This is a genomic window from Pseudomonas entomophila (assembly GCF_018417595.1).
Classification (GTDB): domain Bacteria; phylum Pseudomonadota; class Gammaproteobacteria; order Pseudomonadales; family Pseudomonadaceae; genus Aquipseudomonas; species Aquipseudomonas entomophila_C.
On record NZ_CP070982.1, the window covers coordinates 3441964 to 3672649 of the forward strand.

Here is a 230686-nt window from a genome sequence, read left to right on the forward strand (position 1 = left end):
CCTGTCGCGCAAGCACCTGTTCAACGCCCTGGAAGCCAGCCTCACGCGCCTGGGCAGTGACTACCTGGACATCTACTACCTGCACCGCGAGGACCACTCGGTGCCGCTGGAAGAGACCGTGCGCGCCATCGGCGACCTGCTGGCCCAGGGCAAGATCCGCTACTGGGGCGTGAGCAACTTCCGCGGCTGGCGCATCGCCGAGATCTGCAACGTCGCCGAGCGCCTGGGTGTGGCCAAGCCGGTGGTCAGCCAGCCGCTGTACAACATCGTCAACCGTCAGGCCGAGCCCGAGCAGCTGACTGCCGCCGCCTACCACGGCCTGGGCGTGGTGCCATTCAGCCCCCTGGCCCGTGGCGTGCTCAGCGGCAAGTACGCACCAGGCTCGACACCGGATGCCGGCAGCCGCGCCGGGCGCCAGGACAAGCGGATCATGGAGGTGGAATGGCGCCAGGAGTCGCTGGCCATCGCCCAGAAGATCCACGCCTACACCGAGGCCAAGGGCGTCGGCATCGTCGAGTTCGCCATTGCCTGGGTGCTGAACAATCGTCTGGTAAGCTCGGCCATCGTCGGGCCGCGCACCGAGGCGCAGTGGGATACCTACGCCGGAGCGCTGGAGGTGAAGGTCACGGTCGAGGACGAAGCCTTCATCGATTCGCTGGTGACGCCGGGGCATGCCTCAACGCCGGGGTTCAACGACGTGGCGCATTTCGTGACCGGGCGTCCGTCACGAGACTGATAAAAAACGTGGAAAAGGGGAGGCACCTCCCCTGCTCCCCGCTGTAACTCATCTGCTTTAGACTCCTCGCAAGCATGTTCGACCGATCTGAGCTCACGTACTGAACAGCACACCAAACCCGTTAATCACAAGGCAGTGACCCATGACAAAGAACGGTTATGAAATCACTAACGAAGCACTCACCGCGGCATTGAAAGCTAAAAAGCACAACGTAATAACTCTCACCGGGAAATGGGGCTCAGGGAAGACGGAGCTCTGGAAAACCGTCAGTACCAAAATCGCACAAAACGAACAGGCAAAACCTCTATACATCTCAATATTTGGCGCCAAGACATTAAGCGAGTTGAAGCTTAGAGTACTGCAGGATGCAGCCTCCATAAACGACAACACCTACAAGGACTTCATAAAGCTAGGCGGCTCAATTTTAAAAGGAGTCGCAGGAAAATTTATTCCAGGCCTTGCTTCCGAGGAGCTAATATTACTCAGCCTGCCAAAACTATTAAAAAACAGACTAGTCGTAATAGACGACATCGAGAGAAAACATAAGTCGTTAGAGCTGGATGAAGTGCTCGGCTTTATTAACGAGTATGCAGAACAACACAAAACCCGCTTCCTTCTGTTGCTCAGCTCAGAAAACCTCAAAGATTCCGAGACCTGGAAAGCACTTCATGAAAAGGTCATTGACCTGGAAATCTCTTTAAACCCCAGTGCGAAAGAGGCATTCGACATCGCAGCACGCGACTTCGAAGAGCCTCACATCGAAGACGCGAAAGCAATCATTGAAAAACTGAACATCACAAACATAAGAGTCATAAAAAAGACTCTAACCGCCTTGGAAACACTACTTCACCCGCATTTCCCGCTCGCCCCCGCCACCATCCAGAAAACTTACCCAAGCACCTTGCTGTTAACTGCAATTCATTACAGAGGCATCAGCTCCGGTATTTCACACGACTACATACTGAAGCACAACAGGTTGAAAAAGCTCATCTCAGGCGGTTCGTCCACACCACCGGAAGCAGAATGGGATGCCTTACTAGAAAAAGTAGGCATCAGTTCAACCGATGCATACCAAACAACTGTAATCGACTACCTAAACACAGGAATCACCAACCGGGCAGCTATCGAAGATTACATAAAATCACAATTAAACGACGAAGAAGCCCGGCACACACACAAAGAGATGCAGCACTTTTTTGAGCTGTATTACTGGACCCCATGTCTTGACCAGCAAGAACTGGTTCACCTTTCCGAGTTCTTCATTGAAAACGTCTCTCACCTGAACGCCTCAGAGGTTAGCGCGATTGCAAAAGTCCTCACGGAAATAGACGAGGCCGCCCTTGAGTCTCGTCTGGTCCAGGCCTGGATTAACCAGAACGAGCCACGCATCAAGGTGTCTATCTCCGACCGACTGGACAACACACTAGTCGACCATGGCTCGACAGACACGCTTCATCCCGCAATACGCAGACTGTATGATCATACGAGAGCAGCCCAGCATCTGCCCTTGTCTCTGGAAGACGCCATTCAAAATACCTTTGTAAACAATGGCTGGGGTGGAAGGGAAATACAGTGCCTTGGGCATGCATCGCCGGAAGATTTCATTGCAACAATCAAGTCCTTATCTGGTCGCCGACTGGAGTATTTCTTTGAGGGTGTATTCTCACTACTCAACACTGGTGGACTGAGCAAGGAATTCGAGGCGGGACTTGAAAGTTTCAGAGAAGCTTGTCGTCGTATCATGCAAGCCGAAGGCAATTCTCGCCTAGCACTTATCATTGGGCGAATACTCAGTTCACGGAATATAAACATCTCGCCAAACACTCACCCCAACTTCTCGTGACGAGGTATCGTTGCGCCTACCGTCAGACGGGAGCTCACTCACCCGCGTCAATCTAAGCACCTCACTCAGCGTTGTGCTCCATATTCAGCTCTGCGGAGCACAACGTGCCAAGTCGATATCTTCCAAGCGCTTCCAATTGGGGAGCCACGCGCCGGGGTATCGGTCCCCCCTTTCCCCAATCACCTCGGTATCGTGCGCACCATCGAATCACCTTTCCGATGGAGCCCCGATGAAACTCTTCGAACCTCTCAAGCTCGGCCCTCTGACGCTGCCCAACCGGGTTTTCATGGCACCGCTTACCCGCCTGCGCAGCCTGGAACCCGGCGATGTACCGACCCCTCTGATGGCCGAGTACTACCGTCAGCGCGCCAGCGCCGGGCTGATCATCAGCGAAGCCACGCAGATCTCCTTCCAGGCCAAGGGCTATTCCGGTTCCCCGGGCATCCACACCCCCGAACAGATCGCCGCCTGGCGCCGGGTCAACGAAGGCATCCACGCCGACGGCGGCCACAGCGCGGTGCAGGTCTGGCACACCGGCCGCGTGTCACACACCTCGCTGCAACCAAACGGCGACGCGCCAGTGGCGCCTTCCGCGCTGCCGGCCAACGCCCGGACCTCGCTGCGTGACGAACAGCGCAAGGTGATTCGCGTCGAGACCTCCACGCCACGCGCCCTGAGCGAAACCGAGATCGCCGCGATCGTCGCCGACTTCGGCCAGGCCGCCGCCAACGCCCGCGAAGCCGGCTTCGACTTCATCGAACTGCACGCCGCCCATGGCTACCTGCTGCACCAGTTCCTCACCCCCAGCGCCAACATTCGCGACGACCGCTACGGCGGCAGTGTCGAAAACCGTGCGCGCATCGTGCTCGAAGCGGTGGACGCTGCCATCGCCCAGTGGAGCGCCGACCGGGTGGGCATCCGCATCTTCCCGCTGGGTGGTTTCAATGGCGTCGACAACGGCGAGGACCAGGAAGCGGCCGGGCTGTACCTGATTGGCGAACTGGCCAAGCGCAACCTGGCCTACCTGCACCTGTCCGAACCGGACTGGGCCGGTGGCCAACCGCTGCGCGACGAGTTCCGCGAGGCGATTCGCGCGGTCTATCCGGGGGTGATCGTGGCGGCAGGTGCCTACACGGTCGAAAAAGCCGAAGACTTGCTCAGCCGCAGGCTGATCGACGCGGTGGCGTTCGGCCGTGCGTTCATTGCCAATCCGGACCTGGTGGAACGCCTCCGGCTGCAGGCACCACTGAACGAACACCGGGCGCAGTTCGACTATGCCAACGGGGCCGAGGGGTATACAGACTATCCCGTCCTGAAACAGGCTTGATTGCAGCAAGGGCGCCGCAAGCGCCCTTCTTCCCCTCAAGCCATGCGCGATCCTTGTGGGAGCGGCCCTTTCGCGAAACAAGGCCGCTCCCCAAGGGCAAGCGTGACTGCGAATACTCTGCAAGACAGTTACTCCCACCAGTAAGAGCCAGCCTTGCTGGCGAACACCATGGTGAATTCATCAGGTTGCTGGCATTGTGCAGCTTTCCCCGCGCAAAGGACGCGCACCATGGCCCTGCACCTCTGGTTGACCTTCTCCTTCGCCTACCTGCTGACCTCGCTCATCCCCGGCCCCAACGTCCTGCTGACCGTGCGCAACGCCTTGCGCTACGGCCCCTCCGGCATGGGCATGACCTTGTTCGGCAACCTTACCGCGCAACTGCTGACCATCACCGCCGTGGCCATGGGCGTCGGTGCCCTGCTGATCTCGCTGCCCACGGCATTCCTGGTACTGAAGCTGGCCGGCGCTGGCTACCTGATCTACCTAGGCCTGCGCCAACTGCTGGCGCCCAGCGGCACCTCGGCTGCGGCCGCCCCGGCAGTAGTGACAGCGCCCCAGACACAATGGCGCATCGCCGTCGAGGCCTTCCTGGTTTCGGTGAGCAACCCCAAGACTTTGGTGTTCTTCTGCGCCTTCCTGCCGCAGTTCCTCGAGCCCGGGCGGCCGATCTTCGGCCAGTTCGCGGCGATGTACCTGAGCGGCTCGCTGATCGTCTGCCTGGTGCATTCGTTCTATTGTTTCACCGCCTACCGCTTCGGCGTGCGCCTGAAAGCCTCGTCCCTGGCCGCCTGGTTCAAGCGGGCCAGCGGCGCGCTGTTCATCGGCCTGGGCGTGCGCCTGCTCAATGCCAGGGCGGGGTAGGCCGCACTAGGCCTCCCAGGGCACACCACCTTCCCAACGCGCCACCAGCAGGTCGATGAACCCACGCACCCGCGGCGACAGGTGCCTGCGGCTTGGATAGACGATACGGATCGGGTCGGCGGGCGGTCGGAAATCGTGCAGCACTTCCACCAGCGCCCCGCTGCGCAGGTCACCCCCGGTGATGTAGGTCGGCAGGTGAATCAACCCGAACCCCGCCCGCGCACCTTCGAGCATCGCCTCGGAACTGTCGATATTCAGCCGCCCCGGCTCTTCGCACAGGTGCAGGCCTTGCTCGGTGCGAAAGCGCCAGGGGCTGGCCTTCTCCCCCGCCAGAAACGCGATCTTGTCATGCCCGTACAAGTCCGCCGGCACCTGCGGGGTGCCATGTTGGCGCAGATACTCGGGCGAGGCGCAGGTGGCGAACTGCTGCCAGGCCACGGTGCGGGTCAGCAGCTGCGAGTCCTCCTTGGGCGCGCCGATGCGCACGGCCACGTCGACGCCCTCCTCGACCAGGTCGACGAAACGGTCGGTGAAGCGGATATCCGCGCGCAGCTGCGGCCACTGCTTCAGGTAGGCATCGAGAATCGGCAGCACGTGGCGCTGGCCGAACGACAACGGCGCGGTCAGGCGCAGGGTGCCGGAGGGCTTGTTGCGGCGCTGGGCCATGGTGGTCTCGACCTCGTCCAGGTCGTCGAGGATCTGCCGCCAGCGCTCGAACGCCACCAGCCCCTCGTCGGTCAGGCTCAGCTTGCGCGTGGTGCGGTTGAGCAGGCGCACCGCCATGCGCGCCTCCAGGCGGGCGATGCTCTTGCCCACGGCCGAGCGGGTCAGCCCCAGGCTCGCCGCCGCGGCGGTGAAGCTGCCGGCCTTCGCGGCGCTGACGAAGGCGGCGATATCGCCGAAGCGGTTGGGTTCCATGCTGGGCTCCTGGACAAGACAAGGCCTGCTAGATGGGTGCGTTTGGGCCTATTGCAAGGGTCAGCGCGCCTGGGACAGGTATTTGTCCATCCAGCTGGCCAGCGGCAACGGCGGTTGCGGCGCGAGGATGCGTCGCCAGATCAGCTTGAGGTCCTCGGCATTGAACATCGAACTGACCCCAGCGCCAGTCCACGGCCGTGGCTGGATCGCGGCCCACTGCCCGGCCCCGTCGCGGCGAGCCATCTCGAAGCGAAAGCTGTAGTTGCCCGGGGTGCCCATGCGCAGGTCGCTGACCACCAGCGAATCGCCCACCACGTCGTAGCGCAGCCAGTTGCCGGTGAACCAGCGCAGGCGCTCGTACAGCGGCACGCCTTCGAGCACCTGCGCCGCCGCCAGGTTCAGCGGCTGGCGCTGCATCTCTGGCGGCGCACGGTCGAACCAGCTGCTCACGCCCTCGTAGTAATCGCCCTCCGGCGTCTTCGCCAGCACCCGCCAGATCAGGCTGTTGAAGGCCAGCGGCACTGCGCGCACCTCGCTCACGGCAATACCCTGCTGGTCCAGCGCCTGCTGGAAGCGGTGCTCGGCGGCGACACGCCCGGCCAGGCCGAAGCCCAGGTAGGCGGTGCTGAAGGCCAACGCCAGGGCCAGCATCGGCATTGCCCTGCCGGCCAGGCCACGAACCAGCGCGTAGCCGACCGCCAGCAGCAACGGCACGGTATAGACCGGGTCGATGATGAACACCGCCGCCCAACTCGCCGGTATCGGCTGCAAGGGCCAGAACAGCTGGGTGCCATAGACGGTGAAGGCATCGAGGATCGGGTGGGTGACCAGCACCAGCCAGAACGCCAGGAAGGCCCTCGGCCAGGTGTAGCCCTTCTCGGGCCAGCGCCGCTGCCCCAGCCAGGTGACCAACAGGGCCAGCAGCAGCGCAAGGCCGGTGAGCACGAACAGCGAATGGGAGAACCCGCGGTGATAGGTCATCCGTGACACCGGGTCGGCGTAGCGGATGACCACGTCGAGGTCCGGCAGGGTGGCCAGGGCGGCGCCGTAGAACAGCGAGCGACGGCCCTGGATGCGGCCCAGCACGGTGCCCTGCAGGGCGGCGCCGAGGACGGCTTGGGTGAGTGAGTCCAAAAGGGAGGCTCCACAAGAATGATTCGCGGAACCTACCTGCATACCGCCAGCCAGTGCAAATCTGAATGCCTGCACCGGCCCTGTTCGCCGGCTTGCCGGCAAACAGGGCCGAGCGGATCAGAACAACTGCCAGGTGTACACCAGGATCAGGCGGTTCTCGTCGATATCACTGCGGTAGTTCGACCGCGCCATGGCGTTCCTCACCCGGATCCCCAGCCCCTTGAGCACCCCGCCCTGCACCGCGTAGCCCAGGTCGATGTCGCGCTCGCGGTCCTTGCCCTCGAAGCCCTGCCCCGTGTCGACGTTGTTGCCGGTGATGTAGCGCACCGTCGCCGTCAGCCCGGGAATGCCCAGGGCGGCGAAGTTGTAGTCGTAGCGCAACTGGTAGGAGCGCTCGTCGGTGTAGGCGAACTCGTAGGTTGGCACTTCGTTGCCCAGCGGCGTGATGTTGGCGAACACCCGGGGGAACGGGCTGTCGCCGTACATGGCCTGGTAGCCGGCACCGAAGCTGTGGCCGCCAAGCCGCGCGGTGAGCATCGAGAAGAACGCCTGGTTGTCGATGTTGCCCAGCAACGCGTCGCCGTCTTCACGGGCGCTGAAGTAACCGAGGTTGGCGCCCAGTACCCAGTCGCCCAGCGGCTTGCTGTGCTTGAGCCCGACGAAGCCCTGCTGGTAGATATCCTCCAACTGGCCATACCACAGGCTCAGGCTGCTCTGGCTGGCGTTGAAGGCGTAGTCGCCGCCCACATAGTTGAAGGCATCGCTGGCGACCTGGCGCTGGGGCACATGGCCGAGCATGGCGTTGAGCTTGCCGTCGCCCGCTTCGTTGCGCAGGTGGCTGGAACTCAGGTGACCGGTTTGCAGGGTCAGGCCATCGAGTTCAGCGGAACTCAGGCTCACGCCCTGGTAGGTGGGCGGCAGCAGGCGGATATCGCTGAAGGTCAGCACCGGCAGGTTGGGTTGCAGTTCGCCGACACGCAACTCGGTTTTCGACAGCCTTGCCTTGAACGTCGGCGCCAGGCGGCTGTACTCGCCGGCGGCGCGGCCATCGCCATGCACCGGCAGCAGCCCGGTGTTGACCCGGTCCGGGCTGCTGTCGAGCCTGATCCCCAGCAGGCCCAACGCATCCACGCCAAAGCCGACGGTGCCGGGGGTGTAGCCGGACTTGAAATCGAGGATGAAACCCTGGGCCCACTCCTCGGCTTTTGATTGCCGATTGGCGCCGACGATATCCGAGAAGTCCCGGCTGAAGTAATAGTTGCGGGCGCTCAGGCTGGCCTTGGCATCCTCGAAAAAGCCGCCGTCGGCGGCCAGCAAAGGTTGGCTGAGCAGGCTCAGGCCGATGGCGACACAAGGGGTGTGGTTCATTCCGAAGCTCTCTGATCTTGTTGTTATGTGATGAAGCGCTGAACCGTGGGGGTGATGCCGAAGTAGGCCTCCCTACTCGGCGGTTGCGGCTTGTGGTCGAGGGCGACGCAGGCTGCCCAGGGCATGGGCCAGGAGCCCGAACAGCAAGCCCCAGAACGCCGCCGACAAGCCGAGGAAGGCCACGCCCGAGGCCGTGACCAGGAAGGTGAACAACCCGGCGTCGCGCTCGCCGGGGTCGGCCAGGCTGCGTGTCAGGGCCTCGCTGATCGCGCCATACAGGGCCAGGCCGGCGAGCGTGGCCACCAGCGCGGCGGGGAACGCCGCGAACAGCGAGATGAGGGTGGCGCCGGCGATGCCCAGCACCAGGTACAGCGCGCTGCCCGCCACTGCGGCCACATAGCGGCGGCGCGGATCTTCATGGGCCTCGCGCCCCGTGCACAGGCTGGCGGTGACAGCCGCCAGGTTCAGCCCATGGCAGCCGAACGGCGCAAGCAAGGCGCCCACCACCGCGCTGGCACTGATCAAAGGGCTGGCCGGCGTGCCGTAGCCGGCGTTGCGCAGCACCGCCATGCCCGGCATGAACTGGCCGGTGAGCGCCACCAATACCAGGGGCAAGGCCAGGTTGAGCGTCGCCAGCAGGCTGAACTGCGGCACCATCCATTGCGGCGAGGCCAGCGCCAGCACCAGTTCGCCGCCACGAAACTCGCCACTGGCCAGGGTCACCAGCGCACCGACCGCCAGCACCGCCGCCACGGCATAACGCGGTTGCGCGCGACGCATCAGCACATAGGTGACGAACATCGCCAGCACCAGCACAGGTTGCACCGGCAACGCGCGAAACACCTCGGTGCCGAAGCTGAACAGGATCCCGGCCTGCAAGCCGGCGGCGATGGAGCCCGGTAGCCGGGCGACCAGGCGGTCGAACGCACCGCTCAGGCCGATCAGCAGCACGATCAGGTTGGCCACCAGGTAGGCGCCCACCGCCTGCGCCAGGCCCAACTGCGGCAAGGCGGTGACCAGCAGCGCGGAGCCCGGGATCGACCAGGCGATCACCACGGGGGCCCGGTAGCGCAGACTGAGCAGCAGGCCGAGCGCGCCACTGCCCAGGGACACCGCCCAGACCCACGAGGACAGCTGGGCGTGGGACAGGCCGCCAGCTTCGGCGGCATGGAAGATGATCACCAGAGGGCCGGCGTAGGAGATCAGCGTGGCGATGCAGCCGGCGACCACGGCGGACAGGGAGCAGTCCTTGATCAGGGTATTCATGGCATCTCACCGGAAACGGTTGGCCAGCCTCGATGACCGGCTCTTGTTCTTGTGTCGCCTTCTTCGCGGGCAAGCCCGCGCCCACAAGACCTGCAAATTCCCTGTGGGAGCGGGCTTGCCCGCGAAGAAGCCACCTCGGTGGTTCAGGCCTCTTGCAAGGCCCGCGGCCGGCCGCTGCGCTGCTCGGCCTCGCTGCCCTGCGCCTTCTGCAACTGGAAGTCGAACTTCAGCTCGGCGACACGCCCCTGCTCGCCGTCACGGAACACCACCTCCCCCACCAGCCCGTCACGGGTGGCATAGGCGAAGTCATCCCACAGGTAGCGGTCGCCGGACAGGTTGATCTGCGTGGTCAGATGCCGATGCCCCGGCGCCGAAATGAAGAAGTGGATATGCGCCGGGCGCTGGCCGTGGCGGCCGAGCAAGTCCAGGCATTCCTGGGTCGGCCCCTGCGGATCGCAGCCATACCCCGACGGCACGATGGAGCGCGCGCGGTAACGACCATCGGCGTCGGTGACGATGCGCCGGCGCAGGTTGTACTCGGACTGGCTCTGGTCGAAGAACGAGTAGGTGCCACGGGTATTGGCATGCCACAGGTCGACGGTGGCGCCTGCCAGCGGCTGGCCGCTGGGGTCGAGCACCCGCCCTTCGAGGAGCATCAGCGTGGCCACGCCGTCCTCGCTGCCATCGTCCATGCGCGCCTCGCCCTGGGCGATCGGCGCCCCGGCCACGTACAGCGGGCCTTCGATGGTGCGCGGGGTGCCGCCGGTGAGGCCGGCCTGTTCGTCCTTGGCGTCCTGCAGCAGGTCGAGGAAATGCTCGATGCCCAGCCCCGCCACCAGCAACCCGGCCTCGCCGCGCCCGCCCAGGCGGTTGAGGTAGTCGACGGCGTGCCAGAACTCGTCCTCGCTGACCTCCAGGTCCTCGATCAGCCGCGCGGTGTCCTGCAGCACGCGCTGGACGATGCGCTTGAGGCGCGGATTGCCGTTGTCGTTGCCGAAGCCTGCGGCCTCTTCGAAGAACTGCTGCACGTCAGGGGTATGGGAAATCTTCACGGTCATGATCAGGTACCTCGTGTTGTTCTTGTCGTGTGGGGTTCAGCGGTCGTCGGTGTGGATCGACGAAGGGTGACGGCACAGGCCGTCGACCTCGATGGCCATGTAGGGGAACAGCGGCAACTGCATCAGGGTGTCGTGCAGGGCCTCGACGCTGGGCACGTCGAACACGCTGTAGTTGGCGTAGTGCCCGGCGATGCGCCACAGGTGGCGCCAGGTGCCTTCCTGTTGCAGGCGCTGGGCCAATGCTTTCTCGTCGGCCTTCAGCTGCGCGGCCTTGGCCGGGTCCATGTCCAGCGGCAGGTTCACGGTCATCTTCACGTGGAACAGCATGTGTCTCTCCTTGCGTATGTCGTTGATCTGGCGGGGGGCCCTGTAGGAGCGGCTTCAGCCGCGAACACCGGCTTGGCCGGTGCCATCCGCCGCGTCGTCCGCATCGCGGCTGAAGCCGCTCCTACAAGGGTTCAACAACTGCGGGCGAAGCGCTTCAGTTGCGCCTCGTCCAGGGTCAGGCCCAGGCCGGGCGTGGTCGGTACATGCAGCTGGAAATCGCGATACAGCGGTGGCTCGCAGACAATCTCCTCGGTCAGCAGCAACGGCCCGAACAGCTCGGTGCCCCAGGTCAGCTGGCGCAGGGTGAGGAAGGCATGCGCCGAAGCCAGCGTGCCGACCGAACCTTCGAGCATGGTCCCGCCGTACAGGGCGATGCCTGCGGCCTCGGCGATCTGCGCGGTGCGCAGCACGGCGCGGGGGCCGCCGTTCTTGGCGATCTTCAGGGCGAAGATGCTTGCCGCACCAATGGCGGCCAGGCTGAAAGCGTCCTCGACGCTTTCGATGGACTCATCCGCCATGATCGGCGCCGGGCTGCGCTGGTTCAGGCGAACCTGGCCGGCGCGGTTGATGCGCGAGATCGGTTGCTCGACCAGGTCGATGCCGTTGTCGCCGAGCACCTGGCAGGCGCGAATGGCCTGGGACTCGTCCCAGTACTGGTTGACGTCCACCCGCACGCTGGCGCGCTCAGCGAGTTCGCGCTTGATCGCCAGCACATGCCTGAGGTCCTGCTCCAACGGGTTGGCGCCGATCTTCAACTTGAACACGCGGTGGCGACGCACTTCGAGCATGTGCTCGGCCTCGGCGATATCCCGCGCGGTGTCGCCACTGGCCAAGGTCCAGGCAACCTCCAGGCTGTCGCGCACCCGCCCGCCCAGCAACTCGCTGACCGGCAGCCCCAGGCGCTTGCCCTGGGCATCGAGCAACGCGCTCTCGATGCCGGACTTGGCGAAAGTGTTGCCCTTGGCCAGCTTGTCCAGCGTGAGCATGGCGGCGTTGATATTGCCTGCCGGCAAACCGACCAGCGCCGGCGCCAGGTAGGCGTCGATGTTGGCCTTGATCCCTTCCGGGCTTTCGTAGCCGTAGGCCAGGCCACCGATGGTGGTGGCCTCGCCGATACCCTCGATGCCGTCGCTGCAGCGCAGGCGGATGATCACCAGGGTCTGCTGCTGCATCGTGTGCATGGCCAGCTTGTGCGGGCGGATGGTCGGCAGGTCGACGATGATCGCCTCCAGCCGGTCGATGGTCGGGCTTGTCATGCCAGGCTCCAGTTCAGTCAATGTTCGGTTCAGGCGGCCGCGGCCAGGGCGTTGCGTCGACCACTGGCCAGGTGCACGGCCATGGCCAGCGCGGCGACCGCGCCGGGGATGGCGAAGGCGATGAAGTTCAGTTGCAACGGCAGGTTGATACCCATCAGCGCACCACCGAGCAGCGGGCCGACGATGGCGCCGTTGCGGCCGATGCCGGAAGCCCAGCCGAGGCCGGTGGAGCGCACCGACAGGCCGTACAACTGAGCGGCGCCGGCATACAGCAGGATCTGCGTGCCGATGGTGGTGGCCCCGGCGACGAAGATCAGCAGGTACAGCACCGGCATCGGGCTGTTCACCCCCAGCAGGCTGATCGACAGCGCGGCGGCGAGGAAGAACGCCACCTTGACCTTGACCAGGTTGTAGCGGTCGCCCAGCCAGCCGCCGAAGATCGCCCCGGCCATGCCGCCGAAATTCAGCACCAGCAGGAACGACAGGCTCGAGCCCAGGCTGTAGCCGGCGTTGGCCATCAGCTTGGGCAGCCACGAGCTCAGCGCGTAGACCATCAGCAGGCAGCAGAAGAACGCCAGCCACAGGGCCAGGGTGCGCACCGCCAGGCCATCGCGGAACAGCGCCAGCACCGTGGTGCCCTGGGCTTTCCTGTCCTGCGCCTGAAGCTGGTCGGCGGCTTGCACGTCACAGTTCGGATCGAGGCGTTTGAGCAGCGTGCGCGCCTCTTGCTGGCGACCCTGGCGCACCAGGAAACCGATGGACTCAGGCAGGTAATAGAGAATCACCGGCAGCAACAGCAATGGCACGGCAGCGGCAAAGAACATCGATTCCCAACCGAAACGCGGCAGCAGGAAAATGCCGACGCCCGCCGAGAGCATGCCGCCCAGCGAATAGCCGCTGAACATGATCGCCACCAGGGTGCTGCGCAGACGCTTGGGTGCGTACTCGTTCATCAGCGCCACGGCGTTGGGCATCAACCCGCCGCAGCCCAACCCGGCGAAGAAGCGGTAGATGCCGAACTCGCTGGGGCTGCTGGCAAAGCCATTGAGGATGGTCGCCCCGGAGAACAGCGCGAAGCAGATGGCGATGCCCTTCTTGCGCCCGATACGGTCGGCCAGGCTGCCGAACGCCAGGGCGCCGAACATCATCCCGAACAGCGCGTAGCTGCCCAGGGCGCCGGCCTGCAACGGCGTCAGCCCCCACTCCTTCATGATCACCGGCAGCACCACGCCGTAGATGAACAGGTCGTAGCCGTCGAAGATCAGCAGCAGGCCGCACCAGGCCATGACCATCCAGTGGAAGGGGGTGAAACGGGCATTGTCGATGATCGGGTGGACGTCGAGTGTTCGCATGGCATCTGTCTCATTTGTTTTTGTTGTGTGATGAGCAAACCTTGCCGGGGCAGCCTTCAGCCGAGGTCGCCGCCGCCCACCGGCAGGGTCACGCCGGTGATGTACGAGGCCTCGTCGCAGGCCAGGAAGAGGATCGCGCCGACCTGTTCGTCGAGGCTGCCGTAGCGTTTCATCAGGCTGCTGGCCACGGTCTGGTCGACGATCTGCTGGTACCAGGCCCGCTCCTGTTCGCTCTGTTGGGCTTCGTTGCGGGGAATGCGCCGGGGTGGCGCCTCGGTGCCGCCGGGGGCGGTGGCGTTGACCCGGATACCGCGCCCGGCGGTCTCGAACGCCAGGCACGCGGTGAGCGCGTTGACGCCGCCCTTGGCCGCGCCGTAGGGCACCCGGTTGACGCCACGGGTGGCGACGGATGACACGTTGACGATGGCGCCGCTGCCGCGTTCGAGCATGTACGGCAGCGCGGCATGGCAGCACCACAGGGTGGGGAACAGCGAACGGCGCACTTCGGCTTCGATCTGCTCGACCTCATAGTGTTCGAAGGGCTTGGCCCAGATGGTGCCGCCGACGTTGTTGATGAGGATGTCGAGGCGGCCGAAGGTGTCCACCGCGTCGGCCATGACCCGGGCGCAGTCGCCGTGGCGCTCAAGGTCGGCGGTGAGGGTGAGCACGCCTTCGCCCGCCAGTTCATGGACCAGCTCGGAGCGGTCCACCGCCACCACCTGCGCGCCTTCGGCCTTGAGCCGCCAGCACACGGCGCGGCCGATGCCCTGGGCGGCGCCGGTGACCAGGGCGACCTTGCCTTGGAATCTTGGATGCATATGTCGTTCTCCATCGCCACATAGTTGGAGCTGCTGGCCTCTTCGCGGATGAATCCGCTCCTACAGGGACCGCGCCGGCCTCAGCATCAGCGCAGTACCTGTAGGAGCCGGCTTTGCCGGCGAATGGGCCAGTGCAGTCAGCCCAGGACAGTGGCGTTGTTGCATGAGAAAAAGAGGCCACCCTCACCCGCACGATGCGGGCAGCCCCGTGAAAACCTCAGGCCGCCGCGGCGAACTTCTCGAAGTAGAAGTTGGCCGGGCTGATGCCCTGCTCGCGCAGGTACAGGCTGACGGCCTCGACCATCGGCGGCGGCCCGCACAGGTACACGTCCACGTCACCGTCGTTGAGGTGGCCCGGCGCGATGTGCTGGGTCACGTAGCCCTTCTGCGGGTACTGGCTGTCGGGGTTGGCCACGCAGGCGCTGAAGGTGAAGTTGGGGATCCGCGCGGCCAGGGCCTGCAGGCGGTCCAGCTCGACCAGGTCGAAGTCGTTGGTAACGCCGTAGATCAGGTGCAACGGGTGCGCGCTGCCCTGCTCGGCGATCTTCTCCAGCATCGCGGTGAACGGCGCCAGGCCGGTGCCGCCGGCCAGCAGCAACAGCGGGCGCTGGATCGGGCGCAGGTAGAAACTGCCCAGTGGGCCGGCCAGGGTCATGCTGTCGCCGGCCTTGGCCAGCCCCGTGAGGAAGCTGCTCATCAGCCCACCCGGCACATTGCGGATCAGGAAGCTGACCTCGCCATCCTTCTGCAGCGAGCTGAACGAATAGGCGCGGCTCTGCTCGCTGCCCGGCACCTTGAGGTTGACGTACTGGCCCGGCAGGAACGCCAGGCGGCTCAGCGCCTCGCCCTTGATCGACAGGGCAATGGTGCTGGCCGACAGCTGGCGCACGTCGCTGATGGCCGCCTCGAAACTGGCCTGTTCGGTCTTGCACACCTGCGACGACGCCGGGATGCGCACCACGCAGTCCGACTCGGCGCGCATCTGGCAGGTCAGCACGTAGCCCTCGGCGATCTCGTCCTCGCTCAGGGCATCCTCGATGAAGTTGTCGCCCAGGTCGTAGCGGCCTGATTCAGCCTTGCACTTGCAGGTGCCACAGGCGCCATCGCGGCAATCCAACGGGATGTTGATGCCTTGGCGGTAGGCGGCGTCGGCCACGGTCTCATGGCCGTCGGCATCGATGAAGCGGGTGATCCCGTCTTCGAAATTCAGTGCGATCTGGAAGCTCATGTTGCACCTCGCGGGCGAGCCTGCCCACGGCGCGCCACAGGGCACGCCGACAGGCTCGGCCTTGGATCAGATGTGGTAGATGTCGATGACCTGGCGCACGTAGTCGTTCTTCAGCACCACCTTCTTCGCTTTGATCAGCGGCTGCTCGCCGCGCAGGTCGAGGGTGTAGAAGCTGGTGCCGAAGTAGCTGTCGGTGGTCTTGTAGCGAAAGCTCAGGGTGTGCCAGTTGAAGCGCACCTTGCAGGCGCCCTCGCCCACCTCGACGATCTCGATGTTGCTGAGGTTGTGCGAGGTGCGGGTATCCGGCACGGTGGCGCTGGAGCGCTCGGTCTTGATGCGGAACACCCGGTCTTCGAGGCCGCCACGGTTGCCGTACCAGATCAGCGAGATCTCGCTCTGCGGGTCTTCGGTCAAGGTGTCGTCGTCATCCCAGGAGGGCATCCAGAAGGTCGCGTCACTGGCATACAGTTCCAGCCACTGGTCCCACTGGGCATCGTCCAGGTAGCGCGCCTCGCGGTAGAGGAAGTCGCGCACGGTGTCATGCAGGCTCATTGCACGGCCTCCACGGGGATCAGTCGCTGTTCCTGTTCCAGGGCCTTGAGCATGGTGTCCTGCCAGTACTTGTGCTGCAGCACGAACAGCCCTTCGTCTTCAGTGCGCATACCCGACAACAGCGGCTTGAGCTCGATCTCGCGGGCCGCCTCGTCGGCGCCCTCGATCCAGTGCTGGGCGCCGCGGGACATGTCGTTCCAGCCGGTGCCGCCACCATAACCGGTCTGGCACGAGCGGAACTCCTCCAGGTCGTCCGGGGTGGCCATGCCGCTGACGTTGAAGAAGTCCTCGTACTGGCGGATACGGCTGGCGCGGGCCTCGTGGCTCTCGCCCTTGGGCGCGATGCAGTAGATGGTGATCTCGGTCTTGTTCACCGAGATCGGCCGGGCGATGCGGATCTGCGAGCTGAACTGGTCCATCAGGTACACGTTCGGGTACAGGCACAGGTTGCGCGAGTTCTCGATCATCCAGTCGGCGCGGGCCTGGCCGAAGTCGGCGGCCAGTTGCTCGCGGTGCTCGTAGGCCGGGCGGTCCTCGGGGTTGGCCCAGCGGGTCCACAGCAGCAGATGGCCGTGGTCGAAAGAGTAGAAGCCACCGCCCTGCTTGGCCCAGCCGCCGGCGCTCATGGTCTTGATCTCGTCGCCCGCCTCGCGCTGCTTGCGCTGGTTCTGGGTGGCGGCGTAGTTCCAGTGCACGGAGCTGACGTGGTAGCCGTCGGCGCCGTTCTCGGCGGTGAGTTTCCAGTTGCCTTCGTAGATGTAGGAACTGGCACCGCGCAGCACTTCCAGGCCTTCGGGGGACTGGTCGACGATCATGTCGATGATCTTCGCCGACTCGCCCAGGTGCTCGACCAGGGGCTTGACGTCGGGGTTGAGGCTGCCGAACAGGAAGCCCCGGTACGACTCGAAACGGGCGACCTTGGTCAGGTCGTGGGAGCCATCGCAGTTGAAGCTGTCGGGATAGCCGGCGTTGCTCGGGTCCTTGACCTTGAGCAGCTTGCCGCTGTTGTTGAAGGTCCAGCCGTGGAACGGGCAGGTGTAGCTGGATCGGTTGCCGCGCTTGTGCCGGCAGAGCATCGCGCCGCGGTGGCTGCAGGCGTTGAGGAAGGCATTGAGCACCCCGTCCTTGTTGCGCGCGATGAAGATCGGCTGGCGCCCCATGGTCAGGGTGAGGAAGTCGTTGTTCTCGGGGATCTGGCTTTCATGGGCCAGGTAGATCCAGTTGCCCTCGAAGATGTGCTTCATCTCCAGGTCGAACAGACGCGGGTCGGTGAACATCTCCCGCTTGCAGCGATAGACGCCCTTCTCCCGGTCATCCTCGAGCAAGGCGTTGAGATAATCGAATCCCAGGGACATGGCCAGGGCCTCCATTGTTATTGTTCAGGCCGGGTCAGGTTAGGTCCGTGGGTGAAGCGCCGATATCCGGTTCCTGCAGAGTGCTATCCATTTTGTGCACGCATGGACCACGGCAATCTGTGTCGCCTCGCCCCTGTGGGAGCGGGTTTACCCGCGAACCAGGCGACACGATGCTTGAGGCAATCACCGCGATAGCAATTACCCATTGAACGCCAGGGCCAAGGTGCAGTAAGCTCGGGCACATTCACTGGAGAGCAACATGTCGAAACAAACCCGCAACCAGACAAACCACACCGGTCGCACCGCGCGCCCCGTGCTGGCCGTTGCCGGTCGTAACGCCGTTGCCAGCTTTTATTTTGGGTATTGGTTTAGCCACTAGGCGCCGCTGATACTCAACCGGCGCCCACCTTCGAGGGGCCGCCGAACATGAGAATACTCAAACCCCCGGTCGGCTCCCCGACCGGGGGTTTTGCTTTTCCAGGCCAACGAAAAACACCGATTCAGACTGAGGAACGATTCATGAACTACATCACCTACTGCTACGCCAACACCTACACCTGGCGATTTAGCCAATCCCGTTCGGGCCAGCCTGCCGCCTCCGTTCGGTCGATTTCCGGTGGCATTGCCGCACAACAACCCCATTTGACGATCAGTCGAACACCTCGATAGGGCCGACCACGCGGGCCAGAACCCGCCGTCCGCCCAGGGAAATACACGCCATGCAAGCCACCAACCTCGCCCTGCCCCTGACTCAACCGCAAGCGGCCAACACCACCGTCAGCCAACGCTTGCCCAGCCCGCACCTGCTCAAGCAGCAGATGCCGCTGTCCACCGAACTCGCCCAGCAAGTCCAGGCTCACCGCCAAGCGATCCGCGCCATCCTCGAAGGCCGCGACGAGCGCCTGCTGGTGGTCGTCGGCCCGTGCTCGATCCACGACCCACGCTCGGCCCTGGAATACGCCGACCGCCTGGCCGCCCTCAGCCGCGAAGTCGACGACAAACTGCTGCTGGTGATGCGCGCCTACGTCGAGAAGCCCCGCACCACCGTGGGCTGGAAAGGCCTGGCCTACGACCCGCACCTGGACGGCAGCGACGACATGCACGCCGGCATCGCCCTGTCCCGCGGCCTGATGCTGAGCATGCTCGAACGCGGCCTGCCGATCGCCACCGAGCTGCTGCAACCGATGGCCGCCGGCTACTTCGACGACCTGCTGGGCTGGGCCGCCATCGGCGCGCGCACCACCGAGTCTCAGATCCACCGCGAGATGGTCAGTGGCCTGGAACTGCCCGTGGGCTTCAAGAACGGCACCGACGGCGGCATCGGCATCGCCTGCGACGCCATGCGCAGCGCCGCGCACCCGCACCGGCATTTCGGTATGGACGCGCAGGGCCATCCGGCGATCATCGAGACCCTCGGCAACCCGGACACCCATTTGGTGCTGCGCGGCGGCCACAAGGGCCCGAACTACGACGCCACCAGCATCGCCCAGGCACGCCAGGGGCTGGCCAAGGCCGGGTTGCAGGCGCGGATCATGGTCGATTGCAGCCATGCCAACAGTGGCAAGGACCCAGCACGCCAGCCGGCAGTGTTCGAGCAAGTGTTGCAACAACGTTTGGCCGGTGACCGTTCGATCGTCGGGATGATGATCGAGGGGCACCTGTTCGAGGGCTGCCAGGCGTTGGGCAAGGGCGCGCTGCAATACGGGGTGTCGATTACCGATGGGTGCCTGGGTTGGGAGACCACCGCCGCGTTGTTGCGAGGGGCAGCGCAACGGCGTTGACGCCTGCGCCTCGATGTGAGCGGCGCGCATGGCTCGAAGCCGTGCGCGCCGCTCACGGGTGTTGACATCAGGGTGCGTCAGGGAGCGGCGTTCAAAGGTGCAACGACCATCACCGGGGCGGTGCGATTGAACAGCGCATGACCTTTTTCATTTTCAAGGTTCATGTTCGTCCAATACTGAGTCCAGTTGAAGTTAAACGGCAACTGGTTCGGGTAAGCAAAGGACTGCTGCCACCAATGCCAACTGATAAAACCGCGCACCTCCTGCCACCCTACCCACGGCAGGTTAGTGTCGAACGGGTCGATATAGACGCGCCGAAGATCGTGCCAGTGGTCTACCGTCATAACGGTGCGGGCATTGTTGCCATGATTGTTGTAAAGCCAATTCCTGTATTGGTAGATGTTGAACACGCCAGGCAATTGCTCCACCTGCCATATGTTGCTGACCACCACCTTGTAGGTAACTTTCGCTCCTGCGGCATCCTCCACGGTGATGTTCGCGGAGCCATTGCCTTCGCCCACCACCAGGCCATCCGCCGTTACCTTCGCTGCACTGGGATTGTCCGACGTGTAGCGATAGTTGCCCTGTCCTCCCCGCGCCCGGCGGGTGCCGGTATTGCCCAGCGAGTGCTCGCCGGTTGTGCGCCTGCCGGGTCGTTTCACCGACAGCCCGCTCAGTATCATGTCGCTGGTATCAATGCCCAGGATTGGCATCACGGTGAACTCAAGCGAACCGGAACTCCCCCGGTCCTGACCATCGATTCGCACGCGATAGCGCACACCAACCTTGCGCCACTCGTGTCCTTCGAACTGTGCTTGCGGCAACTTGATTTCGATGTTTCCCGGACCGGTAAATTGCCCTGGGAACGGCTCAGAGTCCTTGTCTCCATTGTTCATCCAAAGTTCCACGTGCGCGTTCTCCAGCCCTGCCACGAACGGCACGGTGAAGCTCACCTCGGTGCTCTGCGGGTTCAGGTAAAGCAGGTCGCCCAACACATCGGCAGAAGTGGGTCTGAGCAAGTCCAAGGCGCTGGCTGTGCTGATATCCAAGAACAGCCGCCTCGAGGTGCCGAATGCAGTGTTATCGCGGAACACGTTGTAGAAGAACCGGACGCGGTCGCCAATATGGTCTTTGAGCACCTGCGCCGCGCTAGCGAACGGCACGTGGTAGTTGATTTCCGTGTCCCTGATGGTCACCTCGTCAATCCTGGCATACGTTAGCTCACTCCCGTCGGCCCGCATGATGACGTAACCGATCCTGACCACATCGTTGGTATCGAAGTCGAGATCGTTGGCACGCAGCCTAAGGATGAGCCCACTCGGATGCACAGCGCCCACGCCAATTGCGGTGCGAATGCGACTAGCGTCGTTGACCACACCGTTATACACCCACAATTCCGGGAACACCGCAGCGTACTCCGGATGGACCTCGGTCGTATCAGACCACCCGGCCTTGTTCTCGACCACATCCTGTACGGTCCATTGCACCGTCCATTTTTTACGCCCGCGCAGGCTAGCCAACTGCAGGCCCGTCAAGGTAAAGCGCAGGTCTTCGTTGCCGCTACTGGTCACGGTGAAGGTGAAGTGCAAATTTTCGATTGCGAGGGTTATCTTGTCGTTTTTGCGTCTGTTGTCGTAAGTGGCAATGGTGAAGCTGACCTCATCCTCGTTGTTCAGCCGCCTCGGCAGCGCCACCGTGAGCGCAGGTAGTTTCTTGTCGCCACCCGGAATCGAGGTCTTGTAGAGCACCTTGATCGCCGGGGAAGTCTCCGGGTTACCGCTAGGCTGCCTGATGAACCTCGTGTACCAGACTAGCTCCACCCCCTCCGGCGCAGTTACCGGTGGCATTTCATTTTCGAGCACCCATTTAAGGATGTCCTCAGTTGGGTCTAGTTCAGTGATTGGGTGTATTGACTTGCCTGTCTCTGGGTTCGCACCCTCGGGGTGGCAAAAGTGATGAGCCTCGCCCAGCTGAAAGTTCCCAGGGCGCTGCAGGAGGATCGGCAAGCCTCCTTCGTTGTTAAAAACCATGCTCCGATTGATACCGATGATGGCGTTTTCATCCTTCGGAAGCTCGATCAGTGGCAGGGGCTGCGCGGGCCATACCCCCGCATCATTGAGGCTGATGCTGTTAGGCCATACCATGCGCCTGAACTTGTCACGTTCGTTGAGCTCATCGCTGATCACCATCAAACCCAAGCCATCCTGCGGCCCTTCCGTGCCTTGCCTCGGCACTGGGTCCGCTGCTGGCGCGGCGGTTCCTGTTTCTTCGACCAAGTCCTTGAACCTGCTCATCTCGATCATCTCCAATATGCCGGGGGGGGGGTGACTCCTCGGCCCATTGCACTGCACGCCCCTTGACGGCACAACTGGTAGAAATAACAGGTCGAGGGCTCCAGCACGCTGCCAAGACATCGCTTTTGGGCTACCCTGTGCCTTTTTACTCAAGGAGTTACCCCATGGCCCGCGCCACTGCCCGTCACATCCTCGTCAGCAGCGAAGATAAGTGCAACGAACTCAAGGCCCAAATCGAAGCCGGTGCCGACTTCGCCGAAGTCGCCAAGGCCAATTCCACCTGCCCGTCCAGCCGCCAGGGCGGCGACCTGGGTTCGTTCGGCCCGGGCCAGATGGTCCGTGAGTTCGACACCGTAGTGTTCAGCGCGCCGTTGAACGTCGTCCAGGGTCCGGTGAAGACCCAGTTCGGCTACCACCTGCTGGAAGTGACCAGCCGTCAGGACTAAGTCATCGCAGACGATGACCGGCCTTGTAGGAGCGGATTCATCCGCGATAGCGCCAGGGCAGGCAATGTTGTTGCCTGGGAGAGCGCCATCGCGGATGAATCCGCTCCTACAGGGGCTCTGTGGCCTGATTTGGTCGTGCATGGCCAACGCCGACCCGACCCACGCCCTCACCGTCTACGGCGAAGCGCCCCGCTACCCCGAACGCTTCCAGCACTTCGCCTACGTCAATCCCTCCGCCCCCAAGGGCGGCAGCCTGCGCCGCTCGGCCCTCGAGATCGGCCAGTTCGACCATATCCTGCCCTACATCGACAAAGGCATCGGCGTCAGCCAGGTCGATGGCTGGCTGTACGCGCCCCTGGCGCTGCGCTCGCTCGACGAGCCCTACACCGTCTACGGCCTGATCGCCCGGCGCATGGAGCGTGGCCCGGAGGATGCCTGGCTGCGCTTCGACATCGACCCGCGCGCCACCTTCGCCGATGGCAAGCCGGTGCGCGCCGAGGACGTGCGCTTCACCTTCGAGTTGCTGATGAGCAAGGGCAGCCTCAAGTACCGCACCCAGTTCGCCGACGTGGCCGGGGTAACGGTCGAAGGCCCGTTGCGCGTGCGTTTCGACTTCAAGCAGCCCCACGGCCGCACCCTGCCGCTGGACCTCGCCAGCCTGCCGGTATTGCCCGAACACGACTGGCAGCAGCGCGACTTCACCAACGGCGCGGGCTTCGACAAGCCTGTGGGCAGCGGCCCGTACCGTATCGAGCACATCGACAACGGCCGCAGCATTACCTTCGCCCGCGACCCGAACTGGTGGGCCAGGGACCTGCCGGCCACCCGTGGCCTGTACAACTTCGAGCACCTGCGCATCGAGTACTTCGGCGACACCGAGGTGGCGCGGCAGGTGCTCAAGGGCGGCGGCTACGATTACAACCGCGAGTTCTCCGCCACCGCCTACACCTTGGGCTACAACGGCGCGGCGCTGGACGACGGGCGCCTGCAGCGCGCCCAGCTCGGCCCGGCCAAGCCCCAGGTCGCCCAGGGCTTCGTGTTCAACCTGGACAAGCCACAGTTCAAGGACCGCCGCGTGCGCCAGGCCCTGGCCCTGCTCTGGGACTTCGAATGGAGCAACCGGCAGATGATGCGCAATGTGTACATCCGCCAACAGAGCCTGTTCTCCAACACCCCGCTGGCGGCGCGCGCGCGGCCCGACGCGGACGAGCTCAAGCTGCTCGAGCCGTTGCGCGGCCAAGTGCCGGACGAAGTATTCGACAAGGTGTTCACGGCACCGGTTACCGACGGTTCGGGCATCATCCGCCCGCAACAGCTGCAAGCCCTTGCCCTGCTCCAGGCCGCAGGCTGGCACCCGGAGGGCGACCGCCTGGTGAACGCCCAGGGTGAACCGCTGAGTTTCACCTTCCTCAACGGCCAGTCGGGCATGGAGCGCCTGCTGCTGCCGTGGAAACGCAACCTGGCGCAGATCGGCATCGAGCTGAACATCCGCAACGTCGACTCGGCGCAGTACGTCAACCGCCTGATGGCCCGCGACTACGACATGATCGTCACCGGCTACCCCGTGACCCTGTCGCCGGGTAGCGAGCTGTACAACTACTTCGGTTCGGCGGCGGCCAACGACCCGGGCTCGAACAACCAGATGGTGCTCAAGGACCCGGCCGTGGACCACCTGATCGACGGGCTGGTGCGCGCCAGCACCCAGGCCGACATGCTGCGCCACGCCCATGCCCTGGACCGGGTGCTGCAATGGAACTACTACTGGATCCCCAACTACTACCCACCCGGCAGCTCCACCGTGTGGTGGAACCGCTTCGGCCTGCCCAAGGTGCCGGCCACCTATGACGAAGGCCTCGACACCTGGTGGGAGGTCAGCCCCACGGCGCTGACCAACCAACAGATGGACGCGCTGCGGAACACTTCACCATGACCGCCTATATCCTGCGCCGCCTGCTGCTGATCATCCCCACGCTGCTGGCGATCCTGCTGGTCAATTTCGCCATCGTCCAGGCCGCCCCCGGCGGCCCGGTGGAGCAGGCGGTGGCGCGCCTGCAAGGGCTCGGCGGCGGTGCGCCGGGCGCCCGGGTCGAGGCCGTGCACAGCGAGTCCCGCGCCACCCGCGGCCTGGACCCGAAACTGATCGAAGAGATCAAGCGCCAGTACGGCTTCGACAAGTCAGCCCCCGAACGCTTGTGGCTGATGCTCGGCCAATATGCACGGCTGGACTTCGGCCAGAGTTTCTTTCGCGGCGCCAAAGTCACCGACCTGATCGTCGAGAAACTGCCGGTGACCTTGTCGCTGGGCTTCTGGGCGACGTTGATCACCTACCTGGTGTCGATCCCGCTGGGCATCCGCAAGGCGGTGCGCCATGGCAGCCGCTTCGACGCCTGGAGCAGCGCGCTGATCGTGATCGGCTACGCCCTGCCCTCGTTCCTGTTCGCCCTGCTGCTGATCGTGCTGTTCGCCGGCGGCACCTCGCTGGACTGGTTCCCGGTGCGCGGGCTGGTATCGGACGACTTCGACCAGCTCAGCCTGCTGGGCAAGCTCGCCGACTATTTCTGGCACCTGGTGCTGCCGGTGGGCGCCCTGGTGATCGGCGGCTTCGCCACGCTGACCCTGCTGACCAAGAACGCCTTCCTCGACGAGATCTCCCGCCAGTACGTGGTCACCGCCCGGGCCAAGGGCCTGAGCGAACGCCGGGTGCTGTACGGCCATGTGCTGCGCAACGCCATGCTGCTGGTGGTGGCCGGCCTGCCCCAGGCGCTGATCACGGTGTTCTTCGCCGGCTCCCTGCTGATCGAAGTGATCTTCTCCCTCGACGGGCTAGGGCGCATGAGCTACGAGGCGGCGGTGTCGCGGGACTACCCGGTGGTGTTCGGCACGCTGTTCATCTTCACCCTGGCCGGGTTGCTGATCCGCCTGGTCGGCGACCTTTGCTACACCGCGCTCGACCCGCGCATCGACTTCGACGCGAGGGCGCACTGATGCTCTCCCCCGTGTCCCTGCGCCGCCTGCGGCGCTTTCGCGCTAATCGCCGGGGCTGGATCTCGCTGTGGCTGTTCGCTGGCCTTCTGCTGCTGAGTCTGGGCGCCGAACTGGTGGCCAACGACAAGCCGCTGCTGCTTGCGTACCAGGGCGAGCTGTACACCCCCGCGCTCAAGCGCTACACCGAGCAGCAGTTCGGCGGCCAGCTGCCATTCCAGCCCGACTACCGCAGCCAGTACGTGCGCCAGCTGATCGAGGGCCAGGGCGGCTGGATGCTGTTCGCGCCGATCCCGTTCAGCGCCGACACCCCCAACTATGACCTTCAGGTACCCACCCCGAGCCCACCCAGCGCGAGCAACTGGCTGGGCACCGACGACCAGGGCCGCGATGTGCTGGCCCGGGTGCTGTACGGCACCCGCGTATCGCTGCTGTTCGCCTTCGCCCTGACCGTGCTCAGCGTGCTGATCGGCGTGACCGCCGGCGCCCTGCAGGGTTACCACGGCGGCTGGGTCGACCTGCTCGGGCAACGTTTGCTGGAGGTGTGGTCGGGGTTGCCGGTGCTGTACCTGCTGATCATCCTGTCCGGCTTCGTCGAGCCGGATTTCTGGTGGCTGCTGGGGATCATGGCGCTGTTCTCGTGGCTCGCCCTGGTCGATGTGGTGCGCGCCGAGTTCCTCCGCGGGCGCAACCTTGAATACGTGAAGGCCGCGCGAGCGCTGGGCTTGCCGGACACCCAGGTGATGCTGCGGCATATCCTGCCCAACGCCATGAACGCGACGTTGACCTACATCCCCTTCATGCTCACCGGGGCGATCACCACCCTCACCGCGCTGGACTTCCTCGGTTTCGGCATGCCGGCCGGCAGCGCCTCGCTGGGCGAGCTGGTGACCCAGGGCAAGCAGCACCTGGAAGCGCCGTGGCTGGGCTTTACCGCGTTCTTTGCCCTGGCGTTGATCCTGTCGTTGCTGGTATTTATCGGCGATGCGTTGCGCGAGGCGTTCGATCCACGAAGGTAGCCGCGTCAGCGTCCACCCTGCAGGAGCCGGCCTTGCCGGCGAACCGGGCGACGCGATGGATGGCACCGGCTGCGCCGGTGTTCGCGGCTGAAGCCGCTCCTACACGTACTTTTCTATTGAGCTTCGCTACCATGCACGACAACCTCAAGGACTACCCGCAGGTCCGCCAACTGGCGATCCGCTCACTGTTCGAGATCATCGAGCAGTCCAGCGAGGGCACGGTGATCGTCGATCGCCAGGCACACATCGTCTGGATGAACGAGCGCTACGCCCGGCGCTTCGGCCTGCCCGACGCCGCCAGCGCCATCGGCCAGCCCTGCGAGGCGGTGATCCCCGGCAGCCTGATGCGTGAAGTGGTATGCAATGGCAAGCCCATCCTGCTGGACATGCTCGATACCCCCAACGAACCCCTGGTGGTGATGCGCCTGCCCATCCACGACGATCAGGACAAGTTGATCGGTGCCATCGGCTTCGCCCTGTTCGACGAATTGCGCAGCCTGTCACCGTTGCTCAAGCGCTATTCGAGCATGCAGCAGGAGCTGGCCTCGACCCGCTCGCAACTGCGCGCCCGCCAGGCCCGCTACAGCTTCGCCCAGTTCGTCGGCACCAGCGCCGCGTGCCTCGAGGCCAAGCGCCGCGCGCGCCGAGGCGCGAGCAGCGACTCGCCGGTGCTGCTGCTCGGCGAGACCGGCACCGGCAAGGAGCTGCTGGCCCATGCCATCCACGCCGCCTCGCCCCGGGCGCACAAGGCCTTCGTCAGCATCAACAGCGCGGCGATCCCCGAGACCCTGCTCGAAGCCGAGTTCTTCGGCACCGCCCCCGGCGCCTTCACCGGCGCCGAGCGCAAGGGCCGCAGCGGCAAGCTGCAGCTGGCCGAAGGCGGCACACTGTTCCTCGACGAGATCGGCGACATGCCCCTGGCATTGCAGAGCAAGCTGCTGCGGGTGCTGCAGGAGAAGGAATACGAACCGGTGGGCTCCAACCAGATGCTGCGCAGCGATGTGCGCATCATCGCCGCCACCTCCATCGACCTGCAGGCGGCCATGGCCCGCGGGGCGTTCAGGGCCGACCTGTATTACCGGTTGAATGTGCTGCCGATCGAGGTGCCGCCGCTGCGTGAACGGCTGGAGGACCTGCCGGCGCTGTGCGAGGCGATCCTCGCCGAGCTGGGCAGCCAGTACGAACTGGACGCCGAGGCCCAGGCGCTGCTGGGGCGGCATGCCTGGCCGGGGAATATCCGCGAACTGCGCAATGTGCTGGAACGGGCGACGTTGCTGGCGGACCAGCCGCGCCTGGGGGGGCAGGAGCTGAAGAATGCCCTGGGGCCGTTGACCCCGGTGGCGGTCGAGGCCAACCAGCTGGACTATCGTGAGGCGTGTGCACGGTTCGAGCGTGGGTTGATCGTGGATGCCTTGGCGCGGCATGCGGGAAATGTGCCGGAGGCCGCGCAAACGTTGGGGTTGGGGCGGTCGACGTTGTACAAGAAGATGGTGGCGCTGGGGATTCAGTCTCAGTAATGAGATTTTTGTTTCTATTTTGAGATGGTTGCCCAGAAAGCTGTAGCGCCGTTGAAACCGAGTGCCGGCCATACGCCGCATCGCGGATAAATCCGCTCCTACAGGCGCGGCACGTTGCAACAAACGTAGGAGCGGATTTATCCGCGATGCGCCGCACGGGCGGCGCTCGACCTTGAACGCGCAGCAAGGCGGTTGCCCGGCCAAAGAGTCTCAAGTTCGAGACAAAATGCGCTTAGATTTTTATATTAACTAATAAAATCAATAACTTAAAAACTGGCACGATTCCAGCTATCTCCCCGGCAACCATAAAAACAATACCCTGGAGACCCTCGATGACCGTGCTCATCGCCCTGGCTGCCCTCGCCCTGCTGATGCTCGCCGCCTACCGTGGCTACAGCGTCATCCTGTTCGCCCCCATCGCCGCCCTCGGCGCCGTCCTGCTCACCGACCCGGCGGCCGTAGCCCCCGCGTTCACCGGGGTGTTCATGGAGAAGATGGTCGGTTTCATCAAGCTGTACTTCCCGGTGTTCCTGCTCGGCGCCGTGTTCGGCAAGCTGATCGAACTGTCCGGCTTCTCGCGCTCGATCGTCGCCGCCGCCATCCGCCTGCTCGGCACCCGCCAGGCCATGCTGGTGATCGTGCTGGTCTGCGCCCTGCTCACCTACGGTGGCGTGTCGCTGTTCGTGGTGGTGTTCGCGGTGTACCCGTTCGCCGCCGAGATGTTCCGCCAGAGCGACATCCCCAAGCGGCTGATCCCGGCGACCATCGCCCTGGGCGCGTTCTCTTTCACCATGGACGCCCTGCCCGGCACCCCGCAGATCCAGAACATCATCCCCAGCACCTTCTTCAACACCACCGCCTGGGCCGCGCCCTGGCTGGGGCTGATCGGCACACTGTTCGTGTTCTGCACCGGCATGCTCTACCTGCAGCGCCAGCGCAACAAGGCCCAGCGCCGCGGTGAAGGTTATGGCAGCGACCTGCGCAACGAGCCGGAAACCGCCGACGATATCGCCCTGCCCAACCCGTGGCTGGCCTTGGCGCCGCTGATCCTGGTGGGGGTGATGAACCTGTTGTTCACCCACTGGATCCCGCAGTGGTACGGCGCCAGCCATACCCTGCAACTGCCAGGCATGGCTACGTCGGTGCACAGCGACGTGGCCAAGCTCACGGCGATCTGGGCGGTGCAGGCGGCGCTGCTGGTGGGCATCCTGATGGTGCTCGTGTGCGCCTTCGGCAGCATTCGCCAGCGCCTGGCCGAAGGCACCAAGAGCGCGGTGGGCGGTGCACTGCTGGCCGCGATGAATACCGCCTCGGAATACGGTTTCGGCGCCGTGATTGCTTCGCTGCCAGGCTTCCTGGTACTGGCTGACGCCCTGCGCGGCATCCCCAACCCACTGGTCAATGAAGCCATCACCGTGACCCTGCTGGCCGGCATCACCGGCTCGGCCTCCGGCGGCATGAGCATCGCCCTTGCCGCCATGAGCGACAGCTTCATCGCCGCCGCCAACGCCGCGCACATTCCCCTCGAGGTGTTGCACCGGGTCGCGGCCATGGCCAGCGGCGGCATGGACACCCTGCCGCACAATGGCGCGGTGATCACCCTCCTGGCAGTGACGGGACTCACTCACCGCGAGGCGTACAAGGATATTTTCGGTATTACCCTGATCAAGACCCTGGCTGTGTTCGTGGTCATCGCCACGTTCTACGCCACCGGCATCGTTTAAGGAGAACGGCATGACGCTCAAAGGCAAGACCGCACTGGTCACCGGTTCCACCAGCGGCATCGGGCTGGGCATCGCCCAGGTACTGGCCGAGGCCGGCGCGAACATCCTGCTCAATGGTTTTGGTGACCCGGCACCGGCCATCACCGAGATCGCCCGCCACGGCGTGAAAGTCGCCCATCACCCCGCCGACCTGTCCGACGTGGCGCAGATCGAGCAGCTGTTCGCCCTGGCCGAGCGCGAGTTCGGCGCGCTGGACATCCTGGTCAACAATGCCGGCATCCAGCACGTGGCGCCGGTCGAGCAGTTCCCGGTCGAGGCCTGGGACAAGATCATCGCCCTCAACCTGTCGGCGGTGTTCCATGGCAGCCGCCTGGCGCTGCCGGGCATGCGCGCACGGGGTTGGGGACGTATCGTCAACATCGCCTCGGTGCATGGGTTGGTGGGGTCGACCGGCAAGGCCGCCTATGTGGCCGCCAAGCATGGCGTGGTCGGCCTGACCAAAGTCATCGGGCTGGAGACAGCCACCAGCAACGTCACCTGCAACGCCATCTGCCCAGGCTGGGTGCTGACGCCGCTGGTGCAGAAGCAGATCGACGATCGTGCCGCCAGCGGCGGCGACCCGCTGCAGGCGCAACACGATCTGCTGGCCGAGAAGCAGCCCTCCCTGGCCTTCGTGACACCCCGCCACCTCGGTGAACTGGTATTGTTCCTGTGCAGCGAGGCCGGCAGCCAGGTCCGCGGCGCCGCCTGGAACGTCGACGGTGGCTGGCTCGCCCAGTGAGGGTGGGCCATGCGGCTCGATCCCCTATGCAGTGGAGGTTCCCATGAACGATGTACTCTGGCGCCCCAGTACGTCCCGGATCGAAGCCAGCCGGATGGACGTCTTCCGCCACCAGGTCAACCTGCGCTTCAACCTCCAGCTGGACGACTACGCGGCCCTGCACCGCTGGAGCATCGAACACCCGGCACCGTTCTGGCAGACCCTCTGCGAGTACTTTCACGTCCGTTGGCAGAGACCGCACTCCCACGTGCTGGAAGCAGGCCCACGGATGGCCGACGCCCGCTGGTTCAGCGACGCCACGCTCAACTTCGCCGAACACTTGTTGCAGCGGCGCGATGATCGCCCCGCGGTGATCGCGGTGCGCGAAGATGGCAGCCGTCGCCAGCTCACTCATAACGAACTCGCCAGCCAGGTGGCCGGCTTGCAGCGGGCGTTCCAGCAAGCCGGCATCCAGCCCGGCGACCGTATTGCCGCCGTGATGCCCAACACCTGGGAAACCCTGGTGGCCATGCTCGCCGCCACCAGCCTGGGCGCGGTCTGGTCAAGCTGCTCGCCCGAGTTCGGCACCCACGGCATCATCGACCGCTTCGGGCAGATCGCACCCAAAGTGCTGATCGTCTGCGCCGGTTGCGAGTACGCGGGAAAAGCCCTCGACCTGGTGGAGAAGATCAACCAGGTCACCGGGCAATTACCGAGCCTGGAAACAGTGCTCGTCGTGCCCTATACACGCTCCAACACCCTGGCAAGCGAGTTTACCCACGATAACGCCAGGCTCTGGGACGACTTCTACCAACCCGGTGGTGCCCCGGCCTTCACCGCGTTGCCCTTCGACCACCCGCTGTACATCCTCTACTCCAGCGGCACCACGGGCGTACCCAAGTGCATTGTCCACCGTGCCGGCGGCGTGCTGTTGCAGCACCTCAAGGAACACGGCCTGCACAACGACCTCAAAGAGGATGACGTGCTGTTCTACTACACCACCTGCGGCTGGATGATGTGGAACTGGCTGGTGAGCGGGTTGGCGGTCGGGGCAACAGTGGTGCTGTATGACGGTTCCCCCTTGCACCCTGGCCCCGAGCGCCTGCTCGACCTGATCGACGCCGAAGGCATCCAGGCCTTCGGCACCAGCGCCAAGTACCTGGCGGCGCTGGAACAGGCCGGGGTGGAGCCGGCGAAGTCCCATCGCCTCGACAGCCTGCGCCTGCTGCTCAGCACCGGCTCGCCGCTGTCGCCGCACAGCTACGACTACGTGTATACCCGGGTGAAACCCAATGTGTGCCTGGCGTCCATGTCCGGCGGCACGGACATCGTCGCCTGCTTCGTGGCGGGCAACCCACTGCTGCCGGTGCGCCGCGGCGAAATTGCCGGCAAGGCGCTGGGCATGGCGGTCGAAGTGTGGAACGAACACGGCAAGCCGGTGATCGGCGAGAAAGGCGAGCTGGTCTGTACCCGGCCGTTCCCGTCGATGCCACTGGGTTTCTGGGGGGATGCCGATGGCAGCCGCTACCACGACGCCTATTTCAGCCAATTCGAAAACGTCTGGTGCCAGGGCGACTACGCCGAGGAGTATCCCGGCGGCGGCCTGGTGATCCATGGCCGTTCGGATGCCGTGCTCAATCCGGGCGGGGTGCGTATCGGCACCGCGGAGATCTACCGCCAGGTGGAAAAGGTCGAGGAGGTAGTGGAAAGCGTGGCCATCGGCCAGGACTGGGGCGACGACGTGCGCGTGGTGTTGTTCGTGCGCCTGCGCGACGGCCTGCAACTGGACGATGCCCTGCGCCAGCACATCCGCCAGGTGATCCGCCAGTACGCCACGCCGCGCCATGTACCCGCCGTGATCGCCCAGGTCACCGATATCCCGCGTACCCTCAGCGGCAAGCTGGTGGAACTGGCGATCCGCAACGTGGTGCACGGTCTGCCGGTGAAGAACACCGACGCCCTGGCCAACCCCGAGGCGCTGGAGCAGTTCCGTGACCGTGCGGAGCTCAAGCTGTAGGAGCGGCTTCAGCCGCGATGCAGGCAACGCGGTGCATGGCACCCGCTTCGCGGGTGATCGCGGCTGAAGCCGCTCCTACAGAGGCCATCGTCAGGCATAATGGCAGCTTCCATCTGCCGTCCGAAGTACAGGTACCTCCCCATGAAAGCCCAAGCCCGCCACATCCTGGTCAAGACCGCTGACGAAGCCGAGAAGCTCAAGCAGCGCATCGCCAACGGCGAGGCCTTCGACGTGCTGGCGAAGAAGTTCTCCACCTGCCCCTCCGGCAAGCGTGGCGGCGACCTGGGCGAAGTGCGCCCGGGCCAGCTGGTCGGCGCCATCGACCAGGTGATCTTCAAGAAACCCCTGCGCGTGGTGCACGGGCCGATCAAAAGCAAGTTCGGCTATCACCTGGTGCAGACCTTCTACCGCGACTGATCGCAGCGGGTCACCTGGTATTTCTGCCAGTTGTCCCGTACCAGGCGTTTATCTACAACTCAGGCAGGATCGCAGCCGCATACCCATGCGACTGTGCGTAGTGGTCCGTCCGCAATGACCACGGAGACCTGCCGATGCGTTGTCCACGCCTGCTTGTACCTGCCGCCCTGCCCCTGCTTGCGCTCCCCCTGTTTGCTCATTCCCAGACCCTGACGGTTGCACCGGGCGATAACCTGGGTGCAGTGGTACAGACCGACGCAGTCGACAATTTCACCATGACAGGCGGGACCGTCCAGGCACTCAGCCAGAAGGAAGGCTACGACACTTTCAAAATGACCGCCGGGCGCATTATCGGCGCCTTCGAGGATGGAGACTCAGCGATCTACGAAGGCGGCAGGATTGGCCGGGTAGACCTCAAGCTCGCGAACAATGTCTTTGTCATGTCCCAGGACACGGCAGTTGAAACCCGTATCGATGGCAATCTGGTGAGTGGCCTTGGCGACGACAGGATTGACATTCGTGGCGGCACCATTGGCGGCAACATCAGTACCAGCGGTGGCGTGGACGACATCACCATCAGCGGCGGTCGCCTCGCAGGCAATGTGCTCGCCAGTGCGGGCAACGACATTTTCAGGTGGTCTGGTGGCAGCATCGGCGGCAGGGTCGACATGGGATTGGGCAATGATAAAGCGACCATCAGCGGCCTCAACGCCGATACCCTGATCATTCCCCTCGACGGGGGGGCTGGCAATGACAGCCTGGTGTTCCAAGGCAGCCAGGTCACTGCAGGCGCCCACTACCTGAACTGGGAAGCGATCGGGCTCACCGACCGCAGCCATCTCAGCCTCGATGACACGCTGACCCTGGGTGACGCCACCAGCACTACCGGGTTGCTGACCATCGATACCGGCAGTTCGCTGTCCTCACGCCAAGGCACGGTGACGGCCTTCAGCGCAGGCCAGAAAGCAACAGTACGCAACGCCGGGTTGATCGACCTGAGCACTGGCAGCGATGCCCAGGGGCGACTCACCCTCAACGGCGACTACCTGGGCGACAACGGCACGCTGCGGCTCAACAGCGTACTGGCAGGTGACGAGGCGGCCTCCGACCGCCTGGTGGTGGGCCTGGGTAGCATTACCGGCAGCACAAGGCTGCAGGTCAACAACCTCGACGGCGCAGGCGCAGCCACGGCGGGCAACGGTATCCAGGTGGTGGAGGCACGCGAGGGCGCCACCAGCAGCGATACGGCATTCGTCCAGACCCAGACGCTTTCGGCCGGCGCCTACGACTATCGTCTGTTCAAGGGTGGCGTGACCGCTGGCAGCGAGAACAGCTGGTACCTGCGCTCCACCCTGGGGGCGCCACCGGCTCCCAGTGCGGGTGAACCACCCGTTCCAGTCCCGGTCGCCGCGCCAGCCCCCGGCCAGGCTGCGCTGCCCTCGCCGCCCCCAGGCCAGAACCTTCCCTTGTATCGCCCCGAGGTGCCGGTCTATGCCACGGCAGCCAGGGGCGCGGCGATCATCGCTCGACAGGCACTGGGTACCTTCCACCAACGCCAGGGTGACCAACGCCTGCTCGCCGGCAATGGCACGCTATCCGCAAGCTGGGGCCAAGCCTACGCTGGCAACCTGCGCCAACAGTGGAGCGGCACGGTCAGCCCGAGCCTGGATGGCAACCTGTATGGATTCAAGGTGGGCCAGGACTTGTATGCCCAGGCCAGCGACAGCGGCTATCGCCAGCACATGGGGCTGTACCTCGGCCACAGCCGACTGGATGCCGACGTCAAGGGCTTCGCCCTGGCGGTGAAGGATCGCCGTGTCGGCGACCTGAAGCTTGATGGCGACAGTGTCGGTGCCTACTGGACCCTGGTCGGGCCACAGCGCTGGTACCTTGATAGTGTGCTGCAGTACACCCGCCTCGACGGCCGCGCCCGCTCCGAGCGGGGCGACAAGCTCGATATCGAAGGCCATGCCTGGACCGCCTCGGTCGAAACGGGCTCCCCCTTCGCCTTGTCGCACCATTGGACGCTGGAGCCTCAAGCCCAGTTGATTGCCCAGAAGACCGCGCTGGGCAGTGCCAGCGACAGCGTTTCGCGCGTCAGCCACGATGCCCAGGTCGAATTGACCGGTCGCCTGGGCGTACGCCTGGAGGGTGCTTTCGAGTATCAGGGTGTGCGCCTGCTGCAGCCTTACGCCCAGCTCGACCTGTGGCATGGAGACGGTGGCCGCGACACACTGACCTTCAACCATGCAGACAAGATCAAGACCGACTATCGCTACACTTCATTGCAGCTTGAAGTCGGCCTGGTCGCCCGGATCAACGATGCGCTGAGCCTGCACGGCGGCGTGCTGTACAGCGGCAACCTCGACAGCCGCCAGCAGGAAGCCAGCAGTGCCAACCTGGGGGTTCGCTGGCAGTTCTAGGGTCCGGTCTCGGAAATACGTTCTCTTTTGGCGAGTGGCTTGGGTGTTCGGCCAAGGCGCCGCGACGAGTCATAGCAGGGCTATGGCGAGGAGCGGCAACGCCGGCCGGGCGCCCAGGACGCCGCCAAAAGTGAACAGCTTATTTCCGAGACAGGACACTAGCGACGGGCAGCCAACAGCCCCAGTCCTGCGGCGCCCAGTAGCGAAGCGCTGACCCGGTTGAACACCCGGCGCGGCCCCGGGCGCTCGAACCAACGCTGCAGGTAGGCGCCCAACCCGGCATAAATGGCAATCGCCGCCCACTCCAGCAGCAGGAACAGCACCCCCAGTTGCAGGAACTGCTCGCTGACCGGCGTGGCACCGCCTACGGTGACGAACTGCGGCAGGAAAGCGGTGAAGATCAGGATCGCCTTGGGGTTGCCGGCCGCCACCCAGAACTCCTGGCGTGCCAGTTTCCACGTGCCGCGCGGCTGCTCGCCCGCCATCTGCGCCTCGCCCACCGGCGCTCGCCACAGCTGCCAGGCGATGTAGAACAGGTAACCCGCACCCAGCACCTTGATCGCCAGGAACAGATACTCGCTGGTATGCAGCACCACCGCCAGGCCCATGGCGGCCAGGGCGATCATGCCGCTGAACGCCAGCAGGCGCCCGCCACCGGCCACGCAGGCGGTGCGCAGGCCATAGCGGCTGGCATTGTGCAGCGACAGCAAATTGTTCGGCCCCGGGGCCATGTTCAGGGCAAAGCAGGCAGGGATGAACAGCAACAGGCTCGACAAGTCCATTCTTCTTCTCCTTCAAGGACCCCCGCAGCGTCGCGCCCGGCCAGTGCTTGCGTCAAGCACAGTCGCCCGGCAAATGGCCGCAACAGTCGCCAACCAGTAAACTGCGGGCGTCTCCCGATAACCCTGGCCCCAGCCATGCCCTCTTCGAGCAGCGAAATCTGGCACGACCCGGCCCTGCCCCACGTCGAAAGCCGACGCGCCTGCCACAGCCGCGCCTGCTACAAGGCCCACAGCCATCCCACCTTTTCCATTGGCGCGGTGGATGCCGGTTTCAGCCGCTTTACCGGCGCGGGAGAAGGTGAAGCGCGCCTTACGCCCGGCACCCTGGTGCTGGTCCCGGCGCAGCGGGTACATGCCTGCAACCCAGCACCTGGCCAGGCCTGGAGCTACCAGATGCTGCACCTGGACGCCGGCTGGCTGCGCGACTTGCGCCTGGAGTCCGGGCTCGCCGCTGGCGAGCCTGGGGCACCGGCGCGGATCAGTCGTTCACGGGGGCTGTATCGGCAGTTCTGCGCGCTCAATGCACTGTTGTTCTCACCCGCCCCACCCATCGAGAAGGACGCGGCGTTGGTGACGTTCATCGGCGACCACGACTTCTCCGGGCATCCTGCGCTACGGCCAGCCCCGCCGCTACCGCCCTCGATCCTGCAGGAGCTGGTCACACGTGTCGATGACAACGACCTGGCGACATTGAGCCTTGACCACCTGGCACAACAGGCGCGGTTGGGGCGTTATCAACTGATCCGCGCATTCAACGCCGCCACCGGCATGACGCCCCACGCCTACCTGCTCAATGCACGGGTGAACAAGGCGCGCCAGCTGTTGCGCCAGGGGCATGGGTTGGCGGAGGTCGCCTACCGACTGGGCTTCGCCGACCAGAGTCATTTCCAAAGGGTGTTCAAGGCCCACGCGGGTGTGACGCCCGGCATCTACCGACGCGCCCAGTTGTAGGAGCCAGCCTTGCTGGCGAACGCAAGGCGCAGCCTTGCCTGCCAACCCCCAGCAATACCTTTCGCCAGCAAGGCTGGCGCCGGCAGGGGTCAGGCTTGTGCAATATTCTTCAATACCCTGCGCCTCGACCGCCGACAGACTGCGGTTTTCTCCCAACAAGAAAACCGCCCCCATGGAACAGTTCCTGCTCATCGCCACCACCCACTTCCTCGCCCTGCTCTCCCCCGGCCCGGACTTTTTCCTGGTCGCCCGCACTTCGGTCAACGCCGGTTGGCGTGTAGCCAGCGGCGCCTGCCTGGGCATCGCTCTGGCCAATGGCCTGTTCATCTGCATCGCCTTCGCCGGGGTGTCCATCCTGCGCGACGGCAGCGCGCTGTTCATGGCCCTGCAACTGGCAGGCTGCGGTTATCTGATCTACATCGGGCAGCTGTTCCTGAGGCATGCTGGGCAGAGCAGCCTGGCCGACACGCAAGGAACCGGCGCGGGATCACCCGGTGATTGGCTCGCCAACCTGGGCATGGGTTTCGCCTCGGGCATCCTCAACCCGAAGAACGCACTGTTCTATGCCAGCCTGGCAAGCCTGGTCGCCAACGAGGGGGGTTGGGTGAAGGTCGGCTACGGTCTCTGGATGTTCAGTCTCGTCCTGGCCTGGGACCTGCTGGTCGCCCTGGCCATTGGTAACCCGCGGGTACTGCAGCGATTTGCCCGGTTGCTGCCATGGCTGGAACGGGCGTCAGGGGTGATGCTGATCCTCCTGGCAGGTGGCGTGCTCATTCACTTGGCATGGGGTTGACCTGCGTCAGCGATGCGAGGTCGAGCAAGCTGAAGTGGCCACTGCCCCAGCCCCCCGTATCGAGGTGCCAGACGTTGCCGAGCACTTTCATCCTGAGCAGCGGCGTATGCCCGACCACCAGGGCGCGCAGCCCCTCGACCCACTGCTCGTCGCCCTCCCTCAGCCGCCGCCGCGACCACTGGCAGATTTCCCGGACATCAGGGTCGTCGTCGTTCTGCAGGCTCTCCTTGAGCGCCGCCCAATCACTGAACGGGCTGTCCGCATGCAGCAGGCCGACCGGCCCGTATAAGGTTTCGACCTCCAGCGCGATGGGCATCGTCAGGAAAGCTTCCACGAAAGGCTTCTGCTCATGTTCCGGCAGGTCGATAAACCAGCCGCCCCCCGCCGCACGGTACATGTCCAGGTCGACCCGCCCGCCGCACAGGTGATTGATCGCCAGTGTCTCGTGGTTGCCCTGCACCGCATGGAACCAGGGCTCGGCCAGCCACTCCAGGGCTTTCTCGCTGTCCGGCCCACGGTCGACCAGGTCGCCCACGCTGAACAGGCGGTCGACCTGCGGATCGAAACCCACGCCCTCCAGGCAGGCTTGCAAGCGCTGGAAATGCCCGTGGATATCGCCCACGGCCAGGTCGCGCCCGCGGGTGTTGGCGGCTATCCGCCGATAACGGCTCATTGCATCGTCCTCTGCGGCGTCCCCGGCACAGGCGTAAAATGGGCAGGCAGATCATCCACACCCGGAGGTGCAGCATGCGTACCACCCTGGCCTGTGCCGTACTGATGGTGCTGGCATTTGACAGCATGGCACAGGGTACCCCGGCCGCACAGGTCGAGGTGCAATTCGAACACCCGGAGAACTTCCGCGATGCCAGCCTCGACCGCGCAGGCTATGAGCGCGGTGCCGAAACACAGGTGATGCAGGTGCTCACCACGCATCTGCAGAAACTCGGCCAGCGCTACCTGCAGCCCGGCCAACAGCTGGTCATCGATATCCGCGACATCGACCTGGCGGGGCGTTTCGAGCCCTGGCACAGCCAGGCCTACGAGGTGCGCTTCATGCGCGATATCACCTGGCCCAGCATCGACCTGGTCTACACCCTCACCCAACCCGGCCACCCCGCCGTTCAGGCGCAGGAACACCTGAGCGACAAGCTCTACCTCAGCCGCCCCGGCCGCCAGGCCAGCGGTGATCGCCTGTTCGCCGAGAAGGCCATGCTCAGCGACTGGTTCCGCCAGCGCTTCGCCCAGTTGCCGCCGTCCTGATCCGCGCCCATGAAATCGACACCCTCCTGCTGGTGAAGGCGAACGGCTCGGTTGTATGCTCCGTGCTCGAACCTGTGCCAAGGATGGAGGCGACATGAAGTACCTGCTGGTTACCCTGGGCAGCTATGCCTCCAGCTACTACCTGGTAGGTTTGTTGATCCGCGGCCGCCTGGCGGAACTAGCCGAAGGCCTGCGCCACCGCCCCGAGGGCCCGCCAGCGGGTCAGTACCTGCGTGAAGTCAGGGAACATGCCCGCCGCGCCCATCGCCATTACAGCCTGTTCGCGGGGACACTGCTTGCCGTCGTGCTGGGGTTGCTCTGCGCCTGGTTCGGATAAGCCGTCAGAAATCCAGTGCCAGGCTCTGTCGCCCTTCCAGCGCCAGCAGAAACTGCTTGGCCGGCAGCCCGCCCGCGAAGCCGGTGAGGCTGCCGGACGCGCCGATCACCCGGTGGCATGGCGCGATGATCGAGATCGGGTTGCGCCCGTTGGCCGCGCCAACCGCCCGTACCGCGTCGGGGTTGCCGATCTGCCGGGCGATGTCGCTGTAGCTGCGGGTCTCACCGAAGGGGATGGTCAGCAGCGCCGCCCAGACCTGACGCTGAAATTCGGTGCCGGCAAAATCCAGGTCCAGCTCGAAGTGCTGCCGCGTGCCAGCGAAGTACTCGCCCAGTTGACGAGCGGTTTCGCGCAGCACGGGGTGATGATCATCGCGGTGCAACTCGCCCAGCCGCACGCGGTTGCTGCGCTCATGCTCCCAGAGCACGGCGGCCAGGCGCTCGCCACGAGCCACCAGGGTCAGGGTGCCGACGGGGGAAGACTGCAGCGTGAAAGCGTTCGACATGGCGGGCTCCTGCCGTGAAAGCGAAGGCTCACTCTACCCATCCCTTCCCGGCGGCGCATCCGCTTTCTTGCCCACTTGTCATGCCTGGACCAAACCTCGGCCCAGGCACGATGAAGTGGGCTAGGCCCGCGAACACATGAGCGCAGCGTCGAGCAAGCGGCCCTTGTCGTACCAGGCATCACGCTGGTAGGCGAGGAACTTGTATTGCCCATCCACCTGCTGCATCTCGACCATGCCAGAGGCTTTGCGGGGGTCGGTACTGTCGACGAAAAGTTCAACCGTGCCATTGCTTTGCAGCAGGTAGGTCTTCGCACCACCTTGCAACTCACCTTGCACGCAGCCCAGGTATTGCGGCGGGTTCTTTGCCGTCATGCCGGACGTGTAGTCATGCCCCGCGCGAACATCCGTGTTGTTCGCGCAACCGCCTAGCAACAGGCTGGCCAGCACCAGCACCGTGAAAGCCGCCTTCGACCGCTTGATTGAGCATTTCATGCAACACCTTCCGATCCCCCACCGAGAAACGTTGGAAAGCTGCGGACTGACCCTTTTTAGTTAGGAAATCGCACTACGCACCCAGATGCTACGCTAGCTAACTATTTTAGCCGCGCCTGGTCGCCACGCTATGCAGGTTCGCTATAGCTATCGAGTGGTTTGATAGGGTCGAAGAGGTGGCAGCGCCTGGCGATCCGGCGTGTCTGGCGCTTCGTCCATACAGACCGGACCGCTGGTCTGCCATGCCTTGCGGATCAGCGAAACAGGCGTCTACTGAGGGCAGTCCCAGTGGCACGACCAAGAAGACACCCCCGAGGTGCACGCCCATGAAACACCTCCACAAGTTGGTACAGCAACGTCGTCGGCAATTGCACGTCCATATGTCGCCCAGCGGGTTGCAATCGCCTCCGGACGAAGGCTGGGCCATGTCGGCACGCAGTGCCCCGGCGCCGGAAGGTCGCAAGGTCATGGACAGCAAACGTGCACGTGAAGCGCTCGACCTTGGACTGAACAACGTGGCCAACCTGCACGCCGCTCCAGCAAGCACTCGGCAGGTAAAAGGTACGGCTGCGGTACAGACCTGAGCGTGGTGCCGTCAGGTTCTTTGTTGTCAATAAGTACCCCAGGCTTGCTATCGTAGCGCCCCTGAACCTGGCAGCACGGAAGCAGCACGCATGGCGACATGGAAAACCCTGGTCATTGCCCTCCTGGCAACGATCAGCGCACAGGGTTTTGCGGATGAAAAAAAGGGTACATACGAAGGGGTCATGTTGCTGATCACCATCCTCCCTTTCACACCCTTTACAGCCACCACCGGGCTTTCCGAAATGGCGAAGGACAACTTCAAGCCCGCCAAGGCCGATGCACTCACCTTCATTGGCTCAGGGGGCGAGATCCGCGGGGCGCAGTTCGAGCAGGCCGTTCGTTACTATCACGCAGCCTACGACCCTGCGCCCATGACGGATGATCAGCTGGCCCTCGCGATAGTGACGGCATTCTGAGACATTTCGGGGTCAGTACCGACGGTATTCCTGGCCACGATGATCGCCATCGTGGTAATGCCGGTGATGCCCACCATCGTGCCAGTAAGGCCAGCAGCCACTGAGCAGCAACACACCACACACCACGACGGCCCAAGCGGTAGTTCGTTTCATCTGAATATCTCCTGCCTGGCGATGCCAGGCCCTGCTTAGGTTTGACCCCGCGCAGACAGTAGGTTCAAGCATGGCCAACGCTTTCATCCAGCGCCCTTGTTTGATTCAACGACTTGCAACGCAGCTGGTTGTCCAGCCTGCAATATTTGGCAACACCCTCACGGTCGGCAGATTTCCAAGTCCCTGAAACTCAACGTAACCAATACTGTCTGTTTGCCATCGGTAACGACTGAGGTCGCCCGGCTCGACGTGCGGGCCGGGTAGGGTCCATGTCACGGGCCCCTTCCATAACGGCCTCGATTTCCCGGTCTACCCACGCGTGCGCCCTCTACGCAGAGGACGCAGCCACCACTTATCAAGGCTGAAAGAGCGAACCATGAAACACAACATTCTCCTTGTTGCCGTCTGTGCAGCCCTGCTTCAAGCGTGCACCCCGGCTTCCACTTCCCATGAAGGGTCGCCTTCCATGCCCACCACCTCCTCGTCTGTAGCAGCCCAGCCCGCACTTTCGGCCTACTACTGGAACCTGGTATCGGCCAACGATGCTTCCGGCAATCCCATCGCTGGCCTGGACAAAGGCATCGAACGCAAGCTGCGCCTGAACTTCGTCGAGCAGAGGCTCAACATCAGCGGTGGCTGCAACAGCCAGTTCGGCGGCTACAGCTACCAGGACGGAGTACTGAAGGTGCAGCCACTCGCCTCGACCCTGATGGCCTGCGACAAGCGCCTGATGGACCTGGATGCCCAGGTCGGCCGCCTGTTCAAGGGCGACCTGCGCACGGCCATCACCACGACCGGCCCGGAGCCGGTGCTGCAGCTGACTGCTCAGGACGGTTCGGTACTGAAGTTCCAGGGTGAAGCCACCCCAGAAACCCGCTACGGGAGCAAGGGCGAGATCAAGTTCCTGGAAGTCGCGGCCAAGTCCGTCAAGTGCAGCCACCCGCTGATCCCGAACTACCAGTGCCTGCAAGTGCGCGAGCGCCGCTATGACGACGCCGGCCTGCAATTGCCAAACCAAGATGCCTGGCATCCGCTGTACCAGTCCATCGAGGGCTATGAGCACCATGACGGCGTGCGCACCGTACTGCGGGTCAAGCAGTACGCGTGGAAGAACCCGCCCGCCGACGCACCGTCGCACGTCTATGTGCTTGACCTGGTAGTCGAGCAGGACGCCTCGGGCAAGGGCAAGTAAGCGCACCGTTGGTTGCAGGCCGATAGCAATCTGCCTGCAACCTGATAATCATACCGAGCAGTCATCCGATCTGCGCACGTGGTCGATGCCTGTGATGAAAGAGCATGGGATCAGCCGTCAGTCCCCATACAACTGTCTTCATACCTATGCGACAATGCGCGCAATGTTCGGCCTCAACCCCCGCATTTTTCGCCCAACAGCTCGGGCACTGCGTGCAAATGCGCTCATCGGCGCATGCACGCTGGATTGACTCGTCCAACGACTGGCAGGAGCACGAAACACTCCAGATTGGTCCGTAGCTGCTAAGACGCCACGTAAGTTATTGATAGGTAAGCGCATTGATCTCCACTGCTAATATCACCATGCAGTTCGGCTCCAAGCCGCTGTTCGAGAACGTCTCGGTCAAATTCAACAACGGCAACCGCTACGGCCTGATCGGCGCCAACGGTTGCGGCAAGTCGACCTTCATGAAGATCCTCGGCGGCGACCTTGAGCCGTCCGGCGGCCAGGTGATGCTCGAGCCGAACACCCGCCTGGGCAAGCTGCGCCAGGATCAGTTCGCCTATGAAGAATTCACCGTGATCGACACCGTGATCATGGGCCACGAGCAACTGTGGAAGGTCAAGGCCGAGCGCGACCGCATCTACTCGCTGGCGGAAATGACCGAAGAAGACGGCATGGCTGTCGCCGAGCTGGAAACCGAGTTCGCCGAGATGGACGGCTACACCGCCGAATCCCGCGCCGGCGAACTGCTGCTGGGCCTGGGCATCCCCCTGGAACAACACTTCGGCCCGATGAGCGAAGTGGCCCCAGGCTGGAAACTGCGCGTGCTGCTGGCCCAGGCGCTGTTCTCCGACCCGGACGTGCTGCTGCTCGACGAACCAACCAACCACCTGGACATCAACACCATCCGCTGGCTGGAAACGATCCTCACGGCGCGTAACAGCACCATGATCATCATTTCCCACGACCGTCACTTCCTCAACAGCGTCTGCACCCACATGGCCGACCTGGACTACGGCGAGCTGCGCGTGTTCCCGGGCAACTACGACGAGTACATGACCGCGGCCACCCAGGCCCGCGAGCAGCTGCTGTCGGACAACGCCAAGAAGAAAGCCCAGATCGCCGAGCTGCAGACCTTCGTCAGCCGCTTCTCGGCCAACGCCTCCAAAGCCAAGCAAGCCACCTCGCGCGCCAAGCAGATCGACAAGATCCAGCTGGCCGAGGTCAAACCCTCGAGCCGGGTCAGCCCGTTCATCCGCTTCGAGCAGACCAAGAAACTGCACCGCCAGGCCGTCACCGTCGAGAAGATGGCCAAGGCCTTCGACGACAAGGTGCTGTTCAAGGACTTCAGCTTCGCCATCGAAGCCGGTGAGCGCGTGGCGATCATCGGCCCCAACGGCATCGGCAAGACTACCCTGCTGCGTACCCTGGTCGGTGAAATGACCCCGGACAAGGGCGAAGTGAAGTGGACCGACAGCGCCGAAGTGGGCTACTACGCCCAGGACCACGCCCACGACTTCGAGGACGACGTCACCCTGTTCGACTGGATGGGCCAGTGGACCAGCGGTGAGCAGGTGATCCGCGGTACTCTCGGGCGCATGCTGTTCTCCAACGACGAGATCCTCAAGTCGGTGAAGGTGATTTCCGGTGGTGAACAGGGCCGCATGCTGTTCGGCAAGCTGATCCTGCAGAAACCCAACGTGCTGGTGATGGACGAACCGACCAACCACCTGGACATGGAGTCGATCGAAGCGCTGAACCTGGCGCTGGAGAACTACCCGGGCACCCTGCTGTTCGTCAGCCATGACCGGGAGTTCGTATCGTCGCTGGCTACCCGCATCATCGAGCTGACGCCTGACGGGGTGGTGGACTTCAGCGGGACTTACGACGATTACCTGCGTAGTCAGGGTGTGCTGGTCTGACCTGACGCCATGGTTGTCGCGTAGCGTGATCCGACCGTTCGCCGGCAAGCCGGCGAACGGCCCCACTCAAAGTAACAGGTTGCCCCGCTCCTCCTCGGTCAACTGGGCTTTCGCCCGTTCATCCAGCGCACCGGCCCCCAGCACCTGCACCGGGCTCTGGCGGCTGTACTGCGGGTTGAGGCTCGCCCCGTCCTGCCCCGGCACCAACCGCTCCCCACCAAAGCCCAACACCTGCACGGTAATCACCGACGGCTGCCGCGCCCTGGCGGCCGATTGTTGTTGACGGCCAACCTCCTCCGCCGCCTGGGTGGCCGATGAAGCCGCCGCGCTGGCCGAGGCGATCGCCCCGGTGTTCACCGAAGCCACCACCGGCATGCCTTTGGTATCGCCCTGGACCTGGATGTTGGCGGCGTTGACCACCTGCAACGCGGCGATGTTGACGTTGCCCGACACGCGAATCCCCGCCTCGCCGGCATCGATGGTGCCCAACGGCGCGATCAGGTCGATGTCGCCCGGCGGCACCTCGGCGATCGGGTTGAGCGTGGCGATACCGGCACCGGTGCTGGGTACGCTCGGCGCCAGGCCGACGTTGCCCCACAGGTCGTAGGTACGCTTGGGCGGGGTGTAGACCACGGTGGTCTTCGAGCCGCGGCCGGCGTTGATGTCACCGGTGGCCGACCAGCCGAGGATCGAGCCGCCGAAGGTGGTCATGATGCGGCTCTGGCCAAGCAGGATGCTGCCCTGGGCATAAAGTTGAATATCGCCGCTGCCCTGGGTGATCACCCCGGCACTGGCAGGCGGTGCCTCGCCCTCGACGCCGAACACCTGCTGGCCGCCCGGGGTCAGCACCTGGATATCGCCACCGAAGTCGGTGTGGATGCCGGCACCTGCGTAGAACGTGGCGTTGCCGCCGTAGAGGATCGGATTGCCGGCCACATCCCGTTCGGGGAACAGTGCGGCAATGGCCTGGCGCCCGCGCAGGTAGCTGCCGGTGCGCGGGCCGTCGAGGTCGTTGTACTCACGCCCGCCTTCACGCAGTTCGGCGAAATACACCTGGCGGGCGAAGATGCGCTGCTGCTCGCTCGGCAGCGTGGCAAACAATGCCCGGGCCGCTTCGCCATCACCCTCGAAGGCGAAGCGCTCGCGCAACCAGGCCTGCAACGCCTGCTCGTAGACCTTCACCACCTTGTCCGGTTGCCCACTCAACGGCTGCGAGGGGTTGGCCTGGCGCGCCGGGTCCAGGTAGCGCCGCAGCAAGCCGGCATAGTCCGGCCCCTGCCTGCCTGCGCCGACAATCAGCGCGATGGAGGCGCCATCGCTGCCTGTGTCGCCGCCGCCGACCCGGCCGATGCTGTTGATCGCCGCTTCCTGGTACAACGAACCCACGCCCTGCCCCGACTGGAACAGGTTGCGCCCGGCCACCACTTCCAGCAGCCCGGGGCCTGCGACGTTGAAGGTGCTCAGGCGAATATCGCGCCCCGCGCTGACCAACGACACATCATTGCGGTCAGCGTGGATGATCAAGTTGCCGGTGGATTGCACCAAGCCCTGGTTGCTGAACCGCGCATGGGCCAGCGTGCTCGGTGCATCGCGCCGCCCGCCCAGGGGCACGCCGGCATTGACGATGTCGCGCCCGGCCATGATCCGCGTGGGCCCTGCGCCCTGGTACAGCTTCAGGCCGCTGCCGGTGAAAGTGATCAGCTCGCCGGTGTTCAGGCCGACGATGTCGCCCTGCAACGCATAGAAGCGCGAAGGTGCACGCGGATCCGCCCCCGCGAGCGAGTAGGTGTTCAAGCCATAGCTGTACAACGGGAAGCTGCCCCGTTCGCCGGCCAGGTCACCATGCAGGTTGCCGGCCTTGACCTGGCCACTGGTCAACCGGCCCAGGAACGCCGGACGCTCCGGTGTGGCGACCGGTGTGCTGTCGGTGCCGGCCTGGCTGATCACGTAGCCACCGGCGTAGATCGAGTTGCCGGCCAGCAGTTGCAGTTCGCTGTTGGCCGACGGCGCGGTCATCAATGAGTAGGGTGAGCTCTGGGCAATGCCGATGTCAGCGGCGGAGCTGCCGTAGTACAGGCTGCCATTGGCCGCGACCGCGCGCAGGGCGGTCGGATAGAACAGGCGCCCACCGTCGAGCGACAGGTTGACGCTGGCACTTCTGCTTTCGTACGGCGCCACCACCGGCACCAGGTTGCCGCCCGCGCTGAGCAGGTCGACCGAGGTGTCCGCTCGCCACAGCGAGAACCAACTGAAGCCATCGGCCTTGTAGGCCCGGCCATCGTCGCCCGTGAACGGCGACGTGTTGTACTGCGCCACCCGGCCGGCATCGCCGACTCCTTGCACCACCACATCGCCACGCGCCTGCAGGCGCACCGCACTGTCGCCCGGCGCCAACAGCAACCCGCCAAGCGCGCTGGCGCGAGTGGCGGTGTAAGGGTCGTAGGCGCGGGACTCGTGGGTATCGTGGAAGCTGTTGTAGCTGCCGTACTGCTGCTGGATCACCCCGACACTCGCCGCCTCGACGCCCAGGGCGCCGCGCAGGTTGACCAGGGCACCGGCCAGGTCCGCATTGGCCTTGGCGGCCTCGACTGCGGCCAGCCCCGGGTTGAGGCCGCCGCCCACGCGCAGGTCCAGGTCGCCGCCACCGGTCTGCACCACCTGACCATCGGCAGCGACCCGTCCGCTGCTGGCCACCACCAGGTTCAGGCCCTGGCTGCGCTCGATGGTGGACAGCTGCGCGCCGCTGGCCTGCAGCAAACCCGCATCCCCCGCCACCGAGACGGCCAGGTTGCCGCCGCCCAAGGTACCGATGCCGGTGAACCCGACCAGCCACGGGTCGACGGGGTCTGCGCCAGGCTTCTGCGCATAGGTGCCGAAGTTGATGCCCCAGGCGGCCGGCGTTCCCGCCGCGCGCTGGCCCTGACGCCACAGCCAGCTACCGACGGCGGCCGTGGCCTGCTGAGGACGAACGCCGCCCGCCTCCTGTTTGCCGACCATCAGGTTGCCGGTCAGGTTGCCACCTGCCTCGATGCGCACGTTACCGCCCTGCTCGGGGTACCAGGCACGGAAATGCTGCGCGGTCACCGCCTCATAAGTGGCGCCGGGCGCGCCCAGCAGCGAGCCGTCGGCTTGCTGGCCGCGGGCGATCAGGTACGGATCGCGACCATCGACGAGCATCGGCGGGGCCTGGGTGCCGGCGGTATAGACGCCGAACAGCGAATCCATGCGCCAGTCGCCGGCACTGATCAGGTCCAGGTCGCCGGTGCCGGTACGCAGCACGCTGAACAACTGGGTGGTCGGCGTGACCACGATGCGTTCGGGCTCGGGCTTCGGCTGGCCGGGGTCGTCGATTTCACGGCACCAGTCGGGCACCAGCTGGCAGAACACCAGCTGGTCCTCGGTCACCGGATCGCCAGCCGGGAAGCCTGCGCCGTTGTCCGGCGCCCAGACGATGAGCTTCTTCGGCGGCGCGGCCACGCACCAGTCGGGAACCAATTCGCAGAACACCAGTTGGTCTTCGGTTACCGGGTCGCCGGCCGGGAAGCCCGCGCCATTGTCCGGTGCCCAGACCATGCCGGTGCCCGGCGCAGGGCCGCCGCCACCGGTCTTGACCTGGCCGGCGATGTAATGCTGGTCGGCCAGGCGCAGTAGGCCGGCATCCGGCTCCGGACGGGTCAGGCGATTGTCGGCGGCGTCCAGGTCGGCACCGGCCACCAGGCGCATCGACCACGATTGCGAGCCCTGCGGCAACATCTGCGCCAGCGCCCAGTTGCGGCCCTGCTGGCCATTGACCCTGGGGCGCAACTCGACCAGGTCGACGCCTTCGGCCAGTTTCACCTCGGTGCCGGCCGGCAGCCGGGAACCGGCGGCCAGCGGCAAGGCCCCCCGCTGGCCGAGGCCGCCCTCGGGCAAGGTGATGCCCTTGTTCCAGGTGCCGCCCTGCACCGTCACCGCCACCGGCAGGCGGCTGCCGGCTTCCAGGCGGCTGCCCTGGGCCAGGGTGACCGCCTCCTTGAGCAAGGTACCGGCGGTGTACTGCAGGTTGCCCGCCTTGTCGTACACCGCCGCGTCGAGCACGGTGCCGGCAGGCAGGTCCAGCGCCGCCGCCAGGTACAGCGCGCTGGGCAGGCGGGTGTTGGCCGACAAGGTGGTGTCGGCGAACGGCAGGTCGAAATTGAGCACGCTGCCGCCCGGGTAGCGCGTGCCTTCAGCCAGTTCGACACCGCCGCGCGGGATCACCAGGTCGCTGTCGAAGGGCTGCTTGCCCGGCAGCAGCAACCAGCCACGGCCATCCATGCGCGCCTCGTCGCTGGCGAACTCCGGCGGCGCGAAACCGTCGTTGATGCTGCCGTAGATCTCCAGGTTGCCGCCGGCACGCAGCACCAGGTTGCCGACCTCGCCCGAGCCATAGGCCAGGGTTTTCTGGAAGGCCGGGTTGAGGCTGGCGTAGCGATGGCCGGACAGGTCCAGGTCGCCCTGGACGATCAGGTCGGTAGCGCTGTCGACGGTGGCGATCTCCACCCCCGGGCGCAGGTGCAAGGCCTGGGCATAGGTGCTGTTGTTCAGCCCGGCCAGGCGGTTGTCGAGCAGGTCGCGGTTACCCAGCAGGGCATTGATGAACAACTCGCTGCGCTGGTGCTTGGCATCGAGGTAGGCCTGGTCGATGGACTGGAACGGCCTGCCACTGGCCGCGACACCGCCCGTGGGCGCGTCGGTGTAGCGCTGGCTGCCCACCACCGCGATGCTGCGCGCCCCGAGAATGTTCAACGGCCCACGGGCTTCGATGGCGATGTCACCGGCGATATCGCTTGCCAGCCTTGGGGCGGTCAGTTGCAAAGTACCGAGTGCGCGTCCGTCATGCTGGCCGGGGCCGCTGCCGGTGCTGGCCGTGGTGCCATGGCGCAGGTCGAAGGTCGCCCCGCTGGCCAGGGTCAGTTGCCCGTTGCCACTGTTCAGCTCGATCAATGCCCGGTTCGGCGCCTCGATGATCGCGCCACGGCTGTCGACCCGCAGCACGCTGCCATGGGCGTCCAGCTGGCCGTTGCCGGTCACGGTCAGGCCCTGTTTGGCGGCCAGGCGGATGCTGCCGACCTGCTCGCCGCTGGCATCGACCCGGCCGGCGACGGTCAGTTGGCCATTGTCGAGGGAAACGCTGATTTCATGGGCCTTGAGCTCGTTGCCGATCACCAGGTCGCCCTGCCGGATCTGGAACGCTCGGCCGCCGAACACCTGGTCACGGTTCAGGCGCTGATTGAGGCCGGCGAAGTCGTCCAGTTGCCGGGCGCGGATGTCCACCACGCCCTGGGCATAGGGCACCAGGGTGCCGCCGGCGTTGTAGCTGCCACTGGCGGCACCCAGGTTCTGCCCGAGCAGCACGACGCGCCCGCCCCGCTCACCCAGGGCGATCGCGCTCAAGCGCCCGGCGCGGTTGTTGCCGGCGCTCAGGTCGACCTGTGCGCCGGCAGCCTGGCGAATATCACCGTCGCGGCTGCGCAGCGCCAGGTCGCCGCCCCAGCTGTAGCGGGTCACATCGTTGAATGTCAGGGCACGGCCCGCCAGGTCGATCCGCGCGTGGTCGCCCAGGCTCAGATCGTCGTTGGCCTCGAGGCTCAGTTTGCCGCTGGGCAGGCTGAACGTACCGTCGATGGACAGGCGCTGGCCGCTCAAGGCCAGCTCCGCACCCAGGCTGTCACGAACACTGGCCAGGGCCGTGCCACCGCCCAGCACGGTCAGCTGGCCACCGGCGACGATGCGATTGACCGAGCCGGCGGCGCCGGTCCACAGCGGGGTGCTGACCAGCAGGTCGCCGCCACTGTACTGGAAGCCGCCGTCCACGAACGCGCCGCGCTGGTGATGAACGCGCAGGCTGCCCTTGTGGTTGGCGCTGATCTGGCGGCTGGCCTGCAGGGTGACGCGGGTGAAGCCCAGCACCTGGCGCGCCATGTCGTCGCTGCCCTGGGGTTGGCTGTTGGGGCCATAGCCGAATGCCAGGCTGCCGACCTGGATATCCAACACCCCGTCGCCGCTGCCGGCGCCCCCGGCGATGGGCGTGCCCGGCAAGTGGCGTGCGCCGTTCCAGATCAGGCTGTCGGTGCGCAGGGTGGCCCGGTCGCTGGCGCTGCCATGGCCGTAGATCGCCGGGGTGCCGAGGAGCAGGTCGTGCAGGCGATTGCGGCCGGTCTGGCGGTCATAGGTGTCCAGGGCGGTGGTGCCGAAGAAGTTCAGTGAATCGGCGGCCGACAAGCTCAGGGTTTCAAGGGCTGGCACGCCGGCCTGGGTGTCGCCGCGCAGCAGGCGGTCGAGCACGCCCTGGTTCAGGGTCAGCCCGTCTCCCAGGGTACCCGACGCCTCGGCGGCCGCCAGGGCCTCGGCGGAACCGACGTTGATGCGGCCCACCGCCAGCCCCAGGTGCCGGGTCCCGAAACGCACCTGTTCATCCAAGCTGAAGCGCTTGTCGGTGGCGGCGAACAGCGAACCTTCCGAATACAGCCGGGCGGTGCCCTGGCAGGCCCCGCTGGGGCAATCGCCGATCAGGATGCTGCCCGGCGCGAAGAGCTGTCCGGCCACCGCCGGCAGGACATCGAGCCGCCCGTTGGATACCGCCAGCAGGCCATGCTGGCTGGGATCGATGAGGAAACCGTCATTGGCATCGTAGGGCACCCGACCCTGGCCCAGGGTGTCGATGGCCGCGCCCTGCTCGACGATGATGCCGCCGCCGCTGCGGCTGGTCGAGAGGAACACCTCGCCCGCCCGCAGTTCAGCACCGGAGCGCACGCGGATGGCCGTGGTGTTTTCGCTGAGGCCAAGCATGTTGCCGCCCTGGCCATAGTTCACCTCCGGGCGAGCGCCGATGCTCAGGCGCGGTGCCTTCAGTGCGTTGAGCTCGCTGGCGAGCATCCGCGTCAAGTCAGCCGAGCCGGCCCGGCCGCTGCTCCCGGGGCCAAGGATTTCAAGGTGCTCCGCCCCCATCACCGTCGCGCTGCCCGGGCGCCCGCCCTCGCTGGCGGAGAAGTTGGCCTGCCCGGCAAACCGCAGGGTGCTGGCCGCATCGTCGTTGGCCCGCAGGCGCAAGGTCAGCCATTTGCCATCCGCTTCGAGCGCGGCGCGCGGCACGCCCTTGGCTGCGGCATCGGTGGCGACGAAACGGGCATAGGAGGTCTCGTTGTACTGGGCATAACGGCGCAAGGTGTCGGCGGCGGTAAGGATGACCTGGCTGGCGAGCGGCTGCCGGATGGTGGTGTTGGCCACCGACAGGCTGCCCGACGTACTCCAGGAGCCGTTGCGCATCGCCAGGCTGGTGGCCTGTGGCCCCGCCTGGGCCAAGCCGTTGAGTTCGACGCGGTAGGCGCCAGGCAGCAAGGCGTAGCTGGCCGGCAGCAAGGTGTAGGTGCCGGCGGCGAGCCCCGGCACGCCGTGGTCGAGGGTGATCCGCTGGCCGATGGCCGGGTCCATCGCGCCGGAGGCACCGGCCAGGGGCGCATAGTCCGGCGCCAGCCCCGGCACGATGGCGTAGACCGGGTTGCTCGCCAGCGACGGCAGCAACAGGCGGCCATTGTTGTCCAGCTGTACCAGCGGGTGGTAGCGCACATCGGTGGAGCCGCCGCGCCCCGAGACAAAGCCCGCACCGGTGAGCTCACCGCCACCGGACAGGTCGATCAGCGCCCCGGCCTGAACATCCACCTGCCGCGCCCCGAGCATGATGCCGTGGGACGTGTCGCCCGCCGCGCCGAGCAGGTTCACCGCCTTGCCGCCATACAGGTAGCTGAGCCCGTCGAGGGTGCCACCATATGGCATCTGCAGGCCTGTGGCGCTGACCGAGGTGAGGCTGCCCGGCAGCAACTTCAGCAGTTGCACATCCCCCGCCGAGGTCCGGGCTTCGGTGCCCAGGGCGACTTCACCGAGCGGTGCGCGGACCACCCCGCCCTGCTCCACGGTGCCCCCCTCCAGGTGCGCGCGACCAAACACCGACTGTGGCACCGCAGGCGTGGCAGTGCCGACCCGACCGATGCGCAGGGTCGCGTCCAGGCCGGCCGCGACAGCGCCGAACGCTTGCGTGACCGGGTAGATCTGCGCGGCGAGCAGTTCAAGGTCGGCGTTGCTGGTGAAGCGCCCGCGATCGACGGCCGGGTTGGAACTGCCCAGCAAGCGAATATCGCCTTCGCTGCGCAGGCGCCCCAGGGCGAAACCACGCCGGTCGAACTGCAGGCTCTGGCCGCCGGCCAGGTTCAGGCGCCCATGGGCGCCCAGGGTGACCTCGTCACGCAGGTCGAGCAGGTTGGCCTCGACCTGCAACAGCGCCTCGCTGGCGCGTTGCGACTGCCCGCCCTTGGCCGTGGGGCGCGTGGCCAGGTCGCTGCTCTGGTGCGTGCTGCCGGCCAGGCGCACGTATGGCGCGTGCAAACGTATCCGGGTGTCGCTGGCCGCGCCTTCGGCGAGCACCAGGGAGCCGGCGTACAGGCGCAGGTCCTGGGCCAGCCCCAGATCGACATCGCCGGCGAATGCCAACACACCGTCGCTGAGCAGCGCCAGGCTACCAAAACCGCCGGCCTGGACGCGCTCGATGCTCAAGCGCCCCTGGCCATAACGCAACGGCCCTTGCGCGGCCAGGCCGGTGTGCTGTTCGAGCACCAGTTCACGGGGCGCGACCAATCCGTCCACCAGCGCCCGGTTGAGGTACAGCCCGGTATCCAGCGCCACCGCCAGGCTGCCCGCCGCCGCGCCCTGGCCACCGGAGGCAGCGCTGAACTCGCCATCCAGGCGCAGGCCATTGTTCGACGCCAGGCTGATGCTGCCACCTGCACTGGCGACCTGCAGCGGCCCCTGGCCGCGTATATCGAGGGTCGCCTGGGCACCGTCGGCACGCAGCCGCGAGCCCTGCTCGAGCACCACGAACAGGTCGGCCGCCTCACTGACGCCCTTCGTTTGGTCGAGGCTGCCACCGATGACGATGCTGCCGCCGGCATCCACCCGGCCGTAGCGCCGCCCTTGGCTGTCCAAGGCGGTGTAGGCGCGACCGCCGACGTCGATCAACGCCTCGCCGCCCAAGTGGACCGAACGCTGATGGGGCGCCTCGGTGATACCGGAAGCTGCCAACGGCGGGCGCTCCTGCAACAGGCTCACCGCGCCGCCCGGCGCTTGCAGGCTGCCGTCCAGCGTCAGTTGCGCAGTACTGCGCAAGGCGATCGATTGCAGCGGGTCGACACTGATCACGGCGCCCCGGCCCACCACCAGTGCCGCCGCTTCGCGCTTGGCCTGGCCCAGCATCATATCGCCCGCCGCCAGGTTCAGGCTGGCACCGCCGCGCTGGCCAAGGCGGCCCTTGAGTGCGTCCTCCTGCAACAGCGGTGGCAACCACAGCTTGGGCTGGTCGAGCACCGCGTCACCGGCATCCAGCTGTTCCACCGGCCGGGTCACCTGCACCTGGCTGCCCTCTGCCACCGTCAGGCTGCCACTGGCCCGCACGTTGTACTGGGCAAAGCCCAGCGTGAAGAAGTCCTCGGGAAGATAGACACCGGCAGTCGCACCGCGCGGTCCACCGATTTGCACATTGCCACCGCGGATGTCGAGGGTGCCGGCCCCCGTGCTGCCATACCCTCGCAGCTCGCCACCGAGCTGCAACCGGCTGTTGCCATCGCTGCTCCCGGTACTGTCGAAAGAGGCCGTCTGCAAGGTGAGGTTGCCGCCGTTGCCGCCGAGCAGCCGGTTGCCATCGCCGCGCACCACGCCACCCGAGGCGTCGAGCAGGCTGCCCTGGCCCAGCAACAGGTCGCCGGTGCTGCGCAGCACCAGGTTGCCGCCATTGCGCCAGGCGCGCTCACTGGCCTCGCCGTGGTCGCTGCGCACGCCACTGGCATCCAGGCGTACGCCCGCCGCGACAACCACCTGCGCCCGCAGCCCCGCTGGCGTTGCCAGCGCCTGGTCGTTCAGCGCGCCGGCATTGAGCTGGCCAAGCACGTTGCCCAGGCGCAGCGTGCCGCCCCGGGCGACCAGATCGGCGTCGACCTGCACCTGGGTGCCGTGCAGCGCCAACTGCCCGCCATCGGCCAGGCGCAGGGCATCGGCGACTTCGACCCGTTCGCTGGCGGCCACGCTCAGGCCACCCAGGGCGAAACCATTGAGCAAGCCGGTGTCCAGCACCAGGCGACCACGCCGGGCTTCGACCAGCGGCGCCTGCAAGGTCACGCCCACGCTGTCGCCCCGGGCGCCGTCGCGTAGCAATACCTGGCGCAGTACCGGATACAGGCCATGGACCAGCTCCTTGGTCGACGCCTGGTACAACGGCACCTGCTGGCCAACGACCAGCTGCGCGCCACGCGCCTGGGCGGTATGCGCCTGCTGGTAGCCATCCAGCCCGGCCACGGGAGCCTGCTGCTGGCGCTGGTCACGCCAGGTGTCGCCGATCAGCTGGCCATCGAGCAGCGCGGCCTGGGTGGCGACCACCAGGCTGCCGGCATCGCGGCCCACGGTGTAGCCCTGCTCGAAACGCTGGCCCGGGGCGATCAGCGGGTTGTGGTACAGGCGGGTCTGGTTCCAGCGCGCGCTGTTCTGCTCGAAGCCCTGGTAGACACCGGTGTACAACAGGTCGCCCGGTGCACGGGACAGCTCGTACAGGTGGCCATCCTCGCCGCGCAGCCAGCTCTGGCGGATGACGCCGTCCTGCACCGCCAGGGTGCCGCCGGACAGGTTGAACCGGGCCCCCGTGCGGGTCACCAGGTCCTGGCCGGTGAAGGTCACCGTGCCGCCCTGGGCCATCCATTCGCCGACGCTGTGGTTGCGCGTACCCAGGTAACCGCCGACCTCCAGCAGGCCCCCCGCCGTGTACCAGCGCTCGCTGGCATAGCCATTGACCCCGGCGGCGACATGCACCAGTTCGCGCACGTCGACCCAGACATCGCTGTTGATCAGGCCGCCCTTGTCGCGGTTGCCGGCCGCGTCGCGCTGTTCGTTGCCCTGCACATTGATCTTGATGAGGTTGCTTTCCATCGCCACCTTGACGCCCAGGGCGCCAGCCACGTCGATGCCCGCGCCATCCTCCACCAGGCTGCGGCGGCCCGCGCTGACCGCTACCTGCCCGCCCGTGGCGAGCGTCAGCGATCCTTCCTGGAAGTGCACGGTGCCGCCGCTCACCGCCTCCACCCGCGACTGCTCGGGACGGTCGACGACCGTGCTGAGGTTGTCGAAACGGCCCGTGGCCAGGTTGCCTGTGCTGCCATTGACCAATGCCCGCGAGGCTTCGCGCTGGCTGTCCAGGGCGCTGCTGTCGTCGAGCAGCACGGCGGTCACGCTGCCCTGGCCGAAGGTCACGCTGCCTGTGCTGTCGCTGGCCGCGTTGAGCAGATGGATGCTGCCACGGCGGTCCACCGCGGTACTGGCCAGGGCCACGCCCTCCTGGCGCACCTGGTGGCCGGTCAGGGTGATGTCGCCGCCTGCGGCCTGGATCAGGCCACTGTTGACGACCGTGCCTGCGCCGCTGTCACCGCGCAGGCTGCTGGCCACTTCGTTGCCACGGGTGGTCGAGAACTGATTGGCCTCGGTACCCCGCCCCCGACGGATGTAGAAGTCGTCGCCCGCCGCCAGGGTAGTCTGCCCCTTGGGGCTGGCGACCTGGCCGTCGTTACGTACCTCGCTGCCCAGCAGCAGCACATAGCCGCCACCCGCGGTGGAGGTCGCAGGTTCCCGGGTGTGGATCTGCGCGCCGCGCTCGACCACTACCTTGCCACCGGCATTGACGAAGGTGGCCTGGCTGCCGCTGTTGTCGACATACAGCCCACGCTGGCTGAACTGCTCGTCACTGACCTGGGCCGCTGCGGCCACCAGGTTGCGCACGTTGACCTGGCTGGCGCCGTTGAACACCACGCCGTTACGGTTGACCAGCATCACCGTGCCGGCGGCTTCGATCTGGCCGTGGATCTGGCTGGGGCGGGCGTTGGGGTCGTTGACCCGGTTAAGCACGGCCCACTGCGCCTGCTGGTCGAAGGTCACGGTGGTGTCGCGGCCGACGTTGAACGTCTCCCAGTTGAGGATGGCCTTGTCCGCAGTCTGCTCGATGCGCACCTGGGTCTTGCCGCCGTTCTGGGCCTGCTGTGGGGCCTTGGCGTTGAGCCAGCCTTGGGTCAACGGGTTGTCGTCGACCTTCAGGCCGCCCTCGCCCAGGCCATTGGGCACCACCTGCGGCTGGACCTGGGCCAGGGTTCGTCCGTTGGCCTGTGCCGCTTGCTGCGCGGCGATGGCGGCGACCGTGTTGTTGAGGTTGCTGACCGAGTGCTGGAACTGCTGGTTGATGCGCTGCTGCTGGGCCAGGGGTGGTGGCGAGCCCGGCTGCGGCAGGCCAGCGCCCCCCCCTGTGGCCGCGGCCGGCGCGGTCGAGGCGCCCTTGGCGGCGAACCAGGCCGAGCTGAACGCCTGGCCCGCCTGGGCGCTGCCCGCCAGCAGGAACAAAGCAATGGCCTGGGCCAGGGGCTTGAGCAGCAGGGGTTCGCCGCAAGACTTGCCACGCGGTTGCACGGCTGGGGCTGGAGAGGCTGGCTGGGGCATGCCGCGCGACATCGCTTCGGTTCCTTGTGCTGGGGATGGCGGCGGTGATGCCGCTTTGCCATAAGGCGCTTGGAGCGGTAGGGGACCGAAGGTTTGTCATGCAAAGTTCATGTGCTTGCGCTAGGGGATGTCGAGGTGATCGACAGGAGGGTTTTAGCGCTCGATCTCCAGGGCGCCGCAAGCCCCCCGCCGAAAACCTGGCAAGACCAACACAAAAACCGGCAGTGCCCTAAAGGCCACTGCCGGCTCCCCGCCAAGACGGAGGGGGGATTCAGCGCCCCGTATTACAGGCGGCCAATCCCGTTGCAGACCGCGCTGTTGTTGATATCCAGGCCATCACCATAGGTGTTGTCCAGGAACACCTTCTTGATCTCGGCGGCATAGCTGGCCGGCAGGTTGACGAAGGTGTGGGCGGTGATCAGGGTCGACTTGCTGCCGCTGTACAGGTCGTTCAGGAAGCCACGCACGGCGGAGGCGTCGGCGGCGTCCTTGTAGCACTGGCCAACCAGCAGGTTGGTGTAACCCACGATCGGGTAGCCGGAGGTCGGTACCGGGCGGTCACCCGCGGCGGAGCCGAAGGTCGGCACCCACTTGCCAGGCTGGACACGGTCGGCAAACGTGGCCGGGGCCACGGCGGTGCCGAGTGCGGTCTGGGCGTTGGCGGCGGTCGGCAGCGGCGCGGTGCCGGCGGCTACCGGGTTCTTGCTGACGCGGGCGACCACGGCGTTGTTGCCCGGGTTGACGTAGTCAGGGCTGATGTAGCCGATGCTGCCATCGGTGGCGTTGACCTGGGTCATGACGTCGCCGCTGCCGGCAACGCCTTTCCAGGTGGCAGGCACGGCAGTGAGCTTGGCGCTGGAGAAGGTGCTGCTGACCTTGAACTGGGTCGGGCAGGAATCGTTCAGGAAGCGAGTCAGCAACTCGGTGGTGCCGCTGCTGCCGGAGCGATAGACGATGGTGATCGGGGTGTTGTCGGCGGTGTTGAGCAACTGGCCCCAGGTGGTGGCCGAGCCCGAGAACGCAGCGCACAGCTGGGCACCACTCAGTTGCAGGGTGGTGTTGCCGGCTTTCTTGTAGGGAATGGTCACCGAGGTACCCACCGACGGAATCTGGATCAGCTTGCCCCAGGCACCGCCACGCGCCGCGTCGGCGTTGTAATCGCTGATCTCGGTGGCGCTGAGTACCGAGTCGCTGCCGGCGTATTCGACGTTGGCGCCGGCCTGGTTGACCGCGCCGCCGTTGTTGAACAGGAAGGCGGTCTTGCCGCCGCCGCTACCAACGCCGACATAGGTGAAACCGGCGGGCAGGATGCCGGCCAGGGCGCCTTTGCCGTTGTACAGCGGCTCAGGCAAGGTGGCACCGCCACCGACAACGGCGGCCATGGATTGGGCCGAAGCCAGGGTAGCAGCCACCAGGGAGGCGGCGATCACAGTACGCTTAAACATGAAGCAATCTCCTATCGTCGTGTTCATACGTTGAGTGGGTCGCGCATTGCATGGCCACAGGCCGCACACCCCGATCCAGAGGGGTTGAAGACCTGTCCACGGCGCCAACATTCGCAGTTTGTGGTGACAGGGAAAGGAAAAAACATCGGGAGTTCAGCGAGGTTTTTCTCGGGACTGCGAGGCTGATCAGCAGCTGTTTTGCGGGGTGTTTCAAGCAAGCGCAGGCACACCGGGAGCGCCGCCTCCAGAGGATCGCGCCAAGGGACTCGGGAGGTCGGCAGGCGCACCGTGCGAGGCGAAAATCGATTACCATCGCCACCTTGTGCGAACCGGTGGTCCGGCACCGAACGAAGCGGCGAAAGGAACCTTGAAGATGCAGCGAATGATCCAGTTCGTGGCGGTGGTCGTGGCATGCACGCTCATCGGCGTGGCATGCGAGCACTACGGCGTGAACCAGTACCTGAAGTGGTTGTTGATGAGCCTGCCGGCGATTGTCTGGGTACGCCTGCGCAATCCGGCGAAGGGCTGACCCATGCCGCGCCTGTTGAAGCTGCTGTTCCCCGTGTTGTTGCTCGCCGCCCTTGCCGCGTGCGACCAGAAACCTTCCCGCGAGGAAAAGATCCTCGCCAACCTGCCGCTTCAGGAAGCCTACGACCACAACATCGAGCGCATGGCCCAACTGCTGGCGATGACCCACGCCCAGCTGCCTGAAAACACGATCAAGGAAGTGCTGCGCAAGCACCTGACCGTCGCGGACCAACGCCAGGACCTGTTCAAGCTCTACAGCGAAGCGCATTTCAGCGACGCCGAGTTCGACCGCATCGTCGAAGTGACCCGCGACCCGGCCAAGGCCAAGGCGCTGGCCGAGACCGATGAAGGCAAGCGCCTGAGCGACAAGCTGACCGGTTTCATGCGTGAAAGCGCCAACGACCCCAAGGTGCAGGCAGTCGCCGAAGAGCGCATGCAACAGGTGGAGGACGAACTGAAATCCCTGGAGCAGGCACCTTGACCCCACCCAGGCCTTGAGGCGGCACATCCGCCTCTTCCTGCATCGCGTAGCCGCTGATTCCCATGGCCGAATACCACCATTAGGCGTAAGGTTGATCACCTTTTCGCCCGCCAGTGAGACCAGGATTGCCACACGCCAAGCACGGACTGCGCCTGGACCTGCGCACGCTCATCTTCGTTCTCTGCGCCCTCACCGCCCTGGTGATGCTGCTGACCAGCTATTTCGCCAGCTACCGGGTGCAGCGCCAGTTGCTGATCGACCACTCGCTGGAAGCCAACCGCGTGTATGCCGCCAAGCTGGCCGCGATCACCGAGACGTTCCTGGGCAACGCCCTGCAACAGTTGGCCTTCAGCGCTGGTGTGCAGGGTCGCCAACTGGGAGACAGCGCCGCCCTGCAAGCGGAGACCGAACGCGTGCTGCACCAGAGTAACGCCTTCAACTCCACGTTCCTGATCGATGCCCAGGGCACCCTGCGGGCGATCTCGCCGGCGCCGCTGCGCCACCTCGTCGGCACCCTGTCCACCTCGCCCGGCGCCCAGGAGGCGCTGCGCGAACGCCGCACGCTGGTGTCGACGGCCTTTCTGTCAGCCGCCAACAACCTGGTGGTGGTGCTGTCGCAGCCGATCTACGATGCCAACGGCCAGTACCAGGGCTATGTCGGCGGCAGCCTGTACCTGCGCGAGCACAACATCCTCACCAGCCTGCTGGGCGAGCACTACTACCAGGATGGCTCCTACCTCTACGTGGTCGACCGCAACCGTCGCCTGCTGTATCACCCCGAGACACGGCGCGTGGGCACCCAGGTGACCGGCAACACGCTGATCGACCAGCTCGGTGAGCTGCATGAGGGCACGCGCCGGGTGGTCAACAGCCAGGGCGTGGAAATGCTCGCCGGCTTCGCCACGGTGCCCAGCACCGGCTGGGGCGTGGTGGCGCAGCAGCCGCTGACGGCGACGGTCGCCCCGCTGCGCCACCTGGTGCTCAGCGTGGTCGGCATTTCCGCGCCGCTGGCGTTGCTCGGTTGCCTGCTGCTGTGGTGGCTGGCGCTGGTCATCGTGCGCCCGCTGTGGCAACTGGCCGGTGCGGCCCGGGGCCTGGACCGCGTCGGCACCGCCGAGCGCATTCACCGGGTGCGTGCCTGGTACTTCGAGGCCGCCGAGCTCAAGCGCGCCCTGCTGTTCGGCCTCAACCTGCTGCAGGAGCGCATCGGCCGGCTCAACCGCGATGCCCAGACCGATCCGCTGACCGAGCTGGTCAACCGCCGCGGGCTGGAGTTCGCCTTGTCGCTGCTGCAGGCCGAAGGGCGCGACTTTGCCGCCATCGTGCTCGATGTGGATCATTTCAAGCGGGTCAACGATGGCCATGGCCATGAAGTCGGCGACGCGGTGCTGCGCCACCTGGCCGAGCTGATGCGCGGGGCTTGTCGCGAAGGGGATGTGTTGTGCAGGACCGGGGGCGAGGAGTTCCTGATGCTGCTGCCGGGCGCCAGCCTGGAGGCGGCCGTGGCCGTGGCCGAGCGCCTGCGGCTGGCGGTGCAGAATACCGCCATTGCACCGGTGGGCGGCGTCACCGTCTCGCTGGGCGTGGCGCGCTGGCAGGCTGCGCCCGACAGCGAGCCTGGCGCCACCCTCAAAGCAGCGGACCGGGCGCTGTACCAGGCCAAGCGCACGGGTCGCAATCGGGTTTGCAGCCTTCAGAACGAACGCTGAGCCCCGCAGGAGCGGATTCATCCGCGATGCGCCGCGCGGGCGGCGCACGATCTCATAGGCGCCGAAACTCTCCCGGCGAACACCTTGGAAGGGCCAGGCTTCGTCAATTCAAAACTCGACGAAATCGCTTTTCGCGCCCAGGCTGCTGGGGTGGCCAGCAAAGCCCTGGACAACGACAAGAAGCCACCGAGCGAGCCCATGAACATCCTCTACGACGAACGCATCGACGGGCCAATGCCCTGCGTGGACAAGGCCGCGCTACTGGCGGCCCTGCGCACCGCCCTGCCCGACCTGGACATCCTCCACCGCATCGAAGACCTCAAACCCTACGAATGCGACGGCCTCTCGGCCTACCGCACGCTGCCGCTGCTGGTGGCGCTGCCCGAACGCCTCGACCAGGTGCAGGCACTGCTGCGCCTGTGCCACCAGCGCGGCGTGCCAGTGGTCGCGCGCGGTGCCGGCACCGGCCTGTCCGGTGGCGCCCTGCCCCTGAGCCAGGGCGTCCTGCTGGTGATGGCGCGCTTCAACCGCATTCTCGAAATCAATCCCCAGGGCCGCTTCGCCCGCCTCCAGCCGGGCGTGCGCAACCTGGCGATCTCCCAGGCGGCGGCGCCGTTCGGGCTGTACTACGCCCCCGACCCGTCCTCGCAGATCGCCTGCTCGATCGGCGGCAACGTCGCCGAAAACGCCGGTGGCGTGCATTGCCTGAAATACGGCCTGACCGTGCACAACCTGCTCAAGGTCGAGATCCTCACGGTCGAAGGCGAGCGCCTGGTGCTCGGCGGCGACACCCTGGACAGCCCGGGCTTCGACCTGCTGGCACTGTTCACCGGTTCAGAAGGCCTGCTTGGGATCGTCACCGAAGTGACCGTCAAGCTGCTGCCCAGGCCACAGGTGGCGCGGGTGCTGCTGGCCAGTTTCGACGATGTCGGCCAGGCCGGCCGGGCGGTGGCCGAGATCATCGCCGCCGGGATCATCCCTGGTGGCCTGGAGATGATGGACAACCTGGCGATCCGCGCCGCCGAGGACTTCATCCACGCCGGCTACCCAGTGGACGCCGCGGCGATCCTGCTGTGCGAGCTGGACGGCGTCGAGGCCGACGTGCAGGACGACTGTGCCCGGGTCGACGCCGTATTGCGCGCGGCCGGCGCCCGCGAGGTGCGCCTGGCCTGCGACGAAGCCGAACGCGTGCGCTTCTGGGCCGGGCGCAAGAACGCTTTCCCGGCGGTGGGCCGGATTTCACCGGACTATTACTGCATGGACGGCACCATCCCCCGCCGCGAACTGCCCAAGGTGCTGCAAGGCATCGCCGCGCTCTCCCGCGAATATGGGTTGCGGGTGGCCAATGTGTTCCACGCCGGCGACGGCAACATGCACCCGCTGATCCTGTTCGACGCCAACCTGCCCGGCGAGCTGCAGCGGGCCGAAGCCCTCGGTGGGCGGATCCTCGAACTGTGCGTGGCGGTGGGCGGCAGCATCACCGGCGAGCACGGCGTGGGCCGCGAGAAGATCAACCAGATGTGCGCGCAGTTCAACGCCGATGAAATCACCCTGTTCCAAGGGGTCAAGGCAGCCTTCGACCCTCGTGGCCTGCTCAACCCCGGCAAGAACATCCCCACCCTGCACCGCTGCGCCGAGTTCGGCGCCCTGCACGTGCACCATGGGCAACTGCCCTTCCCCGACCTGGAGCGGTTCTGATGAGCATGGACCGCGATATCAGCCAGGACCTGCTGGCGCAGATCAACCAGGCACTGAGCCAGGGCACCGCGCTGCGCATCCAGGGGGGCAACAGCAAAGCCAGGCTCGGCCGCCCAATCGACGGCGAAGTGATCGATACCCGCGGCCACCGTGGCATCGTCAGCTACGACCCGACCGAGCTGGTGCTGACCGCCCGTGCCGGCACGCCGCTGCGGGACATCGAGGCCACCTTGCAGGCGGCCGGGCAGATGCTGCCCTGCGAACCCCCGCACCTGGGGCCCCACGCCACCCTCGGCGGCATGCTCGCGGCGGGCCTGTCGGGGCCTCGGCGCCCCTGGGCCGGCGCGGTACGCGACCACGTATTGGGCACGCGCCTGATCACTGGCCACGGCAAGCTGCTGCGTTTTGGCGGCGAGGTGATGAAGAACGTCGCAGGCTTCGATGTCTCGCGCCTGATGGCCGGCAGTTTCGGCTGCCTCGGGCTGATCACCGAAGTGTCTTTGAAGGTACTGCCCCGCCCTCGCCAATGCCTCAGCCTGCGCTTGGAGCTGCCGCGGCACCAGGCCCTGGCCGAACTGGCCGAATGGGGCCAGCAACCCTTGCCGATCAGCGCCGCCTGCCATGATGGCGAGGCGCTCTACCTGCGCCTCGAAGGCGGTGAAGGGTCTGTGCGCTCGGCCCGCGAACGCCTGGGCGCAGAGGAGGTGGACAATGCTTTCTGGCACGACCTGCGCGAACAGCGCCTGGCGTTTTTCCAGGATCCGGCGCCACTCTGGCGGCTGTCACTGCCCAACGCCACGCCCGAAATCGAGTTGCCCGGGCAGCAGTTGCTCGACTGGGGAGGCGCCCAGCGTTGGCTGACGTCGGATGCGCCGGCAGCGGTCATTCGCGCTCAGCTCGCGCGGTTCGGTGGCCACGCCACCGCCTACACCCCCGGTGACGACAGTGCCGCCCCGCTGCCCGCGGCGTTGATGCGCTACCACCAGGCGTTGAAACGGCAACTCGACCCCCGGGGCATCTTCAACCCCGGGCGCCTGTACCCGGACCTGTGAGGCCACGCCATGCAAACCCACCTGAGCGACGCCGCCCGGCAACTGCCCCGTGGCGAAGAAGCCGAAAGCATCCTGCGCAGCTGCGTGCACTGCGGCTTCTGCACGGCCACCTGCCCCACCTATCAGTTGCTCGGCGATGAGCTGGACGGCCCGCGCGGGCGCATCTACCTGATCAAGCAGGTGCTCGAAGGCGAGCCGGTCAGCGCCAGCACCCAGCTGCACCTGGATCGCTGCCTGAGCTGCCGCAATTGTGAGACGACCTGCCCGTCCGGGGTGAAGTACCACGACCTGCTCGACATCGGCCGTGCCGTGGTCGACCAGCAGGTGCCACGCCCCATCGGCCAGCGCTTGTTGCGTGGCGCGCTGCGCGCAGTGGTGCCTCGCCCTGCCGCGTTCAAGGCGCTGCTGCTTGCCGGCCAGGCCTTGCGCCCGCTACTGCCGGCCGAGCTCAAGGCCAAGCTGCCTGCCGTGGTCGATGCGCCAAGGCAACGCCCACGCGTGCGCCACAGCCGTCGCGTGCTGCTGCTCGAAGGCTGCGTCCAACAGGCCCTGTCGCCCAACACCAACGCTGCCGCCGCGCGCCTGCTCGACCGCTTGGGCATCAGCGTCGAGCCCGCCCGCGAGGCCGGTTGCTGCGGTGCGGTGGACTATCACCTGGACGCCCAGGCGCAGGGGCTGCAACGCGCCCGGAACACTATCGACGCCTGGTGGCCCGCCATCGAGGCCGGCGCCGAAGCCATCGTGCAGACCGCCAGCGGCTGCGGCGCCTTTGTGCGCGACTACGGGCACCTGCTGGAGAGGGACCCGCATTATGCCGCCAAGGCGGCGCGGGTCAGCGCACTGTCTCGCGACCTGGTACAGGTGCTGCAGGCCGAGCCACTGGAGCGCCTGGGCCTGTGCGCCGAACAGCGCCTGGCCTTCCACTGCCCGTGCACCCTGCAGCACGCCCTCAAGCTGGGTGGCGCGGTGGAAAGCCTGTTGACCCGCCTCGGTTTCCACCTCACGCCAGTGCCCGATGGCCACCTGTGCTGCGGTTCGGCGGGCACCTATTCGCTGACCCAGCCGGCGCTGTCACGCCAACTGCGCGACAACCGCCTCAATGCCCTGGAAAGCGGCAACCCCGAGGTCATCGCCACCGCCAATATCGGCTGCCAGCTGCACCTGGACGGTGCTGGGCGCACGCCCGTGCGGCACTGGATCGAAATCGTCGAGGCCGCCCTCGACCAGGAGGTGCTGCAAGGAGGCCTGTAGGAGCGGCTTCAGCCGCGATGCAGGCGACGCGGTCCTGGTACCTGCGTCGCGGGTGATCGCGGCTAAAGCCGCTCCTACAGAGGTCGCGCCAAATCAGCCGACCATGAGGATGGCTTGACCTATCCACTCAATCTCCCTGGTCGATCACCAGCGGCTCGCCGATGGCATAGAAATGCCCACCCGCCACGTAATGCAGGCTGCGCCACTCGGGGTCGGCATGCTCATAGGCCCAGTGCCCGTCGCGAAACACACGGTCGTCGGCCCAGGCCGCAACCACTTCGCCAATGAACAGGTCGTAGGCCTGCTGGTTATGCGGCTCGTCGATCACCCGGCACATCAGCCAGGCCGAGCAGCCGTTCACCAGCGGCGCCGGGTAGCCGTCGATCCGTGCCAGCCCGACACCCAGGCGCGCCAGCTTGTCGGGCTGGTCGAGCAGGCTGTGGTTGCCCACCTGGTGCGTGAGCCGGGCCTGGGCGGCATTGGGCACCTGCAACACGAACCAGCCACTGCCCTCCACCAACTGGCGGGTGCGGGTGGCCTTGTCGAGGACCACGGTCACCTTGGGCGGGTCGAAATCCAGGGCACAGGCCCAGGCGGCGGCCATGACGTTGTCGACACCGCCGTGGCTGGCCGAGACCAGCACGGTCGGCCCATGGTTGAGCAAGCGGTAGGCCTTTTTCAGGTCGACGGGCTGGAAGTGGCTGTTCATGGGGCAGACCTCGGCAATGTGCAACAGCGAAAGTGCGATTGTGCAGCACACCCGCACCTGGCCACCAGCGTCGTGCCGAGCTGACGCGGATCAAGGCGTCGAGCACATGCCTGCTTGTAATTTAGGAAACTTCCTACTGCGATCACAGACGCTTCGTAATTGTCGCCCCCCATGGGCGACACCATCATCCGCCCTGGAGACGTTACGGCCAACAGGTGGCCAACCCTTTCCAGACAAGGCCAGACCATGCCCAGACACGACCAGCCCACCCGCGAACTGCGCCACACCCTGCGCCAGCTCATGGCCCACGAAGTCAGCAACCCCGACGACAACCCGCACCTGTCCGGTGTGCGCTTCTTCTGCGCCACCGATGAACACACCCGGCAACTGATCGAGCGCGTCGAACTGCTGGCCAGCGAGGCCTTCTTCGACCCCCATGGCCGCGCCATCCCGGCACGCATGCGCGACGCCGCGATCGATGGCGTGCGCATCAGGCAGAAGCGCAAGGCGCCCGCCGACGAAACGGTGATCCGTATCGCCCTGCCCCAGAAGGGCTACATCACCGTCAGCGCCACCAGGCTCTGATCACCCGGCCCTCTTGCGGCTTGCGCCGTGAACCCCGAAGCTTGGACATCCCCGCGCTTCGGACCCACCCCGATGGAACTGCATATCCGCCTCGAAGGCCGCAAAGGCCTTGCCGACCAGCTGTACCAGCAACTGCGTGCCGGCATCGACAGCGGCCACCTGGCCGCCGGCACGCAGCTGCCGCCCACGCGCCTGCTGGCCGAGCAACTGGGCGTCTCGCGCAAGACCGTGGCCGAAGCCTATTCACGGCTGACCTACGACAACCTGCTCAGCGGCGTGGTTGGCCGCGGCACCTTCATCACCCCGCGCCAGCCCCTGCGCCCGAGCGACGCCGAGGCCGTCCCCCTGGCGGCCGCGGGCTCGCTCGAGCGCTGGCGCCAGCGCGCCACGGTGCTGGGCCGCCGGGCACTGGAGGCGCCGTCGCGCTACGACTTCGTCGGCGGCGCATCGAGCAAGTCGCAGTTCCCCTATGACCAATGGCGCACCTGCATGCAGTACGCCCTGCGCCGCAGCCAGCGCCACAGCGAACGCCACTTCGCCCCCCAAGGGCTGCCCGAACTGCGCGAGGCCATCGCCCACCACATCGCCTTCGCCCGCGGCGTGCATTGCCGCGCCGCCGACGTGATGGTGTGCAATGGCGCCCAGCAGGCCCTGGACCTGATCGCCCGGGTGCTGGTGGAGCCTGGCTGCAAGGTGGCGATGGAAGACCCGGGCTACCCGCCGGCGCGCCAACTGTTCCTGGCCCTGGGCGCCTGCCTGCAGTCGGTGCCGGTGGATGATGAAGGCCTGTGCGTCGAGCAGATCGAGGACGGCACGCAACTGATCTACGTCACCCCGTCGCACCAGTTCCCGCTGGGCATGCCCATGGGCGAACAGCGACGCCAGGCCTTGCTGGCCCGGGCCGCCGAACTGGGCGCGCTGATCATCGAGGACGACTACGACTGCGAGTTCCGCTACCAGGGCCCGGCCGCCGAAGCGTTGCAACGCCTGGACCGGCACGGCCTGGTAGCCTATGTCGGCACCTTCTCCAAGACCCTGCTGCCTGAGCTGCGCCTGGGCTATGCCGTGCTGCCGCCCGCCGTGCTGCAGGCCGCCTGCGTGGCCAAGCACCTCACCGACTGGCACAGCCCGAGCCTGCAGCAGTGGGCCCTGGCCCGGTTCATCGGCGAGGGCCACCTGAACAAGCACATCCGCCGCTGCCACGAGATCTACAGCGCCCGCCGCGAACGCATCCTCGCCCGCCTGGGCGACGACCTGGCGCCGTGGTTCAGCGCGGTGCCGGCCAGCGCCGGCTTCCATTTGAGCGCCCTGGCCAGCCCAGGCGTGGACGTCGAACTGCTGGTCAACCTGGCGCGCAAGGTGGAAGTGGGGATCTACTCGCTGGCCCCGTTCTTCAGCGAAGCCCCGGTGCGCCCGGGGCTGCTGCTGGGCTTTGGCGCCATCGAGCTGCTGGATATCGACCCGGCGCTGGACCGGGTGCGCGACACCTTGCAGCGCCTCAGTTGACCGCTGTCACCGCGCCCGCCCCTTCAGCGCGAGCGATGGCCCTGGCGTAACCACGCGGGGCGAAGCACGCGGTCACCAGCAGCATGGCCAGCACGGTGCAGGTGAGCAGGGTCCAGGATGCCTGGAAGTCGCCACTGACCTCCCGCAGCCAGCCGGTGATGTAAGGCACGATGCCGGTGATGATGAAGCCCACGCCTTGCACGAACGCCGCCAGGCTGCCGGCCTCGGCCGGGGTGCGCAGGTGCTCCAGGGTCAGCGTGAGGCTAAGGCTGAAGCACGCCCCCAGGCCCAGGCCGATCATCGCCACCCACAGGCCCATGGCGCTGGCCGGCGCCAGCAGCAGCCCCAGGAAACCACCCAGCTGGATCGCCAGCGCCAGCCACAGCCCGGGCCGGCGATCGACCTGGCGGCGCAACAGCAAAGGCAAACCGAGCGCGCCGACGACCTGGAAAATGGTCATCAATCCCACCAGTTCACCGCCGCCCTGGGCCGTGCCGCCATGCTCCAGGTGATAGGCCGGCAACCAGGCCACCATGCTGGTGTAGCCGCCATTGATCAGGCCGAAGTACAACGCCAGCAACCAGGCGCGGCGGTTGCCGAACCAATACCCACCATCAGCACCGGCCTGCGAGGGAACCTCCTGGCGCGGTCGCAGGGCGATCCAGGCCAGCAATGCCAGCACGGCAGGCAACGCCCAGATGCCCAGACCGACCTGCCAGTGCCCGAAATACGCACTGACCCCAGGGCCAAGCACTGCCGCCAGGCCGCCGCCGCTCATCAGTGCGGCCGAATACAGCCCCATGGTCGTCGCCAGGCGGGTGGGGAACCAACGGTTCACCAGGCCCGGCATCATGCCCTGCACCACCGCCACCCCTAGCCCGGCGACCACCGCGCTGGCGATCAGCGCCCAGGCGCTGTCCAGCTGCAGGCGCCACAGGCAGGCGACAGCGATGGCCGCAAGGCCCGCGAGCATGCCACCATGCTCGCTCAGCCAACGCCGCAGCCAGGGTTGCAGCAAGGGCACCAAGCCCATGCACAGCACCGGCAGCGCAGTCAGCAGGGCCGCTTGCTGGTAATCCAGGCCGGTACCCTGGCGCATGGGCTCGAGCAACGGGCCGATGCTGGTGAGGATCGGCCGCAGGTTCAGCGCCAGCAGCATCACCAGCACCAGGTTCAGTACCGCCCTCATGCCTGGCCTGCCTGTTTCCACTCAAGGTACAGGTCGGCTTCGCCTGCCGGCTTGAGTGGCCGCAGCGGCAGGCTCTGTTGCTGTGGCGGGCGCGCCATCTGCGCGTAGATCGCGGCGGTGGACAGCCCATAGGGCTCGCCTTCCTCGTTGTCGTAGGCGAACCAGGCGCGCTCGATGCCGCACAGGTGCATCGCCGCCAGGCACATCGGGCACGGGTGGCCGCTGGCGTAGATTTCAGCGCCGTCCAGGCGCGCCCGCCCCAGCACCTGGGACGCCTGGCGGATGGCCTGCATCTCGGCGTGGCGGGTCGGGTCCTGGGTGCTGTGGATCTCGTTGACGGCGCGGGCGATCACCTGGCCTTGATGCACCAGCACAGCGCCGAAGGGGCGGCCGCCGGCCTGGATATTGGCACGGGCCAGGTCGAGGGCCTCGCGCATGTAGGTTTCTGCGGACATGAATCGGTTCTCCGGTAAAGACCCGGGCATTATCCCGGCTGCGGCGCGCGGGCTGAAATGAAGAGATTGGATGCAGGTCAGTGGCCACCTGAATGTGCGCATTGGCCTCCTGGCAAAGCGCGGGATTGGCTATTCGGCGGTGCCAGCGGTGGCGCTAAGGTAGCGCCATCCCCACTCACTTGGAGAGACACCATGCACGACCGTATCGAATGGGCCAAGCACGCCCCAGAAGCCTACAAAGCCATGGTCGGCCTCGAACAGGCGCTGATCAATTCGGGCCTGGAGCACTCGCTGCTCGAACTGGTGCGCTTGCGCGCCTCGCAGATCAACGGCTGCGCCTACTGCGTCAACCTGCACGCCAACGATGCGCGCAAGGCCGGCGAGACCGAAGCCCGCCTGCAAACCCTGAGCGTGTGGCGGGAGACCCGCTACTTCACTCCACGCGAGCGTGCCGCGCTGGCCTGGCTGGAAAGCCTGACCCGCCTGCCCGAACGTGGCGCGCCGCAGCCTGAGTACGAGGCATTGCTGGAGCATTTCGAGCACAAGGAAGTGGTCAACCTGACCCTGGCCATCGCCACGATCAATGCCTGGAACCGCTTTGGCGTGGGCTTTGCGATGGTTCCAGCCTGAGCCACAGCCTCTGTAGGGGCGGCTTCAGCCGCGATCACCCGCAAAGCGGGTGCCAGGCATCGCGTTGCCTGCATCGCGGCTAAAGCCGCCCCTACAGGAACGGGTCAGGCCGGTTTGAGCTTCGCCCGGTAGCTGCCCGGGCTTTGCCCAGTCCATTTCTTGAACGCCCGGTGGAACGCGCTGGGTTCCTGGAACCCGGTCTGCTCGGCGATCTCGGCGATGCTCAAACTGCCTTCGCGCAGCAGCTCGAAGGCCATGGCCCGGCGCACCTCGTCCTTGATCTGCTGGTACGAGCGCCCTTCCCTTTCCAACTGCCGACGAAAGCTGCTGGCGCTGAGCCGTTGCCGCTCGGCCATGGCGTCGAGTGTCGGCCACTGCCCGTAATGCCGGGCACGCAAGTGGCGATAGACCTCGGCGACCAGGCCGTTCTGGTTGCGAAAACGGATCACCAACCCTTGGGGCGCGCTGCGCAGGAAGGTCTTCAGGGCCGCCAGGTCCTGCATCACCGGCAGCCGCAGCCAGGCGCTGTCGAACTCCACCTCGGTGCGACCACTGCCCAGGCGCAGGTCCGGCCCCCACAGCAAGGCATCGTCGTCCTGGGCCGGCCGGGCCAGGGCGAGTTCGGTGCGGTCGATGGCGATACGCCGCCCGGCCAGCCAGCACAACAGGCCCACCACCAGTACCAGGAAGGTCTCCTCGGCGTAGCTGCGCGTCAGTGGGTCGTCGATGCTCGCGTGCACGCTGATCACCGCACGCGCCCCTCGCACCGTGAGCGTGCCCTGCAGGTCGCGCAGGAACAGGGCGAAATTGCCCAGGCACTGGCGCAGGGCTTTCTCCAGGTTCGGTTCCTGGATCAACCCGCGACAGATCAGGGCGAAGCTGCCCAGGGGCATGCCGTGGCTGTCGAGGCGGAAGAACTCGTCGTGCAACTCATCGATCAGCGCCAGCCACAACTGGGCGAAGGCCTTGGCCGGCACCCGCGCCTGGGGCTGCGCCAGCACCGCCGGGTCGATGCCCACCGCCCGCAGGTGGGCGTCGCGCGCCTGCGGGCGGTCGCGCAGGGCGTGGACCATGGCATTGAGGAAGTACACCGCGACCGAATCGCTATCGCGCATGGCAGGCATCCGCTGTCTATGCTGAGTGGCAAAAAATGCCAGGTTGACTGAACAGATCCGGCATAGGCCGCCCAACGGCCTTTGCCTAGACTCGATCCACCCCGGGGTTCTGGGCCGCCATTCTCGCAGAGCCGCCCCCACCCCGCCACGCCTTCGCAAACGGAGCCAGCATGAGCAGCACAGAAATCTACGTCGTCAGCGCGGTACGTTCGGCCATCGGCAGCTTTGGCGGTTCGCTCAAGGAGCTGCCCCTGGCCGACCTCGCCACCCAGGTGAGCCGCGCCGCCATCGAGCGCTCGGGCGTGACCGCCGAGCAGATCGGCCATGTGGTGATGGGCACCGTGATCCCCACCGAGCCCCGCGACGCCTACCTGGGCCGGGTCGCCTCGATGAACGCCGGGGTACCCAAGGAAGTCCCGGCCTTCAACGTCAACCGCCTGTGCGGTTCGGGCCTGCAGGCCATCGTCTCGGCCGCCCAGGGCCTGCTGCTGGGCGACAGCGACATCGCCCTGGCCGCCGGCGCCGAGAACATGAGCCGCAGCCCGTACCTGCTGCCCCAGGCCCGCTGGGGCGCGCGCATGGGTGACCTGCAAGGCGTCGACTACCTGGTTGGCGTGCTGCAGGATCCGTTCGAGCACTTCCACATGGGCATCACCGCCGAAAACGTCGCTGCCGCCGAAGGCATCACCCGCGAGATGCAGGACGAAGTCGCGCTGACCAGCCAGCGCCGCGCCGCCCGTGCCATCGCCGAAGGCCGTTTCGCCGGGCAGATCGTGCCGATCGAGATCAAGACCCGCAAAGGCCCCGTGCAATTCGCCGTCGACGAGAACGTGCGCGGCGAGGTGACCGCCGAGCAACTGGCCGGAATGAAGCCGGTGTTCAAGAAGGACGGCAGCGTCACCGCCGGCAACGCCAGCAGCATCAACGACGGCGCCGCCGGCCTGGTACTGGCCACAGGCGACGCCGTGCGCCGCCTGGGCCTCAAGCCCTTGGCGCGCCTGGTGGCCTACGCCCATGCGGGCGTGGAGCCTGAGCTGATGGGCCTGGGCCCGATCCCGGCCACGCAAAAAGTGCTACAGAAGGCCGGCCTGAAAGTGTCGGACCTCGACGTGATCGAGTCGAACGAAGCCTTCGCCTCCCAGGCCTGCGCCGTGTCCCGCGCCCTGGGCTTCGACCCGGAGAAGGTCAACCCCAACGGCTCGGGCATTTCCCTGGGCCACCCGGTGGGTGCCACCGGCGCGATCATCGCCACCAAGGCGATCCATGAACTGCAGCGTGTCCAGGGCCGTTACGCACTGGCCACCATGTGCATCGGTGGCGGCCAAGGTATCGCCATCGTCTTCGAACGCGTGTGACAGGAGCCAGCAACGTGAGCATTGAACAGATCGCCGTGATCGGCGCCGGGACCATGGGCAACGGCATCGCCCAGGTGTGCGCGCTGGCGGGCTACCAGGTGTTGCTGGTGGACGTTTCCGACGCCGCGCTGGAGCGTGGCGTGGCCACGCTTGGGAAGAACCTCGAGCGCCAGGTCAGCAAGGGCACCGTCGAGGCCGACAAGGCCGCGGCAGCCAAGGCGCGTATCCGCACCAGCACCGACTACACCCAGCTCGCCGGCGCGCAACTGGTGATCGAGGCGGCCACCGAGAACCTGCCGCTCAAGCAGCGGATTCTCCAGCAGGTGGCGGCCAATGTCAGTGCCGAGTGCCTGATCGCTACCAACACCTCGTCGCTGTCGGTCACTCAGCTGGCGGCGAGCATCGAGCACCCGGAGCGGTTCATCGGCGTGCACTTCTTCAACCCGGTGCCGATGATGGCGCTGGTGGAGATCATCCGTGGCCTGCAGACCAGCGACGCCACCTATGCCCAGGCGCTGCTGGTCACCGAAAAGCTCGGCAAGAGCCCGATCACCGCGGGCAACCGCCCGGGTTTCGTGGTCAACCGTATCCTGGTGCCGATGATCAACGAGGCGATCTTCGTGCGCCAGGAGGGTCTGGCCAGCGCCGAGGACATCGATACCGGCATGCGCCTGGGCTGCAACCAGCCGATCGGCCCGCTGGCGCTGGCCGACCTGGTCGGCCTGGACACCCTGCTGGCGATCATGGAGGCCTTCCACGAGGGCTTCAACGACAGCAAGTACCGCCCCGCCCCGCTGCTCAAGGAGATGGTTGCGGCCGGCTACCTGGGGCGCAAGAGCGGCCGCGGCTTCTTCACCTACTGAGGCGCCCACGCTATGCCCCCGGTCAATGCGGCGATGCGCTGCGCCAACTTTGAGGAGCGTCGTGACAAGGCGATGGCGCTGTTCGCCGAGAAAGGCTTCGGCCAGGTCAGCATGCGTGAGCTGGCGGCGCACGTCGGCTTGACCGTGGGGTCGCTGTATCACCACTTCCCGAGCAAGCAGGACCTGCTGTACGACCTGATCGAGGAGTTGTACGAGGAGCTGCAGGCGACCCTCGACCAGGGGCGGCGGGCGTTGGCTCGGGGCAAACCGGTGTTGGGCTGCCTGATCAGCGCGCACTGGCAGTTGCATGGGGAACGACCGTTGCAGTTTCGCCTGGCGGAGCGGGATTTCTGCTGTTTGAGCGAGGTGCAGCAGGCGCGGCTGGTCGGGCTGCGGGAGCGCTATGAAGCCGGGCTGCTGCGGTTGATTGCGCCACAGGCGCGGTTGGCCGGGGATACGCTCGTGGCGACCGGGCATGTGTTGGCGACGTTGTTGAACCAGTTGCCTGGGATGTTGCGGGGGAAAGGGCTGGGCGAAGCTGAAGGGGTTGGGTTGATGGAGAGTCTGGTGGTGGGGGCTGTGGAGCGGACGTTGGGGTAGGCTGGCACAAGTCGAAAATTTTTCAGCGCTCTGACGATCGAGCGCCGCCCGCGCGGCGCATCGCGGATGAATCCGCTCCTACATTCGTTGCAACGTGGCCATGGGGACTGTCAGATTTTTTGTGTGCGGGCCGGTAACGGCCTGCCGTCAGGCAGGCCCTGATTCTCACCAGGTCGGCCTGATGAACCGATCTCCGTACAGAATCGCAAATTGATTCATCGCGCTTTTCCAATCATGGGCCGGTTTTCCCCAATTGGCTGTTATGTTGCGCAATCCCAGCCAAATCAGTTTGGTCGCTGCGTCATCATTCGGGAAATGCCCGCGAGTCTTGATGACCTTGCGTAGCTGGGCGTTGATGCTCTCGATGGCGTTGGTGGTGTAAATCACCTTTCTGATGGCCGGTGGGAAGACGAAAAATGGAATCACTCGATCCCAGGCGCGTCTCCAGGCAGCCACCACCGTTGGATATTTCTCGCCCCACGGCCCGTTCTCAAACTCATCGAGTGCTTGCTCAGCCGCTTCAGCATTAATGGCTTGGTAAATCGGCTTCAGCTCCTTGGCCAGAGCCCGCCGCTTGTCCCAGGCCGCGAAGTCGAGGCTGTTGCGGATCAGGTGCACGATGCACGTTTGCAACGTCGTCTCTGGAAACACGGCACTGAGAGCCTCTGGCATACCTTTGAGGCCATCGGTCACGGCAATCAGCACATCTTCGACACCGCGCGTCTTGAGATCGTTAAAGACCTTCATCCAAAACTTCGCGCCCTCGGTGTTCTCGATCCAGATGCCCAGGATATCCCGCGTCCCGTCGGGGAGGACGCCCAGGGCCAGGTAAATGGCCTTGTTGCGCACCAGGCCCTCTTCGCGGATCTTCACCCGCAGTGCATCGAAGAAAATGACCGGGTACATCGGCTCCAGTGGCCGCTGTTGCCACGCGCCAATCTCGTCCATGACCTCGTCTGTCACAGAGCTGATGAAGTCGGGTGAGACCTCTGTTCCATACTGCTCGGACAAAAAGGCTCGGATCTCTCTGACCGTCATTCCACGGGCGTACATGGCGATGATCTTGTCATCGAAACCGGTGTACCGCCGCTCGTGCTTGGGGATCAGAATGGGCGAAAAACTGCCGTCTCGATCGCGAGGAATTTCCAGCCGCAGTGGGCCATCCCCCGTTAAAACCGTCTTGCCACTCTTGCCGTTACGCTGGTTGGTTTCATCCTCTGGGCGCTGCGCGCCCGGCGGATAGCCCAGGTGGTGGCCAAGCTCGGCATGCAGAGCGCGTTCGATCAGGGCCTTCTTGAACGCCGCAGAGGCATCCTCGATAGCTTCTGCGGTCATCAGGCCCTCACCGAACTGCTCCAGCAGCTCTTTGGGGATTTTGGGCAGGTCACGCAAGGGTTTCTTTTTGGTTGGCATACATGCACCTCTTACTCATGTTATGCCCGAACACAAAATTTCTGACACCCTCTGGCCATGACCGATAGGCCATGCCCCGCCCGGCTCACGCCATGCGCCAAGGCTGGCAACCATGGCCCCACAGGTGCGGTACGTTGCAACAGATGTAGGAGCGGATTCATCCGCGATGCGCCGCGCGGGCGGCGCTCGATCCCATAGGCGCTGCAACGCTAACGTCGAACACCTTGAAAGGCCTGGCCGTAAGGGCGCAAAGGTGAATCAGCGTCTACATAGCAAACGGATATGCCCACAACTCAAAAAACCAACCAACACCACAATTCACGAAACCACACCCTACCGCAACAACCCCTGAATCTCCTCCCGCAACGTATCCAGATCAAACGGCTTGGCCAGAATCGGCGCCCGCCGCGCAATCGGGCTCCCTGATTCAAGAATCTCCGCCGGATACCCACTGATGAAAATCACCTTCAAATCAGGCCTCAACTTCACCGCCGGCTCGGCAATCTCGACCCCCGATATCCCCCCAGGCAAACGAAAATCGGTCACCATCAGGTCCAGGTGCGGCTTGCTCGCCAGGATCGCAAACGCCTGCTCGCCATCCTCGGCCACCAGCACGTGATACCCCTCGCCCGCCAGGTAATCCCGCAGGATCATGCGAATCGCCGGCTCATCCTCGACCACCAGCACCACATCTTGCGCATCTTCACTCATGACAACGCCTTCGAATTCAGCACGATAGACTTCAGACCCCAACCCTACGCAGAGGTTGCCTGCGTCTGGTCGCTGTGGCACTGCACCGCCGGCAGCGGCAGATAGACACTGAACGTTGCCCCGTGCCCCTCCTCGCTATCGACCTGGATCCGCCCGCCATGGGCCAGCACGATCTGCTCGGAGATATACAGCCCCAGCCCCAACCCGCCAGTGGCCTGCTGCGCCGCCACCCGCTCGAACTGCTGGAAGATCCGCTGCTGGTGCTGCGCACTGATACCGATGCCCGCATCCTGCACCTGCACACAGGCCATCGCACCCTCTTCGTACACCCGCACCCGCACCGGCTTGCGCTCGCCATAGCGCAGGGCATTGGACAGCAGGTTGGCCAGCACCTGCTCGATACGGAACTCGTCCCACTCCCCCTGCAAAGCCTGGCAACGTTCCAGCTCGATATGCGTCTCCAGGGCCCCGGCCTGTGCGGCGAAATTCTCGACCAACCCCTGCACCAGTTGCCCAAGATCGAAAGCCTTGGGCCGGATCGACAGCTTGCCGGTGCGGATCCGCGACACGTCGAGCATGTCCTCCACCAAGCGGATCAGGCTGTTGATCTGCCGCTCGTCGCGCTCGACCATCGCCGCGAGCTTCTCCTCGCTGAACGCCCCCAGGTTGCCCCGGGCCAGGTGCATGCGCCGCAGCTGGGTCTCGAGGATCAGGCCATTGAGCGGTGTGCGCACCTCGTGGGAGACGATCGACATGAAGTCATCGCGCATGCGCACCGCCCGCTCCAGCTCGCCACGCGCCACCTGCAACTGCGCCAGCAACTGCGCCTGTTCCTCACGGCTGCGCTCCAGCGCCTGGAGCTGGCGGTCGAGGGCCTTGCGCTGGCGGAACAGGTCGACGAACACCGAGACCTTGCTCTTCACCGCCAGGGTGTCCAAAGGCTTGTGCAGGAAGTCCACCGCCCCGCTCTCGTACCCCTTGAAGGCGTAGTTCATCTCGCGCCCGGCGGCGCTGACGAAAACGATAGGGATGCTGCGGGTCTTTTCCATGCCGCGCATCAGCTCGGCCAGTTCGAAACCGTTCATGCCCGGCATCTGCACGTCGAGTATCGCCAGGGCGAACTCATGCTCTAGCAGCAGCGACAATGCCTGCTCGGCAGACTGGGCCTGGTGCACCTCGCGGTCCGCGCCCTGGATCAGGGCGTCGAGGGCCAGCAGGTTCTCCGGCAGGTCGTCGACGATCAGCAGTTTCGCGGTGATATGGCTTAGCATGCGCTGGGTTCCAGGGTCGCGAGCAACTGCCCGATACCATTCAGGGAAAGTATATGGTCGGGCTGCTGCAGGGCCAGGGCGGCCTCCGGCATCAGCGCGACCTGTGCGTCGCGGGGGTCCTGGACCACGGTCCGGCCACCGCTTTGTCTGATACGTAAAAGCCCCTGGGCACCATCTTCGTTGGCCCCGGTGAGCAGCACGCCGAGCAGGTCCGGGCCGTAGGCGTCCGCCGCCGACTCGAACAAGTAGTCGATCGCCGGTCGCGAGAAATGCACCGGCTCCTCCTGGCTCAGCGACAGGGTGAAATCACGCTCCACCGACAGGTGATAGCCCGGCCCGGCCACATAGACCAAGCCGGCCTCGATGCAGGCCTTGTCGGCGGCTTCGCGCACAGGCCGGCGCAGGCGCCGCTGCAGCACCTCCGCCAACTGACTGTGGCGGTCGTCCGGCAGGTGCAGCACGCACAACACCGGGATGGCGAAGCTGTCCGGCAACGCGCCGAGCACGCTGAACAATGCAGTGACGCCGCCCGCCGAGGCGCCAATGACCACCGCGCGCACACCTGTCATGACTTGCGATAGATCCGTTCGGGCCGCACCAGCGGCTCGAAGCGTTCGCCATAGGCGGAGAAGTCCACCGACTCCTTGCTGCCCAGCACCAGGAAACCACGATGGCACAGCGAGTCGTGGAACAGCCCGAGGGCACGGTCCTGCAGGCCCTTGTTGAAATAGATCAGCACATTGCGGCACGACACCAATTGGGTCTCGGAGAACACGCTGTCGGTGGCCAGGCTGTGGTCGGCGAAGGTCACGTTGTCGCGCAGGCTGCTGTCCATGATGGCGTTGCCATAGGCGGCGGTGTAGTACTCGGAAAAGTCCCGGCGCCCGCCCGCCTTGCGGTAGTTCTGTGCGTACTCGTGCATGCTCTGCATCGAGTAGATGCCCTGCTTGGCACGCTCCAGCGAATGCGGGTTGATGTCGGTGGCGTAGATGATCGTGCGTTCCAGCAGCCCTTCCTCGCGCAGCAGGATGGCCATCGAGTACACCTCCTCGCCCGTGCTGCACCCGGCGATCCAGAGTTTCAGCGACGGCCAGGTGCGCAACAGCGGCACCACTTCTTGGCGCAGGGCGAGAAAATGCCCCGGGTCGCGGAACATCTCGCTGACCGGGATCGTCAGGTACTGCAGCAGCTCCATGAACATGCCGGGGTCGTGCAGCACCCGTTCCTGCAGCGCCGACACCGTGCGGCAGTCGAACTGGCGCACGGCATGGAGGATCCGACGCTTGATCGAAGCGCCGGAATAATCGCGAAAATCGTAGCTGTACTTGAGGTAGATCGCCTCGATCAGCAGCCGGATCTCGATATCGGTGTTGCGTTCACTGGTCAAGATTTCAGATTCGCTCCAATTGCGGCAGCCAGACCCGGATCAGCGAGAACAGGCGGTCCAGGTCGATCGGTTTGGCCAGGTAATCATTGGCGCCGGCCTGCAGGCAACGCTGCTGGTCGTCCTTCATCGCCTTGGCGGTCACGGCGATGATCGGCAGCTTGCGCCAGCGCGGCTGCTGGCGGATCAGCCGGGTGGCTTCGTAGCCGTCCATCTCCGGCATCATCACGTCCATCAGCACCAGGTCGATGTCGTCGTTGGCCTCCAGGCACTCCAGCGCCTCGCGGCCGTTGCGACCGATCTCGACAATGGCGCCCTTGTGCTCCAGGGCGCTGGTGAGGGCGAAGATGTTGCGCACGTCGTCGTCCACCAGCAGGATCTTGCGCCCTTCGAACACCTTGTCGCGGCTGCGCGCGGTCTTGAGCATGCGCTGGCGTTCGTTGGACAGCTGCGACTCGACCTTGTGCAGGAACAGCGTGACCTCGTCGAGCAGGCGCTCCGGCGAGCGCGCGCCCTTGATGATGATCGAGCGCGAGTACTTGAGCAGGTCGGCCTCCTCCTCGCGGGTGAGGTTGCGCCCGGTGTAGACGATCACCGGCGGGAAGCTGCGGATATCCTCGGCGCTCATGCGCTTGAGCAGCTCGTTGCCCAGCATGTCGGGCAGCTTGAGGTCGATGATCATGCAGTCGTAGATGTTCTCGCGCAGCAGCGCCAGGGCGTCCTGGGCCATGGCCACGGCGGTGATCTCGACATCGTCGTCGCCGATCAGGCGGGCGATGCTGTCGCGCTGCAGGTCATCGTCCTCCACCAGCAGGATGTGCTTGAGCTTCTGCGTCAGCTTCGCCTCCAGGCGGGCGAATACCGCCTTGAGCTCCTCGCGGCTGGTGGGTTTGACCGCGTAGCCCACCGCGCCCATGTGCATGGCCGCCTCGACACGGTCTTCCACCGAAATGATGTGCACCGGGATATGCCGGGTGCTGGCCTGCTCCTTGAGACGCTGCAGCACCGTGAGCCCGGAATGGTCGGGCAGGCGCATGTCCAGCAGGATCGCGTCGGGCATGTACTGGGCGGCCAGTTCGAAGCCCTCGTCGGCGGCCTGGGCCACCAGGCAGCTGTAGCCCAGCTCGTGGGCCAGGTCGTAGAGGATGCGGGCGAAGTTCGGCTCGTCCTCGATCACCAGGATGCAGCGATTGCCGAACGGCGCGCGCGCGCGGTCGTCGGCGAAGGCCGGGGCCGGGCGCTCGCTCCTGGCCGGAGCCGGAGCCGGAGCCTGGGGCGCTGGCGGCAACGCATCGACCGTCGAGCGCAGGCTGTGGACCTCGTTGCTGTGCTCCACGCTCGGTTCGAAATGCACCGGCAGGATCAGGCTGAACACGCTGCCCTGCCCCGGGCTGCTGTCGACGCTGATCTGGCCACCGAGCAAGTGCGCCAGGTCGCGGGAGATCGACAAGCCAAGGCCGGTGCCGCCGTACTTGCGGTTGCTGGTGCCATCGACCTGGTGGAAGGCACCGAAGATCGCCTGCTGCTGGTCGGCGGCAATTCCGATACCGGTGTCGCGCACGGCGAAGACGATACCCAACCCCGCCTGGTGGCTGATACCCAGGCTCACCTTGCCGCGCTCGGTGAACTTGATGGCGTTGGACAGCAGGTTCTTCAGTACCTGCTCCAGGCGCTGGCGGTCGGTGTGCACCGCCGGTGGCAGTGGCGCCTCGAGGCGCACCTCGAAGTCCAGGCCTTTGTCCTGGGCCAGGGGCTGGAACATGGCCTGCAGGCCTTCGGCCAGGCGCTCCAGCGAGGTGTTCTCGGGGCGCACCTCGAGCTTGCCGGCCTCGACCTTGGCGATGTCGAGGATATCGTTGATCAAGTTGAGCAGGTCGTTGCCGGCCGAATAGATCGACTCGGCGAACTTGACCTGGTCCTCGCTGAGGTTGCCCTCGGCGTTCTCGGACAGCAGCTTGGCCAGGATCAGCGAGCTGTTGAGTGGCGTGCGCAGTTCGTGGGACATGTTGGCGAGGAATTCGGACTTGTACTTGCTCGAACGTTGCAGGTCGTCGGCGCGGGCCTGCAGCTCGACCTGGGCCTGGTTCAGCTCGCCGTTCTTGCGGTCCAGGGCCTCGGTGCGCTCGGCCAGTTGCTCGTTGGTCTGCTCCAGTTCCGCCTGTTGCGTCTCCAGGTGCGCCTGGGACTCCTTGAGCACGCGGGACTGCTCTTCCAGCTCCTCGTTGGCGGTCTTGAGTTCTTCCTGCTGGACCTGCAGCTCTTCATTGAGCTGTTGAGTCTCGGCCAGCACTTCCTGCAAGCGCTGGCGGTAGCGGGCACTTTCGATGGAGATGCCAAGGTTGCCGCCGATGCGCTCCAGCAATTCCAGGTCGCGCTCCTGCAACGGGCGCAGGAAGCCCAGCTCCAGCACACCATTGATCTGCCCGTCGTCCCTGGCCGGCATCAGCACGCCACTGCGCGGCAGGCCGCTGCCCAGGCCGGAGCTGAGCCGGTAGTAATCCTCGGGCAAGTCATCCAGGCGCAACGGGTGCCCCTGGCGCAGGGCCTGGGCCAGCAAGCCGGCGTGCTCGCCCAGCACCTGTTCGCGGGCCTGCTGCTCGGCGTCCAGGCCATAACTGGCCACCCGCACCAGCTTGCCGTGCTCGTCACGCACATACACGGCGCCGACCACGCTGCCGAGGTAGCTGGCGAAGAAGCGCAGGATATTGTCACCGAGCATCGGCAGGGTGAGCTGGCCAAGCACCTGCTCGGCCAGTTGGGTCTGGCCGGCACGCAGCCAGGCCTGGTGCTCCAGGCGCTCGGCCGCGCGCTGCTGGCCCTGCAGGTTGTCGACATAACTGGAGGACAACGCCAGCAGGTCGCGCCGCCCCAGGTAGGCGAGCAAGGCGCTGAGCGCGACGATGAACAGCACGAACGCCGAGATGGCGGTCATCGTGACGCTGCTGACCTTCTCGTTGCGGGCCATGCGCAACTGCTGCTCGGTGCCGATGAAGGCCTCGAATTCCTTGCGGATCTCATCGGTCAGGCGCTTGCCCCGGCCGCGCCCGATCAACCCCTGGTAGTCGCCCTGGCTGCGGCGCAGGCTGATCATCTCGCCACCGAAAGCGTTCCACTCACGCTGCAGGGCGACGATGCGCTCGATGCGGTCGACCTGCTGGGGGTTGTCCGCCACCATCGCCTTCAGGCCCTCGAGGCTGCCGAAGATACGCGGCTTGGCCACCTCGTAGGGGTCGAGGAAGCGCTCCTCGCCCGACAACAGGTAGCCGCGCATGCCGGTTTCCATGTCGATCGACAGCTTGATCGTCTCGTTGGCATTGCCGATCACCCGATCGGTGTGCTCGACCCATTGCATGGCCGAGAGCAGGTAGGTGATCACCGCGACAAAAGCCACGGCACCCAGAAGCCCCACGCCCAGGGGCAGGCCGACATTGCGGCTCAACAACTTGCGAAAGCTGCGTTGGTCCATCGAGGCTGCTTGAATCATCTGAGTGTGCCCGAGCGAGAAAGTCCATTGAACAGTGTGGCGGCGACGTCATGTATGGCTTGCCCTGCGCTACACCGACCGGGTTGATACAGCGAGTCTAACCAGCTTTGGCGGATCTGGCAGGGCATTTAGCCAGTATTTGAAGGCACTGCGCGCCAATCGTTCCATCTATTTACGCAGGTCGGTAAGCTTGGGAACTTCTGCCGTTGCCGTGGGCACAGAGTAGAGACATTCCATCGAAACAGGATCCGCGCCATGCACCTTCTGGTAGTCGAAGACGACGACATCGTACGCATGCTGATAGTCGAAGTGCTCGACGAGCTGGGCTACAAGGCCATCGAGGCGGATTGCGCCGCCGCGGCCTTGAAGATCCTCGAAGACCCCGGCCAGCCCCTGGCGCTGCTGATGACCGATGTCGGCCTGCCGGACATGCGCGGCGAACAACTGGCCAGGAAGGCACGTGAGGCCCGGCCATTGTTGCCGGTGCTGTTCGCCAGCGGCTACGCCGAGAGCGTCGAGGTGCCTGCGGGCATGCACCTGATCGGCAAGCCGTTCAGCATCGACCAGTTGCGGGACAAGGTGGTGGAGATACTGGGCGCTGCTTGAGCAATCTGCGCCGGCGAATAGGCCTGTGCCGACAAAACACCTCTCACAGCTCCCGCCGCAACAGGTAGGTATCCATGATCCAGCCGTTGCGCCGCCGCGCCGCCTCGCGCAGTTCGAGGATGCGCGCCTTGACCGCCTGCAACGGCCCCGCCACCAGCACCTCGTCCGGGGTGCCCAGGTAGGCGCCCCAGTAGATCACCAGCTGCGGATCCTCCAGCGCGGCGAACGCGCACGCCCCGTCGAGCATCACCACCACATTGTCGACCCGCGCCAGCTCGCCCAGGCGGCGGCCTGGCAGCACGGTCAACGGCTCGCCGATACGGTTGAAGGGGATCTGGTGCCGGGCCGCCAGGGCCTGCACGCTGCTGATGCCGGGGATGACTTTCAGGGTAAGCGCCAGGCCACGCTGACGGACCAGGTCGAGGATGCGCAAGGTGCTGTCGTAAAGCCCAGGCTCGCCCCAGAGCAGGAAGGCGCCAATGTCATCGGCGCCCAGCTCGTCTTCGATCAGGCGAGCATACAGCGCCGCGCGCTCGGCGTGCCAATCCTGCACGGCGCCGACATAGTCGGCGGCCTGCCCGTCACGCCGGGGATCCTCGACCTGCACCAGGCGGTAGCCCCCTTCGGGCCGGTAGCGCTCGAGGATGGCCTTGCGCAGTTGCAGCAAGGCGTCCTTGTCGGCGCCCTTGTCGAGCACGAAGAACACCGTGGCGCGCCGCAGCGCCTCCACGGCTTCGAAGGTGACCTGGCGTGGGTCGCCCGGCCCGATGCCGATCAGTAGAAGCTGTTTCATCGCCTGCCTCGCCTGGATGCCGACGACCATTGTCGGCCGGCCGCCGGTATTTGGCAAAGCAGGCGTCGACTTCAGAAGACCGAGAAGTTGTAGCTGACGATCACCCGGGTCTCGTCCATGTCGCGCGCCCACTTCTCGTAGTTGCTGCGGTAGGTGGAGTTGCGCAGGCGCACGCTGACATCCTTGAACGTGCCACTCTGCACCTGGTACTTGAGCTCGCTGTCGCGTTCCCATTCCTTGCCTTCGGCCAGGCTGCCCGGGACCTTGATATTGTCGCCGTTGATGTAGCGGGTGAAGAAGGTCAGGCCAGGCACACCGAGGGCCTTGAAGTCATAGTCGTAGCGCAGTTGCCAGGAGCGTTCCTGGGCGGCGGCGAAGTCGTTGACCTGGGCGTAGTTGACCAGGTACGGGTTGGTGCCGTCGAGGTACGGCATGGCGCTGTCGCCGAACATGCGCTGCCAGCCGGCGCTGATCTTGTGCCCACCCAGGCTGTAACCCAGCATGCCGCTGAACGCACGGTGGTCGATATGCCCGGCACGGGCATTGCCGATGTCGTCGCTCTTGATCACCCGCAGGTCGGCCGACAAGGTGCCGACGTCCAGCGGCTGGCTGGCGACCAGGCCGAGGAAGTGCTGGCGATAGATGTTCTCCAGCTTCGACACCTGGTACTGGGCGCTGACACGTTCGTTGAAGCGGTAGTCGACACCGGCGAGGTCGAAGTGGTCGGCCTCGATGTCACAGGCGTAGCGCTTGTTCTTGCAGTGGACGCGGATATCCTGGCGGTCGGTGGAATCTCGCGCGGTGTACTGGTTCAGGCGCGCCAGGGTGAACTTCAGGTCGCGCACTTCCTCGGACGTCAGCCAGGCACCATGGAACATGGTCGGCAGCAGGCGGCCGTCGTTGTACTTGAGCAGCGGCACATCGGGCATCATCGAACCGTACTTGAACACGGTCTGCGAATACTTCACCTTGCCGGCGATACCCATCTTGGCGTACTGGTCGACGGAGTGACGTGGGTTGTGTCCGGAGGACGGCAACAAGCCGCTGTTACTGTCGGCCGGGCTCGAATCCAACTTGTAACCGAGCATCCCCAGCGCATCCACGCCGAACCCTACCGGGCCCTGGGTATAACCGGACTGGACATTGAGGATGAACCCCTGCGCCCACTCCTCACGCTTTGACGCGCCCTGGCTGGAACTGCTGTGGCCGTCACGGAAATCCCGGTTGAAATAGACATTGCGTGCTTCGACCTTGGCACTGCTGTCTTCAATGAAACCGGCGGCCTGGGCGTTGACGCCGGCACACAGGAAGAACAGGCCGGCAACTCGGCGCCCAAGGGCGAGGGGAAAGGGGGCAAACATGCGAGGGAACATCCAAAAGAGGGGCAGAAAACAATCCGAGCAGTCACCTGCATCGGCACTACGGGACAGACGAACAGACTTCGACCATCATCTTGGATTTTGCGCCAACGCCTCTAGGTCAGGCCATTGGACCATGGTCTAGAACGGCCTGGCGAGGTCCGTCCGGGCATTTTCGAATAACGTGCAGGAAACCCGCAAAGTTCCCGGCTAATTGATTGAAAGTTTGCTGTTTACCACCCCGACCGGCACTACTACACTCACTATCAGCGAACAGCAGTCCCCCCCACGTGGCCAACGTTCAATACAATCTTCATGTTCGTCACGTCATGCCACGGCAGACTTAACAGGAGTGATGACAGTGTCCAGACTTGCAGAGTTTCGTGCTGCCGAAAAAGCGCTTCAGGAACAGATGGCACAATTGGAAGCGCTGAAAAAGGATGCCGGCCTCAAACGCGAAATCGAATTCGAGCAGAAACTAGTCGGCCTGATGAAGAGCTATGACAAGAGCCTGCGCGACATCATCGCGATCCTTGACCCCAAAGGCGCGAGCAAGCCCCCCTCCGCACCGGTCAAGCAGCAACGCCGCCCACGGGTGGTAAAAGTCTACGAGAACCCGCACACCGGCGAGCTGATCGAGACCAAGGGCGGCAATCATCGCGGGTTGAAGGCCTGGAAGGAACAGTACGGCGCACAGACGGTGGAAAGCTGGGTGCGCTGATGAAACGTCAACGCACGCTTCACACTTTTTTCACTTATGCCAGCGCAGTATCGAACCAGCTAAAGGACTAGCGACCCCATCACGCGCCCGCACATGCGGGCCTCTAATTCCAGCGCCCTGCCACCGTGCAGGGCGCTTTCGTTTGCGCTGCCGGCGCACTGCCGTATCATGGCCCATCTGTTTTAGGCCCGATCCTGGAGTACCCATGAGCCTGCACGACCTGCAACAACTGCCCGGCGTCACCGCCCAGCCGGACACCGCCACCGCCCAGTTCGTCTTCAACCACACCATGCTGCGGGTCAAGGATATCCAGAAGTCCCTGGACTTCTACACCCGCGTGCTGGGCTTCAGCCTGGTGGACAAGCGCGACTTCCCGGAAGCGGCCTTCAGCCTGTACTTCCTGGCCCTGGTCGACAAGAAGGATATCCCCGAGGATGACGCCGCGCGCCACCAGTGGATGAAGTCGATCCCTGGCGTGCTCGAACTGACCCACAACCACGGCACCGAAGACGACCCTGAGTTCGCCTACCACAATGGCAACACCGACCCGCGCGGTTTCGGCCACATCTGCATTTCGGTGCCGGACGTGCGCGTCGCCTGCGAGCGCTTCGAGGCGCTGGGCGTACCGTTCCAGAAACGCCTGAGCGACGGTCGCATGAAGCACCTGGCCTTCGTCAAGGACCCGGACGACTACTGGGTCGAGGTGATCCAGCCGACCGACCTGCAAGGCTGACTTTCAGCCGTCGCGCTCGTCGGGTGGGGAGCGCCCGCCCCCTTGCTGTGGTATACGAAGGAGACGCTTCTTCCATGCCACAGCGAGGTCAGGACGATGCAAACCCTCCACTGTGAATACCGCAAGCACATCATCACCGCCAGCGTGATGCCCCACCCCGACTCTCCCCTGCCCTATGCCGCCGGGTGCCTGATCACCGACCCGCAGGGCCACACCAGCCGCCGCCTGTCGATGCCGATGAAGTTCTTCTCCGACCTGGACAATGCCCAGCACGTATCCCTGGCCCATGGCCGGGCGCTGGTCGATCAGCAACTGGACGGGGGGCATGACACCGTCTGACAGCGAAGATCCCCCCACCCCCTGTAGGAGCGGCTTTAGCCGCGAAGCAAACACCGCGATGCATGGCACCCGCTTCGCGGGTGATCGCGGGTAAACCCGCTCCTACACCGACCGCGCTCACCTCACGCCATGCGCGCACCCTGTAGGAGCCGGCCTTGCCGGCGAATGGGCCAGCGCAGCCACACAAGGGGGGGGGCCATCACGCCTGCCTGGCAAACGCCACTGCCGCCGCGACCTGCTCGTCACTTGGCCGCACCCCGGTGTACAGCACGAACTGTTCCAGCGCTTGCAAGGCGATGACTTCCAGCCCAGTGATCACGGGTTTGCCCAGCGCCTCGGCCTGCCGGATCAACGGTGTGCGCGCCGGCATGGCCACCACATCGAATACCCGCTCGGCCGCCGCGATCGCGGTTTCGCTGAACGCCAGCTGGTCGGCCTCCACCCCGCCCGCCATACCGATCGGGGTGACATTGACCAGCATCGACGGGCATTGCTCACCCAGTTCCGGCAACCAGCGGTAACCACAGGCCTGCGCCAACTGCCGCCCGGCCGGCTCATTGCGCGCCACGATGGTCCCGTTGCGAAAACCCGCGTCGCGCAGCGCGCTGGCCACCGCCTTGGCCATGCCACCACTGCCGCGCAGGGCAAAGGCGGTGGCCGGGTCGACCTGGTGCCGCGCCAGCAATTGACGCACCGCCAGGTAGTCGGTGTTGTAGGCCTTCAGGTGCCCCTGGGTGTTGACCAAGGTGTTCACCGACGCAATGGCCGCCGCGGACGGGTCGATCTCGTCCACCAGGGCCATGCAGGCCTCCTTGTACGGCATCGACACCCCACACCCGCGGATCCCCAGGGCACGGATGCCCGCCACGGCGGCGGGCAGGTCCTGGGTGGTCATGGCCTTGTAGTAGTAGTCCAGCCCCAACTGCTGGTAGAGGTGGTTGTGAAAGCGTACACCGAACGTGCCCGGGCGCCCGGCCAGGGAAATGCACAGGACGGTATCCCTGCTGGGTGGTGTGCTCATGGCCTGTTTCTCCGCGTGTCGACTGAAACGATTGCGCCAGCCTACCAGACACGACCACCGGTCGCCCCTTACACAACCTTTACCATCCCCCTGCGAGCACTTGACGGTTGCCGGAGTCATAGTAATCAAGCCCCGAGCGAGGGGTTGTCTTGCGAGGATTGGCCATGAACCGTTTCATCCCCGGAATCGCCCTGCTGGTCGGCGCGCTGGCCATCAGCGGGCAGGCATCCGCCCATGGTGGCGGCTGGTATGGCCCGGGCCCGGTGCTCGGCGCGGGAGTGGCGGGCGTGGTGGTCGGCGCGGCGATTTCCGGCGGCCATGACCGTACCGTGTACGTGCAGCAGCAACCGGTCTACGCACCTGCGCCAGTCTATGTACAGGCGCCACCGCCGCCACCGCCGGTCTATTACCAGCCCTATGTGGTGGAACGCTATGTACCCGCCCCGCCACCCCCGGTCTATCGCCGCTATTACGGCCCGCCACCGGTGTACTACGGGCCACCGCGCTGGTGAGCGGCATAGTTGATAAAAGCAATGACCACTATCGAGGACATTGATTTCAAACCCCGAAGGCGGCTGCGTAAGGTAGGGCCATGTTTACAGGAGATGCCCCCATGGCCCCTATCCAGATCATGTCCGTCGTCGGCAGTGCCGTCCCGAACAACCTGCGTCAGCAGGGCCTGCTGGCCTGCTGGTACCTGATGCGTAACGGCGAAGCCATCAGCGGCCCGCTGACCACGCGCTCCTCGGCGCAGGCCCTGGCCGACCGGCTGCACGATTCAAGCTTCATCGCCTGACCCGAATTTGTTGTTGTGCGTTGCTCCCTACGCCTCTTGTTGCCCGCCCTTTTCGGCGGGCTTTTTTTTTGCTCCCTCATGGGGTGGCAGTTACCCGACCTCAAGCGTGCTGCTCGGCAGGAATTGGTACAGGATTAAATTTCGTTCACGTTGCGCCCTTTGGATATAAGGCATTCGACAGCCGTTCGGCCATACTCCAAAATGCAGCGGTTTTCTGGGGGAAACCCTTGCACAGCCAATGACATACCAACATTTAGTGAGCCTCAACGTGAAAACTTCCCTGTCCATCCTCAGCCTGCTGCTGTTGCTCACAGGAACCGCGACCCTCCCGTCGACCGCTGCTGCACAACCCCCGGCCCAGATGCAACGAGATCCAAGCAAGCTGCACCTGGCCTCTGGCAGCGCCCTGTTGATCGACCTCAACACCAACCAGGAGCTGTATTCCAGCCACGCCGATCGCGTGCGCCCCATCGCCTCGGTCACCAAGCTGATGACCGCGATGGTCGTGCTCGACGCCAAGCTGCCCATGGACGAGATGCTCAGCATGACCATCGCCAACAACCCCGAGATGAAAGGCGTGTATTCGCGGGTGCGGCTGGGCAGTGAGCTGAACCGCCGCGAAACGTTGCTGATCACCCTGATGTCGTCGGAGAACCGCGCGGCGAACTCGCTGGCCAACCACTACCCCGGTGGCTACGGCGCGTTCATCAAGGCGATGAACGCCAAGGCACGCAGCCTTGGCATGAGCCACACCCGCTATGTCGAGCCCACCGGCCTGTCCACGCTCAACGTCTCCACCGCCCAGGACCTGGCCAAGCTGCTGATGGCCTCGCGCAAGTACCCGATGCTGAGCGAGCTGTCGACCACCCGCGAGAAGACCGTGGCGTTCCGCAAGCCCAACTACACGCTGGGCTTCCGTAATACCGACCACCTGGTGAACAAGAGCAACTGGGACATCAAGCTGACCAAGACCGGTTTCACCAACGAGGCCGGCCACTGCCTGGTGCTGCTGACCAGGATGGACAACCGCCCGGTGGCCATGGTCATCCTCGATGCCTACGGCAAGTACACCCACTTCGCCGACGCCAGCCGCATGCGCCAGTGGCTGGAGACCGGCAGCACCAAGCCGGCGCCGGCGGTGGCCATGCAGTACAAGAGCGAGCGCCAGGGCCGGGCGCGCGTGGCCCAGGACTGAAAACGACGACGCCCCGCACGAAGCGGGGCGTCTTGGTTGCCTGGACAACCGCTGTAGGAGCGGCTTCAGCCGCAATCAGCCGCGAAGCGGGTGCCAGAGACCGCGTTGCCTGCATCGCGGCTCAAGCCGCTCCTACAGAGATTTCCAGCACTCTCAGGCCTGGGTGCTGACCATCCCGCCGGCACTGCTGCCACCGGACTCGGTCAGGGCCTTGAGCAATTGCGCGGTGGCCGCCTGGATCTGCCCGCTGATGGTGGCGATGCTGGCCTGCTTGGCCATGACCATCGACAGCTTGGTGGTCTCGTCCATTTTTTGCGCCATGAGCATGGCCAGCTGTTTCTGCTCTTCGGCCATTTGTTTCTGCAACTGCTTGATCATCTCGCGCAATTGCGTGATGTGCCCAGGTTCGCTGCTCTCGCCTTGTCCTGCGGCCTCGGCCTTGCCAGGCGTGTCCTCGGCCCGCACGCCGTTGCCGGCCTTGCCACTTTCTTCGGTCTTGTCCGTGTTGTCCGCTTCAGCGGCGCGAACCTGCTCGGCCACTTGCAGGCCTGTGGTCAGCGGCGTCGCGCTGTTGATGCTCATACCGGTGATACCTACCATGTCCCTGATCCTCTTCGGTGGGTCCTTTCGATGCCCTCGCTATCGGCCTTCGCGCGCGAAACTTGATGACCGCCCGGCGATAAATTTGCCCCGCCGCCATTCGTCCACCTGATACCCGAGCCCTGCCCTGGCGAGCACGCCCGCCGGCAGGCCGATCCGATCAGCCCTGCAACGAGATGGCAATGACCAAGACCCGTTCCCGCAAAGCCCTGTACATCGGCCTGCCCCTGGCCCTGGCGGTCGCCCTGGGCAGCGCCGCCGGCTATTTCTACTGGCAAGGCCAGAACGCCGGCTACCCGCTGAAGATCGTCGAGCAGGCCAAGGGCATGCACGAACACATGCTCTCGTTCGACGGCCATATCACCGTGCCGCTGACCTTCGGCGCCCACGGCCAGGAAGCGGACAAGGACGGCCCGCACCAGTTCGACCTGGTCAAGGCCGGCAAGGGGCGCCTGTCGGGCGCGGCGCTGACCATCCTCGCCTGGCCGGAGATGTGGAACGGCCCCAACGCCCCGCACAAGCCCACCCCGGGCTTTGTCGACGAGGCCCGCCACCAGCAGGAAACGCGCTACCAGATCATCGCCAACATGGTGCGCGACTTCCCCAACCAGGTGGGTATCGCCTACACCCCCGACGACTTCCGCCGCCTCAACGGTGAAGGCAAGTTCGCCGTGTTCATCAGCCTGCTCAACGCCTACCCGCTGGGCGACGACCTGTCGCAGCTCGACCTGTGGGCCAAGCGCGGCATGCGCATGTTCGGCTTCAGCTATATCGGCAACAACGACTGGGCCGACTCGTCGCGGCCGATGCCGTTCTTCAACGACACCGCCGACGCCCTCGGCGGGCTGTCGCCGACCGGCGAGAAAGCCGTGGCCCGGCTCAACGACCTGGGGGTGATCATCGACGTCTCGCAGATGTCGACCCTGGCCCTGGAAGACGTGGCACGCCTGAGCCGTGCGCCGATCATCGCCTCGCACTCGGCGCCGCGTGGATTGGTGGATATCCGCCGCAACCTCGGCGACAAAGAGATGAAGCTGATCAAAGACAGCGGCGGCCTGATCCAGGTGGTCGGCTTCAGTGGCTACCTCAAGCCCCTGGGCAAGCCGACCCTGGACAAGCTCGACGCCCTGCGCGCGCGCTTTGACCTGGGGCCGCTGCAGGACCTGAACTACGCCCTGATGCCGGGCGACCCGGCGATCACCATCTGGCCCGAGAAGCGTTTCGGCGAATACGCCAGCGGCCTGTACGGCATCCTCGACGAAGAACCCAAGGCAACGCTGAAGGCCTACGTCGACGCCATCGACTACACGGTGAAGAAGGTCGGCATCGACCATGTCGGCATCAGTTCCGACTTCAACGAAGGCGGCGGTCTGGTGGGCTGGAAGGATGTCAGCGAGATCCGCAACGTCACCGCCGAACTGCTCACCCGCGGCTACAGCGAGACGGACATCGCCAAGCTCTGGGCCGGCAACTTCCTGCGCATCTGGGACCAGGTGCAGAAAGCCGGTCACCCCGTCGCCACCGCTCGCTGAACAAGGCCCGCCCCGCATGAACAACCGTCGCACCTTCCTCAAGCAGGCCGGCCTGGTCGCCGCCACCCTGCCCATGTTGCCTGGCGCCCTGGCGGCCACGCCCGCCGCCACTGCGCTGGACGGCCCGGGCAAATGGCACAACCTGCGCGCGCTGTTCCCGCTCGACCCGCAGGTGGCGCACTTCGCCAACTTCCTGGTCACCGCCCACCCGCGCCCGGTGCAGGAAGCCATCGACCGCCACCGCGCCGACCTCGACCGCAACCCTGCCGCGCTGATGGACTGGGAAAGCCAGTACGAATGGCAGCGCGAGGGCGAGGTGCGGGACTGGGCGGCGCGCTACCTGGAAGTCGGCCCCCGGCAGATCGCCCTGACCGGCAGCACCACCGAGGGCCTGGCACTGATCTATGGCGGCCTGCAGGTCAGGCCCGACCAGGAGATCCTGACCACCGTCCACGAGCACTACTCCGCCCACAAGACCCTCGAATTCCGCACCCTTCGCCAGGGCACCCAGGTGCGCAAGATCCGCCTGTTCGACAAGCCCTGGGAAATCTCGGCCGACCAGATCCTCAGCACCATCGACCAGAACATCCGCCCTGAAACCCGCGTGCTGGGCATGACCTGGGTGCATTCGAGCAGCGGCGCCAAGCTGCCGGTGGGCGAGATCGGCGAACTGGTGCGCAAGCACAACCGCGAACGCAGCGAAGCCGAGCGCATTCTCTACGTGGTCGATGGCGTGCACGGTTTCGGCGTGGAGAACGCACGCTTCGCCGACTTCAACTGCGACTACTTCATTGCCGGCGGCCACAAGTGGCTGTTCGGCCCACGCGGCACCGGCATCATCTGCGCCGCCTCCACCACAATGGACAACCTCACCCCCAGCGTCGCCTCTTTCTCCCAGGAAGAGGACTTCGCCACCATCATGACCCCAGGCGGCTACCACGCCTTCGAATACCGCTGGTCGCTGGGCGAGGCCTTCAAGCTGCACCTGCAACTGGGCAAGGCCGATGTCCAGGCGCGCATTCACCAGCTCAACAGCCTGCTCAAGGAGCGCCTTGCCGAGCACCGCCAGATCGAAGTGGTGACGCCCCGCAGCCCCGAGTTCTCGGCTGGCTTCACCTTCTTCCGGATTCCCGGCAAGAACCCGGATGCGGTCGCGGCCCACCTGGTGCAGAACAAGGTGATGAGCGACGCCGTGTACCGCGACGTCGGCCCGGTGATCCGCCTGGCCCCTGGCCTGCTCAACGATGAGCAGCAGATCGACCGGGTCATGCGCCTGGTCACCCAGCAACTCTGAACAAGGTTCCCCATGAACGCTATCCTGCCCCGCCTCTCCCTGGCCGCCCTGCTCGCCACCCTCGGCCTGCCGGCGCTGGCCGCCGACACCAACACGCCGCCCGGCACGGTGTTCCGTGACTGCGCCGGCGTCTGCCCGGAAATGGTCGTGCTGCCGGCCGGCAGCTTCATGATGGGCACGCCCGACGACGAGCCCGGCCGCCAGGACGACGAAGGCCCGCTGCACCCGGTAACCTTCGCCAAGCCCTTCGCCATGAGCCGCTTCCAGGTGACCGCCGGGGAATGGGACACCTACCTCAGGCAAAGCGGCGCGAAAGTCGTCGATGGCGACGTGCGTCCCGGCCGCCACTGCACCGCCAGCAAGCCCATGTACAAGCAAGGCCCGCGTCAGCCCGCGGTGTGCATGACCTACTTCGACGTGCAGGACTACGTGGAATGGTTGTCGAAGAAGACCGGCAAGACCTACCGCATGGTCAGCGAATCCGAACGCGAATATGCCGCCCGCGCCGGCAGCACCGGCCCGTTCCCGTTCCCGCTCGACCCGGACGCCGAGTACGAGATCAGCCGCCACGCGAACGTCTACGGCCCCAAGGACGGCTACAGCTACACCGCCCCCGTGGGCAGCTTCCCGCCCAACGCCTTCGGCCTGTACGACATGCATGGCAATGTCTACGAATGGGTCGCCGACTGCCTGCACGACAGCTACGTCGGCGCACCGACCGACGGCAGCGCCTGGGGCCGTTCCAGCCGCCAGGCGGACAGCTGCAAGGTGGTGCAGATCCGCGGCAACGACTGGGGCGAGGCGCCGATCTTCTCGCGCTCCGGCAACCGCAATGCGATGACCCCGGCGCGCCCGGGCGACTGGCTCGGTTTCCGAGTGGTGCGTGAGCTCTGAAGGCCCCGCGCCACGCTAAATTGTCCCACCCGCTCCTCGTCCTATCGATGTACTCCCGCAGCTCGGGGTGGCCGCCGTCGGCGCCCCCCGCCACTTCAAGGAACCGATAGCATGAGCCAGCCCCACACCTCCCAGCAGGTCCACGACCTCATCGGCGTGGGCTTCGGCCCTTCCAACCTGGCCCTGGCCATCGCCCTGGAAGAACTCGCCGAAACCCACGGCCACGCCCTCGACGCGCTGTTCATCGACAAGCAGAACGACTACCGCTGGCACGGCAACACCCTGGCCACCCAGAGCGAGCTGCAGATCTCCTTCCTCAAGGACCTGGTATCGCTGCGCAACCCCACCAGCCCCTACAGCTTCGTCAACTACCTGCACCAGAAGCAGCGCCTGGCCGACTTCATCAACCTGGGCACCTTCTACCCCTGCCGCCTGGAGTACAACGACTACCTGCGCTGGGCCGCCGAGCACTTCGCCACCCAGGCCCGCTACGGTGAAGAAGTGACCCGCATCGAGCCGGTGCTGGACAACGGCCAGGTGCGGCACCTGCGCGTGGTTTCGCGCAACACCCAGGGCCATGAGCAAACCCGCCTGAGCCGCGCGGTGGTGGTCGGCAGTGGTGGCACGCCCAAGGTGCCGGCCAGCTTCGCCGCGTTCAAGGACGACCCGCGGGTGTTCCACCACTCGCGCTACCTGAGCAGCCTGGCCACCCTGCCCTGCACCGAAGGCAAGCCCATGCGCATCGCCATCGTCGGTTCCGGGCAGAGCGCCGCCGAGGCATTCATCGACCTCAACGACAGCTACCCGTCGGTCAAGGTCGACATGATCGTGCGCGCCAGTGCCCTCAAGCCGGCCGACGACAGCCCGTTCGTCAACGAGATCTTCGCCCCCGACTACACCGACCTGGTGTTCAACCAGGAGCAGCACGAGCGGCAGAAACTGATCGCCGAGTACCACAACACCAACTACTCGGTGGTCGACATCGACCTGCTCGAGCGCATCTACGGCATCCTCTACCGCCAGAAGGTCGCCCACCAGTACCGTCACGCCGTGCTCTGCCGCCGCCAGGTGCAGGCCGCCGTGGCCACCACCGACGGCATCGAGCTGACCCTGCAGGACCTGGCCACCCACCAGACGCAGACCCACCGCTACGACGCGGTGATCCTCGCCACCGGCTACGAGCGCCGCTCCCACCGCGACCTGCTGGCACCGCTGCAGGGCTATCTGGAAGACTTCAACGTCGCCCGCGACTACCGCGCCCTGGCCAGCCCGGACCTGCAGGCGGCGGTGTACCTGCAAGGCTTCTGCGAGAACAGCCACGGCCTGAGCGACACCCTGCTGTCGGTGCTGCCCAACCGCGCGGCGGAAATCGGCGAGTCGCTGTACCAGGCGCTGGGCCAGGCACGCCTGAGCGGCACCGGCAGCCTTGCGATCAGCGCCTGAAGGATCACGCCATGAAAACCCCTTCTCGCGGCGCCACCCGCGAACTGCTGGCCTTGCTGCGGCCGTTCTGGCCGCAGGTCACGGCGTCGATCCTGCTGGGCATTCTCGGCGGCTTCAGCGTCACGGCGCTGCTGGCCACCATCAACCGTGGCCTGCATAGCGAAGACGGCCTGAGCCTGGCCCTGGTCGGGGCGTTCGCCGGGCTGTGCGTGCTGGCCCTGCTGGGCTCGATCTTCTCCGATATCGGCAGCAACCGGGTCGGCCAGCAGATCATCGCCAACCTGCGCCGCAGCCTGGGCGAGAAGGTGCTCAGCGCCCCCATCGCGCAGATCGAACGCTACCGCAGCCATCGCCTGATCCCGGTGCTGACCCACGACATCGACACCATCAGCTCGTTCGCCTTCGCCTTCGCGCCGCTGGCCATCTCGGTCACGGTGGTCCTTGGCTGCATGGCCTACCTGGCGCTGCTGTCGCTGCCGATGTTCGTGCTGATGCTGGTGGCCATCGGTGTCGGCACCGTGGTCCAGTACATCGCCCGCGCCCGTGGCATCCAGGGCTTCGTCGATGCCCGCGAAGCCGAGGACGAGTTGCAGAAGCACTACCAGGCCATCGCCGAGGGCGCCAAGGAGCTGCGCATCCACCGCTCGCGCCGCCAACGCATGTTCGTCGACGGCATCCAGGCCACCGCCGAGCGGATCCGCGACAAGCAGGTGCGCTCGGTCAACACCTTCGTGGTGGCCAAGAGCCTGGGCTCGATGCTGTTCTTCGTGGTGATCGGCCTGGCCCTGGCCTTGCAGTCGTTGTGGCCGAGCAGCGACAAGGCGGTCATGAGCGGGTTCGTGCTGGTGCTGCTGTACATGAAAGGCCCGCTGGAGCACCTGGTCAGCACTTTGCCGATCGTCAGCCGGGCGCAGATCGCCTTTCGCCGCATCGCCGAACTGTCCGAGCAGTTCTCCTCGCCGGAGCCTCACCTGCTGCTGACCGACCGCGAGCCGCCCAAGGTGCAGGTCGAGCGCCTGCAACTGGTCGATGTGCACCACAGCTACCCGGTGGCCGATGGCGGTACGCCGTTCAAGCTGGGGCCGGTGAACCTCGACATCGCCCAGGGCGACATCGTGTTCATCGTTGGTGAGAACGGCGGCGGCAAGACCACCCTGATCAAGCTGTTGCTGGGCCTGTACCCGCCGCAACAGGGGCAGGTGCTGCTCAACGGCGAGGTGGTCGGCGACCGCGAGCGGGACGACTATCGCCAGCTGTTCACCACCATCTTCGCCGACTACTACCTGTTCGACGAGCTGGTCAACGATGGCCCCGCGGTGCCGGCCAATGCCGTGCAGTACCTCGAGCGCCTGGAAATCGACCACAAGGTGTCGATCCGCGACGGCGCCTTCACCACCACCGACCTGTCCACCGGGCAACGCAAGCGCCTGGCCCTGGTCAGTGCCTGGATCGAGGGGCGCCCGGTACTGGTGTTCGACGAATGGGCGGCCGACCAGGACCCGGCGTTCCGCCGCGTGTTCTACACCGAGATCCTGCCGGACCTCAAACGCCAGGGCCGCACCCTGATCGTCATTTCCCACGACGACCGCTACTTCGATGTCGCCGACCAGATCGTGCGCATGGAAAACGGCCGCGTCATCTGCGAGCCCCAGCCCGCCTGACCAGGCGGCTGGCGCTCGCGCCTAAATAAAAATATTTCGCAAATGCCATCCGGTTTCACGGCACTGCAACGTCTCACTTAAAGCCAATGCTAATAATTCCCACTTAACACATTTCAAGAGCTATAACGATGTCGACTCTCAGTGACTTCACGCCCCTGGCAAAAGCCCTGCTGTTGCGCCACTCCTTGCGTCGCACCCTGCCCGTCGCCCTGATGGGTATCACCTTGGGCTTGCCTATGGCAGGCCTGGCCCAGGCCCAGGAATACGATGTCGATATCGCCGCCCAGAGCCTGCCGGGCGCGCTCAAGCAACTGGCCGACCAGACCAACCTGCAGGTGCTGTACAGCCCGGACGATGTCCAGGGCGTGCGCAGCAGCGCGGTGCGCGGCCACCTCTCGGCCCAGGCCGCCGCCGCCGGCCTGCTGCGCGGCACCGGGGTGCGCTACAGCCTGGACGGCAACACCCTGACCTTGCAAAGCAACGACAGCAGCGCCGCCGTGACCCTCGACCCGAGCGTGGTCAACGCCAAGGGCCAGGAGAACCCCTACGGCCCGGTCGACGGCTACATCGCCACCCGCTCGACCACCGCCACCAAGACCGACACCTCGCTGATGGAAACCCCGCAGTCGATCTCGGTGATCACCCGCGACCGCATGACCGCCCAGGGCGCGCAGACCGTCAGCGACAGCCTGGCCTACACCGCGGGCGTCTATTCCAACGTCGCCGGCAACAACCCGACCGACAACACCCTCATGGTCCGCGGTTTCCAGCAGATCAACGCCAACGCCTACACCGATGGCCTGCGCAACAACCAGGTCGGCTACTACGCGCCGGAGACCTACGGCATGGAGCGCATCGAAGTGCTCAAGGGCCCGGCGTCGGTGATGTACGGCCAGGGTTCGCCAGGCGGCACGCTGAACTTCGTGTCGAAGCGCCCGACCTTCAGCCCGCACCATGAAGTGGGCATTTCCGGCGGCAGCAACGACCGCGCCCAGGCCTACATGGACATCGGCGACGTGCTGGACGAGCAGAAGACCCTCAGCTATCGCCTGGTCGCCCTTGGCCGCGACGCCAACAGCAGCATCGACTACATCAAGGACGACCGGGTCTACATCGCCCCCAGCCTGACCTGGGCACCGAACGAAGACACCAGCCTCACCCTGCTGACCTCCTACCAGCGCAACAAGAACCTGTTCACCAGCAACCTGCCCTATTCGCTGTTCGACGGTTCCAACCCCAACGGCAAGCTGCCGCGCCACCGTTCGCTGAACGAGCCCGGCTTCGACGCCGAGAAGGCCGAGCAGACCAGCGTGGGCTACGAGCTGACGCACAACCTCAGCGACAGCTGGACCTTCAAGCAGAACTTCCGTTACACCCACTTCACCGGCTACGAGCACCAGCTGTACCGTAACAGTGGCGTGATCAACGGCAACACCATCAACCGCTACTACCAGCTGCGCGACTACGAGAACGACAACTACGCCATCGACAACCAGTTGGTCGGCAAATTCGCCACCGGCGAGCTCGAGCACACCTTGCTGATGGGCACCGACTACCAGCACGGCAAGCGCAGCGCCTTCACCCAGACCGGCAATGCGCCGTCGATCAACATCTACAACCCTGATCGCAGCGTGGTCATCGACACCTCGCGCTACACCAGCCTGCTCAGCACCTCGGAGAAGAACCGCCAGCTCGGTGTCTACCTGCAGGACCAGATCAAGTTCGGCAACTGGATCGCCTCGCTGGGCGGCCGTTACGACTGGGCCAGCCTGGACACCCGCAACCGCCTGCAGAACACCAGGCAGAGCACCGACGCCGAGGACTTCACCGGCCGTGTCGGCCTGGGCTACCTGTTCGACTTCGGGCTGTTCCCCTACATCAGCTACACCGAGTCGTTCCTGCCCACCAGCGGCACCACCGCCAGTGGCTCGCAGTTCGAGCCCGAGACCGCCAAGCAGTACGAGATCGGCGTGAAGTACCAGCCCAATGGCTCGCAGAGCTACGTGACCTTGTCGGCCTTCGACCTGCGCCGGCAGAACGTGCTGACCACCGACGTGAGCAACCCGTCGTTCAGTGTCCAGGAGGGTGAAGTCACCTCGCGTGGGGTCGAGCTCGAAGGTGTGTTCAAGCCGGTCGAGGGCCTGAACGTGATCTCCTCCTACTCGGTGACCGATGTCGAAGTGACCAAGGATAACCCGAACGTCGCCGGCATCAGCAACAAGGGCAAGACCCCGGTGCGCATTCCCAAGCACCTGGCCTCGCTGTGGGTCGACTACACCCTGCAGGGCGGCCCGCTGGCCGGCCTGGGCTTTGGCGTGGGCGCGCGCTACACCGGCTCGACCTACGGCGACGCGCAGAATACCTTCAAGGTGCCGGACTACACCCTGGTCGACGCCATGATCAGCTACGACTTCGGCAAGGCCGACCGCAGCCTGGAAGGCCTGAAGGCGTCGGTCAACGTGAAGAACCTCACCGACAAGTACTACGTGGCGGGCTGCTTCGCCACGGTTGGGTGCCTGTTGGGCGCCGAGCGTACCGTGACGGCGGACCTCACCTACAAGTGGTGATCGGTGTGTTAGGGGCCTAGTGCCCTGGATGTGAAAAAGCCCCTTTGCCAGTTGCTGGCAAAGGGGCTTTTTCGTGGGATGTGCTCGACGCATCGCGGATGAATCCGCTCCTACAGGCCGCCCATATCGCTGCGCCTGTAGGTGCGGATTCATCCGCGATGCGCCTGTAGGAGCGGATTCATCCGCGATGCGCTTGTAGGAGCGGATTCATCCGCGATGCGCCGCAAAGCGGCGCCCGACAAACCCTGAAATTGTTCCCCCCATCTCCTCCAAGGCACCACCACTAGGCTGGACCATGAAACCCCACTCATGGACGCCCCTCATGCCCACTCCCCAAGGCAGCCAACTGCGCCGCGGCAGATACTCGGAGCCAGGCAGGCTCTACGTACTGACCACCGTCACCCACCATCGCCAGCCCCTGTTCCTCGACTTCCACCACGCACGAACGGCCATCCGATTCCTGCGCCAGGCTGACCAGGAAGGCCAATGCCGATCACTGGCCTGGGTCGTGATGCCCGATCACGTTCATTGGCTGGTCGAATTGAAAGCGGCGTCGCTGAGCACATTGATGCGTTATTTCAAGGCGCGATCGAGCCATGCGTTGCGCAAGGCCGGAGTTAGTTGCACACCCGTCTGGCAGGCCGGTTTTCACGACCGCGCGTTGCGGCGGGAAGACGATGTGGTCATGGTCGCGAGGTACATCGTCGCCAATCCGCTGAGAGCGGGGTTGGTGGATAAGGTAGGCAGATACCCGCATTGGGATGCGGTCTGGCTTTAGGTGTTGATAGAGCGCCGCTTGCGCGCCGCATCGCGGATGAATCCGCTCCTACAGGCAGGCGCTGTTGTAGGAGCGGATTCATCCGCGATGGGCTCGACATCAACAACGCTGGAAAAGCCACTCCAGCGCCCGCTCATAAATCCCCTGCACCTGCGGCACCATGCCGGACATGCGCAGGAAATCATGGGTCAACTGCGGCTGCAAATCGAGGGTCACCTCGGTCCCGCTGGCCCGCAGCCGCTCGGCCCACGCCACCCCCTCGTCATACAGCGGATCATGCCCGGCCAGGCTGACGAAGCTGGGCACCTGCGCCGGCAGCTGCTCGATCAACAACGGCGAGGCCCGCCAGTCCAGGCGCTGCCGGGGCTCGGCCAGGTACAGGTCGTAGAACCAGCGCAGGGTCGCGCTTTCCAGCAGGTAACCCTCGGCGTAGCGAACATGGGAGTCACGCTCGCGGCTGGTGTCGGTCACCGGATAGAACAGCAACTGGGCGACGGGCGCCAGGCGCGTTTCCCCCTTCTGGGCCGCCAACGCCAATACCGTGGCCAAGGTGGCGCCGACGCTGTCGCCGGCCACCGCCACCCGCGCGGCGTCCAGGCCCAGCGTCGCGGCCTGGGCGGCCAACCAGTCAGCCACATCCAGCACGTCATTGCTGGCCGTGGGGAAACGCTGCTCGGGCGCCAGGCGGTAGTCCGCCGCCAGCACCGCGAAACGGCCATCGGCCGCCAGGCGGCGGCACACCGAGTCATGGGAATCCAGGCTGCCGACGACATAACCACCGCCATGCAGGTAGAGAATGGTCGGCTGCGCCGCCGGGCGCGGGCCTTCGCCGCGGTACAGGCGCGCCGCCAGCGCGGCGCCATCGCGCGCGACGATGCTCAGTTCGGTCACCTCGAGCGCCGCGGGCGGGCTCGGGTCGAGAATGGCCGAGCTGCTGGCGAAATCGCGGCGCGCCTGCTCGACGCTCAACTGGTGCATCGGCTGGCTGTTGCCCATCAATCGCCCCATTTCCACCAGTTCGAGAAAGCCGGCAAGGTCGGGATGCAGAGACATGTTGGTTCCTTACGCAAAAAGTGCGGGCCCCGTCGCCAGGGCCCGAGAAGATCAACCGGCGACAGGCTCGGGTTCGCCGAGCAGTTGGGTCAGTTGGGCCAGCAGGCCCGGATCGCGCAACAGCTCGAAGTGGCCGGCCTGGACCGTGTGGCTGGCGGCCAGCGCGCCGAAGCCCGCCTCGAAGCCCTGCCGCGCGGACAACGCAACTCGCGCCGCCCACCAGCAATGCACCTCGCAATCCAGCGCCGGCAGAGGCGCCAGGCGCAGGCTGAGGGCTTTCAGGCGCATGGCCACCTGGAACACATGGGCCAGCTCCTGGGCATCGAAACGTGGCCGTTCGGCGTGCACAGGTGACTGCGTCAGGCAAGTCCGGATGGCCTGCGTCAACACCGGTTCGTCCGGCATCGCGGCCGCCTCGAGCCCCGGCAAGGCTTGTGGCCGGTGGCCACAGACCACCCCAAGGAACGCCAGCAGGTCCTCACGGTAGTCCTGTGGCGTATCCCCACCTTCACCCGGCAGGTAGCTGTCCACCAGGCCGACCATGGCCACCTCCTGGCCCTGGCGACGCAGCTCCTCGGCCACCAGCACCGCGAGGCTGCCGCCCAGCGACCAGCCCAGCAGATGGTAAGGGCCATCGGCCTGTTTCTGGCGAATGTACTGGGCATAGTCGATGGCCATCGCTTCCAGCGACTCATCCTGCCAGCCACGGTCGAGCAGCATGCGGCATTGCAGGCCGAAGACGCTGCGTTTGCCCTCCAGCAGACGGGCCAGCGGCTCGTAGTCGAACACCGTGCCGAAGCCGGCGTGCAGGCAGAACAGCGCCGGCACGTCGGCGATTCGCCGGTTGAGCGACAGCAGCGGGTCCAGCGCCAGGTCGTCGGCACTGTAGCCCGACAACTCGGCGATGGTCGGCCGGGCCATCAGGTCGCGCAACTTCAGGTCCAGCCCCAGGCCGCTGGCGCGTACCTTGGTCAGCACCTTGAGGATACGCAGCGAGTCGCCACCGAGTTCGAAGAAGTTGTCGGTCACCCCCACCTGCGGCACTTCCAGCACGTCCTGCCAGATCACCGCCAGGGCCGCTTCCACGGCATTGCGCGGCGCCAGGTACTCGCGGCGCTTGAAGTCCGGGTCCGGCAGGGCCTTGCGGTCGACCTTGCCGTTGGGGTTGAGCGGCAACGCCTCGAGCACCAGCAGCTGGCTCGGCACCATGTAGTCGGGCAGCTCGGCCTGCAGCGCGCCGCGCAACTGCTCGGCCAACCCCTCGCGGGCGTCGGCGACCACATAGCCGACCAGTTGCTTGCCGCCTTGGGTGTCACGGGCCACCACCACCGCGTCGCGCACCGGCGCCATGGCGCGCAGGCGCGCCTCGATCTCGCCCAGCTCGATGCGGAAACCGCGCACCTTGACCTGGTGGTCCAGGCGCCCGAGGTAGTCGATCACGCCATCCGGGCGCTGGCGCACCAGGTCGCCGGAACGGTACAGCCGCCCGCCGTTGCCGAACGGGTCGGCGACGAAGCGTTCGGCGCTCAGGCCCGGGCGCTGGTGGTAACCCCGGGCCAGCCCCTCGCCGCCGATGTACAGCTCGCCCGCGACGCCGACCGGCACCGGATTGAGCTGGTTGTCCAGCACATACAGAGTGCGCTCGCCGACCCGGATGCCGATCGGCGCGTACACCGCCTCGCAGCGCTGGTCGACGCTCACCTTCCACAGCAGCGGCGTGACCACGGTTTCGGTCGGCCCGTAGCCATTGGTCAGGCAGCGCGGCTTGAGCACGCGCTTGACCCGCTCGAAATTGGCCTCGGCCACCGCGTCGCCGCCAAAGCAGTAGATGTCCACCGGTGGTGCCTCGCGCCCCTCGCCGAACTCGGCCAGTTGCTGCAGGTAGGCCGGTGGGAAGCAGGCGATGCTGATACGTTGCGCGTGCAGGGCTTGCCAGGTTTCCTCCGGGGTCCACAGGCGGTTGTCGCGGATCACCAGGCAGCCACCGCACAGCAGGGTCGACAGCCAGCGTTCCTGGGCACCGTCGAAGGCGAACGACATGAACAGCAGCTCGCGGGTACGCGCGCTCATCTCGTAGCGTTCGGCGATGGCCTGGCAGTGCATGCGGATCGGCCCGTGGGCCACCGCCACGCCCTTGGGCTTGCCGGTGGAGCCCGAGGTGTAGATCAGGTACGCCAGGTTGTCGGCCTGGGCGCGTGGCGCCGGGCAGTGCCCGGGTTCGCCGGACAGGTCCAGGTCGTCCAGCGCCAGTACCCGCCCGGAAGCCGGCTGGCCCAGGCGTTCGAGCACCCGCTGTTCGCTCAGCAGCACGCTCATGGCCGAATCTTCGACGATCCAGTTGAAGCGTTCGCGCGGGTAGTCGACATCCAGTGGCACATAGGCCGCGCCGGTCTTCATCACCGCGTAGAAGGCCACGATCACCTCGACCGAACGTTCCAGGGCGACGCCCACGAACATCTCCGGGCCAACCCCTTCGGCGATCAGCCGGTGGGCCAGGCGGTTGGCACGCACTTCGAGTTCGGCGTAGCTCAACTGCCGGTCGCCACAGACCAGCGCCGGAGCCTGCGGTTGCTGGGCCACATGCCGGGCGATCAGCTCAGCCAGCAACTCAACTTGGTCCGTCGCCACCGTCAGTTGATTGTCCAGCTCCAGCTGGCGTTGCTGCGCGGCGTCGAGGGTCGCCAGGCTGCCCAACGTAGCCTGCGGCGTGTCGATCAGCGCCTGCAGCAGCACCTCGAAGCTCGCCATGACCTGGGCACAGCTGGCTTCGCTGAAGCGGCTGCGCAGGTAGAGGAACTCGATGCTCAAGGTGTCGTTCAGGTGAACGGCAAGGTCCATCGCGTAGTTGGTGACGTCACGCCCGGCGACGGCACCGAATTGCAGGGTGCCGTCGCCGGTTTCCTTGAGGCGCTCGTCGATCGGGTAGTTCTCGAACACGATGATGCTGTCGAACAACCCTTGGGCGCCCTGCCCCGACCAGCGCTGGATATCCGCCAGCGCGGTGTGCTCGTGGTCGCGTGCCTCCAGGTTGTGGGTCTGCAAGGCTTGCAGCCACTGCGCGGCGACCTGTTCCGGGCGCGGCGCCTGGATGATCGGCAAGGTATTGATGAACAGCCCGAGCATCTCGTCGGCACCGTCCAGCTGCGCCGGACGACCGGCGACGATGGCGCCGAAGCACACGCACTGCTGGCCGGTGAAGCGCTGCAACAGCAGCGACCAGGCACCCTGCACCAGGGTGTTGGGCGTGACGCGCAGGGCACGGGCCTGTTCACGCAGGCGCGCGGTGCGGCGGGCATCCCATTTCAGGTACAGCGCGGCATGCCCGCTGTGCCCCGGCGGCGGCGCCGGCAGGCTGGCGGCCAGGCTGGTGGTGCCCTCCAGCGCTTGCAGGCGCGCCGTCCAGAACGCCTCCTGGGCAGCGGCCGGCTGGGCCTGCAACCAGGCGATGTAGTCGCGGTAATGGCCACGGCGCGGCGCCGGGGCCTGGCCGCCATAGACCTGGAACACTTCGCCGAGCAGGCGCGACTTGCTCCAGCCGTCCATGAGGATGTGGTGGCTGGTCCAGATCAGCTGGTGGCGGTCCTCGCCCAGGCGCACCAGGGTCAGGCGCATCAGCGGTGCGGCCAGCAGGTCGAAGCCCTGGGCGCAATCCGCCGCGGCCAGCGCCTGCAGGTCCCGCTCGCTGACCGTACGCTGGCGCCAGTCCAGGCGCTGCACCGCCAGGCGCGCCTGGCGATGGACCAGTTGCAGCGGCTCGCCCAGCGCGGCATCGCTCCAGAAACCGGTACGCAGGATCTCGTGGCGGCCGATCACCTGCTCCCAGGCCCGCACGAACGCCTCCGCGTCCAGGCCGTCCACGGCCACGCTGGTCTGGTTGATGTACAGGTCGTCGCCACCGGCTTCCAGGGTGTGGAACAGCATGCCCTGTTGCATCGGCGACAACGGGTAGAGGTCTTCGACCTGCTCCAGCGCCACGGGCAGGCGATCGAGCTGGGCCTGGCTGACCTGCGCCAGGGGGAAGTCCGAAGGGGTGACACCACGCGCCCCAGGTGCCAGGCAGTGCTCGATCAGTGCGCGCAACTGCTGGGCGTAATCGTCAGCCAGGGCCTGTACGGTGGCACTGTCGAACATCGCCTGGCTGAAGGTCCAGGCCAGGTTGAGCTCGCCGCCGTAGACCTGGCCGTTGATCGACAGCCAGTTGTTCAGCGGCGCGGCTTCGTCCTGATCAGGGGCCAGGCGCTCGCCACGGGGCACGAACAAGGCGTCGTCGGTCGCCGCGAAGCTACCGTCGAACTGCCCCAGATAGTTGAACGTGACCCGGGGCTCAGGCAGTGCCGCCAGGCGCTCGCGCACCGCCGGGCTGCCCAGGTGGCGCAGGATGCCGAAGCCGATGCCTTTGTCCGGCACGCCGCGCAGTTGCTCCTTGATGGCCTTGATCGAGGTGGCCCACTGCGGGCTCGGGCTCAGGCGCAGCGGGTAGAGGCTGGAGAACCAGCCCACGGTGCGGCTCAGGTCCACCGTCGGCGACAGGTCCTCGCGGCCATGGCCTTCGAGCTGGATCAGTGCATGACGCTCGCCACTCCAGTTGACCAGCGTGCGCGCCAGGGCGGCCAGCAGCAGGTCGTTGACCTGGGTGCGGTAGGCTTGCGGCGCCTGCTGCAGCAGCTGGCGGGTCAGCTCGGCGTCGAGGTGGGTATTGACGCTGGCGCGATGGTGGTTGGCCAGGCTACCGGTCGGGCGTTCGCACGGCAGGTCGCGCGGGGCGTCCTGCAACTGGGCCGACCAGTAGTCCGCCTCGCCAGCCTGTTCAAGGGTGCCGGCATGGGATGCGAGGAAGGCGGCCCAGTCGCGCACGGCGCTGGTCTTGGCCGGCAGCTTGACCGACGCGCCGCCCTGGAGCTGACGGCAAGCGGTCTGCAGGTCTTCGAGCAGGAGGCGCCACGACACGCCGTCGACCACCAGGTGGTGGATCACCAGCAGCAACTGCTGCCCGCCTTCGCCGTTGGGCAGCAGGACGGCACGCAGCGACTGCCCATGCTGCAGATCCAGGCTACGTTGCGCTTGCAGGGCCAGTGTCCTGTTCTGCTCCAGTGTTTGCACAGGCGCTTGCCAGAGCAGCGGCGCCTGCTGCCAATGCGCTTCGAGCTCCACCAGTGGTACATGGCTGGCGTGCACCTGCCCGTCTTCGCTGACAAAGCGCAGACGCAAGGCGTCATGCTGGATGACCAGCGCACGCAAGGCGCGCTCAAGCAGCTCAGGCACCAGCGGCTCGCGCAGTTCCAGCAGCACCGACTGGTTCCAGTGCTGGCGCTCGGCAATGTTCAGGGCGAAGAACTCAGCCTGGATCGGCACCAGCGCACTGTCACCCGTCACCGGGCCCTGGTCGATCGACAGCGCCTGCTGGGTGCTGGCCACCGCCGCCAGGGCGGCGATGGTCTGGTGCTTGAAGACATCGCGTGGAGTCAGGTTCAGGCCCTGCTGGCGTGCACGCCCGACCATCTGGATGGAGACGATCGAATCGCCGCCCAGGCCGAAGAAGTTGTCCTGGCGGCCGACCTGCTCCAGGCCCAGCAAGCCCTGCCAGATCGTTGCCAGCACCTGTTCGGCGGCCGTGGCCGGCGCCTCGTAGTCAGTGTTCGGCGCCACCGGTTCGGGCGCGGGCAAGGCCTTGCGGTCGAGCTTGCCATTGGGGCTCAACGGCATGCGCTCGAGCACGATGAACTGCGCCGGGACCATGTAGTCCGGCAACTGTTCGAGCAAGTGCGCGCCCAGTTGGCTGGCGCTCGGCACCTCACTGCCGGCCGGCACCACGTAGGCCACCAGTTGCTTGCCGTTGCGTCCGTCGCAGGCGATCACCACCGCCTCGCGCAGCTGGCCTTGTTCCAGCAGGCGCGCCTCGATCTCACCCAGCTCGATCCGCAGGCCGCGGATCTTCACCTGGTGGTCGATGCGCCCGGCGTACTCGATCACCCCGTCGGCGCGATAGCGCGCCAGGTCGCCGGTGCGGTACAGGCGCTCGCCGCCGCCGAACGGGCTGGCGACGAAACGCTCAGCGGTCAGCGCCGGGCGGCGGTGGTAACCGCGCGCCAGGCCCACCCCGCCCAGGTACAGCTCGCCCGCCACGCCCACCGGCACCGGCGCCAGTTCGGCGTCGAGGATGTAGGTCGCCAGGTTGGCGATCGGCACGCCGATCGGCACGCTGTCGCGCCCCTCCTCGCGGCAGGTCCAGTGGGTCACGTCGATCGCCGCCTCGGTCGGCCCGTACAGGTTGTACAGCCCGCTCCACGGCAGCCGCGCCAATACCTGCTGCTGCGCGTCCACCGGCAGCGCCTCGCCACTGCAGACGATTCGCCGCAGCGAGGTGCAGCGGGTCACCTGCGGGTCTTGCAGGAACGCCTGCAGCATCGACGGCACGAAGTGCAGCGTGCTCACCTGCTCGGCCTCGATCAGCGCGATCAGTTGCCCCGGGTCGCGGTGCGCCCCCGGCGCCGCCAGCACCAGCCGCGCGCCGCTGATCAGCGGCCAGAAGAACTCCCACACCGACACATCAAAGCTGAACGGGGTCTTCTGCAGCACGCTGTCCGCCGCCGTCAGCCCGTAGGCCTCCTGCATCCAGCACAGCCGGTTGACCAGCGCGTCGTGGCGGTTGCCGGCACCCTTGGGCTTGCCGGTGGAGCCGGAGGTGTAGATCACGTAGGCCAGTTGCTGCGGCGCCGGCACGAGGCCCAGGTTGCCGTCGCCGTGGCCGGCCAGCCAATCGCCCGACTGCTCCAGCACCAGGCTGCGCACGCCCTCGCCCAGCGGCAGCTCGGCCAGCAGGTGCGCCTGGGTCAGCAGCAGTTCGATGCCGCTGTCCTCGATCATGTACGCCAGCCGCTCGCGCGGGTATTCCGGGTCCAGCGGCACATAGGCCGCGCCGGCCTTGAGGATCGCCAGCAGGCCCACCACCATCTCCACGCTGCGCTCCACGGCGATGCCCACCAGCGCATCGGCCGTCACGCCCTGGGCCACCAGCTCGCGGGCCAGGCGGTTGGCCCGGGCGTTGAGTTCGGCGTAGCTCAACTGCTGGCCGGCGAAGGCCAGCGCCGGGGCCTGCGGGGTCGCCGCCACCTGCGCCTCGAAGCGTTGCGGCACGCTCTGGGCCAGCGCGTAATCACGGGCGGTAGCGTTCCAGCCGTGCAGCGCCTGCTCACGCTCGGCCGGCGCCAGCAGCGCCAGTTGCCCCAGCGGCGCCTGCGCGTCGGCCACCAAGCCTTGCAGCAGCTGCTGCCAGTGCGCGCCCAGGCGCTCGATGCTCGCCGCGTCGAACAGGTCGGTGGCGTACACCAGCGACGCCGACAGGCCCCGCTCGCCCTCGAAAGTGTTCAGGCTCAGGTCGAACTGGGTGCTGTGGCTGTCCCAGCCCAGCGCCTCGACCTGCAAGCCGTGCGGGGCGGCCATCGCCGTCGCCACCCGCTGGTGGTTGAACATCACCTGGAACAGCGGGCTGTGGCTCAGGCTGCGCTCCGGCTGCAACGCCTCGACCAGTTGCTCGAACGGCAGGTCCTGGTGCGCCTGGGCCTCCAGCGCCGCCTGGCGCACCTGGGCCAGCAACGCCTGGAAGCTGGCCTGGCCATCGACCTCGGCCTTGAGCACCTGGGTGTTGACGAAGAAGCCCACCACGCCTTCGGTTTCCAGGCGCGTGCGGTTGGCGATCGGCACGCCGACACGGATGTCGGCCTGGCCGCTGTAGCGGTGCAGCAAGGCCTGGAACGAGGCCAGCAGCAGCATGAACAGGGTCACCTGCTCGCGCTGGGCCAGTTGGCGCAGGCCGTCGGCCAACGCCGGCGCCAGGTGCAGCGCGTGGCGCGCGCCGCGGTAGCTCTGCGCCGCCGGGCGTGGGCGGTCGGTAGGCAGTTCCAGCACCGGCTGCTCGCCGCCCAGCTGAGCCGTCCAGTAGGCCAGCTGGCGGGCCTGCTCGCCTTCGGCCAGCCATTGGCGCTGCCACACGGCGTAGTCCAGGTACTGGATCGGCAGTGCTGGCAGTTGCGCCGCCTGGCCCTGGCTGAAGGCGTCGTACAGCGCCACCAGCTCCTCCACCAGGCGCTGCATCGACCAGGCGTCGGAGACGATATGGTGCTGGGTCATCACCAACACATGCTCCTGCTCGGTCAAGCGCAGCAGACGCAGGCGCAGCAACGGCCCCTGCTCCAGGTCGAACAGCTGGCGGGTTTCCTCCTCGACCACGGCGCGCAAGGCCTGCTCGTCCGGGTTGCCCAGCAGCACCAGGTCCACTGGCAGGGCCTGCGGCGACGCTGTATCGATCACCTGGCGAACCTGGCCATCTTCGGTCACGAAGCGGGTGCGCAGGCTTTCATGGCGCTCGACCAGTGTCGCGAAGCTGCGCTCCAGCGCCGCGATGTCCAGTACGCCACGCAGGCGCAGGGCCATCGGGATGTGGTAGGCCGCGCTGCCCGGTTCCAGCTGCCAGAGGAACCACTGGCGCTCCTGGGCGAACGACAGCGGCTGGCTGGCGCCGCGTGGCACCTGTGGGATCCCGCTCAGCCGCGCATCGTCATGCGGCGCCAGGGCCTGGGCGAACGCGCCCAGGGTGGTGTGCTCGAACAGCGTGCGCAACGCCACCTGGCGGCCAAGCACCTGGCGTACCCGTGAAATGACCTGGGTGGCCAGCAGCGAGTGGCCGCCCAGGGCGAAGAAATCATCGTCCAGGCCGACACGGGCGACATCCAGTACGCTTTCCCACACCGCCGCCACGTGCTGTTCCAGCTCGCTGGCCGGGGCGCGGAACGCCGCCTGGGGCTGGCGGGTGTCCGGGCTTGGCAAGGCCTTGCGATCGAGCTTGCCGTTGGTGGTCAGCGGCAAGGCATCGAGCAGCAGGAAGTGCGCCGGGACCATGTAGTCCGGCAGGTCCTGACGCAGCCCCTGGCGCAGCGCATCACGGCGTGCCTGCGGCTCGCCGCCCTCGGCCATGACCACATAGGCCACCAGTTGCGCGCCACCGATACCCGGCAATGCCAACACCGCCGCCTGGCGCACGCCGGGCTGGGCCAGCAGGCAGGCCTCGATCTCGCCCAGCTCGATGCGGAACCCGCGGATCTTCACCTGGTGGTCCATGCGGCCGATGTATTCGATCTCACCCGCGACCGTATGGCGCGCCAGGTCGCCAGTGCGGTACAGGCGCGCGCCGGCCGGGCCGAACGGGTCGGCCAGGAAGCGTTCGGCGCTCAAGCCGCCACGGCGGTGGTAGCCGCGGGCCAGGCCCGCGCCGCCGACATACAGCTCACCCACACAACCGGCGGCCACCGGGTTGAGCTGGCCATCGAGCACGTACCAGGACAGGTCGGCGATCGGCACGCCGATCGGGCTGCCGACGCCATTGTCCAGGTCCGCCAGGCTCAACGGGCGGTAGGTCACGTGCACGGTGGTCTCGGTGATGCCGTACATGTTGATCAGCCGGGTCGGCTGGTCGCCGAAGCGCTCGAACCAAGGGCGCAGCCCCTTGACCTCCAGGGCCTCGCCACCGAACACCACGTAGCGCAGGGCATGCCGGCGCGAGTCAGGGGCCTGGCAGGCCACCTGCATCAGTTGCTTGAAGGCCGACGGTGTCTGGTTGAGCACCGTCACCCCTTCGTCGCACAGCAGCGCGTGGAAATCCTCGGCGCTGCGGGTCACGTCCTGGGGCACGATCAGCAGGCGGCCGCCGTGCATCAGGGCACCGAAGATCTCCCACACCGAGAAGTCGAAGGCATAGGAATGGAACAGCGACCAGACATCGTCGGCGCCGAAATCGAACCATTCGGCGGTGGCCGCGAACAGGCGCAGGATGTTGCCGTGGGGCAGCAGCACGCCCTTGGGGTTGCCGGTGGAACCGGAGGTGTAGATCACATAGGCCAGGTTGTCCGGCCCCAGCGCCACCTCGGGGTTGTGGGCCGGCAGGTCGGCGCCGGGCACGGCCAGCGGCAACACGCTGACCTGTGCCGGGACATCCAGCTGCCGGGCCGCCTCAGGGTCGGCCAGCAGCAGGCGGATGCCGCTGTCCTCGATCATGTACGCCAGGCGCTCGCGTGGATAGGCCGGGTCCAGCGGCACGTAGGCGCCACCGGCCTTGAGGATGGCCAGCAGGCCGACCAGCATGTCCGGCCCACGGCGACAGGCCAGGCCAACCCGGGCATCCGCGCCGACGCCCGCGCCGATCAACTGGTGGGCAAGGCGGTTGGCCTGCTCGTTGAGCGCGCCGTAGCTCAGGTGCCGCCCTTCGAAGGTCACGGCGATGGCCTCGGGGGCTTGCGCGGCCTGGGCCTCGATCAAGTGATGGGCGCAGCCGCGCGGTGGGAAGTGCTGGGGTGACGGGTTCAGTGCCGCCAGGCTGGCGCGATGCTCGTCGGTGCCTAGCAGCGGCAGCTCGCCGATGCGCTGGCCTGGTTCGGCGACGATCCCGGCGAGCAGGTTCAGCCAATGCCCGGCGATGCGCTGGGCGCTGCCTTCGCTGAACAGGTCGCTGGCGTAGCTCAGGGTCGCCCACACGCCCTGCTCGGTTTCGTAGGTGTCCAGGGTCAGGTCGAACTGCGCGGTATGGCGCTGCGTCTGGATACCCTCGATGGCCAGCGCACCGAGGTCGGCGGCCGCCTGGCCATCGCCCCTGGCAGTGTTCTGGTGGTTGTAGACCACCTGGAACAGCGGGCTGTGCCCGGCATTGCGTTGCGGGTGCAGGGCTTCGACCAGTTGCTCGAACGGCAGGTCCTGGTGGGCCTGGGCTTCGAGCGCGGCCACCCGCACCTGCGCGAGCAGCGCGCGGAAGCTCGCCTGCGAATCGACTTCGGCCTTGAGCACCTGGGTGTTGACGAAGAAGCCGATCAGCCCTTCGGTCTCGACCCGGTTGCGGTTGGCCACCGGCACGCCAACGCGGATATCGGCCTGGCCGCTGTAGCGGTGCAACAAGGTCTGGTAGGTGGCCAGCAACAGCATGAACAAGGTCACGCCTTCCTGGCGGGCCAGCGCCTTGAGGCCCTCGACCAGCGGCTGCGGCAGGTCGATGCGCAGCCGCCCGCCCTGGTAGCTGCGCCGCGCCGGGCGCGGCCAGTCGCCTGGCAGTTCCAGCACCGGATGATCATCGCCCAGGCGGGCGGTCCAGTATTTCAATTGCCGCTCGCGCTCGCCGGCCTCCATCCAGTGGCGCTGCCAGATCGCGTAGTCGGCGTACTGCACCTCCAGGGCCGCGGCCTGAGGCTCGCGGCCCTGGCTGCAGGCCGCGTAGGCCTGCACCAGCTCATCGACCATCACCTGGCTCGACCAACCATCGGAGACGATGTGGTGCAGGACCATCACCAGTACGTGGTCCTGCGCATCCAGGCGCAGCAGACGCACCCGCAGCAGGTTGCCGGCGGCCAGGTCGAACAGTGCCGCGCCGTGCTCGTGGATGTAATGTTCGATCCAGGTATCGCGCGCCTCCCTCGCCAACCCGTCGGGCAGCAGGTCCAGCGGCAGGTCCAGCGCCGTGTCGGGGTCGATCACCTGGGCCAGGCCCTCGCCCTGGTCGACGAAGCGCGTGCGCAGCACGTCGTGGCGCGCCACCAGGGCCGCGAAGCTGCGGCGCAGGGCCGGCACGTCCAGCTCGCCGCGCAGGCGCAGGGCGGTGGGGATGTTGTAGGCGGCGCTGTCCGGCTCCAGCTGCCAGAGGAACCACTGCCGTTCCTGGGCGTAGGACAGCGGGATGCGGCTGAAGGCGTCAACCACCCTGGGGATCGGCAGGTTGGCCACCGACACCCCTTCCTCGCTCATCTTTTCCAGGTACAGTTTGCGTTTGTCCAGGGGCAGAGTGATAAAGCGCTTGGCGATCCTCGAAGCAACACTCTTGTCCATCAGACTTCCTCCATTTCATCAAGCAGGGCTTCCAGCTTGTTCAGTTTTACCGTGTCGACCTGCTTGCCCGACTGTTCCAGGTGGGCCACGAAGGCCGCCAGGGTCGGGTGTTGGAACAACGCTTGCGGGCCAGGCGCCAAGCCCAGCTCCAGCTGGATGCGGGAGACCACATTGACCACCGCCAGCGAGTGGCCGCCGAGCTCGAAGAAGCTGTCGGCAAGGCCCACCCGGGCGCAGCCGAGCACGGCCTGCCAGACCGCCGCGACCTGGCACTGCAACTCAGTGACGGGCGGGTTGAACGCTGGCCGCGCGCTGCTGGCCTCGAGGGTCGGCAGGGCCTTGCGGTCGAGCTTGCCGTTAGGGCTCAGGGGCAGTTGCGCCAGGAGCATGAGCGGCCCGGGCACCATGTACGCCGGCAGCGACTGGCGTAGCTGGCCACGCACCTGCTCGGCCAGCTGTGCCTGATCCAGGGCCGGTGTCTGCAGCACGGCGGCATCCTCCGGCACCAGGTAGCCGGCCAGTTGCTTGCCGGCCGGGGTATCGATGGCCAGCACCACGGCTTCGCGGATGCCGGGTTGCTCCAACAGGCGCGCCTCGATCTCGCCCAGCTCGATCCGCAGGCCACGGATCTTCACCTGGTGGTCGATACGCCCGGCGTACTCGATCACTCCGTCGGCGCGGTAGCGCGCCAGGTCACCGGTGCGGTACAGGCGCTCGCCGCCAAACGGGCTGGCGACGAAGCGCTCGGCGGTCAGCGCCGGGCGGCGGTGGTAACCACGCGCCAGGCCCACCCCGCCCAGGTACAGCTCGCCCGCCACGCCCACCGGCACCGGCGCCAGTTCAGCGTCGAGGATGTAGGTCGCCAGGTTGGCGATCGGCACACCGATCGGCACGCTGTCGCGCCCCTCCTCGCGGCAGGTCCAGTGGGTCACGTCGATCGCCGCCTCGGTCGGCCCGTACAGGTTGTACAGCCCGCTCCACGGCAGCCGCGCCAATACCTGCTGCTGCGCGTCCACCGGCAGCGCCTCGCCACTGCAGACGATTCGCCTCAGCGAGGTGCAGCGGATCACCTGCGGGTCTTGCAGGAACGCCTGCAGCATCGACGGCACGAAGTGCAGCGTGCTCACCTGCTCGGCCTCGATCAGCGCGATCAGTTGCCCCGGGTCGCGGTGCGCCCCCGGCGCCGCCAGCACCAGCCGCGCGCCGCTGATCAGCGGCCAGAAGAACTCCCACACCGACACGTCGAAGCTGAACGGGGTCTTCTGCAACACGCTGTCCGCCGCCGTCAGCCCGTAGGCCTCCTGCATCCAGCACAGCCGGTTGACCAGCGCGTCGTGGCGGTTGCCGGCGCCCTTGGGCTTGCCGGTGGAGCCGGAGGTGTAGATCACGTAGGCCAGTTGCTGCGGCGCCGGCACGAGGCCCAGGTTGCCGTCGCCGTGGCCGGCCAGCCAATCGCTCGACTGCTCCAGCACCAGGCTGCGCACGCCCTCGCCCAGCGGCAGCTCGGCCAGCAGGTGCGCCTGGGTCAGCAGCAGTTCGATGCCGCTGTCCTCGATCATGTACGCCAGCCGCTCGCGCGGGTATTCCGGGTCCAGCGGCACATAGGCCGCGCCGGCCTTGAGGATCGCCAGCAGGCCCACCACCATCTCCACGCTGCGCTCCACGGCGATGCCCACCAGCGCATCGGCCGTCACGCCCTGGGCCACCAGCTCGCGGGCCAGGCGGTTGGCCCGGGCGTTGAGTTCGGCGTAGCTCAACTGCTGGCCGGCGAAGGCCAGCGCCGGGGCCTGCGGGGTCGCCGCCACCTGCGCCTCGAAGCGCTGCGGCACGCTCAGGGCCAGCGCGTAATCACGGGCGGTAGCGTTCCAGCCGTGCAGCGCCTGCTCACGCTCGGCCGGCGCCAGCAGCGCCAGTTGCCCCAGCGGCGCCTGCGCGTCGGCCACCAAGCCTTGCAGCAGCTGCTGCCAGTGCGCGCCCAGGCGCTCGATGCTCGCCGCGTCGAACAGGTCGGTGGCGTACACCAGCGACGCCGACAGGCCCTGCTCGCCCTCGAAGGTGTTCAGGCTCAGGTCGAACTGCGTGCTGTGGCTGTCCCAGCCCAGCGCCTCGACCTGCAAGCCGTGCGGGGCGGCCATCGCCGTCGCCACCCGCTGGTGGTTGAACATCACCTGGAACAGCGGGCTGTGGCTCAGGCTGCGCTCCGGCTGCAACGCCTCGACCAGTTGCTCGAACGGCAGGTCCTGGTGCGCCTGGGCCTCCAGCGCCGCCTGGCGCACCTGGGCCAGCAACGCCTGGAAGCTGGCCTGGCCATCGACCTCGGCCTTGAGCACCTGGGTGTTGACGAAGAAGCCCATCACGCCTTCGGTTTCCAGGCGCGTGCGGTTGGCGATCGGTACGCCGACACGGATGTCGGCCTGGCCGCTGTAGCGGTGCAGCAAGGCCTGGAACGAGGCCAGCAGCAGCATGAACAGGGTCACCTGCTCGCGCTGGGCCAGTTGGCGCAGGCCGTCGGCCAACGCCGGCGCCAGGTGCAGCGCGTGGCGCGCGCCGCGGTAGCTCTGCGCCGCGGGGCGCGGGCGGTCGGTGGGCAGTTCCAGCACCGGCTGCTCGCCGCCCAGCTTGGCGGTCCAGTAGGCCAGCTGGCGGGCCTGCTCGCCTTCGGCCAGCCATTGGCGCTGCCACACGGCGTAGTCCAGGTACTGGATCGGCAGTGCCGGCAGTTGCGCCGCCTGGCCCTGGCTGAAGGCGTCGTACAGCGCCACCAGCTCCTCCACCAGGCGCTGCATCGACCAGGCGTCGGAGACGATGTGGTGCTGGGTCATCACCAGCACGTGCTCCTGTTCGGACAAGCGCAGCAGTTCGACACGCAGCAACGGCCCCACTGCCAGGTCGAACGGGCGTTGCAGCACCTGTTTGATCTGTGCCTCGACCTGCACCTCGGTCGCGCCTTGCAGCGCGCGTACGGGTATCGCCACGGACACGCCGTCATGAATCACTTGCAGCGGGCCATCGGCCGTCTGGTGAAAGGTGGTGCGCAAGCTCTCGTGGCGCTCGACCAGCGCAGCGAAGCTACGCTCCAGCGCCGCGACGTCCAGGGCACCGCGCAGGCGCAGCACAGCGGGAATGGTGTACGCCGTGCTGTCCGGGGCGAACTGCCAGAGCAGCCACTGGCGCTGCTGGGCGAACGACAGCGGCAGGTCCTGGTCGCGGGCAACGCGGGTAATCGCCGCGACGGGCTTGCTGGCCACCCGGCCAACCGCATGGGCGAACGCCCCCAGGGTGGCGTGCTCGAACAGCGTGCGCAGCGGCACATCGATCGCCAGGCCCTGGGCCACGCGGGAAATGACCTGGGTGGCCAGCAACGAATGGCCGCCCAGTTCGAAGAAGTTGTCGGCCAAACCAACCTTCTCCAGCTTCAGTACCTCGGCCCAGATCTGCGCCAGCTGGCATTCCAGCTCGCTGCGCGGCGCCTGGTAGCGCGCCTGGGCCAGGCTCGCGTCCGGCGCTGGCAGCGCCTTGCGGTCGAGCTTGCCGTTGGGGGTCAGCGGCATGCGCGCCAGCAGCATCAATTGCGCCGGCACCATGAATTCCGGCAGCGCCTCGCCCAGCGCCGCGCGCAGGGTCTCGCGCAGTGCCTGTTGGGCTTCGCCCGCCACCACCAGCGCCGCGTCCGTCGGCACCAGGTAACCCACCAGTTGCGTGCCCAGGCCGGTGTCGCGGGCCACCACCGCCGCTTCGCGCACTTCGGCGCAGGCCAGCAGTTGCGCCTCGATCTCGCCCAGCTCGATGCGGAACCCGCGGATCTTCACCTGGTGGTCGGCGCGACCGATGTATTCCAGCCGGCCCTGGCCGTCGAAGCGCGCCAGGTCGCCGGTGCGGTAGATTCGCTCGCCGTCGGCGAACGGGCTGGCCAGGAAGCGCTCGGCGGTCAGCCCCGGGCGCTGGTGATAACCCCGCGCCAGGCCCGCGCCGCCGATGTACAGCTCGCCGGCCACGCCCACCGGCACCGGTTGCAGGTCGGCGTCCAGCACCAGCAGCGCCGTGTTGTCCAGCGGCCGGCCCAGCAGCACCTGCGGGTTGCCCGCGTCCAGGTAGTGCAGCGCCGACCAGATGGTGGTCTCGGTCGGGCCGTACAGGTTCCACACATGGCCGCAACGCTCGATCAACCGCGCCGCCAGGTCCGGCGCCAGGGCCTCGCCGCCGCACAGCGCCTTGCACCCGGCCAGGCTCGCCGCCTGCGGGCTGTCCAGCAGCATCCGCCAGGTCGACGGGGTGGCCTGCACCACGCTGACCCGCTCGGCCGCGATCGCCGCCAGCAGGGCTTGCGGGTCGCGGGCCGTGGCCCGCTCCACCAGCACGATGCAGGCACCGGCCAGCAGGCTGCCGTACAGTTCCAGCCCGGCGATGTCGAACGACAGCGAGGTCAGCGACAGCACCCGGTCGCTTGCCTCGATGCCCGGTTGCTTGAGCATGCTGGCCAGGAAGTTCAGCACGCCGTCGTGGCGCACGCCCACGCCCTTGGGCTTGCCGGTGGAGCCGGAGGTGTAGATCACGTAGGCCAGGTTGCCGGGGGCGGCCAGGTTGGCCAGGTTGTCGCCGTCAAACTCCGCCAGCCAGTCCTCGCCGGCTTGCAGCTCCAGCGCCGCGACCCCGGCCGGCAGTGCCAGCGCGCCGCGCAGGTGGGCTTGGGTCAGCACCAGTTGCGCGCCGCTGTCCTCGACCATGTGCGCCAGGCGCTCGGCCGGGTATTCCGGGTCCATCGGCACGTAGGCGCCGCCGGCCTTGAGGATCGCCAGCAGGCCCACCACCAGCTCCACACCGCGCTCCACGGCGATGCCCACCAGCACGTCCGGGCCCACGCCCGCCGCACGCAGGCGTCGGGCCAGGCGGTTGGCGCGGCGGTTGAGGGTGGCGTAGTCGAGGGTTTCGCCGGCCACGCTCAGGGCGGGAGCCGCTGGCGCGCGTGCGGCGCTGGCTTCGATCAGTTGGTGCAGGCACTGGTCGTCGGCGAACGGCACCGCCGTGGCGTTCCAATCCTCGATCATCTGCTGTTGTTCGTGCGCTGCCAGCAACGGCAACTGGCCGACTCGCTGAGCGGGCGCCTCGATGATCCCCTGCAACAGGTTCAGCCAGTGCCCGGCCATGGTCTCGATGGTCGCGGCATCGAACAAGTCGGTGGCATAGGTCAGGGTCGCCGACAGCGCCTGCCCCGCTTCGTGGGTATCCAGGGTCAGGTCGAACTTGGCCGCCTGCCCCTGCGCCTCGAGCCCTTCGATGCTCAGGCCCGGCAGCGCCAGGGCGTCAGCACCCTGGGCCACGCCGCCCTGGTGGTTGTACATCACCTGGAACAGCGGCGAATGGCTCAGGCTGCGGCTCGGCTGCAAGGCCTGGACCAGTTGCTCGAACGGCAGGTCCTGGTGGGCCTGGGCCTCCAGGGCGGCGCTGCGCACCTGCTGCAACAGCGCCTGGAAACTGGCCTGCGGATCGATCTCGGCCTTGAGCACCTGGGTGTTGACGAAGAAGCCCACCAGCCCTTCGGTCTCGACACGGTTGCGGTTGGCCACCGGCACACCGACGCGGATGTCGGACTGGCCGCTGTAGCGGTGCAGCAGCACCTGGAACGACGCCAGCAACACCATGAACAAGGTCGCCTGCTCGCCCTGCGCCAACTGGCGCAGGCCTTCGGCCAGGGTGGCGGGCAAGGCCACCTGCAGGCGCGCGCCACGCAGGCTCTGGACCATCGGCCGCGGGCGATCCAGCGGCAATTCCAGCAACGGTTGCTCGCCGCCCAGCTGCCGCGTCCAGTAGTCCAGCTGGCGCGCTTGCTCGCCGGCTTCCATCCAGCAACGCTGCCACAGGGCATAGTCGCGGTACTGGATCGGCAGCGGCGTCAGGGCCGGCTCGCGCCCCTGGCTGAACGCCGCATAACCGGCCAGCAGTTCCTTGAGCAGCACCTGCAGCGACCAGCCATCGGCGATGGCGTGATGCAAGGTCAGCACCAGCACCCGTTCCTGGGCGTCGATCTTGAACAGGGCACAGCGCAGCAAAGGGCCTTGTCGCAGATCGAAAGGCTGTTGCGTCTCGCTGTCAATCACAGCCGCCAACTGTGCGGGCTCGACGTTGCGCTCCGCCAGTTCTGGCACGAACGGCGGGCACACCCGCTGCAAGCGCTCACCCTCGCCCTGCTCGGTGAACACCGTGCGCAGGCTGGCCTGGCGCTCGACCAGCGCCGCCAGGCTGCGGCGCAGCGCCTCCAGCTGCAGTTCGCCACGCAGACGCAGCACCAGGGGAATGTTATAGGCCGCGCCCGCCGGGTCGAACTGCCAGAGAAACCACTGGCGCTCCTGGGCGTAGGACATCGGTGCCGTCTCGCCTTCGACGCAGCCACCGGGTATCGGCAACTGCGCCAGGCTCATCCCCTTGCTCGCAAGCTTTTCCAGGAAGGCCTGGCGCTGGGCCAGGGGCAACCTGATAAAACGTTGCACCAGTGCGGCGCTGTCATGTGCGGCCATTGTCATTCCAGCTCCAGTTCAGTCAGGAAGTCGTGCATGTCACTCAGGTTTTCTTCGAAGTCTGTATTGAGGTGTGGTGCTATACAGACGGCGTAGTCCTCGAGCGATTTAGCCCTGAACATGGCATCCAGCGGCAGGCTGGCGCGCAGCACCTGCTGCGCCCTGGCGGTGGCCTGGGTGGCCAGCAGCGAATGGCCCCCCAGTTCGAAGAAGTTGTCGGCAAGGCCAATCTTCTCCAGCTTCAGTACCTCGGCCCAGATCTGCGCCAGCTGGCATTCCAGCTCGCTGCGCGGCGCCTGGTAGCGCGCCTGGGCCAGGCTGGCGTCCGGCGCCGGCAGCGCCTTGCGGTCGAGCTTGCCGTTGGGGGTCAGCGGCATGCGCGCCAGCAGCATCAGCTGCGCCGGCACCATGAATGCCGGCAGCGCCTCGCCCAGCGCCGCGCGCAGGGTCTCGCGCAGTGCCTGCTGGGCTTCGCCCGCCTCCACCAGCGCCGCGTCCGTCGGCACCAGGTAACCCACCAGTTGCGTGCCCAGGCCGGTGTCGCGGGCCACCACCGCTGCTTCGCGCACTTCGGCGCGGGCCAGCAGTTGCGCCTCGATCTCGCCCAGCTCGATGCGGAACCCGCGGATCTTCACCTGGTGGTCGGCGCGGCCGATGTATTCCAGCCGGCCCTGGCCGTCGAAGCGCGCCAGGTCGCCGGTGCGGTAGATTCGCTCGCCGTCGGCGAACGGGCTGGCCAGGAAGCGCTCGGCGGTCAGCCCCGGGCGCTGGTGATAACCCCGCGCCAGGCCTGCGCCGCCGATGTACAGCTCGCCAGCCACGCCCACCGGCACCGGTTGCAGGTCGGCGTCCAGCACCAGCAGCGCCGTGTTGTCCAGCGGCCGGCCCAGCAGCACCTGCGGGCTGCCCGCGTCCAGGTAGTGCAGCGCCGACCAGATGGTGGTCTCGGTCGGGCCGTACAGGTTCCACACATGGCCGCAACGCTCGATCAACCGCGCCGCCAGGTCCGGCGCCAGGGCCTCGCCGCCGCACAGCGCCTTGCACCCGGCCAGGCTCGCCGCCTGCGGGCTGTCCAGCAGCATCCGCCAGGTCGACGGGGTGGCCTGCACCACGCTGACCCGCTCGGCCGCGATCGCCGCCAGCAGGGCTTGCGGGTCGCGGGCCGTGGCCCGCTCCACCAGCACGATGCAGGCACCGGCCAGCAGGCTGCCGTACAGTTCCAGCCCGGCGATGTCGAACGACAGCGAGGTCAGCGACAGCACCCGGTCGCTTGCCTCGATGCCCGGTTGCTTGAGCATGCTGGCCAGGAAGTTCAGCACGCCGTCGTGGCGCACGCCCACGCCCTTGGGCTTGCCGGTGGAGCCGGAGGTGTAGATCACGTAGGCCAGGTTGCCGGGGGCGGCCAGGTTGGCCAGGTTGTCGCCGTCAAACTCCGCCAGCCAGTCCTCGCCGGCTTGCAGCTCCAGCGCCGCGACCCCGGCCGGCAGTGCCAGCGCGCCGCGCAGGTGGGCTTGGGTCAGCACCAGTTGCGCGCCGCTGTCCTCGACCATGTGCGCCAGGCGCTCGGCCGGATATTCCGGGTCCATCGGCACGTAGGCGCCGCCGGCCTTGAGGATCGCCAGCAGGCCCACCACCAGCTCCACACCGCGCTCCACGGCGATGCCCACCAGCACGTCCGGGCCCACGCCCGCCGCACGCAGGCGTCGGGCCAGGCGGTTGGCGCGGCGGTTGAGGGTGGCGTAGTCGAGGGTTTCGCCGGCCACGCTCAGGGCGGGAGCCGCTGGCGTGCGTGCGGCGCTGGCTTCGATCAGTTGGTGCAGGCACTGGTCGTCGGCGAAGGGCACCGCCGTGGCGTTCCACGCCTCGACCACTTGCGCCTGTTCATGCGCCGCCAGCAGGCCAAGGCTGCCCAGGCAGCGCTGGTCATCCTCGCAGAACGCCCGCAACAGGCCTTGCAGGTGGCGGTCCAGCTGCTCGATAGCCACGCGGCCATAAACGTCGCACGCATGGCTGTACTGCAACACCAGGTCCTCGTCCAGGCCTGCCGACAGCGTCAGGGCATAACTGGTACGTTCGCGCTTGCTCGAATCGCTGAAGCGCAGGCCGGCCGGCGCGCCCTGCTCCAGCGCCGCCGAAACCGGGTAGTTCTCGAAGATCAGGATGTGATCGAACAAGGCGCCACCGCCCTGCCCGGCCCAGCGCTGGATCTCGTACAGCGGCGTGTGCTCGTGGTCGCGCATGGCCAGGTTGAGGTCCTGCACCTGGCGCACCCACTGGCCCACGGTCAGCTGTGCCTCGGGTTGGGCGATCACCGGCAGGGTGTTGATGAACAACCCCAGCTGCTCCTCGATACCCGGCAGTTCCGCCGGGCGCCCCGACACGGTGGCGCCGAAGGCCACGCAATCCTGCTGGGTGTAGCGGCGCAGCAACAACAGCCAGGCGGCCTGCAGCACGGTGTTGGCGGTGACCTTCTGCTGCCTGGCGAAGGCTTTCAGGCGGGCGGTGTCGGCCACGCCCAGGCGGCTGACGCGCTCGGCAAAGCTGCCCGGCGCGGCCTCTCGTTCGCTGCCATCGGCCAGCGCGTCTGCCAGCCGGGTAGGCTCCGCCAGTTGGGCCAGGCGGGCTTTCCAGAACGCCTCGCTGGCGTCCGCCGGCTGGTTCGCCAGCCACCCCAGGTAAGGGCGATAGCTACTGGCCGGCGTTGTGCAATCCTGTCCGGCATAGCGTTGCAGCACCTCGCCCAGCAAGCGCGAACTGCTCCAGCCGTCCAGCAGGATGTGATGGGTAGTCTGGATCAGATGCCAGTCGTCCTCTCCGGTGCGCACCACCATCAGGCGCAGCAACGGTGCCTGGTCGAGCACGAAGGCGCGCGCGAGGTCGTCGGCCGCCAGTGCATTCAGGTTGCTGGCCAGATCGTCGCGGCCGCGCCAGTCATGCCGCTCGCAAGGAATCACCAGATGCTTGTGCACCACCTGCAGCGGCTGCTCCAGCCCGTGCTGCCAGTGGAAGCTGGCGCGCAGCACGTCATGCCGGTCGACGCAGGCCTGCCAGGCCTGGACGAAACGTTCGACATCCAGGCCCTGCACCTGCAGGCGCATCTGGTTGAGGTAGGCGCTGCCGGCCGGTTGGTACAGGCTGTGGAACAGCATGCCCTGCTGCATGGGCGTCAAGGGCAGCACGTCGGCGATGGCCGAAGGCGCCACCGGCAAGGCATCGAGCTGTGCCTGGGACAGGCCGGCCAGCGGGAAGTCCGAAGGCGTGACACCCTCGCCGCCGTCGACGCAGCAATGCTGGATCAGGCTCTGCAAGGCGTCGAGGTAGAGGCCGTTGAGCTGCTCGATGCGCTCACGGGCGAACATCTGCCCGCTGAACGTCCAGCTCAGCCCCAGGCACCCCTGGTAGACCTGGGCATTGAGCGTCAGCCAGTTGCCCAGGGGCGCGGCGGCATCGCGGGTGTCGCCACTGGGGCCGGCGCAGGGGTGCAACCAGGCGTCGGCGTCGAAGCCCTGGTCGAGCTGGCCGAGGTAGTTGAAGGTGATGCGCGGCGCCGGCAAGGCCGCCAGCGCCTGGCGTGTTTCTGACGACGCCAGATGGCGCAGCAGGCCGAAGCCCAGGCCATTGCCGGGTATGGCGCGCAACTGCTCCTTGACCGCCTTGATGCAGTCACCCGGCGCCATGTGCGGCGTCAGGCGCACCGGATAGAGGCTGGTGAACCAGCCCACGGTGCGCGACAGGTCGATGTCCTCGAACAGGTCTTCGCGACCGTGCCCTTCCAGGCGCACCAGCACATCGGGGCGTCCGCTCCAACGGTTCACGGCCTGGGCCAGCGCGGCCAGCAGCAGGTCGTTGATCTGGGTGCGATAGGCGCTACCGGCGGCCTGCAGCAATTCACGGGTCCGCTCCTGGGGCAGTTGCCCAATGACCACCTGGGCGTGACGCTGCGCCAACGAGCCGGTCGGGTCGTCGCACGGCAGCGCGGCATCGGCGCCCTGCAGGCGCGCCAGCCAACCCGCCAGCTCGCCCTCGACGACCTCGCTGGCGGCATGGCCCGCCAGGCGCGTGGCCCAGTCGCGCCAGGCGCTGGTCTTGGCCGGCAAGGCGGCTTCGCGGCCCTCGGCCAACGCCGTGTAAACCTGCTGCAGGTCCTCCAGCAGGATCCGCCAGGAGACACCGTCGACCACCAGGTGGTGGATCACCAGCAGCAGGCGTTGCTTGCCATCGGCCAGAGTGGCCAGCACGGCGCGCAACAGCGGCCCTTCGCCAAGGTCGAGGCTGGCTTGGGCCTGTTCGCAACAGGCCTGCAACTGCTCGTCGTTCGCCACATCGTGCTGCCACAGCAGCGGTTGCTCGTCGAGAGGGCCGTGCCACTGGCGCCAGCCCTCGCCTTCGGCGGCAAACCGCAGGCGCAGGGCGTCATGGTGACGGACCAGGCGCTGCAACGCGCCTTCCAGCAACCGCGCTTCGAGCCGTCGTTCGGGCTGCAACAGCACGGCCTGGTTCCAGTGGTGCTGCTGGGGGATCCGCCCGTCGAAGAAACCGTGCTGGATTGGCGTCAGCGGCACCTCGCCCTGCACCGGCCCCTGGTCGATGACCTGGTGCGCCTGTTCGCGCGTGACCAGCGCCAAGGTGGCGATGCTCTGGTGGGCGAACACATCGCGGGCGGCCAGGTTCAGGCCCGCCTTGCGCGCCCGGCTGACCATCTGGATGGCGATGATCGAGTCGCCGCCCAGCTCGAAGAAGTTGTCATCGACGCCAATATCATCGCGCCCCAGCACCTGCTGCCAGACCGCCAGCAGGCCCGCTTGCAGCGCATCGCGCGGCGCCTGGCCGGCCGCCTTGGCGCCGTTCGCCCGCGGCAGTGGCAAGCCACGGCGGTCGAGCTTGCCATTGGCGGTCAGCGGCAGCGCCGCCAGCTCCAGCACATGGGCCGGCACCTGATGCGCCGAGACGCGCTCGCGCAGGAACGCCTTGAGTGTGTCGGCCGACACCGCCTCGACGCCCTTGGCCACCACATAGGCGACCAGTTGCAGGCCGTTGGCGCCGGGCTGGCCGACCACCACGCACTCACCCACCGCTGGATGGGCCAGCAGTTGGCGTTCGACTTCGCCGGGCTCGACCCGGTAGCCGCGAATCTTCAGTTGCTGGTCGGCACGGCCCTGGTAGCGCAGGGCGCCGTCGGCATGTTGGCGCACGCGGTCACCGGTGCGGTACAGGCGTTGCCCGGCCGCGCCGAACGGGTCGGGCACGAAACGCTCGGCGGTCTGCCCCGGCTGGCCCAGGTAGCCCCGGGCCAGGCCCGCGCCACCGATGTACAGCTCGCCCTGGCCACCGACCGGCGCCGCGTTCAAGGCGGCGTCGAGCACATGGGCACGCAGGTTGGGCAACGGCGCACCCAGGGGCGGTGCGGCCTGCACATCGTCGAGCTGGCAGGTGAAGGCGCCGACGGTGGTCTCGGTCGGGCCGTAATGGTTGGCCAGGCGGCACTGCGGCGCCAGGGCCTGGATACGTTGCAGCAAGGCGGGCGGGCTGGCCTCGCCGCCGAGCACCAGGCAGCGGCGCGGCAGCACGGCGGCATTGTCGCCGGCCAGCAGCGCGCCCAGGTGCGATGGCACGATCTTCAGCGCGTCGACGCCATGCTCGCTCATGTAGGTGGCGAACGCCTGGCCGTCGACCGCCGTGTCGGCATCCACCAGGTGCAGGGTGCGGCCCGCCGCCAGGGCGCCGAACAGCACGGTGTGACCGAGGTCGGCGGCCAGGGTCGAGACCAGCGCCATGCTGCGCACGTCGGCCAGCGGCAGGCGTTGTTCGATACCGTCGAGGTAGTTGGCCAGGGCCCCGTGGCCCACGCCCACGGCCTTCGGCCGCCCAGTGGAGCCGGAGGTGAAGATCACATAGGCCAGGTCGTCGCCGAACACGTCGACGGCTGGGGCAGCCTCGACGCGCTCCGGGGCTTGCAGGGCGTCGTCCAGCAGGCAGGTGGCGACACCGTCGAATCCGCTGAAGCGTTCGAGCTGGTCGGCAGGCGCCAGGACCAGCTGCGCGCCGCTGTCTTCAAGCATCTGGCCCAGGCGTTCACGCGGGAACCGTGGGTCGAGCGCCACGTAGCAGGCGCCGGCCTTGAGCACGGCGAGCAGGCCTACCAGGGTTTCCAGGCGGCGCTCTGCGCTCAGCGCCACCAGCGACCGAGGTGTCAGGCCGCGTTCGACCAGCTGTGCGGCCAGCTGATTGGCGCGGGCGTCGAGGGCGGCATAGCTCAGCGAGCGCGGGCCGTCGACCAGTGCCAGGCGCTCGGGATGCGCCGCGGCCTGGGCCGCGAAACGCTGGTGCAGCCAGGTGCTGGCCGCAATGGCCGGTTCGGCCTGCGCGGGCACAGTCGGCGCCTCCAGGCGCAGCGCCTCGATGGCCTGGCCGGGTCCGGCCAGGGCCTGTTCCAACAGCTGCGCCCAGTGCTGACCAAGGCGCTCGACGGTGGCGGCCTCGAACAGGTCGCAGGCGTACAGCCACGATGCCTTGAGTTGTTCGCCCTGCTCCTCGGTGTTCAGGGTCAGGTCGAAACGGGCGAACTCGGTGGTCAGCTCCAGCGGTGCCAGTTCGACGCCGGGCAACTGCCAGCTCACGGCCTCGCCACGGCTTGCCTGGTGATTGAACAGCACCTGGAACAGCGGCGTGCGGTCGAGGCTGCGCTGCGGTTGCAGGGCATCGACCAGGTGTTCGAACGGCAGGTCCTGGTTGGCCTGGGCCTCCATCACCCGCTGGCGCACCTGGGCCAGCACCGCGCTGAAGGGCTGGCGGCCGTCCAGTTCGAGCTGCAGCACTTGTGTATTGACGAAGAAACCGATCAGCGCTTCCACTTCGGCGCGGGTGCGGTTGGCCACCGGCGTGCCGACCCGCACCACCTCGCTGCCGCTGTAACGGAACAACAGCACCTGCAGGCTGGCCAGCAGCACCATGAACGGCGTGCAGCCATGCTCGCCGGCAACCCGGCGCAGCGACGCGCCCAGGCCATCGGGCAAGGCCACGGCCACGCGCGCCCCCTGCTGCCCGCGGCGCGCCGGGCGCGGATGATCGAACGGCAGCTCCAGTTCGTCATCCGCCGTACCCAGCCGCTCACGCCAGTAGCCCAACTGGCGCTCGGCCTCGCCGGCCTCCAGCCACAGGCGCTGCCAGCGGGCGTGGTCGGCGTATTGGATGGCCAGCGGCGCGACGTCGGCCTGGTTCTGGTAGTGCCCCAGCACCTCATTGACCAGGATCGGCATCGACCAGGCGTCGGTGACGATGTGGTGGGTACAGAACACCAGCACCCACTCGGCCTTGCCGGTACGCAGCAGGCTGGTGCGCAACAGCAGGTCGCGCTCCAGGTCGAACGGCCGCGCCGAGCGCTCGGCAATGGCGTCCTGCAGCTGTCGCCCGTCGGCCTGGCGCAGGTCCTGCTCGTCCACCTCGACCTCGCGCAGGCCATGGATCACCTGCAGCACGCGCTGCTCGTCCTGGCGGAAGTTGGTGCGCAGCGCCTCGTGGCGCGCCACCAGCGCCCGCAGGCTGCGCGCCAGGCGCTGGCGGTCGAAGTCACCGCGCACGCGCAGCAACGCCGGCTGGTTGTAGGCGCTGGACTGCGGGTCGAGCTGCCACAGCAGCCACAGGCGTTGCTGGGCGAACGACGCCTGCACCGGCTGGTCGCCCTCGCGTGCCGGGATCGGCAGCAGGTCGAACGACAGCCCCTGTTCACGCATGCGCCCTTGCAGCGCTTTCTGCTCCTGCGGGGCCAGGGCGGCGAAGCGCCTGGCCAGGGCCTGCATGCGGTCGGACAGCTGGGTCATACGTCCTCCACCGCATCGAACAGCGCTTCCAGGGCGTCGGCCTTGGCGTCGCTGGCGCCGGAGCCGCGGTGTCGCTCGACCTGCTCGGCCAGCAAGGCCACGGTCTCGCCCTCGAAGAACACCCGCAGCGGCAGGTCCAGGTTCAACTGGGCCTGCACGTGCGAGCGGATCCGCGTGGCCAGCAGCGAGTGGCCGCCCAGGGCGAAGAAGTTGTCGTGCACACCCACGCGCTCCAGTTGCAAGGCCTCCTGCCAGATCTGCGCCAGGGTCGCTTCCAGTTCGTTGCGCGGCGCCTGGTATTCGCGGCTCTCGGCCTGCACGGCGGCCAGCGCGTTGCGGTCGAGCTTGCCGTTGGGGGTCAGCGGCAGGCGTTCGAGGGCGCGCAGGTAGGCTGGCACCATGTATTCCGGCAGCTGTTCACGCAGACGCTCCAGGAGTTGGATTTCCACGCCGCCCGCGGCGGTCTCGGCCAGCACCACGAACGCCGCCAGCTGGGCGCCGCCACCGGTCTCGCGCACGACGACTGCCGCCTCGCGCACATCCGGCAACTGCGCCAGGCGCGCCTCGATCTCGCCCAGTTCGACACGGAAACCACGCAGCTTGAGCTGGAAATCCAGGCGCCCGAGATAGTCCAGGGTCGCGTCGGTGCCCGGGCTGACCCGGTCGCCAGTGCGATACAGGCGCTCGCCCGGCGTGCGGGCGAACGGATCGGGCACGAAACGGCTGGCGGTCAGGCTGGGCCGTTGCAGGTAGCCCCGGGCCAGGCCCGGGCCACCGACGAACAGCTCGCCTTCGCGGCCGAAGCCGACCAGCTCGCCGTCGCGGTCCAGCACCCGCAGGCGCGCACCGGCAATGGCGCCGCCGATCGAAATGCGCGCGTGAGGCGGTTGCTGCTCCACGGCATGGGCCGAGCACCACACCGCGCTTTCCGACGGTCCGTATTCGTTGACCAGCAAGGTCTGCGGCAGGCGCTGGTAATGGGCGGCCGGCAGCTCCACCGGGCAGGCCTCGCCGGCCACGATCACGCAGGCCAGCTCAGGCTGGCGCAGGTATTCGAGGATCTGCGCATAGAACGACGGCAGGGCCAGGAAGTGGCTGATCGCCTCGCCTTCGACCAGCTCGGCCAGGCGTGCCGGGTCCTTGTGGGTCTCTTCTTCGGGCAGGTACAACGTGCCGCCCTGCCCCAGGGTCCAGAAGATCCCGGCCACGGAACTGTCGAAGGAGAACGACGACAGCATCAGGAAGCGACGCAGCGGCGCCTGGTAGAACGCCGCGCGGGCGCGGGTCGAGGCGCAGGCGTTGGCATGGCTGATCATCACGCCCTTGGGCTTGCCGGTGGAGCCGGAGGTGTAGATCACGTAGGCCAGGTGGTCGGCGCTGATGGGCGCCTGCGGCGCCTCGGCCTGGGCCGGTGGCAGGCCGCCTTCCAGGGCCAGGCGCTGGACGCCGTCGGCCACTTCGATGCCGTCGGCCAGCGGCCGCAGGGTGATCAGGCTGTGGGCCTTGGCGTCATGCAGCATGAACGACAGGCGATCGGCCGGGTAGCTGGGGTCCAGCGGCAGGTAGGCGCCACCGGCCTTGAGAATCGCCAGCAGGGTGACGACGATCTCCACCGAGCGCTCGCCATACACCGCCACCACGCTGTCGGCGCCGACGCCGCGCTGGCGCAGGACGGCGGCCAGGCCGTTGGCACGCTGGTCGAGGGTGGCGTAGTCGAGGGTCTGCTCGCCCACATGCAGGGCGATGTGCTGCGGCTGCTTGGTCGCTGCCTGCTCGAACAGGCCGTGCAGGGTCTGGCCCGGCACGGCATCCAGCGCGTCAGTGCGGTCGAAGCGCGCGAGCAGTTGCGCCTGCTGGGCGGCGTCGACCGTGGCCAGGCGCGCCAGGGGTTGGTCGAGGCCCTTGGCCAATGCACCGGCGAAGGTGTCGAACTGCGCCAGCCAGGCCGCCAGTTGCTCGACGGCATAGCGGCCGGCCGGGCTGGACAGGCGCAACCGTTGCCCATCGACCCGCAGCAACAGCTTCTGCGCGCGTGGGCAGTCCAGTTCCAGCTGCACACGGCTGTCCGGCGCCTGGTTGCGCAGACCGCAGGCATAGGCCGGCACGGCGGCCTCGCCAAGGTCGGCCTCGTCGAGGCAATCCAGCCAGGCACGAGCCTGGCTCAGTTGACCTGCCAGGCCGGGCAATTGCTCGCCCAGGCCACGGGTGCTGTCGAAATTCAGCACCAGCGGCAGTTGCCGGGCGAAATGGCCCAGGGTCTGTTCAAGCTGTTCGTTACGGCCATCGACCTCCAGCCCCAGCACCAGCCCGGGTTGCTGCCCCAGCTCGGCGAGGAACGCGCCCCACAGCAGGGCCAGGGCGTCTTCGCGCTGGACCTGCGCGGCCGCGACCAGCGCGGCCAGGGCGGCTGCCACGCCATTACCGACCTGCTCGGCCACCGGTACCTGCGCGCTCGCCTGGCGCCGCTCGAACGGCAGCGGCAGCGGGTGCGCCGCGTTGCTCAGCAGGCCACGCCAGAAGGCCCGGCCTTCCAGGCCGATGGCCTCCTGCGCGAGGTCACCCTGCCAGGCGGCATAGTCGGCGTACTGCAAGGCATCGAAGGGCTCCAGGGACGCGCCCTGCAGCAGTTGCCCGAGCTCATCGGCCAGTTGCAGCAGGGCCTGTTCGTCGGCGCTGGCCAGGGCCACGCCGAGCAGCAGCTGACCGGGGCACAGCGCAGCGACCAACGGGTATTGCGCCAGGCCCTGGGCCACCCGGTCGCGGGCCTGTTCCAGGCTATCGACCGCCAGCACCTGCAGGCTGGCCTGCGGGTGGATCTCCTGGGCCGGCAATTTCAGGCCGGGCACCTGCACATAGCGGGTACGCAGTACCTCGTGGCGCTCGCACAGGGTGCGCAGGGCCTGCTCCAGGGCCAGCAGGTTGAGCCCGGCGGGGGTTTCCATCAGCAGCCTGGCGGCCAGTGGCTGGCCCTGCCCGGCCTGGAGCACCAGCACCTGTTGCGCCGAGGCCTGGAAGATTTCTGCGGGGTTGCTGGCGGTCATGCTTGGACTCCTTGGCCCAGTGCCACTTCATGGCTCTTCAACGGAATGGCCATGGCGGTGAGGATTTTTCGCGGCCCGGTGTAACCGTTGCGCGCGTGGATGGTGAGGATGTTGTCGAGGATCACTACGTCGCCCTTCTGCCAGGGGAACTCGACCATGACGTCGCGGTAGATCTGCTGCAGGTGGCGGATGTGCGCCTCGGGGATCGGGCTGCCGTCGCCGTAGAAGGTGTTCTGCGGCAGGTCGTCGTCGGCGAACTCGGCGCGCAGGCTGTCGCGGATGCTTTCCGGCAGGGTCAGGGCGTTGAAGAAGGTGGCATGGTTGAACCACACCACTTCGCCGGTGCGCGGGTGGCGCACCATGGCCGGGCCTTTCTGCCGGGTGCGCAGGCGGTTGCCGGGCTTCCACTCCGGGGTGATGCCGATCTTCGCGCAGTAGGCCTCGACCTCGGCGCGGTCTTCGGTCTGGAACACGGTCTGCCACGGCAGGCCCATGCCGTCGCCATAGTTGCGCACGTAGAGCACCCCGCCCTTGCGCTCGAATGCCTCGCGCACCTCGGGGTCGATGCGCGGCAGGATCAGCCGGGTGTCGCCGAACGGCGTCTCGCCGCCGGTGGCCGACGGCAGGTCGCAGTAGAAGTACAGGTGCAGCGGAAACACCGGCGAGTAGGAGTGCTCGTTGTGCGGGAAGATCCGCTCGGCGGACGGATAGTCAGTGGAGCTGTAGACGTTCAGCGAACGGGTGATCTGGGTCCGTGGCGAAGCGCGGAACAGGTATTCCAGGGCGCCGCCGGAGATCGCGTCGACGCACTGGTTGAACTCGTTGATGTCCTGCACCGCGAAGCCCCGGAACAGGAGGGTGGCGTGCTGGTCGAGCTTGCGCTCGATCAGTTCGCGGTTCTGCCCGGCCCACTGCGCCAGGCCCACGCCCGGCACCTTCGGCGTGCACAGCAACGGCAGGCTGCTGCCTTCGAACATCGGCGAGAATTCCACCAGGCTGTCCTGGTCCACGCTCAGACTCTTGCGCCGCCCCTTGGCCAGCATCGGTATGGCTTGCGCCTCGCTCTTGGACATTTCCCTCTCCCGTTCGGTGAAGCCGGCGGCCAGGCAGGCCGCCGACGATGACTGTGGCTACTGCAACTCGACCCCGCGTGCGCGCCGGCGCATCGGGTGCCGGGCCTTGAGCTGCGCCTGGCGCGCCTGCGTGGCCGTGGCCTGGACCTGCGCGGCATGGGCCAGCAGCTCGGCCAGCGGCGCCTCGGGCTGGGCCAGCAAGCGCTCGAACACCCCTTGCAGCTGGGCGAACAGGTCGGCCATGTCGCTGGCGGCGAACAGGCTGGCGTCGCACTTGAAGGCCGCGGTGAGGCGGTCGGCGCCGTTGACGAACTCGGCGATCAGGTCCAGCTCTGTGGCGCCCTGCCCGGCTTCGCGGCTGGTCACCTCCAAACCCTGCGGCGCCTGCATCGGCAGGCTGCCTTCCTGGTAGATGAACTTGATCGCGAACAGCGGCGAACGCCCGGCCTGGCGCGGCAAACGCAGGGCCTCGACCAAACGGTCGAAGGGCAGGTCCTGGTGGTCGGACGCGCCGATCACCACGTCGCGGCAGTGTTCCAGCCACTGCGCGCCACTGGCCTGCTCGTCCAGCTCGAGCTGCAGTACCAGTTGGTTAACGAAGAAGCCGACCATTTCTTCAACCCCGGCGTGGTTGCGGTTGGCCACGTCGGTGCCCAGGCGCAGGCGGCGGCTGTCGCAACGCTGCGCCAGTACCAGCGAGAAGCCTGCCAGCAACAGCATGTACAGGGTCAGGCCACGGGCCTTGGCGCAGGCGCGCAGGGCCTCGGCCAGGGGCGCCGGGAAGTCGAAGGCGTGCACCTGGCAGGTGCCGTCGGCGACGCCGGGCTGGGCCGTGCCCGGCAGGCGCGTGAGGCGATGGTCGTCGCCCAGGGTGCGCTGCCAGTAGTCCAGCTGGCGGCGCAGCTGCCCGGCCTCCAGCCACTGCCGCTGCCACACGGCGAAGTCGAGATAAGCCAGGCCCGGCGCCGGCAGGCTTGCCGGCGTGGCGGCAACGGCGGCGTCATAGAGGGCGACGAACTCGCGCAGCAGGATGCCGAACGACCAGTGGTCGGCGACGATATGGTGCAAGGTCACCAGCAGCAGGTGCTGGCGGTCGGCCTGGCGCAGCAGGGCCACGCGCAGCAGCGGGCCGTTGACCAGGTCGAACGGCGCGCGGGCCTCACGGTCCAGCGCCTCGGCCACGGCGGCCTCGCGCTGCGCCTCGGGCAGTTCGCGCAGGTCGTGCAGGGCGAACGGCAGTGTCATGTCCGGCTGCACCTGCTGCCAGCTGTCGCCGCCCTCCTGGAGGTAAGTGGTGCGCAGCACCGAATGACGCGCCAACAGGGCCTGGAAGGCCTGGCGCACGGCCTCGGCATCCAGCTCGCCATCGAGCTGCAAGGCTCGCGGAATGTTGTACATCGAGCTGTGCGGTTCCAATTGCCAGAGGAACCACAGGCGCTGCTGGGCGAACGACAACGGCTGGCGCTGGCGCGGATCGAGCGCGTGCAGCACAGGGGCCGGCGCGCCCTGCCCCGGCGCCTCGGCGCGCTCGACGGCGGCGGCGAACTGGGCCAGGTCGCGGGCCTCGAACAGCACCCGCAGCGGCAGGTCGAGCCCCAGGGCGTGGCGCACCCGGCTGATCACCTGGGTGGCCAGCAACGAGTGGCCGCCCAGGTCGAAGAAGTTGTCCTGCAAGCCGACTTCCGGCAGTTCCAGCACCTCGCACCAGAGATGCGCCAGCAGGCATTCCAGCTCGCTGCGCGGGGCCACGTGGGCTTGTTGCAGCAGGCGCGTGTCGGGCTGCGGCAGGGCCTTGCGGTCGAGCTTGCCATTGGGCGTCAGCGGCAACGCCGCCAGCACCTGCCAGTGGGCCGGCTGCATGTAGTCCGGCAGGTCGTCGGCCAGCACCGCGCGCAACCCTTCGCACAACTGGGCCTGGGCCTCGCGCTCGGCCAGCGGGCCCTGGCGCGGCACCACGTAGGCCACCAGTTGCTGGCCGGATGGCCCCGGCACCGCGACCACCGCCGCCTCGGCGACCTCGTCCCGGGCCAGCAGGTGCGCCTCGATCTCGCCGGTCTCGACCCGGAAACCACGGATCTTGACCTGGTGATCGACCCGCCCGATGTACTCCATCTGGCCGTCGGCCAGGCGCCGCACCAGGTCGCCACTGCGGTACAGGCGCGCGCCTGGGGTGCTGGCGAACGGGTCGGGGACGAAGCGTTCGGCGGTCATCGAAGGCCTTGCGTGGTAGCCACGGGCCAGGGCGCAGCCGCCGATGTAGAGTTCGCCCACCAGGCCATCCCCTTGCAATGCCAGGCCTTCGGCCAGCAGGTAGGCGCTGCGCCCGGCCACCGGCCGGCCGATCGGCGCGTAGGCCGAGGTGAAGCGGGTGTCGCCTTCGGCCTCCCACAGGAACGGCGTGATCACCGTCTCGGTGGGGCCGTAGCCGTTGACGATGTAGCGCGGCCGCAGCACCGCCTGGATCTGCTCGAAACCTTCGCGCGGGAAGGCCTCGCCGGCCACGTTGAACGAACGCACCGACGGCGCCCGCCCCTGGCTTGCGGCCAATGCGGCCATCTGGCAGGCGTACTGGGTGGGGAAATAGACCAGGCTGGCCTGCTCGCGCTCGATGACTTCCAGCGCCTGCTCGGTGCTCCACAGCCCCTCGCCGCGCAGGATGCAACGGGCGCCGCTGATCAGCGGCAACAGCCACTGCTCGGTGCCCCAGTCGAAGTTCAGCGAGGCGAAATGCAGGAAGCGGTCGGCGCTGTCGATGCGGTAGAAGCGCTGCATGGTCAGCAGGTGGCGCAACAGCGCGCCGTGTTCGAGCGACACGCCCTTGGGGCGCCCGGTCGAACCGGAGGTGTACAGCAGGCACAGCAGGTTGTGGCCGTCGAGCGCCACTTGCGGCGCCCCTTGGTCATCGCCCGCGAAGGCCTGTTGGTCGACCCGCAGCAACCGCGCGTGACGCCCGGCGAGCAGCGTCTCGCCCCGGGCGTCGCCCAGTACCAGGGCCACGCCGCTGTCGTCGAGCATGTAGCCCAGGCGCTCGGCGGGGTATTCAGGGTCCAGCGGCACATAGGCGCCACCCGCCTTGAGAATTGCCAGCAGGCCGACGATCAGGTCGGCGCTGCGCGGCAGGGCGATACCGACCAGCACGTCGGGGCCGACGCCTTCGGCCACCAGCCGGTGCGCCAGCTGGTTGGCCCGGCTGTTCAGCCAGGCGTAGCTCAGTGACTGCCCGTCGGCGATCAGGGCGATGGCGTCGGGTGTGCGCTGGGCCTGGGTTTCGATCAGCTGATGAAGCCAGGGCGATGGTTCCATGCCGGTGATAGCCGGCGGCATCGCCAGCAAGGCCTGGCGCGCAGCGCTCGGCACCGCGTCCAGCGCTGCCAGCACCTGTTCGGCGCCTTCGATGAACTGCGCCAGCAGGCATTCGAGCTGGGCCGCCAGGGCTTCCACGGCCTGGCCGACGAAGGCCGCACGCAGGTAGCTGTAGTGCACCTCCAGGTGTTCGCCCAGGGTCACCGCCAGGGTCAGCGGGTAGTGGGTGCGCTCAAGGTTGCCGACATTGCCGAAACGCACGCCGGCTTGAGCAGACTCGGCCAGCGCGGCGGACAGCGGGTAGTTCTCGAACACCAGCAGGGTGTCGAACAGCGCATCGCTGCCCTGCCCCGACCAGCGCTGGATCTCGTACAGCGGCGTGTGCTCGTGCTCGCGCAGGGCCAGGTTGATGCCCTGTACCTGCTGCAGCCAGTCGCCCAGGCGCTGGGCCAGGCCGGGCCGGGCGATCACCGGCAGGGTGTTGATGAACAGGCCGATCTGCTGCTCGATGCCCGGCAACTGCGCCGGGCGCCCCGCCACGGTGGCGCCGAACGCCACGCAGTCCTGGCCGGTGCAGCGCTGCAACAGCAGCAGCCAGGCTGCCTGCACCAGGGTATTGACCGTGACCTTCTGCTGCCGGGCGAAGGCGCCCAGGCGCTCGCTGAAGGCTGGGGTGAAGCGCTGGTAATGGTCGCCATGGCCGGCCTCGGCCAACGGCGCGGGCAAGGCGTGGGCGAGCCGGGTCGGGGTTTCCAGCGGCGCCAGCTGGTCGCGCCAGAACGCCTCGCTGAGCGCCAGGTCCTGGCCTTGCAGCCACTGGATGTAGTCGCGGTAGCGCCCCTGGGCCGGCGCTGGCGTTTGCCCGGCGTAGCGTTGCAGTACCTCGCCCAGCAGGCGCGAATTGCTCCAGCCGTCGAGCAGCAGGTGGTGGCAGGTCTGGATCAGGTGGTGCCGGTCCGGGCCGGTGCGCACCAACGTCAACCTCAACAGCGGCGGGCAATGCAGGTCGAAGCCTGCCGCACGGTCTTCCCGGGCCAGTTGCGCCAGGGCCTGGTCGAGGTCGTCGCGGTCGCTCCAGTCCAGCTCGCGCCAAGGCAGTTCGGCCTGGCGCACCACCATCTGCAAGGGGCGCGGCAGCTCGCCCTGCCAGGCGAAACCGGTGCGCAGGATGGCGTGGGCGTCCACCGCCTGTTGCCAGGCCTGGCGCAAGCGCTGCGGTTGCAGGCCGTCGACGTCCACGCGCATCTGGTTGATGTAGTCGCCACCGGCGGCTTCGTAGAGCCCGTGGAACAGCATGCCCTGCTGCATCGGTGACAGCGGGTAGAGGTCTTCCAGCCGGGTGACCGGCAGCGGCAACCCGTCCAGGCCTGCGCTGTCGAGGCCGGCCAGGGGGAAGTCCGAGGCACTGGCCTGGCCCGACTCCTGGGCACAGCAGTGCGCCACTAGGGCGCGCAGTTCGGTGCTGAAGGCGTCGGCCAGGGCCTGGATGCGTGCAGGCGCGAACATCTCGCGGCTGAAGCCCCAGCGCAGGGCCAGCTCGCCGCCGTACACCTGCCCTTCCACTGTCAGCCAGTTGGCCAGCGGCGCCCGTGGGTCCTGGGCCTGGCCGCCACTGGCGGTGGCGGGCCGCAACAGCGCCTGCGCGTCGAACTGGCGGTCGAACTGGCCCAGGTAATTGAAGGTGACCCGGGGCTGCGGCAGCGCCGCCAGGGCCTGGCGCGTCGCGGCATCGCCCAGGTGACGCAGCAGGCCGTGGCCAAGGCCCTTGTCCGGCACCGCGCGCAACTGTTCCTTGACCGCGACGATCGCCGCGCCAGGCTCGTCGCCCGGCACCAACAGCAGGGGGTGCAGGCTGGTGAACCAGCCGATGCTGCGCGACAGGTCGAGGCCGTCGAACAGGTCCTCGCGGCCATGGCCCTCCAGCTCGATCAGCGCGCCGGGTGCCGCCGTCCAGCGGCACAGCACCCGGGCCAGGGCGGTCAGCAACAGGTCGTTGACCTGGGTCCGGTAGGCGGCCGGGGCCACCTGCAGCAGCTCACGGGTGAGCTGTGCGTCGAAACGGCTTTCGATCTTCTGTTCGTGGCGGTTTTCCAGGGCGCCGGCATGGTTGTCGCAGGGCAGCTCGGCCACCGGCGCGGCCTGCAACTGCGCCTGCCACCACGGCAGTTGGCCGCTGAAGCGTGGCAGCGCATCGTGCAACTGGCGGGCCCAGGCCTGGTAGCTGCTGCCGCGCATTGGCAGACACGCCGGCTGGCCGGCCAGCAGTTGACGGTACAGCTGCTGCAAGTCATCGAGCAGCACGCGCCAGGACACGCCATCGACCACCAGGTGGTGCAGCACCAGCAGCAACTGCTGGCGGCCCTCGGGCAGGGTCAGCAGCATTACCCGCAACAACGGGCCGGCAGCAAGATCCAGGCTGCGCTGGGCCGCTTCGCAGTGGGCCAGGGCTTCGACATCGTCCTGTGCCTCGCGCAACCAGAGCACCTCGCCGGCCTGTTCGGCGTAGTACTGGCGCCAGCCTTGCGCACCTTCGACAAAGCGCAGGCGCAGGCTGTCATGCTGTTCCAGCAAGTGCTCCAGCGCCTTGGCCAGCAGGTCGGCGTCCAGCGGCGCCTGGGCGTCGAGCAGCAGCGACTGGTTCCAGTGCCCGCGGGCCGGAATTGCCTGGTCGAAGAACCAGTGCTGGATCGGCGTCAACGGCACCTCGCCGCTGGCCGGCCCCTGCTCCACCTGCACCCGGGCCTGGCCGGCGACCTGGGCCAGGCCACGGATGGTCTGGAACTGGAAGATATCCTTGGGGGTCAGCGCCAGGCCCGCCTCGCGGGCGCGGCTGACCACCTGCATGGAGACGATCGAGTCGCCGCCCAGCTCGAAGAAGTTGTCCAGCGCGCCCACCTGCTCCAGCCCCAGCAGCGCCTGCCAGATCTGCGCCAGGGCCTGCTCGCGCGCGCCACTGGGCGGCACGTGTTCACGCTGCGCCTGCACCGCGTCCGGCGCCGGCAGGGCCTTGCGGTCAAGCTTGCCGTTGGGGGTCAGCGGCAGGCGTGCGAGGAACAGCATCGCGGCCGGCACCATGTAGTCGGGCAAGTGCTCGCCCAGGGCTGCGCGCAGGGTGCCACGCAGGGCGTCCTGCGCGGTGGCGTCCTCGACCAGCTGGGCATCGACCGGCACCATATAGGCCACCAACTGGCGACCACTGGGCCCGTCCGGCGCCAGCACCGCCACCTCATGAACACTCGCCTGCGCCTGCAAGCGCGCCTCGATCTCGCCCAGCTCGATACGCAAACCGCGCACCTTGACCTGATGGTCGATGCGCCCGATGTACTCCAGTTCGCCGCCCTCGCGGTAGCGCACCAGGTCGCCCGTGCGGTACAGGCGGCCACCGTCGCCGGCGAACGGGTCGGGCACGAAGCGCTCGGCGGTCAGCGCCGGGCGCCCCAGGTAGCCACGGGTGATGCCGGCGCCGGCCAGGTACAGCTCGGCGCCGCAGCCCTGGGGCAGAGGCTGTAGCTGGCTGTCCAGCAGGTAGGCCGCGGTATGCGGCAGCGGCCGGCCGATGCTGGCGCGGCCCCCGGCCTGGCGGCGGGTCCAGGTCGAATAGGTGGTGTCCTCGGAGGGGCCATACAGGTCGTAGACGTGCTCAAGCCCCGGCAGCGCGTAAAGCTCATCGACCAGACGCTGCTTGAGCGGCTCGCCGGCCAGGTTGACGATGCGCACGCCGGCAGGCAGTTGCCCGCCACGCAGCAGCGCGGCGATCGCCGACGGCACGGTGTTGACCAGGCGCACCAGGTCGCGCGCCGGCAGCTCGGGCAACTCCAGCGCGTTGCGCGCCAGGACGATGTAGCCACCCGCCGCCAGGGTGACGAACAACTCCCATACCGACAGGTCGAAGCAGATCGAGGTGGACGCCAGCACGCCCTGGATATCCTCGTCGCGGTACACCTGGCGCGACCAGTGCAGCAAGGCCAACACGTTGCGATGGGCGATGGCCACGCCTTTCGGGCGGCCGGTGGAGCCGGAGGTGTAGATCACATAGGCCAGGTTCTGCGCTGAAGCACGGTTGACCGGTGGTTCGGCCGGCCAGGTCGCGAGGGACTGCGCGTCGCCGTCCAGCAACAAGACTTCGCAGCATGCCTGCAACCCCAGACGCGCGGCGACTTCGCCGTCACTGAGCACCAGGCGCGCAGCGCTGTCTTCGAGCATGTAGGCGACCCGCTCGGCCGGGTAGTCCGGGTCCAGCGGCACATAGGCGCCACCGGCCTTGAACACCGCCAGCAGCGCCACCACCAGTTGCGGCGTGCGCGGCAGCGCCACCCCGACCCGCACCTCCGGCCCCACGCCCGCAGCGACCAGGCGCTGGGCCAGGCGGTTGGCCCAGCGGTCGAGCTCGGCATGGCTGTAGTGACGCTCGCCGTGCACCAGCGCCAGGGCCTCGGGCTGTGCCTGGGCCTGCTGAGTGATGCACTGGTCGATGCGCGACAGGCTGTCGTAGCCATCGCCTGCCGGGTTCCACGCGTGCAACTGACGCGCAAGCTCCGCCTCGCCCAGCATCGGCAGCCGCGAAACGGCCTGGCTCGGGTCGGCGACCATCGCCCGCAGCAGGTTGAGCCAGTGCTCGGCCATGCGTGCGATGGTTTCGGGGGCGAACAGTTCGTCGGCGTAGGTCAACGCCGCGTGCAGCCGGCCGCCCTTCTCCCAGGTGTCCAGGCTCAGGTCGAACTGGGTGGTGCGCCCTTCCCACTCGATCACCCCGAAGCGAATGCCGGATTCGGTCTGCAGGGCCGTCAGGTCGGTGACCAGCGGCTGGTGGTTGTACATCACCTGGAACAGCGGGTTGTGCGCCAGGCTGCGCTCAAGCTTCAGCGCCTCGACCAGGCGCTCGAACGGCAGCTCCTGGTGCGCCTGGGCGCCCAGGGCGGTGTCGCGCACCTGGGCGATCAGCTGCGCGACGGTGGTGTCCGCGTCCAGCTGGCAGCGCAGCACCTGGGTATTGACGAAAAAGCCGATCAGCCCTTCGACCTCGGCGCGGTTGCGGTTGGCGATGGGCACCCCGACGCGCAGGTCGGCCTGGCCGCTGTAGCGATGGAGCAAGGCGTCGAACGCCGCCAGCAGGACCATGAACAGGCTGGCCTGGTGCTGCTGGGCGAAGCTGCGCAGTTGCTCGGCCAGCGCCGCGTCGACGGCGAAGCCATGGCGCGTGCCGCGATGGCTTGGCGTGGCCGGGCGCGGGAAATCGATGGGCAGTTCCAGCACCGGGTGCTCGTCCCCCAGGGCTGCCTGCCAGTACTCCAGCTGGCGCTCCTGCTCGCCGGCCTCGAGCCAGGCGCGCTGCCACAGCGCATAGTCGGCGTACTGCAACGGCAGCGGCGCCAGCGGCATGGCCTGGCCACGGGCAAAGGCGTCGTAGCAGCGAATGAACTCGTCGATCAGCACGTTCATCGACCAGCCATCGGAGACGATGTGGTGCAGGGTCAGCAGCAGCACATGGCGCTGCGCCTCCAGTTGCAGCAGGCGCACCCGCCACAGCGGCCCCTGCTGCAGGTCGAACGGCTCGCGCGCCTGGGCCTGGGCGCGCTGGCGGACGGCGGCCTCGCGGGCTGCCGGGGCGAGCGCGCGCAGGTCCTCGAACAGCACCTGCATCGGCTGCGCCGCCGGCACCTGCTGCAAGCCGCGCTCGCCATCCAGATGGAACGCGCAGGCCAAGGTCTGGTGGCGCTCGCCCAGGCAGGCCAGGGCCTGCTCCATGGCTTCGCGGTCCAGCGGCCCGTCCAGCGCCACCGCACCGGGCAGGTTGTAGGCCGCGCCCTCGGGCTCCAGCTGCCAGAGGAACCACATGCGCTGCTGGGCATAGGACGGTAGGCCGCGCTCGGGCGCCTGCACATCGGCGACCAGGGGGAACTGGGCGAAGTCGACCTGCTCCCGGGCCAGTGCCTGCAAGAAGATCCTGCGCTTTTGCGGCGGCAATTCAAGGAATCGGCGGGCAAGGTTGCGGGCGTCTTGTGCATTCATCGGCGGTCATCCGTAAAGAGGGGCAACGAGCGGGACAGCTCGGTCGTCCATGGGAAACGGATGGCAGGAGGGGAAAATTAACCAGCGCCAGCACGGCCCGCCGGCGGCCTTGAAACATTTTCTTTCATTTAAACAGACGGGTTTCTCATTCTCATCCGTCCTATCTAATGCAGCCCTCTCAGGTTGAGCCGTGACTCGACCCCACTATTCCCAGCAGAACGACCGATGGCCCGACAACCGAAAAAATCCAAGTCCAAACTGTGGTTCCTGGTGCACAGCTGGCTGGCCCTGCCGATCTGGTTCTTCGTCCTGATCGTCTGTTTCACCGGCATGCTCGCGGTGGTCAGCCAGGAGATCGTCTGGCTCGCCAACCCCGATGTGCGCGCCAGCAAGCCCGACGACACAGCCCAGCGCCTGAGCTTCCAGCAGGTGCTCGACGCCCTGCACAAGGCCGAGCCGGACATGGCCGTGCGCTTTCTCAACCAGCCCGACGGCTCGCACTTCGCCCTCAACGCCGGGGTAACCTTCCCCGACGGCAGCTCGCCGACGCTGTACGTCAACCCCTATACCGGCGCCATCCAGGGCAAGAGCCCGGACTTCAACTTCGAGGCCTTCACCCGCGCCCTGCACGGCTGGTGGCTGGTGCCTTTCACCAACGGCTACAGCTGGGGCTGGTACCTGGTCTCGCTGCTGGGCCTGCCGATGCTGGCGTCGCTGGTGACCGGGCTGGTGGTGTACAAGAAGTTCTGGAAGGGCTTCTTCAAGCTGCCCCGGCGCAGCCACGGCCCACGCATCTTCTGGGGTGACCTGCACCGCCTGGTGGGCGTGTGGTCGATCTGGTTCGTCGCCACCATCTCGATCACCGGCACCTGGTTCCTGATCCAGGCGGTGCTGAAGGACAACCACATCAGCTTCACCACCGAGCCCGTGGTGCCGGTCATCGCTCGCGAACAGGTACCGCTCAGCGCGGACGGCTCGCCGGCCCCGCGCATCGACCTGGACGAGGCCACGCGCATCGCCCAGGGCAACATTCCAGGCCTCGAGGTGAGCTTCATCTCGGTGCCGGCCACCGCCTACAGCCATGTCAGCCTGGGTGGGCGCAGCTGGTACCCGCTGATGATCCAGACCGCCGCGGTCAACCCCTACACCCGCGCCGTCGACAGCCAGTTCCTGCTCGGCGACCGTTCGGCCCTGGAGTTCGTCACCGAATCCATGCGCCCGCTGCACACCGGCGACTTCGGCGGCCTGCCGATCAAGCTGATCTGGGCGTTCTTCGGTTTGCTGCTGTCGCTGATGGTGTTCAGCGGCCTGCTGATCTGGACCAAGCGCACCGCCCAGGCCACCGCGGCGGCGCTCAAGCGTGAGGAGCGCCCGCGCCAGGCGCAGGCGGCCAGCGTATTGGAGGCCAAGCCATGAACCAGGCCCATGCAGCACACCACGGCCCGCTCAAGCGCTGCTGGCTGAAGTGGCGCTTCCACCTGAACATCCTGCTGCTGCTCATCCCCCTGGGCTTCATGCCCAAGTACTTTGCCGACGCCAGGCTGATCCGCGGCGACAGCGGCCTGGGCGCGAACCAAGTCGATGCCATCCAGGTCGGCCCCTACAGCCTGGACCTGGCCGAGCTGCGCGACGAGGCCCCGCGCGCCGATGGCCCGGCCGGCTATTTCAAGGTGTTCAACGCGGCCTTGTGCAAGGCCTGCATCGGCCCGGTCAAGGCCGTCTACCTGCGCATCGGCAAGCCGCGCAGCCTGCGCGCCGCCGGCACGCTGTTCTTCGGCGCGCCGTACCGCATGGGCACCTCGCTGCCGATTCCGCCGCGCACCCCGGCCGACGCGCAGATCTGGATCACCATCGAAGGCTGGGACGGCAGCATGCACCAGGGTTCGGTGGCCCTGGCCAAGGCATCGCCGGCCACCGCGGCCTGGCTCGAGAAACAAGGAGGCAAACCATGAAACACCTGATGCGCCGGCTCGCCCTGGCGCTGCTGCTGGGCACCACCCTGCCGGCCCTGGCGCACAACCCGATGTGCGAATGCACCGAAACCGGCGAACAGATCACCTGCAAGGGTGGTTTCTCCGATGGCAGCGGCGCGCCTGGGGTGACCCTGGACGTGATCGGCTACGACGAGCAGGTGCTGGTGGCCAGCAAGTTGGGCGACGATTCCACCTTGACCTTCAAGCGCCCCGACGGCGAGTTCTACGTGCTGTTCGACGCCGGCCCCGGCCATGTGGTGGAAGTCGACCACGCCGACATCGGTGCGCCATGAGCCGCGCCCAGGTGGTGCGCCCGGCCGGCGCCGGGCATGAAACCTTGTATGTACTGCTGGCTGCCGCGCTGATCCTGATCGTCGCCGCCACCGTGGTGACGCTGCGGGGTGAGCGCGAGGACGAAGTGGCCATCGCCGCCCACCAGCTCGACGCCCGGCGCGACCTCAACGCCGCCGAACAGGGCATCCACACCGACCTGTGGGTGGCCGTCGAGGAGATCCGCCTGTTAAGCGAGGAAACCGGTGCCGCGCCCGCCATCGAGGCGTTGGCCGAGCAAGGCCTGCCGCCCTTCGTCGTCGACGCCAGCCAGCAGCGCCGTGGCCAGCACCAGTGGTCGAAGCTCGACAGCGGCGCCTACCTCGGCCGCAGCCAGGCCCCGCAGGTGGCCGGCAGTTTCCTGCTGATCCCGGCGCAGGCCGAAGGCACCCAGCCCGATATCTGGCTGCGCCGCGACAGCAGTGCGCTGGCCCCCGACGACCTGGGCCGCGACGCCCTGATCGCCGCGGGCTGGCAGCAGGTCATCACCCACTACGACGCCGGGGTCACCCGCCAACACCGTCACTGAACCGAAGGACTCGCCCATGCTCCGCTCCGCCCTCCGCGCCCTGGCGCTGCTAGCTTGCGCCCTGCCGGCCCTGGCTCTTGCCGACAGCGGCAAGCCCCTGCGCATCGGCATCACCCTGCACCCCTACTACAGCTACGTGAGCAATATCGTCGGCGACAAGGCCCAGGTGGTGCCGCTGATCCCGGCCGGCTTCAACCCCCACGCCTACGAGCCGCGCGCCGAGGACATCAAGCGCATCGGCAGCCTGGATGTGATCGTGCTCAACGGCGTCGGCCACGACGACTTCGCCGACCGCATGATCGCCGCCAGCGAAAAGCCCGACATCAAGACCATCGAGGCCAACGCCAACGTGCCGCTGCTGGCCGCCACCGGCATCGCCGCCCGTGGCGCCGGCAAGGTGGTCAACCCGCACACCTTCCTGTCGATCAGCGCCACCATCGCCCAGGTCAACAACATCGCCCGCGAGCTGGGCAAGCTTGACCCGGACAACGCCAAGTTCTACACCCAGAACGCCCGCGCCTACGCCAAGCGCCTGCGCGCCCTGCGTGCCGAGGCCCTGGCCAAGGTCACCCAGGCGCCGGACGCGACCTTGCGCGTCGCCACCATCCACGCCGCCTACGACTACCTGGTGCGCGACTTCGGCCTGGAGGTCACCGCGGTGGTGGAGCCGGCCCACGGCATCGAACCCAGCCCGGCGCAGTTGAAGAAGACCATCGACCAGCTCAAGGCGCTGGATGTGAAGGTGATCTTCTCGGAGATGGACTTCCCGTCCGCCTACGTCGACACCATCCACCGTGAATCCGGCGTGCGCATCTACCCCCTCACACACATCTCCTACGGCGACTACACCAAGGAGAAGTACGAGGTGGAGATGAAGCGCAACCTCGACACCGTGGTCCAGGCCATCCAGGAGAACCGCGCGTGACCGCCGCCGCCAACCTCACGGCCGCCAGCGGGCCGCGCATCGACTTCGCCGGCATCGACCTCACCCTCGGCCGCACGCGCATCCTCGACCAGGTGCGTTTCAGCGTCGCCCCCGGCAGCGTGCACGCCATCGTCGGCCCCAACGGCGGTGGCAAGAGTTCGTTGATCAAGACCCTGCTCGGGCAGATGCCGCACCAGGGCCAGCTGACCCTGCACTGGCCAGGCGAGCGCGAGGTGATCGGCTACGTGCCCCAGGCCCTGGAGTTCGACCGTGGCCTGCCGATGACCGTCGACGACTTCATGGCCGCCATGTGCCAGCGGCGCCCGGCGTTCCTCGGCCTGGCCCGGCACGTGCGCCCCTCCATCGACGCGGCCCTGGCGCGGGTGGGCATGCTCGACAAGCGCAAGCGGCGCATGGGCGCCCTGTCCGGCGGCGAGCGCCAGCGGGTGTTGCTGGCCCAGGGGCTGATCCCCGAGCCGCAGCTGCTGGTGCTGGACGAACCGATGTCGGCCCTCGACGAGGCCGGCATCCAGGTGTTCGAGCAGTTGCTAAACGGCTGGCGCCAGGCCGGCACCACCGTGCTGTGGATCGAGCACGACCTGGCAGCGGTGCTGCGCCTGGCCGACCGGGTCACCGGGCTGAACCGCCAGGTGCTGTTCGACGCCCCACCGGCCCAGGCCCTCACGCCCGCGCGCCTGCTCGGGCTGTTCTCCGTCCACCCGCGCAGCGAGGGCTTGGCCCGATGAGTTTCGATACCTTCCGCGAAACGGTCCAGGCGTGGGCCACGGCGGGCTACCTGCCGGAGGCGCTGGCCTACGGTTTCGTGGTCAACGCCCTGCTCGCCGGCCTGATGATCGGCCCGGTGCTCGGCGGCCTGGGCACCCTGGTGGTGGTCAAGCGCTTCGCCTTCTTCTCCGAGGCGGTGGGCCATGCCGCGCTCACCGGCGTGGCCATCGGTATCCTGCTGGGCGAGCCCTACACCGGCCCATATGGCAGCCTGTTCGGCTACTGCCTGCTGTTCGGCATCCTGCTCAACTTCCTGCGCAACCGCACCGGGCTGTCGCCGGACACGCTGATCGGCGTGTTCCTCTCGGTGTCCCTGGCGCTGGGCGCGAGCCTGCTGCTGATGCTGGCCGGCAAGATCAACGTGCACATCCTCGAGAACGTGCTGTTCGGCTCGGTGCTCACCGTCAGCGGCCACGACCTGCTGGTGCTGGGCATCGTCGCGGTACTGGTGCTGGCCCTGGCCCTGCCGCTGTACAACCGCATCATGCTGGCCAGCTTCAACCCGCAGCTGGCGGCGGCGCGCGGGGTGGCGGTGAAGACCCTGGACTACCTGTTCGTGGTGCTGGTGACCCTGGTGACCGTGGCCTCGGTGAAGGTGATCGGGGCGATCCTGGTCGGCGCCCTGCTGGTGATCCCGGCCGCCGCGGCGCGGCTGGTGAGCCAGTCACTGAAGGGGTTCTTCTTCGTCTCGGTGGTCATTGCCACCCTGAGCACCCTGCTGGGCATCCTGCTGCCGATCGTCTTCGACCTGCCGGTGCCCTCGGGCGCGGCGATCATCCTGGTCGCCGGTAGCTGCTTCGCCCTCGCCGCCCTGGCCCGCGCTCTCGTCCCTCGCCTGCAAGGAAACCCGGCATGACCCTCAAGCACCTGACCCTGGCCGCCCTCCTGGCCGGCCTGCCCACCCTGTCCAGCGCCACCCAGGTGCTGACCACCCTGCCGGTAACCCACAGCCTGGCGCAGAACCTGCTTGACGGCACCGCGATCAAACTTGAGCGCGCCGCGCCGGCCAACCTGCCTGCCAGTCGCCAGCCGGCGTACTTCAGCGGCCGTGGCGGTGCCAGCCTGCACAAGGCTGCGCAACAGGCCGACGCGGTGATCGGCGTGCGCTCGATCTGGCGCGACGACCCGCTCTACCCCATGGCCCGGCGCAGCAATATCCGCATCGTCGAGATCGATGCGGCGCGGCCGGTGGACGGCGCCTTACCCGGCATCGCGGTCAAGGGTGAGGAGGCCTTCGCCGCCTACCCCTGGCTCAACCCGACCAACCTCGGGCGCATGGCCGACGTGGTAGCCAATGACCTGGAGCGCCTGGCACCCGCCGACAAGGCGAAGATCCAGGCCAACCTGGCCGGCCTCAAGCGCCAGATGCTGGAACTGACCGCCAACAGCCAGGCGCGCCTGGCCGAGGTGGACAACCTCAGCGTGGTCAGCCTCTCCGAGCGGCTGGGCTACCTGGCCAGTGGTTTGAACCTCGATGTGGTCGAGCAACCGTTGCCGGCCGATGACCGTTGGGACGCTGCGGCGCTCAAGGCGTTGGGTGACAACCTCAAGGCCCAGGATGTGGCATTGGTGCTGCACCACCGCCAGCCGGACGCCAAGGTGGCCGAGGCGATCCACGCGGCCGGGGTGAAGCTGGTGGTGGTCGAGAGCGATGCGGAAGATACCGTGGCGGGGCTCAAGGCCAGTGTCGAACAGGTGATCCAGGCGCTGGTGCAGGGCTGAGGGTCAAGCCTTTTTGAAGCGCTGCCGGTAGTGCCGCATCGCGGATGAATCCGCTCCTACCCGAGACAAACCTGTAGGAGCGGATTCATCCGCGATACGCCGCATGGGCGGCGCTCGATTTCACAAACACCGCATCCCTCCCGGCAAACACCTTGAATGGCCCCCCTCAACGCCGGCTCACCGCCAACCGCAAGGCAAACAACACGAACACCGCCCCGGTCACCCGATCCATCCACTTCACCACCCGCCCTTGCCGCAGCACCGCCGCCAACGGCTGGGTCGCGGCGATCAGCGCCACCGCCCAGAACAACCCGAGCAGCACATGGATGCCGACCAGGCCAAAGGTCCACGGCACCAGCGCCTGCCCCTGGGGGATGAACTGCGGCAGGAACGACACGTAGAAGATCCCCACTTTGGGATTGAGCAGGTTGCCCAGCAGGCCCTTGACGAACCAGTTGGCACCCGGCTTGCCCTGGGCATCGGCGCTGGCCACCGACTGGCGCGGGCGCAGCAGCATGTTCAGGCCCAGGTACGCCAGGTAGGCGGCGCCGCAGTACTTGAGCACGTCATAGGCCAGCGTCGATACCGCGATCAGCGCACCCAGCCCGAAGGCCACCGCCGCGCCCCACAGCAGGCAGCCGGCATTGATGCCCAGCGCCGCGCGCATGGCCTGCTGGCGGTTCTCCACGGCGGCGGTGCGCAGGATCAGCGCGGTGTCCAGGCCTGGGGTGAGGGTGAGCAGGGTCGCGGCCAGGGTGAAGGCGATCAGGTTGTCGGCGAAGGGCATTGTGGGGTGGCCTCGGCTGGGGGATGGTGAACGTTAGCAGGTTCGCCGGGGGAGTTGCAGCGTCTATCAGATCGAGCGCCGCCCGCGCGGCGCATCGCGACGCAAGGCCGCTCCCACATCTGTTTCGGGCGATGTACTCCAGTGACAGAGGCGGTGTTCGCCTGTAGGAGCGGATTCATCCGCGATGCGCCGCGCGGGCGGCGCTCGATCTCAAAGGCGCTATAAATGCCCAGCGAACACCTGGCCACAACGGGCAATCCGCTCACGCAACCAGCGGTGCCCCGGATCACGATGCACCCGCTCCGGCCACAGCATCAGCATCTCGAACCCCGCCACCGCCAGCGGCGCCTCGACCACCTTGAGCCGGGCATCACCGGCCACCAGGCGCTCAGGCACCATCGCCACCAGATCGCTGCCCGCCAGTACCGAAGCCAACAGCATGAAGTGTGGTACCGACAGCACCACCTTGCGCGCCAGCCCCTGCTCGGCCAGCGCCGCATCGGTCGGCCCGGCGAAACCACCGCCATCGGGCGAGACGATCACCTGTTCCAACGCGCAGAACTGCGCCAGGCTCGGCCGGCGCTTCAAACGCGGGTGATCGACACGCCCGGCCAACACGTAGCGCTCATGGAACAGCGAACGCTGGCGCAACCCGGCCGGTGCCTGCTCGGCGATATGAAAGGCCAGGTCGATCTCGCCCTGCTCGGCCTGGCGCAACAGCGTGTTGGGCACCAGGTCGAGCACCGCCAGGCGCGTGCCCGGCGCTTCGCTGCGCAAGGTGGCCAACACAGGTTGCAGCAAGGTCGAGGCACTGTAGTCGGTGGCGGCCACGCGCCAGGTCTGGCGGGCCTGGGCCGGGTCGAACGGCGTGGCCGGGGCGATGGCCAGGTGCAGCGCCTCCAGCGCCTGGCGCAACGGCGCGCGCAGGGCTTCGGCGCGGGCGGTGGGCCGCATGCCACGGGGGCCGGGCAGCAGCAAGGGATCATCGAGCAGCTCACGCAGGCGCGCCAGTTGCACGCTCACCGTCGGCTGCGCCAGGTGCAGGCGCTCGGCGGCGCGGGTCACATTGTGTTCGGTGAGCAAGGCGTCGAGGGTGACCAGCAAGTTGAGGTCTAGGCGCCGCAAGGCATTATGCATGGCAATACCTGACATATTGGACATTCATTTCAACTATACCTCGATACAACCCATGATGCGGCCATCCCTCTTCACCGGAGCCCACCATGAACGTGCTGATCGTCTACGCCCACCCCGAACCCCGCTCGCTCAACGGCGCGCTCAAGGACCACGCGGTGCGCTACCTGCAACGCCAGGGCCACAGCGTCCAGGTCTCCGACCTGCACGCCATGGGCTTCAAGGCCGTGCTCGACGCCGGCGACAACACCGCCTTGCCGCCGGGTGAGGCGTTCCAGCCTTCGGAGCATTCGCGCCAGGCCTTCGCCAATGGCACGCAGAGCGCCGATATCACCCTCGAACAGGAAAAACTGCGCTGGGCCGACGCGCTGATCCTGCAGTTCCCGCTGTGGTGGTTCGGCCTGCCGGCGATCCTCAAGGGCTGGGTCGAGCGGGTGTACGCCTACGGGTTCGCCTATGGCGTGGGCGAGCACTCCGACCAGCACTGGGGCGACCGCTACGGCGAGGGCAGCTTCGCCGGCAAGCGTGCCATGCTGATGGTCACCACCGGCGGCTGGGCCTCGCACTATGCGCCAAGAGGCATCAATGGCCCGCTGGACGACATCCTCTTCCCCATCCAGCACGGCATCCTGTTCTACCCCGGTTTCGAGGTGCTGCCACCCTTCGTCATCCACCGCGCCGGCCGCGTCGACGCCACGGCCTTCGCCGCCGCGTGCACGGCACTGGAGCAGCGCCTGGACGGCTTGTGGCACGACGCCCCGATCCCCTTCCGCCGGCAGAACGGCGGCGACTACCTGATCCCGGCGCTGACCCTGCGCGAAGACCTCGCCCCCGGCGAGCAAGGGCTCGGTATCCACCTGCAAAGCTGATAGCCTTGGGCGGTCCCTGCCGCTTCGGACCGCCCATGGCCAACCACAAGATCGAGATCCGCCGCCGCAACATCGAGAAGATCCTGCTCGCCGCCGAGCAGGTGTTCGCCGAGAAAGGCTATGGCGGCACGTCCATGGGCGATATCGCCGAACTGGCGCAACTGCCGCGCTCCAACCTGCATTACTACTTCAGCACCAAGGACGAGTTGTACCGCGCGGTGCTGCAGGACCTGCTGGACGTGTGGAAACAGGACGCGCTGTGCTTCGAGCGCTTCGACGACCCACGCGTGGTGCTGACCAGCTACATCCGCGCCAAGATGGGCCACTCGCGCTCGCGGCCACTGGGCTCGAAGATCTGGGCCGAGGAGATGCTGCACGGCGCCCCGCTGCTGGGGGCGGGCCTGGACGATTCGCTGGTGCCCTGGGCCAAGCTCAAGGAGGCGAAGATCCGTGCCTGGGTGCAAGACCGGCGCATCCTGCCGATCGAGCCTTCGGCGTTGCTCTACATGATCTGGGCCTCGACCCAGCACTACGCCGACTTCGGCTACCAGGTAACGCTGCTCAACGGCGGCGAGCCATTGTCGGACGTGGCGTTCGAAAGCGCGGTGCAGACGGTGACCGGTGTCATCCTGCGCGGGATCGGCCTGGAGCCCTGAAGCGCCCGCTCAGCGGCCCAGGTGCTCGCAGAGAAAATCGATGAACACCCGCGTGCGCTGCGGCACATGGCTGCCGTTCGGGTACACCGCGCTGATCGGCTGCCTCGGCAGGCTGTAGTCGGGCAGCACCCGCTGCAAGCTGCCAGTGGCCAGGTCCTGCTCGATCAACCAGGCCGGCAGCACGGCGACGCCCAGTGAGGCCAGGGCCATCGCCCGTACGCCCTGCGCGGCATTGGACTGATAGGCCGCGACACCACCCACACTCACGTTTGTGCCGTCGAACGACTGCAGCGTCCAGCGCGTCGGGTTGTGCAGATTGCTGTTGGCGATCCAGGGCACGCCCGCCAGGTCATCGGGTTTGCCGAGCGCGTGCCGGCCGAGAAAGTCCGGCGAGGCGACCAGCACGATGGCGTAGTCACCCAGCGTGCGACTGCGCAGGTTCGAGTCCGGCAATGTACCGAGGCGCACCACCAGGTCGAGCCGTTCGGCGATCAGGTCACTGAGGGAAGAGTCGGTTTCATAGCTGAGCGACAGCGCCGGGTAACGCGCGGCGAACGCCGGCAACAGCGGCAGGATGAAGCGCTCGCCATATTCGGCGGTGGTGCTGATGCGCAGGCGCCCCGCCACGCCGTTGTGCCGCTGCATGACGTTGTCGAAGGCGCTTTCGACATCGCTGACGATCACCTTGAAGTCGTCGTAGAACGCCTGGCCGGATTCGGTCAGGGCGATGGCACGGGTGCTGCGCAGCAGCAGGGTCACCGCCAGCGCTTCCTCCAATGCCTTGATGTGCTGGCTGACCATGGCCTTGCTGATGCCCAGGGTGTCGGCGGCCTTGGTGAACGAGCCGGCATCGACCACGGCGAGGAATGTCTGCACCCGGTTGAGCTGGGTGTGAAGGGCCGTGCGCGGCATTGTTCAGTTCCATCAAACAGAGTTTCAAGGGTAGCGACATCGACAGGGAGCGTCCATGCCACCTAGGCTGCGCGCCGAACAAGGAGTGCCGATGACCTACCGATACCGCGTGGCGACCGTTTTCTTGATGGGGTTCTTCATCGACTGCATCAACATGTTCATGCCAGCCGTAGCCCTGCCACGGATCACGGCTGAATTCGCCATCGCCAGCGCCAACAGTGCCTGGGTGGGCAACGCCTACATCCTTGGTCTGACACTGGTGATGCCGGTCAGCACATGGCTGGCGAGCCGCTGGGGTGCGCGGCGCTTGTTGGCGCTGTCGATGCTGGCGTTCGCCGTGGCCGCCTGGGGCTGTGGCCAGGCCGACTCGTTCCCGGCGTTGGTCGCCTGGCGCTTCGCCCAGGGTCTGGCGGGCGGCCTGTTGATCCCCGTGGGCCAGGCACTGACCTTCAACCTGTTCCAGGGCCCGCAGCGCGCCCGCGTTTCGACGCTGGTGATGGCGGTGGCGCTGATCGCCCCTGCGCTGTCGCCTACCTTGGGTGGGCTGATCGTCGATGGCGGCACCTGGCCCTGGGTATTCCAGGCGAATATCCCCCTCGCGCTGCTGACGGCCGGGCTGGCCTGGTGGTGGGTTCGCGAAGCGCCCGGCACAGCAGTGCCACGCCCGGACTTCAAAGGGCTGCTGCTGGTCAGTGGCGCCCTCGCCTGCCTGCTGCTGGGCCTGTCGCTGTACGGTGCCGGCCATCCGGCCTGGGTGGCGCTGGCATGCCTGGCGGCGGGATTGTCGTGCGCGTTGTTGTACCAGCGCCACTACCCGCGTTCGCGGCACGGCATCGTCGAACTGAAGCTGCTGGCCAATGCACGGTTGCAGGTATCGATGCTGGTCTACCACGCGATCCCGGGCGTGTTCACCGGGGTGAACCTGCTGAACATCTTCTATTTGCAGCAAGTGTTGAGCCTGAGTGCCCGGGCCACCGGGATGTTCATGATCGTCTATGCCGTTGGCGCCTTCGCCGCCATGCTGCTGGTCGGTCGGGCCTACAACCAGGTGGGGGCGCGGCGATTGTTGCGGCTTGGGATGCTCCTGCACAGCCTGGGTATCACCCTGCTGGTGCTGGTCGACAGCAATACCGACACCCCAATGCTGATCGCGGCCTATGGCCTGATGGGCATCGGCGGCGGCCTTGGCGCCAACGCCGCGCAGGCCACCGCGCTGCTCGATTTCACCGGCGCGCAGACCCATCAGGCCAGCGTGCTGTGGAATCTCAACCGGCAGATGGCGTTCAGCCTCGGCGCGGCACTGTTGCTGATGATCTACAACCTGCTGCCGCCAGCAAATGCCTATCACCTGACGTTCGCCCTGGCGGCGCTGCTCGGGCTGCTGCCCCTCACACGACTACGCACACTACCCCAGGAGCACATCCGCGATGCCCGATAACACTCTTGCCCGCGCAGAGCACAGCATTCATCACGTCCACGAACTGATCCAGGAGGTCTTCACCCGCCCGCTCACCGAGACCCAGGCAACGCTCATGGAACTGATGGCGGTATTTGCCGATGACTTCAGCATGGTCGGCACGGCGGGCAGCATGTTTGATCGCCAGCAGGTGGAGCAGTTGTTCCACCGCGCGGCCGGTGCCCGGCCGGGGCTTGAGATCGTCGTCGACGAGGTGCGGGTGGTATGGCAGGCGGGGAAAAATGTGGCCGTGCGCTACAAGGAGACGCATCGTTTGCAGGGGGTGGGGCAGGCCCGCTGGTCATTGGCGATCATCGAATGCAGCGATCAAGCCGTGACATGGCACTGCCTGCACGAAACAGCAATACCACTGTGACCTGGCTGCTCCTGCAGGAGCCGGCTTTGCCGGCGAACACCGGCAAAGCCGGTGCCAGGCACTGCGCAGACATCGCCATGAAGGTCAATCTCGAATCGTGTCGGCCAGCTGAAGGTACAGCCACATGGCCGCGTCCTTGGGTGTTCCTTTCAGCTCCCCCCAGCCGCGCCGCAGGATGTCTTCCTCATTACTGTTGCGACCTGCCAGCGCACGGCCACGCACCCCAGCACCATCGTAATCGCCGTACGTTGCCTGCCTGTGAAGCTTCCAGAGCAATAGCCGAGTCTCCAGCGGTGGGCTGGTGCGCAGTTGCTTCAGCCTGCGCGCGGTTTCCAGGAATCTTGCCTCCAGATCGTCGCGCATCATGACGTTCCTCGCCTATCACCGATTACCGAGGGCGCGCGTCACTTGCAAGGTTGGTGAGATCGGAACCACCAGATACCCGAATATGAAAAGACGACGCCCCACGCAGGCAGACTGCTTGCATTGCCGTGGAGCGTCTACTGACAGAATTGCCAGGTAGCGATCACCACCCCGCCCTACTCAACCCACCTCGCGATAGGGATTGCGCGGATCCTGGGTCCAGTTCAGGTACGGCTTGCCGGTGTCCTGCGCGACCATCTCGATGCAGCTTTCCACCGGGCAGGTGATCTGGCACAGGTTGCAACCCACGCATTCCTCCTCGATCACGCTGTAGACGTGAGTGCCGTCATCCTTGAGGGTACTGGCGATAGCCTGGTGCGAAGTATCCTCGCAGGCAATGTGGCAACGCCCGCAACCGATGCACGCCGCTTGGTCGATCTGCGCCACCGACTTGTAGTTCATGTCCAAGTACTTCCAGTCGGTAGTATGGCCCACGGCCTGCCCGCGGAAGGCGTCGAGGTTGGCGTGCCCGTGCTGGTCCATCCAGCGCGCCAGGCCGTCCTTCATGTCGTCGACGATACGAAAGCCATGCAGCATTGCCGCCGTGCACACCTGCACCGCGCCGCTGCCCAGGGCAATGAACTCCGCGGCGTCGCGCCAGGTGCCGATACCACCGATGCCACAGATGGGCAGGCCACGAGTTGCGGGGTCGCGGGCGATCTCGGCGACCATGTTCAGGGCGATGGGCTTGACCGCCGAGCCGCAGTAGCCGCCGTGGGTGCTCTGGTCGCCGACGATGGGGTGGGCGACCATGCGGTCCAGGTCGACACTGGTGATCGAGTTGATGGTGTTGATCAGCGACACCGCGTCGGCCCCGCCACGATGGGCGGCGCGCGCCGACTGGCGGATGTCGGTGATGTTGGGGGTGAGCTTGACGATCACCGGCAGCGAACAGTGGGTCTTGCACCAGCGGGTGACCATCTCCACGTACTCCGGCACCTGGCCCACCGCAGCGCCCATGCCGCGCTCGGGCATGCCGTGGGGGCAGCCGAAGTTGAGCTCGATGCCGTCGGCGCCGGTGGCCTCCACCAGCGGCAGGATGAACTTCCACGATTCCTCCACGCACGGCACCATCAGCGACACGACCAACGCGCGGTCGGGCCAGTCCCTCTTCACCTGGGTGATCTCGCGCAGGTTGATCTCCAGCGAACGGTCGGTGATCAGCTCGATGTTGTTGATGCCCTGCACTTGGCGGTTGGCGCCGAAGTGCGCCGAGTAGCGCGACGACACATTGACCGCCGCCGGGTCCTCGCCCAGGGTCTTCCACACCACCCCGCCCCACCCGGCCTCGAAGGCGCGGACCACGTTGTAGGCCTTGTCGGTGGGCGGCGCGGAGGCCAGCCAGAACGGATTGGGCGCCTTGATGCCGGCAAACACGATGGACAAGTCGGCCATTTACGCAGCCTCCACGTTGAGCATGAGTTGGGCATGGATGGCTTCGGCGGCCAGCTTGCCATGTTGCACGGCCTGGACGGTGAGGTCCTGGCCCAGGGCGGTGCAGTCGCCACCGGCGTAGATGCCCGGCAGGCTGGTGCGCATCTGTTCATCGACGCGGATGCGCTCGCCGTCGCGGGCCAGTTGCGCGGCCAGCGGGTCGCCGAGGCTTGCGTCGTCGAAGCGCTGGCCGATGGCCTTGAAGATCGCGTCGGCGGCCAGTTCGAAGGTTTCGCCGGTATCTTTCAGGCGGCCATCGACCAGTTGTGTGCGCACGAAGCGCATGCCGCGCACGCGGCCCTGATCATCTAGCAACACGGTCTCGGGGCGCGCCCAGGTGTGCAGGCGCACCTGGTTCTGCTTGGCGATTTCCTGCTCGTGGCCGGTGGCGCCCATGTCGGCCTCGCCACGGCGGTACACCAGGTTGACGTCGCGGGCGCCCAGGCGGCTCATCTGCACGGCCATGTCGATGGCGGTGTTGCCGGCACCGATCACCAGGCAGCGGTCGGCCAATGGCAGCTGGCTGAGGTCGTCGGCCTGGCGCAGTTCGCGGATGTATTCGGTGGCGGCCAGCAGGCCGGGGGCCTCCTCGTCCGGCAGCCCCAATTGCCGCACCGCGCTCAGGCCAAGGCCGAGGAACACGGCGTCATACTGGCCGTGCAGCTCGCCCAGCGCGAGGTTTTCGCCCAGGCGCTGGCCGTGGCGGATCTCGATGCCGCCGATGCCCAGCAGGAACTCGACTTCGCGCTGGGCGTAGTCGTCCACCAGCTTGTAGCGGGCGATACCGTATTCGTTGAGGCCACCGGCCTTGTCCCGCGCCTCGAACACCACCACGTCATGGCCATGCATGGCCAGGCGGTGGGCACAGGACAGCCCGGCAGGCCCGGCGCCGACCACAGCGATGCGCTTGCCGGTGGCCGGGGCACGCTTGAAGGGGTGTTCGCTGAACTGGGCGTTGTCCAGGGCGTAGCGTTGCAGCTGGCCGATCAGTACCGGCGCGCACTCCTGGGCATTGTTGCGCACGCAGGCCTGCTGGCAGAGGATCTCGGTCGGGCACACCCGGGCGCAACTGCCACCGAGGATGTTGGCCGAGAGGATGCGCTCGGCGGCGCCTTGCAGGTTTTCGTCGCTGATGCGGTGGATGAACGAGGGGATGTCGATATCGCTGGGGCAGGCGTTGACGCAGGGCGCGTCGTAGCAGTACAGGCAGCGGGCGCTTTCGAGGGCGGCCTGGCGGGCGGTGAGCGGGGGCGCGAGGTCGGTGAAGCGCTCGGCCAGCTGGTCGGCGCCGGCCCGGGGGCGCGGCAAGTGGTTCAGGGCGTCGATCACGGTGGGTAGCCTCTCTGTTTTTTATGGGCTCAGGCGGTGGTCATGCGCCTGGCCTTTCGGGCGCTGTTCGCCGGCAAGCCGGCTCCTACACGTGCGAGGTAGGAGCCGGCTTGCCGGCGAACCCGATTCAGCGCTGGACCGGCGTCGGCCGCTGGTGTTCGGCCCGGCGCTCCAGCACCTCGTACACCGAGGGATACGCCGGCCGCTCCACATAGCGCCCCGCCCCCGGCTCGGCGCGCAGGTCGCCGTCGGCCCAGAGCACCTTGCCCTGGCTGATGGTGTGGCTGGGGATGCCACGCACGGTGCGGCCCTCGAAGATATTGAAGTCGACCCGCTGGTGGTGGGTCTGGGCCGAGATGGTCCGCGTGCCCTGCGGGTCCCACAGCACCAGGTCGGCGTCGGCGCCGACACGGATGGCGCCCTTGCGCGGGAACAGGTTGAAGATCTTCGCGGTATTGGTGGAGGTCAGCGCGACGAACTCGTGCATCGACAGGCGCCCGCTGTTCACCCCGGCGTCCCACAGCACCGCCATGCGGTCCTCGATGCCGGCGGTGCCGTTGGGGATGCGGCTGAAGTCATCGCGGCCCATGGCTTTCTGCTCTGTGCAGAAGCAGCAGTGGTCGGTGGCGGTGGTGTGCAGGTTGCCCGACTGCAAGCCGCGCCACAGCGCCTCCTGGTGCTCGCGGGGGCGGAACGGCGGGCTCATCACGTAGCCGGCGGCGGTGGCCCAGTCCGGGTCGCGGTAGACGCTGTCGTCGAGCAGCAGGTGGCCGGGCAGCACCTCGCCATACACCGGCTGGCCCTTGGCCCTGGCATAAGTGATCTCGTCCAGCGCCTCGCGGCTGGACACGTGCACCAGGTACAGCGGCGTGCCCAGCGTCTCGGCGATGCGGATGGCGCGGCTGGCGGCCTCGCCTTCGACCTGCGAGGGGCGCGACAGCGGGTGCGCCTCGGGCCCGGTCAGCCCCTGGGCCAGCAACTTGCGCTGCAGGTGGTAGACCAGCTCGCCGTTCTCGGCGTGCACGGTGGGCACCGCGCCCAGTTGCAGGCAACGCTCGAAGCTGGCGACCAAGGTGTCGTCGGCGGCCATGATCGCGTTCTTGTAGGCCATGAAGTGTTTGAAACTGTTCACCCCATGCTTGGCCACCAGCTCGCCCATCTCTTCGGCGACCTGCTCGCTCCACCAGGTGATGGCAACGTGGAAGCCGTAGTCGCTGGCGCTCTTCTGCGCCCAGCCGCGCCAGGTGTGGAAGGCGTCGAGCAGCGATTGCTGCGGGTTGGGGATGACGAAGTCGATGATCGAGGTGGTGCCCCCGGCCAGGCCTGCGGCGGTGCCGCTGAAGAAGTCCTCGCTGGCCACGGTGCCCATGAACGGCAGTTGCATGTGGGTGTGCGGGTCGATGCCGCCGGGCATCAGGTACTGCCCACTGCCGTCGAGGATCTCGCAGTCGGTGGGGGCTTCGAGGTTTTGCCCGATGGCGCGAATCAGGCCATCGGCACACAGGACATCGGCGGGGTAATGCTCTTCGTGGGTGACCACGGTGGCGCCACGGATCAACAGGGACATGCCGTTTTCCTCGCAGGCTGACCGGTCTTCTGGCCGGTTCTTGGAATTTTTCTGGGCCAGTGCCTGCGGGCGCGGATCAATCCTGTCAGGCCTGACAAGAATCGAGGCTAGTTGCTGATCGAATATTCATCAAGAAAAAATATATCCAAATTACCAAACAAATAACTTATTGATTTTTATAGTTATTTAGTGGAAATCACCAAAACGGAACAGCCCTTCACCATTTTGACGCACTTGACAGGAAGCCAAATTGGTCAAGATTTTTTATGCAAATTCAGCTGCTTGAAACCGGGTGGGAAGGCGCAGGCCGCGCCAGCGGTTTTCCAGGCTGCACCGCGTTGAATCACGGTGCCTGTGGACCCACCGATGCACCGCCCGGCGAGTGATCGCCCACAGTGCTGCTGAATGCTGTTGCAACTCAGTGAGTTACCTCCGGTCGGCGGTGGCCCGCCGGGAAGGCTTTGGCCGACCCGGCACGTTTGTTGAAGACGCAGGCCACAACCGCCTGGCCGGGCCGCAGGTGCGGTAATGGATGTTTGCGTGTACTCCGGCCATCGCCTCAGCCCGATGAGCGAACAACGACAAGAAGAACCTGGAGAGCCCCATGCAGCAGAGCAGATCGCAAGTGGTCGAGCAGCACGGCCTGTACGAGCTCGACGCCGGCAGCGACGTCCTCGACAGCCCCCGCTACAACCACGACATTGCCCCCACCAAGGTGCACCAGCGCACCTGGAACAAGTGGCACATCACCGCGCTGTGGGTGGGCATGTCCATCTGCGTGCCCACCTACACCCTGGGCGGCGTGCTCACCGCCTACTTCGGCCTGAGCGTCGGCGAGGCGCTGCTGGCGATCCTGCTGGCCAACCTGATCGTGCTCATCCCGCTGACCCTCAACGCCTTCCCCGGCACCCAGTACGGCATCCCCTTCCCGGTGCTGCTGCGTTCATCGTTCGGTATCTTCGGCTCCAACGTGCCGTGCCTGATCCGCGCCGTGGTGGCGTGCGGCTGGTTCGGTATCCAGACCATGTTCGGCGGCCTGGCCATCCACCTGTTCCTCGGCTCGCTGTTCCCCGAGTGGAAAGCCCTGGGCGGCACCGGCGAGGTGATCGGCTTCATGCTGTTCTGGTCGCTGAACCTGTGGGTGGTGTTGCGCGGGGCGGAGTCGATCAAGTGGCTGGAAACATTGTCGGCGCCGCTGCTGGTGGCGGTCGGGGTCGGCCTGCTGTTCTGGGCGCTGCCGCACATGTCGATGACCGAGCTGCTGGCCCAGCCACCCAAGCGCCCCGAGGGGGCCAGCGTGGTCAGCTACTTCTGCGCCGGGCTCACCGCCATGGTCGGGTTCTGGGCCACCCTGTCGCTGAACATCCCCGACTTCAGCCGCTATGCGAAAAGCCAGAAGGACCAGATCCTCGGGCAGATCTTCGGCCTGCCGCTGACCATGTTCCTGTTCGCCGCGCTGGGGGTGATCATGACCGCCGCCTCGGCCTCGCTGGTGGGCCAGACGGTGTCCGACCCGGTGAGCCTGATCGGCCATATCCAGAGCCCGGGCTGGGTGGCCCTGGCCATGGCGCTGATCATCATCGCCACCTTGTCGACCAACACCGCGGCGAACATCGTCTCGCCCACCAATGACTTCCAGAACATCGCCCCGCGCCTGATCGGCCGCAGCCGGGCGGTGTGGCTGACCGGGTTCATCGGTTTGGCGCTGATGGGCCACGAGCTGCTCAAGAAGCTCGGTTGGATCGTTTCCGACCTGAGCCTGGAGAGCGTCTATTCCAACTGGCTGCTGGGCTACTCCAGCCTGCTCGGGCCGATCGCCGGGATCATGGTGGTGGACTACTTCCTGGTGCGCCGCCAGCAGCTGGACCTGGCCGGGCTGTACCGCGACGACGTCTACCCGGCGTGGAACTGGGCCGGTTTCGCCGCCTTCGCCGTGCCGGTGGCGCTGACCGTGATGGCTATCGGTAACAGCAGTTTCAGCTGGTTCTACGACTATGGCTGGTTCACCGGCTCGCTGCTCGGTGGCGGGCTCTACTACGCCCTGGGCGGCCTGGCGCTACGTGGCCCGGCACGCCTGGACCAGAACCTGACCCATTGACCTGACACGACTTCCGTAGGAGCGGCTTCAGCCGCGATGCAGACACCGCGGCGCCTGCATCGCGGCTGAAGCCGCTCCTACCAGAACAACAAAGCCCTGAGGAGACACCCATGACCACCCTCGCCAAGGAAGTCCTGCTATCCACCGAGCACCACATCGACAGCGCCCGCCTGTGGCAGTCGCTGATGGACCTCGCCCGCCTCGGCGCCACCCAGAAAGGCGGCGTCTGCCGCCTGGCCCTGACCGACCTCGACCGCCAGGCCCGCGACCTGTTCGTGCAATGGACCCAGGCCGCCGGTTGCAGCGTCAGCATCGACGCGGTCGGCAATATCTTCGCCCGCCGCCCTGGGCGCAACGCCAAACTGCCCCCGGTGATGACCGGCAGCCATATCGACACCCAGCCCACCGGTGGCAAGTTCGACGGCTGCTTCGGGGTCATGGCCGGCCTGGAGGTGATCCGCACCCTCAACGACCTCGGCGTGGAAACCGAGGCGCCGCTGGAAGTGGTGGTATGGACCAACGAGGAAGGCTCGCGCTTCGCCCCATGCATGATGGGCTCGGGGGTGTTCGCCGGCAAGTTCACCCTCGAAGAGACCCTGGCCAAGCGCGACGCCCAGGGCGTGAGCGTCGGCGAGGCGCTGAACACCATCGGCTACGCCGGCCCCCGCGCGGTGCTGGGCCACCCGGTGGGCGCCTACTTCGAGGCGCATATCGAGCAAGGCCCGATCCTCGAGGACCAGCGCAAGACCATCGGCGTGGTGCTCGGGGCCCTCGGCCAGAAGTGGTTCGACCTCACCCTGCGCGGCGTCGAAGCCCACGCCGGCCCCACCCCCATGCACCTGCGCAAGGACGCCCTGGTCGGCGCCGCCGCCGTGGTCGAAGCGGTCAACCGCACCGCCCTCGCCCACCAGCCCCATGCCTGCGGCACGGTCGGCTGCCTGCAGGCCTACCCGGGCTCGCGCAACGTGATCCCCGGCGAAGTGCGCATGACCCTGGATTTCCGTCACCTCGAAGGCGAGCAGCTGAATGCGATGATCAGCGAGGTGCGCGCGGTGATCGACGCCACCTGCGCCAAGCACGGCCTGAGTTTCGAGCTGACCCCGACCGCCGACTTCCCGGCATTGTACTTCGACCGTGGTTGCGTCGATGCCGTGCGCGACTCGGCGCGCAGCCTGGGTTTTCCGCACATGGACATCGTCAGTGGCGCCGGGCATGACGCGATCTTCCTCGCCGAACTGGGGCCGGCGGGGATGATCTTCGTGCCGTGTGAAGGTGGGATCAGCCACAACGAGATCGAGAACGCCACGCCGCAGGATCTGGCAGCCGGTTGCGCGGTGTTGCTGCGGGCGATGCTGGCGGCGTCGGAGGCCATTGCCAGCGGGCGGTTGGCGGCTTGAGGGTATAGCGCTTTCGAGGTGTTCGACGGGAGTGCTGCAGTGTCTATGCGATCGAGCGCCGCCCGCGCGGCGCATCGCGGATGAATCCGCTCCTACATCTGTTGCAACGTGCCCCGGCCTCACAGGCTATCGAACTGCCTGTAGGAGCGGATTCATCCGCGATGCGCCGCGCGAGCGGTGCTTGATCTTGAGAGCACCGCAAGACCATCGCCCTTGACCACCCCAGGCAACCCCTCGACAAAAACCGCCACCTCCCGCGCACTCCCGAGGTGCACCACCGGCACCTGCGCCCCAATGGCCAGCCGCAACGCCTCGATCCCCAACCGGCTGACCCGGTCGAAATGCCAGACGAACTTGAGAAATACGAGAAAATCCTTGTTCGGCTTCTCATTGCACCCCTGCGGCAAATCAGGCCGCGCAGGCTTGAGCAACGAACGCTGGATAACCCGCCTCAGGCAAGTCAGCCGCGGCGTGTCCAGCCAGATCACCAGGTCGGCGTGAGGCAGACGCAAGTCGAAAGTGCGCCGCGAATAATTGCCATCGGTCACCCAACTGCCGCCCGCAAGCGCCTGTACCACCCGCTGGCGAAACACCTCGTCGTCCGCCTCCTCCCAGCCGGGTTCCCAGAACAACCGGTCCAGGTGCACCACCGGCAACCCCAGCCGCGCGCCAATCGCCCTGGCCAGGGTCGACTTGCCACTGCCGGCGTTGCCCAGAATCACGATCCGTTGCATGAGCGCCCCTTCGCTGCGGCGTATCCACCACGTTCAAACCCAGGACGAACGCCCCCCACGAGGCGCTCGGCGCTATACTCGGCGCCCTTCGTACCTGGATCGGGAAAAATCAATGCGGCAAGTACTGCTCATCGTAGACGTGCAATCCACCTTCAGCCCGTCCGAGCGACTGGTGGACGGCATCCGCCGGCTGTCGGCGACCATCCCCACCGTCGCCTCCGTCGAACTGCACGACGAGCAGGCCACCCCGTTCCAGCGCCAGCTCGGCTGGCACCCGGCCGCCGAGGACGTGGCCCTGGTCGAAGCGGACAAGGTGTTCATCAAGCACGGCTACGGTCAGACCGCCGAAACCCTCGCCTACATCAAGAGCCTGAACGTCGAGCGCGTGCTGGTGTGCGGCCTGCAGACCGAGACCTGCGTGCTGGCGGCGGGTTTTGCCCTGTTCGACGCCGGGCTCAACCCGACCCTGGTGACCGACCTCACCTCGGGCTCCTCGCTGGACCGCTCCGGGCAGCTGGGCATCGACCTGTGGAAGCACCACTTCGGCCAGGTGACCACCGCCGCCGAAGTACTGGCCAACCTCTGACCCCGCGCTACGGCCCGGTCACCACGGCACGGCCTGCATGGGCCGGCCCGGGCTCATCGATCTGCGCCATGCTCAAGCGCGCCGTCTCCTTGAGCATCAGCGAGCACACGGCGACAAGCAGCAGCGCCGCAGCGCCGTAGAGGGCCACCCCCAAGGGGTTATGGTCGGTGAGGATCAGGATCGCCGTGGCGATGCTCGACGCCGTGCCGCCGCCCAGCGCCGCGCCGACCTGGTAGCTGGCCGAGATCCCCGAGTAACGCATGCTGCGCGGGAACTGTTCGCCGAGAAATGCCGGGATCGGCCCCTGGGTCGCCCCCATCAACGCGCCGGTCAGGCCATAGGCGAACAGCGCGATGGCAAAGCTGTGCAGGTCGACCAGGGCGAAGAACGCGAACAGCCCCAGCGCCATCGCCAAGGCGCCATACACCATCACCGTGCGCCGCCCCAGGCGGTCGGACAGGTGCCCGAACAGCGGCGCCGACAGCACGATGGCCACCGACAGGGTCAGGTCGAACATCAACGCCTCGGTGCTGCCGAAGCCGGCCTGGGTAGCATAGGTGAGGAAGAACGTGCTGCCGATGTAGGCGATGCTGCAGTAACCAAAGGCGATCCCGGTACACAGCAGCAACTGCCGTGGGCGCTGGCGCAACGCCTCGGCCAGCGGCGCCCGCGCCGGTGCCTGCGCGGGTGTGGCGGGCGGCGCCTTGAGCCGGGCGTACAGGCCGATCAGCACCAGGGTGCCGCCCAGCCAGAACGGGATGCGCCAGGCGAAGTCCACCAGGTTGTCGTCGGCCGCGGCGCTGACCAGGGCGAACACCGCCGCGCCGAGGATACCGCCGACACCGATGCCCATACTCGTGAAGCTGCCCCACAACCCGCGCCGCCCCGGGGGCGCCGACTCGATGCCGAACAGCGCCGCCCCACCCCACTCGCCGCCGGCGGCGAAGCCCTGGACCAGGCGCAGCAGCACCAGCAGCACCGGGGCCGCCGCGCCGATGCTGGCATGGCTGGGCAGGCAGCCGATCAGGAAAGTGCTCAACCCCATCAACAGCAGCGTGGTGACCAGCACCTTCTGCCGGCCGACGCGGTCGCCGAAATGGCCGAACACCAGGCCACCCAGGGGCCGGGCGAAGAACCCGGCACCGAAGGCACTGAACGCCACCAAGGTGGCGGTCAGGTGATCGAGCCCGGGGAAGAACACCTGGGGGAAGACCAGCGCGGCGGCGGTGCCGTAGATGATGAAGTCGTAGAACTCCAGCGCGGTGCCGAGGCCGGAGACACAGAAGGTCCGCAAGGCGGAGCGGGAAGACGCAGGGTGCGCATGCATTGTTATTGTTCTCATCGTGTTGGCGCCGCGCCAGCTCGGGCGTGGCGCCGGTAGTTCTCAGAAACGCTGGAAGCCGGCCTTGGCCAGTTGCAACGGCGTGCCGGCCACATAGTCGAGCGCGCACTGTTCGGTATCGATGCCCACGCTGAGCAAGGTTTCCCAGCGCTCGGTATCGGGCAATGCCAGGTCCGGGTGGAAGCAGATCGGCGCGGCGTCGCCGGCCGCGCCGCACATCGCTTCGGCACGGGCACGCAGGTCAGGGCTGCCCATCTGGCCGATCACCTGGCGCAGGTGGGCCAGGCGGCCTTCGGTGTCGGCGCGGTCGGCGACCTGCTCGCCTTCGCTCAGTTGCGGGTCGAGGAAGTGGTTGGTGTGCAGCAGCCAGCCATCCTCGCCCGGCAGCACCAGCGCGGTGCGTTCGGGGCTGAGCTCGATGCTCACGGCACGGGGGCTTTTGTCCTCGCGGGAGAACACGGTAAGCACGGTGGACGCGCTGACCCGTGCCGAGCGCGCCAGCTCGATGGCCTCGTCGACGCCGGTGGCCTCTTCCAGCAGGCGCCGGGCGATGGCATGCACCGGCACGCCGCCGTGAGCGTTGTCGCTGGCGTGGTGGAGGATGTTGAAGTGCAGGCCCAGGCCCGCGCTGTTGACCCCGAGCTTGGCCAGCATGCCGAACTCGCAGAACAGTTTGACCCGCAGGCCACGCTCGGTGTCCAGCGCCAGCATCAGGCCGTGGGGGCAGAGGCTGTCGTGCCAGTCCCAGGTCTGCAGGGTTTGCGGCGCGCGCGGACCGCGCGGTGCGTGCACGGTGGTCGAGCATTCGCTGTGGCGGGTGCGCGCCGCCAGCACCTCGGTGCGGGCGTTCAGGCTCGCCAACTGCCACAGGGGCAATCCGGCACCTGTGGCCATGCCGGCGATTTCCGCGGCCAGCGCCGGGCTCCAGGCCTCCAGCGCGGCCAGGCTGTTCTCGCCGATGCGCTGGACCTGCTGCGGCGCTATGCCGACACGGGGGAAGAAGTCCAGGTAAAGCTGGGTGGTGTGGCGGATCTGCTCGGCGAAGGCTTCGCCGATCTGGCGGCCGCGTGCCGAAGGGTCACGGATATCACTGACGAACGTGTGGATCTTCACGACGGGGAAACTCCTGTGGGAACTGCGCCAGCCTAGCGGCGCGCCCCCTCCGCGATCATCGCCCCGCCCCGCACAACTTTTGTGCCTGGCTGGAAAAACTCAGCCGCGCAGTCCCTGCGTCTTCAAGTGCGCGTGCAGCAGCGCGATGAAGGCCTGCACCTTGCGCGTGTTGCGCCGGTGCGGCAGGTACAGCACATGCACCCAGGGCCCGAAGGCACTGAGGGAACGCCAGTAGTCGGGCATCACTTCCACCAGCTCGCCACGCGCCAGGTACGGCGCCGCGCTCCAGGTGGGCACGAACTGCAGGCCCTGGCCATCGAGCAGGCAAGCCAGCAGGAAGTCGAAGCTGTCGCTCACCAGCTTCGGCGTGGGCTGGCGCACCCGCAGCGTCTGGCCCTCGTGCTCGATCCACCAGAAGCTGCGGTTGAGCAGCGGGTGGCGCAGCAGCAGCCAGTCGTGCTGGGCATAGTTTTCCAGGGTGATGGCGCTGCCCCGGCGCGCCAGGTAGTCGGGGCTGGCGCAGAGGATCACACGGTTCTCGATCAGCGGCTGGGCGATCAGCTCGGGCTGGTCGGTAGGGCCGTCGCGCAGCGACAGGTCGTAGCCGCCGTCGATCAGGTCGTCGTTGGCGTCGTTGAGGTTCACCTCCAGGCGCACCTGCGGGTGTTCGTCCATGAACCGGCAGCACACCTGGTTGAGGAATGCCGGGCCGAACGACGGCGGCGCGGTGATGCGCAGGGTGCCGCGCAGTTCGTGTTGCAGTTGCTCCACTTCCTCGGTGACCCGCTGCAGGTGCATCAGCGCCTGGCGCGCGCCTTCGAGGTACAGCGTGCCGGCCTCGGTCAGGGCCATGCGCCGGGTGGTGCGCTCGAACAGGCGCACGCCGAGCTCGCTTTCCAGGTGGGCGACGGCCTTGGTGATGGCCGAAGGTGTCTTGCCCAGTTGCTCGGCGGCGCGGCTGAAGCTGCCGTGTTCGGCGGCGGCGACGAAAATGGTCAGGGCCGTCATTTTGTCCATGGTTGTTTCCTGTTCTGCAGGCGTGGGGCGCGGGGCAGTATCCATGGAGAATTGGATTGACGGCAATTCAGGGCGTTGAAGGTGTTCGGCGACAGCCTTTCGGCGCTCGATCTCAAGATCGCACCACAAGGTAAGCGTACGATTGTTTCCCGTATGGGAAAAAAGTTGTGCCTGTTCGCGCGTTTAATGCCCCCGGCCTGCGATTTAGCCTGCCTCTTCATCACAAGAAAGCACGAGGCAGCCAATGAAGCAGCTCCTGAAGATAGCCCTCGGCGCCGGCCTGGCCTGCACCGCCCTGCCCGGCCTGGCGGCGGTGGACCTGATCCTGCACAACGCCAAGGTCTACACCGCCGAGCCCGGCCAGCCGTTGCAACAGGCGGTGGCGGTGGAGGGCGAGAAGATCGTCGCGGTGGGTAGCGACACGGCCGTGCTGCGCCTGAAGACTACGGGCACCCAGCTCATCGACCTCGGCGGCAAGGTGCTGATGCCCGGCCTGCTCGACTCCCACTCCCACGCCATCAAGGGCGGCCTGCAACTGGCGCTGGCCGACCTGGCTGGCGTGCAGATCCCCCTCGACGAACTGGAACAGCGCCTGCGCCAGTGGCGCGACGACGGCAAGGCCCGGCGTGGCGAGTTCCTCAGCGTCGGCGGCCTGCCCCCCACCTACTGGGACGACATCGCCGCCCTGGAGCAACGCTTCAACCACGGCGAGTGGGCCAACCAACCCCTGCTGTTCGCCGCCAACGACATGCACACCGGCTGGGCCAACCAGGCCATGCTCGCCCGCGCCGGGATCGACGCCAGCACCCTCGCCGCGCTGCCGGCCGAAGCCCGCAACACCCTGGGCCGGCACCCGGACGGCAGCCCCAACGGCTTCCTGGTCGATGCCAGCCTGTACCCGGTCACCGACCTGCTGCCGGCCCTCACCCACGACACCCTGATGACGGCCGGGCGGCTGGCCCTGGACCGTTACAAGCAACTCGGCGTCACCGGCTGGATGGACCCGCTGGCCAACGAGCTGCCGGGCGCCGATGTGCACAACGACTCCCTGGGCGTGCTGCCGGTGTACAAGGCGCTTGCGGATAACGGCGAGCTGACCGCCCATGTCGCCGCTCTGCTGATGGCCGACTCCAAGGCCGGCCCGGCCGACCTCGACCAACTGGACAAGGTGCGCCAACAGTTCATCGGTGTGCGCAACCTCACCTTGCCCGGGATCAAGGTGTTCGCCGATGGCGTCGCGGAGATGCCGGCACAAAGCGCGGCCATGCTCGAGCCCTACAAGAACTCCGGGCAACGCGGCGAGTTGCTGCTCGACCCCGCACGCTTCGGCGCGCTGGTAGGCGCCGCCGATGCCCGTGGCTGGCTGGTGCATGTACATGCCATCGGCGACCGCGCCGTGCGCGTGGCCCTCGACGGCGTGGCCCAGGCCCGCCGCGAGCGCAGCAGCGGTATCCCCCACTCCATCACCCACCTGCAGATGGTCAACCCCAAGGAGTACCCGCGCTTCAGGCAGCTCGACGTGATCGCCTCGATGCAGTTGTACTGGGCCAGCGCCGACGCGGCCAACCTCGACTTGGTCAAGCCATATGTAAACGCCATGGCCTTCCTGCATACCTTCCCGGCCCGTTCGCTACTCAAGCAAGGTGCGACCATCGCCGGCGCCAGCGACTGGCCGATCAGTACCCCCGATCCCTGGCAGGCGATCTACCAGGCCATCAGCCGCAGGGGCCCGAAGGGTGTGCTCAACGCCGATGAAGCCCTCGACCGCCAGGCCATGTTCCAGGCCTACACCCTCAATGCCGCCCGGGCCATGCGCCTGGAACGGCAGGTCGGTTCGCTCGCGGCAGGCAAGCAGGCCGACATGATCGTGCTCGACCGCGATGTGCTGACGGTCGGGCCCGAAGCGTTGCGCGACACCCAGGTGCTGCAGACCTGGTTCGCCGGAAAACGGATCTACGCACGCTGAGTACGGGCGCCGCCCGCGAGGGGCGGCGCCTGCACAGGGTCACACTTCCTGGAACGTGGCGGCCGCGCCGCCCGCCCCGCCACCCAAGGTGAGGCACTTGACGGAAATCTGCGGGCGATTGCCGTCTCTCAAGGTATAGCGATCGTCGACCACGAGGGTCTGTCCCGCCGCGTTCACACAGTTGGGTACCGCGTAGTTCTGGTTGCCGCCCGTGTAGGCACCACCGGTTGCAACCACTGCGTTCAGCGAGGCGCTATAGACATCGGTCATTTCGGTTTCCTTCCCTGTCTCGTTGATGGATGCAGGTGGCGGTGCAGCCTGTACCGCTACCCACGCCCTGACAGTAATTGGCCCGCTAAACCTGAGTAAGTATCGATACCGTAACCTCGGCCACTCAGGGTTGCGCGGGATAGTTCCCCGGCACGAAGGCGTTGATCGACACATCGAAATAGACGCTTTGCGGGCTCGATGCGCTCAAGGTCACCACGGTATAGCGCCCCATCTGCAACGTCGCGTTGGCCGACGCCTGCGCCGACTTGCTCATCGTCTGGGGCGCCACCGGCCGCAGCACACTCAGGGGCAGCACGCTGCCAACGGGTACATTGCTGGCGACGAACACCCAGACCGTCGGCGCGGTTACCTGGGTGTACCGCGTCTGGTAAGGGTTGAGGCTGTTGTAATTGACGGGCGTCGGGTTGTCCGGTTTTCCATCGTCGCTCTGGTAGATGAAACTTGCCACGCCCGTGGCCACCGGCTGGGCATGCTGCGGTGCGTCGTAATACATGCCGACGTACCCCGCCAGGCCACTGCCATCGCCGTTCACCTGCCTGCCATCGAAGCTGTAGGTATTGCCCGCCTGCGCCTCGGAGCAAGCCTGCATTGTCACTGTGCCCGGGTACGCCACCGGGACGTAAGACACATAGACCGCGAGGCTGGTGTCGAACACCAGCGTGGTCTGATCGGCAATCGGCTGCAGGATGTAGGACACAACAACATTGCCTCCCTCGGAAACCGGGTCGGGCAGCACCACGATGATGTACTGGTTGTTGGCCACCAGGAACTGCCTGGCCTGAAGGTCGACATTGAGGTTCAGCAGCAGTGTCCCTGCGCTGCAAGGCAGCGCCGCGAGCAGCCAAGCGAAGGCCAGGCCCTTCAATCCGGATCGATTCATTGGCTTCTCCCAAGTAAAAACACCCGTATCCACCAACGGTGGATACGGGTGTCATGGCATCAATCGATACGTGTTCAGCTGCCTGAGTTGACGATGGTGCCGATCGTCGAACCAGAGCTTACCGGCTGTACCGCTGGAGTACCGGGCAGGTTGGTGATCGCGAAGGTACTGGCCAGCACCTGCAGGTCGTATTCGATGGTGCTGGCATTGAAGGAGAAGGTGCAACCCGGCGCCGACACGCTGGCCTGCACGTTACCCGACTGCAGGTTCTGTTGCGCCGCCACCATCAGGATGTTGTCCAGTGGCTTCATCATGATCGAACCTTGTGGGTTCAGGGTGAAGGCGCAAAATGGCAGGTACCGGGTACCGTTCGGTGTAGTGACCAGCCCCGCAAGGCCCACGGTCAATGGTGGGGTTCCGGCCGGCCGGTTGTTGAACAGCCCCAGGCTGTCGGCAGGCACACCCGACACGCCGCCCGACACGAAGCTGCCGTCGGGGTTGAAGGTCTGCGCGCTGCCCAGCGACATCTCCGCAGAAATCGACTGCATCTGGATCGTGGTATTGGCGGCGATGTTGCCCTGGGTGGTGACATAGATCTTGTATTGCGGGTTGTACTCGATGTCGACCAGCCCGAACATCGAGCCGAACGGCACGGAGAACCAGGTGGGCACACCGGCGGTAAGCTGGTTTGGCCCCACCGCACCTTTGTAGGCCATCAGGCTGTATCCCTGAGCCTGCAATGCACCAAGCACCGCCTTCTGGTCGGCCGTAGTAAAATCAAAATCCATGGAAAAAGTAGTCATGGTTTCACCTGTCGATCCTTAACGCCTTGATATATGTCGGCCGCGTGTTTGCCGGCCAACGACCTGAGTCACCGAATAGCAACTTTCAATCCCTGGCTTTTCCTTGTGACTCGGGAGGAGCGTAAACAGCCAACGCCGCGCCAATAAGTAGCGTTACCGTAACTAACGACGAACTTTCGATTACCCCCGCAAGCACGCCCGTTCCTGTTGCGGGGTATTCAGAAATGCCTGCAATGCCTGGCAGATCGAAGAGGCCAGGGCTTCCTGGTGGGTGATTTCCAGGTAAGCCTCGCCATTGAACTGCTCCGACCAGGTCACGCAGCCGGTGGCCGTCTCGATCAAGCGAACGCTGGTGCGGATGCGCTGCGTATCGACATGCACGCTGCCCTCCAGGCGATGCCCGCCGGCCACCGGTTGCGGTGCCATGCCAACGGGCTCGACGATGATTCGCCGGCCCAGGTTCTTGTACAGCAGATGCGTCAGTTCCTCATGCAACCCCTGGGCGAAACACTCCCACTCGGCGGCCTGCGCCACGCACCGGAACGGGCAGATGGAAAAGGCGCTGCCCTGCTGAAACCCGCAGGTGGCCGGGCGCAGCCGCCGAAATTCAGGCATGTAGCAGCCCAGTGGCACGACAATCTCGAGCGAGGCAGTATTGTCGCCAACGGCGTAGTAGTGCTTGAGCTTGGCCCGCAGGCGCCCGACCTGGGCACGGACCACCGGGTCTTCTCCCGGGCTGTAGTAACGGGGATCGCGGTCGAACACCCCGATACCGATCGCATATTCGCTGGTGTCGCGGGCGCACGCCTTGAGCGCCTGCTCCACCAGGTAATCCAGCAGTCGGCTCATGCGCGGCGACTTCCTGAATGTAGCACTCGCCAACAGCGCCTCCTTCGCGGACCTGACTTCCTCCTCCGTCACCAGGTCCTAGCCCACCCGTTTGCCCTGCGCTTCAGCCATGGCATGAATTTCCTCTGCATCCTTACATGGAAAATATGCATGTATGCCGAGCGGCTTGGTTCGATACATCTCTGGGCAGCACTGCACTCGCCACACCGCATTGTCTGGAAACACCGCCCCTGTTTCTTAGTTGGACAAGTTTCGGCGGCCCCGCAAGTTTCACAACTTCCAGCGGTGCCTGACAGCCTAACGGCGCGCGCAGTAGCCTATAAGTATCGTTACCGTAGCGTGGAAGTTGCCTGGCCTTGCATCGGGTGATCACGGTGTTTTTATCCTGGGTGGTGTGGTGGCCCTACCACCACCCTGTGTATGCTGTTCCCCGCGCGGCGAACGGAATCCCGGGCTGGCCTGCAGGAGCGCTCAAGCCACCCCACGCGATCGGGCCATGATCGAGCACTTTGTGACGGACGCCCCGCCCTATGCCCGTTGACTTGCAAGCGCTCTACCCCAAGCTGATCCACCTGATGCTCGACACCGTGTTCGTGGTCGACCGGGACGACACCATCGTGTTCGTCAGCAATGCCTGCGAGGCGCTGCTCGGTTACCGCGCCGACGAGCTGGCCGGCACCCTGATCACCCGCTACATGCACCCCGACGACCTGGAAGCCACCCGTGCCTCGATCGTCAAGGTCATGGGCGGCACGCCCCACTTCGATTTCCGCAACCGCTACGTGCGCAAGGATGGCGGTATCGTGCACATCCTCTGGGCGGCGTTCTGGTCCGACGAAGTGGGGGCGCGCATCGGTGTCGCGCGCAACATCACCGCCCTCGCCCAGGCCGAGCACGAACTGCGCTTTCTCGCCCACCACGACCCGTTGACCCACCTCACCAACCGCTCGCTGTTCAATGACCGGCTGGCTTCGGCCCTGCGTTCGGCGCAGCGTCACCAGCGCCGGCTGGCGCTGCTGTTCCTCGATATCAACGATTTCAAGGGCATCAATGACGGCCATGGCCACGCGGCCGGCGACCGCGTGCTGTGCACCATCGCGCGGCGCTTGCAGGCCTGCGTGCGTGAAGCGGACACGGTAGCGCGCATGGGCGGTGACGAGTTCATCGTGCTGCTGACGGACATTCCGTCGGATGCCGCCGTGCACGAGAAAGTGGAGCAGATTGCCGCGGCCATGGCCGAACCGCTGAGCACGGAGTTCGATGCGCTGCGGATGCCGTCCTGCAGCATCGGCCTGGCCTTCTACCCCGAGAATGGCGAGGATGCCGACACCCTGCTCAGCCACGCGGACGGCGACATGTACCGCAAGAAACGCCACCGCGCCCGGGTGGGCTGAGCCTGGCGGATCACCAGCGCAACAGGCGTGGCCCCAACGCTGCGCCAAGCACCGTGGGCACCAGCATCCCCAGCAGGTACCAGAGCCCCCAGAACGGCATGCCCATCTCCGGGCAATGCAGGCAGTACACCAGTGTCGCGGTGGAGCCGGCGAGCAGCCCGCCAGCGGCACCTGCCTGGCGCAAACGGGTCGGCGCCAGGCCACGCAAGGCCCAGAACACGGCGATGAAGACGGGTGTCGAAAGCAAGGTGATATTCAATGCGCAGGTACGCCAGGTGCGGCCAAAGATCAGGTCGGCCCGCGCCTCCGGTGGGGCACCGAACAGGCTGATGGCCGCGCCCAGCCACACCAGCAGCAACGGCACGCCCAGCAGCCCCCACAGCGCGCCGCCCCTGACACCCGGCCGGGCCAGCCGCTGGGTCAGCCACAGGCCCAGCAACGCCAGGCTGGTGGGCAACGCCACCTTGGCCCAGAACAGCGGCGTGCGCGCCACCTCGGCCAGGTCGCTGCGCACCCCATAGAGGGCCACGGTCAGCAGCAACGCGCCCAGCATGCCGGCGAGCAGCGCCAGCCCCAGGCGCCGCGTCAGCGCATGGTGATCTACCGGCCCCTCTGCGGTGGCCAGCAGATCGATCAGATCATCGGTCTTCATCTTTGCCTTTACCTCGAATCAACCTGCCCAAAGCCTTGAGGCCTCGGTGTATGCCCACCTTCACCGCCGAACTGGACAGCCCGGTGATACGCGCGGTCTCCTCCACCGACAAGCCCTCCAGCTTGACGTGCACGATGGGCAGGCGCTGGCGGTCCGGCAACTGCCCGAGCAGCTTGCCCAGGTCGCGGCTGGCCTGGGCGGGTGCTTCGTCACTGGCGGCAAACAGTTCGTTGTCGTCGTCCAGCGCATCGTGCCGCGCCTCGCGACGGGCGTGGCTGCGCAGGTGATCGGCCAGCTTGTAGCGGGCGATCGCCTGCACCCAGGCGGTGAGCGGCTGCTGTGCCTGGTAGGTGTGGCGCGCATTGTGTACCGCCAGCAACACCTCCTGCAGCAGGTCCTCGACCTCTGCCGGGTGCTGGGGCAGGCGCCGCCGCAGAAAACCGCGGACATGGGCGGCCAACGCCGAGAGGAACTGGCGATAGGCGACGGCGTCACCTGCCAGCCCTTGCAGCAACAGGGCCTGCAACTGCGATTCGCGGGTGCTGAGCACGTCCTGTGAGTTAGTTCGTTGCATCGGCCGCCAGGGTTACACCGTCGGTGGGTTTCTTTTCATCCAAGCATTGCCAGCGTGCCGGGTGCAAGTGGCGGATGAACGGTGAAGGCCTCCAGGTGCGCAGCGCAAGGCGAACATCCATGGCCGATCGATCATGGCCAAGGTAGGAGCGGATTCATCCGCGATGCGCCGCGCACGGCGCTCGATCGCGTAGGCGCAGACAATCTCAAGGCAAAAGAAAAATAATTTTCCTGAGCCTGTAACCCGATCCACCCCCACCACGAACTACTCCATGAGCCGCCGGTAAACCGCCTCGGCCACTTCCCCTGGAGAGCACCACCATGAAAACCCTCGCCCTCGCCTCTGCCGCCCTCGCCCTCGCCGCACTGGCCGGCACCGTCATGGCCGACGACACCAAGCCCGCCGGCACCGGCGCCACCATGGAGAAATGCTACGGCGTCGCCATGGCCGGCAAGAACGACTGCAAGGCCGGTGCCGGCACCACCTGCGCCGGCAGCGCCAAGAAAGACTACGACGGCATGCACTGGAAGAACGTCCCCACCGGCACCTGCACGTCGATCAAGACCCCCAACGGTATGGGTTCGCTCACCCCGATCAAGTCCTGAGCGGAGGCCGCCGACCATGAACGGGAGCACGACGATGGGCGCCGGGCTCGGGCTCAAGGCCGAGCACTATGCCCAGGCCTGGGCCTGCCGCGCCGACGGGCTGTGGTTCGAAGTCCATCCGGAAAACTACATGGTCGGCGGCCCACGCCTTGCCTGGCTGCAACGGATGGCCGAGCGCCATCCGCTGTCGCTGCACGGTGTCGCGCTGTCACTGGCGGCGGACGCCGAACCGGATGCCGAGCACCTGCGCCGCCTGCGTCTGCTGGTCGAACAGGTACGCCCGGCACTGGTGTCGGAGCACCTGGCCTGGTCGACCTGGCGTGGCCAGTACCATCCCGACCTGCTGCCCTTCCCTCGCAGCCACGAGGCCCTGGCCCGCATCAGCGACAATATCCAACGCACCCAGGAGGCACTGGCGCGCCCCATTTCCATCGAGAACCCCAGCCACTACCTGCACCTGGACGGTCACGACTGGGACGAGATCGATTTTCTTGGCGAGCTGGCACGCCGCACTGGCTGCGGCCTGCTGCTGGATGTCAACAACGTGCATGTCAGTGCCCACAACCTCGGTTTCAGCGCCCAGGACTACCTCGCCCGCTTCCCGGCCCAGGCCATCACCGAAGTGCACCTGGCCGGCCACAGCCATGACGACCAGGGTGCCCTGTTGATCGACTCCCATGACGCCCGTATCGCCGAGCCGGTGTGGATGTTGTACCGGCAGTTGATCCAGCGGATCGGCCCACGGCCGACCCTGATCGAACGCGATGGCAACATCCCCCCCTTCGACGACTTGCTGGCCGAGCGCGCCATCGCCCAGGCGGCCCTGAACGGAGACCTGCCATGAACCTCAGCCTTGGCCAGTTCCAGACTGCGTTCGTCGACGCCCTGTACCTGCGCCCTGCCCCGGAGTTGGCGGCACTCACCGGGCAGGCGGCGTTCGCGGTGTACCGCAACACCGTGCTGGCCGGCTGCGTCGATGCGCTTCGGGCCAACTTCCCCAGCATCGAGATGCTGGTCGGGGCCGAATGGATGCACGATGCCGCCGTAGCCTACGCCCAGCAGTCGCCCCCCTGCGACCCACGGCTGATCCACTACGGCGCGGCGTTCCCGGCCTTCCTCGATGATTTGCTGGCTTTTCACGGCCTGGCCTACCTGGCGGATGTCGCCCGTCTGGATTTCGCCTGGAACGAAGCGTTCAGCGCGCCCGACGATCCCTGCCTGCAACTGGCCAACCTGGCGGGCATGACTGCCAGTGACCTTGCTCGCAGCCACCTGCGTCCGCGTGCCAGCGTACGCTGGCAGTGGTTCGACGCGCACCCGGCCTACAGCCTCTGGCAGCACGGTCGCGAACATCTGCCATGGCCGCAGGATCACGCCTGGATCGGCGAAGGCGCGCTGTTCAGCGCTGACCGCGAAGGCGTGAGCCACCAGGCCATCAACCTCGGAGGCTGCGCCTTTCTCGATGCCTGTGCCTCTGGCCTGTCGCTGGAACAGGCGTCGCTGCACGCCGAACAGGCCCAACCCGACCTGGACTTCGACGACCTGCTTGGCCGGTTGTTGCAAGCCCAAGTCTTTCGCCCACTCACCTTCGATTGAGGAAGCCGTCATGGACATCACCCACGCCAGCACGTCAGCCCATGGCTTGCGCCACCACTGGAACCGCCTTGCCGACTGGCTGCAACGGCTGTTGAGCGACAGCCTGTTGTGCCTGGTCGCGCGCCTGGGCATCGCCTCGATCTTCTTTCTGTCCGGGCGCACCAAGGTCGAAGGGCTGCTCACCATCACCCCCGGTACTTATGAGTTGTTCCAGAGCGACTATGCCCTGCCGCTGGTGTCGCCCTGGCTGGCGGCTCACCTGGCGACCTATGCCGAGCACCTGTTCCCGCTATTGCTGGTGCTGGGCCTGTTCACTCGGCTGTCGGCACTGGCCTTGCTGGGGATGACCACGGTGATCGAGATATTCGTCTACCCCGATGCCTGGCCCACCCACCTGTCCTGGGCCGGCCTGCTCCTGCTGCTGGTTGCCCGGGGTGGCGGGAGATGGTCGCTGGATCGGGTGTTGCGCTTGCGCTGACACCCGCCATCTTCGTGCCGCAGCTACTGATGGAGGTGCTCCAGATGCGAGGAGACCTCCATTGCGTCGTGAAGGATACGGACGATCTCGATGACCTCGCCCGCTGCGGCGCGATAGAAAACGATATGCCGCGGCCTGACAACCCTCTGCGATGTAACCTCCAGCCTGCAGAAGAACAGGTGCAGGCTCCTGAGCCCTGGCGACAGCTCATCACGCGCCGGACTGCCAACATGTGCAGGCTCACACGCTATGGCACGAAACGCTGCCTGAAGGAGGTCCTGATAGCGAACCCTGGCAGCCGCGCCGAATTTCACTTGCGTATAACGCAGGATATCCACGATATCGGTGCGGGCGTGATACGAGATGCGTACCACCGGCCTCTTCACGCCTTCGCGCTCGCCAGGCGGCCCAGGTCGTCGAGGTAGGCCTCGAGGTCTGCCGGATCGACCTCGTCATACTCACCAGATTCAAATTGCATGATCCCGGCGGAAGTGGCCGTGCGCAGTGCTTCAAGCTTGGCCGATTCTGCAGCCTCATGGGCCAGGAGCATGCGCAGGCCTGCACGCACGACTTCGCTGAAGTTCTGATATCGACCCGCTTTCACGAGATCATCGATGGACTGCTCGAGCGGGTTGGGGACGATCACGTTATGGGTAGCCATGGGGAATCCTCAGGCGTGGGCCGATATGGCGCTTTATGCCATACCCTCGGATAAAACGCCAAGCACGCGGCCTCCGGCAAGACCAGCGGGAAAGCGCTGATCCATTTGTCCGAAGCACATCCGGATGGCCGCCAGTCGCCTGACTGACACAAATATTTTCACGATATTGATTTGTGAAATTTTTCATGTCATTTTCTGACTCACCTGATCCATCGCCCGTAACGGGCCACGGCAGGCACCGCCCCACCCACCGGAGTCAAGAATATGAACAAGACCGGACTTCTCGGCGCATTGGCACTCTGTGCCTGCAGCGCACTCACCCAAGCCGACGAAGGCAGCCTGCGCATCGGCATCGAAGCCGCCTACCCACCGTTCTCCTACCGCACCCCCGAAGGTGAGCTGGCCGGCTTCGACTACGACATCGGCAACGCCCTGTGCGCGCAGATGCAGGTGAAATGCCAGTGGGTCATCCAGGAGTTCGACGGGATGATTCCGTCATTGAAGGTGCGCAAGATCGACGCTGTGCTGTCGTCCATGTCGATCACCGAAGACCGCCTGAAATCGGTCGATTTCACCGACAAGTACTACCACACCCCCGGCAAGTTCGCGATGAAGGCCGGCAGCACCGTCAACGACCCGGTCACCGACCTCAAGGGCCGCAAGGTCGGCGTGCAACGCGCCTCCACCTACGACCGCTACGCCACCGAGCAACTGGAGCCCGCCGGCGTCGAAGTGGTGCGCTACGCCTCGCAGAACGAAGCCTTCCTGGACCTGGTGGCCGGGCGCCTGGACGCCACCCTCGCCGACATCGTCAACACCACGGAGAGCTTCATCAAGACCCCGGCGGGCCAAGGCTTCGCCCTGGTCGGCCCGGACATCAGCGACCCGCAGTACTTCGGCCGCGGCGCCGGCATCGCCGTGCGCAAGGGCGACAGCGCCAACCTGGCCCGGCTCAACGCCGCCATCGCCGCCATCCGCGCCAACGGCACCTACCAGAAAGTGCAGAGCAAGTACTTCCCGTTCGACATCTACGGCCAATAACCCCGCCCGACGAGGACTTCCATCATGCTTCACGGCTATGCCTCGAGCATTCTCGACGGCGCGTGGCTGAGCGTCAGCCTGGCCCTGCTGGCGATGGCCCTGGCCATCACCCTGGGGCTGATCGGCGCGGCCTGCCGCCTGTCACCGCTGAAATGGCTGGCGACCCTGGGCGATGTCTACACCACGGTGGTGCGCGGTATTCCCGACCTGGTGCTGATCCTGCTGGTGTTCTACGGCGGCCAGGACCTGGTCAACCGGATCGCCCTGGCGCTGGGCTACGAGCAGTACATCGACATCAACCCGTTCATCGCCGGGGTCTGCACCATGGGCTTCATCTTCGGCGCGTACCTGTCGGAAACCTTTCGCGGCGCCTTCCTGGCCATCCCCCGCGGCCAGGCCGAAGCGGGCGCGGCCTATGGCATGAGCGGCCTGCAGGTGTTCTGGCGGATCAGCGTGCCGCAGATGGTGCGCCTGGCCCTGCCGGGCTTCACCAACAACTGGCTGGTGCTGACCAAGTCCACCGCGCTGATTTCGGTGATCGGCCTGCAGGACATGATGTTCAAGGCCAAGAACGCCGCCGACGCCACCCACCAACCCTTCACCTTCTTCCTCGCCGTGGCCGGGCTGTACCTGCTGCTGACCAGCGTGTCACTGGTGCTGTTGCGCGGTGTGGAGAAGCGCTATTCGGTCGGCTTCAAAGCCGCCGAGCTGTGAGAGGACACCCTCGATGATGCTCGACTATCCATTGATCTGGCAGAACCTGCCGCTGTACCTGGGTGGCATCGCGCTGACCCTGAAAGTACTGCTGATCTCCCTGGCCTGCGGCCTGGCTTTGGCGATCCCGCTGGCACTGATGCGCGTCTCGCGCTCCTGCCTGCTGCGCGCGCCGGCCTGGCTCTACACCTATGTGATCCGCGGCACGCCGATGCTGGTGCAGCTGTTCCTGATCTACTACGGCCTGGCGCAGTTCGAGGCGGTGCGCCAGAGCCCGCTGTGGCCGTACCTGTCCAGCGCCACCTTCTGCACCTGCCTGGCGTTCGCCATCAACACCAGCGCCTACAGCACAGAGCTGCTGGCCGGCAGCCTCAGGGCCACGCCCCGGGGCGAGCTGGAGGCCGCCCGCGCGATGGGCATGTCGCGCCTGACCCTGTACCGCCGCATCCTGCTGCCATCGGCCCTGCGCCGGGCGCTGCCGCAGTACAGCAACGAGGTGCTGATGATGCTGCAGACCACCAGCCTGGCCTCGATCGTCACCCTGGTCGACATCACCGGCGCGGCCAAGACCTTCAACGCCCGCTACTACCTGCCCTTCGAAGCGTTCATCACCGCCGGGCTGATCTACCTGGTCCTGACTTTCATGCTGGTGCGCCTGTTCAAGCTGGCCGAACGTCGCTGGCTGGCCTACCTGGCCCCGCGCAAGCACTAAGGAGCTTCCCATGCAGCACATTGACCACACTCTGCCCTGGAGCACCTGCGGCACCCAGCGCAGCCTGCGCGTGTTGCGCTTCGGCAACGGCCCGCGCAAGGCCTATATCCAGGCCTCGCTGCATGCCGACGAGCTGCCGGGCATGCGCGTGGCGGTCGAGCTCAAGCGCCGGCTGCTCGAGCTCGAAGCCCAGGGCCGGCTGAGCGGCGTGATCGAGTTGGTGCCACTGGCCAACCCGATCGGCATCGGCCAGATGTTCCAGGCCACCCACCAAGGCCGTTTCGAGTTCGACAGCGGCAAGAATTTCAACCGCGATTTCCCGGCATTGACCGAAGCGTTGGCGGCGCACCTGCAGGGCCGGCTGGGTGGCGATGGCGACGCCAACGTGGCGACTATCCGCCAGGCCATGCTCGACCTGCTCGCCGACTTGCCACCGGCCAGGTCCGAGCTCGACGGCCTGCGCCGCCTGCTGCTGCAACACGCCTGCGACGCCGACCTGGTGCTGGACCTGCACTGCGATTTCGAGTCAGTGATGCTGCTCTACGCCATGCCCCAGCACTGGCCGCAGTTGCGCTCGCTGGCCGCGCGCCTGGGCGCCGAAACGGCGCTGCTGGCCGAAGGCGCCGGGGGCGACGCGTTCGATGAAGCCTGCGCGGCGCCCTGGTTGCGCCTGCGCGAGTACTTCCCCGAAGCCGACATCCCCCTGGCCTGCGTGGCCACCACCATCGAACTGCGCGGCATGGCCGACACCGGGCGCGAACAGTGCCAGGCCAGCGCCGAGCAGATTCTCGGCTACCTCGCCGACCAGGGCCTGATCGACGGTCCGTGGCCCGCCGCGCCCGATCACCACTGCCCGGCCACGCCGTTCGCCGGCGCCCAGTACGCCTACGCCGAGCACCCAGGCGTGGTCAGTTTCCTGCAACCGCTGGGGGCCAAGGTGCGGGTCGGCGATCCGCTGTTCGAAGTGATCGATCCGCTCAGCGACCGCCACAGCGTGGTCCGCGCCAGCACCGACGGCATTCTCTACGCCCGCGAACGCCTGCGTTTCGCCCAGCCCGGCCTGTGGCTGGCCAAGGTCGCCGGCAGCACACCCATCCGCCAGGGTCGCTTGCTCAGCGACTGACACCACGGGGAATCGACACATGAACAAACTGGACATCCAGCAACTGCATAAAAGCTACGGCGACCACCAGGTGCTGCGCGGCGTCTCCCTGCAGGCCAACGCCGGCGATGTGATCAGCATCATCGGCTCCAGCGGCTCGGGCAAGAGCACTTTCCTGCGCTGCATCAACCTGCTCGAACAACCCAACGCCGGGCAGATCCTGGTCAACGGCGAGCAGCTGAAACTGCGCAATTGCCCGCGTGGCGGGCTGCGCGCCGCCGACCCGCGCCAGTTGCAACGGCTGCGTTCGCGGCTGAGCATGGTCTTCCAGCATTTCAACCTGTGGTCGCACATGAGCGCGCTGGAGAACGTCATGGAAGCACCGGTACAGGTGCTGGGCGTGGCCCGCAAGGAGGCGCGTGAAAAGGCCGAACACTACCTGCACAAGGTCGGCGTCAGCCACCGGCGCGACGCCTACCCGGCGCACATGTCCGGTGGCGAGCAGCAACGGGTGGCGATCGCCCGGGCGCTGGCCATGGAACCTGAGGTGATGCTGTTCGACGAACCCACCTCGGCGCTCGACCCGGAGCTGGTGGGCGAGGTGTTGAAGGTGATGCAGGACCTGGCTCAGGAGGGCCGGACCATGGTCGTGGTCACCCATGAGATGGGCTTCGCCCGCGAGGTGTCCAACCAGCTGCTGTTCCTGCACAAGGGCCTGGCCGAGGAGTGCGGCGACCCGCGCGAGGTGCTGGCGCGGCCGCAATCCGAGCGCCTGCGCCAGTTCCTCGCCGGCAGCCTCAAGTAACCCCTCACGCTTCCCGGCGCCGCGCCGGGAAGTGCCTTGGGATACACTACGGCCACGCTTACAGGAGCCTCGCCGCGGATGACCAGCCACTCGAAGAACACCACCGTCTATGCCTCGCCGGTCCTGCGCAAGCTGTCGCAGGGCCTGGCCGAACTACCGCCGTCGCTGCGCAAGGTCGCCGACTACATCCTGCGCCACCCACTGAAGGCTGCGACCCTGACCATCGAGGAAATGGCCCAGGCCACCGCCACCTCGCCGGCGGCGGTCAATCGCCTGGCCAAGGCCCTCGACCTGGGGGGCTACAGCGGCATGAAGAGCGAACTGGTCACGACCCTGCAGCAGATGGTCTCGCCGGTGGACAAGCTGCGCAACGAACTGGCCCAGCGCCCGGGTGGCGACTTTGGCCTGCACGAGCAGATCCAGAGCGCCACCAGCAACCTGGCGACCACTGCCAGCAACAACCAGGCCGAGGCCTTCGAGGCCTTCATCAGCAGCCTGGTCGGCGCGCGCAAGGTGTATGTGCTCGGTTTCGGCAACAGCGTATACCTGGCCGGGCTGGCGGCCTCGACCCTGGTGCCGTTCTGCCAGGATGCCTGCGCCATCAGCATGGAAGGCGGCAACGAGAACGCCGCCTACCGCCTGGCCGCGATCACCGAGCAGGATGTGCTGCTGGCGATCTCCCTGCCCCGCTACTCCCAGGACACCCTGCAACTCTCGCGCTTCGCCCATGAGCGCAACGCCACCGTGCTGGCGATCACCGACTCGCCCGCCTCGCCGCTGGCGCCGATCGCCCGCCATGTGCTGTATGCGCCCGCCGATCATCCGGTGCTGACCAGCTCCAACATCGCCGTGCTGGCGCTGATCGAAGGATTGGTGGCCGGCGTCATGGCGCGTAACAAGGAAGCGGTGAAACTGGCGACCGAGTTGACCGAAAGCGTGATGTCGTACCTGCATGTGCCGGGGGGCAAGGCGACCAAGCGGTAGCCTCGCTGGCTCCTGCCGGGGTCTATGCTGTTGCCTGGAGTCTGCCACCCTCAAGGAGCTGCACATGCCTCTCGTACGCATCGACATCCGCCGCCACCCCGACCGCACGCACCTGCAAAAGCTGGGGCAGGTAGTGTTCGCGGCCATGAAACGCACGATCAATGTGCCGGAGCACGACAACTTCCAGGTGCTCACCGAGCACGACGACGACCGCCTGGTGAACGACCGCGAATACCTGGGCATCCCGCGCACGGATGGCCAGGTGTTCATCCAGCTCACCATCAGTGAGGGGCGGACGATCGAGCAGAAGAAATCCCTCTTCCAGGCCATCGCCGAAGGGTTGAAAGCAGAGGCGGACGTGCGCCCGGAGGATGTGTTCATCAACCTGGTGGAAGTGCGCAAGGAGAACTGGTCGTTCGGCAACGGCATTGCCCAGTACGCGGTATAGGCGATGGTTTTTCTACTGGCATGGGTTCCTTTACCCAAGCATCGAGGCTAGTCTCGGCACACACGCTCCCGCCGATAGAACAGCCATCGCCATGCCCGCCGGTTTCCCATCATTGCCGTCACTCAACGCCCTGCGCATGTTCGAGGTGGTGGCCCGGCACCTGAACTTCCGCCTCGCCGCCGAGGAACTGGGGCTGACCCAGGCCGCGGTGGCCCAGCAGATCCGCGGGCTGGAGGCCAGCCTCGAGATCCGCCTGTTCGAGCGCCTGCCACGGGGCCTGGGGCTGACCGACGCGGGCCTGGCCTACAGCGCCAGCGTGCGCGACGCCCTGGCGATGATCGACGAGGCCACCCGCCTGCTCAAGCCAGCGCCGGCCCACCTGACGGTCAGCGTCACCCCCACCTTCGCTTCGAAATGGCTGATCCCCCGGCTGGGGGCGTTCGCCGAGGACAACCCGCAGATCGACCTGCGCCTGCTCGCCACCGACCGGCTGTCGCACTTCCACACCGATGGGGTCGACCTTGCCGTGCGCCAGGGCCAGCCGCCCTTCGGCGCCGGGCTGAACGCCGAGCTGCTGCTCGAGCAACGTATCGTCGCAGTGGCCAGCCCGCAGTTGATTGCGGACAAGGGCCTGCCAGACAGTTTCGAGGCCCTGCAAAACTTCGTCTGGCTGCATGACGCCCACGGTTTCTGGCCCCAGTTCACCGCCACCCTCTACCCCGGGCACGCCCCGGCCAGCGCCAGGCACATGCGCTTCAACCAGACCGCCCTGGCCATCGAGGCTGCCGTCAACGGCCAGGGCATCTGCCTGGCCAGCCATGCCTTCGTCGCGGCCGACCTCGCCGCAGGCAGGCTGGTGCAGGTTTTCCCCCAACGGTTGCGCCTGGACAAGGCGTTCTACCTGGTGTGGCCACGCAAGCCCCGACAGCCGGCGACCTTGCAGCGGGTCAAGGCCTGGCTGCTGCAACAGGTAGCCGATAGCTGAGCTACTGGCTCCGCAAAGCTCGGCTGCCTCCCTCGCCCCACGTTGTGCTGCTAGGGTTACAGCCTCAGTCAAGGCATTTACCTGGAGGCAGCATGTCAGTCGAAAAAGTAGCGATCATCACCGCCGGTGGCAGCGGCATGGGAGCGGCCGCGGCGCGGCGCCTGGCCGCCGACGGCTACAAGGTCGGGATCCTCTCGTCGTCGGGCAAGGGCGAGGCCCTGGCCGATGAACTGGGCGGCGTGGGCGTCACCGGCAGCAACCAGTCGGTGGAAGACCTGCAGCGCCTGGTCGATACGGTCATGGCCAAGTGGGGGCGCATCGATGTGCTGGTCAACAGCGCCGGCCACGGCCCGCGCGCGCCGATCCTCGAGATCAGCGACGAGGACTGGCACAAGGGCATGGACACCTACCTGCTCAACGTCATCCGCCCGGCCCGCCTGGTGACGCCGATCATGCAGCGACAGAAGGCCGGGGTGATCATCAACATCTCCACCGCCTGGGCCTTCGAACCCAGCGCCCTGTTCCCCACCTCCGCGGTGTTCCGTTCGGGGCTGGCGGCGTTCACCAAGATCTTCGCCGACGAGTTCGCCGGCGACAACGTGCGCATCAACAACGTCCTGCCCGGCTGGATCGACAGCCTGCCGGCCACCGAGCAGCGCCGCGACAGCGTGCCGCTCAAGCGCTACGGCACCAGCGAGGAGATCGCCGCCACCATCGCCTTCCTGGCCAGCAACGGCGCCGCCTACATCACCGGGCAGAACATCAAGGTCGATGGTGGGCTGACGCGCAGCGTGTGAGTGGATGGCGGGTCAGTTCTTTTCGCTGCCCTCGCCAGGGTCCCGGGCAGGTGCACGTTGAGGCTTTCGCCCCAGGGCCGGGTATAGGGGAACTGCGACAGCACGAAGCTCAGCCACTGCAGGCGACTCATCGCAAGCTCCCAGGCCTCCATGTGCAACCTTGTAGTGATAGCACAGCCTCGGCGATAGCCTTGCAGCGTTCTCAAGATCGAGCGCCGCCCACGCGGCGCATCGCGGATGAATCCGCTCCTACAAAACGTGCCACACCTGTGAGGCCATGGCAGGTTGAAACGAAGCGCCGCACGGGCGGCGCTCGATCTCATGGACGCCATATCTCTCCCCACAAACCCCCTCGTTTCCTGCTTTACCTGTCTATAACTTCATAGTTTAAGGTCACCACCCACTGCATGAGGTGAAGGCCGATGTACCGCATTTCCGAACTGGCGACCCTGGTAGGCCTGAGCCGCTCCACATTGCTCTACTACGAAAAAATCGGGCTCATGAAATCCCGGCGCGAGGCCAACGGCTACCGCCATTACAACGATGCAGACCTGCAGCAACTCCGGTTGTTGCAGCAGTTGCAGGCCGGTGGCCTGACCCTGAAGGAATGCCAGGCCTGCCTTGAGGCGCGCATCGACAGGCCCGCCCTGCTCGCCCGCCTGCGCACGCTGGACGAAGAGATCGCCGCCCGCCAGCAATCGCGGGATCTGCTGGCCGCGATGCTGGGCCTTGCGTCCATGCGCCCCTGGCACCAGGCCCTCGAACACCAGGCGCCGGGCGCCCACCTGGCCTGGCTGCGCAAGCAGGGCTTCAACGAAAAACAGGCCCTGCGCCTGAAATGGCTATCCAGAGACATGAACGAACACGAACGCTACATGGCCGACTTCGAGCACCTGCTCGAAGGTCTTCAACGCCTCGGGCCCGGCTCGCCCGAAGACACCCTGGCAGCCTTGCAGGCCCTGCCTTTCGCGCCACACACGGTGCTGGAAATCGGCTGCGGCCGAGGCGCCACCACCACACTGCTGGCAGCACACATTCATGCCTCCATCACTGCGCTGGACAATGATGAACACAACCTCGGCCATCTGGGCGACGCGCTCGCGGCCGAGGGGCTGCAAGACCGCGTTCGCCGGGTGTGCGCGAGCATGACCGAACTGCCGTTCGCGCCCGGGCAGTTCGACACGATCTGGGCCGAGGGTTGCGCCTACATCATGGGCTTCGCCCAGGCCCTGAAGTACTGGCAAGCGTTCCTCGCGCCACAGGGCGTGCTGGTGGTCAGCGACCTGGTCCGCGTCGCCGATGTGTTGTCCGAGGAGGCCGGCGCATTCTGGCAGGCCAACTACCCCGACCTGCAAAACGTGGCATCACGCCTGACCGCCATCGGCAAACTGGGCTACCGGGTACTGCACCACTTCCCCTTGAGCCAGCAGGCCTGGGACAACTACCTCGGTCCGCTGCGGCAACGCCTGGCCACGCTGGATAGCACGGCCTTCGCCTCCCAGGCGTTGGCCGACATCACCCGCGAACTGGAGATCCACGCGCGCCACCTCGGCGAGTACGGCTATCACCTGTTCATCCTGCAAAAACAACCCTGAGAACCCTCGAAAGCGATTGGATATGAACATCACGCTGCGCAACGAACGACCTGAAGACATCCGCAACATCAACCGCCTGACCGAGGCGGCCTTCGCCAACGCCGAACACGCCAGCCATACCGAGCACGTCATCGTCGACGCCCTGCGCCGGGTGGGGCAACTCAGCGTGTCGCTGGTGGCCGTCGAGGGCGACACCCTGGTTGGCCATGTCGCACTCTCCCCGGTGACCCTGTCATCAGGCGTACGCGGCTGGTTCGGCCTGGGGCCGATCTCGGTGCTGCCGGCCCGCCAGGGTCAAGGCATCGGGTCGCTGCTGATGAAAGCCGCATTGGCCGAGTTGCAGCGCATGGGCGGCGTAGGTTGCGTGGTGCTGGGCGACCCGGCGTACTACGGCAGGTTCGGCTTCAAGCCCCAACCGGGGCTGACGCTGCCGGGCGTCCCTGCCGAGTACTTCCAGGCCCTGGCCTTCGACGGCGCAGTGGCGCAAGGCACAGTGCAGTATCACGACGCCTTCTCCGCCACCGAGTAACCCTCGCCAATGCAAAAGGGCCGCAAAGCGGCCCTTTTTCACATCATTTGGTCAGCTCAAGGGCAGACACAGGTCGACGGCCCGAACACCGGCCCCGCGCACGGGTCCTTGGATGGCCCGAACACCGGGCAGGACGCCTGGGCGGTCAGCGAGACACCACACGTCAACAACACTGCCAGCATCACTTTTTTCATTGATAACCTCCTTGTCTTAAGAAAAACGGGGATCAACGCTCGCACACGCAAACCGTTGGCCCAAGCACCGCGCCCGAGCAAGGGTCTTCCCAAGGCCCCAGCACAGCACAGTCCGCCTGCGCATTCAGCGAGAACATCCACAGCAGCGCCGACGCTGCCAGCAGTTTTCTTTTCACCTTGACCTCCTTGGTCGAAACATCGACAACGATCCGTGTTACGCACGGTGACGTGGCCGTCAGCATGTGACCTTGGGGTCGGCCTGGCAAGCGTGGCGCAGTGTCGCGCTCATTTGGATGGTTTTGATCGCGTGATGGCGAGCAGGTGCTTGGCGGCTTTGCAATGCACTGGGGATCGAGCGCCGCCTACGCGGCGCATCGCGGATAAATCCGCTCCTACAGGGCCAGTTAGCCCTGGCGGGTGTAGGAGCGGCTTCAGCCGCGATGCGCCGCGCGGGCGGCGCTCGATTTCACAGACGCTGCAACACTACCGCCAAACGCCTAGAAACAACCCACTGCCTCAAACCAACCCAGCCGCGCGCGCCCGCGCCGCATGCAGCTTCTTGTAGCTCTCGACCAGGCGCAGGTGCCGGTCCAGCCCTTCCAGCTTCATGCTGGTCGGCGTCAGCCCATGGAAGCGCACGCTGCCGTCCACCGACCCCAGCACCGCGTCCATCCGCTCGTTGCCGAACATGCGGCGGAAGTTGGCTTCGTAGTCGGCCATCTCCAGCTCATCGTCCAGCACCACCTCCAGCACCACGTTGAGCGCCTGGTAGAACAACCCGCGCTCGACGGTGTTGTCGTTGAACTGCAGGAACATCTCGACCAGCTCCTTGGCCTCCTCGAAACGCTGCAGCACCAGGTGAATCAGTAACTTCAGCTCGAGGATGGTGAGCTGGCCCCACACCGTGTTGTCGTCGAACTCGACGCCGATCAGCGTGGTGATGGTGGTGTAATCGTCCACCTCGGCATTGTCCAGGCGCTTGAGCAGCAGCTTCAGCGAACGGTTGTCGAGGGTGTGCAGGTTGAGGATGTCGGAACGGAAACCCAACGCCCGGTTGGTGTTGTCCCAGATCAGGTCCTCGACCGGGTAGATCTCCGAGTAGCCTGGCACCAGGATGCGGCAGGCGGTGGCGCCGAGGTCGTCGTACACGGCCATGTACACCTCCTTGCCCAGGCCCTCGAGGATGCCGAACAGGGTCTGCGCCTCCTGCACGTTGGAATCTTCGCCATGGCCGCTGAAGTCCCACTCGACGAACTCGAAGTCGGCCTTGGCGCTGAAGAAGCGCCACGACACCACGCCGCTGGAGTCGATGAAGTGCTCGACGAAGTTGTTCGGCTCGGTCAGCGCGTGGCTTTCGAAGGTGGGTTGCGGCAGGTCGTTCAGCCCCTCGAAGCTGCGCCCCTGCAACAGTTCGGTGAGGCTGCGCTCCAATGCCACCTCGAAGCTTGGGTGGGCGCCGAACGAGGCGAACACGCCACCGGTGCGCGGGTTCATCAAGGTCACGCACATCACCGGGAACTCGCCGCCCAGCGACGCATCCTTGACCAGCACCGGGAAGCCCTGCTCCTCCAGCCCCTGGATGCCGGCGACGATACCCGGGTACTTGGCCAGCACCTCTTGAGGCACATCCGGCAGGCACAGCTCGCCTTCCAGGATTTCGCGCTTGACCGCCCGCTCGAAGATTTCCGACAGGCACTGCACCTGCGCCTCGGCCAGGGTGTTGCCGGCGCTCATGCCGTTGCTCAGGTACAGGTTCTCGATCAGGTTGGACGGGAAGTACACCGTCTCGCCGTCGGACTGGCGCACGAACGGCAGCGAGCAGATGCCACGATCCTTGTTGCCCGAGTTGGTGTCGTACAGGTGCGAGCCGCGCAGCTCGCCGTCCGGGTTGAAGACTTCCAGGCAGTTTTCGTCGAGGATTTCGGCCGGCAGCGCATCCTTGGGCCCGGGCTTGAACCACTGCTCGTTGGGGTAGTGCACGAACGGCGCGTTGGCGATGTCCTCGCCCCAGAACTGGTCGTTGTAGAAGAAATTGCAGTTCAACCGCTCGATGAACTCGCCCAGCGCCGAGGCCAGCGCGGCTTCCTTGGTAGCGCCCTTGCCGTTGGTGAAGCACATCGGCGACTGCGCGTCGCGCACATGCAGCGACCAGACGTTGGGCACGATGTTGCGCCACGAGGCGATCTCGATCTTCATCCCAAGCCCGGCCAGGATCGCCGACATGTTGGCGATGGTCTGCTCCAGCGGCAGGTCCTTGCCCGGGATGTAGGTGGTGCTGTCCGACACCGGCATCAGCAGCGCCTGGGCGTCGGCGTCGAGGTTGTCGACTTCCTCGATGATGAACTCGGGGCCGGTCTGCACCACCTTCTTGACGGTGCAGCGGTCGATCGAGCGCAGGATGCCCTGGCGGTCCTTCTCGGAGATATCCTCGGGCAGCTCGACCTGGATCTTGAAGATCTGGTTGTAGCGGTTCTCGGGGTCGACGATGTTGTTCTGCGACAGGCGGATGTTTTCCGTGGGGATGTCGCGGGTCTGGCAGTACAGCTTGACGAAGTACGCCGCGCACAGGGCCGACGACGCCAGGAAGTAGTCGAACGGCCCCGGGGCCGAGCCGTCGCCCTTGTAGCGGATCGGCTGGTCGGCGATCACCGTGAAGTCGTCGAACTTGGCTTCGAGACGGAGGTTGTCGAGAAAATTGACCTTGATTTCCATGCGCGGGGGTACCAGAAAGCGGGCGGGAACAAATGAACGGCGGGCATTATCCGGGATTTTTGCCGGGAAGTGTTGGCCAGACGCGGCCATCCGACAGCGGCCAGTGATTCACCTGTAGGAGCCTGCCTTGCTGGCGATGCCCGGCAAGGCCGGGCCAATACGCTCCCAAGACCCGCCGCCCTGGTCTATGGTTTCCTTCGATCACGACGATGCCTGCCCGGCATACCGCCGGTCGGGCGCCAAGGCGCACGGAGTGCCGCAATGAACCAGACCGCCCTGCCCCTGCTGTTGTCTTCCGTCCTGCTGGCCGCCTGCGGCCCCGACCAGATCGTCGCCGACCTGCCCTCGCCAAACGGGCGCTACCACGTCGAAGTGCGCAAGTGCCCGCAGAGCGGCGCGCTCACCTGGAGCGAAAAGCTCCAGGTCTCGGTGCTCGAGCCCGGCCAATCGGCCGAATGCCAGTCGGCGCTCAACCCGCTGGTGCAGTTCGACACGGCGGCGCCGGAGAACCAGTTGCAACTCGAATGGCTGTCCGACCATGAACTGCGCGCCTGGCACCCGGACTTCACGGCCGACGCCGGCCCTGCGGCGGCCACCTACAAGCACGACGTGCCGATCAGGCTGGTGTTCATGCCCAAGGCGCTGTTCTAGGCGGCGCGGAAGCTCCAGACGATCTCCACTACTCGCGAGGCCAGGATCAGGTACAGCAGGCACAGCAGCACCTGCAACAAGGTGTGGTAGGGCAGCTTGGCCAAGCGGTGCAAGGTGTCGCTGACGTTGAGCAGCAACAGCAACGCCGACACCAGGATCAGCCCCCAGCCGCTCGTGCTCGACACCCACAGCCCTAGCAGGATCTGGTGGTCGCCATGAATGGCCTCGGTGCCCGCGGCGAACAGCAAGGCGCACACCAGCAGGTTCTTGAAGTTGTCGAACACCTTGGTGCTCAGGTCCGCTTCCAGCAGGTCGAGGTACTTTCGCCACAGTCTGCGCATTCGCCGCACTCCCAGTAGGTTCCCGCCATCAGCGCAAGTCTAGAAGCGTTTGGTGTTTCCTGGCTTCACTCGCAAAAGCACGCCCCAGCCACTACCATTGCCCGGCGCACGGATGACAGGGATTGCGAAACGCGATGAACGAACGCGAACGGCTGCACCGAGACGGCTATGCCCTGCTTCGCCAAGCGATTCCGACGGCCTGGCTGGAAGGTTTGCGCGCCGTGTTCGATGCCGGGGTGAAACCCTCGGCGCAATGGCCAGTGCCACGTGGCCAGGACTGGCGTCATTCGCAACTGGACTGCGCCCCGTTGATCCAGGCGGTGTGCCGGCTACCGTGCGTGCTGGCGACGGCTGGCGAGCTGATCGGCGAGCGTTTCTTCCTCTCACAAGTGGAGGGGCGCGAACCCCTCGTTGGCGGCGGTCATCAGCAACTGCACCGCGACCTGAGCGCGCAACGCCCGGGCGACATGGTGGGTGCCCTGGTTTACCTGGATGATTATGGCCCCGCCAACGGCGCGACCCGCATCGTCCCGGGCAGCCATCGCCCGCTGCCGGGCGAGCCGCCCTTCGACTTCGGCGACGAGTCCCGCGCCGTGCACGTGTCGGGCCTTGCCGGTGACATCCTGGTGTTCGATGTCGACCTGGTGCACGCGGCCAGTCTCAACACCACTGGCGCCCGTCGTCGCTCGCTGCTGGTCAACTACAGCGCGCAGGGCCTGTACACGTCCCACCTGCAAACGCTGAAGCTGCGCGATATCCGCATGAGCACCCAGGACAGCTTCGAGCCCTCGGGGCTCCCCTACAGTGCCCCCTGATGCGTCAGGCCTGACGCTTGGCATTCTTCTTGGCGATGGCCTTCATCCGCGTGGCCGCGCGCTGTACGGTCGCCATCTTCTCCGGGCGTTTCATGCCCCGCCACTTGCGAATCTCGTCCCGAGTCCGGCCACAACTCACGCACAGTTCACTGTTGAGCTGGCAGAGCGAGACGCAGGGGTTGTCGATGTCTTTGGCCATGGGGTTGTTCCGTTGAGGGGCGCGCATCTTACCGGCAACACCCGCGGGAACCAACAGCACGCGCTTCAGGCAACGGGCTCGGCCGCCTCCACACGCCGCTTTGCGCGCCCCCTGCCCAGGCGTGTCATCACCCAACGTACCACGCTGTTCCAGCAATACCCCACCACCACGCCCCCCACCAGGCAGAGCAGCAGCGCGAACACCGGCAGGTCCAGGACACGCTGTGCAACGGACTTGAACTGGTAGTGGGTCAAGTAGATGAACAGCGTCGACGAGGCGATCAGCGTGCCGACCCGCGCCAACAGCGCCGGCACCGGCACGGCACGTACCCAGATCAGCGCAAGCACCGCCGGCAGGGCAATATCGATGGGCATCCTGATCATCGTAGCCTCCCACCCATAGCCGGCCAGGGTGAACAGATCGAGTTCACCGATCACCAGCACCGCCAGGGCACTGGCCACCCATTTGCGCGCCGCCGAATCGGCGTAGTGCACCGCCATGCCCAACACGGTGATCGCCAGGTAGTGCTGCGGCACCCGGTTGTACAACGGGCTGGCGTCGTAGACGAACAGCGTGATCAACACATCGGCCACCAGCAACGCACAGGCCGCCAGCGCCAGGCTACGGAACGGGTCGGCCAGGATCGCCCTGCGCACCCGCCCGATCGACAGCACCAGGCCAATGAGCAGGATCATCTGCACCAGCACTTCGATGTACCAATAATTGAAGACCCCAACCTGCTCAGGGGCGAACCAGTTGGACACCAGCAGCAGTGACTGCCAGTGCAGGCGGTCGAACACGCATTGGATCAGCACGGTGTAAAGCACGGTCGGTACCGCGATGGCGGCGACCGACCGGAGCAAGGCGCGGGCATCGCCCCGTTCCTCGATGGCCTGCAGCTGGAACCGCGCCAGGCTGAGGCCGGAAATCAGGAACAGCGTCGCCGTGTCGCCGGTCACCATCCAGCCGCCGAACAGCCCGAAATGCCCGGCGACGATCAGGATGATCGCCAGCATGCGCAACAGGACCGGTACCTCCATGGCCCGCGTTGCCCGGCGCGCAGCGCCGGGCTCGACCGCCAGCGTCGCCAGCTCCTGCACCGGGGTCATCTCCCAGCGCTGCGGCAACTGGCCGATCAGCTTCTGCAGGGCCATCGAGGCCTGGACGAAGGTCAGCGAGTCACCGCCCAGCTCGACGAAGGTGAGGCTGCTGTCGATGCTCGGGACCTGAAGTATCCGTGCCCAGGCTTCGCTCAATTGCTGTGCCAGGGGTGTCAACGGTTGGGTGGGTGCTGCTCGCGCAGTGTCGACGAGCTTGGCCAGCGCGCGCCGGTCGACCTTGCCATTGGGTGTGAGCGGCACCGACGCCACGAACAACCACTGCGCCGGCACCATGTAGTCCGGCAACTGGCCACCCAACGCATCGCGCAGCTCGGCGCTCGACACCGCCTGACGCGCCACGCAACAGGCCACCAGCTTTGTCGCGCCATGTTCATTCAAGGCCAGCACCACGCACTGGCGGATCTGCGGATGACGCGCGACGGTGCTTTCGATCTCGGCCAGCTCGACGCGGTGACCACGGATCTTCACCTGGCTGTCGGCGCGCCCCAGAAAGTCGACACTGCCGTCGGGCAGGTAGGTGCCCTGGTCGCCGGTGCGATAGCAGATATCCCTGGCGTCACCGGTGAACGGGTTGACCACGAACTTTTCGCCGGTCAGCGCCACGTCCCCCCAGTAGCCCAGCGACAGGTAGGGGCTGCGGATCAGGATCTCCCCCACTTCGCCCTCGCCCGCCAACTGCCCGGCCTCGTTCAGCACCAGCAACTGGGCGTCGTCGATGCCTTTGCCCAAGGGGATGCGACCTGTGGCCGGCGGTGCCTCGATGGGGTGAAACGCCATGGCCTGCGGCGTTTCAGTGGTGCCATAGAAATTGACGCTGGCAGCCTGGGGGGCGACGGCGCGAATCTGCTGATGCAACGCCGGGCTCAGCGCGTCCCCCCCCCAGAACAGGTAGCGCAGGCGCTCCAGCGTCAGGCCCGCGAGCGTGGCGCCGGTTTCGATCAACCTGCCCAACGGCGGCGTGAGGTGCATGACCGTGACGCCTTCGTCGTATACCCAGGTTGCCAATGCCTGGGGGTCGGTCAGGGTCGCCTGGGCCGGGCAGGCAATCCGCGCGCCGATCGACAATGGCGTGAACACATCCCGGTACACCGGGTCGTGCCCCAGCCCCGACACCATGGAGAAACGTTCGTCGCGGGTAAAACCGTGGCGCTCGACATGCCATCGGACGAAGTGCACCAACGGCGCATGGTGGGTGACGATACCCTTCGGCTCGCCCGTGCTGCCCGAAGTGAACGTGATATAGGCCGGGCGTGCCGGGTCGACCTCGGGCAAGTCCAGCGCGGCATTGCCAAACTGCCGCAACGCCACGTCCGGGGCCTCCGGCACCTTGATGACGTGCGGACCTTGCGGGTCGAGTGCAACCTCCGCGCTGCCGCACACCAGCACGAAGGCCGGCCGGAGCAGGTCGATGATCTGCCCGATGCGCCCAGGCGGATAAGCCGCGTCGGCCACGCTGAAGGTCAACCCGGCGCGGGAGGCGCCTAGCAGCCCATAGACCAGGCCCGCGCAACGGCTGGAGACGATCACGACCCGGTCGCCCGCAGCCCCCCCGAGCGCCAGCAGATACGCGGCGATGCCATGGCTGATGCGTTCGAGCTGCTGGTAGCTGCAGGCGAGGTCCTGGGTTGTGACCGCCGTGGCCTCGGGCCAACGCTGCGCCTGTTGCACGAAGGCCTGGAATATCGGGGCGCTGGCCTGGTACGCCAGGCGCCGGGTCGGGTCTGGGAGTGAGTGCGGCATGATGGGCGTTGACCCCGCAGCGACGGTGCGTGACTGACATCCCTGCCCGGCAGCCCGGTGCGATGATGGCCGAGGGCTATAAGCCTGAACGCTAGTGCACGCCAGCACGGCACGCCAGCAGCCGTCCGACGGTTGGCGCCACGGTCGTCGCGACAACGCGCAACGCATTGAGTTCGCTGACTATTTATCTAAGGGCGGGGCAGAACTTTTTGCACGTTTCCGGTCTATGTGGGTACGCATGGCACGACCGTGCGGTGCCGCCAGGCGGCCACGATCCACTGTCATTCAGAGGTTGTCTTCTCCATGAAACTACATGCCCCACGGATACTGCTCCTTGGCTTGTTCGCGCTCGCGGCGGCGGGTTCGGCGTCGGCCGCGCAAATGAAGACTCCAGCCCCTGTTTTCACATCCGGAGTCGCGGCTGCTCGAGCACCGGGCCACGCCACTGGCAGCCCATGGCTGACCACGGCCAGCGTGGCCGGTACGCCAGGTAGCACGTTGCTGGCTCACGATGACCGGGACTGGCGCGACGGGCGTGACTATGACCGTCGCGACGATTGGCGCAGAGACCAGTGGCGCCGTGAACAATGGCGCCGGGAGCAATACCGCCGGGAGATGGAACGCCAGCGATACTGGGAGCGCCATCACGATCGCGCCCTGCGCCATCGCTACGAGGATGACCATCGCTATTACCGCCGCTGATGGCCATTGACAGCCTTCGCGAAACCCGCAAAACCGCCGTCCTTTTTCTTGCGCGACAGGACGTCCTTGATGCAACGGATCGTGATTCTGGGCAATGCCGGCAGCGGCAAGTCGAACCTGACGCCGGGCAATTCCGTGACCGGGTGCGCGAAGCCATCGCCCCACAAGCCTGGGTGTGCGAAGGCAACTATGCCCGGCGTACGTTCGACCTGCGCCTGCACCGGGTGATCCTGCGCAGCCTGATGAAACTCCCCCGCCCCGACCTGCCCTCAGGTTGCAGCGAGAAGCTCGACAAGGCATTCCTGGGTTTTCTGTAGGAGCGGCTTCAGCCGCGATGCAGGCGGCGCGGCGCATGGCATCCGCCTTGCGGTTGATCGCGGCTGAAGCCGCTCCTACAGGCGTCATGCCTGAGCAATGCATCGCGACAGCCTCTTGCACAAGATATATGGAAATCCGTATATTCGAATTTCCATATCAAGAATCACCGCCATGCTCACGCCCCCCGACGTCTTCAAATGCCTCGCCGACGAAACCCGCGCCCGCGCCACCCTGCTCATCGCCCAACTCGGCGAGCTGTGCGTGTGCGAGTTGATGTGTGCCCTCGACGACAGCCAACCCAAGGTCAGCCGCCACCTCGCCCAACTGCGCAACTGTGGCCTGCTCAAGGACCGCCGCCAGGGCCAGTGGGTCTATTACCACCTCGACCCGCTGCTCCCCGGCTGGGTGCACGACCTGCTGCAACTGACCCTCCAGGCCAACCAGGCCTGGCTGCACGAAAATGCCACCCGCCTGCAGCACATGGACGGCCGCCCGGTGCGCGCCGCCCGTTGCTGCTGACCCACCTGGAACGTCCTCCATGCTGATTGCAATCGCGGTATTCGTCTTCACCCTGGTGCTGGTAATCTGGCAGCCAAAGGGCCTGGGCGTGGGTTGGAGCGCCGCCCTCGGCGCCTTGATCGCCCTGGCCGTGGGCGCAGTGTCCATGCAAGATATCCCGACCGTTTGGGCCATCGTCTGGAACGCCACGGCCACGTTCATCGCGGTGATCATCATCAGCCTGCTGCTGGATGAAGCCGGCTTCTTCGAATGGGCGGCCCTGCATGTGGCGCGCTGGGCCAATGGCAGCGGCCACCGCCTGTTCGCCTTCTGCGTACTGCTGGGCGCGGCGGTGTCGGCACTGTTCGCCAACGACGGCGCCGCGCTGATCCTCACCCCCATCGTCATGTCGATGCTGCTGGCCCTGCGCTTCTCCCCCGCCGCCACCCTGGCCTTCGTCATGGCTGCCGGCTTCATCGCCGACACCGCGAGCCTGCCGCTGGTGGTCTCCAACCTGGTGAACATTGTCTCGGCGGACTATTTCGGCCTGGGCTTCGCCGAGTACGCCTCGGTGATGGTGCCGGTGAACCTGGCCAGCGTCTGCGCCACCCTGGTGGTGGTGTGGCTGTACTTCCGCCGCGACCTGCCGCGGCACTACGCCCTCGATGCGCTGAAGGCCCCCGAGGCGGCGATCCATGATCGCGCCACCTTCTTGGTCGGCGGCTGGAGCCTGCTGGTGCTGCTGGTCGGGCTGTTCGCCCTGGAGCCGCTGGGCATCCCGGTGAGCGCCGTGGCGGCGGTGTGCGCGGCGATGCTGTTCGTGGTCGCCGCCCGCGGCCATCGCATCTCAACTCGCCGCGTGCTGCGCGAAGCACCCTGGCAGGTGGTGATCTTCTCGCTGGGGATGTACCTGGTGGTCTACGGCCTGAAGAACGCCGGCCTCACCGACCAGCTCACCCAACTGCTCGACCGCCTGGCGGCACAGGGCCTGTGGAGCGCCACCCTGGGCACCGGCCTGCTCGCGGCCCTGCTGTCGTCAGTGATGAACAACATGCCCAGTGTGCTGGTCGGCGCGCTGTCGATCCAGGCCAGTGCCGCCGAGGGCGTGGTACGCGAAGCCATGATCTACGCCAACGTCATCGGCTGCGACCTCGGCCCCAAGATCACCCCCATCGGCAGCCTTGCCACCCTGCTCTGGCTGCATGTGCTGGAGCGCAAGGGCATGCGCATCACACGGGGCTATTACTTCAAGGTCGGCCTGCTGCTGACCCTGCCGGTCCTGCTGCTCACCCTTTCGGCCCTGGCCCTGCGCCTGAGCCTCTGACGAGGAATACCCATGCGAGTCCTGTTCATGTGCACGGCCAACAGCTGCCGCAGCATCCTGTCCGAAGCACTGTTCAACCACCTGGCGCCACCCGGTTTCGAAGCGGTCAGCGCCGGCAGCTTCCCCAAGGGCCAGGTGCTGCCACGCAGCCTGAGCACGTTGCAGCGGGCCGGCATCGCCATCGACGGGTTGTACAGCAAAGGCAATGAAGCGTTCGAGCAAGACCCACCGGACATTGTCATCACCGTGTGCGACAAGGCGGCCGGCGAAACGTGCCCGGTGTACTTCGGTCCGGCGCTCAAAGCCCATTGGGGCTTGGAGGACCCTTCCGAGGTGGTGGGCGACGAGCAGGCCTTGAACAATGCGTTCGACGCCACCCTGGCACACATCGAGCAGCGTTGCCGGGCGTTCTTCGCCCTGCCCTTCGCCAGCCTCGACCGTGACCGACTCAAGCGTGAGCTGGACCGGATTGGTACATACCGAGCAGCAGCAAACCGTTGACCAAACCGACGATAGCGCAAGAAAACCCGGTATTGACTATCACCTAGTCTGGCCTGACGCGCTCAATGATCAGAACGGGGAACCTGCCTCGCCTGAATCGACTGAGCCAGCAGCGATAGATACCACGTAAACCGGCCATCCCGATCAACTGGGGTAAATAAGGGAAGGAGGCAAACACGCCGTGCGCCCCTGATGAAACGCGATGCTTTTTGACTCCTGTGCAGGTGGGCTATCTGTGTTCCATGATCAGCCAGAAACAGGCTCGCCCACGGCGGCCGATACCTTTGGGTAGTGGGTGGTCAACACTGCCCAACGCAGCCCCTGCGCCCCAGATACCTCACCACCGGCACGCGTGGTGTGGCGAAGGTCTCCCGCAGAGGTCTCGACGGTCGCCACCTGCGCCTTCCACTGCGCCTGTTCGAAATTCACACCGACAATGATCACGCTGCCTGTCGCTGCTTTCTCGGCCTGGGCCTTGAGCCTGCTCATGTACCAGAAGTCATTGCTGGCACTGGCGAACATCTTGCCTTTGTTGGCGTTGCAGAACGGCACCTTGAGCTCGATGAAGTGGTAACGGCTTCCATCCTGGTCGCGTATCCAGAGATCACATTGCTTGGTCTTGCAATCCATGGCTGACCATCGCTGGTCGAGTGCCACCTTGTACTCAACGCCCACATCGCTGTAGTGCGTATCACTCGGGCCACGCAGGCCGCGTTCACGAATAAGCCACAGGTAGAACTCGAATTTCAGCCACCCTTCAAAGCCATTGGCCAGAGCGCCAATGGCAGACGGGAGATCAGCGCGCTCGTCTTCCCAGGACTTCATGAATGCTTCGAACTCTGTCGCTACATCGGCAATGCCAGGCATCACGTACGCTCCTTGTCGTGGCGTGCAAAGCCGATATCATAGCGCCACCACTCATGCATAAGGCAAGCGCCACGCACCCACGCCGATGCCCAAGGAAGCCCCTTTCTCATGGATCGACCCTACGCCACTTCGCCAACCGAAACCGGCGGCCATTACCTGTGTCGCCACTGGTGAGGACTTGCGCCTGCTTCCGACCTACGCGCAGGGCGGGTGACCGCCAAGCCGGGCGGCCAATGAACGGATGATTTCACCCAAGGCGCACGATATCCACCGAGATCTCCACCGCCTCCACCGTGCCGCGATTCTCCAGCCAGTGCAGGGTATCGTGGTCCTCAGGCCAACCCACGCCCGGCCCATAGTCGGTGGCGACACCATTACGGTGGTCGGTGATGATGCCCTTCAGGATGTACACGGTGCCCGGACGGTCGACATGGTCGTGCAAGGGCCCGAACACTGCGCCTGGCGCGAGGGTGACCTTGCGCATGCGCAACTGGCGCCCGGCCATGCCTTCGATCTCGGGCCCCAGGTCGACCGTTGCCAACAGTTCCACCGTGACGCCTTGGGTTGGGGGTGCCGCTTGCTCGTTCATTGCCGTGTCGACCTTGCTCGTCGATGAAAAACGCCTGGACCGTTCTACAAAGTGAAGCGTCGCACGGGCGTGCCGGCGAACGCGCAATCGTTTGTGCGCAGGGCAGGCGACGAAAGGTAAAGGTTGGGATTCATACCATCTGTCTGGGAAATAACGCCAAGCCCCGCTCTAGCGCAAGGCTGGCGGCCCGGTATGGCACGGACTTGAAGCCTTGGCCCCGCTTGCAGCCCCGAAAGCATGGCGGATTGCTGCTACGCTTCTGACAACATGAAAAAGGTTTCATTTGACAGCGGTAGCGCAAGGCATGGTCGCCCCGGCGCACCTCGCATGGAGGCTTCATCAGTCCCGACAGGAAGGAGCTTCCCATGGCACTGGCTGAAGATCTGGCGCTGCTGGTCCGCCAGGAAGAGGTGCTTCAGTTCAAGCACTTCGACGAAGACGTGGCCTGGCAGCTGGGTTCCCTCCTGCAACGGCGAGCCGAGGCCGAAGGCTGGCTGGTGGTGATCGACATCCGGCGCTTCGAGCGCCCGCTGTTCCTCGCCGCCAGGCCCGGGGTGACGCCCCACAATCATGACTGGATACGGCGCAAGTGCAATACGGTGCAGCGCTTTCTGTGCAGCTCCTATCGAATTGGTCACCAACTGGCCATCGACCAGAAGGATATCGCCCAACGCTATAACTTGTCGCCGGTGGACTATGCCAGTGCGGGTGGCGGTTTCCCAATCACGGTCAAAGGCGCGGGGGTGATCGGCAGCGTGGCGGTTTCCGGCTTGCCGGAGCGCCAGGACCACCAGGCCATCATCGATGCGCTGTGCACGCTGCTCGGGCATGACCGCGCGGCCTTGTCGCTGGCACCGGCCGGCAAGTTCGCCAACACCAAGGGCAAGGTGGTCGCCGTCAGCGGCTGACCTCACAACCTCCCTACCGTGTAGGAGCGGCTTCAGCCGCGATGCGGGCTGCGCAGTATCTGGCACCCGCTGCGCGGGTGATCGCGGCTGAAGCCGCTCCTACAGAGGTCGTCTCTGGTTCACCATCCTTCATCTTTTCACCGCCACCTTTCAGCTACCCTGTGTCGCCGTCGCGCCGGCGTACGTCCGACTGGCAAGCGATCCGCATTCCACCCACGCCAGGCCCCCATGCAAGCATTACTGCAAGAGATCCTCGACCACGTCCGCCCCCTGCTCGCCCAGGGCCAGGTGGCGCAATACATCCCCGCCCTCGCCCAAGTCGACCCCAACCAGCTGGGCATCGCCGTGCAGGGCCTGGACGGCCAATTGCACTGCGCCGGAGACGCGCACACGCCATTCTCGATCCAGAGCATTTCCAAGGTGTTCAGCCTGGTCCAGGCGATCAACCACAGTGGCGAGGATATCTGGTCGCGGCTGGGCTACGAACCATCCGGGCAGGCCTTCAACTCGCTGGTGCAGCTGGAGGTGGAGAAGGGCCGCCCGCGCAACCCGTTCATCAATGCCGGTGCCCTGGTGATCTGCGACATCAACCAGTCGCGCTACGCCACCCCGACCCTGTCGATGCGCGACTTCGTCCGCCGCCTGTCCGCCAACCCGCGCATCGTCAGCGACGCAGTGGTGGCCGAGTCCGAATACCAGCACCGGGCGCGCAATGCCGCCATGGCCTACCTGATGCAGGCCTTCGGCAACTTCCACAACGATGTCGACGCGGTGCTGCGCAGCTACTTCCACCATTGCGCGCTGTCGATGAGCTGCGTCGACGTGGCCCGCGGCTTCGCCTTCCTGGCCAACGGCGGCCTCTGCCCGCACAGCGGCGAGCAAGTCTTGAGCCGACGCCAGGCGCAGCAGGTGAACGCGATCATGGCCACCAGCGGGTTGTACGACGAAGCCGGCAACTTCGCCTACCGCGTGGGCCTGCCGGGCAAGAGCGGCGTGGGCGGCGGCATCGTCGCGGTGGTGCCGGGGCGCTACAGCATCTGCGTGTGGTCGCCGGCACTGAATGCCTCGGGCAACTCGCTGGCCGGGTTGCGGGCGCTGGAGCTGCTGAGCGAGCGAATGACCGGCTCGGTGTTCTCCGCCGTCTGCTGACGCAGATCCCTCTTGCCGGCGAACAAGGGCAGCGCGGTCCATGTGGGAGCGGGTTCACTCGCGAAATCAGTGGTAAGGCCGCCGGTGCTTTCGCGGGTAAACCCGCTCCCACAAACGCTTCAGCACACGGGTGCCTTTTCCCGCCACGCCGACGGGCTCAACCCGGTCCAGCGCTTGAACGCCCGGCGAAAGCCGCGCACGTCGCTGTAGCCGAGCACCTCGGCGACACGCTCGACCGGCATCCGCGGGTTGCCCAGCAGGCTGGTGGCCCGGGCCCGACGTACCTGCTCCTGCAGGGCGTCGAAGGTGATGCCGTGCTCGACCAGGTGCCGGCGCAAGGTGCGGCTGCTCATGTTCAAGTCGCTGGCGACCTTGTCGATGCGACACCCCTCCTGCAGGTCGCGGGCAATGGCCCGCTCCACAGCCTGCAACAGGCTCGCCTTCTCCTGCACCGGTGCACATTCGAGCTCCAGCAGCTTGAGTGCCTGGCGCAAGGCGACGGGCTGGTGCCCCGGCAGCGGCTGGTCCAGCCAGTGGCTGGCGAGCGACCAGGCCGCCGCATCACCCGCCAACGGCGCACCGGAGGCCGGGTTGGCGTGGCAGGTCTTGCAGGTGTTGGCGTAGAGCGTGGCCAGGGCCGGGTCGGCGGGTGCCATCGCGCCACCAGGGGTGACGGGTTGCGGCTCGTCCCGGCAGCCGCCGAGCAGCAAGGCGAAGGTGGCCAGCGCGGCGGCTGACAGCAGTGACGTGGATGACGGCATGGTGCTCCCCTGTTCCACCGTGCAAGGGCACGGCGATTTCTTGTTGTAGGTAGGGATAACGGTAAGGCGGGGGGGATGCGCTGCTCAGGGCAATGGCGGCCAACAAGGGGGCCGCCACCGGACAAGGCACCGGCCCTGCCGGCGAGTGGGTACGCCAAGGCCATGGAAATTGCAGTGCATGCCGCAAGGCTGAGGATGCTCCCCAGCCTTTGCGCCTCGTTGCACCCAAATGAATATCTTGATAATCATGAAAATATTTTTCTGAATATTTCACCTTTACACTTGCTTTACATTTGCGAATCACTACCATTTGCGACCTCACAACAACAAATGAGTCGCATTCAATGGCAAGAAAGTCCGTCGCCCCGGTGTCCCTGTCGGTGCTGGGCCTGCTGGTTACCCCTGCCCTGCACGCTGAAAGCAACGACCCGCTCGCCCTGCCGGCGACCTCGGTGACCAGTGCCTACGAGCAGCAGAGCTACAAGGCTGGCGAGAGCAAGAGCGCGCTGAAGATCGACGCGCCGCTGCGCGACATCCCGCAGACCGTCAACGTGGTGCCCGAGAGCGTGATCAAGGACCAGGGCGCACAGTCCATGGAGGACGTGCTCAAGAACGTACCCGGCGTCGGCCTGTCCAATGGCGACGGCCAGCGCGACCAGGTGACCATCCGCGGCTTCAGCGCCATTGGCGACATGTACATCGATGGTGTGCGCGACGACGCCCTGTACTTCCGCGACCTCTCCAACATCGAGCGGGTCGAGGTGATCAAGGGCCCCGCCGCCGTGCTCTATGGGCGCGGCTCCTCCGGTGGCCTGATCAACAGCATCAGCAAGAAACCCGGCTTCGCGCCCAAGCAGGAAGTGGGCATGACCCTCGACACCGAGGGCAAGCGCCGCACCCAGTTCGACAGCGGCTGGGCCGACCCGCAGGGCAACCAGGCCTACCGCATCACCGGTGCCTACGAAGACAGCGACACCTTCCGCGACGACGGCTACATCGACCGCAAGGCCATCGCGCCGTCGGCCTACTTCAAGCTCTCCGACGACCTGGAGCTGAACCTGGGCGCCACCTACCTGTACGACAAGCGCCTGATCGACTTCGGCATCCCGGCCCTGGGCAACCGCCCGGTGGACGTCGACCGCAGCAAGCGCTTCGGCTCGGGCAACGCTTCTCAGGACTACGCGCGCAGCGAGGTGTTCTCGTTCACCGCCAGCCTCGACTACCGGATCAACGACGACTTCACCCTGACCAACACCAGCCGCTACTACCGCTACGACCTGGACCGCAACAACACCCTGGCCGACAGCAGCCCGACCCGCTTCGTCACCGCCCCCAACGGCGAACTGCTGGTCAAGCTCAACCGCGGCAACGTGGCCCGCGACGAGTCCGGCGTGTTCAACCAGACCGAGCTCAAGCAGCAGGCGCAGCTGGCCGGCATGCAGCACAACCTGTTGTATGGCGTGGAGGTCGGTTTCCAGGACAAGTACCAGCGCGTCTACAGCCAGAACAACGTGGCCCGCGTGCCGGTGTACCGCGATGCCCTGGTGGCGGTGCCGGACCATGCGTCCACCCTGTCGTCCAATGGCAGCAACTACCAGCAGACCACGGGCTTCTACGTGCAGGACCTGATCGAGCTGACTTCGCAGTGGAAGGCGCTGCTGGGCGTGCGCTACGACATCTTCGGCCAGGAATACAACGACGCCCGGGTGCAGAACGTCGACCTCGACCGCACCGACAAGACCTGGAGCCCGCGCGCCGGCCTGGTGTTCCAGCCCGACCAGATCCAGTCCTACTACGTGTCGGTCAGCCGCAGCTACCAGCCTTCGGGTGAAGTGTTCGCAGTCTCGCCGACCAACGCCGGGCTGGAACCGGAAGAGACCACCAACTACGAGGTGGGGACCAAGTGGGACCTGCTCGACAGCCGCCTGTCGCTGACCGCGGCGGTGTTCCGCCTCGAGCGCACCAACATGAAGACCGCCGACCCAAGCAACCCCAACCTGACCATCCTGGCGGGCGAGCAGCGCACCGACGGTTTCGAGGCCACCCTCAGCGGCCAGTTGAGCGACAAGTGGCAGGTCTATGCCGGCTACGCCTACCTGGACGCCGAGATCACCAAGTCCAACAGCAAGACCAACGGTGTCGCCAACGAAGGCCAGGTGCCCACCCTGACCCCGCGCAACAGCGCCAACGTGTGGCTGGTGCGCACCCTCACCCCGCACTGGCGCGTCGCCGCCGGCGCCAACTACGTCGACGACCGCTACACCGCGCTGGACAACAACGTGGTGATGCCCGCCTATACCACCTTCGACGCCGCGTTGCTGTACAACGAGCAGCACTGGGACATGGCCCTGCGCCTGAAGAACGCCTTCGACCGCGACTACTACGCCTCGGCCCACGGCTCGGTGGACCTGGTCACCCCCGGCGCACCGCGTACCCTCGAAGCGAGCGTGAACTACAGGTTCTGACCGCTCCTCGCCCCATGGGATAGCCAGGCTCGATAGTGACTATCGAGCCTGGCAATTTCTCTTCGTCGGGCGCGCCCCATACCCTTGTTCCATCGATTCGGCACCGCGAATCCCCGGAACCTGGAAGCGCCCGATGAACACCTTCTCCCGTCGTCTGTCCACTGCCCTCCTCGTGCTTGGCCTGGCCATGCTCGGCGGTTGTGCCAACCACCCGGAACTGCGCCCCTATACCGCCGAGGAAGCCCGGCAACTGCAACTGGAGGCGCTGCAACGCCAGGGCCTTTCCCAGAACGAATACGAACAACGTCGGCTGGCCATCCTGCGTGCCGGCCAGGCAGAGCGCGTCAGCCAGACTGCCGTTCGACATCCATCGATTCGCGGCTGATCGTCAGCGAGTCGGCTGCTCACGCAGCAGTCGCCTGGGCAGTTCAGCCGGCGCCAGGTGGATGAGGGTCATGCGTACCACGTGATTGAGCATCACGAACGCCGGATCGAGTTTCAGCAGCAATGCCGCCGCCGTCATCACCTCCACGTCGAGGTAGCCGCCGTACTGCCCCATTCGCTGTAGGAGCGGCTTCAGCCGCGATCACCTGCGAAGCGGGTGGCCAGACACCGCGTTGCCTGCATCGCGGCTGAAGCCGCGCCTACAGGCGCACAGGGACCTCACCGAGGTCATCGCCCCACACCAGACCAATCGCAGTGCTGGTCGAACCAGTGCCCGACCTGTTCCAGCCTGGCCCGCAGGGTGGCCTCGTCCGGCCCGCTGACGGTGGCACTGAACACCTCGCCTTCCCCTGCGCAGATCATCCGCCGAGCCGAAACACAGCAGGCCAGCACACCCTCCAGCGGACACTTGCCCGGCACATCCGGCAGCAGGCCCACACGCGACGGAATGCTCAAATGACCGACCCGCAACCGTGGCGCGGGCACAGGTTGCGGGCGATAGGCCGCATCACGCAGCGCACGCAGGTAGGTCATGCGCAGGTCCAGGCCCCAGGCCTGCTCCAGCTCAAGGTGGGTGAACGCATCGCCCTGGTGCATCGCAATCTGGCACAGGGCGATTTCACCGTCCTCGGTCACCCGCACCTCCAGCTGGAACAGCAGGGTCGGTTCCGAGGGCAGCACCTCCTCGACCAGCGCCCGCGCATAGCGCAGCAACTCATCGCGCACCGGGTTGCTGGTATCGAGCATGTACAGGCTGCACGGCTTGCCGGCGCGACAGTCCAGCGAGGTAGCGATCACCCGGGCGGGTGACAGCAGGATCGGGCGCCCCTCGATGTACAGGCCATCGACCAGATAGTGATCGCCACGCACATGGCTCTCGATCATCAGGTTGTGAAAGGTGCTGGCGGTTCGCTGCGCCAGCCAATGGCGCAGCCCGGCCATGTCCTCGATCACCTCGACGCCGCTCCAGCCGCGGCCATGGCGTGGCTTGATCACCACCGGAAAACCGAACTGCTCGCAAAAGCGCAGCGCTTCGGTGGCATTGGCCAGCGGCGCCATGTCGGCGATGGCCAACCCGCAGTTCCTGGCGCGCTGCTTCATGAAGAACTTGTCGCGATAGAACATGGCGCGGCCCTCGGCGCCCATGCTGACACCGAGGCGGTCGTTGATCCGCGCCACGCGCAGCACATCAGCCTCGTCCAGGGCCACGCACAACGGGGCCTCGAGCTCCCACACCAGTGCGCAGACGTCCACCTCGACCAGGGGATTGTCCTGGTAATGCTCGAACAACCGGTACTCGACCTTGCCGCCCAGGTGCGCAGCGATTTCCTCGGCCTGGGTGTCGCTGCTCACCAGCATGCCTCCTGGGCCAATAGCGCTGGCCCAGTTCGCGGCGCTGTGCTGGAAGATGACGTTGGGTGGGCAGAAAACGATGAGTTGCATGCGCTGTTCCTTGCACGCTCGAGTGTCGGACAGCCCCCTGCCATGCCCGGACGGGCATGGCAGGGGGCAACAGCGGGGTCAGACCAGGCTCGCCGCGCAATCGCGCATGACCTCGGCCTTGCGTTGCAGGTACTGGGCGAAGATCGCCTGGGCGGCGGCCTGATCGACCTCGATACCCATGGCCTTGACGAAGCCTTCGACAGCCTCGACCGCATGGGCGAAGTGGTTGCTCTCGGTGCCGCCGGTGTGCACGGTGACCCAGGCGACAGTCTTGCGCACGCTTTCCGGCGGCACGCCCATGTCGCGCTCGAACCATTGCTTGAACAGCGGGTGGATGAACTCCACCTCACCGTGGGTGTACACCTCGTGCACCAGGGTGGTCAGCAAGCCCTGCAGCAGGTCGCGGTCGCGCAGGCGGCGGGCATCGGTCCAGTCCTTGAAAGCCTGCGCCGACGGCAGGCAGTTCTCCTTGAGCAGCCACTGGTCGTCGCCGCAGATGGGCGTGGCCATGTTGTAGAACAGGTCGCTGTGCAGGGTGTTGCCCAGGGCACCCAGGTCTTCGTCGGTGATGCGCTGCAGGCTGCCGCAGACCTGGTAGATCTGCTGCGCCGCCGCGCTGCCCTGTTCCGAACGAGCCAGCAGGGTCAGGCGGTTGGCCAGGCCCGAAACACTGGCCGCCGAGTTGTTGGTCTTCGACCAGCTGGCGAAGAATCGACGCAGCTGCGCGGCGCCATGGCGGCGAGCGGTCAGGGTGCGGAACGCCTCTTCGATCTCCACCAGCGCCGCTTCCTGGTTGCCGAACTCGGCCAGCAATGCCTGCTTCAGCACGCCCGGCGCCATCTGCTGCAGCACCGGTTCAATCACACTCAGCAACTGGCTGTGCGTCGTCGGCACGTTACTTACGGTCATCTCGCTGTTTTCCTTGTTGGATGATGAATCGAGCGCTAAAGAAAGAAGGCTCATTGCAATTGCCGCTGGGAACGACCGGGGGCTGGGACGGATCGCCAGTTGCCCCGGGCAATCAGCAACGGCATCAGTTGGAACATCACGATCAATGCGATACAGCCCGGCCAGCCCCACTGCTCCCACAGCACGCCAGGGACGAAGGCGCCAAAGCTGCCGCCCAGGTAGTAGCAGGCCAGGTACAGCCCCACCGCGGCGGCCTTGTGCTGCCTGGCATTGGCGGTGATGAAGGCATTGGCGGCCGCCTGGGCCAGAAACACGCCGGTCGAGCTGAGTGCCAGGCCGATCACGATCAGCCACAGCGAGGGCGACAGGGCCAGGGCCGAACCGGTAATGCCCAGGCAAGCCGCGACCCGTACCAGGTCGCCTTGGGGCCGCGCCTTGGTCAACCGCCCGGCCAGCGGCACCACCACCAGGGCCAGCAGGAACACCGCATAGATCGAGCCGAGCGCTGCGGTGCCCAGGTTGAACGGCGCCTGCCCCAGGTGCAGGCCAACGTAGGTGAAAGTCGCGACCTGGGCGAACAGCACGCAGAAACCGACTGCATAGGCGCCCAGCAGCGGCTTGCCGAACAGCTCGCCACGCGGGGCTCGCTGTTGTTGCGCCGCAATGGGAGCAGCGCGTGGCAACAGCACGGCGATTGCCACGCCGATGGCCAGGCTCAGGCCACCCAGCACGGTCAGGGCCATGCGCCAATCGTAGAATTCGGTGACCAGCCCGGTCAGGAAACGCCCACAGAAACCACCGAGCACCGTGCCTGCCACGTAGATGCTCGTCACCTCGGTCACCGCGCTCCCCTCCCATTGCACACCGATGTAGGCAACGCTGGTGGCGAACACCACGGGAATGAACAGGCCCTGAACGCCACGCCAGAGCAGGAACTCGCCAAAACTGCCCGACCAGGCCGCCAGCACGGCGGGCAACGCGAGCAGCAGCGCGGCCCCGGCAATCACCCGGTGTTGTGCACGGCGCGCTGTCAGCCAACCGACGAAGGGCGCAGTGATGGCCACGGCGAGAATGGTGGCGGTGATGCTCCAGCTGGCCTGGTGCAGCGTGATCGGGAAGGTACCCGACAACTCACCCAGCAGCCCTTGGGTCGCATAGAGGTTGAGAAACGCGGCGCATCCTGCAAGAAACAACGCGATTCGAGGGAATTTCGCAGGAAAACCCATGACAGCACTCGTGAAAATTTGCAGGTTTTATAAGATAGGGGGCTGTTTGGATCCAATACCGAATTCCGACCGATTGATACTCAAGGACGAAGATGATCGACCTCCGCCGCCTGCGCTATTTCCTGGCTGTCGCCGACGAGCTGCACTTTGGCCGCGCCGCTTCGCGCCTGCACATCGCCCAGCCCCCGCTGACCCGGCAAATCTCGGCGCTCGAGGCGGAGCTGGGTTTCCGCCTGTTCGACCGCAGCACCCGCAATGTCACCCTCACCTCCGAAGGCCTGCATTTCCTGCCGTATGCGCGCGCTGTGCTGGAGCAGGTCGACCTGACGGCCGCCATCACCGGCAAGCTGGCGGCGGGCTCGGCGGGTCACCTGGCCGTCGGCTATGCCAGCTCCATCGCCCTGTCGGATGTGTTCAGCCACACCATCCAGGCGTTCTGCTCGGCCTATCCGGATGTGCAACTGACTGTCGAGGAAGGCGCATCGAGCACCCAGTGGTCGCAGATCGTCGAGGGCCGCCTGGACATCGGCATGAGCCGCATGCAACCGCCAGCCAATGACACACAGGTGCAGGCCTTCTGCCTGGGCAACGAGCCGCTGGTGGCGGCGATTGCCAGCGACAGCCCCCTCGCCCGCCAGCCACAGGTGACCCTGGCCGAGCTGAGCGCCTACCCGCTGATTGCGTTTCCGACCGATTATGGTTCGGGGCTGAACGAGATCATTCAAACCCTCTACCGGCGCAACGGGCTGACGCCACGGCCGGCGCCTACCGGCAAGCAGATCACCTCGATCATCGCCCTGGTCGCCGCTGGCCGGGGGGTGGCCGTGGTACCGCAGTGCACACGCACACTGGTACGCAGTGGCGTAACCTATCTGCCGCTGGACGAACCCGGCGCCACGGTGCCGCTGCTGGTGCTGACCCGCAGGCATGAGCGCAGCCCGCTGGTGCGGGCATTCGTGGAGGTCATAGAGCGTACGTTGCGGGAGAAGTGAAAGGGGTTTGCGGGCGCATCGCGGATAAATCCGCTCCTACAGGTTTGTTACGGGCCAGTCGTGGGGGCGGTGCCAGGGCTGGCAGGTGCGGCGCGTTGCAACCGCTGTAGGAGCGGATTCATCCGCGATGCGCCGCACGGGCGGCGCTCGATCTCGACAACACTGCAAGGCTACCGCCTACACCTCAACGCTGCATGCAGCGCTGGTAGCGCTCATCCACCCGCCCGGCAAACCACGCGGTGGTCAACTTGCGGGTGATCTTCGGGCTCTTCAACTCGATGCCGGGCAACACCGCCCTTGGCAACGCCTTGCCGGCCTTCGCCTCGGCCAGGGCGAACACCTGGCGATACAGCGCGGTGTCCTCGAAATCGAGGCTGTTTTCCCGCTCCAGCTGTGCGCGGATCTGTGGATTGCGCAACCCCAGCTTCACGCCCAGCTTGCGGGCCGCCTGCTCGGTGGTGCCCGGCATGATCGCCCCCGGTGCGATCAAGTCACCGTCCAACGCCAACGCTACCCCGGTCGCCCGGCTCAACGCTGCCTGGAACGCGGCATTGCGGCTGGCGTACCAACCGGCGTTGAAATCGGCGAAGCGGTACAGCGCCCGGTCGTAATGGGTCGGATACCCCAACAAGTGAACGATACCGAAGTACATCCCGCCCCGACGGCTGAACACCTCCTGACGAATCGTGCCCGTGTAAGCATAGGGGTAGCCCTTGGCATGCTGCTCGGCGAAATCGATGCTGACCTGCATCGGCCCACCGGTGTGCACCGGATTCAGCCCATCCAGCAAGGTGCGCCCCAACGGCAGGCGGTCGATGACTTCGTCATACAGGGCGCTGAGCTGTTTCTCGCTGCGCACCGTCAGCAGGCGTTGCTGGTAGCTTTGGCCGTTGCTCGAGGGCGTGCGCAACGCGCCGTCAATCAGCAAGCCTGGAATGTGCAGGCGCGCTGCGCGCCGATCGATCTCCTCGCGGGCAATGCGTCCCAGGTTCGGCACCTGTGGGTCGGCATTGAACGTCGACTCCTGTTCGGTCACCGCCAGCACGGCGCACAGGTTGCCCTTGCTCGGGGCGATGCCCCGGGCCTGCAACGCCACCTGGATGTCTTCGGCCCAGCCCCGGCGATCCTTGACCTGAGGTGGCAGCAGGCGCTCGAGCTGTGCGCGCACCTTGGCCGGGGCGTTTTCAGGCGCTTCCTCACGGCGCCCGGCACATCCCTGCAGCAGGCCCAGGCACAGCAGCCCGGCCGCCAGCAGACGCCCGTTCAGGGCTGCTCACCGACCAGGTAGGTCTTGCTGATATGGCGGAACAACGGATGGCTGGCGCTGCCCAGCAGTTCGAACAGCACCATCTCGCGGGTGACGATCTGCGCCCCCGCATCGCGCATGCGCGCCAGCCCCGCCGCCTTGCTGGCGGGCGTGCGGCTGTCGCAGGCATCCTCGACGACGAACACCTGCTTGCCCTGTGCAAGCAGGCCCAGCACCGTCTGCAGCACACAGACATGGGTTTCCATGCCGCAGACGATCACCTGCTCGCGGGCCAGCAGGCTGGCCGGCAGGCATTCAGCGGCGACGCAGGAAAAATGCAGTTTTTCGACCACTTCGGCGGCAGGTGACGCGGCCTTGAGTTCAGCCAGGGTATGGCCCAGCCCCTTGGGGTATTGCTCGGAAATCACCGTGGGCAATTCCAGCTCCGCGCTGGCCGCCAGCAGCCAGCGCGCCCGGGCACGCGTGCCCTCGGGGTCGCTCATGGCGCCGATGAGTTTTTCCTGGATGTCGACCACCAGCAAGGTGGCCCGAGAAGCGTCGATCAACATGGTCCGTTCCTGCCTGGGAAAGGCCTAAGCCTTACCCAGACAGGATGCAACGTCAATCAACCGCTGAAGACGAAGGTGTAGGAGACCGGGCGGTGGTCCGAGTCCACCGGCAGCATCACCCGCCCAGCAGCCGGCAATGCAGCCAAGCCGTAGGCAAACGCGTAGTCGAGCATGTTCACCGGCCCGCTGCTTGGGTGCGTGGGCGCATTGGCCGGTACCAGGTCGGCGATGCCAGGCGGTGATATCCAGTTGCTGCTATTGGGGTGGGAAGGCCCCGGCTCGCGGGGGTCGCGATTGAAATCACCCAGCATGACGAAGGGGGTATCGCTGTGCCAGACCGTTTCACGTAGCATCCGCGGGCTGTTGCTCCCACCGTTGGAGATGGCATGGAAGGTATATACGGTTATCGCTTCGCGCAGCCCGGGGATACGGATCCGCAACCCCAGAATCGGCCTTGGGGCATAACCGCCGGATGGCGTGGCGACACCATCTGCAATGACCGTGATACCCAGTACCGTCACGTTTTCAGCCAGTACCATGCCCAGCCTCACTCGCAACCGCCCTACCTCCAGGTAATACATCCTGAAAGGCTCTGACCGACTGGAGGTGCCCGCCTCCCAGACTCGCTCATGGACATCATGCAGTGCGCCGAACTGGTCCGCGATTCGGTGATCGGCAATGGGGCGCGCGGAGGTCGGCCATACGCCGGCTTCCTGCAATACAACAACATGATGCTGGCGAACCATGGGCAGCACGATGGTGCGAAACTTGTCGGTGCTGTCGGCCGCGACCCCCTGCATGTTCAACGTCACCACCCGAAGGTCTACACGGGCACCGACGGGGCGCTGCCAGCCAATCTGAACCTGCACGCCGCCACCTGGGTCGTGCAAACGCACTCGATGGTAGCTGGTGATGCTGCCAGTCAGTTGGACGCTGGCACGCCAGGGCGCCCAGGCCCGCACGGCGATTCGCAGCAGGCGCAGAGCGTCGTTGGCATCAAGCAGCGCCGGCCCATTGTCGGCACGCAGCCCGGACATGATCATGGTGTGGTGAATGTTGTACAGGCGCACCACCATGGCAAGGCTGTGTTCACGGGGTGCGGCCTGCAGGATGGCAATGAGGGCTGGCTCGTTATAGAGGCGTGACAGCAAAGATGTCAGCTCCCCCGCAATCGAAGCCTGCTCTGGCCAGTTGGTACTGCGCATGAACTCCGTGGATAGGTGATAACTGATGTAAGCCGCCGAATCTGGCGCGTCCACGGGTGTGGTTCTGAGTACTTCAAACAATCGTCGAAGCAGCGTTTCCAATTCTCGCTGGAAGTCTTGCCGAGAGAGCGAACGCCTCAGTGTGTCGATACCCCAGCGAAGGGTCTGGTTGACCGGCATAATGGATTCCTTGCCCGCTGGAATGATCAAACACCAGGGAAGATGAGGTTGAGTTCGCCATCCAGAACCCCACAGGCTGGAGCACCCTCGGCGACGATGCCGATGCTCCTGTCCACGCTGCTCACGACATGGCCGTCATAACGATACAGATCAATGCCGCCTTCATTACCCAGGCTTTGCGCACCTGGCAACACCGAAATGGTATTGCCTATTCCGTCCTGCGAGGTGTCGGCGAATGCCACAATCAGCATGCCGTCATGAACCACCACACTGGGCATCTCTGTGTAGAACTTGTCGATGAAGAGCTGCCCGCGGCTCCAGCCGGATTCGCCATCGAACCTGATCAGGCAAAGGCCGGCTTCAGTCATGTAGAACACGTGGATCAGCCCCTGGTATACGCAGGCGACCACGTCTCTCGAAGACTTCAGGGTGGGCTGGCCGGCGCCATCTGGGTAAAGGCCGGGGCCCGGGTACCAGTAGCTGCCGTTCGTCGAATTTGCACATAGCACCTGCCCCGCCGGATTTTGGCGCCAGAACATATGGAACCGCCCCCTGTGCTCGACGACCGAGGGCGTGCCGTAAGTGCCGTAGGCGATCTTTCTGTCGAGCGCACCGTTCACCGGGTTGTATATGCAAAGCGTCGTACCGCTCGACATGCCCAGCGTCGGGTCCGAGTAGTCGCCGCTGGCATGCACGTACACTTTGTCGTCGTGGGTAAAGACCGCAGGCAACCCAGAAAGGCTCCGCGTACCAAGGTCCTCTGATTCGCTCCAGGCTCCGGCACGGGTACGCGAAGTGATGAAAAGTTGATCCTCGTCCACCACATAGACGCAGTAAAGCTTGTCCTTAAGTACCGTCACACGGCAGCTTTTCTGCGTTTCGATGGTCATGGTTTGCGATGCGTTGAGCAGGCCTTGCCTGGCAACTGCGCTATGCAGATGCATGTAGACACCTCAATCGTGAGTGAGTGAGGTGTCAGTAGAGCGCTTGCCACCAGGAAGTGTATGTCAGCCCTGGAGCCGTCAGTTGAAGGACAGTTGTGACAGCGGCTGACAGATTGACTGCAAGGTGCTGGTCATCTGCTTCAGCACGGCATCTTCATGTTCGTGGATGAAAAAGTGCCCACCAGGAAAGAGTTCCAGCGAAAAATCGCCCGTCGCCTCTCGGCGCCAGGCCAGCAACTGCTCTTCACTGGCTCGGTCCACCGTGCCACCCAGCACGTGCAGCGGACAACTCAACGCCGCACGCTGGCGGTAGGCGTAGCGCCCGCACAGCAGGAAATCGGCACGCAGTACCGGCAGGGTCAGGCCCATCAGCTCTTCGTTGGCCAGTACCTCTTCGGGGGTGCCTCCCAGCTTGCGCAACTCGGCGATCAGCTCGGCGTCGCTCTTGGGCTCACGCCAGTTGGCGCCGTCGTAGTCTTCCCGACGGGTCGGTGCGGCCGTGCCGCAGGCGAACAGCGCCACCGGTGGCGGACAACCCAATACCTGAAGTTCATGGGCCAGTTCGAACGCCACCAGCGCGCCCAGGCTGTGCCCGAGCAACGCGTAGGGGGCGTTGGCGACTGCGCGCTGCTCGTGGGCCAACTGCCGTGCCAGCGCCTGCAGATCGGTGTGCAATGGTTCACCCAGGCGCGCACCACGCCCCGGCAACTCCACCGGCCGCACTTGCAGCCAGGCCGGCAGCTTGCGCCGCCAGCGGCTGTAGACCATGGCGCTGGCGCCCGAGTACGGCAGGCACAGCAGGTTCAGTGTCGACGGGCTCACTGCGCCGCGGCTTCGGCCATCTGCTGGCGCAGGCTCAATGGACGCATGTCGGTCCATACTTCATCGATGTAGGCCAGGCAGTCCTTCTTCAGGCCGCTCTTGCCGACCGCGCGCCAGCCATTGGGGATCGCCTTGTAATCAGGCCAGATGGAATACTGCTCTTCGTGGTTGACCACTACCTGGAACTGGATGTCGTCGCGGTCGAAAACGGAAGTCATTGCCTGTCTCCTTGAATGATGAGGGCCGAACGCGCCAGGCGCAGGGCGGCTTTCCTGAATACGAAGAGCAAAGGAAGAAAATTACCTGTAAACGCCATGAGGCGGCTGTGCAAGCGCTGCGGATGGTGGCATAAATCCAGTTCCCCCGACCACTCGCCCCGGAGACCTCCCCATGCTTGGCGTGACCGACTACGGCGCTTTCGTGATTGCGTTCCTCATCCTCCTGGCGATCCCCGGCCCCGGCAACTTCGCCCTGATCACCGCCACCGGCAAGGGCGGCGTCAAGGGTGGGCTGGCCGCCACCTTCGGCGTCATCCTGGGCGACCAGGTGCTCATGTGGCTGGCCGTGGCCGGTGTCGCCACCCTGCTGGCCGCCTACCCCGCGGCCTTCCACGTGGTGCAGTGGGCCGGCGCGGCCTACCTGGCCTGGCTGGGCCTGCGCATGCTGCTGAGCAAGCCCGGCAGCGGGCCGCGACAGAGCAGCATGAGCAGCGGGCGCTACCTGCGCCAGACCATGATGATCACCCTGCTCAACCCCAAGGCGATCATGTTCTACATGGCCTTCTTCCCGCTGTTCATCGACCCGGTGCACCACCAGGGCGTGGTGACGTTTGCGTTCATGGCGCTGACCGTCGCCGGGCTGACCCTGCTCTATGGATTGATCGCGGTGCTGCTCACCCACCACCTGGCCGAACGCATGCGTGCCAACCCGCGCATCAGCCACCTGCTCGAACGCCTGGCCGGCGCATGCCTGGTGGGGTTCGGCATCAAGCTGGCGGCGATGCGCTGAGGCCTTCAGGCATCGCGTAGCAAGTCGTGGGCATCGAGCAGGCGGAAGGCCACCTGCGGGTTGCGTTCCAGCCCGCGACGGATCGCCGCCGGGATCGACTGGCGGGTCTTGCGGCACAGGCCGACCTGCGCCTCCAGCTCGATGACGATCCCGCGCATGGTGCGTACTTCGTTGAAACCCGGGGCGATGTGCACGCGGATGCCGAGGTTCTCGTACAACCTCGCTTGCAGGTGCTTGAGGTCGTCCAGGTCCTTCAGGTTCTCCAGGCGCTCGAGCAGGCGCTTTTCCTCCTCCCGCGTGAGCAGCAGGATGCGCAGGTCCCGGGCCGGGGCATCGGCCAGGCGCTCGCGGCCGCAGTCGCAGGCGCCCGGTGGGCAGGGATGGCGTTGGGGAGGCTGGGTGGTCATGGGGCAAGAATAGTCCCATCCTCGCCCGCGAAACCAGCCGGCTCATGTGCGCCACTCAGAGCCGGCGCCGCCCGCCCAGCCTGGGGATGGTGGTCTTGGGGATGTGCACCTGGATGTCTTCGCGCCGCGTATGCGCCGCCAACCCCGCCAATGTCGGCTGGCTGAACAGCATGCGTGCATCGGTATGCAGCCCGGCCTGGCGCATGCGCGCCACCAGGTTCACCGCCAGCAGCGAATGCCCGCCCAGCTCGAAGAAGTTGTCGTCACGCCCCACTTGCTCGATTTTCAGCACCTCGGTCCAGATCTGCGCCAGGGCCTGTTCCAGATCGTCGCGCGGCGCCTGGTAGGTGCGGCTGATCACCGCCTCCGGCCCCGGCGCCGGCAACGCCTGGCGATCGATCTTGCCGTTGGGGCTCAGCGGCAATTGCCCGAGGATGACGTAGGCCGAAGGCACCATGTAGGCCGGCAAGTGCGCCAGCAGGTAGCTGCGCAGGGTATCCAGCGCCGGTGCCTGGTGGCCCTCCCGACAGGCGGCATAGGCCACCAGGCGTTCATCGCGGACCAGTGCCACCGCCTGCCCGAGGGCCGGGTGGGCGGCCAGCAGCGCCTCGATCTCGCCCAGCTCGATCCGCAAGCCATTGAGCTTGACCTGGAAATCGTTGCGCCCGAGGAACTCCAGGTCACCGTTGGCCCGATAGCGCACCAGGTCACCCGTGCGGTACAGCCGGTCGCCTTCGACGAACGGGCTGGCAATGAAGCGTGCCGCTTGCAGCTCAGGCAACCCCAGGTATCCCCTGGCGACGCCGATGCCGCCGATGTGCAACTCACCGACACACCCCAACGGTACCGGCCGATCGTGGACATCGAGCACATACAACCGGGTATTGGCGATGGGCCGACCGATCGGCGGTGCCTGCTCTGGCAGAGGCTGCTGCGGCTCCAGCGTCCAGGCGGTACTGTCGACGGTAGCCTCGGTCGGGCCATAGACGTTGTGCAGGCGCACCCGGGGCAAGCGTTCGCGCAAGCGGCGGACCAGGGCCAGGGTCAGCTCGCCACCGCCGCAGAAGACGTCGGTGAGGCTGGTGCAACCCTCGACATGCGGCGCTTCGAGGAACGCATGCAGCAACGCGGGGACGAACTTCACCGTGGTCACCCGGCGCGCCTGGATCAACTGCACGAGGTAGGCCGGGTCGCGATGCCCGTCCGGGCGCGCCAGGACCAGGCGCAGGCCGGCGCACAGGGGCCAGAACAGTTCCCAGACCGAACCGTCGAAGCTGAAGGGCGCCCGCTGCAGCAAGGCACCGTCGGGTTGTGGCGGGCAGAGTGTCGACCCCCAGTGCATCAGGTTGCACAGGCCTCGGTGCTCGACCATCACCCCTTTGGGCGTGCCGGTGGAGCCGGAGGTGTACATGACGTAGGCCAGGTGCTCGCCGTTCAGTGGTGCAACAACCGGGGCCTGCTCCGAATGAGCCTGCCAGTCGTCCTGGTCGAGATCGACCAAGGTGGGCGAAGGCTCGAACAAGCCCCGGGTCGCACCGTGTACCAGCACGGCCAATGGCGCGCTGTCCGCCAGCATGTAGCGCAAGCGTTCGTCGGGGTAGCCCGGGTCCAGCGGCACGTAGGCGCCGCCGGCCTTGAGCACGCCCAGCAGGGCGACGATCAGCTGCACGCCGCGCTCGACGCACACAGCCACCCGGCTGTCAGGCCTCACGCCAAGGCCGATCAGGTGATGCGCCAGACGGTTGGCCTGGGCGTCGAGCTCGCGGTAGGTCAACTGCGCCTCTTCGCTTTGCAACGCCACGGCGTGCGGGGTTCGCTGCACCTGGGCGGCGAACAGCGCCGGCCAATGCACATGCGTGGAATCAAGGGGCGTGTCGGTGGCATTGAGCGTCGACAACAGATGATGGCGCTCGTCATCCGGCAACGTCGACAACGACGTCAGTGCCCGCCCGGGATCGCTTTGCAGCGCCTCGGCCAACTGCCGCAAGGCACAGGCAACCTGCCCGAGCACACGCTGCGCACCCAGCTCACGGGGCGCTCGCACATGGAGGTGAAGGTCGTCGCCTGCTTCGTCCACGGTGAGCACCAGGGCATGGCTGTGGACTTCGCTGGCCTCCAGCAGTGTCATCCCCGGCAGCTTGCGCGCATCCGGTGCCGGGCCATGGCGGTAGTTGATCAGGCTGTCGAACAACGTCACGCCAGCCGGCAGGCCGCTGCAACGCTGGGCCAACACCCGGGGCGCATCCTCATGGTCGAGCAAGGCGGCCAGTTGCGCGTGGGTGGCCGTCAACGCGTCGCCAACGCCGGTCCCCTTCAACACGACCCGCAACGGCAGGCTGTTGACGAACATGCCCAAGGCCCGGTCAGCGCCCTCGCCCGCCAGCATGCGGCCCAGCAGCACACTGCCGAACACCACCTCGTCACGGCCCCCCAGCGCCCCCAGCACCAGCGCCCAAGCCAGGTGGAACAGGCTGCCCAAGCCGACATCGTGGGCGCGCCCCAAGCGCCGCAACGCCTTGGCCAGCGGCTCGGGCACGGCCAGCGCGGCGCTTTCCAGTGCCTGTACATCGAGCGTCTCGCCCATCCCCGCCAGCTTCGAGGGTGCTTCCATACCCGCCAACAGCGCTTTCAGGAACTGTTCGTGACCCGCCTGGCGCACCGGGTCGCGGCTCACGGCCACATAGTTGCGATAAGCGATGGGCGCCGCCAGGGCATGGCCCTGCCCCGTCATCAAGGCTTCCAGTTCCGACAGCAACACCTGCACCGACACCGCGTCGTTGACCAGGTGATGGAAGTGCAGCATGCCCAGCCAGCGCCCATCGGCGCGATCCTCGACGCAGGCCAGGGCCATCATGGGTGCCTGACGCAGGTCCAGTGGGGCTTGGCGTGCGCGCAACAACGCGACGGCATCGCCCTGGCCCGGCTCGAGCACCGTCAGCGGCAACCGCGCCTGGCGCCACACTACTTGCTGCGGTTGCTCGAGCCCATCCCAGGCCAGGCTGGTGCGCAGGATGTCGTGACGCGCGATGACCTGTTCCAGCGCTTGGCTGAACGCCAGCAGTTCGACGTGGCCGGTGAAGGCGAACAGCGCTTGTTGCTGGTAGGGGTCGCGGGCCTCGGCGAGGTGGTGGTAGAGCAGGCCTTCCTGCAGGGGCGCCAACGGGTAGATCTCCTGCACATTGGCGGCGCCCCCGGGGATCGCCGAGACAATGCGCTCGATATCAGCCTGGCCGAGCTCGGCCAGGGCCAGCATGTCGGGCGTGATCCGCGCACAGTCAGCCGGCACGCGATTGCCCGGCACCGCCGCCACCGGCATGGCACTCACCGAGGCGGCCAGGCTGGCCAGGGTCGGCTGGCCGAACAGCACCTGCACATCGGCGTGCATCCCCGCCTGGCGCATGCGCTCGATCAACTGGACGGCCATCAGCGAATGGCCGCCCAGCTCGAAGAAGTGGTCCTGCCGCCCGACCCGTTCGACGTGCAACAGTTCGGCCCACAGGGCGGCCAGGCGTTGCTCGACATCGCCTTGCGGCGGTTCGTGGGCGCGGCGCAGCGCAGCGTGCAGGTCCGGTGCCGGCAAGGCGCGACGATCAAGCTTGCCATTGGCGGTCAGGGGCCACGCCGGCACCACCATGTACGCCGTCGGCAGCAGCGCGGCCGGCAGGCGACCACGCAAGTGCTCATGCAACTGCAAAGGCGTCACGACCCGCTCGGCGATGTACCAGGCGACCAACTGGCCGTCACGCAGCAGCACCACGCCTTCGCGCACCGCCTCGTGGGTCGCCAGCGCCGCCTCGATCTCGCCCAGTTCCACCCGCACGCCACGGATCTTCACCTGGTCATCGTTGCGCCCCAGGTACTCGAGGGTGCCATCGGCCAGCCAGCGCACCAGGTCGCCCGTGCGGTAAAGACGGGCGCCGGGGCGTTGCTCGAAAGGGTCGTCGATGAAGCGTTCGGCGGTCATCTCGGGGCGGTTCAGGTAGCCCCGGGCAACGCCCAGGCCACCGATGTACAGCTCGCCGGCAGCCCCGACGGGCAACGGGCGGCGCCGCTCATCGAGCACATGCAACTGTGTATTGGCGATCGGCTTGCCTATGTGCAGCGCCCCGCCCGCCAGGACCTGTCCGGAAGTCGCCACCACGGTGGTCTCGGTGGGGCCATAGTTGTTGATCACCTGGTAGCCGCGCTCGCGAGCCAGCCGGCGCAGGCGGTCGCCACCGACCAGCAAGGTGCGCAGTGTCGGATGGGCCTGCCCCTGGGCGAAGGCGTGCTCGGCCACCGGCGTGGGCAGGAAGCTCACCTGCAGCGGCTGCTCGCGCCACCAGCGCAGCAAGGCGTCGATATCCTCGCCGCCTTCGCGCACAGGTGCCAGATGCAGCGTCGCACCGGCGCACAGGGCCGGCCAGACCTCCCAGGCCATGGCGTCGAAACCGAAACCCGCCAGGCTGGAAGTGTGGCTGCCGGCGTGCAGGTCGAACGTGTCGCAATGCCAGTCAACCAGGTTGGCCAGCATGCGGTGCTCGACCATCACCCCCTTCGGTTGGCCGGTGGAGCCTGAGGTGTAGATCACGTACACCAGGTTATCCGCGGCCAACCCCGGCACCTGGGGGTTGGCCGTCGATTCGGGTTCGATGCCCGGAAGATCGAGTTCGATGATCGGCAGCGCCTGCCCGACGAAGCGCTCGCGCAGGCTGGACTGGGTCAGCAGCACCTGGGGGGTGCAGTCCTGCAGCAGGTAGGCCAGGCGCTCGCGAGGGTGTGCCGGGTCGATGGGCACATAAGCCGCGCCGGCCTTGAGCACCGCCAGCAAGCCCACCACGCTGTCCAGGCCACGACGCGCCGCCACCGCCACCCGCTGGTCCGGCTTGACGCCCAGGTCGATCAAGCGCGCCGCCAGTGCGTTGGCTCGCTGGTTCAACTGCCCGTAGCTCAGGCCATGGCCTTCCTGCATGAGCGCCGTGGCGTGGGGACGCAAGGCGGCCTGCGCCTCGATGCGCCGATGGATCAATGGCTCGCCCTGGCCAACGGCCGCCGTGGCATTCCATTGCCTCAGCTGCTCGCGCTCGCGGTCCGTCAGCAGTTCGAACGCATCGACCCGAAGCGGCGGCGTCTGCAACCCCTGGTCCAGCACCTGCAGCACCCGCCCGGTCAGCGCCTCGACCTCGTCGGGCGCCAGCCAGCCCAGGTTGTGCACCAGGTGCAACCAGGCCTTGCCATTGTGGCGGTTGCTGCGCAGGTAGATGGACAACGGCGTTGGCTCGTGGCCATTGCTGACCTTGACGGTATGAGTAGGTAAGGCGCCATAGAACAGGTCGTTACCCTCCTCCTCGTATGACACCGTCACCTCGAACAACTGCGCGCGTGCCTCGCGCGACAGGCCCAGGCCGCGATGGAGCTCGGTCATCGGCAAGCGCTGGTGGCGCAGGTCGCGCTTGAGGGTGCCGGCGATGGCCCGCACCAGGTCGGCAAACGCAAGCGTGCGGCCAAAGTCCATGCGCAACGCGCTGACCTGGGCGAACAACCCCAGCGTCGCCTTGTGCAAGGCCGTGCCCCGATTGCGCACGGGCAGGCCGACCACCCACTCGTCACGCTGGCCGGCGCGGCAGAAGCACACGTGCAACGCCGCCAGCAGCACATGCAGGGGCGATGCCTGCAGCCGCGCGGCCAACTGCTGCATGCGCGCCAGCAAGGTGGGGTCGAAGCTGCGCTGCAGCGCCTGGCTGGGCGTTGCCGCACGCACCGGGCCACGCTCGCGCGGGCGCAGCAACACATCCGGCAACTGCCGATACCGGTCGAGCCAGTAGTCGCCGTCTCGCTGACGTCGCGGCGAAGCCTGGTAGGCCTGGTCTTGCTCGATGAATGCCACGTAGGACGGTGCCGAAGCGGGCAACGACGCGCCTTGCTCCAGCAAGCCGTAGTACTGCCCCAGCCGGTGGAAGAACTGCTCGAACCCCCAGCCGTCGAGGATCAGGTGATGGGCCTGGGCCGCGACCAAGTGGCGCCGCCCGCCCAGGCGCATCAGCGCGACGCGCAACAGCGGGCCATCGCCAAGGCTGAATGATTGCTGCAACTGTGCCTGGATCAGGGCCTGCGCCGCGCCCATCGGGTCAGGCTGGCCGGCCAGGTCGTGCTCGGCCAGCACCACGTGCAAGCCCGTCACGAAGCGCTGGCGTGGCAAGCCGTCATCGCTGGGCGTGGCCACCAGCACGGTGCGTAGCGCGTCATGCACGGCCACCAGGTGGGTCAAGGCCTGTTGCAAGCGCTCACGGTCGACCGCGCCATCGAGTTCGACATAGCCACCGATGTTGTAGAGCGGCGAGTCGCCATGGCCGAGCTGGTCCAGCCAGATGTCGCGCTGCGCGCAGGTCAAGGGGAAAGTATCGGCGGCGAACATGGGCTTGGATCGTCCTTGAAACAGAGTGATTGCGCGGATTCAAACACCCCCCTATCCCCCTGTATGGCCCCCGAAACCCGGACATCGCCGGCGGGAAAACGCTCAGCCTGAGTGCACTGAATTTCCTGTAGGAGATTGACTACATCCCGATAACGCCCCTGACCTACCCGTCAAGCCAGCTGCTGCGAACGGAAGCAAACCGGCTGCTTTCTGACGCCAATCACCTGACAAGCTGACACGCCGGACAGCAAGAGCCGCGTTCAAGGCCCAGCATTTCAGTCGGATCAACTGGCATTTTCTGTCCCCGGTTTCCACTACAGACGCGTGCTCGGCGCCTGCGATTCAATAGCCCCCACCCCCGAAAACACAGAGAGGACTCGGTCGCAAGACCCGCCCGCCGCGACACCCGATCAAGGAAGACTACGACATGAAGCTGACCGACAGCCTCGAACACCGTCACGACCCGCACCTGTACCTGCAGCTGGGTGAGCTGGTTGCCAGCACGGGTGACGAGCATTTCGCCGAACAGATGCTCCTGCTGGTCGGCAACCAGGTGCCGATCCATCGGCTCGACCTCAGCGAATGGACCCTCGAGAACGACCCGGCCAGCATCAGCCGGATCAAGGTGCTGGGCAGCGCCGGCCTGCACCATGACCTGCCCGTCCAGGAACACCTGCGGCACCCGCTGCTGCAGAGCATCCTGTGCATGCAGGACCCGCTGCTGATCCAGATCAACGCCCCGACCAGCGCCCAGCACCCCCGGCGCAATGCCCACCAGTGCAATCTGGTGTCATGCAATGGCGACCGACGCTGGGTCATCTGCTTCCAGCGCCTGCCAAGCCAGCGCGGTTTCTCCCTGACCGAACTGTCGTTGCTCAAGAGCCTGTCGGACACCTTGCTGCCATTGGTCGAACACCACGCGCACCTGCTCGAGCAAGCCTGCCTGCGCCGGGTCGGCGTGGAGGCGCTGGATGAGGCCGGCTCTTTGCGCCATGTGTTCGGCGAGCGCCTGAGCCAGGAAGCCGTGCGCCTGTCCACGCGCGAGCAGGAAGTCTGCATCGGCCTGTTGACCGGTGGCACCGTGCCGCAGATGGCCCAGCGCCTGAATGTGAAGAACAGCTCCGTGGAAACCTACCTCAAGCGAGCCACCGCCAAACTGGGGGTCAGCGGCCGCCACGGCCTGGCCCGCTGGATGGCCGGTACCTGAACCCAGGAAACCCTGCATGACCCGATTGTTCCTGCCGCTGCTGGCCACCGTGTTGGCCGGCTGCACCCTCGCCCCGGACTACCAGCGCCCGGTCTCTCCCAGCGCCGACCACTACCCCAACGGTGTGGCCTATCGCGGTGGGCCATCGGCCTCGGCGCTACCGCTGGAATGGCAAGCGGTGTTCCATGACCCGGTCCTGCGCCAGTTGCTCGATACGGCCATGGCCAACAACCGCGACCTGCGGGTGGCGGTGCTCAACGTCGAAGGCTACCGCGCCCAGTACCGCATCCAGCGCGCCGAGCTGCTGCCCAAGGTCGCCGCCAACGCCCAGGGCCAGCGCCAGTACCTGCCCCGCAGCAGGACGGGCAGCAAAGGCATGATCAGCAGCCAGCAATCGGCGACCGTGGGCATCAGCGCCTACGAGCTGGACCTGTTCGGCCGCCTGCGCAGCCTCAGCGACCAGGCACTGCTGACCTACCTGGCCAGCGACGAGGCTCGGCGCAGCGCCGAGCTCAGCCTGGTCACCAGCGTCGCCGGCGCCTACCTGACCTGGCGCGCCGACCAGGAGCTGCTGGCGCTGTCCACCCAGACGCTGCAAGCCGACGAGCAGAGCCTGCGCCTCACCCAACGCCAGCGCCGCACCGGCACCCTCTCGGCCCTCGACGCGATCCAGGCTACCACCCGCGTCGACAGCTCCCGCGCCGCCGTGGCCCGTTACACCCGCCTGGCCGCCCAGGACCTGAACCAGCTCAACCGCCTGGTCGGTGTCGAGGTCAGCGCCACCCTGCCGGCGCTGCCCCTGGCGGACGATCAGATCGCCCGGGTACCGGCAGGCCTGCCGGCGGACCTGTTGCAGCGCCGCCCGGACATCCGTGAGGCCGAGTACCAGTTGCGCGCCGCCAACGCCAATATCGGCGCGGCACGCGCGGCGTTCTTTCCCAGCATCACCCTGACCGCCAACGCCGGCGCCAGCAGCCGCCAGCTGGCCGACCTGTTCGACGCCGGCTCCGGCACCTGGCTGTTCCAGCCGCAGATCAACCTGCCGTTGTTCAATGCCGGCAGCCTGCGCGCCAGCCTGGACTACGCCAAGGTGCAGAAGAACATCCAGGTGGCGCGCTATGAAAAGTCTATCCAGAGCGCCTTCCAGGAAGTCGCCGATGGCCTGGCCGCCCGCGCCACCTTTCAACGTCAACTGCAGGCCCAGCGCGACCTGGTGGCAGCCAGCCAGCGTTACCACGACCTGGCCGAGCATCGCTACCGCACCGGCATCGACAGCAGCCTGACCTTCCTCGACGCCCAGCGTTCGCTGTTCAACGCCCAGGAAGGCCTGATCAACGATCGCCTGGCACAACTGCTGGCGGAGGTGAACCTGTACGCCGCCCTGGGTGGCGGCTGGGAAGAAACCCCCGGGCTGGCCTACCAGCGCTCGCCGGACCGGCCGAAGTAGACCGAGGGCGACACCCCCAGCGTGCGGCGAAACATGGCGCTGAACGCGCTGGGGCTGTCGTAGCCCAGGTCCAGCGCCACCGCCAGCACCGAGCGCCCGGCCGCCAGGGCATCGAGGCTGGCCAGCAGGCGCATGCGCCGCAGCCACTGCATCAGGCTGAGCCCCGTTTCGCGCTGGAACGCGCGGGTCAGGGTGCGTGGGTTGAGTCCGCAGTGGGCGGCGGCGCGGGCCAGGCTCCAGTCCTCGTCCGGTGCCTGGCGCAGGGCCTCGCTCAATCCCTGCAACACCGCCGAGCGTGGGCTTGGCACATGCAGGGCGAACACCGGCAACACGCGGATCTCGTCGAGGATCAGTTGCATGATCCGCGCGTCACGGCCCTGGGGCGGCGGCTCGGGGGCGATGTCCATGGCGCGGATGATCAGTTCGCGCAACAGCGGCGAAATCTCGATCACCTGGCACTGGCCAGGCAGATCCGGGCGCGCGCCGGGGTCGATGAACAAGGTGCGCATGCGCACCACTCCGGACATTCGCAGCTCATGTTCGGTGGCCGCCGGCACCCACACCCCGCGCCCGGGCGGCACCACCCAACTGCCCTCGCGGGCATTGACCGTGACCACGCCGCTGATGGCATGGATCAGTTGCGCCCGGTCGTGGCAGTGCGGGGCGATGTGCTCGCCATGGCGGTAGTTCTCGGCAAGGGGCAGGATGAGCGGGCGAGTCACCGGCAAGGTTCCACTGGAATCGAACGGGCAATACTGGCGCAGCGCGGTGGCCTGGGCAATGCCCGCCTACACAGCGATACATAAACCCTGCCTCCTCGACACACTGCCGATACCCGCCCCTCACACACTCCTGGCCACTGGAGCGCGAAGGCAGCCTGCCCTCGCCACACACCGGGGACCTCCTCATGAAAGCCCTGCCCTCTGGCTGGAAGCTGTTCGCCGCCCTCGCGGCCCTGACCCTGCTGATGACCGCCACGGTGCTGATCGCCCACCCGCTGGGGAGCGAGGGCCTGCGCAGCGCCATCCGCGCCACGGCCCGCAGCTCGTTCGCGTTGTTCCTGCTGACCTTCCTGGCCTCGTCGCTGGCCGTGCTGCTGCCCAGTGACGCGAGCCGGCGCCTGCTGCGCGAGCGGCGCTACCTGGGCCTGGCCTTCGCCTTCTCGCACACGGTGCATGGCGTACTGATCTATCTCTATGCCCAAGGTTATCCCGAGTTGTTCTGGGCTGGACGCACGGCATTGGCCAACCTCCCCGGTTCGCTGGGTTACCTGTTCATCCTGTTGCTGGCCCTGACCTCGTTCAAGGCCCCCATGCACCTGCTCGGCCCACGCCGGTGGAAGGGCCTGCATGCCACCGGGACCTGGGTGCTGGCCGGGGTGTTCTGCCTGTCGTTCTACAAACGCATCCCGATGGGGGGCGGGTACCCACTGGCCTTCGCCCTGATGTTCGCCGCCATCGCCCTCAAGCTGGTCGCCAAGCAGGTGATTCGCCTGCGCCGCACCGCACCATCACTGTCCCACTGATCGCAGGAGCCACTCATGCTGACCGCCACCCTCACTCGCCCGCTCACCGCCCTCGACCGCTTTGGCAGCTGGGGCGCCGACTTGCCGCTGCGGCTGTTCCTGGCCTGGGAGTTCTTCGAATCGGGGCTGGAGAAATTCAACGGGACGAACTGGTTCGCCGACCTGCAGGCCAGCTTCCCCTTCCCCTTCGACTTGCTGCCGGCCGGGTTGAACTGGCAGTTGTCGATGTGGGCCGAGCTGATCTGCCCGTTGCTGTTGCTGATGGGGCTGGGCACGCGCCTGGCCGCCGCAGTGCTGATGGTGGTGACGGTGGTGGCGATTGCCGCCGTGCACTGGCCGGCCGAATGGTCGGGCCTGGCGGAGCTGGCGCAGGGCTATGCGATCACCGACCAGGGGCATGGCAACTACAAGCTGCCGTTGATCTACCTGGTGGCGCTGCTGCCGTTGCTGTTGAGGGGGGCTGGGCGGTTGAGCCTGGACCGGTGGTTGTGGCGGGTTTCGGGATCGAGCGCGGCGTATCGCGGATGAATCCGCTCCTACAGCGGCAGCCGAAAAACGCGTCGTACAAGCACCATGGCCTATCGGTCTTGGTCACGTTGCAACAAATGTAGGAGCGGATTCATCCGCGATGCGCCGCCCAGGCGGCGCTCGATCTCATGGACGCCGCAAGGGTTGCGGCGTCCATCTGGTGGCCCTGAAAGGGATGCCCCCTTAACGCAACTGCCCGACCACCAACCCCAGCGCAATCGCGATCATCACCACCCCCGACAACCGCCCCACCACCCGCGCCGCCGCCGGCCGGGTGCGCAGCACCGCCTTGGCGCCATAGCCGACCATCAGGTAGATCACCAGCGAACTGCACAGGTGCACCAGCCCCAGCAGCAGGATCTGCGCCGGCACCGGCCAGCTCGACTGCGGGTCGGTGAACTGCGGCAGCAGCGCCAGGAACAGCAGGAATACCTTAGGGTTCATCCCACTGACGCAAAAACCCTTGAACGCCCAGCGCGACCCAGAGTCGCCCGCCCCGTCGTCACCGGCCTGGGGCACCGACGGGCTGAGCAGCAGGTTGCCGCCCAGCCACAACAGGTAGGTGCAACCGGCCAGCGTCAGCAGGGTCAACGCCAGCGGATGCCCGGCGATCAGGCTGCCGACCCCGGCCGCCACCACCAGGGTCGCGAGGAAATGCCCCGACAACATCCCCGCCACCGCCGGCAGCACCCAACGCCCGCGCATGCCGGCGGAGATGGCATAGGCCCAGTCCGCGCCGGGGCTGATCACGAACAGGAACGACACGGCCCAGAACGCCGCCAATACACTCATGGCCACTTTTAGACTTCCTTTCAAACAGGTTTCGTTGAAAGAAAGATTACGGATATCGCCGGGGGATTTTCTTTCGTATATTCCCCTGACCACCCTGAAACCTGGAAGATTCTCCCCCAATGGACAGAACCGATCGAAAGATCCTTGCCGAGCTGCAAAAGGATGGTCGCCTGTCGGTGACCGAACTGGCCGAACGCGTGGGCTTGAGCCTGTCGCCCTGCCATCGCCGGCTCAAGGCGCTGGAAGAGTCCGGCGCGATCCTCGGTTACCACGCACGCCTGGCCCCCGCCGCCCTGGGCCTGAACTTCGCCGCGCTGGTGTTCGTGACCCTGCGCGAGGTCACCCGCCAGCCGGTGGCGGACTTCGAGGCGGCGGTGAGCGCGATCCCGCAGATCGTCGAGGCACAGCGGCTGTTCGGCGACCCGGACTACCTGCTGCATGTGGTGGCCAAGGACCTGCCGGCGTTCCAGAAGCTCTATGACGAGCAATTGACCAGCATTCCCAACGTGAAGCGGCTGAGCTCGACGCTGGTGATGAAAGAGGTGATCCAGGACCGGTTGTTGCCGATGTAGGTAGCCTGTCGTCTGCGCCGGCCCTTTCGCGGGTAAAACCACTCCCACAAGATTGTCACCTGCTGGCTGACGGATGCAGTACCTGTGGGAGCGGGTTTACCCGCGAAAGGGCCCGCCCGGGCAACCTGTTCTTGTGCACCATGAACGCGCACCCCGCCCCAGCCCTGTGCTCCCGCAACCACCCAACGCTCACGCAACCCACCCACCTCAGGGCCTCCCGCCACCTGGCACCTTCCTTGCTGCCGTCCACCGCTTGACCTCCCGCCGGCCTTAGGTTTTTTAAGGCCCATGAGCACAAATTTACTAATTTCCCCTTCCCCGCCCGCCCCCCATCATCGCGCCAACAAGAACGCGTCGCCCTTTGCCGGCACGCCCCCGGGCACCTGCGGTTGCCCCTCCTTGCCTTGGAGTCAGTCATGACCAGTGCAGCCAATTCGGCACCCCTCATCGAGAAACACACGATCGGCTACGTGCCGCCGCAAGACCGCCATGGAAAGGTAAGGGATCTGTTCACACTGTGGTTCGGCGGCAACATCGCGCCGTTGCCCATCGTCACCGGCGCGCTGGGCGTGCAGCTGTTCCACCTGAACCTGGTCTGGGGCATCGTCGCGATTCTCGTCGGCCACCTGGTCGGCGGCGTGCTCATGGCCCTGCACTCGGCCCAGGGCCCGCAGATGGGCATCCCGCAGATGATCCAGAGCCGCGCCCAGTTCGGCTCGCTCGGCGCGCTGCTGGTGGTGGTGATCGCCGGGGTCATGTACATCGGCTTCTTCGCCTCCAACATCGTCCTGGCCGGCAAGTCACTGCACGGGGTGGTCGAAGCCGTGCCGGTGTCGGTGGGCATCGTCGTCGGCGCCCTGGGTTCGGGCATCATCGGCATCATCGGCTACCGCTTCATCCACGTGCTCAACCGCATCGGCACCTGGGTGCTGGGCATCGGTATCGTGGTCGGCTTCGGCTATATCTTCAGCCATGTGCAAAGCGACGACTTCCTCACCCGCGGCGGCTTCAACCTGGCCGGCTGGCTGGCCACCGTATCTCTGGCGGCGCTGTGGCAGATCGCCTTCGCGCCCTACGTGTCGGACTACTCGCGCTACCTGCCGGCCGACGTGAAAGTCTCCTCGACCTTCTGGACCACCTACCTGGGCTCGGCCCTGGGTTCGAGCCTGTCGTTCATCTTCGGTGCGGTCGCGGTGCTGGCGATCCCGGCCGGCGTGGACACCATGGACGCGGTCAAGCTGGCCACCGGCAGCCTCGGCCCGGTCATGCTGGTGCTGTTCCTGCTCAGCGTGATCAGCCACAACGCCCTCAACCTGTATGGCGCGGTGCTGTCGATCATCACCCTGGTGCAGACCTTCGCCTACCGCTGGATCCCCACCGCCAAGAGCCGCGCCGTGCTGTCGCTGATCGTCCTGGCCGCCTGCTGCGTGGTGGCGGTGTTCGCCTCGGCGGACTTCATCGGCCACTTCGTCGACATGGTGCTGGTGCTGCTGGTGGTGCTGGTGCCGTGGACGGCAATCAACCTGATCGACTTCTATGTCATTCACAAAGGCGACTACGACATCCAGTCGATCTTCAAGGTCGATGGCGGCATCTACGGGCGCTACAACCCGCAGGCGCTGATCGCCTATGCGGTGGGCATCGCGGTGCAGATCCCGTTCATGAACACGCCGCTGTATGTCGGGCCGGTGTCCGCGCACATCAATGGCGCCGACCTGTCGTGGCTGGTGGGCCTGGCGATCACCTCGCCGCTGTACTGGTGGCTGGCCAGCCGGGACAGCGCGTATCGTCGCCGGCAGGTGAGCGCGAAGCTGGCGGCTGGGGTGTGATGTCGGCCCGATGACCCGAAATGGAAAAACCCGCTATTGCGGGTTTTTCA

General features: G+C 66.4%; 182 protein-coding genes and 2 pseudogenes (1 of these 184 cut by a window edge). 101 read left to right on the forward strand and 83 right to left on the reverse strand.

The features are described 5' to 3' along the window. The 4 genes from JYG34_RS15010 to JYG34_RS15025 all read left to right on the forward strand — a co-directional run. On the forward strand, positions 1-736 hold the 3' portion of the coding sequence (locus tag JYG34_RS15010) for an aldo/keto reductase (RefSeq protein WP_213657191.1). 275 nt of this gene lie to the left of the window's left edge; only the last 736 of its 1011 coding nucleotides appear in the window; its start codon lies beyond the left edge, outside the window; it ends in the stop codon at positions 734-736. Between the two features lie 142 nt (positions 737-878). Next, positions 879-2579: a P-loop NTPase fold protein gene (locus tag JYG34_RS15015; RefSeq protein WP_213657192.1), complete on the forward strand. Its 1701-nt coding sequence runs from the start codon at positions 879-881 to the stop codon at positions 2577-2579. Positions 2580-2808: 229 nt separating this feature from the next. Beyond that, a complete protein-coding gene (locus JYG34_RS15020) occupies positions 2809-3906 on the forward strand; it encodes an alkene reductase (RefSeq protein ID WP_213657193.1) in 1098 nt (365 codons plus the stop codon). 228 nt (positions 3907-4134) lie between these two features. Continuing rightward, positions 4135-4767, forward strand: a complete 633-nt coding sequence (locus JYG34_RS15025; protein ID WP_213657194.1) for a LysE family translocator — start codon at positions 4135-4137, stop codon at positions 4765-4767. A gap of 6 nt (positions 4768-4773) precedes the next feature. On the opposite strand, the gene JYG34_RS15030 is transcribed toward JYG34_RS15025, so the two are convergent. The 12 genes from JYG34_RS15030 to benA form a co-directional block, all read right to left on the reverse strand. Then, on the reverse strand, positions 4774-5685 hold the full coding sequence (locus JYG34_RS15030) for a LysR family transcriptional regulator (RefSeq protein WP_213657195.1): 912 nt from the start codon (positions 5683-5685) through the stop codon (positions 4774-4776). Positions 5686-5745: 60 nt separating this feature from the next. Beyond that, positions 5746-6819: a metal-dependent hydrolase gene (locus JYG34_RS15035; protein WP_213657196.1), complete on the reverse strand. Its 1074-nt coding sequence runs from the start codon at positions 6817-6819 to the stop codon at positions 5746-5748. Between the two features lie 117 nt (positions 6820-6936). Beyond that, positions 6937-8187 (reverse strand): OprD family porin, encoded by a 1251-nt coding sequence (locus JYG34_RS15040; protein ID WP_213657197.1) that lies wholly within the window; start codon positions 8185-8187, stop codon positions 6937-6939. Positions 8188-8259: 72 nt separating this feature from the next. Beyond that, positions 8260-9453 carry a benzoate/H(+) symporter BenE family transporter gene (locus tag JYG34_RS15045; protein WP_213657198.1) on the reverse strand — a complete coding sequence of 398 codons (1194 nt, stop codon included), beginning with the start codon at positions 9451-9453 and terminating at the stop codon, positions 8260-8262. A gap of 143 nt (positions 9454-9596) precedes the next feature. Beyond that, positions 9597-10511 (reverse strand): catechol 1,2-dioxygenase, encoded by a 915-nt coding sequence (gene catA / locus JYG34_RS15050; RefSeq protein WP_213657199.1) that lies wholly within the window; start codon positions 10509-10511, stop codon positions 9597-9599. Positions 10512-10547: 36 nt separating this feature from the next. After that, positions 10548-10838, reverse strand: a complete 291-nt coding sequence (catC, locus tag JYG34_RS15055; protein WP_213657200.1) for a muconolactone Delta-isomerase — start codon at positions 10836-10838, stop codon at positions 10548-10550. Between the two features lie 131 nt (positions 10839-10969). After that, positions 10970-12094 carry a muconate cycloisomerase family protein gene (locus tag JYG34_RS15060; protein ID WP_213657201.1) on the reverse strand — a complete coding sequence of 375 codons (1125 nt, stop codon included), beginning with the start codon at positions 12092-12094 and terminating at the stop codon, positions 10970-10972. A 29-nt stretch (positions 12095-12123) separates the two neighbouring features. Further along, positions 12124-13446 carry an MFS transporter gene (locus JYG34_RS15065; protein ID WP_213657202.1) on the reverse strand — a complete coding sequence of 441 codons (1323 nt, stop codon included), beginning with the start codon at positions 13444-13446 and terminating at the stop codon, positions 12124-12126. A 56-nt stretch (positions 13447-13502) separates the two neighbouring features. Then, positions 13503-14264, reverse strand: coding sequence for a 1,6-dihydroxycyclohexa-2,4-diene-1-carboxylate dehydrogenase (locus JYG34_RS15070; protein ID WP_213657203.1), 762 nt, complete (start codon positions 14262-14264; stop codon positions 13503-13505). 217 nt (positions 14265-14481) lie between these two features. After that, positions 14482-15492: a benzoate 1,2-dioxygenase electron transfer component BenC gene (gene benC, locus JYG34_RS15075; protein ID WP_213657204.1), complete on the reverse strand. Its 1011-nt coding sequence runs from the start codon at positions 15490-15492 to the stop codon at positions 14482-14484. 66 nt (positions 15493-15558) lie between these two features. Continuing rightward, a complete protein-coding gene (benB, locus tag JYG34_RS15080; RefSeq protein ID WP_213657205.1) occupies positions 15559-16044 on the reverse strand; it encodes a benzoate 1,2-dioxygenase small subunit in 486 nt (161 codons plus the stop codon). Continuing rightward, on the reverse strand, positions 16041-17399 hold the full coding sequence (gene benA / locus JYG34_RS15085; protein ID WP_213657206.1) for a benzoate 1,2-dioxygenase large subunit: 1359 nt from the start codon (positions 17397-17399) through the stop codon (positions 16041-16043). The genes benB and benA overlap by 4 nt, the downstream gene beginning before the upstream one ends. A gap of 519 nt (positions 17400-17918) precedes the next feature. On the opposite strand from benA, the gene JYG34_RS15090 reads away from it, so the two are divergent. Further along, a complete protein-coding gene (locus JYG34_RS15090; RefSeq protein WP_213657207.1) occupies positions 17919-18068 on the forward strand; it encodes a hypothetical protein in 150 nt (49 codons plus the stop codon). A 50-nt stretch (positions 18069-18118) separates the two neighbouring features. After that, the gene (locus tag JYG34_RS15095; protein WP_213657208.1) at positions 18119-19180 is read left to right on the forward strand and encodes a 3-deoxy-7-phosphoheptulonate synthase; all 1062 of its coding nucleotides are present in this window, start codon (positions 18119-18121) and stop codon (positions 19178-19180) included. 77 nt (positions 19181-19257) lie between these two features. Here JYG34_RS15095 and JYG34_RS15100 read toward each other — a convergent pair whose 3' ends face one another. After that, positions 19258-21483: an Ig-like domain-containing protein gene (locus JYG34_RS15100; protein ID WP_213657209.1), complete on the reverse strand. Its 2226-nt coding sequence runs from the start codon at positions 21481-21483 to the stop codon at positions 19258-19260. Positions 21484-21638: 155 nt separating this feature from the next. Between JYG34_RS15100 and JYG34_RS15105 the strand changes: the two genes are divergently transcribed. The 10 genes from JYG34_RS15105 (at position 21639) to JYG34_RS15150 (ending at position 34779) form a co-directional block, all read left to right on the forward strand. Continuing rightward, positions 21639-21920 carry a peptidylprolyl isomerase gene (locus JYG34_RS15105; protein WP_027594867.1) on the forward strand — a complete coding sequence of 94 codons (282 nt, stop codon included), beginning with the start codon at positions 21639-21641 and terminating at the stop codon, positions 21918-21920. Between the two features lie 13 nt (positions 21921-21933). Then, the gene (locus tag JYG34_RS15110) at positions 21934-23850 is read left to right on the forward strand and encodes an extracellular solute-binding protein (RefSeq protein WP_213657210.1); all 1917 of its coding nucleotides are present in this window, start codon (positions 21934-21936) and stop codon (positions 23848-23850) included. Continuing rightward, positions 23847-24905 carry a microcin C ABC transporter permease YejB gene (locus tag JYG34_RS15115; RefSeq protein WP_213657211.1) on the forward strand — a complete coding sequence of 353 codons (1059 nt, stop codon included), beginning with the start codon at positions 23847-23849 and terminating at the stop codon, positions 24903-24905. The genes JYG34_RS15110 and JYG34_RS15115 overlap by 4 nt, the downstream gene beginning before the upstream one ends. Continuing rightward, positions 24905-25921, forward strand: coding sequence for an ABC transporter permease (locus JYG34_RS15120; RefSeq protein WP_213657212.1), 1017 nt, complete (start codon positions 24905-24907; stop codon positions 25919-25921). The genes JYG34_RS15115 and JYG34_RS15120 overlap by 1 nt, the downstream gene beginning before the upstream one ends. Before the next feature lie 131 nt (positions 25922-26052). Then, a complete protein-coding gene (locus tag JYG34_RS15125) occupies positions 26053-27438 on the forward strand; it encodes a sigma-54 interaction domain-containing protein (RefSeq protein WP_213657213.1) in 1386 nt (461 codons plus the stop codon). Between the two features lie 332 nt (positions 27439-27770). Beyond that, positions 27771-29162, forward strand: coding sequence for a GntP family permease (locus JYG34_RS15130; RefSeq protein ID WP_213657214.1), 1392 nt, complete (start codon positions 27771-27773; stop codon positions 29160-29162). Between the two features lie 10 nt (positions 29163-29172). Next, positions 29173-29943, forward strand: coding sequence for a 3-hydroxybutyrate dehydrogenase (gene hbdH, locus JYG34_RS15135; protein WP_213657215.1), 771 nt, complete (start codon positions 29173-29175; stop codon positions 29941-29943). Between the two features lie 43 nt (positions 29944-29986). Then, a complete protein-coding gene (locus JYG34_RS15140; protein ID WP_213657216.1) occupies positions 29987-31939 on the forward strand; it encodes an acetoacetate--CoA ligase in 1953 nt (650 codons plus the stop codon). Between the two features lie 141 nt (positions 31940-32080). Continuing rightward, a complete protein-coding gene (locus JYG34_RS15145; RefSeq protein WP_008095636.1) occupies positions 32081-32356 on the forward strand; it encodes a peptidylprolyl isomerase in 276 nt (91 codons plus the stop codon). Between the two features lie 134 nt (positions 32357-32490). Then, positions 32491-34779 carry an autotransporter outer membrane beta-barrel domain-containing protein gene (locus tag JYG34_RS15150; RefSeq protein ID WP_213657217.1) on the forward strand — a complete coding sequence of 763 codons (2289 nt, stop codon included), beginning with the start codon at positions 32491-32493 and terminating at the stop codon, positions 34777-34779. A 158-nt stretch (positions 34780-34937) separates the two neighbouring features. On the opposite strand, the gene JYG34_RS15155 is transcribed toward JYG34_RS15150, so the two are convergent. Then, a complete protein-coding gene (locus tag JYG34_RS15155; protein WP_213657218.1) occupies positions 34938-35561 on the reverse strand; it encodes a LysE family translocator in 624 nt (207 codons plus the stop codon). A 135-nt stretch (positions 35562-35696) separates the two neighbouring features. Here JYG34_RS15155 and JYG34_RS15160 point away from each other — a divergent pair, with 135 nt between their 5' ends. Beyond that, a complete protein-coding gene (locus JYG34_RS15160) occupies positions 35697-36512 on the forward strand; it encodes an AraC family transcriptional regulator (protein ID WP_213657219.1) in 816 nt (271 codons plus the stop codon). A 172-nt stretch (positions 36513-36684) separates the two neighbouring features. After that, positions 36685-37305: a LysE family translocator gene (locus JYG34_RS15165; RefSeq protein WP_213657220.1), complete on the forward strand. Its 621-nt coding sequence runs from the start codon at positions 36685-36687 to the stop codon at positions 37303-37305. On the opposite strand, the gene JYG34_RS15170 is transcribed toward JYG34_RS15165, so the two are convergent. Next, positions 37283-37978 carry a metallophosphoesterase gene (locus tag JYG34_RS15170; protein WP_213657221.1) on the reverse strand — a complete coding sequence of 232 codons (696 nt, stop codon included), beginning with the start codon at positions 37976-37978 and terminating at the stop codon, positions 37283-37285. The two genes, JYG34_RS15165 and JYG34_RS15170, sit on opposite strands and share 23 nt — an antisense overlap. A gap of 74 nt (positions 37979-38052) precedes the next feature. Here JYG34_RS15170 and JYG34_RS15175 point away from each other — a divergent pair, with 74 nt between their 5' ends. Both JYG34_RS15175 and JYG34_RS15180 read left to right on the forward strand, forming a co-directional pair. Further along, the gene (locus JYG34_RS15175; RefSeq protein WP_213657222.1) at positions 38053-38565 is read left to right on the forward strand and encodes a DUF3016 domain-containing protein; all 513 of its coding nucleotides are present in this window, start codon (positions 38053-38055) and stop codon (positions 38563-38565) included. Between the two features lie 94 nt (positions 38566-38659). Next, positions 38660-38902, forward strand: a complete 243-nt coding sequence (locus JYG34_RS15180) for a hypothetical protein (protein WP_213657223.1) — start codon at positions 38660-38662, stop codon at positions 38900-38902. A 4-nt stretch (positions 38903-38906) separates the two neighbouring features. Here the strand turns inward: JYG34_RS15180 and JYG34_RS15185 are convergent, their stop codons facing one another. Beyond that, complete coding sequence (locus JYG34_RS15185; RefSeq protein WP_213657224.1) at positions 38907-39407, reverse strand: methylated-DNA--[protein]-cysteine S-methyltransferase; 501 nt, start codon at positions 39405-39407, stop codon at positions 38907-38909. Between the two features lie 120 nt (positions 39408-39527). Continuing rightward, positions 39528-39899: a hypothetical protein gene (locus JYG34_RS15190; protein ID WP_213657225.1), complete on the reverse strand. Its 372-nt coding sequence runs from the start codon at positions 39897-39899 to the stop codon at positions 39528-39530. Positions 39900-40225: 326 nt separating this feature from the next. Between JYG34_RS15190 and JYG34_RS15195 the strand changes: the two genes are divergently transcribed. Together JYG34_RS15195 and JYG34_RS15200 are read left to right on the forward strand one after the other, a co-directional pair. Beyond that, complete coding sequence (locus JYG34_RS15195) at positions 40226-40483, forward strand: hypothetical protein (RefSeq protein ID WP_213657226.1); 258 nt, start codon at positions 40226-40228, stop codon at positions 40481-40483. A 90-nt stretch (positions 40484-40573) separates the two neighbouring features. Further along, complete coding sequence (locus tag JYG34_RS15200; protein WP_213657227.1) at positions 40574-40900, forward strand: DUF2388 domain-containing protein; 327 nt, start codon at positions 40574-40576, stop codon at positions 40898-40900. Between the two features lie 12 nt (positions 40901-40912). Here JYG34_RS15200 and JYG34_RS15205 read toward each other — a convergent pair whose 3' ends face one another. Continuing rightward, positions 40913-41053, reverse strand: a complete 141-nt coding sequence (locus tag JYG34_RS15205) for a hypothetical protein (RefSeq protein ID WP_213657228.1) — start codon at positions 41051-41053, stop codon at positions 40913-40915. 466 nt (positions 41054-41519) lie between these two features. On the opposite strand from JYG34_RS15205, the gene JYG34_RS15210 reads away from it, so the two are divergent. Further along, entirely contained in the window at positions 41520-42245 is a 726-nt protein-coding gene (locus JYG34_RS15210) for an META and DUF4377 domain-containing protein (protein WP_249746171.1), read from the forward strand. A gap of 338 nt (positions 42246-42583) precedes the next feature. After that, complete coding sequence (locus JYG34_RS15215) at positions 42584-44170, forward strand: ABC-F family ATPase (RefSeq protein ID WP_213657230.1); 1587 nt, start codon at positions 42584-42586, stop codon at positions 44168-44170. A 66-nt stretch (positions 44171-44236) separates the two neighbouring features. Here the strand turns inward: JYG34_RS15215 and JYG34_RS15220 are convergent, their stop codons facing one another. Both JYG34_RS15220 and JYG34_RS15225 read right to left on the reverse strand, forming a co-directional pair. Further along, on the reverse strand, positions 44237-56716 hold the full coding sequence (locus JYG34_RS15220) for a filamentous hemagglutinin family protein (RefSeq protein WP_213657231.1): 12480 nt from the start codon (positions 56714-56716) through the stop codon (positions 44237-44239). Positions 56717-56988: 272 nt separating this feature from the next. Continuing rightward, the gene (locus JYG34_RS15225; protein WP_213657232.1) at positions 56989-58149 is read right to left on the reverse strand and encodes a substrate-binding domain-containing protein; all 1161 of its coding nucleotides are present in this window, start codon (positions 58147-58149) and stop codon (positions 56989-56991) included. 373 nt (positions 58150-58522) lie between these two features. Between JYG34_RS15225 and JYG34_RS15230 the strand changes: the two genes are divergently transcribed. The 6 genes from JYG34_RS15230 (at position 58523) to glcF (ending at position 64868) form a co-directional block, all read left to right on the forward strand. Next, on the forward strand, positions 58523-58678 hold the full coding sequence (locus JYG34_RS15230) for a hypothetical protein (protein WP_213657233.1): 156 nt from the start codon (positions 58523-58525) through the stop codon (positions 58676-58678). Between the two features lie 3 nt (positions 58679-58681). Next, the gene (locus tag JYG34_RS15235; RefSeq protein WP_213657234.1) at positions 58682-59158 is read left to right on the forward strand and encodes a hypothetical protein; all 477 of its coding nucleotides are present in this window, start codon (positions 58682-58684) and stop codon (positions 59156-59158) included. 125 nt (positions 59159-59283) lie between these two features. After that, entirely contained in the window at positions 59284-60867 is a 1584-nt protein-coding gene (locus JYG34_RS15240) for a GGDEF domain-containing protein (RefSeq protein ID WP_213657235.1), read from the forward strand. A 198-nt stretch (positions 60868-61065) separates the two neighbouring features. Beyond that, entirely contained in the window at positions 61066-62565 is a 1500-nt protein-coding gene (gene glcD / locus JYG34_RS15245; RefSeq protein WP_213661196.1) for a glycolate oxidase subunit GlcD, read from the forward strand. Further along, complete coding sequence (gene glcE / locus JYG34_RS15250) at positions 62565-63617, forward strand: glycolate oxidase subunit GlcE (RefSeq protein WP_213657236.1); 1053 nt, start codon at positions 62565-62567, stop codon at positions 63615-63617. The genes glcD and glcE overlap by 1 nt, the downstream gene beginning before the upstream one ends. Before the next feature lie 9 nt (positions 63618-63626). Then, positions 63627-64868, forward strand: a complete 1242-nt coding sequence (glcF, locus tag JYG34_RS15255) for a glycolate oxidase subunit GlcF (RefSeq protein WP_213657237.1) — start codon at positions 63627-63629, stop codon at positions 64866-64868. Positions 64869-64995: 127 nt separating this feature from the next. On the opposite strand, the gene JYG34_RS15260 is transcribed toward glcF, so the two are convergent. Continuing rightward, the gene (locus JYG34_RS15260; protein WP_213657238.1) at positions 64996-65577 is read right to left on the reverse strand and encodes a flavin reductase family protein; all 582 of its coding nucleotides are present in this window, start codon (positions 65575-65577) and stop codon (positions 64996-64998) included. A gap of 246 nt (positions 65578-65823) precedes the next feature. Between JYG34_RS15260 and JYG34_RS15265 the strand changes: the two genes are divergently transcribed. Both JYG34_RS15265 and JYG34_RS15270 read left to right on the forward strand, forming a co-directional pair. Next, positions 65824-66162, forward strand: coding sequence for a hypothetical protein (locus JYG34_RS15265; RefSeq protein ID WP_213657239.1), 339 nt, complete (start codon positions 65824-65826; stop codon positions 66160-66162). A gap of 72 nt (positions 66163-66234) precedes the next feature. Further along, complete coding sequence (locus tag JYG34_RS15270) at positions 66235-67668, forward strand: PLP-dependent aminotransferase family protein (protein WP_213657240.1); 1434 nt, start codon at positions 66235-66237, stop codon at positions 67666-67668. Here JYG34_RS15270 and JYG34_RS15275 read toward each other — a convergent pair. Together JYG34_RS15275 and JYG34_RS15280 are read right to left on the reverse strand one after the other, a co-directional pair. Then, positions 67661-68857, reverse strand: a complete 1197-nt coding sequence (locus JYG34_RS15275; protein WP_213657241.1) for a CynX/NimT family MFS transporter — start codon at positions 68855-68857, stop codon at positions 67661-67663. The two genes, JYG34_RS15270 and JYG34_RS15275, sit on opposite strands and share 8 nt — an antisense overlap. Continuing rightward, positions 68854-69312: a nucleoside deaminase gene (locus JYG34_RS15280; protein WP_213657242.1), complete on the reverse strand. Its 459-nt coding sequence runs from the start codon at positions 69310-69312 to the stop codon at positions 68854-68856. Before JYG34_RS15280 ends, JYG34_RS15275 begins: the two co-directional genes overlap by 4 nt. Before the next feature lie 192 nt (positions 69313-69504). On the opposite strand from JYG34_RS15280, the gene JYG34_RS15285 reads away from it, so the two are divergent. After that, positions 69505-69942, forward strand: a complete 438-nt coding sequence (locus tag JYG34_RS15285) for a carboxymuconolactone decarboxylase family protein (protein WP_213657243.1) — start codon at positions 69505-69507, stop codon at positions 69940-69942. A 104-nt stretch (positions 69943-70046) separates the two neighbouring features. Here the strand turns inward: JYG34_RS15285 and JYG34_RS15290 are convergent, their stop codons facing one another. Continuing rightward, complete coding sequence (locus JYG34_RS15290) at positions 70047-71057, reverse strand: AraC family transcriptional regulator (protein WP_213657244.1); 1011 nt, start codon at positions 71055-71057, stop codon at positions 70047-70049. Positions 71058-71227: 170 nt separating this feature from the next. Between JYG34_RS15290 and JYG34_RS15295 the strand changes: the two genes are divergently transcribed. The 3 genes from JYG34_RS15295 to JYG34_RS15305 are packed head-to-tail and all read left to right on the forward strand — an operon-like array spanning position 71228 to position 73875. Further along, positions 71228-72412, forward strand: a complete 1185-nt coding sequence (locus tag JYG34_RS15295) for an acetyl-CoA C-acyltransferase family protein (RefSeq protein ID WP_213657245.1) — start codon at positions 71228-71230, stop codon at positions 72410-72412. A gap of 14 nt (positions 72413-72426) precedes the next feature. Beyond that, positions 72427-73275: a 3-hydroxybutyryl-CoA dehydrogenase gene (locus JYG34_RS15300; RefSeq protein WP_213657246.1), complete on the forward strand. Its 849-nt coding sequence runs from the start codon at positions 72427-72429 to the stop codon at positions 73273-73275. A 12-nt stretch (positions 73276-73287) separates the two neighbouring features. Continuing rightward, entirely contained in the window at positions 73288-73875 is a 588-nt protein-coding gene (locus tag JYG34_RS15305) for a TetR/AcrR family transcriptional regulator (protein ID WP_213657247.1), read from the forward strand. 165 nt (positions 73876-74040) lie between these two features. On the opposite strand, the gene JYG34_RS15310 is transcribed toward JYG34_RS15305, so the two are convergent. The 6 genes from JYG34_RS15310 to JYG34_RS15335 all read right to left on the reverse strand — a co-directional run bounded on the left by JYG34_RS15310 (position 74041) and on the right by JYG34_RS15335 (position 82138). Next, positions 74041-75288 (reverse strand): IS256 family transposase, encoded by a 1248-nt coding sequence (locus JYG34_RS15310; RefSeq protein ID WP_213657248.1) that lies wholly within the window; start codon positions 75286-75288, stop codon positions 74041-74043. A gap of 333 nt (positions 75289-75621) precedes the next feature. After that, complete coding sequence (locus JYG34_RS15315) at positions 75622-75999, reverse strand: response regulator (RefSeq protein ID WP_213657249.1); 378 nt, start codon at positions 75997-75999, stop codon at positions 75622-75624. A 44-nt stretch (positions 76000-76043) separates the two neighbouring features. After that, a complete protein-coding gene (locus tag JYG34_RS15320) occupies positions 76044-77270 on the reverse strand; it encodes a hybrid sensor histidine kinase/response regulator (RefSeq protein ID WP_213657250.1) in 1227 nt (408 codons plus the stop codon). Then, on the reverse strand, positions 77264-77839 hold the full coding sequence (locus JYG34_RS15325; RefSeq protein WP_213657251.1) for a chemotaxis protein CheB: 576 nt from the start codon (positions 77837-77839) through the stop codon (positions 77264-77266). The genes JYG34_RS15320 and JYG34_RS15325 overlap by 7 nt, the downstream gene beginning before the upstream one ends. Next, a complete protein-coding gene (locus JYG34_RS15330) occupies positions 77836-78657 on the reverse strand; it encodes a CheR family methyltransferase (RefSeq protein WP_213657252.1) in 822 nt (273 codons plus the stop codon). The genes JYG34_RS15325 and JYG34_RS15330 overlap by 4 nt, the downstream gene beginning before the upstream one ends. A 4-nt stretch (positions 78658-78661) precedes the next feature. After that, positions 78662-82138 (reverse strand): response regulator, encoded by a 3477-nt coding sequence (locus JYG34_RS15335; RefSeq protein WP_213657253.1) that lies wholly within the window; start codon positions 82136-82138, stop codon positions 78662-78664. A 255-nt stretch (positions 82139-82393) separates the two neighbouring features. Here JYG34_RS15335 and JYG34_RS15340 point away from each other — a divergent pair, with 255 nt between their 5' ends. Next, entirely contained in the window at positions 82394-82744 is a 351-nt protein-coding gene (locus tag JYG34_RS15340; RefSeq protein WP_213657254.1) for a response regulator, read from the forward strand. 43 nt (positions 82745-82787) lie between these two features. Here the strand turns inward: JYG34_RS15340 and cobF are convergent, their stop codons facing one another. Beyond that, a complete protein-coding gene (cobF, locus tag JYG34_RS15345) occupies positions 82788-83537 on the reverse strand; it encodes a precorrin-6A synthase (deacetylating) (RefSeq protein ID WP_213657255.1) in 750 nt (249 codons plus the stop codon). Between the two features lie 71 nt (positions 83538-83608). After that, on the reverse strand, positions 83609-84898 hold the full coding sequence (locus JYG34_RS15350; RefSeq protein WP_213657256.1) for an OprD family porin: 1290 nt from the start codon (positions 84896-84898) through the stop codon (positions 83609-83611). Between the two features lie 358 nt (positions 84899-85256). Here JYG34_RS15350 and JYG34_RS15355 point away from each other — a divergent pair, with 358 nt between their 5' ends. The 3 genes from JYG34_RS15355 to JYG34_RS15365 all read left to right on the forward strand — a co-directional run bounded on the left by JYG34_RS15355 (position 85257) and on the right by JYG34_RS15365 (position 86688). Beyond that, a complete protein-coding gene (locus JYG34_RS15355; RefSeq protein WP_213661197.1) occupies positions 85257-85616 on the forward strand; it encodes a histone-like nucleoid-structuring protein, MvaT/MvaU family in 360 nt (119 codons plus the stop codon). Between the two features lie 205 nt (positions 85617-85821). Beyond that, the gene (gloA, locus tag JYG34_RS15360) at positions 85822-86349 is read left to right on the forward strand and encodes a lactoylglutathione lyase (RefSeq protein ID WP_213657257.1); all 528 of its coding nucleotides are present in this window, start codon (positions 85822-85824) and stop codon (positions 86347-86349) included. 96 nt (positions 86350-86445) lie between these two features. Beyond that, positions 86446-86688: a hypothetical protein gene (locus tag JYG34_RS15365; RefSeq protein ID WP_213657258.1), complete on the forward strand. Its 243-nt coding sequence runs from the start codon at positions 86446-86448 to the stop codon at positions 86686-86688. A 199-nt stretch (positions 86689-86887) separates the two neighbouring features. Here JYG34_RS15365 and JYG34_RS15370 read toward each other — a convergent pair whose 3' ends face one another. Continuing rightward, complete coding sequence (locus JYG34_RS15370; RefSeq protein ID WP_213657259.1) at positions 86888-87709, reverse strand: shikimate 5-dehydrogenase; 822 nt, start codon at positions 87707-87709, stop codon at positions 86888-86890. Positions 87710-87873: 164 nt separating this feature from the next. Between JYG34_RS15370 and JYG34_RS15375 the strand changes: the two genes are divergently transcribed. The 3 genes from JYG34_RS15375 to pbpG all read left to right on the forward strand — a co-directional run bounded on the left by JYG34_RS15375 (position 87874) and on the right by pbpG (position 89700). Further along, a complete protein-coding gene (locus tag JYG34_RS15375; protein WP_213657260.1) occupies positions 87874-88221 on the forward strand; it encodes a hypothetical protein in 348 nt (115 codons plus the stop codon). A 101-nt stretch (positions 88222-88322) separates the two neighbouring features. Further along, on the forward strand, positions 88323-88505 hold the full coding sequence (locus tag JYG34_RS15380) for a hypothetical protein (protein WP_011534362.1): 183 nt from the start codon (positions 88323-88325) through the stop codon (positions 88503-88505). Positions 88506-88773: 268 nt separating this feature from the next. Continuing rightward, positions 88774-89700, forward strand: coding sequence for a D-alanyl-D-alanine endopeptidase (gene pbpG, locus JYG34_RS15385; RefSeq protein ID WP_011534364.1), 927 nt, complete (start codon positions 88774-88776; stop codon positions 89698-89700). A gap of 153 nt (positions 89701-89853) precedes the next feature. Here the strand turns inward: pbpG and JYG34_RS15390 are convergent, their stop codons facing one another. Next, complete coding sequence (locus JYG34_RS15390) at positions 89854-90300, reverse strand: hypothetical protein (RefSeq protein ID WP_213657261.1); 447 nt, start codon at positions 90298-90300, stop codon at positions 89854-89856. Positions 90301-90482: 182 nt separating this feature from the next. Between JYG34_RS15390 and pvdM the strand changes: the two genes are divergently transcribed. The 7 genes from pvdM (at position 90483) to JYG34_RS15425 (ending at position 100469) form a co-directional block, all read left to right on the forward strand. Beyond that, positions 90483-91832, forward strand: a complete 1350-nt coding sequence (gene pvdM, locus JYG34_RS15395; protein ID WP_213657262.1) for a pyoverdine-tailoring dipeptidase-like protein PvdM — start codon at positions 90483-90485, stop codon at positions 91830-91832. Positions 91833-91848: 16 nt separating this feature from the next. Beyond that, positions 91849-93126 carry an aminotransferase class V-fold PLP-dependent enzyme gene (locus JYG34_RS15400; protein WP_213657263.1) on the forward strand — a complete coding sequence of 426 codons (1278 nt, stop codon included), beginning with the start codon at positions 91849-91851 and terminating at the stop codon, positions 93124-93126. A 12-nt stretch (positions 93127-93138) separates the two neighbouring features. After that, on the forward strand, positions 93139-94020 hold the full coding sequence (pvdO, locus tag JYG34_RS15405; protein ID WP_213657264.1) for a dihydropyoverdine dehydrogenase: 882 nt from the start codon (positions 93139-93141) through the stop codon (positions 94018-94020). 111 nt (positions 94021-94131) lie between these two features. Further along, entirely contained in the window at positions 94132-95463 is a 1332-nt protein-coding gene (locus JYG34_RS15410) for a lysine N(6)-hydroxylase/L-ornithine N(5)-oxygenase family protein (RefSeq protein WP_213657265.1), read from the forward strand. Between the two features lie 11 nt (positions 95464-95474). Next, the gene (locus JYG34_RS15415) at positions 95475-97124 is read left to right on the forward strand and encodes a cyclic peptide export ABC transporter (RefSeq protein WP_213657266.1); all 1650 of its coding nucleotides are present in this window, start codon (positions 95475-95477) and stop codon (positions 97122-97124) included. Between the two features lie 128 nt (positions 97125-97252). Continuing rightward, on the forward strand, positions 97253-99691 hold the full coding sequence (locus tag JYG34_RS15420) for a TonB-dependent siderophore receptor (RefSeq protein WP_213657267.1): 2439 nt from the start codon (positions 97253-97255) through the stop codon (positions 99689-99691). A 322-nt stretch (positions 99692-100013) separates the two neighbouring features. Then, on the forward strand, positions 100014-100469 hold the full coding sequence (locus JYG34_RS15425) for an REP-associated tyrosine transposase (protein WP_213657268.1): 456 nt from the start codon (positions 100014-100016) through the stop codon (positions 100467-100469). Positions 100470-100568: 99 nt separating this feature from the next. Here the strand turns inward: JYG34_RS15425 and JYG34_RS15430 are convergent, their stop codons facing one another. From JYG34_RS15430 to JYG34_RS15460, 7 genes are read right to left on the reverse strand one after another with little or no spacing between them, the layout of a single operon-like run. After that, on the reverse strand, positions 100569-101522 hold the full coding sequence (locus JYG34_RS15430) for an alpha/beta hydrolase (protein ID WP_213657269.1): 954 nt from the start codon (positions 101520-101522) through the stop codon (positions 100569-100571). Positions 101523-101573: 51 nt separating this feature from the next. After that, positions 101574-113381, reverse strand: coding sequence for a non-ribosomal peptide synthetase (locus tag JYG34_RS15435; protein ID WP_213657270.1), 11808 nt, complete (start codon positions 113379-113381; stop codon positions 101574-101576). After that, positions 113381-119893, reverse strand: a complete 6513-nt coding sequence (locus tag JYG34_RS15440; protein WP_349629328.1) for an amino acid adenylation domain-containing protein — start codon at positions 119891-119893, stop codon at positions 113381-113383. The genes JYG34_RS15435 and JYG34_RS15440 overlap by 1 nt, the downstream gene beginning before the upstream one ends. Positions 119894-119895: 2 nt before the next feature. Further along, entirely contained in the window at positions 119896-127710 is a 7815-nt protein-coding gene (locus JYG34_RS15445) for a non-ribosomal peptide synthetase (RefSeq protein ID WP_213657272.1), read from the reverse strand. Further along, positions 127707-130751 carry a non-ribosomal peptide synthetase gene (locus JYG34_RS15450; RefSeq protein ID WP_213657273.1) on the reverse strand — a complete coding sequence of 1015 codons (3045 nt, stop codon included), beginning with the start codon at positions 130749-130751 and terminating at the stop codon, positions 127707-127709. The genes JYG34_RS15445 and JYG34_RS15450 overlap by 4 nt, the downstream gene beginning before the upstream one ends. Beyond that, positions 130748-131824, reverse strand: coding sequence for a TauD/TfdA family dioxygenase (locus tag JYG34_RS15455; RefSeq protein WP_213657274.1), 1077 nt, complete (start codon positions 131822-131824; stop codon positions 130748-130750). Before JYG34_RS15455 ends, JYG34_RS15450 begins: the two co-directional genes overlap by 4 nt. Before the next feature lie 57 nt (positions 131825-131881). Continuing rightward, positions 131882-141136, reverse strand: coding sequence for a non-ribosomal peptide synthetase (locus JYG34_RS15460; protein WP_213657275.1), 9255 nt, complete (start codon positions 141134-141136; stop codon positions 131882-131884). Positions 141137-141361: 225 nt separating this feature from the next. Between JYG34_RS15460 and JYG34_RS15465 the strand changes: the two genes are divergently transcribed. Genes JYG34_RS15465 through JYG34_RS15500 form a run of 8 tightly spaced genes read left to right on the forward strand, consistent with a single transcriptional unit; the run spans position 141362 to position 147401 of the window. After that, complete coding sequence (locus tag JYG34_RS15465; protein WP_213657276.1) at positions 141362-142552, forward strand: PepSY-associated TM helix domain-containing protein; 1191 nt, start codon at positions 141362-141364, stop codon at positions 142550-142552. Continuing rightward, positions 142549-143088 (forward strand): thiamine pyrophosphate-binding protein, encoded by a 540-nt coding sequence (locus tag JYG34_RS15470; protein WP_213657277.1) that lies wholly within the window; start codon positions 142549-142551, stop codon positions 143086-143088. Before JYG34_RS15465 ends, JYG34_RS15470 begins: the two co-directional genes overlap by 4 nt. Next, positions 143085-143402, forward strand: coding sequence for a hypothetical protein (locus JYG34_RS15475; RefSeq protein ID WP_213657278.1), 318 nt, complete (start codon positions 143085-143087; stop codon positions 143400-143402). Before JYG34_RS15470 ends, JYG34_RS15475 begins: the two co-directional genes overlap by 4 nt. Further along, complete coding sequence (locus JYG34_RS15480; protein WP_213657279.1) at positions 143399-143968, forward strand: DUF6162 family protein; 570 nt, start codon at positions 143399-143401, stop codon at positions 143966-143968. The genes JYG34_RS15475 and JYG34_RS15480 overlap by 4 nt, the downstream gene beginning before the upstream one ends. A gap of 16 nt (positions 143969-143984) precedes the next feature. Beyond that, positions 143985-144893: a metal ABC transporter substrate-binding protein gene (locus JYG34_RS15485; protein ID WP_213657280.1), complete on the forward strand. Its 909-nt coding sequence runs from the start codon at positions 143985-143987 to the stop codon at positions 144891-144893. Next, positions 144890-145639 (forward strand): metal ABC transporter ATP-binding protein, encoded by a 750-nt coding sequence (locus tag JYG34_RS15490; protein ID WP_213657281.1) that lies wholly within the window; start codon positions 144890-144892, stop codon positions 145637-145639. Before JYG34_RS15485 ends, JYG34_RS15490 begins: the two co-directional genes overlap by 4 nt. Next, entirely contained in the window at positions 145636-146535 is a 900-nt protein-coding gene (locus JYG34_RS15495) for a metal ABC transporter permease (protein ID WP_213657282.1), read from the forward strand. Before JYG34_RS15490 ends, JYG34_RS15495 begins: the two co-directional genes overlap by 4 nt. Next, a complete protein-coding gene (locus JYG34_RS15500; RefSeq protein WP_213657283.1) occupies positions 146532-147401 on the forward strand; it encodes a metal ABC transporter substrate-binding protein in 870 nt (289 codons plus the stop codon). The genes JYG34_RS15495 and JYG34_RS15500 overlap by 4 nt, the downstream gene beginning before the upstream one ends. A gap of 166 nt (positions 147402-147567) precedes the next feature. Here JYG34_RS15500 and JYG34_RS15505 read toward each other — a convergent pair whose 3' ends face one another. Both JYG34_RS15505 and JYG34_RS15510 read right to left on the reverse strand, forming a co-directional pair. Beyond that, positions 147568-148188: a LysE family translocator gene (locus JYG34_RS15505; RefSeq protein ID WP_213657284.1), complete on the reverse strand. Its 621-nt coding sequence runs from the start codon at positions 148186-148188 to the stop codon at positions 147568-147570. Between the two features lie 219 nt (positions 148189-148407). Next, positions 148408-149325 carry a LysR family transcriptional regulator gene (locus JYG34_RS15510; RefSeq protein ID WP_213657285.1) on the reverse strand — a complete coding sequence of 306 codons (918 nt, stop codon included), beginning with the start codon at positions 149323-149325 and terminating at the stop codon, positions 148408-148410. An 86-nt stretch (positions 149326-149411) separates the two neighbouring features. Between JYG34_RS15510 and JYG34_RS15515 the strand changes: the two genes are divergently transcribed. Together JYG34_RS15515 and JYG34_RS15520 are read left to right on the forward strand one after the other, a co-directional pair. Further along, positions 149412-150191 carry an NAD(P)H-dependent oxidoreductase gene (locus JYG34_RS15515; protein WP_213657286.1) on the forward strand — a complete coding sequence of 260 codons (780 nt, stop codon included), beginning with the start codon at positions 149412-149414 and terminating at the stop codon, positions 150189-150191. 35 nt (positions 150192-150226) lie between these two features. Continuing rightward, positions 150227-150847: a TetR/AcrR family transcriptional regulator gene (locus JYG34_RS15520; RefSeq protein WP_213657287.1), complete on the forward strand. Its 621-nt coding sequence runs from the start codon at positions 150227-150229 to the stop codon at positions 150845-150847. A gap of 9 nt (positions 150848-150856) precedes the next feature. Here JYG34_RS15520 and JYG34_RS15525 read toward each other — a convergent pair whose 3' ends face one another. Further along, positions 150857-151759: a LysR family transcriptional regulator gene (locus JYG34_RS15525; RefSeq protein ID WP_213657288.1), complete on the reverse strand. Its 903-nt coding sequence runs from the start codon at positions 151757-151759 to the stop codon at positions 150857-150859. A 91-nt stretch (positions 151760-151850) separates the two neighbouring features. Between JYG34_RS15525 and JYG34_RS15530 the strand changes: the two genes are divergently transcribed. Together JYG34_RS15530 and JYG34_RS15535 are read left to right on the forward strand one after the other, a co-directional pair. Next, a complete protein-coding gene (locus JYG34_RS15530; protein WP_213657289.1) occupies positions 151851-153197 on the forward strand; it encodes an MFS transporter in 1347 nt (448 codons plus the stop codon). Beyond that, positions 153187-153591, forward strand: a complete 405-nt coding sequence (locus JYG34_RS15535) for a DUF4440 domain-containing protein (RefSeq protein ID WP_213657290.1) — start codon at positions 153187-153189, stop codon at positions 153589-153591. Before JYG34_RS15530 ends, JYG34_RS15535 begins: the two co-directional genes overlap by 11 nt. 84 nt (positions 153592-153675) lie before the next feature. Here the strand turns inward: JYG34_RS15535 and JYG34_RS15540 are convergent, their stop codons facing one another. The 4 genes from JYG34_RS15540 to hydA all read right to left on the reverse strand — a co-directional run bounded on the left by JYG34_RS15540 (position 153676) and on the right by hydA (position 158344). Further along, a complete protein-coding gene (locus tag JYG34_RS15540; protein ID WP_213657291.1) occupies positions 153676-153954 on the reverse strand; it encodes an acyl-CoA-binding domain-containing protein in 279 nt (92 codons plus the stop codon). A gap of 180 nt (positions 153955-154134) precedes the next feature. Continuing rightward, on the reverse strand, positions 154135-155409 hold the full coding sequence (gene preA / locus JYG34_RS15545) for an NAD-dependent dihydropyrimidine dehydrogenase subunit PreA (RefSeq protein WP_213657292.1): 1275 nt from the start codon (positions 155407-155409) through the stop codon (positions 154135-154137). Next, on the reverse strand, positions 155410-156777 hold the full coding sequence (locus JYG34_RS15550; RefSeq protein ID WP_213657293.1) for an NAD(P)-dependent oxidoreductase: 1368 nt from the start codon (positions 156775-156777) through the stop codon (positions 155410-155412). Positions 156778-156904: 127 nt separating this feature from the next. Continuing rightward, positions 156905-158344, reverse strand: coding sequence for a dihydropyrimidinase (gene hydA, locus JYG34_RS15555; RefSeq protein ID WP_213657294.1), 1440 nt, complete (start codon positions 158342-158344; stop codon positions 156905-156907). 604 nt (positions 158345-158948) lie between these two features. Between hydA and JYG34_RS15560 the strand changes: the two genes are divergently transcribed. Both JYG34_RS15560 and JYG34_RS15565 read left to right on the forward strand, forming a co-directional pair. Further along, the gene (locus tag JYG34_RS15560; protein WP_213657295.1) at positions 158949-160442 is read left to right on the forward strand and encodes an NCS1 family nucleobase:cation symporter-1; all 1494 of its coding nucleotides are present in this window, start codon (positions 158949-158951) and stop codon (positions 160440-160442) included. A 110-nt stretch (positions 160443-160552) separates the two neighbouring features. Continuing rightward, positions 160553-161839 (forward strand): Zn-dependent hydrolase, encoded by a 1287-nt coding sequence (locus tag JYG34_RS15565; protein WP_213657296.1) that lies wholly within the window; start codon positions 160553-160555, stop codon positions 161837-161839. A 152-nt stretch (positions 161840-161991) separates the two neighbouring features. Here the strand turns inward: JYG34_RS15565 and JYG34_RS15570 are convergent, their stop codons facing one another. After that, a complete protein-coding gene (locus tag JYG34_RS15570) occupies positions 161992-162573 on the reverse strand; it encodes an AAA family ATPase (protein ID WP_213657297.1) in 582 nt (193 codons plus the stop codon). Between the two features lie 112 nt (positions 162574-162685). Between JYG34_RS15570 and JYG34_RS15575 the strand changes: the two genes are divergently transcribed. Further along, positions 162686-163159: an isochorismatase family protein gene (locus tag JYG34_RS15575; protein ID WP_213657298.1), complete on the forward strand. Its 474-nt coding sequence runs from the start codon at positions 162686-162688 to the stop codon at positions 163157-163159. A 7-nt stretch (positions 163160-163166) separates the two neighbouring features. Here JYG34_RS15575 and JYG34_RS15580 read toward each other — a convergent pair whose 3' ends face one another. The 3 genes from JYG34_RS15580 to JYG34_RS15590 form a co-directional block, all read right to left on the reverse strand. Then, complete coding sequence (locus tag JYG34_RS15580) at positions 163167-164486, reverse strand: MFS transporter (RefSeq protein WP_213657299.1); 1320 nt, start codon at positions 164484-164486, stop codon at positions 163167-163169. 57 nt (positions 164487-164543) lie between these two features. Next, positions 164544-165614, reverse strand: a complete 1071-nt coding sequence (locus tag JYG34_RS15585) for a C45 family autoproteolytic acyltransferase/hydolase (protein ID WP_213657300.1) — start codon at positions 165612-165614, stop codon at positions 164544-164546. 99 nt (positions 165615-165713) lie between these two features. Beyond that, positions 165714-166631 carry a LysR family transcriptional regulator gene (locus tag JYG34_RS15590; RefSeq protein WP_213657301.1) on the reverse strand — a complete coding sequence of 306 codons (918 nt, stop codon included), beginning with the start codon at positions 166629-166631 and terminating at the stop codon, positions 165714-165716. A 244-nt stretch (positions 166632-166875) separates the two neighbouring features. Here JYG34_RS15590 and JYG34_RS15595 point away from each other — a divergent pair, with 244 nt between their 5' ends. Further along, entirely contained in the window at positions 166876-168597 is a 1722-nt protein-coding gene (locus JYG34_RS15595; RefSeq protein WP_213657302.1) for an amidohydrolase, read from the forward strand. 39 nt (positions 168598-168636) lie between these two features. Here the strand turns inward: JYG34_RS15595 and JYG34_RS15600 are convergent, their stop codons facing one another. The 4 genes from JYG34_RS15600 to JYG34_RS15615 form a co-directional block, all read right to left on the reverse strand. Then, on the reverse strand, positions 168637-168867 hold the full coding sequence (locus JYG34_RS15600; RefSeq protein WP_213657303.1) for a hypothetical protein: 231 nt from the start codon (positions 168865-168867) through the stop codon (positions 168637-168639). A 124-nt stretch (positions 168868-168991) separates the two neighbouring features. Continuing rightward, positions 168992-169768 (reverse strand): hypothetical protein, encoded by a 777-nt coding sequence (locus JYG34_RS15605; RefSeq protein WP_213657304.1) that lies wholly within the window; start codon positions 169766-169768, stop codon positions 168992-168994. A gap of 74 nt (positions 169769-169842) precedes the next feature. Further along, complete coding sequence (locus tag JYG34_RS15610) at positions 169843-170571, reverse strand: hypothetical protein (RefSeq protein ID WP_213657305.1); 729 nt, start codon at positions 170569-170571, stop codon at positions 169843-169845. A 180-nt stretch (positions 170572-170751) separates the two neighbouring features. Continuing rightward, positions 170752-171420: a hypothetical protein gene (locus tag JYG34_RS15615; RefSeq protein ID WP_249746172.1), complete on the reverse strand. Its 669-nt coding sequence runs from the start codon at positions 171418-171420 to the stop codon at positions 170752-170754. 530 nt (positions 171421-171950) lie between these two features. Here JYG34_RS15615 and JYG34_RS15620 point away from each other — a divergent pair. Next, positions 171951-172814 carry a sensor domain-containing diguanylate cyclase gene (locus JYG34_RS15620; RefSeq protein WP_213657306.1) on the forward strand — a complete coding sequence of 288 codons (864 nt, stop codon included), beginning with the start codon at positions 171951-171953 and terminating at the stop codon, positions 172812-172814. A gap of 10 nt (positions 172815-172824) precedes the next feature. Here the strand turns inward: JYG34_RS15620 and JYG34_RS15625 are convergent, their stop codons facing one another. Both JYG34_RS15625 and JYG34_RS15630 read right to left on the reverse strand, forming a co-directional pair. Further along, the gene (locus JYG34_RS15625) at positions 172825-173466 is read right to left on the reverse strand and encodes a DUF1109 domain-containing protein (RefSeq protein WP_213657307.1); all 642 of its coding nucleotides are present in this window, start codon (positions 173464-173466) and stop codon (positions 172825-172827) included. Further along, positions 173453-174040 carry a sigma-70 family RNA polymerase sigma factor gene (locus JYG34_RS15630; protein WP_213657308.1) on the reverse strand — a complete coding sequence of 196 codons (588 nt, stop codon included), beginning with the start codon at positions 174038-174040 and terminating at the stop codon, positions 173453-173455. Before JYG34_RS15630 ends, JYG34_RS15625 begins: the two co-directional genes overlap by 14 nt. A 320-nt stretch (positions 174041-174360) precedes the next feature. Between JYG34_RS15630 and JYG34_RS15635 the strand changes: the two genes are divergently transcribed. Genes JYG34_RS15635 through JYG34_RS15650 form a run of 4 tightly spaced genes read left to right on the forward strand, consistent with a single transcriptional unit; the run spans position 174361 to position 176719 of the window. Continuing rightward, the gene (locus JYG34_RS15635; protein WP_213657309.1) at positions 174361-174645 is read left to right on the forward strand and encodes a BufA1 family periplasmic bufferin-type metallophore; all 285 of its coding nucleotides are present in this window, start codon (positions 174361-174363) and stop codon (positions 174643-174645) included. 16 nt (positions 174646-174661) lie between these two features. Further along, positions 174662-175489 (forward strand): MNIO family bufferin maturase, encoded by an 828-nt coding sequence (bufB, locus tag JYG34_RS15640; protein WP_434011123.1) that lies wholly within the window; start codon positions 174662-174664, stop codon positions 175487-175489. Then, positions 175486-176241 carry an HvfC/BufC N-terminal domain-containing protein gene (locus JYG34_RS15645; protein WP_213657310.1) on the forward strand — a complete coding sequence of 252 codons (756 nt, stop codon included), beginning with the start codon at positions 175486-175488 and terminating at the stop codon, positions 176239-176241. The genes bufB and JYG34_RS15645 overlap by 4 nt, the downstream gene beginning before the upstream one ends. A gap of 10 nt (positions 176242-176251) precedes the next feature. Further along, a complete protein-coding gene (locus JYG34_RS15650; RefSeq protein ID WP_213657311.1) occupies positions 176252-176719 on the forward strand; it encodes a DoxX family protein in 468 nt (155 codons plus the stop codon). Positions 176720-176742: 23 nt separating this feature from the next. Here the strand turns inward: JYG34_RS15650 and JYG34_RS15655 are convergent, their stop codons facing one another. Then, positions 176743-177105, reverse strand: coding sequence for a type II toxin-antitoxin system RelE/ParE family toxin (locus tag JYG34_RS15655; RefSeq protein WP_249746173.1), 363 nt, complete (start codon positions 177103-177105; stop codon positions 176743-176745). Further along, positions 177102-177380, reverse strand: coding sequence for a type II toxin-antitoxin system ParD family antitoxin (locus tag JYG34_RS15660; protein WP_213657312.1), 279 nt, complete (start codon positions 177378-177380; stop codon positions 177102-177104). The genes JYG34_RS15655 and JYG34_RS15660 overlap by 4 nt, the downstream gene beginning before the upstream one ends. A 264-nt stretch (positions 177381-177644) precedes the next feature. Between JYG34_RS15660 and JYG34_RS15665 the strand changes: the two genes are divergently transcribed. The 11 genes from JYG34_RS15665 to JYG34_RS15715 all read left to right on the forward strand — a co-directional run bounded on the left by JYG34_RS15665 (position 177645) and on the right by JYG34_RS15715 (position 187092). After that, the gene (locus tag JYG34_RS15665) at positions 177645-178421 is read left to right on the forward strand and encodes an ABC transporter substrate-binding protein (protein WP_213657313.1); all 777 of its coding nucleotides are present in this window, start codon (positions 177645-177647) and stop codon (positions 178419-178421) included. A 24-nt stretch (positions 178422-178445) separates the two neighbouring features. Then, on the forward strand, positions 178446-179135 hold the full coding sequence (locus tag JYG34_RS15670; protein ID WP_213657314.1) for an ABC transporter permease: 690 nt from the start codon (positions 178446-178448) through the stop codon (positions 179133-179135). A gap of 13 nt (positions 179136-179148) precedes the next feature. Further along, complete coding sequence (locus tag JYG34_RS15675) at positions 179149-179847, forward strand: ABC transporter permease (protein ID WP_213657315.1); 699 nt, start codon at positions 179149-179151, stop codon at positions 179845-179847. A gap of 10 nt (positions 179848-179857) precedes the next feature. Further along, positions 179858-180970, forward strand: coding sequence for a succinylglutamate desuccinylase/aspartoacylase family protein (locus JYG34_RS15680; protein WP_213657316.1), 1113 nt, complete (start codon positions 179858-179860; stop codon positions 180968-180970). A 19-nt stretch (positions 180971-180989) separates the two neighbouring features. Further along, positions 180990-181754, forward strand: coding sequence for an ABC transporter ATP-binding protein (locus JYG34_RS15685; RefSeq protein ID WP_213657317.1), 765 nt, complete (start codon positions 180990-180992; stop codon positions 181752-181754). Between the two features lie 78 nt (positions 181755-181832). Next, the gene (locus tag JYG34_RS15690) at positions 181833-182738 is read left to right on the forward strand and encodes a MurR/RpiR family transcriptional regulator (protein ID WP_213657318.1); all 906 of its coding nucleotides are present in this window, start codon (positions 181833-181835) and stop codon (positions 182736-182738) included. A gap of 64 nt (positions 182739-182802) precedes the next feature. After that, positions 182803-183186, forward strand: coding sequence for a tautomerase family protein (locus JYG34_RS15695; protein ID WP_213657319.1), 384 nt, complete (start codon positions 182803-182805; stop codon positions 183184-183186). A 91-nt stretch (positions 183187-183277) separates the two neighbouring features. Beyond that, positions 183278-184171 carry a LysR substrate-binding domain-containing protein gene (locus tag JYG34_RS15700; protein WP_213657320.1) on the forward strand — a complete coding sequence of 298 codons (894 nt, stop codon included), beginning with the start codon at positions 183278-183280 and terminating at the stop codon, positions 184169-184171. Between the two features lie 92 nt (positions 184172-184263). After that, complete coding sequence (locus tag JYG34_RS15705) at positions 184264-184968, forward strand: SDR family oxidoreductase (RefSeq protein ID WP_213657321.1); 705 nt, start codon at positions 184264-184266, stop codon at positions 184966-184968. A 422-nt stretch (positions 184969-185390) separates the two neighbouring features. Then, positions 185391-186563 (forward strand): MerR family transcriptional regulator, encoded by a 1173-nt coding sequence (locus JYG34_RS15710; RefSeq protein WP_213657322.1) that lies wholly within the window; start codon positions 185391-185393, stop codon positions 186561-186563. 22 nt (positions 186564-186585) lie between these two features. Beyond that, positions 186586-187092 (forward strand): GNAT family N-acetyltransferase, encoded by a 507-nt coding sequence (locus JYG34_RS15715; RefSeq protein ID WP_213657323.1) that lies wholly within the window; start codon positions 186586-186588, stop codon positions 187090-187092. 56 nt (positions 187093-187148) lie between these two features. On the opposite strand, the gene JYG34_RS15720 is transcribed toward JYG34_RS15715, so the two are convergent. From JYG34_RS15720 to JYG34_RS15730, 3 genes are all read right to left on the reverse strand, one after another. Then, positions 187149-187286, reverse strand: a complete 138-nt coding sequence (locus JYG34_RS15720) for a PA0050 family protein (protein WP_213657324.1) — start codon at positions 187284-187286, stop codon at positions 187149-187151. 32 nt (positions 187287-187318) lie between these two features. After that, complete coding sequence (locus JYG34_RS15725; RefSeq protein WP_086009444.1) at positions 187319-187462, reverse strand: PA0050 family protein; 144 nt, start codon at positions 187460-187462, stop codon at positions 187319-187321. Between the two features lie 340 nt (positions 187463-187802). Beyond that, positions 187803-189998 (reverse strand): OsmC domain/YcaO domain-containing protein, encoded by a 2196-nt coding sequence (locus JYG34_RS15730; RefSeq protein WP_213657325.1) that lies wholly within the window; start codon positions 189996-189998, stop codon positions 187803-187805. Positions 189999-190259: 261 nt separating this feature from the next. Here JYG34_RS15730 and JYG34_RS15735 point away from each other — a divergent pair, with 261 nt between their 5' ends. Continuing rightward, on the forward strand, positions 190260-190649 hold the full coding sequence (locus JYG34_RS15735; RefSeq protein WP_213657326.1) for a hypothetical protein: 390 nt from the start codon (positions 190260-190262) through the stop codon (positions 190647-190649). Here JYG34_RS15735 and JYG34_RS15740 read toward each other — a convergent pair. Continuing rightward, positions 190646-190990, reverse strand: coding sequence for a hypothetical protein (locus tag JYG34_RS15740; RefSeq protein ID WP_011534438.1), 345 nt, complete (start codon positions 190988-190990; stop codon positions 190646-190648). The genes JYG34_RS15735 and JYG34_RS15740 overlap by 4 nt on opposite strands. 134 nt (positions 190991-191124) lie before the next feature. Here JYG34_RS15740 and JYG34_RS15745 point away from each other — a divergent pair, with 134 nt between their 5' ends. After that, positions 191125-191805, forward strand: a complete 681-nt coding sequence (locus JYG34_RS15745; protein ID WP_213657327.1) for a phytanoyl-CoA dioxygenase family protein — start codon at positions 191125-191127, stop codon at positions 191803-191805. Between the two features lie 4 nt (positions 191806-191809). Here JYG34_RS15745 and JYG34_RS15750 read toward each other — a convergent pair whose 3' ends face one another. Then, entirely contained in the window at positions 191810-192004 is a 195-nt protein-coding gene (locus JYG34_RS15750) for a DUF1289 domain-containing protein (RefSeq protein ID WP_213657328.1), read from the reverse strand. Between the two features lie 65 nt (positions 192005-192069). After that, the gene (locus JYG34_RS15755) at positions 192070-194865 is read right to left on the reverse strand and encodes an amino acid adenylation domain-containing protein (protein ID WP_213657329.1); all 2796 of its coding nucleotides are present in this window, start codon (positions 194863-194865) and stop codon (positions 192070-192072) included. 303 nt (positions 194866-195168) lie between these two features. On the opposite strand from JYG34_RS15755, the gene JYG34_RS15760 reads away from it, so the two are divergent. The 5 genes and pseudogenes from JYG34_RS15760 to JYG34_RS15780 all read left to right on the forward strand — a co-directional run bounded on the left by JYG34_RS15760 (position 195169) and on the right by JYG34_RS15780 (position 198208). Then, the gene (locus JYG34_RS15760; RefSeq protein WP_213657330.1) at positions 195169-195567 is read left to right on the forward strand and encodes a hypothetical protein; all 399 of its coding nucleotides are present in this window, start codon (positions 195169-195171) and stop codon (positions 195565-195567) included. Positions 195568-195636: 69 nt separating this feature from the next. Further along, positions 195637-195881, forward strand: a pseudogene (locus JYG34_RS15765) (AAA family ATPase); the annotation flags it as partial. Between the two features lie 175 nt (positions 195882-196056). Next, the gene (locus JYG34_RS15770) at positions 196057-196404 is read left to right on the forward strand and encodes a metalloregulator ArsR/SmtB family transcription factor (RefSeq protein WP_213657331.1); all 348 of its coding nucleotides are present in this window, start codon (positions 196057-196059) and stop codon (positions 196402-196404) included. 19 nt (positions 196405-196423) lie between these two features. Further along, a complete protein-coding gene (locus tag JYG34_RS15775; protein WP_213657332.1) occupies positions 196424-197707 on the forward strand; it encodes an arsenic transporter in 1284 nt (427 codons plus the stop codon). A 12-nt stretch (positions 197708-197719) separates the two neighbouring features. Continuing rightward, positions 197720-198208 (forward strand): arsenate reductase ArsC, encoded by a 489-nt coding sequence (locus JYG34_RS15780; RefSeq protein ID WP_213657333.1) that lies wholly within the window; start codon positions 197720-197722, stop codon positions 198206-198208. Between the two features lie 246 nt (positions 198209-198454). On the opposite strand, the gene JYG34_RS15785 is transcribed toward JYG34_RS15780, so the two are convergent. Then, positions 198455-199075 (reverse strand): hypothetical protein, encoded by a 621-nt coding sequence (locus JYG34_RS15785; RefSeq protein ID WP_213657334.1) that lies wholly within the window; start codon positions 199073-199075, stop codon positions 198455-198457. 247 nt (positions 199076-199322) lie between these two features. Further along, complete coding sequence (locus JYG34_RS15790; RefSeq protein WP_213657335.1) at positions 199323-199664, reverse strand: cupin; 342 nt, start codon at positions 199662-199664, stop codon at positions 199323-199325. Between the two features lie 365 nt (positions 199665-200029). On the opposite strand from JYG34_RS15790, the gene JYG34_RS15795 reads away from it, so the two are divergent. Then, positions 200030-200572, forward strand: a complete 543-nt coding sequence (locus tag JYG34_RS15795) for a heme-degrading domain-containing protein (protein WP_213657336.1) — start codon at positions 200030-200032, stop codon at positions 200570-200572. 228 nt (positions 200573-200800) lie between these two features. Further along, the gene (gene glsB, locus JYG34_RS15800) at positions 200801-201721 is read left to right on the forward strand and encodes a glutaminase B (RefSeq protein ID WP_213657337.1); all 921 of its coding nucleotides are present in this window, start codon (positions 200801-200803) and stop codon (positions 201719-201721) included. A gap of 119 nt (positions 201722-201840) precedes the next feature. On the opposite strand, the pseudogene JYG34_RS15805 reads toward glsB, so the two are convergent. Next, a pseudogene (locus JYG34_RS15805) lies at positions 201841-202260 on the reverse strand (helix-turn-helix domain-containing protein); the annotation flags it as partial. 566 nt (positions 202261-202826) lie between these two features. Between JYG34_RS15805 and JYG34_RS15810 the strand changes: the two are divergent. Continuing rightward, positions 202827-204947: a TonB-dependent receptor gene (locus tag JYG34_RS15810; protein WP_213657338.1), complete on the forward strand. Its 2121-nt coding sequence runs from the start codon at positions 202827-202829 to the stop codon at positions 204945-204947. A 133-nt stretch (positions 204948-205080) separates the two neighbouring features. Further along, a complete protein-coding gene (locus JYG34_RS15815; protein ID WP_213657339.1) occupies positions 205081-205332 on the forward strand; it encodes a hypothetical protein in 252 nt (83 codons plus the stop codon). A gap of 3 nt (positions 205333-205335) precedes the next feature. On the opposite strand, the gene JYG34_RS15820 is transcribed toward JYG34_RS15815, so the two are convergent. The 4 genes from JYG34_RS15820 to JYG34_RS15835 form a co-directional block, all read right to left on the reverse strand. Then, positions 205336-205506 (reverse strand): hypothetical protein, encoded by a 171-nt coding sequence (locus tag JYG34_RS15820; RefSeq protein WP_249746174.1) that lies wholly within the window; start codon positions 205504-205506, stop codon positions 205336-205338. 113 nt (positions 205507-205619) lie between these two features. Beyond that, positions 205620-206834 (reverse strand): ATP-grasp domain-containing protein, encoded by a 1215-nt coding sequence (locus JYG34_RS15825; protein ID WP_213657340.1) that lies wholly within the window; start codon positions 206832-206834, stop codon positions 205620-205622. Positions 206835-206912: 78 nt separating this feature from the next. After that, complete coding sequence (locus JYG34_RS15830; protein WP_213657341.1) at positions 206913-207743, reverse strand: hypothetical protein; 831 nt, start codon at positions 207741-207743, stop codon at positions 206913-206915. A 50-nt stretch (positions 207744-207793) separates the two neighbouring features. Further along, on the reverse strand, positions 207794-208969 hold the full coding sequence (locus JYG34_RS15835) for an MFS transporter (RefSeq protein WP_213657342.1): 1176 nt from the start codon (positions 208967-208969) through the stop codon (positions 207794-207796). A gap of 92 nt (positions 208970-209061) precedes the next feature. Here JYG34_RS15835 and JYG34_RS15840 point away from each other — a divergent pair, with 92 nt between their 5' ends. Beyond that, positions 209062-209961, forward strand: coding sequence for a LysR family transcriptional regulator (locus tag JYG34_RS15840; RefSeq protein WP_213657343.1), 900 nt, complete (start codon positions 209062-209064; stop codon positions 209959-209961). Positions 209962-210145: 184 nt separating this feature from the next. On the opposite strand, the gene JYG34_RS15845 is transcribed toward JYG34_RS15840, so the two are convergent. The 6 genes from JYG34_RS15845 to JYG34_RS15870 all read right to left on the reverse strand — a co-directional run bounded on the left by JYG34_RS15845 (position 210146) and on the right by JYG34_RS15870 (position 215145). Further along, positions 210146-211228, reverse strand: coding sequence for a DUF1615 domain-containing protein (locus tag JYG34_RS15845; RefSeq protein ID WP_283811827.1), 1083 nt, complete (start codon positions 211226-211228; stop codon positions 210146-210148). Further along, positions 211225-211776 (reverse strand): hydrolase, encoded by a 552-nt coding sequence (locus tag JYG34_RS15850; RefSeq protein WP_213657344.1) that lies wholly within the window; start codon positions 211774-211776, stop codon positions 211225-211227. The genes JYG34_RS15845 and JYG34_RS15850 overlap by 4 nt, the downstream gene beginning before the upstream one ends. A gap of 56 nt (positions 211777-211832) precedes the next feature. Next, positions 211833-213161: an endonuclease/exonuclease/phosphatase family protein gene (locus JYG34_RS15855; protein WP_213657345.1), complete on the reverse strand. Its 1329-nt coding sequence runs from the start codon at positions 213159-213161 to the stop codon at positions 211833-211835. Positions 213162-213187: 26 nt separating this feature from the next. Beyond that, positions 213188-214105 carry a hypothetical protein gene (locus JYG34_RS15860; protein ID WP_213657346.1) on the reverse strand — a complete coding sequence of 306 codons (918 nt, stop codon included), beginning with the start codon at positions 214103-214105 and terminating at the stop codon, positions 213188-213190. 78 nt (positions 214106-214183) lie between these two features. Then, positions 214184-214927, reverse strand: a complete 744-nt coding sequence (locus tag JYG34_RS15865; protein ID WP_283811764.1) for a thioesterase II family protein — start codon at positions 214925-214927, stop codon at positions 214184-214186. Next, positions 214924-215145, reverse strand: coding sequence for an MbtH family protein (locus JYG34_RS15870; protein WP_011534470.1), 222 nt, complete (start codon positions 215143-215145; stop codon positions 214924-214926). Before JYG34_RS15870 ends, JYG34_RS15865 begins: the two co-directional genes overlap by 4 nt. Before the next feature lie 172 nt (positions 215146-215317). Between JYG34_RS15870 and JYG34_RS15875 the strand changes: the two genes are divergently transcribed. Continuing rightward, the gene (locus tag JYG34_RS15875) at positions 215318-215935 is read left to right on the forward strand and encodes a LysE family transporter (protein WP_213657348.1); all 618 of its coding nucleotides are present in this window, start codon (positions 215318-215320) and stop codon (positions 215933-215935) included. Between the two features lie 5 nt (positions 215936-215940). On the opposite strand, the gene JYG34_RS15880 is transcribed toward JYG34_RS15875, so the two are convergent. Both JYG34_RS15880 and JYG34_RS15885 read right to left on the reverse strand, forming a co-directional pair. Next, positions 215941-216342 (reverse strand): hypothetical protein, encoded by a 402-nt coding sequence (locus tag JYG34_RS15880; RefSeq protein WP_213657349.1) that lies wholly within the window; start codon positions 216340-216342, stop codon positions 215941-215943. 55 nt (positions 216343-216397) lie between these two features. Further along, on the reverse strand, positions 216398-222736 hold the full coding sequence (locus JYG34_RS15885) for a non-ribosomal peptide synthetase (protein ID WP_213657350.1): 6339 nt from the start codon (positions 222734-222736) through the stop codon (positions 216398-216400). 427 nt (positions 222737-223163) lie between these two features. Here JYG34_RS15885 and JYG34_RS15890 point away from each other — a divergent pair, with 427 nt between their 5' ends. Together JYG34_RS15890 and JYG34_RS15895 are read left to right on the forward strand one after the other, a co-directional pair. Next, a complete protein-coding gene (locus tag JYG34_RS15890) occupies positions 223164-223943 on the forward strand; it encodes a helix-turn-helix transcriptional regulator (RefSeq protein ID WP_213657351.1) in 780 nt (259 codons plus the stop codon). A gap of 16 nt (positions 223944-223959) precedes the next feature. Then, on the forward strand, positions 223960-225390 hold the full coding sequence (locus JYG34_RS15895) for an efflux transporter outer membrane subunit (protein WP_213657352.1): 1431 nt from the start codon (positions 223960-223962) through the stop codon (positions 225388-225390). On the opposite strand, the gene JYG34_RS15900 is transcribed toward JYG34_RS15895, so the two are convergent. Beyond that, positions 225360-226112, reverse strand: a complete 753-nt coding sequence (locus tag JYG34_RS15900) for an AraC family transcriptional regulator (protein ID WP_213657353.1) — start codon at positions 226110-226112, stop codon at positions 225360-225362. The genes JYG34_RS15895 and JYG34_RS15900 overlap by 31 nt on opposite strands. Positions 226113-226297: 185 nt before the next feature. On the opposite strand from JYG34_RS15900, the gene JYG34_RS15905 reads away from it, so the two are divergent. After that, entirely contained in the window at positions 226298-226915 is a 618-nt protein-coding gene (locus tag JYG34_RS15905; protein ID WP_213657354.1) for a ferric reductase-like transmembrane domain-containing protein, read from the forward strand. 15 nt (positions 226916-226930) lie between these two features. Next, on the forward strand, positions 226931-227443 hold the full coding sequence (locus JYG34_RS15910; RefSeq protein ID WP_213657355.1) for an HvfX family Cu-binding RiPP maturation protein: 513 nt from the start codon (positions 226931-226933) through the stop codon (positions 227441-227443). Between the two features lie 183 nt (positions 227444-227626). Here the strand turns inward: JYG34_RS15910 and JYG34_RS15915 are convergent, their stop codons facing one another. Continuing rightward, positions 227627-228241, reverse strand: coding sequence for a LysE family translocator (locus JYG34_RS15915; RefSeq protein ID WP_213657356.1), 615 nt, complete (start codon positions 228239-228241; stop codon positions 227627-227629). Between the two features lie 113 nt (positions 228242-228354). Between JYG34_RS15915 and JYG34_RS15920 the strand changes: the two genes are divergently transcribed. Together JYG34_RS15920 and JYG34_RS15925 are read left to right on the forward strand one after the other, a co-directional pair. Further along, complete coding sequence (locus JYG34_RS15920) at positions 228355-228807, forward strand: Lrp/AsnC family transcriptional regulator (RefSeq protein ID WP_213657357.1); 453 nt, start codon at positions 228355-228357, stop codon at positions 228805-228807. A gap of 416 nt (positions 228808-229223) precedes the next feature. After that, positions 229224-230636, forward strand: a complete 1413-nt coding sequence (locus JYG34_RS15925) for a purine-cytosine permease family protein (protein ID WP_213657358.1) — start codon at positions 229224-229226, stop codon at positions 230634-230636. Positions 230637-230686 lie beyond the last annotated feature (50 nt).

What these genes read in the sequence shown, in the direction of transcription:
- JYG34_RS15365 (WP_213657258.1), top strand. Translation starts at nt 86,446, where the DNA reads ATGCAAACCCTCCACTGTGAATACCGCAAGCACATCATCACCGCCAGC.
- JYG34_RS15100 (WP_213657209.1), bottom strand. Translation starts at nt 21,483, where the DNA reads ATGATCGAGATGAGCAGGTTCAAGGACTTGGTCGAAGAAACAGGAACC.
- JYG34_RS15925 (WP_213657358.1), top strand. Translation starts at nt 229,224, where the DNA reads ATGACCAGTGCAGCCAATTCGGCACCCCTCATCGAGAAACACACGATC.
- JYG34_RS15760 (WP_213657330.1), top strand. Translation starts at nt 195,169, where the DNA reads ATGAAACTACATGCCCCACGGATACTGCTCCTTGGCTTGTTCGCGCTC.
- JYG34_RS15645 (WP_213657310.1), top strand. Translation starts at nt 175,486, where the DNA reads ATGAACCTCAGCCTTGGCCAGTTCCAGACTGCGTTCGTCGACGCCCTG.
- JYG34_RS15400 (WP_213657263.1), top strand. Translation starts at nt 91,849, where the DNA reads ATGAACAACCGTCGCACCTTCCTCAAGCAGGCCGGCCTGGTCGCCGCC.
- glcF (WP_213657237.1), top strand. Translation starts at nt 63,627, where the DNA reads ATGCAAACCCACCTGAGCGACGCCGCCCGGCAACTGCCCCGTGGCGAA.
- JYG34_RS15115 (WP_213657211.1), top strand. Translation starts at nt 23,847, where the DNA reads ATGACCGCCTATATCCTGCGCCGCCTGCTGCTGATCATCCCCACGCTG.
- JYG34_RS15695 (WP_213657319.1), top strand. Translation starts at nt 182,803, where the DNA reads ATGCCTCTCGTACGCATCGACATCCGCCGCCACCCCGACCGCACGCAC.
- JYG34_RS15420 (WP_213657267.1), top strand. Translation starts at nt 97,253, where the DNA reads ATGTCGACTCTCAGTGACTTCACGCCCCTGGCAAAAGCCCTGCTGTTG.
- JYG34_RS15560 (WP_213657295.1), top strand. Translation starts at nt 158,949, where the DNA reads ATGCAGCAGAGCAGATCGCAAGTGGTCGAGCAGCACGGCCTGTACGAG.
- JYG34_RS15265 (WP_213657239.1), top strand. Translation starts at nt 65,824, where the DNA reads ATGCCCAGACACGACCAGCCCACCCGCGAACTGCGCCACACCCTGCGC.
- JYG34_RS15175 (WP_213657222.1), top strand. Translation starts at nt 38,053, where the DNA reads ATGCGTACCACCCTGGCCTGTGCCGTACTGATGGTGCTGGCATTTGAC.
- JYG34_RS15430 (WP_213657269.1), bottom strand. Translation starts at nt 101,522, where the DNA reads ATGTCTCTGCATCCCGACCTTGCCGGCTTTCTCGAACTGGTGGAAATG.
- JYG34_RS15885 (WP_213657350.1), bottom strand. Translation starts at nt 222,736, where the DNA reads ATGTTCGCCGCCGATACTTTCCCCTTGACCTGCGCGCAGCGCGACATC.
- JYG34_RS15200 (WP_213657227.1), top strand. Translation starts at nt 40,574, where the DNA reads ATGGCGACATGGAAAACCCTGGTCATTGCCCTCCTGGCAACGATCAGC.
- JYG34_RS15040 (WP_213657197.1), bottom strand. Translation starts at nt 8,187, where the DNA reads ATGAACCACACCCCTTGTGTCGCCATCGGCCTGAGCCTGCTCAGCCAA.
- JYG34_RS15505 (WP_213657284.1), bottom strand. Translation starts at nt 148,188, where the DNA reads ATGCCCTTCGCCGACAACCTGATCGCCTTCACCCTGGCCGCGACCCTG.
- JYG34_RS15425 (WP_213657268.1), top strand. Translation starts at nt 100,014, where the DNA reads ATGCCCACTCCCCAAGGCAGCCAACTGCGCCGCGGCAGATACTCGGAG.
- JYG34_RS15850 (WP_213657344.1), bottom strand. Translation starts at nt 211,776, where the DNA reads ATGTTGATCGACGCTTCTCGGGCCACCTTGCTGGTGGTCGACATCCAG.
- pvdM (WP_213657262.1), top strand. Translation starts at nt 90,483, where the DNA reads ATGACCAAGACCCGTTCCCGCAAAGCCCTGTACATCGGCCTGCCCCTG.
- JYG34_RS15590 (WP_213657301.1), bottom strand. Translation starts at nt 166,631, where the DNA reads ATGGACAAAATGACGGCCCTGACCATTTTCGTCGCCGCCGCCGAACAC.
- JYG34_RS15755 (WP_213657329.1), bottom strand. Translation starts at nt 194,865, where the DNA reads ATGCCGCACTCACTCCCAGACCCGACCCGGCGCCTGGCGTACCAGGCC.
- JYG34_RS15160 (WP_213657219.1), top strand. Translation starts at nt 35,697, where the DNA reads ATGCCCTCTTCGAGCAGCGAAATCTGGCACGACCCGGCCCTGCCCCAC.
- JYG34_RS15170 (WP_213657221.1), bottom strand. Translation starts at nt 37,978, where the DNA reads ATGAGCCGTTATCGGCGGATAGCCGCCAACACCCGCGGGCGCGACCTG.
- JYG34_RS15070 (WP_213657203.1), bottom strand. Translation starts at nt 14,264, where the DNA reads ATGCATCCAAGATTCCAAGGCAAGGTCGCCCTGGTCACCGGCGCCGCC.
- JYG34_RS15340 (WP_213657254.1), top strand. Translation starts at nt 82,394, where the DNA reads ATGCACCTTCTGGTAGTCGAAGACGACGACATCGTACGCATGCTGATA.
- JYG34_RS15830 (WP_213657341.1), bottom strand. Translation starts at nt 207,743, where the DNA reads ATGACCGTAAGTAACGTGCCGACGACGCACAGCCAGTTGCTGAGTGTG.
- JYG34_RS15835 (WP_213657342.1), bottom strand. Translation starts at nt 208,969, where the DNA reads ATGGGTTTTCCTGCGAAATTCCCTCGAATCGCGTTGTTTCTTGCAGGA.
- JYG34_RS15155 (WP_213657218.1), bottom strand. Translation starts at nt 35,561, where the DNA reads ATGGACTTGTCGAGCCTGTTGCTGTTCATCCCTGCCTGCTTTGCCCTG.
- JYG34_RS15060 (WP_213657201.1), bottom strand. Translation starts at nt 12,094, where the DNA reads ATGACAAGCCCGACCATCGACCGGCTGGAGGCGATCATCGTCGACCTG.
- JYG34_RS15390 (WP_213657261.1), bottom strand. Translation starts at nt 90,300, where the DNA reads ATGGTAGGTATCACCGGTATGAGCATCAACAGCGCGACGCCGCTGACC.
- JYG34_RS15625 (WP_213657307.1), bottom strand. Translation starts at nt 173,466, where the DNA reads ATGAAGACCGATGATCTGATCGATCTGCTGGCCACCGCAGAGGGGCCG.
- JYG34_RS15610 (WP_213657305.1), bottom strand. Translation starts at nt 170,571, where the DNA reads ATGACTACTTTTTCCATGGATTTTGATTTTACTACGGCCGACCAGAAG.
- JYG34_RS15535 (WP_213657290.1), top strand. Translation starts at nt 153,187, where the DNA reads ATGCCCGATAACACTCTTGCCCGCGCAGAGCACAGCATTCATCACGTC.
- JYG34_RS15840 (WP_213657343.1), top strand. Translation starts at nt 209,062, where the DNA reads ATGATCGACCTCCGCCGCCTGCGCTATTTCCTGGCTGTCGCCGACGAG.
- JYG34_RS15065 (WP_213657202.1), bottom strand. Translation starts at nt 13,446, where the DNA reads ATGCGAACACTCGACGTCCACCCGATCATCGACAATGCCCGTTTCACC.
- JYG34_RS15020 (WP_213657193.1), top strand. Translation starts at nt 2,809, where the DNA reads ATGAAACTCTTCGAACCTCTCAAGCTCGGCCCTCTGACGCTGCCCAAC.
- JYG34_RS15445 (WP_213657272.1), bottom strand. Translation starts at nt 127,710, where the DNA reads ATGACCCAGCTGTCCGACCGCATGCAGGCCCTGGCCAGGCGCTTCGCC.
- JYG34_RS15565 (WP_213657296.1), top strand. Translation starts at nt 160,553, where the DNA reads ATGACCACCCTCGCCAAGGAAGTCCTGCTATCCACCGAGCACCACATC.
- JYG34_RS15875 (WP_213657348.1), top strand. Translation starts at nt 215,318, where the DNA reads ATGCTTGGCGTGACCGACTACGGCGCTTTCGTGATTGCGTTCCTCATC.
- catC (WP_213657200.1), bottom strand. Translation starts at nt 10,838, where the DNA reads ATGCTGTTCCACGTGAAGATGACCGTGAACCTGCCGCTGGACATGGAC.
- JYG34_RS15230 (WP_213657233.1), top strand. Translation starts at nt 58,523, where the DNA reads ATGCAGCGAATGATCCAGTTCGTGGCGGTGGTCGTGGCATGCACGCTC.
- JYG34_RS15295 (WP_213657245.1), top strand. Translation starts at nt 71,228, where the DNA reads ATGAGCAGCACAGAAATCTACGTCGTCAGCGCGGTACGTTCGGCCATC.
- JYG34_RS15180 (WP_213657223.1), top strand. Translation starts at nt 38,660, where the DNA reads ATGAAGTACCTGCTGGTTACCCTGGGCAGCTATGCCTCCAGCTACTAC.
- JYG34_RS15110 (WP_213657210.1), top strand. Translation starts at nt 21,934, where the DNA reads ATGACCGGCCTTGTAGGAGCGGATTCATCCGCGATAGCGCCAGGGCAG.
- JYG34_RS15580 (WP_213657299.1), bottom strand. Translation starts at nt 164,486, where the DNA reads ATGCATGCGCACCCTGCGTCTTCCCGCTCCGCCTTGCGGACCTTCTGT.
- JYG34_RS15275 (WP_213657241.1), bottom strand. Translation starts at nt 68,857, where the DNA reads ATGAGGGCGGTACTGAACCTGGTGCTGGTGATGCTGCTGGCGCTGAAC.
- JYG34_RS15615 (WP_249746172.1), bottom strand. Translation starts at nt 171,420, where the DNA reads ATGAGCCGACTGCTGGATTACCTGGTGGAGCAGGCGCTCAAGGCGTGC.
- JYG34_RS15455 (WP_213657274.1), bottom strand. Translation starts at nt 131,824, where the DNA reads ATGTCCAAGAGCGAGGCGCAAGCCATACCGATGCTGGCCAAGGGGCGG.
- JYG34_RS15130 (WP_213657214.1), top strand. Translation starts at nt 27,771, where the DNA reads ATGACCGTGCTCATCGCCCTGGCTGCCCTCGCCCTGCTGATGCTCGCC.
- glsB (WP_213657337.1), top strand. Translation starts at nt 200,801, where the DNA reads ATGCAAGCATTACTGCAAGAGATCCTCGACCACGTCCGCCCCCTGCTC.
- JYG34_RS15310 (WP_213657248.1), bottom strand. Translation starts at nt 75,288, where the DNA reads ATGCCAACCAAAAAGAAACCCTTGCGTGACCTGCCCAAAATCCCCAAA.
- JYG34_RS15890 (WP_213657351.1), top strand. Translation starts at nt 223,164, where the DNA reads ATGAAGCTGACCGACAGCCTCGAACACCGTCACGACCCGCACCTGTAC.
- JYG34_RS15710 (WP_213657322.1), top strand. Translation starts at nt 185,391, where the DNA reads ATGTACCGCATTTCCGAACTGGCGACCCTGGTAGGCCTGAGCCGCTCC.
- JYG34_RS15465 (WP_213657276.1), top strand. Translation starts at nt 141,362, where the DNA reads ATGGCCCGACAACCGAAAAAATCCAAGTCCAAACTGTGGTTCCTGGTG.
- JYG34_RS15235 (WP_213657234.1), top strand. Translation starts at nt 58,682, where the DNA reads ATGCCGCGCCTGTTGAAGCTGCTGTTCCCCGTGTTGTTGCTCGCCGCC.
- JYG34_RS15870 (WP_011534470.1), bottom strand. Translation starts at nt 215,145, where the DNA reads ATGACTTCCGTTTTCGACCGCGACGACATCCAGTTCCAGGTAGTGGTC.
- cobF (WP_213657255.1), bottom strand. Translation starts at nt 83,537, where the DNA reads ATGAAACAGCTTCTACTGATCGGCATCGGGCCGGGCGACCCACGCCAG.
- JYG34_RS15025 (WP_213657194.1), top strand. Translation starts at nt 4,135, where the DNA reads ATGGCCCTGCACCTCTGGTTGACCTTCTCCTTCGCCTACCTGCTGACC.
- glcD (WP_213661196.1), top strand. Translation starts at nt 61,066, where the DNA reads ATGAACATCCTCTACGACGAACGCATCGACGGGCCAATGCCCTGCGTG.
- JYG34_RS15105 (WP_027594867.1), top strand. Translation starts at nt 21,639, where the DNA reads ATGGCCCGCGCCACTGCCCGTCACATCCTCGTCAGCAGCGAAGATAAG.
- JYG34_RS15795 (WP_213657336.1), top strand. Translation starts at nt 200,030, where the DNA reads ATGGCACTGGCTGAAGATCTGGCGCTGCTGGTCCGCCAGGAAGAGGTG.
- JYG34_RS15190 (WP_213657225.1), bottom strand. Translation starts at nt 39,899, where the DNA reads ATGAAATGCTCAATCAAGCGGTCGAAGGCGGCTTTCACGGTGCTGGTG.
- JYG34_RS15750 (WP_213657328.1), bottom strand. Translation starts at nt 192,004, where the DNA reads ATGGCCAAAGACATCGACAACCCCTGCGTCTCGCTCTGCCAGCTCAAC.
- JYG34_RS15440 (WP_349629328.1), bottom strand. Translation starts at nt 119,893, where the DNA reads ATGGCCGCACATGACAGCGCCGCACTGGTGCAACGTTTTATCAGGTTG.
- JYG34_RS15375 (WP_213657260.1), top strand. Translation starts at nt 87,874, where the DNA reads ATGAACCGTTTCATCCCCGGAATCGCCCTGCTGGTCGGCGCGCTGGCC.
- JYG34_RS15120 (WP_213657212.1), top strand. Translation starts at nt 24,905, where the DNA reads ATGCTCTCCCCCGTGTCCCTGCGCCGCCTGCGGCGCTTTCGCGCTAAT.
- JYG34_RS15145 (WP_008095636.1), top strand. Translation starts at nt 32,081, where the DNA reads ATGAAAGCCCAAGCCCGCCACATCCTGGTCAAGACCGCTGACGAAGCC.
- JYG34_RS15220 (WP_213657231.1), bottom strand. Translation starts at nt 56,716, where the DNA reads ATGTCGCGCGGCATGCCCCAGCCAGCCTCTCCAGCCCCAGCCGTGCAA.
- JYG34_RS15225 (WP_213657232.1), bottom strand. Translation starts at nt 58,149, where the DNA reads ATGTTTAAGCGTACTGTGATCGCCGCCTCCCTGGTGGCTGCTACCCTG.
- hydA (WP_213657294.1), bottom strand. Translation starts at nt 158,344, where the DNA reads ATGTCCCTGTTGATCCGTGGCGCCACCGTGGTCACCCACGAAGAGCAT.
- JYG34_RS15500 (WP_213657283.1), top strand. Translation starts at nt 146,532, where the DNA reads ATGACCCTCAAGCACCTGACCCTGGCCGCCCTCCTGGCCGGCCTGCCC.
- JYG34_RS15510 (WP_213657285.1), bottom strand. Translation starts at nt 149,325, where the DNA reads ATGCATAATGCCTTGCGGCGCCTAGACCTCAACTTGCTGGTCACCCTC.
- JYG34_RS15140 (WP_213657216.1), top strand. Translation starts at nt 29,987, where the DNA reads ATGAACGATGTACTCTGGCGCCCCAGTACGTCCCGGATCGAAGCCAGC.
- JYG34_RS15595 (WP_213657302.1), top strand. Translation starts at nt 166,876, where the DNA reads ATGAAGCAGCTCCTGAAGATAGCCCTCGGCGCCGGCCTGGCCTGCACC.
- JYG34_RS15520 (WP_213657287.1), top strand. Translation starts at nt 150,227, where the DNA reads ATGGCCAACCACAAGATCGAGATCCGCCGCCGCAACATCGAGAAGATC.
- JYG34_RS15770 (WP_213657331.1), top strand. Translation starts at nt 196,057, where the DNA reads ATGCTCACGCCCCCCGACGTCTTCAAATGCCTCGCCGACGAAACCCGC.
- JYG34_RS15680 (WP_213657316.1), top strand. Translation starts at nt 179,858, where the DNA reads ATGCAGCACATTGACCACACTCTGCCCTGGAGCACCTGCGGCACCCAG.
- glcE (WP_213657236.1), top strand. Translation starts at nt 62,565, where the DNA reads ATGAGCATGGACCGCGATATCAGCCAGGACCTGCTGGCGCAGATCAAC.
- JYG34_RS15600 (WP_213657303.1), bottom strand. Translation starts at nt 168,867, where the DNA reads ATGACCGATGTCTATAGCGCCTCGCTGAACGCAGTGGTTGCAACCGGT.
- JYG34_RS15700 (WP_213657320.1), top strand. Translation starts at nt 183,278, where the DNA reads ATGCCCGCCGGTTTCCCATCATTGCCGTCACTCAACGCCCTGCGCATG.
- JYG34_RS15270 (WP_213657240.1), top strand. Translation starts at nt 66,235, where the DNA reads ATGGAACTGCATATCCGCCTCGAAGGCCGCAAAGGCCTTGCCGACCAG.
- JYG34_RS15785 (WP_213657334.1), bottom strand. Translation starts at nt 199,075, where the DNA reads ATGCCTGGCATTGCCGATGTAGCGACAGAGTTCGAAGCATTCATGAAG.
- JYG34_RS15280 (WP_213657242.1), bottom strand. Translation starts at nt 69,312, where the DNA reads ATGTCCGCAGAAACCTACATGCGCGAGGCCCTCGACCTGGCCCGTGCC.
- JYG34_RS15570 (WP_213657297.1), bottom strand. Translation starts at nt 162,573, where the DNA reads ATGCAACGGATCGTGATTCTGGGCAACGCCGGCAGTGGCAAGTCGACC.
- JYG34_RS15195 (WP_213657226.1), top strand. Translation starts at nt 40,226, where the DNA reads ATGAAACACCTCCACAAGTTGGTACAGCAACGTCGTCGGCAATTGCAC.
- JYG34_RS15315 (WP_213657249.1), bottom strand. Translation starts at nt 75,999, where the DNA reads ATGAGTGAAGATGCGCAAGATGTGGTGCTGGTGGTCGAGGATGAGCCG.
- JYG34_RS15720 (WP_213657324.1), bottom strand. Translation starts at nt 187,286, where the DNA reads ATGAAAAAAGTGATGCTGGCAGTGTTGTTGACGTGTGGTGTCTCGCTG.
- JYG34_RS15290 (WP_213657244.1), bottom strand. Translation starts at nt 71,057, where the DNA reads ATGCGCGATAGCGATTCGGTCGCGGTGTACTTCCTCAATGCCATGGTC.
- JYG34_RS15030 (WP_213657195.1), bottom strand. Translation starts at nt 5,685, where the DNA reads ATGGAACCCAACCGCTTCGGCGATATCGCCGCCTTCGTCAGCGCCGCG.
- JYG34_RS15815 (WP_213657339.1), top strand. Translation starts at nt 205,081, where the DNA reads ATGAACACCTTCTCCCGTCGTCTGTCCACTGCCCTCCTCGTGCTTGGC.
- hbdH (WP_213657215.1), top strand. Translation starts at nt 29,173, where the DNA reads ATGACGCTCAAAGGCAAGACCGCACTGGTCACCGGTTCCACCAGCGGC.
- JYG34_RS15205 (WP_213657228.1), bottom strand. Translation starts at nt 41,053, where the DNA reads ATGAAACGAACTACCGCTTGGGCCGTCGTGGTGTGTGGTGTGTTGCTG.
- JYG34_RS15335 (WP_213657253.1), bottom strand. Translation starts at nt 82,138, where the DNA reads ATGATTCAAGCAGCCTCGATGGACCAACGCAGCTTTCGCAAGTTGTTG.
- JYG34_RS15185 (WP_213657224.1), bottom strand. Translation starts at nt 39,407, where the DNA reads ATGTCGAACGCTTTCACGCTGCAGTCTTCCCCCGTCGGCACCCTGACC.
- JYG34_RS15045 (WP_213657198.1), bottom strand. Translation starts at nt 9,453, where the DNA reads ATGAATACCCTGATCAAGGACTGCTCCCTGTCCGCCGTGGTCGCCGGC.
- gloA (WP_213657257.1), top strand. Translation starts at nt 85,822, where the DNA reads ATGAGCCTGCACGACCTGCAACAACTGCCCGGCGTCACCGCCCAGCCG.
- JYG34_RS15540 (WP_213657291.1), bottom strand. Translation starts at nt 153,954, where the DNA reads ATGCGCGACGATCTGGAGGCAAGATTCCTGGAAACCGCGCGCAGGCTG.
- JYG34_RS15605 (WP_213657304.1), bottom strand. Translation starts at nt 169,768, where the DNA reads ATGAATCGATCCGGATTGAAGGGCCTGGCCTTCGCTTGGCTGCTCGCG.
- JYG34_RS15630 (WP_213657308.1), bottom strand. Translation starts at nt 174,040, where the DNA reads ATGCAACGAACTAACTCACAGGACGTGCTCAGCACCCGCGAATCGCAG.
- JYG34_RS15740 (WP_011534438.1), bottom strand. Translation starts at nt 190,990, where the DNA reads ATGCGCAGACTGTGGCGAAAGTACCTCGACCTGCTGGAAGCGGACCTG.
- JYG34_RS15210 (WP_249746171.1), top strand. Translation starts at nt 41,520, where the DNA reads ATGCCCACCACCTCCTCGTCTGTAGCAGCCCAGCCCGCACTTTCGGCC.
- JYG34_RS15745 (WP_213657327.1), top strand. Translation starts at nt 191,125, where the DNA reads ATGAACGAACGCGAACGGCTGCACCGAGACGGCTATGCCCTGCTTCGC.
- benA (WP_213657206.1), bottom strand. Translation starts at nt 17,399, where the DNA reads ATGTCCCTGGGATTCGATTATCTCAACGCCTTGCTCGAGGATGACCGG.
- JYG34_RS15320 (WP_213657250.1), bottom strand. Translation starts at nt 77,270, where the DNA reads ATGCTAAGCCATATCACCGCGAAACTGCTGATCGTCGACGACCTGCCG.
- benC (WP_213657204.1), bottom strand. Translation starts at nt 15,492, where the DNA reads ATGAGCTTCCAGATCGCACTGAATTTCGAAGACGGGATCACCCGCTTC.
- preA (WP_213657292.1), bottom strand. Translation starts at nt 155,409, where the DNA reads ATGGCCGACTTGTCCATCGTGTTTGCCGGCATCAAGGCGCCCAATCCG.
- pvdO (WP_213657264.1), top strand. Translation starts at nt 93,139, where the DNA reads ATGAACGCTATCCTGCCCCGCCTCTCCCTGGCCGCCCTGCTCGCCACC.
- JYG34_RS15790 (WP_213657335.1), bottom strand. Translation starts at nt 199,664, where the DNA reads ATGAACGAGCAAGCGGCACCCCCAACCCAAGGCGTCACGGTGGAACTG.
- JYG34_RS15705 (WP_213657321.1), top strand. Translation starts at nt 184,264, where the DNA reads ATGTCAGTCGAAAAAGTAGCGATCATCACCGCCGGTGGCAGCGGCATG.
- JYG34_RS15450 (WP_213657273.1), bottom strand. Translation starts at nt 130,751, where the DNA reads ATGACCGCCAGCAACCCCGCAGAAATCTTCCAGGCCTCGGCGCAACAG.
- JYG34_RS15125 (WP_213657213.1), top strand. Translation starts at nt 26,053, where the DNA reads ATGCACGACAACCTCAAGGACTACCCGCAGGTCCGCCAACTGGCGATC.
- JYG34_RS15475 (WP_213657278.1), top strand. Translation starts at nt 143,085, where the DNA reads ATGAAACACCTGATGCGCCGGCTCGCCCTGGCGCTGCTGCTGGGCACC.
- JYG34_RS15810 (WP_213657338.1), top strand. Translation starts at nt 202,827, where the DNA reads ATGGCAAGAAAGTCCGTCGCCCCGGTGTCCCTGTCGGTGCTGGGCCTG.
- JYG34_RS15530 (WP_213657289.1), top strand. Translation starts at nt 151,851, where the DNA reads ATGACCTACCGATACCGCGTGGCGACCGTTTTCTTGATGGGGTTCTTC.
- JYG34_RS15480 (WP_213657279.1), top strand. Translation starts at nt 143,399, where the DNA reads ATGAGCCGCGCCCAGGTGGTGCGCCCGGCCGGCGCCGGGCATGAAACC.
- JYG34_RS15575 (WP_213657298.1), top strand. Translation starts at nt 162,686, where the DNA reads ATGCGGCAAGTACTGCTCATCGTAGACGTGCAATCCACCTTCAGCCCG.
- JYG34_RS15730 (WP_213657325.1), bottom strand. Translation starts at nt 189,998, where the DNA reads ATGGAAATCAAGGTCAATTTTCTCGACAACCTCCGTCTCGAAGCCAAG.
- benB (WP_213657205.1), bottom strand. Translation starts at nt 16,044, where the DNA reads ATGAGCCTGCATGACACCGTGCGCGACTTCCTCTACCGCGAGGCGCGC.
- JYG34_RS15515 (WP_213657286.1), top strand. Translation starts at nt 149,412, where the DNA reads ATGAACGTGCTGATCGTCTACGCCCACCCCGAACCCCGCTCGCTCAAC.
- JYG34_RS15775 (WP_213657332.1), top strand. Translation starts at nt 196,424, where the DNA reads ATGCTGATTGCAATCGCGGTATTCGTCTTCACCCTGGTGCTGGTAATC.
- JYG34_RS15525 (WP_213657288.1), bottom strand. Translation starts at nt 151,759, where the DNA reads ATGCCGCGCACGGCCCTTCACACCCAGCTCAACCGGGTGCAGACATTC.
- JYG34_RS15305 (WP_213657247.1), top strand. Translation starts at nt 73,288, where the DNA reads ATGCCCCCGGTCAATGCGGCGATGCGCTGCGCCAACTTTGAGGAGCGT.
- JYG34_RS15495 (WP_213657282.1), top strand. Translation starts at nt 145,636, where the DNA reads ATGAGTTTCGATACCTTCCGCGAAACGGTCCAGGCGTGGGCCACGGCG.
- JYG34_RS15090 (WP_213657207.1), top strand. Translation starts at nt 17,919, where the DNA reads ATGAACTACATCACCTACTGCTACGCCAACACCTACACCTGGCGATTT.
- JYG34_RS15715 (WP_213657323.1), top strand. Translation starts at nt 186,586, where the DNA reads ATGAACATCACGCTGCGCAACGAACGACCTGAAGACATCCGCAACATC.
- JYG34_RS15650 (WP_213657311.1), top strand. Translation starts at nt 176,252, where the DNA reads ATGGACATCACCCACGCCAGCACGTCAGCCCATGGCTTGCGCCACCAC.
- JYG34_RS15860 (WP_213657346.1), bottom strand. Translation starts at nt 214,105, where the DNA reads ATGCATCTGCATAGCGCAGTTGCCAGGCAAGGCCTGCTCAACGCATCG.
- JYG34_RS15780 (WP_213657333.1), top strand. Translation starts at nt 197,720, where the DNA reads ATGCGAGTCCTGTTCATGTGCACGGCCAACAGCTGCCGCAGCATCCTG.
- JYG34_RS15485 (WP_213657280.1), top strand. Translation starts at nt 143,985, where the DNA reads ATGCTCCGCTCCGCCCTCCGCGCCCTGGCGCTGCTAGCTTGCGCCCTG.
- JYG34_RS15620 (WP_213657306.1), top strand. Translation starts at nt 171,951, where the DNA reads ATGCCCGTTGACTTGCAAGCGCTCTACCCCAAGCTGATCCACCTGATG.
- JYG34_RS15895 (WP_213657352.1), top strand. Translation starts at nt 223,960, where the DNA reads ATGACCCGATTGTTCCTGCCGCTGCTGGCCACCGTGTTGGCCGGCTGC.
- JYG34_RS15460 (WP_213657275.1), bottom strand. Translation starts at nt 141,136, where the DNA reads ATGAATGCACAAGACGCCCGCAACCTTGCCCGCCGATTCCTTGAATTG.
- JYG34_RS15285 (WP_213657243.1), top strand. Translation starts at nt 69,505, where the DNA reads ATGCACGACCGTATCGAATGGGCCAAGCACGCCCCAGAAGCCTACAAA.
- JYG34_RS15670 (WP_213657314.1), top strand. Translation starts at nt 178,446, where the DNA reads ATGCTTCACGGCTATGCCTCGAGCATTCTCGACGGCGCGTGGCTGAGC.
- JYG34_RS15855 (WP_213657345.1), bottom strand. Translation starts at nt 213,161, where the DNA reads ATGCCGGTCAACCAGACCCTTCGCTGGGGTATCGACACACTGAGGCGT.
- JYG34_RS15665 (WP_213657313.1), top strand. Translation starts at nt 177,645, where the DNA reads ATGAACAAGACCGGACTTCTCGGCGCATTGGCACTCTGTGCCTGCAGC.
- JYG34_RS15685 (WP_213657317.1), top strand. Translation starts at nt 180,990, where the DNA reads ATGAACAAACTGGACATCCAGCAACTGCATAAAAGCTACGGCGACCAC.
- JYG34_RS15735 (WP_213657326.1), top strand. Translation starts at nt 190,260, where the DNA reads ATGAACCAGACCGCCCTGCCCCTGCTGTTGTCTTCCGTCCTGCTGGCC.
- JYG34_RS15380 (WP_011534362.1), top strand. Translation starts at nt 88,323, where the DNA reads ATGGCCCCTATCCAGATCATGTCCGTCGTCGGCAGTGCCGTCCCGAAC.
- JYG34_RS15635 (WP_213657309.1), top strand. Translation starts at nt 174,361, where the DNA reads ATGAAAACCCTCGCCCTCGCCTCTGCCGCCCTCGCCCTCGCCGCACTG.
- JYG34_RS15660 (WP_213657312.1), bottom strand. Translation starts at nt 177,380, where the DNA reads ATGGCTACCCATAACGTGATCGTCCCCAACCCGCTCGAGCAGTCCATC.
- JYG34_RS15015 (WP_213657192.1), top strand. Translation starts at nt 879, where the DNA reads ATGACAAAGAACGGTTATGAAATCACTAACGAAGCACTCACCGCGGCA.
- JYG34_RS15435 (WP_213657270.1), bottom strand. Translation starts at nt 113,381, where the DNA reads ATGGACAAGAGTGTTGCTTCGAGGATCGCCAAGCGCTTTATCACTCTG.
- JYG34_RS15350 (WP_213657256.1), bottom strand. Translation starts at nt 84,898, where the DNA reads ATGTTTGCCCCCTTTCCCCTCGCCCTTGGGCGCCGAGTTGCCGGCCTG.
- catA (WP_213657199.1), bottom strand. Translation starts at nt 10,511, where the DNA reads ATGACCGTGAAGATTTCCCATACCCCTGACGTGCAGCAGTTCTTCGAA.
- JYG34_RS15470 (WP_213657277.1), top strand. Translation starts at nt 142,549, where the DNA reads ATGAACCAGGCCCATGCAGCACACCACGGCCCGCTCAAGCGCTGCTGG.
- JYG34_RS15165 (WP_213657220.1), top strand. Translation starts at nt 36,685, where the DNA reads ATGGAACAGTTCCTGCTCATCGCCACCACCCACTTCCTCGCCCTGCTC.
- JYG34_RS15675 (WP_213657315.1), top strand. Translation starts at nt 179,149, where the DNA reads ATGATGCTCGACTATCCATTGATCTGGCAGAACCTGCCGCTGTACCTG.
- JYG34_RS15415 (WP_213657266.1), top strand. Translation starts at nt 95,475, where the DNA reads ATGAAAACCCCTTCTCGCGGCGCCACCCGCGAACTGCTGGCCTTGCTG.
- JYG34_RS15150 (WP_213657217.1), top strand. Translation starts at nt 32,491, where the DNA reads ATGCGTTGTCCACGCCTGCTTGTACCTGCCGCCCTGCCCCTGCTTGCG.
- JYG34_RS15820 (WP_249746174.1), bottom strand. Translation starts at nt 205,506, where the DNA reads ATGGGGCAGTACGGCGGCTACCTCGACGTGGAGGTGATGACGGCGGCG.
- bufB (WP_434011123.1), top strand. Translation starts at nt 174,662, where the DNA reads ATGAACGGGAGCACGACGATGGGCGCCGGGCTCGGGCTCAAGGCCGAG.
- JYG34_RS15325 (WP_213657251.1), bottom strand. Translation starts at nt 77,839, where the DNA reads ATGACAGGTGTGCGCGCGGTGGTCATTGGCGCCTCGGCGGGCGGCGTC.
- JYG34_RS15690 (WP_213657318.1), top strand. Translation starts at nt 181,833, where the DNA reads ATGACCAGCCACTCGAAGAACACCACCGTCTATGCCTCGCCGGTCCTG.
- JYG34_RS15880 (WP_213657349.1), bottom strand. Translation starts at nt 216,342, where the DNA reads ATGACCACCCAGCCTCCCCAACGCCATCCCTGCCCACCGGGCGCCTGC.
- JYG34_RS15370 (WP_213657259.1), bottom strand. Translation starts at nt 87,709, where the DNA reads ATGAGCACACCACCCAGCAGGGATACCGTCCTGTGCATTTCCCTGGCC.
- JYG34_RS15095 (WP_213657208.1), top strand. Translation starts at nt 18,119, where the DNA reads ATGCAAGCCACCAACCTCGCCCTGCCCCTGACTCAACCGCAAGCGGCC.
- JYG34_RS15410 (WP_213657265.1), top strand. Translation starts at nt 94,132, where the DNA reads ATGAGCCAGCCCCACACCTCCCAGCAGGTCCACGACCTCATCGGCGTG.
- JYG34_RS15905 (WP_213657354.1), top strand. Translation starts at nt 226,298, where the DNA reads ATGAAAGCCCTGCCCTCTGGCTGGAAGCTGTTCGCCGCCCTCGCGGCC.
- JYG34_RS15920 (WP_213657357.1), top strand. Translation starts at nt 228,355, where the DNA reads ATGGACAGAACCGATCGAAAGATCCTTGCCGAGCTGCAAAAGGATGGT.
- JYG34_RS15260 (WP_213657238.1), bottom strand. Translation starts at nt 65,577, where the DNA reads ATGAACAGCCACTTCCAGCCCGTCGACCTGAAAAAGGCCTACCGCTTG.
- JYG34_RS15825 (WP_213657340.1), bottom strand. Translation starts at nt 206,834, where the DNA reads ATGCAACTCATCGTTTTCTGCCCACCCAACGTCATCTTCCAGCACAGC.
- JYG34_RS15910 (WP_213657355.1), top strand. Translation starts at nt 226,931, where the DNA reads ATGCTGACCGCCACCCTCACTCGCCCGCTCACCGCCCTCGACCGCTTT.